We start from the raw sequence: 230686 nt of genomic DNA, 5'->3' as shown, positions 1-230686 counted from the left end.
ACTTGGCGAAGTCGCGGCCGAAGGATTCATCGAACAGACGCGCCTTCTTGTCCTTGGCGATCGTGACGTCGCGCGGATATTCCTCAAGACCGGAAGGCGCTTCGAGCGCAAGACTTTGCACCGCGTCGGGCCAGGTCAAGGCGTAGCCCATCACAAACTGGCCGCCGAGAGAGTGGCCAAGGTAGTGCGCCTTCTTGACGCCCAGCTGGTTGACGACGAGATCATAGATCACCTCGCGCATATCCTGCATGGTGCGCGCCGGGCTCTTGTCGAGATTACCGGGCCCGGACATGCCATAATGAGGCAAGTCGGGAACGATCACGCGCACGCCGCTGCGCAAGGCATATTGCATAACATTGCCGTAATGCCCGCCAAATGCACCCTTGCCATGAATGATGACAAGAACCTTCGGATCCCTGTCTGTACCGGCATATTCGTCCATGTAGCCGATCTGCCAGGACGTCCCACGCTTGTCCTTCGCGGTCGCATATTTGACCGGATAGGGATAGGTCACGTAGTCCTTCCAGAACGATCTGGTCTTGTCGATGTTCTCGGCAACGCGGGGAATACGATAATTCTTGTCGACAAACTGCTGCGCCCGATCGAGGCTCGCCACATCGTCCATGAACGCGACGAATTTCGGATCGTTCTTGCGATTGTTGATGATCGGAAACACACCGTAATGAGCAACCGGACTCTCCTCGGAGATGAGGTCTGCGCCGGGAACGCGATCGACGGCGCGCTGGGCAAGCTTGAAATTCAGCCAGAGGTCGTTGGTGATATGCATCACCAACGTGCGAGCCTGAATACGCCCGAGGTTCTCATTGATATTGTAGGTTTCGCCAACGCGGTTGCGCCAGACCAGATCGACCGCATCATACATCTTGGAGCGGTTATTCACATTGAGACCGGCTTTCTCATTCGGCGGGTCCCAGTAGAAAACCTCGGGCTGGACCGACGCGAAACTCTGGTTCGTCCTGTAGCCGAAATCATAGCCGGTCAGACCTAGCACCGACCAACCGAAGGCCATGCCCGGCAGCGGGTGCTTCTCCTTCGGTAGCTTGTAGTAGTCGCCCTTGGTCGATTGCCAGACGGGGTCGGATTGGATCGCGGCCGTCATGAGCTGGAACGTCCAGTTGCCAACCGGGTCCCCCGCATCGGACTGCGTGGTGCCGCCGATCGGCATGATCGCGCCGATATACTCCGGATGCAACACGCCCCAAACATAGGTCTGCGTGCCACCCATCGAGACGCCGGCGACCAGCGCCACGCGTGCGACCTTCAGATGGTCGCGCAACATCCGATAGTTGGCCTGCACCATATCAAAGTAGCTGTATTGCGGAAATTTGATGCCAAGACCGTCCGAAGGCTTGCTGGCGCCCCAGGTCCCCAATGGATCGACCATGACAACATAGTAGCGGTCGGTATCGATGGGTCGTCCGGGACCAATGATCGGTACGCCACCTGATAGCGCGGCGCCCTTGACCCATTGCTCGTACATGTCGGTGGAGTCGCCGGAATAGTAGGAATTGATGACCACCGCGTTGGTGATCTCACCGGCGGCGTTGCGGCGCGGATTTCCGACTGCGACATAGGCCGTGCGTAGCTTACCGCCACCAAGGGACTCCAGCGTGACCCCGCCCTCGCCGCCGTCTTCCCACTTGGCGGGATCGTTGAGGTCATACTTACCGCCCAGCCGGAAGTTCGATATCTCGTAGTATTTCTTCAATCCATCATGCTGGACTTGCGATGAGCGGCGCGTGAAGGGCTGCGCGGCGGCTATCGCTGTGCCAACCAGCAGAATGATCAGGCTGACAGCACAACGTTTCACGGCATCTGCCCCGGTCATGACAGCGTCCTCCCAATGGTGTTTTGTAAAAGTGTTGGGCGGGACTGTCCGGAAAGGCTTGATCTAGCTCAACGGAATCGAATTTCGGGAGTTGAGTATCGCAGCGATCAAATCGCCAACCGGTCAGCGCAATGCCGTTCCTGAAGTATGGTTCGTATCGGATACGTTATGAACTCGACGGCCCGGAGGACGCACCTGTCTATGTTCTGGTCAACGGACTGACCCAATATGCCGAATTGTGGACCGCCTATCGCGACGCACTAATCGCAAGGCGCTTCCGCGTTGCGACATTCGATCTGCTTGGTCAAGGTGCGTCCGATAAACCCGCGCTCTTTATCCGTCAGGATGATCACGTCGCGGCACTCCACCTTCTGATCGAAGAACTAGGTGAAGGCCCGATTTTTCTTGGAGGTATCAGCTTCGGCGGTCTCATCGCACTACGCTATGCCATCGAACACAGCCAGCGGCTCGCCGGCCTCGTGCCAATGAGCTGCTTTGCAGAGCTCCCGCCTCAACTCTATCTGCTTGGCAATGCCCTGCGTACCGGATTGATCCTGGGCGGCACCAGCTATCTTCAGGACCTCTTGCTGCCCATGAATGTCAGCGATCAATGGCTGCAGCCGGTTGTCAAAACGCTCGACAAGGTCAAGCGTCAGGGCTGGCTGATCAATGACGTTTACGCGCTGCAGAATCTGATGGAGTCCTTCCTCGATTTCCAGCCGCTGACGTCGCAATTGCCCCAGATCCGCGTGCCGACGATGATCCTGAATGGAGAATTCGATTTTCTGACGCCACGCCCGCTTCACGAAACCCTGCGCATGCAAATTCCCGATAGCTCGCTCGTCATCATTCCGCGCGCCTATCACGCCTTCACGCTCGAGAAGCCAGCACTCACCGCCGACCTGCTCGCACGCTTTGCGGAGGATGTGCTGGCAGGTCGCTGGCAAGGCAAAAAGGCTGTCTATGTTGCACCAGAGGAAGCCGGTGGCGAGATCATGCCGTTTCCCGACGGCTACGACCACCTGCGTGCCATTCCGGTACAGGGAATGATACGATGAGCGGGTTCTTCGGGCCACTCGATACCAATGGCTGCGTGCCCGCGCATCAGCAGACGCGCGTGGCTGCATTCCTGGTCTCGGCCCATGGCGCGCTGGCGCGGCAGTTCGCGTTTGCCTTACCGCTCAAGCTGGATTCCGCATGGCAAACTGAACTGAATGCGCAGTTTTATCGTGAAACCGAGATGGTCTCCCTGTTACTGCGTGCCACATCATGGACTCCCGATTTTGCCCTGAGCTATCTGGTGGGATCCTGGGAAGCAACATGGCTGCCAAAGCCGATCGAGGGCATTCCCGATCAATCCCTGGCGCTGGCGGGCGATCTCGCCGCCCGCGCACATGCCATACATGCTGGCATCCGGCCGGCAGCCCTCTTGCCGGTCGATGCCAACGCGCATGATCCGTTCGTCACGGCCCTGCGCCGTATTGAGTTTGAAAGCGGCCGTCTGTTGCAGGCACAGATTCTTGTTTTGAAGGGCTCTAATCTTGCGCCCTTCCGCGACACCGTGAGCGTCGCCCTCGAACAACGACATACCCAGGTTCGCGAGCTCTGGGCGGATGCCCTCGAGGGCGTCGGCATTTCCATTCGCGAAGGAAATGATCGGAAGTCTTGACGCAGATCAAAGGAGCGTGGGGGTCATGGACCAACACTTCTGCATCGTCGCTCCCTCTTGATCGCCTGTCGACCGGAGCTCCCTCATGAAGGCCGTTTCCCTGGAAGAAGCCATTGCGGTGATCCCGGCCGGCGCAAGCATCATGGTCGGCGGGTTCATGGGTGTCGGCACGCCGGAGCGCCTTCTCGACGAGCTAGTACGGCAGAAGAAGTCCAACCTCTCCCTCATCAGCAACGACGCAGCCACGCCCGGAAAAGGCGTCGGGAAGCTGTTCGACGGCGCCCAGATAACGCACATGATAGGGACTCACATTGGGCTCAATCCGAAAGCTCAACAACAAATGCTCGGCAAGCAGATCACCGTCGATCTGATCCCGCAGGGCACATTTGTCGAGCGCATTCGCGCTGGCGGCTGTGGGCTTGGCGGCGTACTCACGCCAACCGGCGTCGGGACGCTTGTCGAAGAAGGCAAGCAGAGGATCGATGTCGGTGGGAAGACATATCTGCTGGAAACCGCCCTGCGCGCGGATTTTGCACTCGTGCAGGCATTTCTCGCCGACTATGCCGGCAACCTGTCTTACGCCCTCACGGCACGCAACTTCAATCCGGTCATGGCGATGGCTGCAGATACCGTGATCGTCACCGCCGAACATATCGTTCCGGTTGGCGTCATTGCGCCCGACCACGTCATGACCCCCGGCCCCTTGGTCGATTACCTCGTTGCGAACGGGTGACCCATGGATGCACAAACCATCATCGCCCGCCGCGTGGCGCAGGAGCTTCGACCCGGCAATCTCGTCAATCTCGGCATCGGCATTCCGACACTGGTCGCAAATTATGTGCCGAAGGGACTGCACGTCTACTTTCAGTCCGAGAACGGCCTGATCGGCACGGGCCCCATCCCAGAGCAAGGCATGGCCCATCCGCTTCTGACCGACGCTGGTGGCAAGCCAATCAGCGCCCTGCCCGGCGCCGCCACCTTCGATAGCGCGATGTCGTTCGGCTTGATCCGGGGTGGTCATGTCGATCTCACTGTGCTCGGCGGTTTGCAGGTCGATGCTGGCGGGCACCTCGCCAACTGGATGATCCCCGGCAAGATGGTGCCTGGTATGGGCGGCGCCATGGATCTCGTCAGCGGCGCCAAGCGCGTCATCGTCGCCATGCAGCATGCGGCCAAAGGAAAGTCCAAGATCGTCGCCAGATGCACCCTGCCGCTGACTTCGGCGCGGCCGATCGATCTCGTGGTCACCGATATGGCTGTCATCGCGTTTCCGGGCGGCAATGCAACTTTGCTGGAGACGGCGCCCGGCATCAGCATCGCCGAGGTGCTGGCGGTGACCGAGGCGGAGATCGCAGTCCCCGACAATGTCCCAGAAATGAAGCTGTAACCCTGCACAGGAACGAATAGCGATGCGAATTTTCAACGGATTCGACGAGCTGAAAGCCGCCGTCGGTACGGAGATCGGCGTCAGCGACTGGATCGAGGTGACACAGGATCGCATCAACAAGTTTGCAGAAGCAACCTGCGACGAGCAATGGATTCATGTCGACCAGGAGCGCGCGGAGGCAGAGATGCCGGGCGGCAAGACCATCGCTCATGGCCTGCTGTCATTGAGCTTGACGCCGATGTTCATCCGCTCGGTGATGGGTTTGAAGGGATTGAAAAACACGCTGAACTATGGCGCGGATCGCGTTCGCTATCTCTCCCCTGTGCCGGCCGGTTCGAGATTGCGTGGACGCGTCAGCATTGCAGAGGCCGAGGAAGTGCCGCCCAACGGTCTGCGCACCCACTATCGGGTGACGATCGAGATCGAGGGTGGCAAACGCCCGGCCTGCGTCGCGGAAGTAATTGGCCTGCACTTCAGCTGACGCAAGGCTCCGCGCGTCAATCGATAATGTGGTAGCCGCCGTCGATATACATCACGCTGCCGGTGATCAGCTTGGCGCCGTCGAGCGCAAGGAATGCCGTCGCCCGCCCTACGTCGTCGATGCTGACAAGACTGCGCGCCGGCGCCTGCGACTGGGCCTTGTCCATCAATTCATCGAACTCGGGAATGCCTGATGCCGCGCGCGTCGCCAGCGGCCCGGGCGAGATGGCATGCACGCGAATGCCCTTCGGGCCAAGCTCGGCTGCGATGTAGCGCACCGCGGCCTCAAGGGCCGCCTTCGCAACGCCCATGAGGTTGTAATTCTTCACCACCATCTGACTGCCGTAATAAGTCATGGTGAACATCGTTCCGCCATTCTTCATCAAAGGCTCAGCCAGATGCGCCATGCGCATGAACGACCAGCAGGATACGTCCATGGTCTTCTGGAAACCCTCGCGGTCCACGTCGACGACACGGCCGTGCAATGCGCCTTTGGGGGAAAAGGCAATGGAATGCAGCAGAAAATCGAGATGGCCCCATTCCTTCTCAATTCGCTCAAACACCTTTTCGGTTTCGCCCTCAACCATCACATCGAGCGGCATGAAGATCGGAGCCTCCAGTGCCACAGCAAGGGGCTCGACATGCTTCCTGGCCTTCTCGTTCAGATAAGTGACGGCGACCTCGGCACCAAGCGCCCGAAATGCCTTGGCGCAGCCCCACGCGATGGACTGATCGTTGGCAATACCGACGACGAGACCCTTCTTGCCTTTCAACGCGACGCTGGTCTCGGGAAATACCGGAATCGTCATGATACTCTCTCGCGTTTCTGATTTTGCATTTTCGGGTTCATCAGCAGCGTCAGCGTGTGCTGCGCAATCATCAACTCTTCGTCGGTGGGAATGACGAAGACCGGAACGCGGCTGTCTGCCCCTGAAATCTTGCTGGCATTTGCCGCATTCGCGGTCGGATCAACCGTGCCCCCAAGCCAGGCCAGCTTTTCAGCAATGCGGGCCCGGATCGTGGCCGAATTCTCGCCGATCCCGGCGGTGAACACGAAGGCATCGAGCCCCTGCAGTGCAGCCGCCAGCATGCCGATATGGAGGCCGACCCGGTAGACGAAATAGTCGACCGCAAATGTTGCGCGCGGATCGCCGCTGGTCTGGAGCTCTCGCATGTCATTGCTGACCCCGGACAGTCCTTTCAGACCGCAATCCCGATAGAGGAAATCCTGCACTTTAGAGACGGACATCCCTTTTTCCGCGATCAGATAGAGCACGACGCCCGGATCGAGTTGGCCGGCACGCGTTCCCATCGGGAGACCATCGAGGGCTGTAAAGCCCATCGTGCTCTCCACACTCTTTCCGTTCTTGATCGCGCACATCGAGGCACCGCTACCAAGATGGGCGACGATCACGCGCCCGCCAGCGACCTCTGGCGCGACTTGCGGCAGGCGCTTGGCAATATACTCGTAGGACAGGCCGTGGAAGCCGTAGCGCCTGATGCCTTCGGCATGGAGCTGATGCGGGATCGCATAGTAGTCCGCCAGCGCATCATGATCGCGATGGAAGGCGGTGTCGAAACAGGCGACCTGCGGCAGGTTTGGGAAGTTGTTTAGAATCGTCCTGATCGGTGCCAGATTATGCGGCTGGTGCAGGGGAGCCAGCGAGACATATCGTTCCAGCCGCCCCACAACGCCATGATCGATCAAGACCGGATTTGCATAATCCGGTCCGCCATGAACGACGCGATGGCCCACGGCGATGGGGTTGATATTCAGTTCATCGCGCAGCCAGGCACCCGCGACAGACATCGCCGCTGGCACATCTGCAACAGCCTCGATCGGATAGGCACGATCGGCCATCGGATCACCATTCTGGCCATTCGCGCGCAGCCGCGGACGGCTGCCGATCCCGTCGATCTGGCCCTTGATCCGCCTTTGTAAGTTCCCCTCTCCCTCAACCGAGAAAATCTGAAACTTGACGCTTGAGGAGCCGGCATTGACGACGAGAATAGTGTCCATGACTATCACCCGGAAACTTTTGGTGCATGTTGACGCCTCGCATGCGCGTACAGCGACGCCATGGCACAGGACGCCATCCGGGCGCGTGCCGTGTCCGCTCGCGATGTCAATACGACGGGCACCCTGGCTCCCAACACGATACCGGCGCCATCGGCCTTGGCGAAATAGGCCAGATTCTTGGCGAGCATGTTGCCGGCCTCAAGATCGGGAACGACCAGGATCTGCGCGCGTCCTGCTACCTCGGACTTGATGCCCTTGATCCGTGCCGCCTCGACATCGATGGCATTGTCGAATGCCAATGGGCCGTCGAGCACCCCCCCGGTGATCTGGCCGCGATCGGCCATCTTGCAAAGCGCTGCCGCCTCGATCGTCGAGGGAATCATGGAGGTGACAGTTTCCACCGCCGAGAGGATCGCCACGCGTGGAGACTGGCCGAACCCCGCTTGATTGTAGAGATCGATGGCATTCTGGATGATGTCCCGCTTGGCTGCGAGATCCGGAAAGATGTTGATCGCGGCATCTGTGACAAAAATGGTCTCGGCATAGGCCGGAACGTCCATCACGAACACATGGCTGATGCGCCGATTGGTGCGCAAGCCGCCGACCTTTGCCGTCACGGCTCGCATGAGTTCGTCGGTATGCAGGCTGCCTTTCATCAGCATCTCGCCTTTGGCTGCATGAATCAGCTCGACACCCTTGGCGGCAGAGTCGTCGCTATGCGCAGCGTCGACGATTTCGAAGCCTGCGATGCCGAGGCCGCTCTTCTCTGCGGTGTCCTTGATCTTCTGAGCGGGACCGACGAGGATTGGCCGGATGATGCCTGCCTGCGCACTATCGACGGCCCCACGCAGCGAAGTCTCGTCGCAAGGATGCACGACAACAGTCGGGACCGGCGGCACAGCCTTCGCCGCCGCGATCAATCGATCATACTTGCTGGGAGATCGTGCTTGGCTTGCGTCAGCTGACATCATGTTGCTCCCACTTCGCGTTGACTGAACCTGCCCTAAGACGCTCTCGCCTCTGGATCGAAAGGGGTAACGTTTGACGCCGCCACCCCACCCGCTTCCACACCGAACAACCCGGCGATCCGCTTGAGCCTGACTGCGCGCTCGCCGGTGATTTCGCCGCTCGCGGACAACACCTCACGCATCGCCGCAAAAGCCGATTGCTTCTGATTGCCGTCCGCTGGCAACAACTTTGGAATGGCCGCCAAGGCGCCTTCCGGATCGAGCAACAGCATGAAGAACTGCTCGCGCACCAGGGTCTTGAATTCGGACAGCGTTATTTGTGCTTCGGCCTGATCGCGCCGAACCTGGCGCAGCGCCTCTATGCTTCGCTCATCGACCATTCCCCGCGCAGAGCCTATGTAGAGCAACGAACGCAAGGTCGCTTCGCGCAGACCACCTTCTGCAATCCTGGACTTGAGTTCAGCGATCCTCTTGTCAAGCATGGCTCGGTGTTCAGCCGACATCTCCCGGCGGCGCGAAGGCTCGGATTCCGGATCAATGCCGACGGCTGCCTGCAATGCAGGCGAACCATAAATGTTGAGGAACATTGCCTCGCTGAGCGCTTCCTGAGAGTCGCGCCAGCTATCCAGGGCATGAACGATCTGTTTTCCCATCTGCTCCTGAAACGCCAGGAAGGGATTGTCCTTCGAAACCGGCTTGCGGTTCCCCTCAATACTTTCTGCCGCAGACTTCACCCAGCTCATCCAGGGATTTTTGCTGCTGAAAGCTTCATACTGAAGCCGCAGCGGATGCAGATTGCGCATCACTTCCGCCATTTGCGGCGTCACTGCATTCTTGAGCCAGGGGTGAACATACTTCTGGTAGGCAGCGAGATTCATCTCCGACACACGCTTGGCAGCAGCGAAGCGCCGCTCGTCCTCCGGCGAATTGCCGCCCATGGCCCTGATGTCATCAAGCGTCCGCGCCTCGCAGCGCATCACCCATTGACCGACGACGAGGTCGGCACTCGCGGTCGCCTCGCCCTTGGCCTCGAAGGTTGCTTCATAGAGACCCGGCGGCAATACATCGATGAGATCGATGTTGCTGGAGAACTCCGTGTGTTCCTTCTTGGCGACACCGCCGGACACGAAAATGCCGAGATGGCCGATGCTTTTGTGAACCGTATAGACAATCGTCTGCCCATAGGCCCTGATCTCATCCACATCGGCGTAGCAGTCGAGGATCCAGTTCAGCGCCTGCTGCGGCGGTGTAACGTTGTCGCCCTCCGAGCAGAACACCAGGATCGGCGACCTGATATTGCGCAAATCGACCTTCCGTCCGTCCGACATCTCAACCTTGCCGGCGGCGAGGTTGTTGCCGATGAAAAGCTCGTCGACGATAAACTGGATTTCTTCGGCATTCAGATTGACGTGACCGCCCCACCAGCGCTCGAATTCGAGATAGCGATCCGCCTCGGTATCGATATTGGAATAGACGTTGTACTGCTTTGTCCACAGCGTGTTGGAGGGATTCTGGTTCTCGAAGTTCTGCACCAGCCAGGCGCCGTCGAATTTTCCGGCACCGAGATCACTGGTCATCGCGGTCAACCAGCTGCCTCCCATCAGGCCGCCCGAATAGCGCATCGGGTACTTGCCGTGCACTCCTTCCCAATAAGCGAGCGGAGCGCCTGCGATGATCAGCGGTCCGAACAGCTCGGGCCGCAGCGATGCCAGGATCATGACGGCCCAACCGGCCTGGCAATTTCCAATGACACAGGGCTTGCCATCGGCTCTGGGATGCAGGCTGATGACCTTCTCGATGAACTGCGCCTCGGCACGCGCAATGCGCTCGATGGTCTGTCCCGGCATCGGCTCCGGCAGGAAGCCAATGAAATAGCAGGGATGACCGGCTTTCATCGCTACGCCTATTTCACTGTCGGCCTTGAAACCGCCAATGCCCGGACCGTGACCCGCACGGGGATCGACCACGATGAATGGCCGCCGCTCGAGATCGATCTCAACGCCCTCGGGCGGAATGATACGGACCAGCGCGTAATTCACGGGGTCGTTCAGCGTGCGACCATCGATGATCAATTCGGCTGAATACTGAAGTACATGCGGTGCGGTCTGCGCGACATGTTCACGGTACTGATCGCCGCGCTGGCGCATGACATCCAGGAACAGCATGCTCCGCTGTCCGGCATCGACCATGTATTCCACTGCCGAGGCAACGAGCCCGGACATCGGACCGCCCGGCAAGTTTGACGCTTCCTTGGACATGTTCCGACCTCATCGTCGCGCAAACTTATTCAGGGGTCTTTGCGCGAAGGCATCGTTGATCTAGGTCAAGGGTCCGCAGTTAGCCCCGGCGCCGGTTTGGATTGATCCTCATGCATCCATGCCGCCATCAACTCCCAGGCGACCGAAAGAACAATCGGCCCGATAAAGAGGCCGACAATTCCATGTGCAAGAGTTCCTCCGATGACGCCGATGAAGATGACAAGTGTCGGCGTCGTAAGTCCGCGCCCCATCACGAGCGGTTTCAATATGTTGTCGAGTACACCGACCAGGCCGAGGTACACTGTCAACAGCAGTGCCGTGGTGAAATCCTTGTCCATCCAGATCCAGATGATCACGGGAAGAAGGACGATTGCTCCGCCGATCTGAATGATGGCCAGCAGCATGACCGCAAAGGCCAGCAGGCCTGCGCTGGGAATGCCGGCCATTTTGAATCCTATGCCGGCCAGCAGGGCCTGCAAGACCGCGACGCCGATCACGCCCTGAGAGACGGCGCGGATTGTCGCGCCCGCCAAATCCAGCAAATGTTCGCTCTGCTCGGGAACGACGAGGGATAGAAGGCGCCTTCCGCCCGCGGCCAGTTGGGGACCGTAGGGGAAGAGAAAACCGGTTATAAGCACGGACAGCAGAAATTTGAGCGTACCGACGCCGGCGCTCCCCGCAAGCGTGAGCATCGTCCCCGCCAGGGGTTTCAAATACGGGGCGACCTCGCGCAGCACCGCCTTGATATTGCTGAATGCCCGGCTCCAGATTTCAAACAGCTGAGGCCCGACGAAACGCCATTCCTTGATGCGTTCGGGCGGTGACGGAATGACCAGATTGCCGGCACTCAGGTCATCGGCGAGTTGTCTTACACCGTCCACCGCGCTCAAACCCAGCCATGTCGCCGGCCCGATCACAATTCCAAGATTGACGATTGTGAGGATCGTCGCAGCCGTTTTGGGACGGCCACCAAGCAGTTTGGCCAGCCACTCGAAAGCCGGATAGAAGGCCACCGCAAGGACACCGCTCCAAGCCAGAATTGGCACGAAAGAGCGGATCACGATGAATGTCCAAATCACCAGCAAGGCCAGCAATCCCAACCGGACCACAAGCTGGATGACATCGTCCCCGGATAAAACGCGGCGAAGTGTTCTCACGGACACGCCTTGATCTGTTCAGATACGCAAGCGTTGCTGCTGCGGTCATCCGCTAGTCTTGATCCAGATCAAGCCTCCGTCCGGCAGTCGCCCTTTGCTCGACGCCGGGCCGAACAGGTTTCCCGACCAAGCCAGCGGAGCTCCCATGTCCGATGCTGCCACCTACGCCGCGCAGGAGCAGTTACGCGATGGCCGCCTGCTGAGTATCCTAGCGCTTCGGCCGGAAGACGAGCCCGACATGCTCGCCGCGCTGGCGCAGGCCAGCGTACAGTCGCTGCAGCGCCGCTTTTTCGTCATGAAGCGCCATTTCTCCGACAAGGAGCGCTCTTTCTTCATGGACATTGATTTCGAAAATCATGTCGCGCTGGTTGCGCGCGCTGAGGAAGCTGGCCGGAATGTCCTGGTGGGTGGTTGCCGATATATCGTTTCCGAGCCAGGCCGGGCCGAGATGGCGTTCATGGTGGTCGATGGATGGCAGGGGCGTGGCGTGGGCTCGATCCTCATGCGGCACCTCATCAAACTCGGGAGTGATGCCGGGCTGAAAGAACTGACCGCGGAAGTTCTGCCCGAGAACACCGCGATGCGAAAGATATTCACGAAATTCGGCTTTAAGGCGGCCCCGCGAAAGGATCCCCAGATCGTCAGCCTGGTGCTCAAACTCACTTAGGATCTGAGATCGACAGGTCTTGGCGCATCCAGATAGCGCGTTCTTCCAGCTTGGTGGTCTTGTTGAGCTAGATCAATACCGGTTCCGTGATCGGATCGGAGTTTCCGTCGTCGCGTTCAATATGGAGACGGCGCCGCTATGAAACCCCTGCTCAAGCAAATCCAGCATACACCACTGCTTTGGATGTTGATCTTCGTGCCTGTCGTGCTGGTCGCGGAAGCAATGGCGCCGCATTCCCATACGCTGCTGTTCTTGCTTTCGGTTCTCGCCATCGTGCCGCTGGCCGCCCTGCTCAGCCACGCGACCGAAGCGGTCGCCGCCAAGACCGGTGATGCCGTCGGCGGATTGCTCAATGCGACGCTGGGAAACTTGACGGAGCTGATCATTGCGATCGCCGCGTTACATGCCGGCCAGTACATGCTGGTGAAGGCGTCGATCGCCGGTGCGATTGCGACCAACGCCCTCTTCATGCTCGGTGCCTGTCTTCTTCTCGGCGGCCTGCGCTACCACGTCCAAGAATATAATCGCTCCGGCGCGCGGCTCTATTCCGGTCTCCTGCTCATGGCGACCGTCGCCCTGCTCGCCCCATCGGCCGTCGCCGACCTGAAGCTTGTGCAGGGTGAGACCGTCATGCAGAAGCTCAGCATCGGCCTCGCCATCCTGCTCATCATTGCTTACGCACTCGGCCTGCTGTTCTCGCTGAAGACCCACAAGGAATTGTTCGCTAGCGCCGCGCACGACGAAGACGAGGAACATTGGCCGATTGCCCTTGCGGTGGGAACACTGCTTGTTGTCACTGTACTGGTCGCACTTGTGAGTGAAATTTTTGTCGAGTCGGTGCAGAAGGCCGCAGCAACCTTTGGAATGAGCCCTGCCTTCGTTGGCTTCATCATCGTCTCGATGGTCGGGGCCGCCGCCGAGTTTGCCGTTGCCTTTTCTGCGGCACGCAAGGACCGCCTCGACATGAGCGTCAGCATCGCGCTTGGCAGCGCCTCCCAGATTGCACTGTTCTTAGCCCCCGCCCTGGTGCTACTCAGCTATGTGGTCGGACCGTCTCCGATGAGCCTGCAATTCTGGCCCGGCGCCGTCACCATGGTCATGATTGCGACCGTGACGGCCAGCTTCATTACGAGCAGCGGTCGCTCGGCCTGGTTCGTTGGCGCCCTGCTCATCTTCATTTACGCAGTCTTTGCGTTGACGCTGTATGTAGTTCCGCCGACAGGCCAGGGGGTGGAATGAAGCCCGTGCCCGGTGAGGCGCGCACCGCGGGCGCTCAGCTCTATTCGACGTCGAACGCTTCGGGAGGTCGGCTTTTAGAGCGTTGATTCAGATCAACTCTCAGGGGGGTCTCGCCAGTAGCTTCCGTTGAGGCCTTCGACACTCACGGCTTTCGCGATGCTGTGGCTGAAGGATACCGCTGAGGACCCGGCGATCATGACAACAACTGGGCAAGACTGGGTGCCGAGATGATCACAATTCCTCAACTGACGGCGCAGGCCCTTGGCTCATTTCTTGCCCGAGAAACCGAAGACCGCTTCCGCTCCTCACATTCCGATTTGATAAAATTGCTGCGTTTTGCCGCCAAGCTGGCATTGGAGTGCATCGGGAATAGTGATGCACTCTATCATAATATCGAACATACCATGCTGGTTACGCTGGTCGGGAACGATATTCTGGCGGGCCGCGCGCTGCAACGGACCACTACCGCAACCGACTATGCGAACTTCATTATGGCCTGCCTGACCCATGACATTGGATATGTGCGGGGCATTATCCAAGGCGATGAAGACGACGCTTATGTTGCGGACCTTACCGGGCGCAAAGTTGAATTGCCGGTTGGAGCCTCCGATGCCGCGCTCGCACCCTATCATGTCGACCGCTCAAAGCTCTTTGTGATTGAGCGGCTCCATGCCGTAGAGGAAGTCGACGCCGCCCGGATTGCCCGGGCCATCGAATACACGCGCTTTCCCTACGTCGATGCGATAAACGGAGAAGGTGATGACCTCAACGAGGAAGAAGGATTGCTGTTGCGTGCTGCGGATCTGATTGGCCAGCTCGGCGATCCCAATTACATAAGGAAATCAAATGCCCTGTTTCATGAGTTCGAGGAGATCGGACTGAACAAAGCGCTCGGTTATGCAACGCCAGCCGACATCGTCTACAAATTTCCCCAGTTCTACTGGACCAGTGTTGCACCGCAGATCCAGCTTGCGATCCGGTATCTTAATGTTACCTCCAGTGGCCGGCAGTGGATTGCCAGCCTGCACAGCAATGTTTTTAGGGCTGAGCGGGAGGTGAACCTATCGGGACCGCAGAGATAAACGCTCACGTCCTCCCTCGATAATGGACCGCTACCACCGCGGCTTGCATCGGAGTTCGACAGAGCTGTCCGCTGCGGAACTGGTCTTATCGTTATTGGATCCGCGGCAGGGAGCGATGGCAGGGGTGCCCTATGTCGTACAAAGCCCGCATCCTGTCGTCGAATATCTTGCATGATGGAGACAATCCGCTCTCTATCGAGGCCACCACAATCGACAGGTCTTTTGCATCGTAGCCCAGCTTTTCGACCAGGATGGCGTCGTAGCCCAATCCCCGGGCTTTGCCGACTACGTCGGCCGCGCCGACGGCAAACGAATTGCTCAACACTCTAAAGCCATCCTGCCGATCTGACAGGCCATAGCTCCACTTTGTTGGGCTATCAGCTCGATCGAACAAGAAGCCGTAGCGCATCGGGTAAAAGTCATAGTCCGGCCGGAATGCAGCCTCTGGCCAGTTGGTGACGGGCAACTGCAGTACGGCCTCCGATTTGGCACGGTCCTTCGCAACCAGCATCTCCTTCACGCTGGCAATAAGAGCCTTCGTGTTTGGATCAGCCATCCATGCCTGCCTGGACGAGAGCGTAAAACGGACGTGCCAGCTGCCCGCAAACAGCCCTAGTGCCAGTAGCACTGCGACGCCGCGCGTTACCAAAATGCGTGCTTGCCAAAACCACTCAATAAGGCTGAGCGTCGCGAAAATCGCCATGAGCATGAGCAGCGGCATGATGCGCGACTGCCCGCGAAGCGACGGAGATATCAACTCGCTGAAGAGGTAGCCAACGCCGCCGCGACTGGCGAATATCAGCCCGAAGCACATCAGCGCCGACGCGCAAACGATCCCCTTCCATCGGCGGTCACTAGGTGTACGGCCCGCAAAGGCCAGCACGACGATCGGGCTGGCCAGTATCGAAAGCGACAAGATGATACCCGGCCATTCGTGATGCCCCTCGCCCACCAGCGTCACGGGTCTTGTGATGTCGTACTTGCCTATATGTTCTCGCCCCCACGACCACCAGTCGAGCGTGTAGAGCGCATCGGAAACCGACAGCCCATGCCAGAATTGCTCAACAGGACCTCGCTTCGGAGCGCCCGAAAGCGCGAGCGAAAGATGCGGACCCAGCGCGATGGCCAGCATCGCGCCAACGATGGTCGCGCACATCGCAAGAAAGAATATTAGCGCTCGAAACTCGCCAGTGCGAACCGTCAACCCCGTCAAGGCAACGCCGATCATGATCAGCGAGAACACTGCGTAGTAGAACCCACCGGTACAGGCTACGATGATCCCCGCAATGAAGAACGGCTTGCGGATGAATGCGAAGAACTCCGCCTCCCGATCCATCAAGGCGATATGGACAGCCAGCGCCGCGCCAAATGCCGCAGACATGTAGATCGCCAGCATGTCATGGCTCGTCGCTCGCACCTGGAAGTAAGGCGAGACAGCGAAGGCGATGCCACCGAGAGCAGCAAGCGGCGGCATGATTTTCAGGAAGCGAAGGCAAATGTAACCTGACGCGCCGATACCGGCGATGCCGATGATGTAGAAGACCTTCGTCGCAGTGAAAACATCAGAACTAAAACTAGCTATAGCGAGTGTCAGCAACCGGAGTAGCGGCTCGAACGTCGGAAAGTAAGCGTTGACCTGCCCGAACGGGAAACCTGTAACGCCGCTCGACCAAAAGCCCTGATGCATGATCAGTTGCTTCATATCTGCGAGAAAAAAGGCATGGTCACCAGCCAACCAGATGATCGGCTCAGACCAAATTTTTAGCCCGCCCTGCAAAATCACGGACGCGCACGCTGCAACCATGCCCCAGAATACGCCCAGCAGCTTCTTGCTTTTCATATTCTGAGGTCGCCGGTTACCGAGAATATCCGAGCAGCCTAGGGTTGTACCGGCCTGGAATCAACCAGAGCGGGTAGTGCGTGACTACCTCAACATTCTTCTATTTGCTTGAGCGCCTGACCACGTTGCAGGCATAGCTGTCGGAATGGGCGCAATCACGGCGAAGCCCAAAAATCTAATTTGATCAGCTTGCTCTTCTAGTTTGCTGTCGCGGCGGTCGCATGTTGTACGGGGCTTATGGTACGACACCACCTCCCTTGTTCTCGCGCGTGGTCAGGACCGTCGTTCGAACGTCGAAAACAAACTTTTCTTTCGCAAAATCAGTACTGCTTGACAGACCCCCTTTCCGCCCACCGCAGTATTACCCTCTGTCGGACGACATGATCGACCAATCCGAGCCAACGACGCGCGCTGAAACACCCAGCGCTCTCAAGCCGCCACGCTGCGCGATGTGCCGGGCGCGGATGGTGTTGCTGCGGAGCGAGCCGGATGCCGGCGGCGGCGACAGATGCACCTTCGCCTGCCCGAAATGCGAATTCGTGAAAAACAAGGTCGTCGGCGGCCCGCCCGATCTCAGCCGCCACAGGCAGCCCCAAAAAACACGACGACCCCAGACGCGTTAGATCGCTTGAGGGATCACCGCGGCGGCTGTGGCGTCGCCGGGAGCGGAGCGCCACCGACCGAGATGGCACCCGCGGGACGATCTGCCGGGCGCTTGCGCGGCACCGTGGGTGCCGGGCGCGCGGCCACTGGCGCGGTCGGAGCTGCGGCCAGGGGCGCTGGCGCCGCAGCGACTGGAGCCGGCGGGGCGAGAGCGCCCCTGCCCTGCAGCGTATCGATCTTGGCGGCCAGTCCAACGACCTGGGTTGTCAGGCCCTGGATCTGATCGGACAGGTGCTTCAACTCCGTCTGCTGCGCCGTCAGCAGTTCGGTAGCAGCCTGGATCGAGCTTCCGGTCTGCTGCTGGAACGCCGCGAAATCAGTCGCGCTGACGCTGCCCTCCGCCGCGCTCGCCAACACCGGGGCGCTATCTCTGGGGCCAGTGCTTCCTGTCACAGCCTGTGCCAGGTCAGTCAGCGCGTCGTGGTAGTTCAGCCAGAGATATCCACCGCCGCCAGCGAGGATCAGCAATACGACGACAATTCCGAACGGGCCAAACGACCTGCGCTTGCGCAGCGGCACAGGCGGCGGCCCGACATTGATCTCGTTATTGAACGTATCGGCCACGGGAGACCCTCACTTGCGACATCCGATCCTGCGGCTCGGGGAGCGAGACAACCGGCGCGATTCCTTGAAGCCTATGTAAGCAAAAAATCCACTGAGGTGAACTGCTGCGACCCGGTCATCCCCCATGTCCCCTCATCATGCCCGCGCTGATACGCCTTCAGCGGCCGTTAACCCTGCGCCAGGCTGGCGTCGCCTCGCCGGCGCCGCATTGTCATCGCCGTTGCGCCGCGATCGCTCCGCGCCACCACGTAAAATGTTGCAACGACGCATCACTACAGCTCCGAATGAAAAGCCGGCTGCGAATCTCTTTGACTGTGCGGCCTCGCGTGCCGTCTGTAGTTCGCGGGGGAAAAAGGACCACCACGATGATTGAGACCGTCACTGCACTCTTCGGCTTTCTCAGCGCCGGCATTCTGGCCGCTCACGCCTATGACGGTTATCGCGCCCGCTTCTAAGCGCGCCACGATTTCGGAACACCGCCGCTCAGCCATCTCGCAACTCGGCGAGCTGGTGCGCCTGCAGCCACTGCGCTGCTCTGATCGAGAGACCCGGCTTCGACGAAGGCCGTCTCCGACGAAACAAGACTGAAACACGATTCTCCGGAACCCGTTTGAACGCACCCGACGAGGGTCGCGACTGATGGGCAGGGACACAGCAAAGCGCTCGCGCGCCCACCCAACGGAGAAGATCTATGTTTCGCAAAGTAACTCTCGGACTGATCGCTGCGGCCTCGCTCGGTGCGGCCGCCCTCGCCCCCAGCGCTGCGTCGGCCCACGGCTGGCATATCGGCGGCTGGCACGGTGGATGGGGTGGCTACGGTCACCACGCCTTCTATGGCGGCCCCACCTTCTATGTCGGCGGCCTGACCGATAGCTGCCTGCAGCGCCGCGTCGTGGAAACCCGCCGTGGGCCGCGCGTACGGACGGTCAACGTTTGCGCCTACTGATCGCACCACATTACGGAGAGCCCGGCCGCCCCTCGGCCGGGCTTTTTGCTGCCATACTCAGGTATTGTTCTGCTTCTGTTGCCCACCGGTGACAGCCAAACCTCGTCTTTCCAGCTAAAGCTTGCATCGAATTCGCTCAATATCTTCAGAGCGATGGAAGGTCCTGGATGCGAACCCTTTGGCTGGCCGCGATCGTCGCAGCGTCGGGCGCGGTGAACGCCGCTGCCGCCGACCTGCAGTCGCGCGTCTGGACCAAGACGCCCGCGACGACCGAGGCCGGTTACAGCTGGGGCGGCTGGTATGTCGGCGGCAACGCTGGTGGTTCCTGGGGCCAGAGCAATGTCTCCAACGCCTTCGTCAATGGCACCGCGCCGATCGCCAACCAGCAGGCGATTGTGGCAGCCTCTCCGCGGCTCAATCCCGATGGCTTCACCGGCGGCGGCCAGGTCGGCTACAATCATCAGGTGGACCGCTGGCTGTTCGGCGTCGAGGCCGATGCGAATTATTTCGGTCTGAAGCAGTCGCGCGGTTTCACCGCGCCCTTCCCGGCCGGCGGTTCGTTTACCACCACAAATTCCGTCACGAGTGATTGGCTGGTCACGCTGCGCCCGCGCGTTGGCTACACGGTCGATCGTACACTTTTCTACGCAACCGGCGGCCTCGCGCTTACCGAGTTGAATTTTGCTTCCTCGCTCACCGACACGACTGGCCAGAACGAAACCGCGTCACTGTCAAAGACCGTGGCAGGATGGACGGTCGGTGCAGGCATAGAACACGCCTTCACCAAGAACTGGTCCGCGAAGGTCGAATATCTCCATACCGACTTCGGCAAGCAGTCGGTCACGGCGCCGGCTTTCAACGGCGCAGGTACTCCGGCCGGCATCATCGCGCATGATATAGACTTGAAGACCAACACTGTGCGCGGTGGACTTAACTACCATTTCGGCGGCCCGTCGGTCGCGCGTTACTGATCGCTGCAAAGACCTCCAAATAAAAAGCCCTCGCTAGCGAGGGCTTTTTATTTGGAGGCGCGCCGGTCAGCCGGTCATCGCCAAAACGCGGCTTTCGACCGGATACGGCTCCACGGTGATCGTCCAGCGCAGCGGCCAGCAGGTGAGATCCGGACGAACCGCGTGAACATAGCCGTTGACGAAAACGCTGTCGGCATCGTCGCTAAATCGCTCGTCGATCAACTCGCCATGAAGATGCGCCATCCGGCAGCGGCGCATCTGCGCGTATTTCGTCGTTTCGTATTTGGCCAAATCGGGCCTCCCCAACGTCGCAATGTCCCCATCGGGAACTCTCGGCGACTCGCGGTTAAAAAAGCCTCAAGCAGATCCACGACGGTATTGGGCTGGCGCTCTCTGCATTTAATGCGAGGAAGCCCCCGACTTTCGTCGATCGGATTCACGGCTGCTTCAAGAATGCAGAACAGTGTGGCGTCAATATTATTGGAGCGTCCCATGTTCATGATCGCGAGCATTCTGACGGTCGCTGCCGGTGTATTTTACGCAGCGAGTATCAACAACAGCAGATGGGCGATGCAGGTGTGCCACTACGGCGATATATTCTGCATGAACCCGTCATGGCTTGTCATCGCCGCCGTCCTGTCCATCATCTGGGCATTCTTCTTGCGCGTCGACCGATTGTAGTCGTGCGATCAGCAGACGACCTTGTCCGCAGCGAGTTCAGCGGGCTTGAGGTGTTGCGGGCGCGGCGCCAAGCGCAGCGATTTCGACGTGGCACAATGTGGACAGCCAAAGGTGCGAATTTCACCGCCCTCGTCGTCCGACTCGATCTTGATCAAATAGACCTGGGTCCTGCAGCACGAACATTTCAGATGTTCGGTGCGAATGTTATCGTTCAGATGAACTCTGCGGGTGCCTGGCATCTGCAGTCTCCGAAAACCGAGAACACCTCGCCCGGAATGTCGCGTTTTCACGCGCACCGAGCATCGGAATAGACAACCTGTAATTGCTTGAAAGACGCCCCACGCCCTTAACGAATCGCCGCCGTATCGGGCTACCTTGTTCCATCTGTATTATCCAGATTTCCCCAAGCCAAATATACGTCTTTTCGCGCAATTTGGAACTAATCCAAGTCTTTGATTGCAGGCCGCCGGTATACAACTGTAAATTTCGATGACTCGCCCCTTTTACGACTCGGACGTGTCGCGATGCACAAGCGATATCAGCCATTAAATATTCCTATCGAGATCGTCCGGACCGTGGTGGCAATCTCGGAGACCGGTAGCCTGACCAAGGCAGCCGAACGCCTGGGCCTGAGCCAGCCTGCCGTCAGTTCACAGATCAAGCGCATTCAGACCATGGTGGGAGGCATTCTTTTCACCAGATCGGTGAATGGGACGACGACTACCCAGCTCGGCAAGCTGGTACTGCAACAGGCCAGACGGATCCTGGAAGCCAACGATCAGATGTTGCGGATTGGCGGCGTAGCGCATCTTCCGCAGCCGATCCGGTTTGGATTGAGCACCCTGTTCGTGCAGGATTTCTTCAGTCATCAGACCGCCCAAAGCCTGGCCGATCTGGTCATTCACACTGACAACTCGGTGGGCATCACCAAGGGCCTGATCGACGGCTATATCGATATCGCCTACGTTCTCGAAAATCCGGAAATGAGCAGCGAGATATCGCACCTGATCGTCAACGAGGCCGATGAGGAGTTCGTGTGGGTGCGTGCAAAGGACTTCGTCCTTAGTTCGGGTGCGCCCATTCCGATTCTGACCTGGCCGGGCGACAATCTGATGACCCGGACCCTGACGCGTCATGGTCTGTCCTACAAGATCGTATTCAACAGTCCCGACTATCACGCCAAGTTGGCAGCTGTGGAAAGCGGCATCGGCATCACCGCGATCCCGAAGCGGATGATTCCGCCTACACTTGTCTGGGCGCAGGAATATTACCTGCCGCACCTGCCGCCCGTCAAAGCGTTGCTGTGCGCACGCTCGAATCTGGAGACAATGCAGAGCACGGAATTGCTCAACGAGATCTCGTCACGCTTTTTCAAATCGCCGGCCATGGTGAACCTGTAGTTCGCCATGATCGTGAGCCGGCCGCGATCCCCATCAGCAGTCAGCGCGGCACGAGATAGTGCTCGTCCCATTCGCTACGCGGCACCTCGGTGCCGAGCTGATAGGCAAAGGATTTGACATCGAGCCCGTCAGAGGTGGTCTCGCAGACATAGGACAGCCTGTACCACTTGCCGCCGCTGCGGATGGCGCCGCCCGGCGCCTTGATCTCGTTGCCTCGAATGACCGGATCGGCGAACGCGTAGGCAACGAACTCGTCCGGCTTGTATCCCTTGTGCTCGCGGCCCACGGCGCCCATGGCGCGCGCATCGCAACGCTGCTCCAGACGGGTTTCCGGCGACAGTTTGAGCATCTGATCGGTCCGGGATGACGCTGCATATACGGAAGATTGCGCAGCAACGCCAATAAAGGCGACAACTGCGAATACTAGTTTTCTCATTGCCTTAAGCCAATTACCTTATTTAACTTGCGAGGATTATATGGCGCGAACCTATCATGTTCGCACGTGCAAAAAACCCCGCCTGTGTTACCGGCGGGGTTTCAAATTCGGGATCGTCAGCCGATCCGTTTGAATGTCAGCAGTTGATGAAATTCCGAGGGCGAGAACCGGCGGCCGCCAAGACCTGAGATACTCACCCGCCAACCCGCATCGTTCAGCGTCCGGGCTTGCGCGACGGCCACATCCGGAATGATCCGATGCGTCACCATGCTCTGGTCATTGCGCGTCGCGTGGATGGTGAAGATATCGCCCCGCCGCGAAGCTGCAGGGATGTCGGCTGCTTCAAGATCATTGTCAGAGAACACGGTTGCCAACGCCAGTCTCCATCATCGCCTGTCAAAGCTGAACTGATTGTGCAACGCACGTAGTTAACGGAAGGTTACCCGCGCAATGCCATCAGGATTTGAAAACCCCCGTGATCTTGTTCCATAGCGATGACCTGTCATCGCTGCTGTCGTGCTTCGATCGGTCAGGCTGAGTCGCACTGACGGGATCTGAAGCCGGAAAAGTATCTTTCAGGCCGGTCTTGAGTTCCTCAGACGTCTTGCGATCGGCGCGCGCTGCTTCCTTCACGCCAACGGCATATTTGTCGTGGGGTGCGGGATCGAATTTCTCGGCCATGACCGTCTCCTTCATCTGGTGAAGGAAAAACGTCTCCGTAGCCGAGAGGTTCCTCTCCGCGGCGATTAGTCGAGACCGCGCTCGCGGCTGAGGCCGACCATCTCCTGAATGAACAGTGCCTTCTGCTTGTCATCCAGCGTGGCGAATAGCGGCTCCGCGGCATCGGCAACGGCGCGCTGATCGACGGCCCGGTCGTTGAGGAACTGGGCCTCGTTGCGCATCTGCTCGATGATGTCATCCGGCGGATCGCGCTTGGCGCGGGCAATACGCAGTTTCAGACGCTCCGCGCCGTTATTGCCGAGCGTATGCATGGCATCGCTAAAGCCGGACCAGTTCTTTTCCTGCTCCGGCGTCAGGTTGAGCGACGTCTTGATGCGGGTAATGTTGGCATCGCTATTCGCGACGATCTGCTCGGCGGTCAGTTCCGGCTCCGATGCGGGTTGAGCGCCCTTCTTGCCCTTCTTGGCGGCCTTGGTTTGTTTGGCGCTCGACTGCCCGCCCACGGGACCGCGAACATTGTTCGAGGGCACGCCCAGTACGCCGCCAACAACGCCCACCACGCCGCCGATCGCCCCACCGAGCACACCGCCAATCGGGCCAGCCGCTCGATTGCCGTCTCTCGCACCCTGCTGCACGCCCTGCACCAGTCCCTGCGCGTGAACCGCCGCGGAATTTCCGAGCAGCAGAATGGCGGCAACGCACAGCGTATGGCGCAGCGGTTGATGAGCGCGCTTGCGCGAATTCATTCTGGTCATCACCGTCTCCCTCAACGCAATTTCGCGGCGCAGCAAATCACTTGCGATCAGCAGCGAGCATAGTGGCTTCAACACGGCCAAGTCCACACGCCAAGTCCACACATCGCGTCTCCGCCAATGGTAGACCTCATCACGCCAAGCCTGTTAGATAACGCCCGCGCAGCCATTGGCCGGTGCGCAACAACGTAGAATGCTTCAAGGGGTGGAAATGGCGACCAACAAGAAGAAACTTCTGATCACCGAGTCGATGTCGACCCAGGGAATGGACCTCTTCAACGCACGCGACGACATCGAAGTGGTCAAGTTCAGCAATCTGATTTCCGCTGCCGACTACATCAAGCTGATCGAGCAACACGCGCCGGTACATGGCACCGCCCTTGGCGCCACGCGGTTCGGCGAGCCGGAACTCGAGGCCTGCAAGGACATGAAAGTCGTGGCGCGCATCGGCGTCGGCTACGACGCGGTCGACGTACCGGCGCTATCGAAGCGCAAGGTGCCGTTGATGATCGCTGGCACCGCCAACTCGCCCTCTGTCGCCGAACAGGCGCTGTTCATGATGCTGACCCTCGCCAAGCGCGCAGTCGAACTGCACGCCATGGTCAAGGAAGGCAAATGGGCGTCGCGCTTCGGAGCGCTGCCATTCGACCTGTTCGGCAAGACCGTATTGGTGGTCGGCTTCGGCCGTATCGGCACCCGCACCGCCAAGCGCTGCCAGGCGATGGAAATGAATGTGCTGGTCTATGACCCCTATGTCTCGGCCGATACGATCAAGGCGGCCGGCTGCGAGCCTGTCAGCGATCTCGACGCGGCCCTGCCCCGTGCCGACTTTGTCAGCCTGCATTGCCCGAAGACTCCTGAGACGACCGGCCTGTTCAACGCTGCGCGGATCGCGCGCATGAAGCCGTCGGCCTATCTCATCAACACCGCGCGTGGCGGCATCATCGTCGAGGCCGCGCTGCATGACGCGCTGGTTTCGGGCAAGCTCGCTGGTGCCGGCCTCGACGTGTTCGAGGCGGAACCACCGCCGCTCGGTCACGCGCTGTTCGAACTGCCGAACGTGATCATCGCGCCGCACGTCGCCGGCGTGACCCGCGAAGCGCTCGACCGCATGGGCGCGCAGACCGCGCGCAACATGCTGAGCGTGCTTGATGGCGAGCCGATCAAGCAGAATGCCGTCAACGCGGACGTGTTCGGCTGAACCGCAAGTGCTGGCGCGGATGATTGATCCGCGCTAGCACTGCCGCAGTCCTCACCAGAGTACCCCACGATGGCATTCAAGGAATACGGCGATCACGATGCGCTCAGCCTTGCCGGGTTAGTGCGCAGCAAGCAGGTCAGCCCGCGCGAACTGCTCGACGAGGCCGTGGCGCGCACCGAGCGCCTCAATCCCCGGATCAATGCTGTCGTGGTGCGGCATGAGGACTATGCGCAGCGCCAGATCGACAAGGGGTTGCCGGACGGGCCTTTCACCGGCGTGCCATTCCTGCTGAAAGATCTCGAACTCCTCGACGGCACGCGCACGACCTTCGGGGCTAGCCTCTACAAGGACTTCGTCGCCGATCACAACACGACGCTTGCGCAACGCTTCCTCAAGGCCGGCCTCACAATGTTCGGCAAGAGCGCGAGTCCCGAATTCGGATTGATGCCGACGACCGAGTGCCGGCTGCACGGACCGACGCGCAATCCCTGGAATACCGATCATGCATCAGGCGGCTCGTCCGGCGGCGCAGCCGCTGCCGTGGCTGCGCGGATCCTTCCGGTCGCCCATGCCAGCGACGGTGGCGGCTCGATCCGTATTCCAGCCTCGGCCTGCGGCGTGTTCGGTCTGAAGCCGACCCGCGCTCGCAATCCGACGGGTCCTGACAAGGCCGAAGGCTGGGGCGGCTTTTCCTGCGGCCACGTCGTCAGCATCAGCGTACGCGACAGCGCCGCGATGCTCGATGCTGTTCACGGACCCGAACTGACCAGCCCCTATATGGCGCCGGCGCCGGAACGTCCCTTCCTCGATGAAGTGAGCCGCGATCCCGGCAGGCTGCGCATCTTCTTCACCGACAAGTCGCCCTATGGCGATGCGATCGATCCCGAAGTCGCCGCTGCCGTCCGCGATGTCGCCAGACTGCTCGAGGCACATGGTCATCATGTCGAAGAACGCGCGCCGGTGTTGCCGCTGGACCCTGCGCAAGTGATTGCGGCGATCGTGTCGGCCAATACGGCGGCTACCGTGCAGTTCGCGGAGACGAAGTTCGGCCGCCCGATGACCTCGGATGATTTCGAGAAACTCACACTCGGCAGCGCACACAATGCCCGCAAGGCAAGCGCAGTCGACTACGTGACAGCATTGCAGAGCGCATTCCAGATCTCCCGCAGCGTCACCGAATTCTTTACCGGCTGCGATATCTTCCTGTCGCCGACGCTGTGCACACCGCCGATCCGGATCGGCGAGATCGACACGATGTCGGACGATCTCGGCCATGTCGCGCCTTTGCTGCGCCGCTACATGCCAGGCACCAGCATGGCCAACATGACTGGCCAGCCATCCATGTCGGTACCCCTGGCCTGGAGCAGCAAAGGCCTGCCGATCGGTATGATGTTCACGGCGCATTTCGGCGATGAGGCCATGCTGTTTCGTCTCGCCGGGCAACTCGAGCAGATCCGGCCCTGGAAAGACAGGCGTCCGCCGATCTCTGCCTAAAAACAGCCACAGCGATTACCAAAATGAAACCACAGCCGATTAAATTATCGGTCCTATGTGGACGTTGCGTAATTGTGGGGAGGCGCATTTCAATGACCCAGAACGATCCGACCGATCACGCCCTCGCGGCCATTGCGAGCATTCTCGACCGCAAGGAAGCGGAATCGCAAGTGGCCGAACACGGCGACACCGAGCCCGCTTCGATTACCGTCGTCACTGAAACCGTGGTCACCGAGACTGTATCTGTCATGGTCGCCGCCGAGCCCGAAGCGCCGCTCGTCGAACACGATTCGCCCTCCACCGTTCCAGAGGCCCTCGAGGTCGATGGTTATTCTCGTCTCGGTCCGGGACCGCTCGATGCCATCCGCTTTCGCTGGACCGCGCGCCGCGACGACGACGGCCGGTATTTCGTCGATGAAACCATCGGCAGTTCGCGGCCGATTTCGTCGGGCCCGATGCCGCGCGACGAGGTCATCGATTTCATCGATGGACGCGAGCGCGCCGCCCGCGATCGTTTCGAGACGCTGAAGAGCCAGATGACCGTGGGCAGCAGCGCCTCGCGTTACAGCGACTACTGACAAAAGCCAGACTTCATGACGCCGCCGCCATCCAGCGGCGGCGTTTTGGCCCGTCAGGCTGCCTCAAACAGCAAATGTCCGGCGCATGATTGAACCACCTCTTCATTCGGCGCCACACACCAAGGCAATTGCAATTCCCCCTGAGTGACGCGGATCACGGTGTTCGGGCGCATCCGCGGCTCGGTTCAGGGCAGGATTTCAACCGCTTTGGAGGACACATGAAGCCGCTCTTCGCCCTCGCCGCCATCCTGCTGACCAGCACCGCCGCCCAGGCCGGCGACAGCTACTCGTTCGACATCGGTGGCCGCACCATTACCATCGAAGCGCCAAGCGACTGCAATTCGACGGACTGCATCTCGGTGTCCATTCCCGGCGTCTATGAATATGGCACCAAGCGCAACAAGCGCGAGCGGGACCGCGAGACGCGCGAGCAGGCCCCTAACGCTCCGAGATCCGAACCAAAGGCCAAGCCGGCCGAGACGCAGAAGCCCGTTGTCACTCCGAGAGAGGCCGAAGCTCCCGCAGCAGCTCCGACCACACCGACCTCACCCTCCGTCGCGGTAGCCCCGCAGCCTGCCCCGGCACCTGCGCCTGCCGAGAAATCTGCTCCCTCCACAGTCATCGCCAACGCACCGCCCACAGATCCCGTCAACAAGCAGGATGCGCCCGCACCGGTGACGCCTGCCGCCGCAGCAACGCCGCTCGGCATCTGGATGACCGAGAAGAAGGAAGGCAAGGTTCGCATCGAACAATGCGGCGCCAATCTGTGCGGCTATTCGATGAATCCCAAGACCGAGGCCAATGGGGAGAAGGTGCTCATCAACATGAAGCCCGGCAACAACAAATGGGCGGGAAAGATCTTCGATCCGAACAGCGGCAGCACCTATGACTCGACCATCGGTCTGAAGGACAGTGACACGCTGCGTGTTCAGGGTTGTGCCTTCGGTGGCATGTTCTGCGGCGGCCAGACCTGGACGCGGGTGAACTGATCCCGGCAGACGCGCTCATCGATTGAACGAATATACATCCCCTGTAAGCTGATCGTAACGCGGTGCGCTCCTGAACGGCGCGCTCCGCCATACAAACGGGGGAGACGTCATGATCCGGATCACCGCCGCCTGGCTGGCAGCCTGCATGCTGCTTGCGGCGCCCTTGCAGGCACAAACGCCGGCCCCTGCGCCCTCACCGTCCCGCCTCGACGATATCATTGCCCGGGGAACGCTGCGTGTTGGATTAACCGGCGACTACATGCCGTTCAGCGCGTTCGATCCTGTCACGACATCGTTCAAGGGCTTCGACGTCGAGATGGCGGAAGCACTCGGAAAAGCGCTCGGCGTCAAGGTCGACTATGTGAAAACCAGCTGGCCAAAACTGTCAGCGGACTTTGCGGCAGACCAGTTCGATATGGTGATGGGCGGCGTGTCGATCACCCTCGACCGGCAGAAGAAGGGCGTGTTCTCGATCCCCATCATGCGCGAGGGCAAGACGCCGATCGCGCGCTGTGCTGACACCGGGAAATTCGGCACTCTCGCCGAGATCGATCGTCCCGGCGTCAAGGTGATCGTGAATCCGGGCGGCACCAATGAGCGCTTTGCACGGGCGCATATCAAGTCAGCCGAGATCACCGTCTTCAACGACAATACCCGCATCTTCGACGAGATCGCACAGGGCCGCGCCGACCTGATGATGACCGATGCGTCGGAAACGCGTTATCAGCAGAAGCTGCATCACGGTGTGCTCTGCGCCGTGCATCCCGACACGCCGTTCGATTTCGCCGAGAAGGCCTATTGGCTCCAGCGCGATGTCGCGCTGAAGGCCTTCGTCGACCAGTGGCTGCACATCATGCAGGAAGACGGCAGTTTCCGCGCGACCGTCAACCGCTGGTTCGAGTGACAGGAGGCCATCGGCGCGCCGGACGCAAAGCCGGCGCACGCGATGTGACGACATCTATCCATTGCGGAACGCGTAGCCGTATCCATTCAGCGCCGGCGCTCCGCCGAGATGTGCATAGAGCACCTTGGATCCTTCAGGGAAGTAACCCTTCTGCACGAGGTCGATCATCCCCTGCATCGATTTCCCTTCATAGACAGGGTCGGTGATCATGCCCTCCAGACGCGCGCACAGGCGGATGGCGTCCTTGGTCTCTTCCGATGGCACGCCATAAACGGGATAGGCGTAGTCCTCGATCAGTACGACGTCGTCCGCGACAATGTCCTTGCCGAGCTTGACGAGCTTGGCCGTGTCCTGCGCGATCTGCAGCACCTGCGCCTTGGTCTGGACCGGCGTGAAAGAGGCATCGATACCGATCACCCTGCGTTGGCGGTCGTCCTTGGCGAAGCCCACCAGCATACCGGCATGGGTCGAGCCGGTCACGGTGCAGACGACGATGTAGTCGAATGCAAAGCCGAGTTCCTTCTCCTGCGCCCGGACTTCTTCGGCAAAGCCGACATAGCCGAGACCGCCGAATTTATGCACGGAGGCACCAGCCGGAATAGCGTAGGGCTTGCCGCCCTTGGCCTTCACATCCTCGATCGCCTCTTCCCAGCTATGGCGGATGCCGATGTCAAAGCCTTCGTCGACGAGCTGGACATCCGCGCCCATGATCCGGCTGAGCATGATATTGCCGACACGGTCGTAGACGGCATCCTCATGCGGCACCCAGCTCTCCTGCACCAGCCGGCACTTCATACCGATCTTGGCAGCAACGGCCGCGACCATACGCGTGTGATTTGATTGCACGCCGCCAATCGACACCAGCGTATCGGCATTGGAGGCGATCGCATCGGGGATGATGTATTCGAGCTTGCGCAGCTTGTTGCCACCATAGGCCAGCCCGGAATTGCAGTCCTCGCGCTTGGCGTAGAGTTCGACCTTGCCGCCGAGATGGGCCGAGAGCTTCTCCAGCTTCTCGATATAGGTCGGACCGAAAGTGAGCGGATAGCGTTCGAAGCCTTCGAGCATGTGACACCTGTCCCAGTGAAAGATGATCCGATGCTATCATTCTAAGCATGGAAGGTGCTTTCAAAGGTCGCCTTTGAATTGCTCCTTTCAATGGCTATCATGCGTCGATACTGTTCTTCTGACGCATATTTTGACAAAATATAGGAAGATTCTTTCATGGGCGAAATGCTGGATAAGATCAGCCTGCGGATGCTGCATCTGCTGCAGAAGGACGGACGTCTGAGCAACGCCGATCTGGCGGCGAAGATAAATGTCAGTCCCGCCACGTGTCATCGCCGCACGCAGCAGCTGTTTGACGAAGGCTATATCCGTGGTACCCGGGCCGTCATTGCACCCGAGAAGGTCAACCGCGGCGCGCTGGTCATGGTAGGTGTCGTGCTCGATCGCTCGACACCGGAAAGCTTTTCAGTGTTTGAAAAAGCGGTAGCCAAACTGAAATTCGTTCTCGATTGCCACCTGGTCGCCGGCGACTTCGATTACTTCCTGAAAATCCGCGTCGGCGACATGGCCGATTTCAACCGTATCCACGGCACGCAGCTCATTGCGCTGCCCGGCGTCCGCCAGACCCGCACCTTTTTCGTCATGAAAGAAGTCGTCGACAACGCACCGCTGGATTTCTGACGTCCGCAGGCGGCCTCGCATCTCGACGAGGCGCGGCCGACCTAGCCTACAGGTGCCGCATACTGTGCGTCGGTCACCTTCTCCATCCAGTCTGCGGTCTTGCCGTCGAGCGCTTCCTGCATGGCGATATGGGTCATGCCGGTGGTCGGCGCCGCCCCGTGCCAGTGCTTCTCGCCCGGCGGGATCCAGACGGTGTCGCCCGGCTTGATCTCGACGACCGGCTCGCCTTCGGTCTGAAAGCGCCCGACGCCTGCGATCACATAGAGCGTCTGCCCGAACGGATGGGTGTGCCAGGCGGTGCGTGCGCCCGGCTCGAAACTGACGCGGAAGGTCACCAGCCGCGCCGGCGCTTCCGCGACAATCACCGGATCCTGCCAGACCGTGCCCGTGAAGTATTCCTCCGGCGCCCTGTTGGTCGGGCGCGAACCTGCCGGGAAAAGCTTCATGGCACGGTCTCGCTGTTGTTGTGTGCGTTACTTCTTCGACGCGGCGTAACGCGCCTTGGTCTCGGCGTTCATCGGATACAGGCCGGGCAGCGAGGCGCCGTTGTTCACCTCGTTGACGATCCAGGCTTCCATGCGCTCCTGCTCCTCGCCCTCAGCGAGAACATGCTCGAGGAAGGCCTTCGGAATAACAACCGCGCCATCCTGGTCGGCGACGATGACGTCGTCCGGGAAGATGGCAACGCCGCCGCAGCCGATCGGTTCGCCCCATCCGACGAAGGTCAGGCCGGTGACCGAGGCGGGCGCAGCATAGCCGTCACACCACACCGGAAGATTGGTGCCGAGCACGCCTTCGAGATCACGCACAACGCCGTCGGTGACCAGCGCAGCCACATTGCGCTTCTGCATGCGGGCGCAGAGGATGTCGCCGAAAATGCCGGCGTCGGTGATGCCCATGGCATCGACCACCGCGATGCAGCCTTCCGGCATCGCCTCGATGGCGGTACGGGTCGAAATCGGCGACGACCACGATTCCGGCGTGGCCAGATCTTCACGCGCCGGCACGAAGCGCAGCGTGAAAGCCGGGCCGACAAGACGCGGCATGCCCGGACGCAACGGCTTGGCGCCACGCAGCCAGACATTGCGCAGTCCTTTCTTCAGCAGCACCGTGGTGATGGTCGCGGTGGAGATCTTGGACAGGGTGGCAATGGCTTCGGGTGTCAGGGACATAGACGGGGCTCTTGGGTCAGAGGATGCAGGACGTTGAATTAATCGCGGCGCATCTTGCGGTGGAATGCCAGCGCGTCAAGGGCTGCTGCTTCAAAGTGCCATGCAATGTGGTGAAACCTTTGCGATCAGCACGGCTTATCGCCAACATGTGCATTAATTTATTGAAGATGCACGGCTATTTTCAGATTGCGAATTCCACTCGCTGGTAAAACGCGCTATGCATGACTGTCCAATACTGACGTTGTGAGGCCATGGTCGCAGCTCTCTCCCCGCCCCGCATCCTCCCCAGTGGCGATGCTGCCATCACCGTCGAATTCAGCCGCACCATCGACGAGGAAGCCAACCGCCGGGTGCTGGCGCTCGACAAACTCGTCGCGTCCGCCGGCCTTGCTGCCGTCACCGAAACCGTGCCGACCTATCGCTCCCTGCTGGTGCATTACGATCCGCTGCAGATCGGCTTCGATGCCTTGGGTGAGAAGCTGACCGAACTGGCGCTGCAGCCGCTCCCCGAAGCCAAGGCGGCCCGGCGCTGGCGCATTCCCGTCGCCTATGGCGGCGAGAACGGCATCGATCTCGAAGACGTCGCCAAGGCGCTGAACATCACGCCGGACGAAGTGGTCGCGCGCCATGTGGGCGGCGACTACAAGGTGGCGATGATCGGCTTCACGCCGGGCTGGTCCTATCTCAGCGGATTGCCCAGTTCGATGCAGATGTCACGCCGGCAGAATCCCCGGCTGCTGACGCCGCCCGGCACGATCTCCATCGGCGGTATCCAGACCGGCGTGCAATGCCTCGCCGGCCCGAGCGGCTGGCATCTCCTGGGGCGCACCGCCGTGCGCACCTATCAGCTCGGCCGCGATCCGACATTTCTTCTGGAGCCCGGCGACGCCATCACCTTCGCCGCCGTCGACGAGAAGACATTTGCCGAGCAGGACCGCGCGGCCGAGGCTGGCGAATTTGTCGCGGAGCTGATCGCATCATGAGCAAGCTCATCGTCACGTCCGTGAGCCCGGGCACGTCGGTGCAGGATGTCGGCCGGTTCGGCGCACAGCGCTATGGCCTGGTACCATCGGGCGCCGTCGATCGACTGGCGATGGCCGCCGCCAATGCCCTGCTCGGCAACACGCTGTTCGCAGCGACCATTGAACTCGGTCCGTTGAATTCCGTCTTCACTGCCAAAGGCGGCGCCGTCCGGATCTCGCTCACCGGTGCAACACGCCCAGCCGATATCGCGGGCACGCCCTTCAACGTCAATACATCCGTCATGCTGGCCGACGGCGAGAGCCTCAATCTCGGCGTCGCCCGCGCCGGTACCTTCGGCTATCTCGCCATCGAAGGCGGCGTGCGCGGCGAGCCAATGTTCGGCAGCCTGGCCGTGAATGCCCGCGCCGGTCTCGGCAGTCCCTATCCCCGCCCGCTGCAGGCCGGTGACGAATTGCTGGTGGCGACGGCGAGCAGCGCCAACGAGAAGCGCATCGACCTGCCCGCGCCGGTCGAGGGTCCAATCCGCGTGGTGCTTGGACCTCAGGATGACGAATTCGGTGACGCCAAGGAACTGTTTCTGAACAGCGACTGGAAGATCTCGGCGACCAGCGACCGCATGGGCTATCGCCTTGAGGGACCGGTCATCAAGCATCTCCACGGCCACAACATCGTCTCCGACGGCACGGTCAATGGCAGCATCCAGGTGCCCGGCAATGGCCAGCCCATCGTGCTGATGCCCGACCGAGGCACGTCGGGCGGCTATCCGAAAATCGCGACCGTGATCTCGACGGATCTCGGCCGGTTCGGCCAGACCCAGCCGGGCCGCGCTTTCCGCTTCAAGGCGATCACGATGACCGAGGCGCAGGCGGAATACCGCGCCTTCGCCGAACTGCTGCAGAGCCTTCCCGGCCGCGTCCATGATTCCAACATCCTGATGCTGGACATCAAGGCGCTGCTGTCGGCCAATGTCGCCGGCGTCGCCGTCAGTGCAACCGATGCCGAGACGTGGCAGGCGCGATTGCCAGCAAACGCGCACGACTGATTTCGAACCCTCCTTACGAAAGAGCACGACCATGGCGACCATCGATCTGAACTGCGACCTCGGCGAAAGCTTCGGCATGTGGGAGATGGGCAATGACGCCGCGATGATCGAACTCGTGAGCTCCGTCAACATCGCCTGCGGCTATCACGCCGGCGATGCCGACGTGATGCGCAAGACGGTGCAGCTTGCCAAGGCGCGCAACGTCAAGATTGGCGCGCATCCCGGCTATCGCGACCTGCACGGCTTCGGCCGCCGCCCCATCGTCGGCCTCACCGCGCTCGAGATCGAAAACCTGATCGCGTACCAGATCGGCGCCTTGCAGGGCATCGCGGCCATGGAGGGCTACAAGGTCACGCATGTGAAGGCGCATGGCGCGATCTCCAATGTCGCCTGCGAGGACGACATGACCGCCCGCGCCATCGCCGCCGGCATCAAGGCCGTCGACCGCAATCTGACTTTCGTGGTGCTGGCGAATTCCAAACTGGTGACCGCAGGCGAAGCCGCCGGACTCCCGTTGGCGCATGAAGTGTTCGCCGACCGAGCCTATGAGGACAACGGCAATCTCGTCTCGCGCAAGAAGCCCGGCGCAGTGCTACACGATCCCGTCATGGTCGCCGACCGCGTGGTAAAGATGGCACAGACCGGCGAAGTCATCTCGATCACCGGCAAGGTGATCAAGATGAAGATGGACACGGTGTGTATTCACGGCGACACGCCGGGTGCGGTCGAGCTCGGGCGCCACGTGCGAGATGGACTGAAGGCTGCAGGGATTGATGTGACGCCATTCAAGACGGTGCTGTAAGCGCAATTGCCTCCACGTGTCGTCCCCGCCTTCGCGGGGACGACGTGGTGATGGGGGCGCGATCGACCTATCGCCTCTCACCGATCGTTCAACATCCCCTCATGCGGCAGCCCCTCGATCGGGCACTCCTCCACACCAACAGTCGTGCGCGTGATTGCCTCGACATTCTCCCGCGCTTTGTCGGGATTGTTCACCCAGGTCGAATAGAAATCGAACGGACACGCCGCCACACCCTTGTTGCTTTCGCCGGAATTGATCGTGCCGGTGTAGCCGCGATGCAGCAGCTTGAAGAGATGGTTCTCCGACTGGCCGTTGCGACGGGCGTCGCGGATCAATGATTTCGACAGCGCGGCATATTGAATGCCGTAATCTTCCTCGCCGCATTCGCCGAGCGTGCGGCCATCGAAGCCGATGATCGCCGAATGGCCGAAATACGAATAGACGCCGTCGAAACCTGACGCATTCGCCACGGCCACATAGGTGTTGTTGGCCCATGCCATCGCCTTCGCCATCAGCACCTGCTGATCCTTGGCGGGATACATGTAACCCTGACAGCGCACGATCAGTTCGGCGCCCTTCATGGCGCAGTCGCGCCAGATCTCCGGATAGTTGCCGTCGTCGCAGATGATCAGCGAGACCTTGAGGCCCTTGGGACCTTCGGAGACATAGGTGCAATTGCCGGGATACCAGCCCTCGATCGGTACCCATGGCATGATCTTGCGATATTTCTGAACGATCTCGCCCTTGTCGTTCATCAGGATCAGCGTGTTGTAGGGCGCCTTGTGTGGATGCTGCTCGTGGCGCTCTCCGGTCAGCGAGAACACGCCCCAGACCTTGGCCTTGCGGCAGGCCTCGGCAAAGATCTCGGTCTCGTCGCCGGGGACCAGAGATGCAGTCTCATACATCTCCTTCTCGTCATACATGATGCCTTGCGTGGAATATTCCGGGAAGATCACCAGATCCATGCCGGGCAGACCGATCTTCATCCCGACGATCATATCGGCGATCTTCTGCGCATTGGCCAACACCTCGGCCTTCGTGTGAAGCCGCGGCATCTTGTAATTCACGACCGCGACGCCAACCGCGTCCTTGCTGGATGAAATATCGCCGTGATGCATCGCGCAAATCTCCCGTTGTCGGTCCGATGGTGGGCCGACGATGGGAGGGCGGGAATACGTGGATTTACGGATGCGAGAAGCACCGGCTCCTCCGCCTGTCGTCCCCGCGAAGGCGGGGACCCATACACGCTGAAGACAAAACAGAAGCGTGATCGTGACGGCTTGGCGTTTCAATTACGCGATCGGAGGTTATGGGTCCCCGCCTTCGCGGGGACGACACCTGAATGCGTAGTCGGCGCTTGAGCTTACAGTCCCGCGCCCTTCCCGATTGCAGCGTTGAACGACCGATCCACAATCGCATTGGCGTCGAGCTTCTGCTTGATCAGGCCGCTGCGCAGATAGAGATCGATCGTCTTCTGCTCGTCGGCGACCACGCCGTCATCGACCGGTGCAATCCTGATCTGGGCACGGTTCAACCAGTTCAGCGGCACCGACGGCGCCACGTTCATCAGCTTGCCCCAGGTCTGCGCATAGGCATCCGCGTTCTTCAGCGCCCAGGCGCGGGCCGCGGTGAAGCGGCGGAGGTAGTCCTCGAGTTCGGCATGCTTGTCGCGGATCGCATTCGGCGTCGCCACCACAAAGCTCAGCCCCGATGTCAGACCCTCCGCATTCAACACGACGCGCGACTGGAACAGCACCTCTTCCTGACTCACATAGGGCTCCCAGGTCGACCACGCATCGACGGAGCCACGGGTATAGGCAACCTTGGCGTCGGACGGCGCGAGAAACACGATCTGCACGTCGCTGGTGGTCCAGCCCTTCTTCTCCAGTGCAGCGAGAATAAGCTGGTGCCCGATCGAGCCACGGCCGGTGGCGATCTTCTTGCCCTTCAGATCGTCGAAGCTCTTGATCGCCGAGTCCTTCGGCACCAGCACGGCGAGGCCGTCGCCGGTCTGCCGGATCGCGCCGATTGCCTTGACCGGCACATTGGCCGCCGCGGCAAAGGTGAAGGGCGCATCGCCGACCAGCCCGCTATCGAGTACACCGGCGCCGAGCGCCTCCAGCAGCGGGGCCGCTGCGGCAAACTCCTTCCATTCTATTTTGTATGACACGTCCTTCAGCACGCCGGCCGCTTCCATCACGGCGCGCGCGTTACCCTTCTGGTCGCCGACGATCAATGTCGTCTCGGCGCGAGCGGAAGTTGCGAAGACCGCGAGGATCAGGCCGGCGGCGAGTGCGAGCCGTTTCATGCTGCGACAACTCCTTTGGCGGCGTCACGCGCCGCAATCAACTCACGGGTGCGCGGGATCAGTTCGCGGCCATAATCGATGGCGTCGATCAGGGGATCGAAGCCGCGGATCAGGAAGTGACTGACGCCGAGATCATAGTAATCGGCGAACACTTCGGCGACCTGCTCGGGCGTACCGACCAGCGCCGTCGTATTGCTGTTGGCGCCGGTGAGCGCCGCCATCTCGGTCCACAGCCGCTTGTCGATGCGGGTGCCCTGCTCGGCCAGCGCCAGCAGACGCTTTGCGCCGGCCGTGGCATGGCCATCGGCCGGCTTGCGATAGCCGGTCTTGTCCTGCAGCGCGGTGGCGCGGGCGAGAATGTCATCGGCCTTGGCCCAGGCTTTCTCCTCAGTATCGGCGATGATCGGGCGCACCGACAGGCTGAAACGCGGCGCCGTCCGCCCATATTTGGCAGCGGCAGCGCGGACACGGCCGGTGACGTCACGCACCTGCGCGTAAGACTCACCCCACAGCGCAAAGGTATCGGCATGCTTGCCCGACACGTCGATCGCCGCATCGGATGCGCCGCCAACGAAGACATGGATCGGTACGGTGGGCTTCACCTGCGAGAAGCCGCCTTCGACCTGATAATACTTGCCGGCATAGTCGAACGGCTTTTCGCTCGTCCATTCCTGCTTGATGATGTCGAGCCATTCGCTGGTGCGCGCGTAGCGCTCGTCCTTGTCGTCGAGCGTATTGCCATCCTGCCGCAGCTCCTTGGCATTGCCACCGGTGATGACATGCAGCGAGACGCGGCCATGGTGGAAATTCTCGATGGTGGCAAGCTGGCGCGCCAGCACCGTCGGTGCAGTGAAACCCGGACGCTGGGCGATCATCACTTTCAGCTTTTCGGTGACGCCGAGCGCGTGCTGGGCGACTTGCAGGCCGTCCGGCGTGGTCGAATGGAAGGCGAGCAGTGCGCGGTCGAAGCCGGCAAGCTCATGCGCCTTGGCGACGGTTTCGATATAGCCGGGATCAAGCACCGGGCCGGAGCGCACCCGGGTCTCGGATGCGTCGTTATTGGTGATAAAGCCGATGAATTCGACGGACATGGGTCTCTCCACTTCCTGCTGTTGTTCAGATGCCGAGCGCGATACGGCCGGCGGAAATCCTGGTGCTGTCGTCCTGCGGCGTGTGCACGCGGCCACACAGCACGTCGCGGTAATGCCGCTCCAGCGGATTGGCGCGGGTCAGTCCGTGATTGCTGGTCAGGGATAGCGCGTCTTCGACGACGGCAACTGCATTGTTCGTGACGGTGAGCTTGAGAATATTCGCTTCGACCGGTGTCAGCACCACGTCGTCATCAATGTCGCGTGCGAAGGTGTCGAGCAGCCGCGCATTCACCGCGAGCTTCGCCTCGATGCCGCCAACAATCTCCTGTGCGCGCGGCAGCGTCGCCAGCGGCGCGCCGAGGCTCGATGGCGTGCGGGTCTTGAGAAAGTCGATCAGCCAGTCGCGCGCCGCCCGCGCAACGCCGTCATAGACCGCGCCGACCAGCACCGCCTGGATGGTCGACTGGGACACATCCGGCGCACCCCATTCGGCGGGACGACGCACATCCACTTCGTTTTCGAGTGGGATGAGCACGTCCTCGAAGACGACGTCATGGCTGCCGCTGGCGCGCAGACCGAGATGATCCCATGTCTCGACGATCTCCGTGCCCGGCAAACCCGACGGCACCAGGAACACACCAACGCGCGCGTCCGGCTCGTCGGTTTTTGCCCACACGGTGTACCATTTGAGGATCGGCGAACCAGTCGAATAGATCTTGCGGCCGGAGATGCGCCAGCCTTCGGCGGTGCGACGCGCAGTCGTCACCGGCAGACCGCCCCGCGACGGCGATCCCTGATCGGGCTCGACGCGCAGCGCATTGATCAACGCCGGAGCATTCACCGCGTCGCGCGACACCAGCTGCGCCAGATGCGCGGGCCAGTTGCCGCTCCGCGGGATGACCAGATGGTGGATATAGTGCATTGCCAATACGAGTGCGGTCGCCGCATCGGCCTTGCCGACCGCGTTAATGACACGTGCAGTCTCGCGCACGCCGGCGCCCGCGCCGCCCAGCGCCTTCGGCACGGGTAGCGCCAGCAGGCCCGCGTCAGACAGTTCCTTAAAATTCTCGAACGGAAAGCTCGCCGCACGATCATGCGATGGCGCACGTTCCGCAAAGCCCGGAACAAGCAAACTCACTTTGTCGATAATGCTGGGAACCGCGTCCATATCGCACTGCTTTCGGCTTCTCTGATCCTAGAGAATGCCGTTCGGCAGGCGTTACAAGCGGTATCCGGAAATAACGACAGCGGGACTGATGGGCGTCAGGCCCGCAGGTGAAAATTCTCCCCAACCATCACAGGCGAGAATTTTATTCGCGCGTTTTTGAAGCCTGATTCAGGAATCTGCCGCCACGCCGCGGCTACCTGCGATATGGCTCGTGAGCTTCTGCGTGACCTCGCGTCGCAAGGCGTTGAATTCAGGCGATGCCACGTCGCGCGGGCGCGGCAGATCGACCTCGATCTCGCAGTCGATCCGGCCCGGCCCTGCCGACATCACAATGACGCGATCCGCCAGCATCACCGCCTCCTCGACGGAATGCGTCACGAAGATCACCGTGAGGCCGGTGGTGCGCCAGATCTCGACGAGTTCCTCCTGCAGCTTGCTGCGGGTCAACGCATCGAGGGCGCCGAACGGCTCGTCCATCAGCAGCACGTCGGTGTCATTGCTCAGCACGCGCGCGATGGCGACACGCTGCTTCATGCCGCCGGAGAGTTGATGAGGATAGCGATCGGCAAAGGCCGTCAGCCCGACCATGGTCATGAACTTGTCGGTGAGTTCGTTCACGACCTTGGTCGCGAGACGACGATGCTTGGGGCCGAAGCCGATATTGTCGCGCACCGTCAGCCACGGAAACAGCGCGTAATCCTGAAACACCATGCCGCGATCCGGGCCGGGTTTGTCGACCGGAAAGCCATACATGGTGACCGAGCCCTCGGTCACCTTCTCGAAGCCGGCAATGATCCGCAGCAGCGTGGACTTGCCGCAGCCGGAGGCGCCGAGCAGGCAGACGAACTCGCCCTTGCGGATGGTGAGATTGACGCCGCGCAGCGCCTCGACCGGGCCATTCGAGGCCCGGTAGAACTTCTGCACACCGCTGACTTCGAGAATGTCAGGCGCATTTTTCCCGGTGGATTGATCAAGCATGATGCTGCGGACTCCAGCGCAGGAAGTAGTTGCTGAGCATCAGCAGGATGCGATCCGACACGAAGCCGGTGATGCCGATGATGATCATGCCGGTGATCACGAGATCGGTGCGCGACAATGTGCGGCCATCCATGATGACGGCGCCGAGACCTTCGGGCACGCCGGTCATCTCGCCGACGACGATCAGTATCCAGGCAAAACCCGCACCGAGACGCAGTCCGTTGAAGATGCTCGGCAGCGCCGCCGGCAGCACGACCGAGCGGAATTGCTGCGCGCCGCTGCAGCCAAGCATCTCGGCTGCCTCGAACAGCCTGATATCGACAGATCGTACGCCGAACACCGTATTGAGCAGGATCGGGAAGAACGCGCCGAGAAACACCAGGAAGATCGCCGCGCGCGGGCCGAGGCCAAAGAAGATCATCGACAGCGGCAGCCATGCCGTCACCGGGATCGGTCGCAACAGCGACAGCGTGGGATCGAGCAGCTTGCGCAGCAACGGCATGCGCCCGATCATCAGGCCGAGCGGAATGCCGATCGCCGCCGCGCAGAGAAAGCCGCCATAGACACGCTGCACGCTTTTCCAGAAATGGATCGGCAGACTGGCGCTATAGGCATCGTCATAGATACCGCCGAAGGCGAAGTCCCACATCATGATGGCGACGCCGGCCGGCGACGGCACCAGCCGCGTGCCGGTCCAGCGCACCATGACGTCCCAGATCACCATCAGGCAAACCGGCACGATCAGCGCGAGCGCGACCGTGCGCACACGCTGCATGCCCAGCCCGCCCTTCCCGGCCGCAGGCAACGGCGGCGTCTCCGCTGCCGGAGCAAGCTCACTCCTGCTGGACGCCTCGCCCATCGTCGTTTGCAAACTCACGACACGCTCACGTGGCGGCCAGTGCCTTCACGAAGCTCGCATCGATGAAGGTCTTGTAGTCCGGCTGCTGGCGGATCTGCTTCTTGGCCAGCATCTGGCTGCCGTAATATTCCGCCTGCTTCATGAACTGGTCGTCGATGTTCCAGGTCAGCTCCACATTGGGCGCCGCCTTCTCGATCGACGGCTTCTGCTGGCCGAGCTTCTGCATCGCGATCGCGATAAAGGCTTCACGGTCCTTCATGGCATATTCGGCGGCCTGACGATGGGTCTTGAGCAGCGCCTTGATCAGCTCGGGATCTTTCTCGATCAGCTCGCGGCGGGTGGCCAGCACCATGTTCAGCGAACCTGTCGGCGTGGTGTAGGGATATTCGACGATTTGCCCGACGCCATTGGCGAGGCTGATGCCCGGGCCGGGCTCGGCGCCCACATAGGCGTCGATATCGCCGCGGGCGAGCGCCGGCGCCATGTCGCTGAAGGACAGGCGCACGGACTCGACATCCTTCACCGTCATCCCTTCAGCCGCGAGGCGATCGAGGATCACGACTTCCTGGGTCGAGCCCGGCAGGATGGCGACTTTCTTGCCCTTCAGGTCCTTGATGGTGTTGATCCCGGAATCCTTCTTGGCGACGACGGCCATGCCGCGATTGCAGGCAGACGCGATCACCACGATCGGCTCGCCATTGGCGCCGCCCAGCGTCGCCGCGGCAAAACCGAAAATGCCGAAATCGACCGTGCCGGTCACGACGGCATTCTTGCCGTCCGTCGGGGTCTCGAACGGGATGACCTCGAACTTGATGCCGGCGGGCGCGAATTTATCGTAGAAATACGGCGTGACGCCGTGAATGAGCTTCAGCGTCCCGATCTTGACCACGCGGTCGGCAGCGAATGCCTTGATGCTGGTCGTGGACAGCGCCGCGGCAATGGCCGTCAGGCGGATGAAATCGCGTCGGTTGGTGCTGTACATGTCATTCCCTCGGGCTGAACCGTGTGTCAGCCCAAAAGGAATGCAATATCCATGCCTCGTATACAGCTATCGGTGGAGCATGCCCCCACCCGCAACGGATCATAGCCGGGACGGGCTCACCACGTCGCATCCAGCCCGAGCAGCCCCAGTATCTGTCGCCGCAACTCGGCCAGATGGGGATCGCCGCGATGGCGCGGATAGGGCCGGTCGACCGTGATGTCCGCCGTCACACGCGCCGGCCGGTCGCTGAACACGATGACGCGATTGGCGAGGAACAGCGCCTCCTCCACGTCATGGGTCACCAGCAATGCCGTGAAGCCGTTGCGCTGCCACAGCGAGACCAGCTCGGCCTGCATCGTGATGCGTGTCAGCGAGTCGAGCTTGCCGAGCGGCTCGTCCAGCACGAGGATACGCGGATCGTTCACCAGCGCCCGCGCCAGCGCGACGCGCTGCGCCATACCGCCCGAGAGCTGATGCGGATAGGCTTTGCGGAAGGAGCCGAGGCCGACGAGATCGATCGCGGCATCGACACGGTGACGCTGCGTCTTCAGGACGCCCTGCGCTTCCAGCCCGAGCGCGACATTGTCCCAGACAGTCCGCCACGGAAACAGCGTCGGGTCCTGAAACACCACGACGCGGGACGGATACGGCCCGGTGATGGCGACGCCGTCCTCATCCAGCGTGCCGGCGCGCGGCGGCTCGAGACCGGCCACGAGGCGCAGCAGCGTGGACTTGCCGCAGCCGGAGGGCCCGAGCAGCGCCACGAACTCGCCCGGCGCAACGCTGATGCTGACATCGTCGAGTACCGGCAAGACGCTGCCATCGATATCGAAGGCGTGGCTGACGCCCTTGATGTCGAGCGACGCGCCGGTCGTTGCGGATTGAAACGGTTTTGCCAGCGCTACCATTTGACGACGCCCTTCTGCCAGACCAGCAGGCGGTCGCGGACCTTGAACAGCAACGTGATCGCGCCGGAGCAGAGCAGCGACATCACGATCAGCGCCGCATACATGTTGTTGTAGGACGCCCAGCCCTGCGCCCATTGCAGATAGAAGCCAAGCCCGGCCTTGACGCCGATCATCTCGGCCACGACCAGCACCGCAAAGGACGCGCCGAGCCCCATGAACAGGCCGACGAACACGTGCGGCAAGGCTGCGGGGATTGCGACCTTGGTCACCAGAAACGACGGCCTGGCGCCAAGCGTTCGCGCGACGTCGTAATAGGCACTGCTGACGCTGGCCACACCCGACCAGGTCAGAACCGTCACCGGAAAACCGGTGGCCAGCGCGATCAGGAACGTGCTGGCGCTCCAGGCCGACGGGAACGTGAAGAACGCAATCGGGAGCCACGCCGTCGCCGGCAACGGTCCGATGAAGCGCAGGATCGGATGCACCCAATAGCCCGCGAGCCGCGACCAGCCGATGGAGACGCCGGTGAGGAAGCCCACGACCGCGCCGATGAAATAGCCGCCGAGCTGCAGCTTCACCGAGGCGAAGGCGCTGTCGAGCAGTTTCGGCAGATCGTCGGTATAGACCTCAACGATCGACTGCGGCGGCGGAAAGAACGGCAACGGCAACCAGCCGAATTTTGCCGTGGAAAGCTCCCACAGCGTCAGGAACACTCCCAAGGCAAGCAGCCATGGCGCGCGCCGCTGCACGCCATCGCCGAATTTGCCGAGCGCTGCCTGCGCCGTGGTTGCAATCGCGATGCCGCCAGCAATCGCGAATGCCGTATAGGCCACTGCCTCGGTGCGTGGCCAGTCGCCGATATCCGGCCATCGCAGGCACGACAGGCCGAAGGCCAGCCAGGCAAGCCCTGCCCCGATCCCTGTGATGCTGAAACGAAGCCTGCTGACGAATTGAAGTCCGCTATCGCCAGCAATCAGCGCGGTCTCGCGGTCACCGCCAAGCGATGCGATCTCAGACGCGGAATACGTCGGCATAGATGCGCTCCGCGAATTTGGTGGTGTCGGTTGACGGCTTGAACACCGAGACCGTCTTGAGATCGTCGGCGTAGGATTTCAGCTCGCGCTTCAGCGCATCGCCCACGGGGTGATGATGATGGGTGTGGTACTTCACCATGCCCAGCAGATCCTCGACGGTGGCATTCTTTGGTGCGTAAGGCTGGAACGACTTCGCAGCCTTCTCGGGATTCTGCGATACGAACATCGCTGCATCGAGCAGCGCCTGCGTCAGGCCGCGCGCGACCAGTGGATCGTCACGCAACAGGCTGCCACGCACGCCGACGATGCAGCAGCTGATATCCTTGTAGGGGCCGTCGAGATTGGAGCCGACTTCCTTCAGCTCGCCATCCTTGAGCCAGAGATAGGCCAGCGGATCGGATGCCAGTCCGATCTGTGCCTCGCCCTTCTCCACGGCGAGCCGCACGAGGTTGCCGGGATATTGCCGCCACTCGACGTCCTTGTCCGGATTGAGGCCGGCCTTGGCGAGCTGGATCGAGAAGAAGTTCTTGTCAGGCCCGGCCATATCGCCGACCGCGATGGTCTTGCCCTTGAAATCCGCAACGCTCTTAACCTCCGATTTCACCGGCGCCAGCGCGCGCAGGCAGCCGCCATGGGTGCCGGCGACGATCTTGACGTCGAAGCCCTGCTCCAGCGGCTTCAGCCAGCGCAGCGCCATGCCCAGGCCCGCATCGGATTTTCCGGTGGCAATGGCTTCGAGAAGCTGGTCAGTCGAGCCGCTATAGTTCACCAGCTCGACGTCAAGGTTCTGCTTCTGGAAGAAGCCATGATCGATCGCAACCGGCAACGGCGCGAGGCAGACCGCGCCGGCATTCCAGGAGAGCTTCAATTTTCGCGGGGCGCCGGTGAGTGCTGGCGCCTCCGATGCGGTCCTGCAGATCGGAAACTCCGAGAAATCGATGGGTGACGCCTGCCGGAACGGAAAGGCCTGCGCGCCCCATACGCCGAGTGGCGCCGCCAATGCGGCCGCAGCGCCGCCGCGCAGCAGCGACCGGCGATCCATCAGCGGCTTGCGGTTGTGATCATCATTCGACATCTTGTCTCCTTGCGATCGGCACAGCGCTGCCCATGGCCGCAACGCATGGTGTTGCGGCTCGCGCTGATGCGATGGTCAATGTGTTGAGTGGAAGCTCAGCCGTGAGAGTCCGACGACTCCCGCCCCTGTGATTTCAATGGTGCGAGGATGCGCAGCGCGATGCGCAGGGTCAATGAAATGGAATTTTGAATGTCGCGGAAGTTGGAGAGATTATCTTCGCTGACGAGCGCTCGCAGAGATAACTACAATTCGCGCCGAAGATCTGTTCTATATGAGAGCTTGCTGACAGCGGCTTCGTTCTCGATGTCGCCCGCCCCCACGCCGTCATGCCCGGGCTTGTCCCGGGCATCCACGCCTTCTGTTTGTGTGGCCAAAACGTGGATGGCCGGGACAAGCCCGGCCATGACCGAGTTCAATTATCAGACTACGCGTGCCACCCTGCCGCTTTCGCGTGGACAGCCGCCTAGTACACGTCGAGCTGAAATCGTCCCTTTTTCTTCAGCTCGCTGACGAACATCACGGCCTCATCGATCGATCGCGCGCCATGCTGGGCGGCGATGTCGACCAGAGCCCGCTCCACATCCTTGGCCATGCGCTTGGCATCGCCGCAGACATAGACATGGGCGCCTTCGGCGAGCCAGGTCCAGACGTCGCGGCCGACCTCGCGCATGCGATCCTGCACATAGAACTTCTCACCGGCATCACGCGACCAGGCGAGCGACAGCCGCGTGAGGAAGCCTTCGCTCTTCATGCCGTTGAGTTCGTCGGCATAGAAGAAATCCGACCCGCTGCGCTGATGGCCGAAGAACAGCCAGTTCTTGCCCGGCGCCTTGGTCGCCTTGCGGTCGTGCAGGAACGCCCTGAACGGCGCGATGCCCGTACCCGGCCCCACCATGATGATCGGCGTCTCCGGATTTTCCGGCAGCGCAAAACCATGCGCCTTCTGGACATAGACCTTGAGCTCGTCGCCGGGCTGGATGCGATCGGCCAGAAAGCTCGAGGCCAGACCATGGCGCTTGCGTTTGCCGACCATGTAACGAACGACGTCGACCGTCAGCGAAAGTTTGCCGGGCGTCGCATTGTGCGATGACGAGATCGAGTAAAGCCGCGGCTGCAGCGGCTCCAGTGCCTCGATGAAAGCTTCCGGATGCGGACGCACGCGCGAGAATTTCTGCAACGCCGCCATCACGTCGAGCGTCGCGGCATCGCCATCGGGGTCCTCGCCCTGCGCCAATGCGCGTGCCTTGGCGCGCTGCGTCCCGCCGGTGAGATAGGACATCAGCTCGAACAGCGAGTCCGGTGCCGGGGCCAGCGAGACGTCGTATTGCAGCACCTCGCGCAGCGTCTTGCCGCGCACGTCCGTCGTATGCGACGCGCCGAGCAGCGCGATGATCTGGTCGACATGGCCGAGATCGTTTGACGCAAAGATGCCGAAACTGTCGCCGACGACGTAATCGAGTCCGCAGCCCGACAGATCGAAATCGATATGCCAGGTCTCCTTCTCGGAGCCTTTGCCATTGAGCAGGCGGCGGCCGAGAAACACGGCGGGTGCGGGATTGTCGCGTGAGCGGCCGAGCGTCGACGGATCGGGCGCGGCAACCTCGACCAGCTCAGCTGCGGCAGGCGCCGCTGCCGCCGCAGCACCGGCCGGTGCCTTGTCGAGCTCCTCATAGAGCGACTTCAGCATCCGTGCGGTTTCCTTGCCGCCGGGGACGCACAGATTCAGCCGCGCTTCGGCCCTGGAGGCAATCGCGTCGGAATAGTCGTTGCAGTTATAGCCGCACTGGCCGCAATCCTGCTGCGCCATCGCTGCCATCATCTTGCGGCGGACCGGCTTGCCTTCGGCAAGCTTCATGCGATCGGCGATCGGCATGGTCTGGTCGTGCCACGGCGCGCCATCGTCCTCCTCCATGATCGCGGCGCCCTGCTCTGCAGACAGCGGCGTTGCCGGCGCATCGGACAGCAGGCCGGCGAAGAAACCGTTCAGCCAGGAGCGTTGCGCTTCCGAGAACGGCGCAGACGCAGGAATGATCTCGAGTTTGGGCGGTGGCGTCATCTGGTTCATGCGGACACCTGTTCATCAGCGAGCTTGCGCAACGCAGCCGCGTCGTGACGGCGCGAGAAAGTGAGGAAGGTCTCGTCGGGCGACGCGCGGTGGGCGAGATAGGCTTTCAGCAGCCGCTCGACGACGACAGGCACGTCCTCGGACTTCACGTTCTGATAGAGTTCCTGCCCGACATCGGCCTGCGGGCCAAAGCCGCCGCCGGTGAAGATGTGGAAGCCGTCCACGGTGTCGTCGCTGTCATCCAGCGCCACGCGCGCGCCGATCATGCCGATGTCGCTGATGTAATGCTGCGCGCAGGAATGATGGCAGCCGGTGAGATGGATATTGACCGGCGTATCGACCTCGACGCGAGTATCGCACCATTCGGCAATGTTCGTTGCCGTGCGTTTGGTATCCGCATTGCCGAACTTGCAACCGGCGCGGCCGGTGCAGGCGATCAGGCCGGCGCGGATCTCGGTCGTCTTGATCGCAAGGCCGAGCGCTTCGATGGCCGCAGTCGCCAGCGCGACATCGGCGTCTTTCACGCCGGGGATGAGCAGGTTCTGCCACACCGTGAGGCGGATATCGCCGTCGCCCAGATCAGAAGCGATCTTCGAAAGCCCCCGCATCTGATCGGTCGTCACCTTGCCGAGCGGCAACACGATGCCAATCCAGTTCAGGCCGTCCTGCTTCTGTCTGTGCACGCCGATATGCGCCGTGCGGTCGAAGCCCGGGCGCGGCAGCAACGCTTCCGCCGGAACGCGGGTAAACGGCGCGCCGAGCTTCTCCTCGACCAGGGTGAGGAACTTGTCCATGCCCATGCCGTCGATCACGTATTTCAGCCGCGCCTTGAGGCGGTTGGTGCGATCGCCGAGATCGATGAAGACCCGCACGATGGCGTCGGAGACCCGGGTGGCGTCCTCCGGCTTCACGATGATGCCGGTATCGGCGGCGAAATCCTTGTGGCCGGTGATGCCGCCGATGCCGAGCTTGAACCAGACGCCGGGCGCGACGCCGAAGCCATCCTTCACCTCGACTGCCTGGAAGGCGATGTCGTTGGTGTCCTCCAGCACGGCGATCTTGCCGGCGCCGTCGAAGGCGACGTTGAACTTGCGCGGCAGGCCGTAAAGCGAGCGGTCATTGAGGATGTGATAGTGCCACTCGCGCGCATAGGGCCGGGTGTCCAGCAGTTCCTGCGGGTCGATGCCGGCGGTCGGCGTGCCGGTGACGTTGCGGATGTTGTCGGCCCCGGAGCCGCGTGAGCACAGACCGAGATCCTGGATACCCTCGATCAGCTTCACGGCATTTTTCGGCGGAATCTCACGCACCTGAAGATTGGCGCGCGTGGTCACATGCGAGAACGGGCCGCACAACTCGTCACTGAGATCGGCAAGACCCGCAAGCTGCCAGTGCTTCATGATGCCGTTCGGGATCCGAAGCCGGCACATATAGGAGTCCTGCGTGGGCCCGACATAGAAGATGCCGTAATAGCGCCAGCGGAAATTATCGGCCGGCGACGGCCGTGCATCGATTGCGGCCTGATCGCGCAGCCGCGGATAGGCGTCGAACGGGTGCTCCTCGCGCTTCCACTTCTCCTGCTCGGCCAGTTTCTTGCCCGAAGCGATGGTGCGATCCTGCGCCTTGATATGCGGCGCATCCGGTCCGGTCGACTCCGCATTGGCCTTGGCTGACGCGCCGCCGCCGAGACCCTTGCCGACGCGGCTGATCTGCAGCCCCGTCGAAAAGCCTTCGAGGTAACGCTTCTGTTCGTCGGTAAAGTCGATGGAGAGCGTTTCGATTTTCATGCGGGACGAAGCTCCTGCGGCCACAACGTGGCTTCAACGGGGATAAGGATTGCGGACCACGCAGGCTCAGGTCGGCGTTTGGCGCCGGCTTGAATTCTGGGAATGATCCGATCAGCCTCGTTGCTGCGGAAATCCATCTGGACTGGCCGGCGAGCATCAGCGAGCGCCGGTTGACTAGAGACATTCAAGTCTCGTGCCAGACCGTCATCAGGGAAAAAACATCAGGAAATCAGGGGATTGAGATCGAGATCGGGCGGAACCCGCTCGGTCGGTGCCAGCGTTTGTGCACCGCACGCTCAATAATTAGACGGCGGGTACGTCAACAACAGTTATCGTCGCGAGGAGCCCGCGCGACGAAGCAATCCAATCCGGACTCGTGGCCTTTCGGATTGCCGCCGCAGTAAGAGGAAAGCTGGCGAGCCAGCTTTCCTTGACCTCATGATGAGGTGCAAAAGTGAGCGCAGGCCTGAGCCGTTACACCGCCTCGAACGCCGCAAGTTCGGCGTTCCCATCCAATACCTTCGTCTGCCGCAACATGTCCTCGATGCCATCTATCGCGCGACCCACATCGACCTTCGACGTGTCGATCCTCAGTTCGACTGTCTCAGGCGCCTGATAGTCATTGGCGATACCGGTGAAGCCCGGAAGGTCGCCGGCGCGGGCCTTGGCGTAATGCCCCTTGGGATCGCGCTGCTCGCAGATCTCCGCCGGAGTCGCGACATAGATCTCGCGAAATGCAGTATCGACCGCGCTGCGGGCCTCGGCGCGGTCGCCGCGCGAGGGCGAGACAGCCGCGACGATGGCGATATGGCCATTGCGGGCGAGATGGCCGGCCATCTCTGCTAGCCGCCGGACATTCTCGCTGCGATCGGCGGCGGAGAAGCCGAGGTCGCGATTGAGTCCGGCGCGCAGTGTGTCGCCGTCGAGCAGGATCGGCGAACCGCCTTTGGCGAACAGACGGTGCTCCAGCGCCCGCGCCAGCGTCGACTTGCCCGATCCCGGCAATCCCGTGAACCACACCACCGCGCCCTGATGGCGATAGCGCGCCGAACGTTCCTCAGGCTGCAGTGCTGACTGCACCGGCACGATGTCCGACGATACCGCGCGTTGGTCAGCATCGACGGATAGCACAAGACCGCCACCGGCGATCCGGCCGCCGACCTCGATCACGAGACGTCCGGTGCGCGGATTGTCGACATAGCGATCAGCGGCGACCGGCTGCGACAGCGCGATCTCGATTTCACCGACATGATTGCGGGCGATCTGCTGGGTCTGGACACTGGCGAGTTCACCGGGATCAATCGCCTTTTCGATCGCAACCACCCGGCCGCGCACTTCGCGCACGCCGAGCCGCAGCAGGATCGACGATCCCGCTGTCAGCGGCTGGTCATGCAGCCAGAAGATCCGCGCCCGCAGCCGCCGCGTATCCGACGGCACCGCGCCCGCATGCGCGATCACGTCGCCGCGCTCGACAAACAGTTCGCGGTCGAGCGTGATACCGATCGATCGCCCTGCCCCGTGCTCGCCCGCGAGCGGTGTCGCGGACCAGCGCTCCACGCTCTTGATCTTCGCGACCTTGCCGGCAGGCATGATCACGACGTCGTCACCGACAGCCAGATGACCGGCCTCAATGCGCCCGGCGACAATGCGCCGATCGTCAAACTTGTAGATCGCCTGCACCGGCAGCCGCAGCGGCAGATCGTCGAGCGCCGTCGCCGGCGTCATCTCATCCAGGGCTGCGACGACCGTCGGCCCGCTATACCAGCCGATGCGATCGGTCCGCGCAGCAACGCCATCGCCGTCCCGTGCCGAGATCGGGATCACCGCGACAGGCGCGACGCCGAGCTCGATCAGATGTGCCGAGATCTCATCGCTGATGGCCTGGAAGCGCGCGGCGCTGAAATCAACGCGGTCCATTTTGTTGACCACAACGGCGACCTGCTTCACGCCCAGCAGATGCAGCAGATAAGCGTGGCGCCGGGTCTGGTCGCGAACGCCTTCCAGCGCATCGACGATCAGCACGGCAGCGTCGGCCTGCGACGCGCCGGTGATCATGTTGCGGAGAAATTCGGCGTGACCGGGCGCATCGATCAGGACGACATCGCGCGACGGCGTGCGAAAGCGGATCTGGGTGGTATCGATGGTGATGCCCTGATCGCGCTCGGTCTGCAGCGCATCGAGCAGGAACGACCATTCGAACGGCATGCCGCGCCGCGCACTAACGGCCTTCAGCATCTCCAGCTTGCCATCCGGCAAACCACCGGTCTCATGCAGCAGCCGGCCGACAAGCGTCGACTTGCCGTGATCCACATGGCCGACGATGACGATGCGCAGTTGCGGGCGCGTGGTGCCGACAGGCGTCGCGAGCGAGCTCAGATTGACGATCTTGGTCATCGCATCACCTCTACAGATAGCCGGCGACGCGCAGTCGCTCGAAAGCATCTTCGGTCTCATGATCGAGCGCACGGCCGGCGCGTTCGGGAATCTTGGTGCCGTCGAGCTCGACCATGATTTCGGCAATCGTGCTGGCGGTGGACGCGACCGGATTGGTGATGTCGGCATCGCCCAGCGAGCGGTAGCGCTTGCCGTCCTTGGCCAGATACAGCGGGATGATCGGGATGTTCTCGCGCGCCGTGTAGGCCCAGATGTCGGCTTCGGTCCAATGCAGGATCGGATGAATGCGCAGATGCGCACCGGGCGGCGGCGAGGCGTTGAACTGATCCCAGAATTCCGGCGGCTGGTCGCGCACATCCCATCCGCCCTCGACGCCGCGCGGCGAGAACACGCGCTCCTTGGCGCGGGTCGCCTCTTCGTCGCGCCGAATACCGGCGATCAATCCGTCGAAGCCGTGCTTCGCCAGCGCAAGCTTGAGACCTTCGGTCTTGCGCGCCGCCGAACGCGCCGCCGGCGGCAGTGTCGGATCGACGCTATCGATCGGCGGGCAATATTCGATGGTGAGGTCGAGTCCCCACTCTTTCGAATAGTGATCGCGGAATGCGTACATCTCCGGAAACTTCTTGCCGGTATCGACATGCAGCGCGGGGAACGGCACGTGGCCGAAGAACGCCTTGCGCGCCAGCCAGATCATCACGTTGGAATCCTTGCCGAGCGACCACAGCAGGGCCAGTTTCTTCAGCCGTGCGAAGCCCTCGCGCAGGATGTAAATGCTCTGTGCTTCCAGTTGATCGAGGTGGTCCATCGATACGACATCCGATCGGACGCGTTCGAGATTGGTCGACGTCATACGCCTTCTCCGAGTCTTCCGAACCTAGGTCCTCAAAACCGCCGTGAGATTCGCCGTTGCTCACGAAGCGGATACGCTCGGGAGAAAGTGCATCTCTGGAACTCGATTTATGGGGTCAAAAAATCCACGCTGCGCTTCTCAAATAGAAAGAATATTTTTCTATTAAATGGCGACAAACAACTGATATATAGAATTCTATTCCAGTCAAGCTGGATGTTGCTGAGGAGTTTGTGATGTTGTCGCCCGGAGCCGTCGCAAGTGCTGTCCAATACGATCAGGCACTGCAATCCGCCTCCCCCGCCGAGGTCATTGCTGCCGCGCTTGATGTCGTGGGCCGCGACGAACTCGCGCTGGTCTCGTCGTTTGGTACGGAGTCCGCGGCGTTGCTGAAGATCATGGCCGATGTCGATCCCGCTATCCCCGTGCTGTTTCTCGACACCGGCTGGTTGTTCAGGGAGACACTCGACTATCGCGACCAGCTGATCCTGACGCTGGGCCTGCGCGATGTACGGACGATCCGTCCCGCAGCAGAAGTGCTTGCCGCTGACGACGCCGACGGAGACCTGTGGTCGTCAGATCCCGACACCTGCTGCCGGATCAGGAAGGTCGAACCGCTGGCCCAGGCACTGGCGCCGTTCAGCGCATGGATCAACGGCCGCAAGCGATTTCAGGGCGCGTCGCGCGCGGCCATTCCTGTCGTCGAAACCGATGGCGGGAAGCTGAAATTCAATCCATTCGCCAATGTCACGCCGGACGAGATCGGGCTGATCTACGCATCGGCGAAGCTGCCGCCGCATCCGCTTGTGGCCTCAGGATTTGCGTCGGTCGGCTGCATGCCCTGCACCACCCGCACCGCGCCCGGCGAAGACCCGCGCGCCGGCCGCTGGCGCGGCCGCGCCAAGACCGAATGCGGCATCCACAAATCGGCGAACTGACGCCGCCGCTACGACTTCATATGCGCGATTTCGAACGCCGCGAGATGGGCAGCGATGTTGGCGGGATCGAACGGCGGTCCGGCAAACGCGCCAACCGCGTCAGGCACATCAGTCGGAGCACTGCCGGCGATACCGAGCGCGGCATCGTAGAGATCGGGGCGGAACACGTCCTGTGCGATCTTCAGTGCCTCCGGGCTGATTGCGGCCTGCCCCCAGCGCACCATCTGGGCATAGAGCCAGGCGGCCTGAACGGGATCGGGACGCCCGGCTCCTTCGCGGCCGACCAGCAGATAGCGCCCGCTCTCGCGCATCGTGCCATCGGGCGAAATCTTCAGCCGGCCATCCAGCGTCCGCAGCAGGACTTCCGGCGAGACGCCGATATGTTGGGGCTTGGCGAGGATCGCCGCAATCTCGTCGCGGTTCTCCGGCGCTTCGATGAAGGCCGCGGCCTTCACATGCGCCCGCGTCAGCGCCGCCACGGTATCCGGATTCTTCTCCGCCCAGTTCTGCCTCATCGCCAGCACCTTCTCGGCAGCGCGCAGCAGGATGTCGGAGACGAAATGCAGAATGTGGCCGACGCCGAGATCGACCGCGACAGAATTCCAGGGAGCGCCGACACAGAACGCATCGACGTGACCGTTGGCAAGGCTTTCGACCATGTAAGGCGGCGGCAGCACCACGAGGCGGACATCCTCATCGGGATCGACGCCGCCGGCCGCCATCCAGAAACGGAGCTGGTAATTGTGCGTCGAGAACGGGAACGTCATGCCGAAGGTCAGCGGATCGGCGCCAGCGCGAGCACGCGCGACGACGACGCGCCGCAGCGCCTGTGCGGTGGCCATTGGATCGGTCGGGTCACCGTCGAGTTCCGACATCAGCGCCGCGTGTAGCGCCGGCGACACCGTGATGGCATTGCCATTGATGCCGAGATTGAACGACGCCACGATCGGCACCTTCACGTGGCCGAGCCCGAGGCTGGACGCGATGGCAACGGGCGCCAGCAGATGCGCAGCATCGAACAACCCGATATTCAGCTTGTCGCGGACATTCGACCACGACACTTCGCGGACCAGTTCGACGTTCAGCCCCTCGGCCTTCGTGAATCCCTTGTCGACCGCGACCATCAAGGCAGCGGCATCGACCAGCGGGATGAACCCGACACGAAACGGTTGATCGATCATTTCAGCAACTCCGCTGCGGTGATGATCGACTGCGCGATCTCGCCGATTTTCTTCTTTTCACGCATCGCCGTGGATCGCAGCAATACGTAAGCCTCTTCTTCATTGAGGCCCTTGAGCTTCATCACGATGCCCTTGGCGCGGTCGATGATCTTGCGCTCCTCCAACGCCGACTTGGTGCGCTCAAGCTCGTCCTGCAGTTTGGAGAAGGCATTGAAACGGGAGATGCAGAGATCGAGGATCGGCTTGATCCTCTCCTTCTTCAGCCCGTCGACAATGTATGAGGATACCCCGGCGTCGACCGAAGCCCGCGCCGACTCGGCGTCGCTCTGGTCGACGAACATGGCGACCGGCCGGCGCACCGCGCGCGAGACCTGGAACATTTGCTCCAGCACGTCGCGGCTGGGGTTTTCGAGATCGATGACGATCACGTCCGGATCGAGCGCATAGATCCGGGCCAGCAGATTCTGCATCTCCCGGATATGCTGGACATCGGTATAGCCAGCCTCCCGCAACCCTTCCTCAAGGATCGCAGCCCTGATCGGGCTTTCGTCGACAATGACAATTTTCGGCGACTGGTCGGCAGGCATCGGGCACTCACATGGATGCGGACTATCCATAGCACGCCCGCGCGCGGCTTAAAGCCTTGTATTTATGAGCAAATGGGACTACCTGCTGCCTCTCAATCAGGCAGATCGAACATGCAACAGGCCGCTGGGCTGACGCGAACGCTTAAGACAGCAGAATTGGATCATTGAGCTGAAAACTAGCAGGAGCGTGGATGGGACGGCCTAATGCGTTCGACGGGATGATGCATGAATTCTGCGCAAAACTAGGTTGGTGCGGCCACATCGAGAATGGAAAGCCGCTGCACGTCTCCGACTTCATTCCAGAAACCGGACACGTTACGGCGGAAGATTTCGTCCAATGGCTTATCATTGCGGAAGGTCTCACTCCCGAGCAACTAAGTGCTTCTGAAGTCAGTCTACTCAAGGCGGTGTTTGTCAGACATTTGGGAACGAGCGCTGTCGATGCGCACAGGCTTCGTTCCAACACCGCGACGTAGGTCGTCCAAACCGAGTTCGCGTCCCGCCGTACTTTAATCGGCGTATATAGGCTCTTTCCTAGAGGATCGCACCCACGCATCTCTCTCCTGCGTGTCACCGGGACGCCCGCGAGACAGCGCGTGTAGATTTGAACAGCCCACACCCAAAGAAAATGCCGCCCGAAGGCCGCTGTCATCCGGACTATCACCCGTCAATTCGTGCGAGCACGCGTCAAGACGAGATATCGGCTTTCGGGATGCAGAACGCACGTGCGCAATCCGCGCCTTACAGATCGCGCCCAAACGGGATATGGCGCGGTGTCGCTGTTCAGTTCGCCAAAGACATAATAACTTGTGGTGAGGTCCAACCGCGCCAATCGCGGCCAAGGCATTGCATGCGGCAGGCAAGCCCAACAGGGTTTGCGGGCTCGGGAGCGTCCGCCCAATGAAGCATTGGATCCATTGGCTGCCGGGGGTTCGCACTCTCCGCCAATATGAGGCGGCATGGCTTCCGCGCGACATCGTCGCCGGGTTCGTCCTCGCGACAATGCTGGTTCCGGTCGGAATTGCCTATGCGGTGGCGTCGGGCTTGCCGGGCATCCACGGTCTGTACGCAACGATCGTACCGCTCCTGATCTATGCCGTGTTCGGCCCAAGTCGCATCCTCGTCCTGGGACCGGATTCGGCTTTGGCAGCCGTCATCCTCGGCGTTGTCGCCCCGCTGTCCGGGGGCGATCCCCTTCGCGTCGTAACGCTGGCCGGCATGATGGCAATCGTTTCGGGCACAGTATGCATTCTGGCGGGCATCGCGCGCCTGGGTTTTGTAACTGAGCTCCTCTCCAAGCCAATACGCTACGGCTACATGAACGGAATTGCGCTGACCGTCTTGATCAGCCAGCTGCCAAAGCTTTTCGGCTTCTCTATCGAGAGCGACGGACCCCTGCGAAACTTGTGGGCTATCGCCAGCGCAATCCTCGAAGGAAGAACAAACCTGGTGGCATTGGCGATCGGGCTCGGCACGCTAACGGTCATCCTGCTTCTCAAGAACCACAAATGGCTGCCGGGCATTCTGGTTGCGGTGGTCGCGGCGACCGCTGTGGTCGGTGCACTCAATCTTGCCCGCTATGGCGTGCAGGTTCTCGGTCCTCTTCCGCAGGGATTGCCCGGTTTTGCCGTTCCGCTGATCGGCTATAGCGACATACTGCCGGTGTTGATCGGTGGCACCGCAATTGCGCTGGTGTCGTTTGCCGACACCAGCGTGCTGTCGCGCTCCTATGCGGCACGATTGGGTACGCCGGTCGATCCCAACCAGGAGATGGTGGGGCTTGGCGCAGCCAACCTGGCGACCGGTTTCTTTCAGGGTTTCCCGATCAGCAGCAGCAGTTCGCGCACGCCTGTTGCAGAAGCTGCCGGCGCCCGCACCCAACTCACCAGCGTCGTTGGCGCGTTGGTGATCGCCTTGCTGCTGCTCGCGGCGCCAAACCTGCTCGAGCACCTGCCCACCGCCGCCCTGGCCGCTGTCGTCATCGCCTCCGCGATCGGGCTGATCGAGGTGACCGACCTCAAACGCATCTACCGGATTCAGCAGTGGGAGTTTTGGCTGTCGATCGTCTGCTTTATTGGCGTGGCGGTGCTTGGGGTCATTCCAGGAATAGGTTTGGCCATTGCCATCGCCATCATCGAGTTTCTATGGGACGGCTGGCGCCCGCACTCCGCGGTACTGGGCCGCGCCCACGGCGTCAAAGGCTACCACGACATCACAAGATATCCGGATGCCCGCCTGATTCCCGGGCTGGTCCTGTTTCGATGGGATGCACCTCTGTTCTTCGCCAACGCCGAATTCTTCAAGGAGCGCGCTCTGGATGCCGTGGCGAAATCGCCGACGCCCGTACGCTGGCTGGTGGTTGCGGCGGAGCCGGTCACCAGCGTGGACGTCACCGCCGCCGATTTCATCGGCGAATTGGACCAGACGTTGCAGGCAAAGGGTATCGAGCTTTGTTTTGCCGAGCTCAAGGATCCCGTGAAGGACAAGCTGAAGCGATTTGGCCTGTTCACTCTGCTTGGCGAGAAATATTTCTTTCCAACCATTGGCGCAGCCGTTTCCAGCTTCCTGGCAACCCATAATGTCGCGTGGGAGGACTGGGAGGACCACAACAAAGGGCCAACGGATGACATTCCGGGTTAAATCACGCCCTGATCATCCGCTTTTGGCCCATCGCCCAATATCCCCCCGTCTCGCTTTACCATCGCGGGAACACGGGTAACGGTTGAATTTTTCCGTCAGATCAATTACTTGGATAGCAAATCCCGACAATTCAGATGAAGGTTTCAGGCCAGTACATGGAACGAGCGCCGCGTATATCATTCACATCGCTCGGATGCCCCAAGGCTTTGGTGGATTCCGAGCGGATCATTACGCGCCTGCGGGCCGAAGGCTACGAACTCGCCCGCAAGCACGACGGCGCCGACGTCGTCATCGTCAACACCTGCGGCTTCCTCGACAGCGCCAAGGCGGAGTCGCTGGGCGCCATCGGCGAAGCCATGGCGCAGAACGGCAAGGTCATCGTCACCGGCTGCATGGGCGCCGAGCCCGAGCAGATCGAGGCGGCCTATCCCAATGTGCTGTCGATCACCGGGCCGCAGCAATATGAGAGCGTGCTCGACGCCGTGCATCGCGCGCTGCCGCCGGTGCATAATCCGCATATCGATCTCGTGCCGCCGCAGGGCATCAAGCTGACGCCGCGGCACTACGCCTATCTGAAGATTTCCGAAGGCTGCAACAACCGCTGCACCTTCTGCATCATTCCGAAGCTGCGCGGCGATCTCGTCTCGCGCCCGGCCAAGGAAGTGCTGTTAGAGGCCGAGAAACTGGTAAAGGCCGGCGTCAAGGAGTTGCTGGTCGTGTCACAGGACACCTCGGCCTACGGCGTCGATATCAAATACGCCAGCAGCCCGTGGAAGGACCGCGAGGTCCGCGCCAAGTTCTACGATCTCGCCAAGGAATTGGGCGAACTCGGCGCCTGGGTGCGGCTGCAATATGTTTACCCGTATCCGCATGTCGACGAAGTCATCGGGTTGATGAATGCCGGCAGCAATGTGCTGCCCTATCTCGACATCCCGTTTCAGCACGCGGCGCCGGACGTATTGAAGGCGATGAAGCGCCCGGCCGCGCAGGACAAGACGCTCGCCCGCATCAAGATGTGGCGCGAGCAATGTCCCGATCTGACATTGCGCTCGACCTTCATCGTCGGCTTCCCCGGCGAGACCGAGAGCGATTTCCAGTATCTGCTCGACTGGCTGGAAGAAGCGCAGATCGACCGTGTCGGCGCGTTCAAATACGAGTCCGTGGCGGGCGCGACCTCCAACGCCATCGCGGGTGCGGTGCCTGAAGAAATCAAGCAGCAGCGCTGGAATGCGCTGATGGAGCGTCAGCAGAAAATCTCGGCGCGCCGCCTGAAGCGCAAAGTCGGCACGCGGCAGCAGATCATCATCGACGAAGTCGGCCCGACCGTGTCCAAGGGGCGTTCGAAGGCGGACGCTCCGCAGATCGACGGTACGGTCTACGTGTCAGCACGTCGTCAGCTGAAGGTCGGCGAGATCGTAACGGCGAAGATCGAACGCTCGGATGCGTATGATCTGCACGGGACGGTGGCGGGGTTTTAGTTAGAACGCCGGCGTCTGCTGAATCCCTCCCCCTTGTGGGGTCTGGCGGACGAATTCGTCCGCCATGGGTCGGCCGACAGGCCGGGGTGGGGGTGCCCCACGTGACGTAGAGTCTGTGGCACCACCCCACCCGTCACGATGCTCGCTGAACGCTCGCATCGCGCCACCCTCCCCGCTGCGCGCAGCTTTGCTGCGCTTGAGGGAGGGAGAAGAAAGATCACACCTTCAAGATCACCGCGCCTGTGGTCTTGCGTGCTTCCAGGTCCACATGCGCCTTGGCCGCATCCTTCAGCGCATAAGCGTGATTGATCGGCACATGCAGCTTGCCATCGATCACGGCCGAGAACAGCGTGTCGGCGCCTTCCAGCAATTCAGAGCGCTTGGCGACGTAGTCGTTCAGCTTGGGACGCGTCGCAAACAGCGAGCCGTGATTGTTGAGTTCGGCGATTGCGAATGGCGGCACAGGGCCGGAGGCATTGCCGAACGACACCCACATGCCACGCGGCTTCAGGCATGACAGCGAGCCCGGATAGGTCGTCTTGCCGACGCCGTCATAGACCACGTCGCAGAGTTCGTTACGGCTGATCTGCTTCACGCGATCGACGAAGTTTTCTTCGTTGTAATAGATGACGTGATCGCAGCCATTGGCCAGCGCCAGCTCGCCCTTCTCCTTCGAACCGACGGTGCCGATCACATGCGCGCCCATGGCCTTGGCCCACTGGCAGGCGAGCAGACCGATGCCGCCCGCTGCGGCATGGATCAACACGCGGTGATGCGGTTCGACCTTGAAAGTCTTGTGCAGCAGATACCAGACCGTGAGGCCCTTCAGCATCAGCACGGCACCCTGCTCGTGGGTGATGCGATCGGGCAGTTTCACCAGCCGGTCGGCGGCAAACACGCGCTCTGCCGCATAGCTGCCGAGGGCCGAATAATAGGCGACGCGATCACCGGGATGAAAGCCGGTGACGCCCGGACCGACCTCGACCACTTCGCCCGAGGCTTCGTTGCCGGCGATGAACGGCAGCTGCGGCGCCTTGTAGAGACCGCTGCGGAAGTAGGTGTCGATGAAATTGACGCCGATGGCATGCTGGCGGATGCGCACCTCGCCGGCGGCCGGTGCCGGGACCTGCACGTCTTCATAAGTGAGCACTTCGGGCCCACCAAGCTCATGGACGCGGACGGCTTTGGTCATCGTTCAATCTCCCTGAATGACTTTGGCCTGAAGCGATAACCAACACTCGCGTGATGTCAACCTGTGCCCGTCTGGGCCCGCTTTCGGCGGTTGCGCTTCGCCATCACATTGAACAGCTCGACCGCCGCCGAAAACAGGATGGCGAAATAGATGTAGCCGCGCGGAATATGGAATTTGAATCCATCCGCCATCAGCGAGACGCCGATCAGCACCAGGAAGGCCAGCGCCAGCATCTTGGTGGTCGGATAATGCGCCACGAAGCGCGCCACCGGTCCGGACGATACATACATCACCGCACAGGCGATGATCACGGCGGCCACCATGATCTCGATGTCCTGCGCCATGCCGATGGCGGTGATGATGGAGTCGAGCGAGAAAACGAGATCAACGATGACAACCTGCAGGATGACCAGGGCAAAGGCGTTCGGCGCCGGCTTCTCGTCGCCGCCTCCCTCGCGCGCCTCGACCTCGGCATGAATCTCGTGCGTTGCCTTGGCGATGAGGAACAGACCGCCGCCGATCAGGATGAGATCGCGCCAGGAGAATGCGAAGCTCTTCACCGCGATCACCGGTTCGGTCAGCCCGATCAGCCAGACAAGAACGCTGAGCAGCAGGATGCGGAACACCAGCGCCAGCGCGAGACCGATCTGGCGTGCGCGCGTTGCCAGCGGCTCCGGCAGCCGCGACACCAGCACCGACAGGAAAATCACATTGTCGATACCGAGTACGATTTCGAGCGCAGTCAGCGTCAGGAGCGCGGCCCAGGCTTCGGGGCTGGAAAACAGTTCGATCATGATCTGGAGGGCCCCATGAGGCGGATGACGGCGTCACCGCAGACAATGTAAAAAGCGATCGCGCAGAGCGCGACCGTAACAGGCAAGGCAACAGCGAAGTTCTGTATCAGCGTGATGACGGCCAGCACCGCCCAGATCGCCATCAGCGACAGGTTCAACCGGCGCAGACGCGTCACGCGAACCGGATGCAGCACATGCACCGGCACAAAGGTCAGGATGATCAGCGCCAGCATCGCAAGGCTCGCGATGACGGGTGATGGTTGCAGCAGGAACAGATAGAACGCCGCCCCGTTCCATAGCGCCGGAAAGCCGCGAAAGTGGTTGTCGTCGGTCTTCATGCGCTTGTCGGCAAAGTATAATGCGCTGGTGACGACGATACCGGCGCCGAGCAGCACCGCAGTCCACGGCACCAACAGACCCGACGCCGCAATCGCATAGGCCGGCACGAAAACGTAAGTGAGGAAGTCGACCACGAAATCGAGCGCATCGCCCGACCAATCCGGCAGCACCCGGCCGACGTCGAAGTATCTGGCGATCGGACCATCGAGCCCGTCGATGATCAGCGCCAGACCGAGCCATCCGAACATCACAGCCCATTCGCCGCGCACGGCGCTCATCATGGCGATGAGTGCCACACCGGCACCGAGCGCCGTGAAGATGTGAACCGAGAACGCCGCCGCGCGCGCGGATCGTGACGACGACGGGAGTTGGTCCGGACTCGAAGCGGTCATATGCCAGGAATTGCTAGCAGGAATCCGCCCGATTTGCACAGGCGCCGATGCGGCCTTCGGCCGCCCGATGACGCGGGAACGATTCCGCGACGCGTAACGGCTTGAAAATGCCGGGCCAAAGGCCGATGGTCCGGCCATGATCGAGACCTCTGCTTCCACCTTCCCCTATGATGCCGCCGTGGTCGGCGGCGGCCCTGCCGGCCTTGCTGCGGCCCTTGCGCTGGCCGAGACCGGCGCCCGTACCGCCCTCGTCGCCCGCCGCGTCCCCTACGGTGACAACCGCACCACCGCGCTGCTGGGCGGCTCCGTCGCATTTCTGGAAAACCTCGACGTCTGGCGCCGCTGCGCCGACAAGGCGGCCGCGCTGACGACCATGCGGCTGGTGGACGACACCAATCGGCTTATCCGCGCGCCCGAAGTCAAATTCGTCTGCAGCGAGATCGGCCTCGAGACCTTCGGCTACAATATCGAGAACCGCGAATTGATGATCGCGCTCGAAGCGCGCGCCGCGGAATTGACCAATCTCATTCGCATCGATGACGAGGCCGATACGGTCACGCCGGACGAAATGCAGGTTCAGGTGTGCACGCGGCAAGGCCAGGTCCTGGCGGCGCGGCTGATCGTTGGCGCCGATGGCCGCCAGTCCTTGTGCCGCGAAGCCGCGGGCATTTCAGTCAAGCGACGCGCACTTGAGCAGACGGCCGTCACCTTCAACATCGCGCATAGCCGGCCGCACAAGAACATGTCGACGGAGTTTCACACCCCCGCCGGTCCCTGCGTGTTCGTGCCCCTGCCCGGCAATCGCTCCAGCATCGTCTGGGTCAACAAGCCCCGTGATGCCGAGCGCCTGATGGCATTGAGCGATGAGGCACTGTCGGACGCCGCCGAGAAACAATCGCATTCCATCCTCGGCCGGGTTCAGGTCGAGCCGGGTCGACACACGTTCCCGCTGGCGATCGAGCAGCCCGCACAGCTGGCGAAGAACCGCATCGTGCTGGTCGGCGAAGCCGCCCATGTGGTGCCCCCGATTGGCGCGCAGGGTCTCAATCTTGGCCTGCGCGACGCCGGCGATATCGCCGATATCGTCCGCGATGCCGGCATGAATGGCGCAGATATCGGCGCAGCGCCGGTGCTGACGCGCTTCGAGAAGATCAGGCGCAGCGACATCTCCTCGCGTACCTTCGCCATCGACATGGCCAACCGTTCGCTGCTCAGCGATCTCCTGCCGATGCAGCTGATCCGCGCAGCCGGCATGCATGCCATGGGGTCCATAGGGCCGCTGCGCCGTCTTGCGATGCGCGAGGGCCTGTCGCCATCGTGGCGCAAGAGTGCTTCCTAGAGATCTCGCGCGTCCTACGGAAACGCGATCTGGCCGGTCTTCAGGAAATACATCACCGAGGTCAGCGTCAGCACGGACACGAAGGTGCCGAGCAGCACCGCGACGGAAGCCGGTTCGACCCAGCTATCGTATTGCCGCGCGATCACGAACACATTCAGCGCCGGCGGCAATGACGCGAGCAGCACGGCAGTCGCGGCCCAGAGCGGCGGGAATGGTCCGAGCAACAGCATCAGGCCGAACACGATCAAGGGATGCAACAGCAGCTTGATGAAGATCAGGCCCGGGATTTCCCATGGCACCCGCCCCAGCGGCCGCAGCGCGACCGTGACGCCGAGTGCGAACAATGCGACGGGTGCCGCCGAATTCTGCAGGAACAGCAGCATGCCGTCGACCGCGACCGGCATCTGGATGTGAAACGCCGCGACGAAGGCGCCGAGATAGGCTGCGACGATCAGCGGATGCAGCACGATATGCTTGATGACGATGAAGATCGTCGGCAGCAGCGGCCGCTTGTCGGCCGAGGTCAGCGCCATCATCAGCGGTGCGATCGAGAACAGGAAGATGCTGTCGAAACAGAACACCAGCGCGGTCGGCACTGCCGCCTTGGGGCCGAGCACAGCCAGCGCCAGCCCCGGGCCCATATAGCCGATATTGCCGTAGCCGCCGGCGAGCCCAGCCATCCCGGCCTCGCGCATGGTCAGCCGGCCGAGGAATTTACCGGTGCCGACCGACAGGAAGAATGCCGTTGCGGTCGCCAGCGTGGTGCCGATCACGAAGGGCAGATTGTTCAGTTCCTCGAACGGCGTCTTGGCCATGATGCGGAAGAACAAGGCCGGCAGCGACACGTAGAGAAGGAAGAAATTCATCCAGGCGAGGCCCGTTTCGGGCAGGTTCTTGACCTTGCCGCAGGCGAAACCGATGAAAATCAGCCCGAAATACGGCAGTGCAAGATTGAGGACGTCCATCATGTCAGGCGTGTTTTTCTTGGTTCTTGGCCCGTGGGGCGGGATATCGGGGAGCGGCGTCCGGCTGTCTTAAATCCGTCGTTTGCCTCTAGCATCGGCCACAATCCTGGTCTATTCGACCAGAATGATCAAAGCGCGGACCGCCAAATTCCAGATTGGACAGATCGTCCGCCACCGGATCTTTTCGTTCCGGGGGGTGGTGTTCGACATCGATCCGGAATTCAACAACACCGAAGAATGGTGGCTGTCGATCCCCGAAGACGTCCGTCCGAACAAGGACCAGCCATTTTACCACCTGCTGGCCGAGAATTCTGAGTCGGAATACGTCGCTTACGTCTCCGAGCAGAACCTGCTCCCCGATGAATCCGGCGAGCCGATCCGGCACTCCCAGGTCGCCGAGATCTTCATCAAGGACAAGTCCGGCAGCTACCGCCCGCGCAATTCGTCGCTGAATTGACCGAGCATCTGCTCGGTCATTCCGGGGCGCTCGCTCTTGCGAGCGAACCCGGAATCCCGGCGTGTTCATCGATTTCGGACTATCATGTCGGGATTCCGGGTTCGCATGCGCGAAGGCGCGCCTGCGCCCCGGAATGACGAAGTCCAACTCAACAAAAAAGGCGCTCATTTCTGAGCGCCTCTTCGTTTGTCTCTTGAATCAGCTTACTTCGCGGCCGGATTGGCCGGAGCCGCCGGTGCTGCACCAGCTGCCGGCTGCTGGGCTTCGAGCTTGGCACGGGCTTCCGCAGCGCGCTTCTGCAGTTCTTCCTGCAGCTTCTTCTGGGTTTCCTCGAACACCTTCGGATCGGTCGGCGGGCCGTCATAGGCCTTGGCGAATTCGGCCAGCGGCAGCGGCAGCGTGAGCGGTGCGCCGTTGGAGTTGATCGCCTGCACGATCAGGTTCTGGCCCTTCTTCAGATTGGCCAGGAGCTCCGGGGTGACTTCGTAATCGGACATGCAGCCGTTGGCGAAGCAGATCACATAGGGGCTCTGCGCCGGGGCATTGCTGTCCACGATCACGCGGGTGCCGTGCACGAGCTGCATGCCGAGCGGCAGCGTCACGCGCAGGATCTTCTTCGGTTCGCCTTCCGGCTCGATGATGACGGCAGCGATGACGGGCTGGCCCGACTCGATGCGGCCGTCCTTGCCGGTGAAGCAGACCTGCTTGGCATTGGCGTCCTGGCCCTTGAGGCAGAACTTGGTCCAGGGCGCATAGATCAGCTGAACCTGCTGATCGGCCGGCGGCGCGCCTGCGGCTGGCGCCTGGGCAGCGGGAGCGGCCGGAGCAGCAGCCTTCGGAGCGGCCTTCGGGGCAGCCTTGGGAGCCGGGGCCGCAGCCTTTGGCGCCGCAGCCGGGGCACCGGGCGCAGGAGCCTGCGCATGCGCAACCGGAGCGATCATCGTGGCGGTCAAGGCCGTCGCCGCCAGAAGCGCGAAGCCCCGCCCGCGCGGCAGAACCGACGCAGCCAAGAGACGGAAATTCATTGCGGAAAACCCTTTCTGAACGGAAGCGCTCATATCCCTGAGGCGGCGCTGACAGTCACCCGTTGGCGGGTGTCTCGGTGCCAATTACGGCCGTTACGTGACAGGCCGCGCCGCCCTCGTCAATTGTCCGCTTTCAATACAGCGGCGGACGAAAAGATCAATGGCACCAGCCCTATTTGATGCATGGCACAGGTTCCGGGCGGGGAGCCATGGTAAAGTTCCTCTGTGAAATCAACCGAATCAAATCGCGCAGATGCACAGGGTCTTTCGACCTGGTCCAAGGTGATCGCGGCGTTGGCCTGCTGGACAGTGCTGGCCGGCCCGGTGGCCGATTCCGCACAGGCTGATCCCCGCCACGCGATCGCCATGCACGGCGCCCCCGCGCTGTCAGCCGATTTCAGGCAGATGCCCTATGCCAATCCCGACGCGCCGAAAGGCGGCCGCATGATCCAGGGCGTTCTCGGCACCTTCGACAGCCTCAATCCCTTCATCGTCCGGGGCATCGCGGTTCCGCAGATGCGCGGCTATGTCATCGAGAGCCTGATGGCCCGCGGCCAGGACGAGGCCTTCACGCTCTATGGCCTGCTCGCCGAGAGCGTCGAGACCGATGACGCGAGAAGCTTCGTCACGTTCCGGATCAACCCCAAGGCCAAATTCTCCGACGGCAAACCCGTGCTGGCCGCCGACGTGCTGTTCTCCTGGCAGTTGCTGCGCGACAAGGGCCGGCCCAATCACCGGCAGTATTATTCGAAAGTGGCCAGGGCCGAGGCGCTGGACGAGCGCACGGTGCGCTTCGACTTCGGCGGCCAGGCAGATCGCGAATTGCCGTTGATCCTCGGCCTGATGCCGGTGCTGCCGAAACATGCCGTCAATCCCGATACGTTCGAGGAAACCTCGATGGCGCCGCCGCTGGGCTCCGGGCCCTATACGGTGACGGCTGTGAAACCCGGCGCAGCGGTGACCCTCACCCGCAATCCCGCCTATTGGGGCCGCGATCTGCCGATCAATCGCGGGCTGTGGAATTTCGACGAGATCCGCCTCGACTACTATCGCGAGGCCAACACCCATTTCGAAGCCTTCAAGCGCGGCCTCTACGACTTCCGCGTCGAGAACGAACCGCTGCGCTGGCATGACGGCTACACATTCCCCGCCGCCACATCAGGCGAAGTGATCCGCGACAGCATCAAGACCGGCCTGCCGAAGCCGTCGGAATTTCTGGTGTTCAACACGCGGCGACCGATGTTCGCGGATATTCGCGTACGACAGGCGCTGACGCTGCTGTTCGATTTCGAATGGATCAACCGCACCTATTTCTTCGGCCTCTATGCCCGTTCGGCCGGCTTCTTCGCGGGCTCGGATCTCTCGGCCTATATGCGCGCCGCCGATGATCGCGAACGGGCACTGCTGCAGCCCTACGCTTCGAATATCGCGGCCAACATTCTCGATGGTAGCTACCGCCTGCCGGTCAGCGACGGCTCGGGCCGTGACCGTCCCGCGCTGCGCACTGCGCTGGCACTGCTGAAGGATGCCGGCTACGTGCTCGATAACAACGTGCTGCGGCGGCAGTCGGACAAAACGCCCCTCGCCTTCGAGATCCTCGTCACCACCCGCGATCAGGAACGCATCGCGCTGGCCTATGCGCGCGATCTCAAGCGCGCCGGTGTCATAGCCAATATCCGTTCGATCGATGCCGTGCAGTTCGACCAGCGCCGCATCAATTTCGAATTCGACATGATCCAGAACCGCTGGGACCAGTCGCTATCGCCCGGCAACGAGCAGTCGTTCTACTGGGGCTCGGAAGCCGCCGACAATCCCGGCACCCGCAACTATATGGGCGCGAAGAATCCCGCTGTCGACGCCATGATCTCGGCCATGCTGGAGGCCCGCGACCACGGTCCGTTCGTCGATGCCGTGCGCGCCATGGACCGCGCATTGATCGCGGGTTTCTACGCTATCCCGCTTTACTATGTGGGCGAGCAATGGATTGCCCGATGGAATCGGATAGAACGACCTTCGACCATCGCGCTGTCGGGCTATTTGCCGGAGACGTGGTGGGCCAGAACGCTGCCAGCTTCGCCGCCGAACCGGAAGTGACACCGTGACCGCATCCACCTCGCCTACGCCGAATGCCTCGCCCACCCTCGACGGCCTGTTTCGTCGTATCCTCAGCCGGCAGCCGCAGGCACTGGCGCTGGTCGATCCCGCCGACAAGCTGCGCGTCACCGCAACGGAGCCGCAGCGGCTGACCTTTGCAGATGCGGACCGGGCGATCTCGGCGCTGACGGCGCATTTCATGGAGGCCGGTCTCCCTGCCAATTCGGTCGTCGCCGTCCAGTTGCCGAACACCGTGGAATTCGTCCTGACCGTGCTGGCCGCGCATCGCGCCGGCCTGATCGTCGCCGTGCTGCCTCAGCTCTGGCGCCAGGCCGATCTGACCATGGCACTGAATCGTTGCAGCGCGCGGGCGCTGGTGACGCAGAGCAAGATCGACGGCGTCAGCCATGCCGACCTCATCATGAATGCTGCGGCTGAAGCCTTCTCGATCCGCTATGTCGGCGGTTTCGGCAGCGATCTGCCGGAAGGCATGACCCCGCTCGATGCCGTGCTGTCCGGCGAGTTCGTGGAGCCCACGCCGGTCACGCAAGATGCCCGCCGTGCAGCCATCGTCTCCTTCGATGTTACCTCCGATGGTTTCCGCGCGGTGCCGCGCACCCATCTCAACCTGATCTCCGGCGGCCTTGCCGTGTTCCTGGAGAGCGGGATGCCGCAGGGCGCCACGATCATGTCCGCGCTGGTGCCGTCGTCTTTCGCCAGCGTCGCCTCGTCGCTGGTGACCTGGCTGCTCTCCGGTGGCGTACTTGCCCTGCATCATCCGTTCGACAATGCGGTGCTGGAGCGCGGCATCGCGGCGAATGCCTGCGACGTACTGGTGGCGCCGGCGCCGCTGGCGCAGCGTCTCGCCGAAGGCGGGTTGTTCGATCGCTCGCCGGTGCTGCGTTACGTGCTCGGCCTCTGGCGCGCCCCTGAACAGGTTACGGCTTCGCCGGCGTGGCCCCGTTCGCAGGCCTCGTTCACCGACGTCTATCTGTTCGGCGAAGCCGGTCTGTTCGGCGCCATCCGCGGCGACGACGGCTTGCCCGTCGCCATCATGCCGGGCCCTCATGGCGCGCCACGCGCCCAACAAGGCTCTGCCATTGCCGGCGACATCATCCTGACGCCCCGGGGCACGCTGGGCCTGCGCGGCCCCATGGTGCCGGTGCTGGCCTATACGGCCCAGGCCGACGCCAGCAATGCCCTGATCCCGGCCAAGCCGCTCGATTATGTCGATACCGGCTATATGGCCCGGCTCGACCGTGTGACCGGCGCGATCAACATCACCGCGCCGCCCTCGGGCATCATGGCCGTCGGCGGCTATCGCTTCCTGGCGCAGGACCTCAATGAATGGGCCAAGCGGCTCGGCGAGAACGCCATGCTGACGGCACTCCCGGATCGGCTCAGCGGCTACCGCCTCGCCGGCCGCGCCAGCAACAACGCCCGCGCCCGCGATGCTCTCACAGAACTCGGCCTCAACCCGCTGATGGTCGAAGCGTTTCGTGACCGGGCGATGGCCGACTGAGCGAGCGAGCGCGATCGTGAAAATGCGAGCAATCTCATTGACCGCACATTAAGGACGTCGGGCTAGCCTGCCGCGATCAGTTTCGCGTCAGGGGTAGCAGCCAAGCATGTCCGATCAGGCCACCATCGTCGCCGTCTCCAACCAGCAGCCGGCCGCGTTTGCGACAGCCCTGGCGGAGAGCAACATCTTCCCGGTGGTCGATGCGACATGGGCCGAGGCACTGGATGCGGTGGCACGTGTACAACCGGCCGCCGTCGTGGTGTCAGCTTCGGCCGACGACATGCCGACCTTCCAGGCGCTGGCGAAGCGGCTTGGCGCCAAGCAGCCTTACGTGCCGCTGATCGCCATCGATCCTGTTACTGACCTGCCCGGTCATGCGATCCCGCTCACGCAGACCGACGGCAATTTCGATCGACTCAGCGCACGCCTGCGCAACGCGCTGCGCGTCCGCACGCTGCATGCCACGGTGATGCGACGCCTGACCGCCGACAACCTGCATCGCATGTCACTGCAGTCGGACCCGCTGGACGATGCGACGGTGATGCTGATCGGCCGCGGCGGTGGTTATGCCGCATTGTCGGTGGCGCTCGGCGAACGCGTCGGCGTGGTCGGCGCGCTCAGCATCGAGGCTGCCGCCAAGCATCTCAATGGGCGCGACCTCGACGGCATCGTCATCGGCGAAGGCTTCAGCACGCGTGTCGTTGACGCGTTTCTCACCGTCCTTACCGAGGACGCACGCTTCCGCAATCTGCCCGTTGTCGTCACCGTGCCCGGCCTGACGCCAAGCTACGATCTTGCCAATCTCGAAATCGTCGTCGGAGACGCCGACACCGTCGCGGCGACAGCGCTGCCGCTGCTGCGCCAGCACGCCTTTGAAGCACGCCTCGGCCGCACCTTGAAATCGATCGAATCCGACGGGCTGCTCGATCCCGCCACCGGCCTGCTGACGATTGCAGCCTTCGAACGCGACATCGCGACAGCCGTCTATCACACACAGACCCGCGGCGGCGGATTGTCGATGGCACGGTTCTCATTCGACAATATCCCGCTACGCGCGCAGCGCGACGCTGCGCGGATCATCAGCCGGCTGATGCGGCGGATGGATTTCGGCACGCTGCAGAACGACGGCTCCATCGTGGTCGCCTTCGCCGAAACCGACCAGCGCAACGCCCATATGATCGCCAGGCGCCTCTCCAGCGTGATGAAGCACACCATGCACGGGCCGAAGCGCGATGCCCGCAACGATCCCCACGTCACCGTGATCACCATGGAGCCAACGGATACCTCGAAGTCACTGCTGGCGCGCCTGCATGGCGGGGACGCACAACGCGCAGCGTCATAAGTTCCTGAAATAAAGTCAGGAACGAAGTATCGAACGTCGCATTGTAGGTGCATCTGCAATGGAGACAACGATAATGAAAAAGCTTGCACTCATCACCGCTTCCCTCGCCCTTCTCGCCACGCCGGCTTTGGCACAGTCGACAATCACGACTGGCGCTGCACCCGCCGAGGCAAAGTTCTCGACCGTCTCCCAGGAAGAGATGTTCTCGTCCAAGCTCAAGGGCCTGAACATCACCAACCAGAAGGATGAGACGATCGGCGAGATCAGCGATCTGGCCATCAAGAACAATCAGGTCGACGCCCTGATCCTGTCAGTCGGCGGCTTCCTCGGCATGGGCGAACACTATGTCGCGGTCTCGCCTGCATCGGTGAAGGTGAGCCTGAACAAGGACAACAAGTGGGTGGCGTCGATGAACACCACCAAGGAAGCGCTGAAGGCTGCTCCGGAATTCAAGTATCCGAAGTAAGCGTCGCGTCATTCAATGAACGGCCGTCGGCAACGATGCCGGCGGCTGTTCTGTTTGCTGCACGCTCTGTCCTCATCCTGAGGAGCCGCACTTGGGCGGCGTCTCGAAGGATGCGTATTCGGCGCTGACTTCGCAGCCATCCTTCGAGACGCAGCGCCATCGGCGCTGCTCCTCAGGATGAGGACGGAGCGAAAGCGCCTACGCTGCCTTCTTGCTTTCCGCGAGACCCGCCAACGCGCGCAGGATTTCCGTCGCGCCTTCGAGGCGATCTTCCGGCGTGTCCCAGTCCTGCAGGAACACCACCTTCATGTCCGGGCGGACCTTGGCGGCCTGGCCGTATTGCTTGATGAAGAACACCAGCTTATCCGGCTGCGCGAAGGAGTTGTCGCGGAACGAGATGACGGCGCCCTTCGGACCGGCATCGACCTTCTCGACATTGGCGCGGCGGCAATAGGCCTTGATGGCGGCGATCTTGAACAGATAGCGCACCTCGTCGGGCAGCACGCCGAAACGGTCGCGCAGCTCTGCCGCGAAAGCTGCAATCTCGTCATCGGTCTCGAGATCGGCAAGCCGCCGATACAACGACAGCCGCACCGAGAGATCGGCAACAAAGTCGTCGGGGATCATCACCGGCATGCCGAGCGTGATCGTCGGCGACCACCTGTCGGCGATCGGCTCGGAGATGCCGGACTTGAGCGCCAGGATCGCTTCTTCCAGCATCGATTGATACAGCTCGAAGCCGACTTCCTTGATGTGGCCGGACTGTTCTTCGCCCAGCAGATTGCCGGCGCCGCGGATATCCAGATCGTGCGAGGCGAGCTGGAAGCCCGCGCCGAGGTTCTCGAGCGACTGCAGCACCTTCAGCCGGCGCTCCGCCTGACCCGTGATCTTGTGGGTCGACGGCAGCGTGAACAGCGCATAGGCGCGCAGTTTGGAGCGACCGACACGGCCACGGAGCTGATAGAGCTGCGCAAGACCGAACATGTCGGCACGGTGAATGATGAGCGTATTGGCGTTCGGAATGTCGAGGCCCGACTCCACGATCGTGGTCGACAGCAGGATATCGTATTTGCCGTCATAGAACGCCGACATGATGTCCTCGATGACGGTGGGCGCCATCTGGCCATGGGCAACGGCGACCTTCATCTCAGGCACGTGTTTGTCGAGGAAGTCCTTCACCTCGGCAAGATCGTCGATGCGCGGCACGACATAGAACGCCTGCCCACCACGATAGCGCTCGCGCAGCAGCGCTTCGCGGATCATCAGCGGATCATGCGGCGCCACGAAGGTGCGCACCGCCAAACGATCGACCGGCGCCGAGGCGATGATCGACAGGTCGCGCACGCCGGTCAGCGCCAACTGAAGCGTACGCGGGATCGGCGTTGCCGACAGCGTCAGCACATGAACATTGGCCCGGAGCTGCTTCAGCCGTTCCTTATGCGTCACGCCGAAGTGCTGCTCCTCGTCGACCACGACAAGGCCAAGATCCTTGAACTTGATGGACTTGCCGAGCAGCGCATGGGTGCCGACGACGATGTCGACCGAGCCGTCCGCGAGGCCTTTCTTGGTGGCGGTCAGTTCCTTCGGGGTCACGAGACGCGAGGCCTGCGCAACATTCACCGGGAAGCCGCGGAAACGCTCGGCGAAATTCTTGGCGTGCTGGCGCGCGAGCAGCGTGGTCGGCACGACCACCGCGACCTGCTTGCCTTCCATCGCGACGGCGAAGGTGGCGCGCATGGCCACTTCCGTCTTGCCGAAACCAACGTCGCCGCAGACGAGGCGGTCCATCGGCTTGCCATGTTCGAGATCGTGCAGCGCCGCGTTGATCGCGGTTTGCTGGTCCTCGGTCTCCTCATAGGGAAAGCGCGCGCAGAATTCGTCATACTGCTCCCGCGGCACGACGATCCGCTCGGTCTCGCGCAGATGCCGCTCGGCTGCGATCTTGATGAGTTCGCCGGCAATTTCCTGAATGCGGTTCTTGAGCTTGGCCTTGCGCGCCTGCCAGCCGGAGCCGCCGAGCTTGTCGAGCTCCACATTGGTCTGGTCGGAGCCGTAGCGCGACAGCAGCTCGATATTCTCGACCGGCAGAAACAGTTTGGTCTCGTTGGCATAGCGCAATTCGAGACAGTCATGTGGCGCGCCGCCAACCTGCAGCGTCTGCAGGCCGACGAAACGGCCGATGCCATGTTCGACATGGACGACGACGTCGCCGGCCGAGAGCGAGGTGACTTCCGAGATGAAGTTGTCGAGCTTGCGGCTCGCCTTACGCGGCCGCACCAGTCGGTCGCCGAGAATGTCCTGTTCGCTGATGACGGCGATCTGATCGGTTTCGAAACCGCTCTCCATGCCGACCACAGCCAGCATGGTCTCGTTGCGCGGCGTCGCCTGCACCACGCGCCAGGAATTCACCATCTGCTGGTTAAGCAGCTTGTGATCCTTCAGCATGCTGGCCATGCGGTCGCGCGAGCCTTCGCTCCACAGCGCGACGACGACCTTCTTGCGCTCCGCCTGCAGCGCCTGGATATGTGCGACAACGCGCTCGAACACGTTGACATTGGCGTCGGCACGTTCCGGCGCGAAGTTGCGGCCCTGCCGCGCTCCGGCATCGACGGCGCCTGCCGTGCCTTCCGGCAATGCGAAGGGCGACAGCCGCGCCAGCGCGATGTCTTCCAGCCGCTTGTGCCATTCGCTATCGGTCAGATAGAGCCGGTCCGGCGGCAGCGGCTTGTAGATCGCGCCGCCGCCCGGCGTGCCCATGACCTCGCGGCGGGCTTCGTAGTAGTCGCCGATCTGCTTGAAGCGTTCGGCGGCGGCATCCTCGCTCTGCGGCTCGATAGCAACCGGCGTGCCCGGCAGATAATCGAACAGCGTGTCCATGCGGTCCTGGAACAGCGGCAGCCAGTGCTCCATGCCGGGATGACGGCGGCCTTCGCTGACCGCTTCATAGAGCTGGTCGTCGCGCTCGGGGGCGCCGAACTGCGCGACATAGCCCATGCGGAAGCGGCGGATGGTTTCGGTGATGAGCTGGAATTCCGACACCGGCACCAGATCGAGCGCGCGCATGTCGAGCAGCGTGCGCTGGGTCTCGGCATCGAAGGTCCGGATCGATTCCAGACTGTCGCCGAAGAAGTCGAACCGCACCGGTTGATCGAGACCGGCCGGAAACAGATCGAGGATGCCGCCGCGCACGGCATATTCGCCGGGCTCCCGCACCGTACCCGAGCGGGTGTAGCCGTTGTGTTCGAGCCAGGCGACAATGGAGTCCATCGGCACCACATGGCCTGGCGCAACCGACAGCGCCTGCGCCGCCACCATCTCGCGGGCCGGCACGCGCTGCACGACGGCGTTGACCGTGGTCAGCACAATCATCGGCTTGTCGCTGCCGGTGAGGCGCGACAGCCGCGCCAGCGTGGTCATGCGATGCGCGAGAATGCCGCCATGGGGCGAGACGCGGTCGTAAGGCTGGCAGTCCCAGGCCGGGAATTGCAGCACCGGCAGATCCGGCGCGAAGAATTCCAGCGCGCGCGCGAGCTGCTGCATCCGCGGCCCGTCACGGCAGATCACGGTGAGGCTCACCGCCGGCGGCTTCGGCTTGGCCGCAACCGCGCGCGCCAGATCGGCGACGATCAGGCCCTCGGCGCCCTCGGCGACATTGGCAAAGGTCAGCGCACGGCCGGGCGCGAGCTGTGCGGCCGGCGAGGCAACGGGGGATTTCATAGAGGCTTGTCCAGATTCCGGAACTGCTTGATGCGCTCGAACAGCGGTGTGCGGTACTGCTCGTCCAATTGGGTATCGCCGACAAAGGCCGGATAAAGCTCGGGATCTTCGAGACCGATCAGGTCTTCGAGCTGCTTGAGTTCGAGGTCCGCCAGAATGCCGATCTCGGCATCCGCGAAGCGGCCCAGAATGAGATCCATCTCGCGCGTGCCGCGGTGCCAGCACCGGAACAGCAGCCGCTTGCGGCGGTCATCCAGGCCATTGCTCGATCGTGTCGTTCCCGTCATCTGTCCATCCCGCCCAAAGCCCGCAAACGCCAAAAGCCCGGACGTGCCGGGCAGGCTCATATAGCCCCCGCTTCCGCCCCTGTCAGCACCTCTTAACGCATTGCTTTCGCCTTGAAATGCATCCAACTCTCGCAAATACCGTGATCACCCTGCTGAACCCGAAGTCCTGAGTCGTTTTGATGCGCCCTGAAGTGCTCAATCCCCTGTTCGTCCCGGTCACCAGCATGTCCGGCATCGGGCCGAAGCAGGACAAGCTGCTGCGCTTCCTGCTGGACCGCGCCGAGACGCCGCGCATCGTCGATCTGCTGCTGCATCTGCCGGTCAGCGTGATCGACCGCCGCGACAGGCCGAAGATCAACGAGGCCGAGATCGGCGCCATGGTGACCCTCGAAGTCATCGTCGATCGCCATCGCGAGCCGCCGCCCGGCCGCGCACGTGCGCCGCATCTGGTCTATGCCCACGACGACACCGGCACGGTGATCCTGACCTATTTCCGGACATATCCGGGCCAGATCGAAAAGCTGCTGCCGGTTGGCGAGAAGCGTTATGTGTCCGGCACGACGCAGCTGTTCGACGGCATGCTGCAGATCACCCATCCCGACCGCGTGGTCGACGAGGAAGGCTTCGCCAAGCTCACGGGCATCGACGCGGTCTATCCGCTGACCCAGGGCCTCGCGATCACCTCGCTGCGCAAGGCCATCGCGCAGGCGCTGACGCGGCTGCCGGCGCTGCCGGAGTGGATCAGCCCGGAAGTCATCCGGCGCTGCAAATTCCCATCGCTGGCCGAGGCACTGCAGCGCGTCCATGTCCCGGTGGAGATCACCGATGTTCTGCCCGACCGCCCGTTCTGGTCGCGCCTCGCATTCGATGAACTGCTCGCCGGCCAACTCGCGCTGGCGCTGGTGCGCGCGCAACTCCGTCGTCCTGCCGGCGATCGCAATGCCGGCGATGGTCACATCCGCCACAGGATCATCGACGCCCTGCCCTATGCGCTGACACCATCGCAGCAGCAGGCCTCAGCGGCGATCGCCGATGATCTCACCAAGCCGCTGCGCATGCTACGGCTGCTGCAGGGCGATGTCGGCTCGGGCAAGACCGTCGTGGCGCTGCTGGCCGCCGCAGCCGTTGCGGAAGTCGGCAAGCAGGCCGCATTGATGGCCCCCACCGAAATCCTCGCACGCCAGCATATCAAGACCATCGCGCCGCTGGCCGAGCGCGCGGGCCTGCGCGTCGCCATCCTCACCGGCCGTGAGAAAGGCAGGGAGCGCAAGGATATCCTCGCGCGGCTGGCCGCCGGCGAGATCGACTTCATCGTCGGCACCCATGCGCTGATCCAGGACGATGTGGAATTCAAGGCACTCGCATTGGCCGTCGTCGACGAGCAGCATCGCTTCGGCGTCCGCGAACGTCTCTCGCTGACCAACAAGGGTAGCGCAGTCGATGTGCTGGTGCTCTCAGCCACGCCGATCCCGCGCACGCTGGTGCTGACTTACTTTGGCGACATGGACATTTCCGAGCTGCGCGAAAAGCCTGCGGGCCGCCAGCCGATCGAGACCCGCACCATGTCGGCGAGCCGGCTGCAGGAAGTCATCGACGGCATCGGCCGCGCGGTCGACAACGGCAAGCTGATCTACTGGATCGTGCCGCTGGTGGAAGAGTCCGAAATGGACGGCCCGAAACTCACCAATGCGGAAGAGCGCTTCGAGAGCCTGCAGCAGCGGTTCGGCGACAAGGTTGGAATCGTGCATGGCCGGATGAAAGGCGCCGAAAAGGATGCGGCGATGGCGCGCTTCGCTGCCGGCGAGACGCAGATCCTCGTCGCCACCACGGTGGTCGAGGTCGGCGTCGACGTGCCCGCCGCCACCATCATGGTGATCGAGAATGCCGAGCGTTTCGGCCTTGCGCAGTTGCACCAGCTGCGCGGCCGCATCGGACGTGGTTCGGAAGCATCAACATGCCTCTTGCTCTATCGCGAGCCGCTCGGCGAGATCGCCACCAAACGCCTCAAGGTCATCAAGGACTCCACTGACGGATTCCGGATCGCGGAGGAAGATCTCAAGCTGCGCGGCGAAGGCGACGTATTGGGAACGCGCCAGAGCGGCATGCCCGGCTTTCGCATCGCGCGGTCTGAGGTTCATGCGCAGCTCATCACGCAGGCCCGCGACGAGGCGCTGCGGATCCTGCAGGACAATCCGAAACTCACGGGCGAGCGCGGCGAGGCGCTGCGCTGCCTGCTGTATCTCTATGAACGCGATGAGGCGATCCCGCTGATCGGTGCGGGATAGCCGCTCCGGGATCAGCGACGTCGTTCCGTAACGTTGACGCAATGTTCCCCACCTAGGTTTCACCCTTGGCTTGAGGCGAAAGGTAGTTGTGTGCGCGTACTTCTCGTCGAGGATGAACCGGAAATGGCTGCGGCGCTCGCGGCCGCGCTCAAGGGCCACGATATGGTGGTCGACCGCGTGGCGACGATCGGCATGGCCGAAGAGGCCCTGCTCACCAGCAGCTATGGAGCCATCCTGCTCGATCGCCAGTTGCCCGATGGCGACGGGCTCTCGCTGATCCCCAGATTAAGAGCGAGTGGCGTGCAGGCGCCCGTCATCGTGTTAACGGCACGGGGCGACCTCGCCGATCGTGTGACGGGGCTGGACACCGGCGCGGACGACTATCTCGGCAAGCCATTTGCGATCGAGGAATTGTTGGCGCGGCTGCGCGCCGTGCTGCGCCGGCCAAGCGACATGCCTGCCGAAATCCTGCAACTCGGTCGCCTCGCCTACAGCGCCGAACATCGCCAGGCGAGCGTTGCCGGTGAGATCATGACTTTACCGCGTCGCGAATTGCTGGTGCTCGAAACGCTGCTGCGGCGCTCTGGCCGGACTGTCGCGCGATCAGCGCTCGAAGAAGCGGTCTACGGTTTCGACGACGAAATCCAGTCCAACGCCCTCGATACCCATGTCTCGCGCCTCCGCCGCAAACTGGCCGACGCCAGCGCGGGTGTGGAAATTCACGCCATTCGTGGCATCGGCTACCTGATCAAGCGCACACCATGACCCATGCGGATTGCAAATCCCTGCGGTGGCACCTGGTCAGTCGCCTTGTCGTCCTGCAGGCGCTGATGCTGACCGCGCTGGTGCTGACAGTCATCGTCGTCCTGTGGGCGACTGGATGCCTCGTCTCGCTGGAGCCCGAAGACGAAACCATCAGTGTTATCGAGAATGCTCTTACGCGCGATGCTGCGGGCGCCATTGCTATCCGCGAGACACCTGCATTGGTGCAGCAGCGCAGCATCATGCCCGAATTGTGGTTTGTCGTCAGGGACAAAGACGGCCACCGCGTCTCGCGAGGCAATGTGCCACCCGAATTCGCACGCATTGGCGATGCGCTGGACCAGGTCGGACAGGCCCGCCTCGGCTGGAACCTCGGCGATCCGCCCCGCCCAACAGCAAGGATGCGCTGGATCGATACCACAGGAGGACGCGTCCAGATCCTGACCGGCTCAGGGGGCATCGTGCCATGGCAGCGGCTCGTCCTCGCCATCACGACGATATTCCTGAGTGTAGTAGTGCCTACCTGCGCCATCATGGCTGTGACGACTCTGATTGCAACACCCATGGTCGTTCGACGCTCGCTAGTCGGCCTGGACCTCACGGCAGCGGAAGCCGAGCGCATCGACACGGACAAGCGCGGCGCGCGCCTCACTTTCGATCAGGTGCCCAAGGAAATCGTACCGCTGGTCATGGCTATCAACGACGCACTGCGCCGCCTCGACGACGGCTTCGATCGCCGCCAGCGTTTCCTGGTCGATGCCGCCCATGAATTGCGGACGCCGATTGCCATCCTGCAAACCCGGATCGAGTCGACCGAACCCGGACCGCATACTGCACGCTTACTTGAGGACGTCCGCCGTCTCTCCACACTCGCCGAACAGCTGCTGGACACCGAACGGTTGAAGCAGTCCGCCGCACCGCAGTCGGATATCGACCTCGTCGAGATCGCGCAGCATGTGACGTCGGATCTCGCGCCGCTCGCCATCGCAGCAGGATACGAGATCGCATTCGAGAGCAGTGTGAAACAGGCCCCCATGTCAGGGGATCAGGGAGCACTGGAGCGCGCCCTCGCGAACCTGATCCACAATGCGATCGAATATGGCGGACGTCGCGGAAAGATAGTCGTCAGCGTCACCGCGTCTTCGGTTTCGGTGACCGATGAAGGCCCCGGCATCCCGCTGAGCGATCGGGAACGCGTCTTCGAGCCGTTCTACCGGGTCAATAGCGGCTCCCGCGGCGCCGGCCTCGGACTCAATCTGGTTCGTGAAATCGTCCGTCTCCATGACGGCATGATCGATATTCAGGACGGACCGAATGGTGACACGCATGTCACCATGTTCTTCGGCGCGCGGCAGTCCCGACGCTAGCAGCGATACGCGTTGAATATGACCGGCGCTTTATTGCAGCGTCGAAGACATCACGTCATGTTCTCTCAATCTCCACTACACATACACGACACTGCCGACGACCGTCGGTGTCGATGCATTTGCAATGGATAGTTCACATGACCGCAAACGGCCTCCTGCTCTTCTTCCGATCGCTCGCATCGGCCCCCCGGACTGTCGGGGCAATTGCACCGTCCGGGTCTGCCCTCGCCAATATGATCACCCGCGAGATCAACGGCGCGACCGGCAAGGTGCTCGAACTCGGCCCCGGCACCGGCGTCTTTACGCAGGCACTGCTGAAGCAGGGCGTGAAGGAAGGCGATTTGACGCTCATCGAATATGGCTCGGACTTCATGCGCCTGCTGCAGCGACGATTTCCACACGCGCGCGTGCTGTGGATGGATGCTTCATGGATCGCGCCGCAGAACGTGTTCGAACGTGCTACGTTCGGCGCCGTTGTCAGCGGACTTCCGTTGCTGAACATGGCACAAAACAAGGTCGATGCGATCCTGGCCGGTGTTTTCAACAGCCTCCGGCCCGACGGTGTGATGTATCAGTTCACCTACGGGGTCCGCTGTCCGATCAGCCATCTGCAACTCCAGCAATTCGGCCTCGAAGCGTCCTGTGTCGGTCGCGTGCTGATGAACGTTCCGCCGGCTTCTGTCTATCGCATCACGCGGCGCCCGTCCGCCGTCCAGGTGGCGGAATGAGCGCGATAGCGACAGAACTCGCCGATCTTCTGATCAACTGCGTCCACATTGGTCCTGTCGGGATCATCGGACTTGGCATCGCCGAGAAACTGTTTCCGTTCGTGCCGTCTTACGTCGCGTTCGTGGTCATCGGCATCGTTGTCGCTGCGAAGCAGAGCGACCTTACATCGGCCATCCTCGCACTCGCGATCGGTTCAACGGCCGGTTCGCTGTGCTGGTATGGCGTCGGCCTGATCCTGGGAGAGCGGCGCAGCGTGACATTCGTGAAACGCTTCGGTCCCTATATCGGACTGACCCCTGCCCGCTATCAGCGGGCGGCAGATGCGTTTCAACGCAACCTCGTCCTGATCCTCGCACTCGGCCAGACGCTGCCCGTGATCCGGGTCTATATGGCTATACCCGCAGGGGTGCTCGGCGTGCCCCTCGCGCGATTTCTGCTGGGAACGTTTATCGGCAGCCTCGTATGGGCCGGACCACTGCTCACCCTCGGCTTCTGGATCGGAGACCACAATTCGGACCCCGCCTTTGCGGGGGTGATCGTCGTGGCTGCATTGATCGGGCTGGAAGCGCTGATCGTATGGGGCTGGCGCTGTTTCAAGCGGCGTAGATCACGACCCCGTCCGGCTGCCGGCTAGAATTTGACATGACCCAAACGGCCGTCCGAAGTGGGCCGGATCTTGGCTCGTCATTCCGGGGCTGGACGGACCGCGAAGCGGGCCGGACTGAGCCCGGAATCCCGGAATGTTTTGCGCTGAACATGCTGAGATTCCGGGTTCGCGTCCGGCAAGTGCCGGCCGCGCCCCGGAATGACAGCTTGGGGCGGCAGGGTCGCGCCTAAACATTTTTTCCTATCCTCCGTTGACAGCATCCCCACCTTGATTATATTCCCCTCCGTCCTGCCCCACCGAGAGGGGCGATCGCGATCGTCACGTTCGCGGGGTGGGATGCGGTGGACGCCGGAGATGCGGCGTTACGCGGTTCATGGGTGACGTCTGTCTTCGGGCAGGACGGATCTGCGCCAGCACTGCCACTGGCCAGAGACGGCCGATCTTGAGATGGACAGACTCCCTGGACAGTGTAACGGACGACCAAATCAAAACGCGTCCGGCCTAAGTGCTTGAGGCACCCTGTCCCTTCGCCTTCGGACTGTAATCTTGGTGATCGGGTCGTTCGCCATGGCAACGCGCAAGCAACCGAAAAAACACCGTATGCGGAACGTCGTGGCACTTGCCCCGCGTGTCCGAAAGTCCTGATGCACTAACCTTGCGGAAGACCGCATGGCATCAGGCCCAAGGGTGCAACGGGCACCCGGCGTTCCGCACGCCCTCTTTCAGGAGGGCGGGAATGCGACAGACGACGGCGCCCCGCGCCGCAAATAATGGGGGTGATGACGCATGTCTGAAGCGCAGTGGCTGTTTGACAGTTGAATCTGACGAACGTGACGCTCCGTCGCCACCCCGCACTCCGCCGTCATGCCCGGCGAATGCCGGGTATCCACGCCTTGGCGGCAAAGGAAGACGTGGATGGCCGGAACAAGTCCGGCCATGACGACAGACGGAGTTGAGCGTGAGTAGGATGAGTGAGTGCAGGCGCATCATGCCGGAGCGAAACCCATCGATCACGCGCCGCACGAAGACGGGCTCGCGCAGACGCTCACCTCATCCACAAAGCCGTGGCGCCTCAATCCACCTTCGCCGGCTCTTTCGGCGCGGGCGCATTCGCGACGCCCGCGGCCGTTGCCATCTGCGCCAATGCTGCGATCTTCTTCTGCGGATCGGAGCCCGGCTGCACCACGCCCGCAGACATGATCAGGGTCGCAGCAGCTTCGGCGGACATGTCGATATCGATGATCTTGCTCTTCGGCACATAGAAGAAGAAGCCGGTGGTCGGGTTCGGCGCGCAAGGCAGGAACACCGAGATGTGCTCCTCCTGTCCCGGCAGGCTATTGGCAACCTCGACACTCGGCGGCTGCGAGATCAGCACGATCGACCACATGCCCGGCGACGGAAACTCGACGAGACCCACCTTGCGGAAGCTCGATCCCGACCCCGAGAACAGCGTCTCGAACACCTGCTTCAAGCCGCGATAGATCGCACGCACCACCGGCATGCGATCAAGCAGTTTCTCGCCGAGATCGACCAGCGAACGACCGATCAGGTTGGCGGTAAGGAAACCCAACAGCGTCAGCGCCACGAAGGCGACAATCAGGCCGGAACCCGGAATGCCATAAGGCAGATATTGTTCGGGCCGATAGGCCTCCGGGACCAGCGGCCGCACGATGGCATCGACCCAGGTAACGAACCACCAGGTCAGGTAAAAGGTAATCGCGACCGGACCGGCAACGATCAGGCCGGTGAGGAAATAGTTGCGGATCCGGGCCATGAAGCCGCGCGGCGCCTCGGGCGGCGGGTCGCCAGCGGGCGGGGTCAGCGGCAAATCGGGGCGTTCCATCAGCGTTTCAAATCCATCTGGCGCGGCGCGCGAAACCGCGCCGCCAGTCCTTATGGGTATCCTAGCAGGATTTCGCCAGTGCGGGGGAAGCCACTTATGCGGCGTCAGGCGGCCAAACCGGCCGCCTGCGACAATCTTGCCGCCTCGCCGGCCTATTCTACCGTGACCGACTTGGCCAGATTGCGCGGCTGGTCGACGTCAGTGCCCATCACGACGGCGGTGTGATAGGCGAGCAACTGCACGGGCACGGCATAAACCAGCGGCGTGAAGGCTGCGTCCATGTCCGGCATCACAAGGGTCACCATGGAGTCCACGGTGGCCTCCTCCGCGCCCCTGGCATCGGTCATCAGAATGATGTTCCCGCCGCGCGCCGCGACCTCCTGCATGTTCGACACGGTCTTGTCGAACACCCGATCATGGGGCGCGATCACGACGACCGGCATGGTCTCGTCAATCAGCGCGATCGGACCATGCTTGAGTTCGCCGGCCGCATAGCCCTCGGCGTGGATGTAGGAGATTTCCTTCAGCTTCAGCGCGCCCTCCAGCGCCAGCGGATAGCTGGTGCCGCGGCCGAGATAGAGCACGTCCTTGGACTTGGCGATGTCGCGCGCCAGCTTCTCGATTGCAGCTTCGTGCGTCAGCGCATCGGCCATCAGGCGGGGGACTTTGACGAGACCATGGACCAGCTTTGCTTCGTCGGCGTCGGACAGTTCCCCGCGGGCCTTGCCGGCTGCGAGCGCAAGCGTCGCCAGCGCCATCAACTGGCAGGTGAAAGCCTTGGTCGAGGCGACGCCGATTTCCGGACCGGCCAGCGTCGGCATCACGGTCTCGCTCTCGCGGGCAATTGTCGAGGTCGTGACGTTGACGACAGCGAGCGTGTGCATGCCCTGCTCTTTGGCATAACGCAGCGCTGCCAGCGTATCGGCCGTCTCGCCAGACTGCGAGATGAAAATCGCCAGATCACCCTTGCGCACCGGTGCTTCGCGATAACGGAACTCAGAAGCCACATCGACTTCGACCGGCAGGCGCGCAAAGCGCTCGAACCAGTACTTCGCCACAAAGCCCGCATAGCTCGCGGTACCGCAAGCGGTGATCGAAATACGCTGGACGTCCTTGAAGTCGAACGGCAGCGTCATGGGCAGCGCCACGCGCTCGGTCGCCATATCGACATAACGCGTAAGCGTGTGACCGACGACTTCCGGCTGCTCGTGAATTTCCTTGGCCATGAAGTGGCGATAATTCGCCTTGTCGACCATGAAGGACGATGCGCCGGATTTCATCACGTCGCGCTTCACGACGGCGCCCTGCTCATCGTGAATTTCGGCGCCCTTGCGGGTCAGCACCACCCAGTCGCCGTCTTCGAGATAGCTGATATTGTCCGTGAACGGCGCCAGCGCAATTGCGTCGGAGCCGAGATACATCTCGCCGTCACCATAGCCGACCGCGAGCGGCGAGCCCTTGCGGGCGCCGATCATCAGGTTGTCGTGGTCCTTGAACACGAAGGCCAATGCGAACGCGCCCTTCAGACGCGGCAGCGCCTGCCTCACGGCATCGGCCGGCGATGCGCCCTTCTGCAGATAGGAGCTGACGAGATGCGCGACGACTTCGGTATCTGTCTCGCTGACGAATTTGGCGCCGCCCTTTTCGAGCTCGAGGCGCAATTCGCGGAAATTCTCGATGATGCCGTTATGCACGACCGCGACGCCTTCGGCGGCATGCGGATGCGCATTGGCTTCGGTCGGTTTGCCATGCGTCGCCCAGCGCGTGTGACCGATGCCGATATGACCTGCCAGCGGCGACTTGCCGAGCTTGGCTTCGAGATTCTTCAGCTTGCCTTCGGCGCGGCGGCGATCGATATGCGCGCCCTCCAGCGTGGCAACGCCGGCAGAATCGTAGCCGCGATATTCGAGGCGTTTGAGCGAGTCCACGATCTGGTCAGCAACCGGACCGCGTCCCAAAATTCCGACGATTCCGCACATGCGGTGTATCTCTCCAAGTGGTATCAAATTGCCCAGAAAATCTGGAACTCTCTTAGCGAGAATCGCAAATCGACTGTTACTCAATAATTATTGCCGATTGAGACAAGTTACCGCGGTTACGCAGTCATTTTGCCCGACGCGTTTAACAAACCATCAACGTGTTTGCGGAAGCATCTACGCCTGACCGGAGTAGACATCCATGTGGGAGGAGCGAGACCCGAGAGCCCCCCGATCAATCGCCGGATCACGGCTGCGACATGTCGAGATGTCGCAGAGTAAACTGGCGCATTGGCCGCCGCCGCAGCGCGATATTGCGGTGAAACCGCATGTCGCCGAGCCCCATACGCCGCAGGAAGAAATCGTCGCCAAGCGCCCGATCCGCCGTGGCTGGCATCTGAAGACCCCGGTGACCTGACGTTACCGGGAACACCGCGCGCTCACTTCGGCTTCTTGTTCGCCGCGTTCTTGTCGCGGAAGCGCTTGCCCCAGCCTTCCTTCGTCGACACTTCGTTGCGCTCTACCGCAAGCGCGTCGTCCGGCACGTCGCGGGTAATCACCGAGCCCGAACCGATGTAGGCGCCGGCACCGATCTTCACCGGTGCGACCAGCGACGAATTCGAACCGACAAAGGCGCCGGCGCCGATGATCGTCTTGCTCTTGTTGAAGCCGTCGTAATTGCAGGTGATGGTGCCCGCGCCGATATTGGCGCCGGTGCCAATATGCGTGTCGCCGACATAGGTCAGGTGGTTGACCTTCACGCCCGCTTCCAGGATGGCCGCCTTGGCCTCGACGAAGTTGCCGATGCGCGCGCCCTCGCCGACCGACGTTCCCGGCCGAATGCGCGCGTAAGGACCGATCGAGGTCTTCTTGCCGATGGCCGCCTGCACGATATGCGAGAAGGCGTGAATGACGGCACCGTCGGCAATGCTGACGCCGGGCCCGATCACCACATACTGTTCGATGGTGACGTCATTGCCGAACGTCGTATCGGCCGCGAGATGCACGGTCTCCGGCGCGACAATGGTCACGCCCGCATCGAGCGCAGCCTTGCGCAGCCGCGCCTGCATGATCGCTTCGGCTTCCGCGAGCTGCGCCTTGGTGTTGATGCCGCGGACTTCATCCTCGCTCGTCTCGATCACGCTCGCCCGCAAGCCCATGCTGCGCACGATCTCGACGGCATCGGTGAGATAGTATTCGCCCTTGCTGTTGGACGTGCCGATCTGCTCGATGATGGTGAGCGCGGTTTTGCCGGAGAATGCCATCACGCCGGCATTGCAGAGATCTACCTGGCGTTCGGCCGGTGTGGCATCCGCATGTTCACGGATCGCGACCAGTTGGTCGCCTTCAACCAGCAGCCGGCCATAACCGGTCGGATCGGCCGCGCGAAAACCGAGCACGGTCAGCGCAGCGCCTGCCGCCAAGGGCGCACGCAAACGCTCGAACGTCTCGGCTGAAATCAGCGGCGTGTCGCCGAAGGCGATCAGCAGATCGTCCGCACCTTTTGCAATGGCGTCCTTTGCCGCCAGCACGGCATGGGCGGTGCCAAGACGTTCGTGCTGAACGAATGTTGCGGCATCGGGCCGCACACGCTTCGCTTCATCCGCCACATCCTGGCGGTCGGGACCGACAACGACGGCCAGCGCAGAGCCTGCGCCATGAGGCGCCGCCGCGAGCACATGGCCCAGCAGCGACTGGCTGGCGACCTGATGCAGCACTTTCGGCGTCGAGGACCGCATCCGCGTTCCCTCGCCGGCCGCGAGCACGATGGTGAGGCTGGTTCTGCCCGTCATCCGAATCCCCGTTATGGCGGCGCCCGTGCGCCGCGGCCGTCATAGAGCGTTTTAGCAAAATGTGGAAACCCGGTTTAGCGCGCCATATGGCCCGACAACCTCAGGTTCCCAACCGGTTTCCTGATAATGTTGAACTGTGATTCGCAGGGGCGATGGGGCGACGCAGACGTCGAATGGCGGATAAGCACGACAAGTGGGCCGATACGCTCTCAGCCGAGCATAGCGGCTGGCTGACCGGATTTCTGGCTGAGGAAGACAAAATCGACCGCCGCATGATGTGGCGGCTGGGCTCCTGGGGCGTTGCCGCCGTGGGCGCGGTGGTGGTTGCCATTCTGGCCAGCCAGTCGCAGGTCCAGTTGCGCCGCGATCAGGTCGCCACATCCGAGACCTTTGCGCGGCAGGCCCAGCAGATCCAGCTCGTCGCCAAGGAAACCCAGGTCGAGGCCCGCCGCCTGACGCTGGCCATTGAGACGCTCAACAGCGATCGCGACCGGCTCTACGCGCGCGTCACCTCGGTCGAACAGGGGCTGGATTCAGTCACCGGATCGATCAAGCGCCAGACCAATCCAACACCGACAGCCGCCACAACGACGCCGGCACCAGCGCCGCAGCCACCTGCCACCGCATCCGTCGTTGCCCCGTCCGCAGTCACCGCCGAGCCAAAGCCCGCGGCAGAGCTTCCGAGCATTCCATCGACGCCGGTCATCGGTCCCGTGGCCGCCGTCACGCCGCCTGCCGAGACGACGCCCGCCAAACCGGCGCAAACGGTGGTTTCCAACAGCCCGCCGGCCCCGACCCCGCTCGTTACCTGGAAATCGATGACGGCGCCGCCCGATGCCACCGCCGCCAAATTGAGCGAGTCGGTGCCTGCCGTTGAACCTTCGGCGGCCCCAGAGATCACTGCATCGGTCCAACCTGCTGCTGTGACCGAACCGGCACCTGCAGCTATCGAGGCCGTGGCGACGCCGGTTGCCCGCACCGAATTCGGCGTCGATATCGGCGGCGCCAATTCAGTGGATGGCCTGCGCGCAATCTGGCGCGGCATGTCCAAATCCCGTGTGCTGAACGGACTTCGTCCGATCATGATGGTCAAGGAGCGCCCCACCGGACTTGGCATGCAACTGCGCCTCGTCGCCGGCCCACTCAGCGATGCTGCAGCCGCCGCGAAGATCTGCGCCGCCCTGACCGAGAGCAGCCGCCCCTGCGAGACGTCGATCTTCGATGGTCAGCGCCTTGCCATGAAGGCCGAGACGGCGCCCGCAGAAGCTGCGCCTGCACCAGCCAGGCCGGCGCAACGCAGGCGCGCCGCGCCCAAGCCACAGGAACGTACCGAACAAGCGCCGCCGCCCAAGCCCGTGGAAGAAGTTGCGCCGCCGAAGCCGCAATCGTCGCTGACCTCGTTCCTGGGTCTGCGTTAAGGACCAAAAGATCAGATTTTCAATCTCTTGGCGCGCGCGGCTAAAGTGCTATCTAGGTCCGACCTCTCACCGCGACCGCATGCCGGGTTGTTCCGCGCCGCATTTTGAACCATGGTTTCCGCATGAAAAAAGATCCGTTCAAACTCACCGCCCGTCAGGTGCAATGGCTTCTCATCGTCGGCTTTCTGTCCGTCGGCTACGCCATCTATCTGCGCTATCTCGCCATCGAATTGTCGACGACGGCGCTCGCCTGCGATGCCGGCCTCCAGAGCGCCCTGTGCAAGAGCCGGCTGGTGATGACCTATCTGTTCAAGAACTCGGTGTTCGGGATCGCCGCGATCGTCATCGCGGTGCTGAACCTGCTGCGGCCATCGATCGTGTTGATCACCGGCGCGCTGATCGCAGCCGGTTTCGGGATCGTGCTCTATAACGTTGCCCTGTCAGGCATCGCCGTCGGCCTGCTTATTCTGGGCTTTGCGCGGCCCGCGCCCGCCACAGCGTGAAGCCGAACAGCAAATAGATCGCACAGGTCCACAGCGACTGCCAGTTATCCGGCCCTTCATTGAAGCCGATATACAGGGCCGACAGCACGAGCAGTCCGGCGAACGCCGACTCGGCGATCGGCCGTACACCTTCCTGCGGACGGTTGACGACCATCAGTCCTGCAAACGGCACGACCGCCATGGTCAGCGCCGCGAACGGAAAGTCGCGGTAACGCGGATCGAACACGAAGCCGAGCGCGGTCTCGGCGCCGATCAGCACGGCCACAGCCAGCGTAATCCCAAGCAGAACTGTCGATACCGATCGGGTCAGGAACCGGCTGGGTCCAACCAGTTCGAGGAAGGTCGGCAGCGAGCGGCCGGACATCGTCGCATAGGCGCACAGCAGCGGCGACGCGACACCGGCGGCCATTAGCGCGCTCCACTGGATCCAGCGGCCGACGCCATAGCTTTCATAGATCAGCTTGTCTGCGGCAACGCCCAGCAGGACGCCGGCCACCGTGGCCGATACGGCAACGGTCAGCCAGGCCGACAGACGCGGCGACCATGGCCGCCGGCGAAGCGTCAACATGCCCGTCACGAAAACCAGGAAGCTCAGCCCCATGCCGAGCCCCATCTGCAGCTTCCACGACGGATAATTGGTAATCGGAACGCCCGGTGGATACTTCAATTCACGCGGCTGATCGTAGATCAGGCCCCAATAGCCGCCGACTGTACCTTCAAGATCGCGCTTCCAAGGCTGGTCATAGGCTTCGATCAGATTGACACGGAAATCCTCGCGCTTCGCCAGATCGAGGATTTCGGACACGACCCGTGCCTGATTGGTGCGCGATGGCAACGCGCCATCGCGCATCCGCCCGGCGCTCGGCCAACCTGTTTCGCCGATCAGGATTTCCTTGGATGGAAACGCCACGGCGACACGCTTGCGGATCGAATCCACATGGGCGGCGGCGCTCTTCGCGCGAATCGGGAAGTCCTCCCAATAGGGCAGGATGTGGATCGTGACGAAATCGACCGCGTCATAGATCTCGCGATTCTTCAGCCAGAATTCCCAGACATCGGCATAGGTCACGGGGATCTTGCCGACCTGCGCCTTCACCGAGCGGATATTGCCGACGAGATCGGCAGCCGTCATCTCGCCGCGCAACAGCACTTCGTTGCCGACGACCACACTGCTGATCACGTTCGGAAAGCGCTTGGTGAGGTCCACGACGCCGGCGATCTGCGCCAGATTCTTGAGCCGGTTGCTCCCGAGCCAGACGCCCTGAATGACCTTCAGTCCGACCTTGCCGGCCAGTTCCGGCACCTGGTCGAGGCCGTTATCGATGGAATAGGTCCGCACGCATTTGGTGATCTGCGCCAGTTGCGCCATGTCCTGGGCAATCTGGCTGGCGGGAATGATGGCGGTCGAGTTCAGCGGCGTCTGCTCGCCGCGGAACGGCGCGTAGGAGACGCATTCCAGTTTGGCGGCGGGATCGATCGGCGCGCGCACCAGCGTGACCGGCGTGGCCAGCCACCACCAAACCGCTGCGATCGTACCAAGGGAAAGGATGAGAAGCGCCAGCGGCGTGCGGGTGGAAATTGGTTCCGTCCTCCAAAGTCGTCCGTCGATTAGCCGGTCATCGCCAATCTGCCAAGTGCGTCATGCCGGCAATCACGGACTTGTCGACCCGACACGCCCACGAAAATCAGACAAACTTCCGGCGTTGCTGGACAAAATCAAAAATGTCCGTCATGGGATTCAGCCGTGGTCGCCGCCGTATTGGGGGCCCATTTGAACGGCATCTGGCGAGGGCGTCAGAACTGCCTGGCAGCCAACTTATCGGGGACTTTATGCGTCGACTGGTGTTCGGGTTCCAATCTGCGGTTCTGCGTTGTCTCGCCGTTCCAGGCCTTGCCCTTCTGCTGGGTGTTGGCTGCGCCCTGGCCCAGAGCGGCCCGGTTCGCGCACAGGATCAGAAGCCTGCGGCAAATGCGCCCGTGACGCCTGCCGACGTTGCCCGTGAAAGCCAGAAGAAATCCGACGAATTCGTCGAGGCGACCCAGGCGATCAATGGTCCCGCCGGCAATCCTGAATGCGTCTGGCTTGGCCGCCGCGTCGTGGTGCTGATGTGGCGCGACGATCTCGACACCGCGTTCCGCCACCTCGACCTCTACGACCGATTCGGCTGCCCCGGCGGTCATGTGCAGGCGACATTCCGCTGCCTGGTCAAATTCGGCCCGCTGATCGATCCGAAAATTGCGGACAGTCTCAACAGCCGCGTCCATGGCTGCTGGATCAATCCGAACGCGCAGCCGCAGCCTGCCGCGCTGAGCCAGCCGGCGACGCCTGCGCCTGCCGGTGGCGGCGCCGCAGCGCCGGCGGCTACTCCGCAGCCGGACGCCAAACCGCCCGCTGAAGCGCCGAAGTAACGCGGCGCGCACCGTTCAGACAGCATTCAGCTGGCGGCGTATAATCGCGTCTGAACAAGCTGCCGCCCTCAAAAGGCCACGGCAGCGTATGAGTTGTTAATTCGTGTGGCGGATATAGTCTCCGTTACCGCTGTACTGGTCGGACCTCGGGGACGGGTCCGCTTCCCGGCCACGCTCGCCCCGTTATGGTTCAGTTGCGATGCGCGCTGTCGTCGCCGTTTTATTGTTCGTGACCGCCGTTCATGCCGCCCTGTGGGGCGTATTGCGCGAAAAGCACGAAGCTCCCGATTTCAAGGGCATGATTCCCAGCCTCTCCTATGCGCCATTCGAGGGCACGGCGCATCCCGACGTGGACAACATCCCGACCGTCGAGAAGATTCGCGCCGACCTCAAGAAGCTGTCGACCATTACCCGCGCCATCCGCCTCTATTCATCAACCGGCGGTGTGGAAATGGTGCCCGCCATCGCCAACGAGTTCGGCCTCAAGGTCACCGTCGGCGCCTGGATCGACAAGAACGCCGATCGCAACGAGCGCGAAATTGCCTCCGCCGTTGAGCTGGCGAAGAAGAACCCGAATGTCATCGGCATCGTCGTCGGCAACGAAACGCTGTATCGCGATGAACTCAAGCTCGAGGACCTCGTCGAATATATCCGCCGGGTAAAGCGCCAGGTGACCGTTCCCGTCACGACCGGTGAAATCTGGAACATCTGGCGCGACAATCCGCAGCTCGCCTCGTCGGTGGACTTCATCGCAGCTCACATCCTGCCCTATTGGGAAAACTTCACCGACACGCAAGCGGTCGACCAGGCTGTCCACCTCTACGGCGTGCTGCGCGAGACCTTTCCCGGCAAACGTATCGTGATCGCCGAATTCGGCTGGCCGAGCGAAGGCTACAATCTGCGCAACGCCATACCCGGCCCGTTCAAGCAGGCCATCGTGCTGCGCAACTTCGTCACCCGTGCTGAGTCGATCGGCATGGACTACAACATCGTCGAAGCCATCGATCAGCCCTGGAAGTTCTTCGAAGGCGGCGTCGGTCCCTATTGGGGCGTGCTCAATGCCGACCGCGAGCCGAAATTCCCCTGGACCGGTCCGATCGTGAATCCCGACCACTGGAAGAACGCCAGCATTGCGCTTCTGGTTGGCATTCTGCTGTCGCTGCCGATCCTGCAGATCGTTGGCGCGACGGCCCTGCAGGCGCTCGTACTCTCGACCGCAGCCAATGCCGTTGGCGCCTGGGCGGCAACCATCTTCGCCTATCAGCAGACCCACTATTTCGTCTGGGGATCGGCCTTCGCCCTCACGCTCGGCTGCATCCTGCTGATTCCGCTGCTCCTGATCGCCCTGGCGCGCGTCGAGGAGATTGCGGCCATCGCCTTCGGCCGGAAGCCATTGCGGCTGCTGACAGCCGAACGCAGCGAAAAGCTGCGTGCCGCTGCAGACGCCGAGCAGAAATTCCCGAAGGTGTCGATCCACATTCCGGCCTATCGCGAACAGCCGGATATGCTGAAGCTGACCTTGGACGCGGTCGCCCGGCTCGACTATCCGAATTTCGAATGCGTCGTGATCATCAACAACACGCCGGATCCGGCCTATTGGCAGCCGATCCAGGATCATTGCCGCATGCTCGGCGAGCGCTTCATCTTCATCAATGCGGAGAAGGTTGAGGGCTTCAAGGCCGGCGCCCTGCGCATCGCCATGGATCGCACGGCAGCGGATGCCGAAGTGATCGGTATCATCGACGCCGACTATGTGGTCGAGCCGAACTGGCTGAAGGATCTCGTCCCGGCCTTCAACGATCCGCGCGTCGGCCTCGTGCAGGCGCCTCAGGACCACCGCGACGGCGACCGTTCACTGATGCACTACATCATGAACGGCGAATATGCCGGGTTCTTCGATATCGGTATGGTCCAGCGCAACGAGGCCAATGCGATCATCGTCCATGGCACCATGTGTCTCATTCGTCGCTCCGCGATGGACATGGCGGGCGGCTGGGCCGGCGACACCATTTGCGAGGACTCCGATCTCGGCCTCGCCATCATGCAGCATGGCTGGCTGACGCATTACACGAAGGAACGTTACGGCTACGGCGTGCTGCCGGACACCTATGAGGCGTTCAAGAAACAGCGCCATCGCTGGGCCTATGGCGGCTTCCAGATCATCAAGAAGCACTGGCGCCGATTCATGCCGGGCGCGAGTCGCATGACCCAGGACCAGAAGCGCGAATTCGGCATGGGTTGGCTGAACTGGCTCGGCGCCGAAAGCCTTGGTGTTGTGGTGGCGATCCTCAACATCATCTGGGTGCCGATCATCGCCTTCGCCGATATCGCCATCCCAGACAAGATCCTGACGTTGCCGATCATTGCCTCCTTCGTGATCTCGCTGGCGCACTTCATTGTCCTGTACCGGCTGCGCGTGAAGATCGGCCTGTGGCAGATGCTGGGCGCGATGATCGCCGCCATGTCCGTGCAGTGGACCGTGTCGCGCGCCGTCGCCGATGGCCTGATCAAGGATCACCTGCCCTTCACCGTGACCTCCAAGGGCGGCAAGTCGACCATGTCGATCGAATTCCAGGCCTTCTGGGAAGCCGTGATCGGTGTGCTTCTGCTGATCAGTTGCGGCGTGCTGGTGTTCTCCAACAACACCAAGCAGGTCACCGAGATCTACATTTTCGCGGGTGTGCTGGTGCTGCAGAGCCTGCCGTTCCTGTCGGCGGTGATGATTGCCATTCTGGAGAATTCGCGCGCTAACGACTTCCAGTGGTGGCGCAACACGACGGTACGCACGGCCGAGCTGATCGGCCTCCGGCCGGTGGCGATGCCGCCGATCGACGTGTCCCGCCCCGAGGCCCAGCGCGAAGCAAGCTGAACCACGCCAATGGGGCGCGGTTCATGTCCATAACATCGAGCCCTGCCCTTGACCCCGGCGGACCCGCCTTTTACACAGCCGGTCACGCGATACGCTGCATTGCGGGCGCCATCGCGGCCGTGGCTGACCGGCCTCACCGCGCCCCGCAAGGGTCGGTTTCCTCCGTTTAGCTTCGTCAATACGGCACTTTAGGGCGGGTAGCTCAGTGGTAGAGCATTCGACTTTTAATCGACTGGTCGAGGGTTCGATCCCCTCCCCGCCCACCATCACCGCAATGAGCCGCGCCGGAACTTCCGGTTTTCACAACATCCTCAGCCTCTGAACACCGGACAATCGAACATGCGGATTACCCTCGTCGGCTCCAAACATTTCGGCGTCACGACACTCAACATGCTTCGGACCCACGATGTGAAAATCGCGTCCGTGGTGGTTGCAGATGCCGAGGACCGTCTCGCCGCAGCCGCCAAGGCCGCCGACATCCCGGTGACCGTGCAGGCCAATCCGAAGCTCGTTGTAGCCTCCGAGATTCCCGAGGGCACCGACCTGATCATCACCGCCCACAGCCACGCCCGCATCGGCAAGGATGCGCTCGCCGCCGCCAGCCTTGGCGGCATTGGCTACCATCCGTCACTCTTGCCCCGTCACCGTGGCATCGCTGCCGTGGAATGGACCATCAAGGAAGGCGATCCGATCGCCGGCGGCACCATCTATCACCTTGCCGATGTCATGGACGGTGGCGCCATCGCCGCGCAGGAATGGTGCTTCGTGAAGAAGGGCGAAACCGCCCGCGAACTGTGGGAGCGCGCTCTGGCGCCGCTTGGACTCAAGCTGCTCGGCGAGGTCGTGGATTTCGCGATTGTCCACAAGCGTTTGCCCGCAACCTACCAGGACGAGCAATTTGCCACCAACGCGCCGAAACTGACCTAAAAGCGTCCGAAACTGGTTAAAAAGGCCCCGGGAACCTCCCGAATCAACCAAATTTGTCGATAAAGGGAACCGATTACCCCGTTATGGGTTGCGTCCCTCGGGTTGTTTCGGGCCAATGCGGCAACGCAGCAAATTTTGGACACATTAGCTCTCAATAAGGTGCCCATCACAACATCGAGGATTTGATTCAATGCGTTTTGACCGCATCCGTTCCGCCTTGTCTGTTTCGCTGATTGTCGGCGGCGCGCTGGTTTCTGCAGCTCCGGCTTTCGCAGCTGCTGACAACGCCTATGACGGGCTCTGGAATGTGACCATCGTTACCAAGACCGGCAGCTGCGAGCCGACCGCTCGCTATCCGTTGACCGTCACCGAAGGCCGCATCACTGCGCCGGGCGCCGACGTCAACGGCAAGGTTGGCCGCGAAGGCACCGTGCGTGTGTCGATCGGACCTGCTTTCGCCAACGGCCAGCTGTCCGGCAACACCGGATCGGGCAAGTGGAACGGCGCCTCGGGCGGCGTCCCCTGCAGCGGCCGGTGGGAAGCTTCGCGTCAGTAATCCCCAACCAGGAATGCTCCCATGATGCCTACCTTGATGATCTCTCCGCGTTCGTTCGTTCGGACCGTGGTGCTTGGCGCAGTGCTCGGCCTGACGTCTGTGTCGGCATATGCTCAGTCAGCGCCATTCACCGGCATGGCCGGTGTATGGTCGGGCAACGGGACGATCTCGCTCGAGGACGGCTCCAAGGAGCGCATTCGCTGCAAGGCGACCTATGCCGTGAGCGGCGACGGCACGGGGCTGAACCAGTCCCTGCTCTGCGCCAGCGACAGCTACAAGTTCGAACTGAAGAGCGATGTGAAGGCCAGGGGCGGCGAGCTGTCAGGCAGCTGGGCTGAAACGACCCGTGGCGTGACAGGTTCGCTCGAGGGCCGGGCAAGCGCCGGCAGGTTCAATGTTGACGTTTCCTCGCCGGCCTTCAGCGCGAAGCTGATCCTGACGACGACCGGCAACAAGCAGCAGGTCTCGATCACTTCCGACGGCCAGTTCAGGGGCGCCAGCATTTCGCTCAACCGCAGCTGATCGTTCCGCAGGCCTGGAACTCGAACCCCGGTTGTTTCAAACAGCCGGGGTTTTGTTTTGCCTCCATGCCCTCTGCCAAAGAGCGTCCGGTACCGTCCGCCGCAACGCAGCCCCACCGGATTCGTCCGTTGCAAAGCCCGGCGATGTCGCCGATAGAGCCTGTCCGTAAGGCTGACACCGCTGCGTGAATCATCGCAGCGCAAGAAACTGGTTCTCAGGGATTATGGATCGCCCCCCGTCGAAGGCCCGCGCCGCGCTGTGGATGTCCGGCTGGCTGCTTCTGATGCTGTTCGTCGCCATCGGCGGTCGCGAGACGCTGCGCGATCTCAATGTCTTTCAGGTGATGGAGATCCGATCCGTTTTCGGCTTCGTCATGCTGTTGCCGATCCTGTATTTCAACGGCGGCTTTCGCGCCATGAAGACCGCGCGGCCGTTGGCGCATATATCGCGTAACCTCGTGCATTACGGCGCGCAGCTCGGCTGGTTCTACGCACTGACGCTCATTCCCCTGAGCCAGCTCGTCTCCATCGAGTTCACCATGCCGATCTGGATTGCGATCATGGCGGCGTTCTTTCTCGGTGAGCGCATGACGCTCTGGAAGATTGTTGCCATCGTGCTCGGCCTGATCGGTGTCGTCGTCATCGTTCGCCCGACCACGGGCGTCGTCAATCCTGGCCAGCTAATTGCGCTGGCCGCCGCGTTCGGCTTCGGCATCTCGATCACACTAATCAAATCATTGACGCGGACCGACAGTGCGCTGAAAATCATCTTCTGGATGATCGTGGTGCAGTCGGTGGCCGGCGCCTTCCCCGCGCTCTATTCCTGGCAATGGCCGTCGGCCTATGTCTGGGGCTGGCTCGTCGTGGTCGCCTTCTGTGGCACGTTTTCCCACTTCTGCATGGCGCGCGCGATGCTCTACGCCGATGCGACGGTGGTCGTGCCGATGGATTTCCTGCGCGTACCACTCAGTGCCACCATCGGATGGTTACTATATTCTGAACGGCTCGACATATTCACGCTGCTCGGCGCGGCGCTCATCCTCGCAGGGAACACACTGAACCTGCTCAGCACCGATCGTCCGCCAATTCGCGCGACTGCCTGACGCATCGAGGTCAATTTCTCGATTTTATTCTCCGAGTGCGTGTCTCGACATTTTGGCGCACGCCCGCAATTGGTACTTTTCCCAATGTGTCTAGGGTCGAATGACCGGATTCGTGGGGGAGATCGTATCGTGCGCCATTTCGCTCTTGCTTTGTCTGCACTGTCCATCCTGTTCAGCACAGATGCAGCGCTTGCCGACAAGCGCGTCGCTTTCGTGGTCGGCAATGGCAACTACAAGAATGTCGACCCGCTGCCGAACCCGCCGATCGACGCGAAGGCGATGGCCAGCGCGCTGCGCAATGTCGGTTTCGACGTCATCGAAGGATCGAACCTGACGCGCGACGGCATGACGGAAAAGCTGCTCGACTTTGGCCGCAAGGCGCAGGGCGCAGATGTCGCGGTGTTCTTCTATGCCGGCCACGGTATCTCGGTGAACAACATCAACTACCTTCTGCCGACCGATGCCAATCTGAAATCCGAGATGGACGTCAAGCTCGGTGCGGCGATCAATGTCGAGACCACCCTCGACCAGACCATGGGCGACGCCAAGGTGAAGCTGGTGTTCCTCGATGCCTGCCGCGACAATCCGTTTGCCGCCAAGATTCGCTCCAGCGGATCTGCCACGCGCAGCGTCGCGGTATCGTCCGGCCTCGCGGAGATGAAGTCCGGCGAAGGCACGCTGATCGCATTTGCCACCAGCCCCGGCCAGACCGCACTCGACGGCAAGAGCGGCAGCAATAGCCCGTTCACCCGCGCGCTGCTCAACAACATCACCACGCCCGGCGCGGAAATCCAGCAGGCCATGACCAGAGTGCGCGCGCAGGTGCAGGAAGAAACCAACAAGGGCCAGCTGCCCTGGGGCCACACCAACCTGATCGGTGCGGTCTATCTCAATCCGGACGTGCAGGCGCAGGTCGCCGTTGCAGCCGCTACGCCCACCGCCGCCGCACCTGCGGCGGCCACTGCCGGTTCCGACGTCGAACTCGAGTTCTGGCGCTCGATCAAGGACTCCAACCGGCCGGAGGAACTCAACGCCTACGTCTCGATGTATCCGAACGGTCAGTTCAAGCCGCTCGCCCTCGCCCGTATCGCCGCGCTGCAGGAAGCCGCCACCGCGCCGCGTACCGCTGCGCCGGGCGTGGACAAGGCCGTATTTACCGAGGAAGCCAACCAGCTCACCGAGGACAAGATCGGCCTCGACAAGGTCAAGCGCCGCGACGTGCAACGCCGTCTCAACGGCCTCGGCTTCGACAACAAGCCCACCGGCAGTTTCGACGCGCCAACCCGCGTGGTGATCCAGCGCTGGCAGGCGGCACGCGGTTACCCGACATCGGGCTATCTCAACAAGGTGCAGCACGCCGCGCTCCTCACCGAGGCCGTGACCCTGACCGAGGAGCCGGCGCCCGCACCGAAGCAAGCGCAGCCGGTGCGCCGTCAGGTGCAACAGCAAGCTTATGAGGAAGCTCCGCCCGTGCGGCGTAGCGCCCCCGCCCAGCAAGCGGCGCCTGCTGTCGATCCAGCCCTGCCCGGCCGCTTCATCGGCGGCGTCGTCGGCGGCTTCCTCAATCGTTGAGGGCCTGCCTCACTGCCCGTCCGGACGCGATGCAGCGCTCAGCGCTGCGTCGCCGGGCCGGGACAGGCCTCCGGCCGCCCGGGTTACTTCCCTGCCGCCTTGCGCAGCGCGTCGTTCATGCGGTCCTGCCAGCCCGGCCCGTCCTGCTGGAAATACTCCAGAACGTCCTGATCGATCCGCAGCGACACCAGCTCGCGCACGCCGGGAACGGCGGCCTTGGCGACCGGCGCTTCGACCGGCTTCGTGGTCGTCTTCTTGAATGCCGCCTCGGCCTCGGTGCGGGCATCCTGGAGCGTGCGCGGGCGTCGCGGGGGCTGTGCCATCGGGGTCAGATTCCTTCCAACGTTTCCCTTGAGAGATAGCGCCAGCTGAGCGCCTGCACAATCGCTTCCACTGTGTTGCCGAAGATGCGTCAGCACCAAGGGCGCGGTGTGGCAGCTACTCGCCTCTGCTGCACGACCGGCAATGTCAGCAAATTTTACAAATGTCATTCATCGTAACAGGCGCATTCTTTGTGACGCACGTGGCATCGCACAAAGGTGACCGCGCTGCGGTACAAACATGCGCGACTTAAAAAACTTCAAAGCAACGCATTTGTGTTGCGACACGGTCAAACAAATCGGATTAGTATCGTGTCATGTCCGATGAGACGACGAAGGAGGTCACGATGTCAGCATCAGCTGAAGTCCGTACGACCAAAACGTCCCATCCCGCGCCGCGTGGCAGCGATCTTCCGACCTGCCCGGTTTGTGCGGACTCGATGATTGCTGCCGAGGCCTCGGCCTTTCTCACCGATGATGTCGTCAGCTATCTCTGGACCTGCGATACCTGCGGCTATGGTTTCGTGACCAAGCACGCCTTTCGCCGGATCGCCTGCTACTAATATTCGGCAGCAGCGGTCTGATGGCGATCCATTCGCAATCGCCGAGTTCATAGAGGCTGAGTTCGCAGAGGCTGAGTTCGTAGCGCATGCTTCGCGGCTCCGGTTCCGGAGGTTGAATTACGTCCTGAGCGGCGCCATCAACCGGCCCCCCAGTAGCCATCCCTCAATGCTCTGATCACTTCTGCTTTTGGCGGCATGGCGGACTTGGCCTTGTCGTAAGCTTCAACACCGATCTAGATTTTCACTCGATCAGCGACACAATGGAGCTTAGGCATGAACCGAATTGTGATTGCGCTCTCATCGACTCTCTTGCTCTGTCCAATACTGGTCGAGCCGTCAGTAGCCCAGCAAGCCGCGTCAACAGTCACGGAGCAGGAAGCGAGTTCTATTGCCGCCGACAGCTATGTCTACTTTTACCCTCTGATATCGATGGACGTGACACGAAAGCAACTCACCAACCTGGAGCCCGGCACGTCCATCGGTGGCCCTATGAACGCTTTTGTGAATGTCCCCGCCTTTCCGCCCGCAGACATGAAAGCAGTTGTCCGGCCGAACTTCGACACCCTCTACTCGTCCGCCTGGCTTGATCTCACCGCAGAGCCGCTCGTGCTTTCGGTACCTGATGTCGGCGGGCGCTATTACCTGATGCCGATGCTGGATATGTGGACCGACGTTTTCGCATCGCCCGGCTGGCGCACGACCGGCACGCAGGCCGGCAACTATCTCATCACACCGCCCGGTTGGAGTGGCACGGTCCCGTCCGGCATGACTCGGATCGGCGCAACGACGCCCTATGTCTGGATCATTGGTCGCACCAAGACCGATGGGCCAACGGACTACGAGGCGGTTCGGCGAATTCAGGCGAACTACAAACTCACACCCCTGTCCGGGTGGACGCAGCCTCCCAAACCCGTCCAGCAAACCATTGATAGGAGTGTGGACGTGAAGACTCCGCCCAAGATGCAGGTCGACACCATGAGCGGCGAAAAATACTTTGCCTATGCGGCCGAACTGCTGAAGTTGCACCCCACGCACGCGACCGATCAGCCGATCATCGCGCAGATGAAGAGGATCGGCATCGAGCCCGGGAAGACCTTCGACTTCAATGGCCTCACGCCTGCGGTGAAAAAAGCGATCGAAAACGCGCCGGAGACAGCGCAGAAACTGATGGCCTGGAAAGTGCCAACGCTAGCCCGGGTTGCGAACAATTGGTCGATGAATACCGACACGATGGGTGTCTACGGAAATTATTACCTGAAACGCGCAATCGTCACCCAAGTCGGTCTCGGAGCAAATCTGCCGGAAGACGCGATCTATCCGCTCAATCTCGGTGACGAGACCGGCAAGCCTCTCGACGGATCGAGCAAATACACAATCACTTTCGAAAAGGGCGCAACGCCGCCGGTACAAGCGTTCTGGTCCATCACGTTGTACGATCCAGACGGATTTCAGGTCGCAAATCCGCTCAACCGCTTTGCGGTGAGCAGCTGGATGCCGTTCAAGGTCGATGCAGATGGTTCCTTGACGCTCTATTTTCAGAACGAGAGCCCGGGCAAGGACAAGGAGCAGAACTGGTTGCCTGCTCCGAAGGGGCCATTCAACCTCACTATGCGTCTCTACGCCCCAAAATCGGAGGCATTGACCGGCCGCTGGAATCCGCCGGTTGTTTCGCGGGTGCAATCAGCGACTGGGCTTGGGGCGCAGTAAAGTCGCCGTGGTCATCTGGCAACCTGAGTCTGCAATTTGCCCATCGCGTCCTTTAGCTGCGCTGCAGAATCCGGGTGCGATCGGAGCATAGCGGAACCCGGCATGGGGGCTGCCGGGCAGATTTATGGGCTCACGGCATAGCGCGACGAGACGTCACGCCGATGTCACATCAGCGCGGCGGAATGTCGCCGCGTGCCCAGCCTTCACGCGTGCGCGCCCGAAACTCCTCGAACGTGCCGACCTCGATGGAGGCGCGGATACCCTGCATCAGGCTCTGGTAATAGGCGATGTTGATTTCAGAGAGCAGCATCGCGCCGAGGGTTTCGCCGGAGCGCACGAGGTGATGCAGATAGGCGCGCGAGTATTCACGCGTCGCCGGCCAGGTGCTCTCTTCATCCAGCGGACGCGGATCGTCCTGATGCCGGGCATTGCGCACATTGATCTGACCGTGGCGGGTGAAGGCCATGCCGTGGCGGCCGTTTCGCGTCGGCATCACGCAGTCGAACATGTCGACGCCGCGCGCCACCGCTTCCAGCATGTCGTCGGGGGTGCCGACACCCATCAGATACCGCGGTCGGTCCGACGGCAGGATCGGAACCACTTCCTCGATCATCGCCAGCATCACGTCCTGCGGCTCGCCGACGGCAAGACCGCCAATCGCATAACCGTGAAAGCCGATATCGATGAGGCCACGCGCGCTGGCACGGCGCAGCGCCGCGACGTCGCCCCCCTGCGCAATGCCGAACAGCATGTAGCCGTCCGGCGCCGTCTCGAAGGCGCGCTTGCAGCGCTCGGCCCAGCGCAACGACAGCTGCATCGCGCGGTCAATGTCAGTGTGTCCGGCGGGCAACCGCACGCATTCGTCGAGCTGCATTGCGATATCGGAATTCAGCAGCCGCTGGATCTCGATGGCGCGCTCGGGCGTCAATTCGAACTTCGCGCCGTCGATATGTGAGCGGAAGGTAACGCCCTGCTCCGTCACCTTGCGCAACTGCGCCAGCGACATCACCTGGAAGCCGCCAGAGTCGGTCAGCATCGGACCATTCCAGGTCGAGAATGTCTGCAACCCACCAAGTGACGCCACACGCTCGGCGCCCGGCCGCAGCATCAGATGATAGGTATTGCCGAGCACGATGTCGGCACCGGCATCGCGCACCTCGCGCCAGTGCAGCCCCTTCATCGCGCCGAGCGTGCCCACCGGCATGAAGGCCGGCGTGCGGACGACACCATGCGGCGTTGTCAGCTGGCCCCTGCGTGCCGTGCCGTCAGTGCGCAGCAGTTCAAAATGGTTGGCAACGGTCATGAGGTGCGTGTGTCCCGAAACAGCAGGCTGGCATCGCCATAGGAGTAGAACCGGTAACCGGTCGCGATGGCATGCGCGTAAGCGGCTTTCATGGTGTCGAGGCCGGCAAAGGCCGAGACCAGCATGAACAGCGTCGAACGCGGCAGATGGAAATTGGTGAGCATGATATCGACGGCGCGGAAGCGATAGCCCGGCGTAATGAAGATCGCGGTCTCGTCAGCGAACGGATGAATGACGCCGTCCTCCGACGTCGCGCTCTCGAGCAGGCGCATCGAGGTCGTGCCGACAGCGACGACGCGTCCGCCGGCTGCATGTGCCGCGTTCAACGCATCCGCCGTTGCACGCGAGATCGTGCCCCACTCCGCATGCATCTTGTGTTCGGTGGTATCGTCGACCTTCACCGGCAGAAAAGTCCCGGCGCCGACATGCAGCGTGACGCGATGCAGACCGACACCGCGCGCCTTCAGGACGGATTCCAGCGCCGGCGTGAAATGCAATCCCGCCGTCGGCGCTGCGACGGCGCCGTCATTGGCGGCAAACATGGTTTGATAGTCGGCGGCGTCGCGCTCGTCCGGTGCGCGCTTGCTCGCAATGTAAGGCGGCAGCGGCGGTGCGCCGAGTTCGGCAATGGCCTGATCGAGCGCCGGGCCGTGAAACGAGAATGACAGCGTGATCTCGCCGGCCTCGCCCTTGTGTTCGACAACAGCATCGAGGTGTCCCAGCAGACACACGCGACCGTCATGCCCGAAGCGCACCGTATCGCCTTCGATCAGGCGCTTGGCCGGCTTCACCAACGCCTGCCAGCGCGAGCCATCGAGCCGCTTGATGAGCGTCGCTTCGATCTTCACCTCGACATCGCGGCCGATGCGGCGGCCGGTCAGTTGGGCGGAGATCACCCTGGTGTCGTTGACCACGAGCTGATCGCCGGGCTTTAGCCACTCCGCGAGATCGGCGACGACATGGTCCTGCACGTCCAGACCTGGCTGAACCACAAGCAGCCGCGCGGCATCACGCGGGCTGGCAGGCCGCAGCGCGATGTTCTCGGCAGGAAGTTCGAAATCGAAGAGGTCGGTACGCATGGTCCTAAATGGCATTGCCGGGCATAGCCCGGCAACCCATCCAATTCGCGCGATCGATGCCCGGAGCAGGCCCGGGCATGACCCGTCTATTACTCGGCGTCGGCAGCCATATGCGCCTTGACGATCTTGTCCGGGTTCTGCACCGGCTCGCCGCGCTTGATCTTGTCGACGTTCTCCATGCCTTCGGTAACCTTGCCCCAGACCGTGTACTGCTTGTTGAGGAAGGACGCGTCGTCGAAGCAGATGAAGAACTGGCTGTCGCCCGAATCCGGATTTGCCGCACGGGCCATCGAGGTGGTGCCACGCACATGCGGCTCGGCATTGAATTCGGCCTTCAGCTTCTTGCCCGAGCCGCCGGTGCCGGTGCCCTGCGGGCAGCCGGTCTGCGCCATGAAGCCATCGATGACGCGGTGGAAGACGATACCGTCGTAGAAGCCTTCGCGCACGAGCTCCTTGATACGGGCGACATGGCCCGGTGCCAGATCCGGGCGCATCTCGATGGTGACGGGACCCTGGGTGGTTTCAAGGATCAAAGTATTCTCGGTAACAGCCATGCTCGTCTCTCTACTGGTTTGGGTTTGTTTCGGCGGTCGTCAAACCGCACTCGGAAGGGGCGTCCAGCGACCGCGTCGCCCAGGCCCCCGGTAAATGGCATCGGCGTGCAATGTTGCAATGTCTCCATCACAGCCGTTCGGTAAGCGATGCTGTCGGCCTCGGAGGCGTCCGGCGTCTCGAAGGTAATTCGCGGCCTTCCGAGAAGTTCACCGGATCGTTTGAAGCTGAACAGCACCGTGATCTCCATGCCCGGATGGCCTCGTGGCAAGGCAGGCGGTTGCCAGCACGCTTTCAGCCTTCCGAACATGCCCTCCAGCGCGCTCACGGCTTCAGACTGCGCCGACGCCGGATGCGCCTGAAGGACACCAGACAGCAATGATGCCGCGAGCAGAGCAATCACCCTGCATCGCGGCATCATGATGCTCACTTGATGTCGGAAGCGACCTGAACCTTGACCATCTTGTCAGGGTCGGTCACGGCACCGCTGGCCGAGCCGGGAGGTGCCTTCTTGAGCTTGTCCACCACGTCCATGCCGGCGACGACATCGCCCACCACGGTGTATTTGCCGTTCAGTGACGAGCCGTCAGCGAACATGATGAAGAACTGCGAATTGGCCGAATCCGGATCGCCCGCGCGCGCCATACCGACGACGCCGCGCTTGTAGGGTACCTGCGAGAACTCGGCCTTCAGGTTCGGATACTTAGATCCGCCGGTGCCGTTGAAGTTTTTGCCGTCGCCGGTCTGGGCCATGAAGCCGTCCATCACACGGTGGAACGGCACGTTGTTGTAGTAGCCTTCCCGAGCCAGCAGCTTGATGCGCTCGGCGTGCTGCGGAGCAATGTCCGGGCGCAGCTTGATGACGATGCGGCCCTTGGTCGTGTCGATCACGATGGAATTGGCCTTGTCGAGGCCGGCCGGAAGCGGCGCAGCGGCCGGAGCTTGTGCCTGCGCGACAGCAGGAACCGCAAACATCAGCGCGGCAGCAAGTGCGACTATACGGATCATGGAAACTCCGGATCAGAGAAAGCCGGTTAACCGGCGAATTTGGATTTGAGGCTCCTGGCGACCGCGTCCGGGACGAAAGCCGAAACGTCGCCGCCCATGGCGGCGATTTGCCGGACCAGTGTGGCGGTGATCGGGCGGACGCTCACCGAGGCCGGAAGAAATACCGTCTGCACATCCGGCGCCATGGTCTCGTTCATGCCGACGATCTGCATCTCGTAATCGAGATCGGTGCCGTCGCGCAGCCCGCGGATCATGATGGTCGCACCAATCTGTTGCGCCAGTGTGGTGGTGAGATTGTCATAGGTCGTGCAATCGAATTCGCAGCCGGCAGCCGAGGCCAGCGGTTCGAATACCTGCTTCACCATCTCGAGCCGCTCCTCTGTCGAGAACAGCGGCTTCTTGCCGGGATGGACGCCGATCGCGACGACAAGCTTGTCGCACAGGCCAACGGCATGGCGGACCACGTCGAGATGGCCATTGGTGACGGGATCGAATGAACCGGGATAGAGCGCGATACGAGGCATTCCCCCTCCTACCCTGCCCCCGTTCGAGCCGCAAGCCGACTTGGTTCCACCGGCCCGGGCCAAATGGCCGGTGATTATTTTTGCTCCGGACTCGAACCCGGGCGCAGGTCAGTGCGTCTACTGGCTACGCAGCGACGATACTGAAAACACTGGGTTTTCCAGCCTCATGTGTTGTCACGCGCGTTCGGATGAAACACAAACCGGGCCGGATGAAACCACTTCGCCCGGACACGACAACTTCCTGAAACCGGGCCTGATTAATCAGGCAGGCACAGGAAGCGACAAACAAACCGGGTCAAAACGGCCCGAATGACAGGGGACCGTCATGATCAAGACTCTCTCAGCAGTTGCCGTCGCAGCTTTCATTGCAGCCGCCCTCACCGTTCTCCCGGGCTTTGCCCCGAAGGTCGAGGCGTCGGTGCCGGTGGCCCTTGCCAAAGCCGACCGCCTGGACATTCGCGCGGTAGGTCGCAACTGCTCCGAACAGGCCTGGCCGAACTTCGAGGCATCCTGCCTGCGTAACGCAGCCACCAAGACGATCACCGTCCGCGAAGCTCGCCTGGTGACTACCGAACGTCGCTAAGCAGAAAGGGATACCGCGCCCCGGCCGGAGTCGGGGAGCGTCCTGATATTCAATCCAGGCAATCGCACTACACTACCAGAACGTGCGCGAAGCATAGTTCGGTGAAAGTCTCGCGACAGCTGCTTCAACTAATTTCATAGCAATTCGCGACGCAACGTCGCAGACTGTCGGTCAAGCGCGATCGTCAAGCGTGAGTCCCGTGAGGGCTGCCAGTGACCGCCATTCCAGCCACATCGCCAGGCCACTCTGGCGGACTTCCTCTCACGGCAACGATCGGCGCGCTCGGCGTCGTCTATGGCGACATCGGCACCAGCCCCCTTTATGCACTGAAGGAAGCGGTGAGAGCAGCGGCCCATGGCGGGCCTCTCACGCCCGAAGCAACGCTCGGCGTGGTGTCGCTGATCCTCTGGGCGTTGATCCTGATTATCTCCCTGAAATACGCGCTTCTGATTCTGCGCGCCGACAATCGCGGCGAAGGCGGCATCGTCGCGCTGCTGGCACTGCTCCACGCGCGCAACGCAGAGCCGGGTACGTGGCGCATACATCTGCTGGTCGTCGGCCTCGTCGGCGCCGCCCTGCTCTATGGTGACGGCGCCATCACGCCGGCGATCTCGGTTCTGTCAGCCATTGAAGGCCTCAAGGTCGATGCACCATCGCTGGCGCCGTTGGTAGTCCCGCTCACCGTCGTCATTCTGATCGGACTGTTTCTGATGCAGAGCAAGGGCACCGGTTTCATCGGCGGCATCTTCGGGCCGGTAATGCTTGGCTGGTTTGTCGTGCTCGCGCTGCTCGGCATCCATGGCATCGTGCAATCGCCCGCCGTGCTCGCTGCCGTCAGTCCGCTCTATGCCTTCGAATTCCTGATCCATCAGGACTTCCACATCAGCTTTGCCATTCTCGGCGCGGCCTTCCTTGCCGTGACCGGCGGTGAAGCGATGTATGCCGACATGGGCCATTTCGGACGGATTCCAATCCGGCTTGCCTGGTTTGCGATCGCCCTGCCGGCGCTGGTGCTGAACTATTTCGGCCAGGCGGGACTGCTGATCGCCGACCCCACCGCCGTCGACAACCCGTTCTATCAACTGGCGCCGGACTGGCTGCACTACCCGCTGGTGGCCTTCGCCACTGTCGCGACGGTGATCGCCTCGCAAGCTATCATCTCCGGTGTGTTCTCGCTGACGCAGCAATCGATCCAGCTCGGCTTCCTGCCGCGGATGCAGATCCGGCACACTACCAGCCACGCCATGGGCCAGATCTATGTGCCGCTGGTGAACTGGCTGCTGGCGGCAGCGACGCTGGCCGCCGTGCTCAGCTTCGGCACATCGGACGCGCTGGCAGGCGCCTATGGCATCGCCGTATCGCTGCTGATGGCGATCACCACGCTGCTTGCGGCACTGGTCGCGCTGCAATGGGGCTATCCGCCGCTTCTCGTCGTGACGGTGAACGGCTTTTTCTTCATCATCGATTGCATCTTCTTCGCCGCCAATTCCACGAAGCTGTTCGAAGGCGGCTGGTTCCCGCTAGTCTTGGCGGCTGCCGTGGCGTTCCTGATGCTGACATGGCGCAGCGGCGTCAAACTCGTCGAAAGCGCCCGGGCCAAGCTGCGTCAGCCCGAAGAAGATCTGATCGAGACAGCCGTCAGCCGATGCCATGCGCGGCTCAATGGCACCGCGGCATTCCTTGCATCCACGCCGAATGGTGTGCCGCTGGCGCTCACGCAATTCGTCAAGCACAACCACGTTCTGCATCAGCGCGTCATTCTGGTGACCGTGCAGATCTCCGAAGTGCCCCGCGTTCCCGATGCCGATCGCGCCGAAATCATCGAAGTGATCGAAGGGATCACGCGCGTCATCCTGCATTACGGCTTCATGCAATATCCGACGATTTCCGACGGACTGAGTCTGGCGTGCGAACAGGGCAAGTTGCCCGGCATCGACCTCGCCGACATTACCTATTACATCGGCCGCGAGACCATCATCCCCAGCGACAAGGTCGCCGGCATGGCGGTGTGGCGCGAAACCGTATTCGCGTTCCTGCAGCGTAACGCCGAACGCTCCGCAGCTTTCTTCGACGTGCCGACCAGACAGGTCGTCGAGTTCGGCACCGAAATCGAGATTTAGGCCGCGCACGACTTAAGCCTCGGCCGGCCCCTGTGCACCATCCGTTTGGTTCGTGCGTTAGTGACCGACACCCGCAGGGCGCGGGGCTTTTTCAAAACATGCGATCAGCATTTCGGTAAGAACCCGCACTTTCCGTGCGGGATGCTGACTTGGCGGGCGGACCACATAAACTCCTGCCTGTGGCGGCGGATAACGTGTCATGACCGGAACCAGCGCGCCGGAGGCGACATCGTCATCGGTGATGCCATCGGGGAGCCAGGCGATGCCGAGTCCTGCCAATGCGGCGGCGCGGAGCGCCGTGCCGTTGTCGGCTTTGAAGCGCCCTTGCGGATGCACCCTGATTGTCTTGTCGCCATCCATGAATTGCCAGGCTTCGGTGCCCTGCATGAGAGCCTGATGCGCAACGAGTTCGTCCGGCGTCTCGGGGGAACCATGCGCTTCGATGTAGTCCGGGCTCGCGACCAGTTTTGCATAAATAGGCCCGACATACCGCGCGATCAGGTTGGAGTCCGGAAGATAACCAACTCGGATCGCGCAATCGAAACCTTCGGCAATGAGATCAACGAAGCGATCACCGTAGACAGTATGGACGTGGAGCTGCGGGTGCCGTCGCGCCATGTCCGCAAGCACGGGAGCCAGGTGCGTTGGACCGAAAGTAAGCGGCACGGCAATTCGCAGTCGCCCGCAAAGCTCACCGTCAGGCTGGATCAATTCCCGGGCTGCGTCGATCTCGCCGCAGGCGCGCGCCGCGTGATCGCGAAACGTGACGCCGACTTCCGTGAGCGCAGCTCCACGCGTGGTTCTTGCCAGAAGCTGGGCGCCGAGTTCCGCTTCGAGCCTGGCGAGTTGCCGACTGACGATGGACTTGGAGACGCCGAGCCGGCGCGCGGCGGATGACACGCCCCCGGCGTCGGCGACTTCCACGAACGTCCTGAGATCTTCGATATCCAATTCGGCGTTCCCCGTTCTGCGACACAGCTTGGCACGAGCGGTCACTATCGCATTACCGACCAGAACGGCAATACGCCCTCAGACAACGTCGCCGTTGGCGCATGTCTCCCGATCCGTCTCACTTACAACGGCAGCAGAGGATATATTCATGACCTTTCGTAATGGCCTTGCGTCGCTTCTTCGCCCCGAAGACTCGGTTCTCGTTCTGATCGACCACCAGCCGTTCCAGATGGCCGCTCTGAACAGCCACAACCAACAGTCGGTGATCAACAACACGGTGGGTCTGGCCAAGGCCGCCAAGGTGTTCGGCGTTCCCACGATCCTGACGAGCGTGCTCATTGAACGTGGCGGCGTCCTGTTTCCACAGATCACCGATGTCTTCCCCGGACAGGAGGTGATCGACCGGACCTGGGTCAACACCTGGCAAGATCCGAAGGTGGTGAACGCGGTGAAGGCAACGGGTCGCAAGCAACTCATCATCGCTGGCCTGTGGACCGAAGTCTGCGTGGCAATGCCCACGATCCAGGCGCTCGGCGAGGGCTGGGACGTTACTGTCGTCACCGACGCGTCCGGCGGCATGTCGCTGGAAGCCCATGAGGTCGCGATCCAGCGCATGATCCGGGCTGGCGCCAACATGATGACCTGGTTCGCGGTGATCGGCGAATGGCAGCGCGACTGGGCCCGGCTGGAGACGGTGCCAGGAGTGACGGACATCATGATCCAGCACGGCGGCGGCACCGGCATCGCCTATGTGTGGGAACAGCAGCTGCTCAACACGCCGGTGCCGAAAAGCTAACTGAGACAAGGGACGGCGCAACTGTACGAGCATCGACCGCTCATCGCGGTTTCGCCGTCCACCCTCAGCGCAAAACAACGGCCAAATGCAGCGGGAACGAACTGTCCCGTCCAAGATCTGACTGCCCTCGTCGATGAAAACGCCTGATGATCAAGTTGAGCTTCGTTCTTGCGGCGACGATCGCCGCGACGACTACATTCGTACAGGCACAGGTCGGCACCGACGTCGAACGCGCGCCAACGCTGACGAACGAACGATATCGCGAGGATTGGTCCTATCTCGCGGATCCATCCAAGCGAACCGGCCATTGGACGGAGCCCTTCAAATACATCCCGTTGCAGGAGCAAGCATTGATTTATCTCGCGACGGGCATGGAAGTCCGGTCGCGCTACGAAGGCTATACCAACGTCAATTGGGGATCCGCGCCGAATGACAGTTATATCTGGCACCGTTTCATGCCCTATGCCGACCTTCACGCGGGAAAGGTGCGGTTTTTCACCCAACCCATCTTTTCGGCGATCACCGGCACCAACCGTCCCGAGCGTCCGGTCGATACGACCGGCGCCGATATGCTTCAGGCATTCGGCGAGATCGAAATGGATGTCGGAGACCGCAGCACACTGCGGATGTCGGCGGGACGCAAGCTGATGTCGCTGGGCGCTGGCCGCTTCATCGACACCCGCTACGGTCCCAATGTCCCGCAGGCCTTTGACGGTCTCGACGCGATCGTCAGCGGACTTGATCGCCAGATGACGCTGTTTTACGCCCGTCCCGTCGACAATTTTCCGGGCGATTTTGATGATCGCGTGTCGCGCCAAAAATCCGTCTGGGGCGCCTATGCAACGCAATGGCTGCGGGAGAACAAGTCGATCGGTGTCGATATCTACTATCTCGGTTTGCTGGATCACGATGCGGTTTTCGATCAAGGCCGCGGCAGGGAACTCGCGCATACATTCGGAACGCGAATCTTCGGCGACACCGGCGCCTGGTTCTGGAATGTCGAAGGCGCCCTACAACGTGGGACTTTCGGAACGCAACGCGTGGAAGCATGGGGTATTGGTGGTGAATTCGGCTATCGCTTCCTCCAGATGCCACTTCAACCCGAACTCCGGTTCATGTCCGATGTTATTTCGGGAGACGGCAACCCGGACGATTCAAAGCTCGGGACGTTCAATCCTCTATTTCCGAGGGGCAAATACTTCGGTGCTCTGTCTCCGGTCGGCCCGCACAACCTCATTCAGGTCCGGCCGTCGATCACCGTCTATCCGCGCAAAGATGTCGCAGTCTCGCTCACCGGAGCGGCCTATTGGCGACAGAGCACGGCCGACGGGATTTACGGGGTCCCCGGAAATCTCGTGAGAAGCGGCAAAGGCAGCGATGCACGCTACATCGGACATCAGGTCGAGCTGTCCGTAGCATGGCAGGCTACGGCCGAGCTCAATCTGTCTGCATCGTTGAGTGCCTTCGAAGCCGGGCAATTCATATCGGAGACCGGGCCTGCGCAGACCATCACCTTGATCAGCGTGATGGCGAACTTCCGCTTCTAGCAATGACACATATCTGATCGACGACTTGAACAAGGAGTTCTCATGGAAATCGGCATCGACAGTTTTGCAGCCATCCTTCCCGATCCGGCGACGGGCAAGCTGCCTTCAGCGACCGATCGCATGGCGGACCTCCTTGATGAGGTCGAGGTCGCCGACCGGGTTGGGCTCGATGTCTTCGGCATCGGTGAGCACCACCGCGCCGAGTTCCTCGATTCCGCGCCCGCGATCATCCTGGCCGCAGCAGCAGCGCGCACCAGCCAGATTCGTTTGACCAGCGCCGTGACGGTGCTGAGCGCCGCTGATCCCGTGCGCGTGTTCCAGGAATTCGCGACTCTCGATCTCATCTCGAAGGGCCGTGCGGAACTCGTCGTTGGTCGTGGCTCGTTTGGCGAAGCCTATCCGCTGTTCGGCATGGACCCACGGGACTATGACGAACTCTTTGCCGAGAAGCTCGCGCTGTTCTTGAAGCTTGGCGAGACCAAACATCCGATCTGGAAAGGTCGCTTTCGTTCGGCGCTCGAGGGCCAGGGTGTCTATCCACGTCCGCATCAAGCCCGGCTGCCGGTCTGGATCGGCGTCGGCGGCACGCCGGACTCCTTCGCGCGCGCCGGTACGCTGGGCCTGCCCCTGATGGTCGCGATCATCGGCGGCACATTCGAACGTTTTCGTCCGCTCGTCGATCTCTATCGCGACGCCGGCAGCCGCGCCGGGCACAGCCCCGACAAGCTCAAAGTGGGTGTGCATGCGATGGGTTTTGTCGGCGAGACCGATACGGCAGCCAGGGACGCCTTCTTCCCCGGCTGGGCGCATCTGACGGCGAGAATCGGCCGCGAACGTGGCTGGTCACCACCGTCGCGCCAGCAATTTGACGCCATGGCCGGCCCGGAAGGCGCGTTCCTCGTCGGCGATCCCGCAACGGTCGCAGCGAAGATGCGCCATGCCGATGAGGCCCTCGGCGGTGTCTCGCGCATCACCTTCCAGATGAGCACTGCATCGCTCGCAACTGCCGCCATGAAGCGTTCGATCGAGCTTCTCGGCACTGACGTCGCGCCGATCATACGCACCGCTCACGCGCAAGCGTGACCAGACGGGCGCGACAGTCCCTCACCTTGCTCGCGACACTGGCATATGCAACCGAAGTGCCAGGCGCGCCGGGCTGAGACATCCGGCAGATCAACGAAAGAGGGTTCATGGCGGACGCTGCCGGTTTTAGTTTGGGACACACGATCGTCCTGCTGGGTGCGGCCACCGTCGCGGTGCCACTGTTCAAGCGCCTGGGGCTCGGCTCCGTCCTCGGCTATCTCACCGCCGGCCTCGCCGTGGGGCCGTTCGGCCTCGGCCTGTTCAACGATCCCGAGACGCTGCTGCATACGGCCGAGCTCGGCGTCGTCATGTTCCTGTTCATCATCGGGCTGGAGATGCGCCCGTCGAAACTGTGGAAGCTGCGGCGGCAGATCTTTGGCCTCGGCGCAGCACAGGTCATCACCTGCGGCTTTCTGCTCACACTGGTCGGCATGGCCGCCGGCCTCGCCTTCCCCATCGCCATGATCGGCGCCATGGGCTTTGTGCTGTCCTCCACCGCCGTCATCATGCAGCTGCTTGAAGAGCAGGACGAGACCACCTCGCCCGAGGGCCAGCGCGCCATCGCCATCCTGCTGCTGGAGGATCTGGCCATCGTGCCGCTGCTGGCGCTGGTGGCCATCTGGGGCGCAGCCGATGCCCCGACCGCCGCGAATGCCCAGCCGATGTGGCAGAGCGCCGCCATTGCGCTGGCCGGCCTCGCCGCGCTGCTGGCGGCGGGCCGCTGGCTGCTCGATCCGTTCTTCCGCATCATCGCGCGTGCCGGCGCGCGCGAAGTGCTGACGGCCGCCGCGCTGCTCGTCGTGCTCGGCTCCGCCGTATTCATGCAGAGCGTCGGCCTGTCGATGGCGATGGGCGCCTTCCTCGCCGGCGTGCTGCTCTCGGAATCGAACTTCCGGCATCAACTCGAGGCCGACATCGAACCGTTCCGCGGCATCCTGCTCGGCCTGTTCTTCCTCAGCGTCGGCATGTCGCTCAATCTGCGCATCGTCGCCAGTGAATGGATCATGGTGCTGGGCGGCGTCGTGGCCTTCATGATCGTCAAGGCGATCGGCATCTATGTGATCGCGCGCCTCGCAAAGTCTGATCACGCCGCCGCCACCCACCGCGCCGCGCTGTTCGCGCAAGGCGGCGAATTCGCCTTCGTCCTCTATGCGGCAGCGGGGACCGCGGGCATCTTCGACACCCGCGTCTCGGCTGTCATGAGCGCGATTGTCATCCTGTCGATGGCACTGACGCCCATCGTGCTGCTGATCCACGCGCAGATGCGGCAGCGCACGCCGGTCTCCATGGACGGCATCGACAAAGCCGACGGCCTGCGCGGAAAAGTGCTGTTCATCGGCTTCGGCCGCTTCGCGCAGGTGGCGAGCCAGGCCCTGCTGGCGCGCAACATCGAATTGTCGCTGATCGAAACCGATGTGGACATGATCCGCGCCGCCGGCAATTTCGGCTTCAAGATCCATTATGGCGACGGCACCCGCCTCGACGTGCTGCACGCCTCCGGCGCTGGGACCGCTGAAGCGATCCTGATCTGTGTCGACAAGCCGGAGGCAGCAGACCACATCGTCGAACTCTGTCGCTCGGAATTCCCGCTGGCCAAACTCTATGTCCGCTCCTACGACCGCGGCCATTCGCTGCGCCTCATTCATGCCGGCGTCGATTTCCAGATCCGCGAAACCTTCGAATCCGCACTGCTGTTCAGCGAAGCCGTCCTGACCGGCCTCGGCCTCGACGAAGACGAGGCCCGCGAAGCCATCGCCGATGTCCGCGATCGCGACGCGCAGCGCGTGGAGCTGGAAGTCATCGGCGGCCTTGAAGCCGGCCGCAAGCTGCTCCGCGGCAACGCGGAGACGCCGGAGCCAAGCCCGTTCTTCAAGACGAGGGCGGCGAATACGGAGAGCACAGACACGAGCGCGTTAGGAGCGGCGGCGAAGCCGTAGGAAGCCGTAGCCCGGATGGAGCGAAGCGCAATCCGGGGACCGGCGAGCTAACTGAAACGCTGAATCCCGGATTACGCTTCGCTCCATCCGGGCTACGGAAGATCGCACAGGCTTGAGCCCGATCCAGCATGCCGGAGGCCGCCATGACCGATACCGCCCGCAACAAGGCCAATGTCGTCGCCTTCTATGAGTTGATGTTCAACGACTGCCGCCCCCGCGAGGCGATCGCGCTTTATGCGGGCGACAGCTACATCCAGCATAATCCGCATGTCTCCGACGGCATCGACGGCTTCATCGCCTATTTCGAGCGCATGGCGCGCGACTGGCCCGGCAAGCACGTCACGATCCGGCGGATAATCGCCGAGGGCGAGTTCGTGGTGCTGCATGGACTGCAGCACTGGCCCGGCGACCAGGACTACGCCGCCATCGATATCTTCCGGCTGACACCGGACGGCAAGATCGTCGAACACTGGGACGTGCTGCAGCCCATGCCTGCGGAAGCGCAGAACCAGAACGGGATGTTTTGATCCGGCATGAGTAGCGGGGCAACTCGCCGTAGGATGGGTTGAGCGCAGCGAAGACCCATCGGCCGAACAATGCGGCAAGCTCGGCCGATGGATTATCGCTCCGGCGCTCTCCGCCTGCGTTCAACCCATCCTACGGCTCGCTGGCATTAGGTGCGCATACATGACAGAAATCGACAATGACCAGGGAGTGGCTGAAATTCATCGGCGCTGTCGCCAATCACACCGTCACGGCAGCCCTCTGCATCGCGGTCATATGGATCGGGTTCTCCCAATTCTATCACCTCTGTACGACGGGAGAACTGCTGATCTGGACCGGAGACCGGGGCAACCGCGCATTGGTGCCGATCACATATGCAAGTGCGCCGTTCGGATTCCTTGTCAATCTCGTCATCAACCTACTAATCGCCGCCTTCAGCCTTCTTGTTTGTGTCGGTGTGGCCCTCGGCATTCGCAGATGGTGGCTTGACAAGCCCGGCCCTCCCGCCAGATAGGCTGGTCCGAACAAGGCCGGTCGCAGCAGGCGCGTGATAGGATGCTGTCGGTTCGCAATTCATTTTGAGCCGGCGACGAAGGACCGTATTGGCATGGAGATTATCCTCTTCGTCTGGTGCGCATTCTTCGTCATCGCAGCGATCCCCGGCGGAGCCGTGGGCTACCTGATCGCGCGACTACCTGTCGGTCTGGGATGGCTGACTTTCCTGTCCGCCTATGTCGCCGCACTCGCCGGCTACGTCATATCGAGCATCGTCGTGCCGACAGACGTCATCACGACGACCATTCATGCTCATAACATTGCGCTATTCTCGCCGCCGATCTTTGCAGCGATTTTCATGGGCGCGCTCGCGAAGCGCTACCCTCGACCGACGAAGCGCGCACGATAGCCGGAGGATAGGTTGAGCGCAGCGAAAACCCATGCGGTCCGTCAATGCGGCAGGCTCCGCCGATGGGTTATCGCTACGGCGTTGCGCGCCTGCGTTCACTCCCTCATACATACGGCAAGATTGTTCGGATACTCAAGACGATTGCGACGACTACGGCCAGCCAGAACGCCCCACCTACAATCCTCATAGCTCGCTCTGAAGGATCGCAACGACCAAAACGCTTCAAAATAACTCGTCCAGCCGCCTTTGGGACAACCTCAATGATCACGTGCCCCAATATTGATACGATTACTTCCATGGAGCGCGCCTCATCCGGTCGTATCGTGCTAACGGATAGTATAGTTACTAATTATACTGGGCAATTGACCATCTTACGGCGCGCTGCCCCCCCCCCCCGCTTCGCCGAAGGAAAGGAAGCTCTTGAATGCCAAAAGCTAAAGCCAAGGGGGCGTACACAAAGGCCGACATGAAAGTCGTTTCGGACAATCCGGAATGGACGGAAAAAGAACTTGCCAAGGCCAAGCCGTTTGCGAACGTTTTCCCGGACCTTGCAAAGATAATCGGCCGCCGCGGCTTCAGCGGGCTTCTCACCATGCAAAACGACGTCGATGGATTATTGCCCCGCAGAGGCACTGCACCTGCGCTCACTCACCGCACTCTGCTCACAAAAAAGCCCGCGGCATCGCCGAGGGCTTTTCTATCTTCCTGTCGCAAGAATTCCGGCATCAGGTCATCTCATGGTTCGAGACGCGCGCAAGGGCGCGCTCCTCACCATGAAGCGCGGAGTTAGCCCTCCGCCCCCTGCGCACCGTTGCCGTTCTCGGCCTCATCGCCCTCACCGGCTTCGCCGATATGCTCGACCGACACGACATGCTCGTCGTCAGCCGTGTTGAACACGATGACGCCCTGGGTCGAGCGGCCGGCAACGCGGATACCTTCCACCGGGCAGCGGATCAGCTGGCCCTTGTCGGTGACGAGCATGATCTGGTCGCTGTCCTCAACCGGGAACGAAGCGATCAGCTTGCCATTGCGGTTGTTGACCGACATGGCAACGATGCCCTTACCGCCGCGGCCGGTGGTGCGGTACTCGTAAGACGAGGTGCGCTTGCCATAGCCGTTGATGGAGATAGTCAACACCACCTGCTCGGCCGCCGACAGCTCGATATAGCGCTCCTGCGAGAGCTGGATCGCGGTCGATGTCTCTTCCGCCTCGGCCTCGAGAGCCGGCTCGTCGACGACAGCCTCGCCCGCCACCGCACGGCGCATCTTCAAGTAGGCCGTGCGTTCGTCGGAGGTCGTCTCCACGTGGCGCAGGATCGACAGCGAAATCACCTTGTCGCCCTCGGCCAGCGCGATACCGCGGACGCCCATCGAGTTGCGGCCCTGGAACACGCGCACATCGGTGACCGGGAAGCGGATGCACTGGCCGCCGCCGGCGGTCAGCAGCACGTCGTCATGTTCGGTCGCGATCTGCACGTCGACAATGGCCTCGCCATCATCGAGCTTCATGGCGATGATGCCCGAACGCCTGACATCGACGAAGTCCGATAGCTTGTTGCGCCGGACATTGCCGCCTGTGGTGGCGAACATCACGTCGAGGGTTTCCCACGTCGCTTCATCCTCGGGCAGCGGCATGATGGTGGTGATGCGCTCGCCCTGCTCCAGCGGCAGGATATTGATCATCGCCTTGCCGCGGCCATTGGGCGGCGCGATCGGCAGGCGCCAGACCTTTTCCTTGTAGACCTGACCGCGTGACGAGAAGAACAGCACCGGCGTATGGGTCGAGGCCACGAACAGGCGCGAGACGAAATCCTCGTCGCGCGTCGCCATGCCCGAGCGACCCTTGCCGCCGCGGCGCTGCGCGCGATAGGTCGAAAGCGGCACGCGCTTGACGTAGCCATGATGCGACACCGTCACCACCATGTCTTCGCGCTGGATCAGGTCTTCGTCCTCGACCTCGCCTTCCTGCTCCATGATGACGGTCTTGCGCGGCGTGGCGAATTCCAGCTTCACCGCAGCGAGTTCGTCCTTGATGATGCCCTGCACGCGCGCACGCGACCGCAGGATCTCCAGATAATCGGCGATCTCGATGGCGAGCTTGTCGAGCTCGTCGGAAATTTCCTCGCGGCCCAGGGCCGTGAGGCGTGCGAGACGCAGGTCGAGAATGGCCTTGGCCTGCTCGAACGACAGACGCGCCGTGCCGTCTTCTTCAAGACGATGTCTGGGATCGTCGATCAGCGTGATCATCGCCGCGACGTCCTGCGCTGGCCAGCGGCGCTCCATCAGGATGTCGCGCGCGGTGGTCGGATCCGGCGAGGTGCGGATCACGCGAATGATCTCGTCGATATTCGCCACAGCGATGGCGAGGCCCACCAAAATATGCGCGCGATCGCGCGCCTTGTTGAGCAGGAATTTCGTGCGGCGGGTGACGACCTGTTCGCGGAACGCGACGAAGATCGTCAGCAGGTCTTTCAGATTGAACAGCTGCGGCCGACCGGCATCGAGCGCCACCATGTTGGCGCCGAAATTGGTCTGCAGCGGCGTGTATTTGTAGAGCTGGTTCAGAACGATCTCGGGCACGACATCGCGCTTGAGTTCGACGACAACGCGGTAACCTTCGCGGTCGGACTCGTCGCGCAGATCGGAGATGCCTTCGATCTTCTTGTCGCGCACCAGTTCGGCGATGCGCTCGACCATAGTGGCCTTGTTCACCTGGTATGGAATTTCCGAGACGATGATCGCTTCGCGGTCCTTGCGTGTCGGCTCGATGGCGACCTTGCCGCGCATCACGATGGAGCCGCGGCCGGTGTGATAGGCCGAACGAATGCCGGCACGACCGAGAATGATACCACCGGTCGGGAAATCGGGACCGGGAATGATCTTGTTGAGATCGTCGATGGAGAGCGAGGGATCATCGATCAGCGCCACGCAGGCATCGATGACTTCGCCAAGGTTGTGCGGCGGGATGTTGGTGGCCATACCGACGGCGATGCCGCCGCCGCCATTAACCAGGAGGTTCGGGAACTTCGCCGGCAGGACCTTCGGCTCTTTCTCGGAGCTGTCGTAGTTGTCCTGATAATCGACGGTGTCCTTGTCGATATCGTCGAGCAGGCCTTGCGCGATCTTGGTCAGACGCGATTCCGTGTATCGCATCGCGGCGGCCTGATCGCCATCGACCGAACCGAAATTGCCCTGACCGTCGATCAGCGGCACGCGCATCGAGAAGTCCTGCGCCATGCGGACCATGGCGTCATAGACCGACTGGTCGCCATGCGGATGATATTTACCGATGACGTCGCCGACGGTGCGCGCCGACTTGCGGTACGGCTTGTTGTATTCGAAGCCGTTCTCATACATCGCGTAGAGAATGCGGCGATGCACCGGCTTCAAGCCGTCGCGTGCATCCGGAAGCGCACGCGCCACGATCACGCTCATGGCGTAATCGAGATACGAACGCTTCATCTCATCGAGGATGGATACGGGACGAATATCCGAGGGGGCTGATGGCTCCCCAGGCTTCTGGTCTTCAGTGTCGGACAAGGATGATTTCCGGTCAGGTTTTGCTGGGAATCATATAGCGCATCGCGCGCCTCCAAGCCACCCCGCTGACAACGCGTGAAGCTCTATTTTCCTGCTGATTTTTCAAATGCTTACGGGAGCTGCAGAGGGCTTGTGAAGTGGTCCCGAATAAGCCAGCCCCAAGCAGCCGAATCTTGCGAAAATCATGCGGCCGTCTTGCGGTATTCTAGCGGCCGAACACCACGGTGTGCATGACCCGGCCGGGCACGAGGGTGAACACGCCGGCGATCACCAGGGCGCCGGCGAAGATCGAAATCATGGTGATGGCATGCGCCCTGACGCGGTGCCGGCGCGCCGCGATCACGCCGAATATGAGCATGACCGGCGCCACGATCGACAGCAGATGGATCGGGCTCCAGTCCCGCCACAGCCGGTAGCTATGGCCATGGATCCCAAACGAACTGATCGCGACAATGGCGAGCAGGATCACCCAGATCCAGCCGAGCGTCCTGTGTGGCAGCGTGCCCTTGGGCGCGATCAATTGAACGACACCGAGCACGAATGCGGCCATGGCCGCAAAAGCATGCAGCGGGATCGGAGCAACGGCATCAAGCAACGGCTGCAGCGACATGGTGGCCCTCGCATTCAGCAGGCAGTATCAGCTCACCATCGCAGAAATCTTTCCATTGTAAAGATAATATGGTCCACCACGTTGCCGCAGCTAACCGCCCTCCCCGAAAAGCAAAACGCGCTGCAAGCAATCAGCTCACAGCGCGCGATGCAAAAGTTCAGGACGTCCTGACAGCAGATCAGAAGGGTTATATGTGGTTATGGACGTGATGCGTGAGGCGGTCGAGGAGCGCGCCGGTGACCGAGGCTGGATTCCGGGATATCTCCAGGTCGCGCCTGGCGGACGGCTGCACCTTGTTTCGTGCGCGCCTCACGGGCTGATCGTGGCTGAATGGTTGGTTTCGGACGCAAGGCTCTCCGAGACAGGGGACCGCGCTAGTCGAGGCGACCCAAAGTATCCATGCCTCGCTCCGGGCGGACCGGGGCTCGACCACGCAATGATTCAAATCGTGAGCGAGCGTCAGATGCTGCCACCAGGCCCCCGTGCGAAATGTTGAGATCCATCAAGTTCATAGTTGCCAGCTAATCCAGTGGTTTGGCTTTTATCGCCTCGGTCACCCAGGGCGGTCTCATTGATATGCTCTCCCAGGACTCGCGTAATGACCTTATCGAAATTGAGGGGGTCGGCACCGTTGACTTGTATCAAGGACCATCCGTCCCGGCGCAAGCACTCGCCGATCTCCCTTGAGATATTGGCCTGCTTCAAGCCCCTGTCCACGCCGAGTTCGAACAGGAGGACTTCGATGAGCGGCTGGTGCGCATGCCGATCCGTAAGACGGCGGCGCAACGTTTCCTGCGGCGCATCGAGCTGGACAAGCAGGTCCGGTCGCGGCAGGAACGCTAGGCAGTCACGAACCACGTCAATGCTTGGAGTTCGCGCCAGCAAAACCAGCGCACACAATGCCTGGATCAGGCCTTCTTCAAAAATGAAGTAACCTTCCGATTCCTGCGCTTTACGCCAAGATTCGCACAGTAGAGCGATGTCGACCTTCATGCGCCATGACCATGTGCGGCTTCGTAGCGGGATTGATGCTAGAAGCCGCGCCGCGACACCGTCCTTCGGCAGGGTCGATAGCAAGACAGGACCGGAGGTGGCAATCTTTCTGCCAATACGCCCAATGCCATGGCGCGTCTCCGGGCCGTCATCCTGGGCCGACGCATCTTCAATCAGGCGATAACCGTTCACTGTCTTCAGGTTGATGCCTTCTTGCGCCAGCCCCCGGCAGAGGCCGCGAAGAAGTGTGGTCTTGCCTGCACCAGGCGGCCCAAATAACTCGATGATCATGGTGGAATGCCCAGCGCCTCGGAACAAGCTGTCATTTACCTGCAGGTCAGAGCTTAGCCGGATTACAAACCACACCAACGTTCATTTGAATGACTGTTCGGATCCGCGGACTTGTTCGGCAGGAACGGCTTGATTGCCGCCCATTCATAATCGGTTAGTTCGTAGCGCATGATTTGAGGCTCCGGTTTGGGCGCTTGAATCACGTCCAAACCGATGCCTTCAACCGGCAAACCCGAACATCCCGCACTTCCGAGATTAACCGCTAACCGGACAAGCCGTCGACTTGCCAAAATCGACGCGATTGACCCACAACAGACATCTCAGGTGCGGGACAAGCGCCGAATGCGTTCGGCCCTGACAGAACAGGTTCCAGTTTTACCCGGGCTAAGACCGATCCGATATGGCCTTGACCGCCCCCCATCCCGAACGGCCAGGCCTCGTTGGCCTTCCCGAGCGATCATCGCTCCGTTCCGGCATCGTGCGAATGCATGAAGACGTCGTCCCGACATCGAGGTTAGCGTCGGCGGACTCGAGGGACATATCCTTATGCTCAACGGAGACACGTTCAGCTATCGCGCGAGCCACCAGTCGGTTGATGTCGTTGCCGACTACGTCAGCACCTTCGAGGTGGGCCATTGCGCGGCATTGTGGCGGGACGTCGAACAGCCCTTGCTCGAAAGCATTCTGCGCCGGCTCGGAGGGCCACAGCGAACAAGCCTCGACTTCGCCTGCGGAACCGGACGCATTGCGAAGGTCGCCGCTCGGTTGTTCGGCTCGGTTGTCGGGGTCGATGTGTCAGAAGCGATGCTTTCGGCAGCTTCGGTGCCAGACAACGTGACGCTGCTATGCGTCGACGTCACCAAGGTTCCTCTCGAACAGACATTTGACGTTGCCACCGCATTTCGGTTCTTCTTGAATGCAGAAGATACGCTTAGGCGCGACGCATTGCGGGCGATCTATCGGCATCTTCGCAACGACGGCGTATTGGTGTGCAATATCCAGCTCAATGCAACGTCACCCATCGGGTCGTTCAGTCGTGTCCTGAACTGGGCATATCCGAGCAGACCTCGACACACCCTGACTTTGTATCAATTTTCAAGCCTGCTGTCGGATGAGGGATTTGAGGTCGTGGAGAGCACGTATTACGGCTATCTCCCGCGACCGGGCCGGTTGTTTCCACATCTCTGCGAGGCGCTGATCGAGCCATTCGAAAAGGCGTGCCGGAGGCTCAAGGTGCCGGGATTATTGGCGGAGAGTTTTATTGTCGCGGCGCGAAAGCGGGAACGCCTGTTTCCTCAGGTGCAGGACCCTCGGCGAATCGTGCAGGCACCAACAACCTCTTGAGGTTCGGGAGCATGATCATCGAGTTCTTTGGCCCGGCAGCCGCAGGAAAGACCACCTTCGCCCACGCGCTGTGCAAGCGGCTCAACGAGCGCGGCCATCATGCGAATGTTGTGCTCAGCTATTCGGAGCCACCACCTCTCGCGTCACCGACGCCTCATGCCCTCCCACGGCAGGTGAGCGTGCAAGATGAAGCGAGTTCACGAGATCGACGGTTTCCTCCTGCGTCAGTAGATCGCCGGTCTCCAGCCGCTCGATCAGGCTGCCCCCGCGCAATGCGGCCCACTCTTCGGTCGCCGCGATCGAGCGAAGCACCTTCAACCAACATCGTGTTGATCGATCCGGCTTTGCTCCTGAGGAATACGGCGCTGTAGCGAGTAGCCCAAGGGTCCGGCAGCCCGCTCTCCCTGTCCAAGAGAAGCCCAAACCTCTCGCCGCCCTCCATTACAACGGGCTTTACGCGAAATCGGCTGGCAATGCGTTGATTTATCAAACGAAAGCCCCCGCTTGTTTACACAAGCGGGCCCCACAGAATCTGATTCGAGTCTCGTCGGCAATCCGGAAGCTGAAAAACACTAAGTCATTGAAGAAGCGACGAAAGCGTTTTTTAGTTTACACACAGCTCCAACCAACAGTCAGAACGGGATGTCGTCATCCATGTCGCTGCCGCGGCCACCACCGCCACCTGCCGGTGCGGCCACGCGGCGCTGCGGCGGAGCGCTCGACTGGCCACCGCCGAAGCTGTCACCCATGTCGTCGCCGCCATAGCCGCCGCCACCCGCGCCGCCGCCCTTGCCGTCGAGCATGGTCAGTGTCGAATTGAAGCCCTGCAGCACGATCTCGGTGGAGTATTTCTCGACACCCTGCGGATCGGTCCATTTGCGGGTCTGCAGCGCGCCTTCGATATAAACCTTGGCGCCCTTCTTCAGATACTGCTCGGCGACCTTGGCAAGACCTTCGCTGAAGATCACCACGCGATGCCACTCGGTCTTTTCCTTGCGCTCGCCGGTGCCCTTGTCGCGCCACGTATCCGACGTCGCAACGGTCAGGTTGACGACCGGGTTGCCGTTCTGCATCCGGCGAACCTCGGGATCCTTGCCGAGATTGCCGACCAAAATCACCTTGTTGACGCTACCCGCCATGCCACTCTCCTACTCTCGAATCTGAATTTGCTGATTGGGCGCCGGTACAGGCCCCGGCCCGCGCGCAAAGCCGCTGATGATGGGACCCTATACGGTCCGCGCTCCGCGCAGGCCCCCGCAACCGGGTTATCCACGGTATCGTATTTGATCGTCGCTCTATATAGCATGTTCCATTTTTGTTCTCAAGAACACCCCTTGGCGAATTGTTGAGCGACGACAGCGTGCCGAGTCGTCACTGCCGTGCCTGAGTGAAGGCAATAGTGGAACCCGAAGGGAACCCGCGCCCCGCCAAAATTCATATACCTTTCATTAACTTAGAAACGACCAAACATCCAAGACGAGTGTGCTATTTGGGTGACGGACTTTTTGGCAGACTTGCGTATATTTCGATCACTGAATTGCATTTGGCGCTTGCGCCGGGACACGAGGCTTCGCCAACGCGAAGCAATTTTGGGGAGAATTCACATGAAGAAGTTTCTGTTGGGCACCGTTGCCCTGATCGCTCTGGGCGCTTCGGTTCCTGCAATGGCTGCTGACCTGGCCGCTCGTCCCTACACCAAGGCTCCGGCCTACGTTCCCGCCCCGATCTACAACTGGACCGGTTTCTACATCGGCGGTCACGTCGGCGGCGCGTTCAACGGTTCGAACGGCTTCGGCGGCACCTCCGACAATTCGGATGGCCGTTTCCTCGGCGGTGTGCAGATCGGCTATGACTACCAGTTCGCTCCGAACTGGGTGTTCGGCATCGAAGGTCAGTACAGCTGGGTTGGTTCGAACAACACCAACGTCGCTTTCGTTCCGGCTGGCGTCACTTACAACCTGAACCAGAAGGGCCTCGCCTCGGTCACCGGTCGCATCGGTTACACTTGGGGGCCGGCACTGCTCTACGTGAAGGGCGGCTACGCCTACTCCGACTTCAACGAATCGCTGGTTACGACCGTTGGCGCAGTTCCGGTTGCCTTCGCAGCTGGCACCAAGCATGACGGTTACACCGTCGGCGCCGGCCTCGAATACCTGTTCACCCAGAACTGGTCGGGCAAGGTCGAGTACCAGTACTATGACTTCGGCAAGACCACCTTCGCTGCTCCGTCGCCGGCTGGCATCATCGGCCTGTCGTCCCGCAACGACGAGCACACCGTCAAGGCTGGCCTGAACTACCGCTTCAACTGGGGTGGCCCGGTCGTCGCGAAGTACTGAGCTTCACGCCTGATTTCAGGCTTGTGACTACGGAAAGGCCGGCGGAAACGCCGGCCTTTTTCGTTTTGCAGAAAGACAAGCCCCTGGAAAACGACCGCCCCCTCATCCGATACGGCTCGAACAACAGGCCCGGTAGATAAACACCCACTCAACCCATGCGTTAGTTTCTTATGTGTTGCAAGTGAGACACATCTATTTCCCCTGAATCACGCTACGGTTGCAGTATCCAAAGGGGAGTCTTGCAATGAAGAAGCTTCTGCTCGCATCCGTCGCCCTCGCCGGTCTCGCCGCTGCAACGTCAGCTTCCGCCGCCGATCTGGCCGCACGCCCCTACAAGGCGCCACCTCCGCCAGTGCCGGTTGGTTACAACTGGTCCGGCTTCTATGCCGGTGTGATGGGTGGCTATGGCTGGTCTGATCGCATACGCGTTGACGGCTTCACAACGCAGTCCGGCGATATCAATGGCGGCTTCGGCGGCGGCACCATCGGTTACAACTGGCAGACACCCGGCAGCATATGGGTTTGGGGTCTGGAAGTTGACGCCGCCGGTTCGGATATCAAGTATCGCGAAACCGGTCTCGTCGCCCTTATCCCCTACACCTTCGAAGACAAAATCCGCTCCTTCGGCAGTGTGACTGGCCGCGTCGGCGTCACCGCAGGTGCTGCGCTGTTCTATGCCAAGGGTGGCTATGCCTGGGCTGACAACCGCATCTCGCTGAATGTCGGCGGACTGGGCTTCTCCGAGAGCAAGGTGCACTCCGGCTGGACCGTCGGTGCTGGCGTTGAATACATGTTCGCGCCAAGCTGGTCGCTCAAGGGCGAATACATGTATGCCGACTACGGCAACGAAAACTATCTGCGCGCCTTCGCTCCAGCGACCGGCGTCAATCTCGGCATGACGACCCACACCGTCAAGGGCGGCATCAACTATCACTTCAACTGGGGCGGCCCGGTCGTCGCGAGGTACTGAGCTTCGCGCCAGATTTCAGGCTCGTGACAATGGAAAGGCCGGCGAAAATGCCGGCCTTTCTGTTTGGCTGGACGCCCGGATCCTCGGTGGCAAACCTGTTGATTTCCCACGGTTAAATACTACCCCTGACTGCAGTACGTGGCTTTTCGCGCAACCAGCGCGTTAGTTTTCCCCTGTTGCAAGCGAGCTACAGCCACCTCGCCTGAGCCGCGTTAAAGTTGAGACATTCAAAGGGGGAGTCTTGCAATGAAGAAGCTTCTGCTCGCATCCGTCGCCCTTGCCGTTCTCGGCGCAGCCTCGTCAGCTTCCGCAGCCGATCTGGCAGCACGGCCCTATACGAAGGCTCCTCCGATCATTGCGGCGGTCTATGACTGGACCGGCTTCTATATCGGCGGCAACGGTGGCTGGGGAACGAGCCGCAAGTGCTGGGACAGCAATATCGGCACGCTCGCCGCTCCGGTGTTCTCGCCAGAAGGCTGTCACGACGCCAGTGGCGGCACGGCAGGCGGACAGATCGGCTATCGCTGGCAGAGCGCCGCATGGGTGTTCGGCCTCGAAGCGCAGGGCAACTGGGCAGATTTCCACGGTTCGACGACGAGCACACTGATTGGCACCGGCACCAGAATCGGCGACCGGTCGAAGATCGAGGCCTTCGGCCTGTTCACCGGCCAGATTGGCTATGCCTGGAACAACACGCTGCTTTATGTGAAGGGCGGCGCCGCTGTCACCAGCGACAAGTATGAGCATTACTTCACCGGGACCGGCGCAGTGATCAATTCCAGCAAGGAGACGCGCTGGGGCGGCACGGTTGGCGTCGGCTTGGAATATGGTTTCACACCGAACTGGACCTTCGCCGTCGAATACGACCACCTGTTCATGGGCAACCGCACGCTCGACTTCACCAACGCTGCCGGTGTTGTCACCGACAATACCCGCATCAGCCAGGACGTCGACGTGGTCACCGCGCGCATCAACTACAAGTGGGGCGGCCCCGTTATCGCGAAGTACTGAGGCTTGTCGATCCTCTCTGTCGACTCCAGAACAACTCAGCCCGGCCTCGTGCCGGGCTTCTTGTTGTCCGGCAGGAATATATGGCGATACCGACAAGGTCGGCCCCACCCGGCCTTTGTCATTTGCAGCCTTGCCTCGCAACCCCTCCGCCAACAAACCGTTGATCGTTGCTGCGGAGCACTGGAAATCCGTTCTCGTTCTTCCTATGTTCCGATGACAATCAATCGGCGTTGATCCCGGCCCGGCCGGCGGTGCGCGCCCGGATGAGCGCGGCTCGCGCTGGGGAATTGCCTGTTATGGACGAGATCATCAAGGCCAAGCGGCAGCAGGCCGCCGCGAACATGCGCAGCATCACCATTCGCGGCGCCCGCGAGCACAATCTCAAGAATGTCGATCTGACCATCCCGCGCGACAAGCTGGTGGTGTTCACCGGCCTGTCCGGCTCCGGCAAATCGTCACTCGCCTTCGATACGATCTATGCCGAAGGCCAGCGCCGCTATGTGGAGTCGCTGTCGGCTTACGCCCGGCAATTCCTCGAGATGATGCAGAAGCCGGACGTTGACCAGATCGATGGCCTGTCGCCGGCCATCTCCATCGAGCAGAAGACCACGTCGAAGAACCCGCGTTCGACCGTCGGCACCGTCACCGAGATCTACGATTACATGCGCCTGCTCTGGGCACGCGTCGGCATTCCCTATTCGCCGGCGACGGGTCTTCCGATCGAGAGCCAGACCGTCTCGATGATGGTCGACCGCGTGCTGGCGCTGCCGGAAGGCACGCGGCTGTATCTGCTGGCGCCGGTGGTGCGCGGCCGCAAGGGCGAGTATCGCAAGGAGCTGGCCGAATATCTCAAGAAGGGTTTTCAGCGCGTCAAGATCGACGGCACCTTCCATGAACTCGCCGAAGCGCCCGTACTCGACAAGAAGTTTCCGCATGACATCGACGTGGTCGTCGATCGCATCGTTGTCAGGCCGGATATCGGCCAGCGCCTCGCGGAAAGTTTCGAGACCGCACTGAAGCTCGCCGAAGGCCTCGCGGTCATCGAATATGCCGATGCGCCAGCCGCTCCCGCGGAAGAGGCCAGCACGAAGAAATCCGACAAGAAGGTCGCGAAGATTCACGACAAGACGGGTGCAGAGCGCATTCTGTTTTCCGAGAAGTTCGCCTGCCCGGTCTCCGGTTTCACCATTCCGGAAATCGAGCCCAGACTCTTTTCGTTCAACAACCCCTATGGTGCCTGTCCGAAATGCGGCGGCCTCGGCGTCGAGCAGACTATCGATGCCGACCTCGTCATTCCCGATAAGGAGCTGACGCTGCGCAAGGGCGCCATCGCGCCATGGGCGAAGTCGTCGTCGCCTTATTACGTGCAGACGCTGACGGCGCTCGGCAAGTTCTACAAGTTCACGCTCGACACCAAGTGGAAGGACCTGCCGAAGAAGACGCAGAACGCCATCCTGCACGGCTCCGGCGATGACGAGATCAAGTTCTCCTATGAGGACGGCGTGCGTTCCTATGACACCAAGAAGCCGTTCGAGGGTGTCGTCACCAATATCGACCGCCGCTTCCGCGAGACCGAAAGCGAATGGGCGCGCGAAGAGCTCGGCAAGTATTTCTCCGACGTGCCATGCGATGCCTGCGAGGGTTATCGGCTGAAGCCCGAAGCGCTGTCAGTCAAGATCGGCGGCAAGCATATCGGCAACATCTCGGAAATGTCGGTGCGCAAGGCTGGCGACTGGTTCGAGACCGTGCCGGATCTGCTCAACAAGCAGCAGAACGAGATCGCCGTCCGCATCCTCAAGGAGATCCGCGAGCGGCTGTCGTTCCTGCTCGATGTCGGCCTCAACTATCTCACGCTGGCGCGCTCCTCGGGCACACTGTCCGGCGGCGAGAGCCAGCGCATTCGGCTGGCGTCGCAGATCGGCTCGGGCCTGACGGGCGTGCTCTATGTGCTCGATGAGCCCTCCATCGGCCTGCATCAGCGCGACAATGCCAGATTGCTCGATACGCTGCGGCGGCTGCGCGACCTCGGCAATACCGTGATCGTGGTCGAACATGACGAGGACGCAGTGATTGCCGCCGATTACGTGGTCGATGTCGGCCCCGGCGCCGGCACCCATGGCGGCAATATCGTCGCCCAGGGCACGCCCCAGGAGGTGATGGCCAATCCGAAATCTCTGACCGGAAAATACCTCACGGGCGAGATGTCGGTGCCGGTGCGGGAGCGTCGTCCGCCGAACCATCGCCACACCATCAAGGTCATCAATGCGCGCGGCAATAATCTGAAGAACGTCTCGGCGGAAGTGCCGCTCGGCCTGTTCACCGCCATCACCGGCGTCTCGGGCGGCGGCAAGTCGACGCTGCTGATCGATACGCTTTACAAGGCCATCGCGCGCAAACTCAACGGCGCCAGCGAAGGCGCCGCGCCGCATGACCGCATCGAGGGTCTGGAGCATATCGACAAGATCATCGACATCGACCAGTCGCCGATCGGCCGCACCCCGCGTTCCAATCCCGCGACCTATACCGGCGCCTTCACGCCGATCCGCGAATGGTTCGCCGGCCTGCCGGAATCCAAGGCGCGCGGCTATGAACCCGGACGGTTCTCGTTCAACGTCAAGGGCGGTCGCTGCGAGGCCTGCCAGGGCGACGGCGTCATCAAGATCGAGATGCACTTCCTGCCCGACGTCTATGTCACCTGCGACACCTGCAAGGGCAAGCGCTACAACCGCGAGACGCTGGAAGTCCTGTTCAAGGGCAAGTCGATCGCCGATGTACTCGACATGACCGTGGAAGAAGCCGCCGACTTCTTCAAGGCGGTGCCGCGCGTGCGCGAGACGTTCAAGACGCTGCATCGCGTCGGGCTCGACTACATCCATGTCGGCCAGCAGGCGACGACGCTATCCGGCGGCGAGGCGCAGCGCGTGAAACTCGCCAAGGAATTGAGCAAGCGCGCTACGGGCCGCACGCTCTACATCTTGGACGAGCCGACCACCGGCCTGCACTTCCACGACGTCGCAAAACTGCTCGAAGTGCTGCATGAGCTGGTCGAACAGGGCAATACGGTGGTGGTGATCGAGCACAATCTCGAAGTCATCAAGACTGCCGACTGGGTCATCGATCTCGGCCCCGAAGGCGGCGACGGCGGCGGTGAAATCGTCGCCTGGGGTCCGCCGGAAGATATCGTCAAGGCACCGCGTAGCTATACGGGCAAATTCCTGAAGCCGGTGCTTGAGAAGGCGGGCAAGCCGAAGAAGCGGAAGGCAACGAGTGAGGCGGCGGAGTGAGGGTCGAAATTCACTGTTCTTGGCCGTTAGGAATCTTAGCGATACTACTTAAAACTGCTGGTAAGCTATCAAAGGAATCGATCCAAATAACATTTAGACCGAGAGCGTTTGCATCCTGCTCTTCAAGAAGTCTCGACACGCGATCTAACGCAGAGTCCCTTGGATGATCAGGACTCCGCTTTACTATAAAGTGCGACATAGTCTTGTCAGGATTCTTACGCCAAGCAACATCAAGCAATCGACGCATGTTTGGGTCGGTAAGGCTAATCCCAATAAATAAGCAAGTATTCTGAGTAAGCTTCGTCAGCTGGATAAGATTTGACCAGCTAAACGCTTCTATAAACTGGCTGTGATAAGCGTCCTCGCTAAAAACCAATTCGGTCTGCGGAATCAATCCCGTACGTGGCAAGTATCCGTGGACGTGATATATTGGAAGCTCGTTTCCATCATGCCTAATTGACTCGGAAAAAATTGGCTTGTTAGCCACGACATTTTTTTCAAGAGCTTCTTCAATAAGGCAATCGAAATTGAACGTGATGATTGAATCGAGAGGATTGGCATCACGCTGTGGTCGCGACAGCTCGACAATACTGTCTATAAGGGTCGAGCTCTCAGTGACTTCGGCATACAGAGCGTCGCGTGTCTCGCTCGCAAAATCGTCTCCCAAATTATTCTTAAGATACTTTCCTAGTATCAACGAGGACGACCTGCCGTAATTTTTCTGAAACTCAATAGCTGTACTTTTCCCGAGATCTAGCGAATAATTTTTTGATAGCCTCTCCATAAGCCTGTCGAGTAGGCGGACCAAAAGATTCCCCCACGCTGGAATACCGGCCCCCACTGAAACTCCCGCGCCACAGACCAACGTGAGTCGCCCTCGACGCAGGGCCTCGCGAAGCGTTCGAATTTGTGCTTCGCCACTATCGACGGAGACAGTAATAGCATTTGTTCCACCCGCAAGCGGAGCAACTTTCGTGACATCGAGCTCTGCCGTTAAACGCTCTAAACCACTCTCAAAATCTTGCGAAAGATCAATATACTGCAAATGAGCCAGATAACTCGGAACTGGAATTTCGTCGATTTTGATTGGGACAATTCGACGCTGCCGTTCCGATACTTCCTGTTGCAAAGCGATTGTCGCAAATTCCTGTTGTACCCATTCTGATCGAAATGAATTTTTACTCAGAACGATTAGAACTACCGCGGCCTCTGTAAGCTCCTCTGAAATTTTTCTCTGAAAGTTGTCACCGGGTCTCAGCTGAAAATGGTCGGCAAATACATCGAAACCGCCGGACCGGAGGCGAACAGAAATTCTATCGACGATTTTCTTGTCTCGCTCACTATGACTGATAAATATTCGCGTTACAGATTGCTTTGGCTTGATTGGTTTTCGTCGCTGAGAAGCAACCTTTGTTTTTTTAGCCATATCCGAACCACCAAATACAATTATCAAATATCACATTCTATAACTCTACTATAAGTGGAATGTCCAGCATACTCGGTTGCGGCACTATTCTTACGTGTACTTAGCCCGGATGAGCGCAGCGACGTTGGGGACTCATCGAAGAAATCTCCCGCAGGTCGCCCCACTCATGCGGGCTACGGCTCCAGTCTTTCTCTCACCTCAGCCCCGTCCCGTGACACCTCTGGCACTTCACCACCTTCTCGCCCTTCTTCAGCAGACCCTTGCCTTCGCAATTCTTGCACTTCTGCTTCTTCTTGGTGTTGGGGCCTTTCTGGTTCGGTCTATCGTCTGCCATCAAGGCCTCCTGCGGGTGATATGAAACGATCATGACGGGCTTAGCACGCTTGCGTGCGGCTCGTGCATCGTTTCGCCGCGCGGATGCGGGTTGAAATGCCGGTCTGATGGGATCATCCTTGCGACGGGTCGCATATCGGCCACGACTCAGACGAGAACCAGCCCGTGACCGACATTGCCAAACACCCAGCCAGGACCCCGGCCACCTCCCCGCCCGCCAGCCATGCCCTATAAGCTCGCCATCTTCGATATGGACGGCACGCTGTCCGACAGCTTTTCGTGGTTCCTCAGCGTCGTCAATTCCGTCGCCGACAAGCACAAGTTTCAGCGCGTCGAACGCGACCGCATCGATGAGCTGCGGAGCGTCGGTGCCGGCGAACTGATCCGGCTACTCGGTGTCGCCAAATGGCGGATCCCGCTGATCGCGCGCGACATGCGCAAGCGCAAGGCGCAGCAGATCGATCGCATCAATCTGTTTCCCGGCGTCGATCGCATGTTCTGTGAATTGAAGGCGCGCGGCATAACGATCGCCATCGTCAGTTCGGATAGCGAGGATAACGTCCGTGCCGTGCTCGGTGATCTCGACCAGCACGTCGCCTATTTCGCCTGTGGCGCCGGCCTGTTCGGCAAGACGGCGAAATTCCAGCGTATCCTTGAGCTCACCGGCATCTCTGTCGATGACACGATCAGCATCGGCGACGAGATCCGCGATATCGACGCTGCGCGCGAGGCCGGAATCGATTTTGGCGCGGTGACGTGGGGCTATACCAGCGGGGCGGCCCTGGAAGCGCGCACGCCGAATTATGTGTTTTCCCGGATCGACGAAGTGATCGCGGCGCTGGCTGTGCCAAGACGCTAACGGCCGGCGACAGACAAACGAGACCCGCCGGCCTCATGACAAGACCGACGGGCCTGATCGCCTGTTGTCACTGTCCGTGCCGGGCCATTTCCCCATCACTCAAATCCCAGTCCTGCCACAACTGTAGTGCTGCCAGCAGCACCACGAGACCGCCGAGGCAGGTGTGGATGAATCTGAGCATGCCGTCGCCGGAATAACCAAGGAAAAGTGGCGAGACGATCAGCCACAGACCAAGAATGATCGCGGCCACCTCCTCCCAGCGTTGCAGCGCGACATACTCAAGCTGCGCAAGGCCAAATACCAGGACGCCGACCGCCACCGTGTTAATGATTATGGCGCTGGGGGTCCCCCCGGCATATTGATGACCGTTCTGCGTAGGAAACCAGGGCGACAGCGCAATCAGGACGCCAAGCGCCATGCCAAACCAGTCTTCCCACGTGCGATGCGTACCGAGAAACCGAGAGTCTGACATCGTGACCTCCTCCAAAAGAGGCATACGTCAGCGGCCGTTGGCATGACACTCCAACTGTCAAACGACCGATCCGGCCGCTTCGGGGCGTATGTCTACAATTGACGTAGGAACCCGCTTTGCCTTTGCAAGGCCACGCCAAAGCCATTTTTCATGGCGCGCAGAACGACAGAAGGCCCTGCGCGGCGACACGGATTTCCCCTGTCAGATGAAGTATGCGGCGGCTGCATTGCCCCCGTTTGGAAATGACTGCTACCTTCTCCCGGACACCTGTGAATGGAATGAGAATGAGCAACGCGGTTTATAACAATACTTCGCTTCACCGTTTCGAACTCGCGGTCGACGGCCATATCGCTTTTTCCGAATATACCCGGACGTCTGATACCATCACTTTCGTCCACACAGTCGTGCCGCAGGAATTGGCCGGCAGAGGTATCGGCTCACAGCTTGCCCGCGGTGCGCTCGATGCCGTCCGTGCACAGGGATTGAAGGTCGTGGCACAGTGCCCCTTCATCGCGGCATATATTGCGAAACATGCGGACTATCAGGATTTGCTGAAAGACGCGGCATGACCGGCGTTCGCGACAACAAGGCACTCAATCGCTTCGAGCTGGATGTCGGCGAATCCGTCGCCTTTGCGAATTATCGCCGTGCCGGCGATCGCGTCATCATCACGCATACCGAAACGCCGCCTGCCCTGCGCGGCCGCGGCATCGCCTCGGAGCTGGTGAAGGGCGCGCTGGCGTTGATCCGTGCGGATGGGCTGAAGGTTGTCGCAGGTTGTTCTTTCGTGGTGGATTATCTGCGCCAGCATCCGGACTATGCGGATCTGGTGAATTAGACAGTTATCCCGCCAACGTCACTCCGGGACGCACGAAGGCGGCGAAGCTACTGACGTGCGGACCTGACCCACGCTCGTCATTCCGGGGCGCGGCCGGCACTTGCCGGGTGCGAACCCGGAATCCCGAAGTGTTTTGCGCTGAACACGTCAAGATTCCGGGTTCGCCTGCGCGAAGGCGCGCAGCCGCCCCGGAATGACGAATGTGGGGCGGTGCAGTCGCCTAAATATTTTTTCCTATCTCTCGTTGACAACATCCCCATCAGGTTTATATTCCCTTCCGTCCTGCCCCCACCGAGAGGGGCGATCGCGATCGTCACGTTCGCGGGGTGGGATGCGGTGGACGCCGGAGATGCGGCGTCACGCGGTTCATGGGTGACGTCTGTCTTCGGGCAGGACGGATCTGCGCCAGCACTGCCACTGGCAAGGAGACGGCCGGCCTTCGGATGGAAAGACTCCTGGACAGTGTGACGGACGACCAAATCAAGACGCGTCCGGCCTACTCGCTTGAGGCACCCTGTCCCATTCGCCTTGGGACTGTAATTTTGGTGATCGGATCGTTCGCCATGGCAACGCGCAAGCAACCGAAAAAACACCGCAGGCGGAACGCTGGGCACTTCCTTGCCCTGCGCCTCCGAAAGTCCTGATGCACTCTAAACTGCGGACGACCGCATTCGCATCAGGCCCAAGGGTGCAACGGGCACCTGGCGTTCCGCACGCCCTCTCAACAGAGGGTGGGAATGCAAGAGACGACGGCGCCCCCGCGCCGCAAACAATGGGGGCGATGACGCATGTCTGAAGAGCAGTGGCTGTTTGACATTCACATCGGACGACAGCGCCTGCGCGGAAACAATCGCTCTCAAACGATCTTGATCGACATGTCCGGCAAGCCCTGCAGCTTGCACAGCAGTACGTCACCCTTGACGACCGGGCCGACATTTTCCGGCGTACCGGAATAGATGATGTCGCCGGCCTTCAGCTCGAAGGCGTCCGAGAGTTTCGATATCTGCTCGGCGACGCTCCAGATCATCTTGTCGAGATCGGAGGTCTGTTTCACGGTGCCATTCACCGCGAGCGAGATCGGACCCTTGGTCATGTGGCCGGTCTTGGAAACCGGATGGATCGGGCCGATGACTGCGGCGTGGTCAAAACTCTTGCCGATCTCCCATGGTTTCTTCTCGTCGCCCATGGCGCGCTGCAAGTCGCGGCGCGTCATGTCGAGTCCGACAGCATAGCCATAGACATGGTCGAGCGCCTTATCGACGGGGATATTGGTGCCGCCGGATTTCAGCGCGGCGACGAGTTCGACCTCGTAATGATAGTTCTTGGTCAGCGACGGATACGGGTGATCGGCGACCTCACCGATCTTGACGTTCTGGATCGCGTCGGTCGGCTTCTGGAAGAAGAACGGCGGCTCGCGCGTCGGATCCGATCCCATCTCGCGGGAATGCGCTGCGTAGTTGCGGCCGATGCAATAGATGCGGCGCACCGGAAACACGTCGGTCTCGCCGACGATGGGGATCGTCACCGCCGCGACCGGGAATATGGCCTTGGGACCGGCCTGTTGTGCCTGCGCCGCCTCGCCCGCCAATGCGCTGCCAGCCAGGGCAACGGCACCGGTGGTCAGAATCGTTCTGCGGTTGATGGGGTCCATGGTGTTTCTCCTCGTATGTTTTGTCTTGTTTTTTGGTCTTGTATTTATGTGTGCTGGTATACCACAGCAAAAAGGCCCGCGCGAGCGCGGGCCTTCAACTCCGTCCCAAACGGAAAGTTTAGTGCTTGATGTCGGCCGGCAGCTTGCCGCCATTAGCGGCGAGCTTGGTCATCATCTGCTTGTGCAGCCAGATGTTCATGCTGGCCGAATCGCCGGTGTCACCGGTGTAACCGAGCTCCTTGGCAAGATCCTTGCGGGCCGTCAGACTGGAGTCGATGTCGAGCGCCTTCATCAGATCGACAATCGAGGTCTTCCATTCCAGCTTCTCGCCTTTGGCTGCCACGGCCTTGTCGAGGATCGCAGCAACGTCAACACTGTCCATCGGCGCGGCGCCTGCTGGAGCCGAACCACCGGCGGCCGGCGCGGCATCAGGGGATGCTGCACTGGCGCTGGTGCCAAAAATCGCGCCCATGATCTTTCCGAAAATGCTCATATGTCGCTCCCAATAGCTTTCGTGACAGATTGAAGAATTCGTGCCGTCTTTGGTTCCGGCAGCACCAGCCGGTTCGTACTTGTATCCGCCCACCACTCGCTTGCCAATGCGACGCGATAGACTGCGGGAAGAGTTGCTCCAAGCCGACTGCCCAAACCAACCGTCCAAGCCGGTTGGAAAAGTCATCGACAGACCGTTTGACGTCGGTAGCAAGGTCCGACTGAATTGAGGCGAAAGCCCGGCCGCTGCATTGCAGCGCTGTGAATGTAGGACGACATTTTCACCGAAGCATGAGCCACGACGCCACCGGATGAGCGCGGAATCACTTCCAACGTGCTGACCACGCCGCGCCGGACTGGAAGTCTCATCCCTGCGCAACAGCCGATTTCCCGGTCGTACTGCTTCAATGGAGTAGTGACGAATAACGCAGATACACTGACGTGATTTTACTCGGTCGCCGGCCTCTCGCAGAATTGTCCGAGAAATCGGCGGGCTGTTTTGATATCACTGCTGCAGCCTTGTTTTGGCCGTGGTTCGCCGGAAGGCTCGTCGCGCAATATCGTCGCGACATCATGTCATGACCGTAATGAGAGCCTTGAGACCATGCACGCCCTGCTTCGCACACTCCTGCTCGGTACATATCTGATCTCGCCACTGGCTCCAGCCCTTGCTGCGCCGACCTGCGGCACCGGCAGTTTCGATAGCTGGCTCGCCACCTTCAAGACGGAAGCTGTCGGCAAGGGCATTTCGCAGAAGACCGTCGATGCAGCGCTGTCCGGCGTCACCCTCGATAACAGCGTGCTGTCGCGCGACCGCGGTCAGCAGGTCTTCAAGCAAAGTTTCGAGGAATTTTCCGGGCGCATGGTGCCGCCACGGCTGCGTCGCGGCAGCGACATGCTGAAGCGTTACGGCTCGGTGCTCGGACGCATCGAACAGCAATATGGTGTGCCCGGTCCGGTGCTGGTGGCGATCTGGGGACTGGAGACCGACTATGGCGTGAACATCGGCAAATTCCCGACCATCCGGGCGATTGCGTCACTCGCCTATGATTGCCGACGCGCCGAGATGTTTCGCGGTGAATTGCTCGACGCCCTGCGCATTGTCGATCGCGGCGACCTCGCGCCAGCCGAGATGCATGGCGCCTGGGCCGGCGAAATCGGCCAGACGCAATTCATGCCATCGTCCTACCTGAAATTCGCTGTCGACTTCGACGGCAATGGCCATCGCGACCTGCTACGCAGCGCGCCCGACGTGCTGGCCTCGACGGCAAACTACCTCGCCAGCCATGGCTGGAAGCGCGATCAGGATTTTGCGCCGGGGACTGCGAATTTCGCGGTCATTCAGCAGTGGAACAAGAGCGAGGTCTATTCGAAGACCATCGCCTATTTCGCCAGTCAGCTCGCCAAAGAACCATAAGCTCTTATGGGATAATGGAAGGGCCGTCCGCTCCTCAGCAAGCGGCCCCTCCCGTGATCTTACTTCGTCATGCCGACATGCATAGCCTTGGTCAGATGGACCGCACACACGCGCATCTTGTTGTCGAGCAACGCGGTCTGCGCATCTGTCATCTCCTTGAACGCAACCCACTTCGCATCGCCGTCCGGCAACGCTTCGACAGCGGTTTCAGCTTTCAGCAGGTTGCTGCCGCTACAGCCTTCCATACGGGCGGCCGAAGCCGGCACCGCAGCGAACACAACAGCAGCCATGGCGGCCGCTCCCAGTAATCTTGTGATCATCTTGTTTGTCCTTCGCAACAGAACCGACGCCATTGCCGGATTCTGTGGAAGGAATTGATACGTCCGGCTGCGATCCAGGAAATAACAGCCGCAGTGAATTGAATGTGAGGCGGTTGTTATCGCCACCAAGAACGCTCAGCTTTTTGACACTTCAGAAATCGAGAGCAACAAACTTACGCAAATGTAATTCGCGCGAGTTCACTGACGCCGCGCCATCGGCCTTTTGATGTGCCTCCGAAGGCTAACAGCAATCGCGTTTCGGCAGGACCTCGAGTTGCATATGTATTTGCCTTCACGCATGCGGTTTAGAGAAAAGTCGCCTCGTAAGCCTCGCGTAAGGATGATTTAAAATTCACTCCTAATGCTCATATGCGAATCACGCATAGCGGAGCCAGACAGGAACTTGCGAGGAGCCGCCCACAAAGCTGGCCGATTGGGGCTAGAAAGGGCTTATTGAGCCTGTTCCGCTTCTGGCATCCGTTTGAGCTTTAGACCGCCTTCAAACGCATGATTTAACTGACTAATTAATGCCTTCAGTCGGCCCTGAAGGTGCCCAAATACGCACCCTGCCTGTAAAATCGCCTCTCATCGCCAAGAGGTTAATCATTCCTTGCGCGAGCTATGCGATGTCCGAGTAGCTGCATCGCAACATCTCCACTGCTGCACTGCGATATCGTCATCTATATTCACTTCAACAGCGAGGCACCTCACAAGAGATGAATCGTCTGCCGAAGGAGAAACCAAAATGCTGCTTTCATTCATCCGCATGATCCAAGCGTTCCGCGACTATCAGCGCAACGTTGCCGAACTCTCCCAGCTCAGCGATCGCGAGCTTTCCGACATCGGTCTCGACCGTTCGGACATTCCGCGTGTTGCTTCTGGCGCCTACAACGGCTGATCCGTCAGGACGGTCTGTCTGTCCTGCCTGACGTTTCACGGATTGCGCCCGCCTCGCGCGGGCGCAATCGTGGTTCCCTGAAGATACCATCTTCAGACCCACATGCATTCAAACCAAAGCATCTTCAAAGCTTTGGCTAAACGACCGAATTTCCGCGAAGCGAATTCCACTTCGCGCCGAAACGCGCTACATGCGGGGCCATGACAACAGCCCCAAACCCAGACGACTGCGTCCATGTGATCGGCGCGGGCCTCGCCGGCTCGGAAGCCGCCTGGCAGGTCGCCAATGCCGGCATTCCCGTGATCCTGCACGAGATGCGGCCGCACCGGATGACCGACGCCCATCGCACCGATGGCCTCGCCGAACTGGTCTGCTCCAATTCCTTCCGTTCTGACGATGCGCTCAACAACGCTGTCGGCCTGCTCCACGCCGAGATGCGCAAGCTGGGCTCGCTGATCATGCGCTGCGCCGATGCCAACCAGGTGCCCGCCGGTGGCGCGCTGGCCGTGGATCGCGACGGCTTTTCCGATGCCGTGACGAAGGCGCTGAACGATCACCCTCTCATCACCATCGACCGCGCCGAAGTCGCAGGCCTGCCGCCTGCCGACTGGCGCAACGTCATCGTTGCGACGGGGCCATTGACCTCCGCAGCGCTCGCGGACGGCATCCGTGGGCTGACCGACGAGAACGCGCTGGCCTTCTTCGATGCCATCGCGCCGATCGTGCATAAAGACTCGATCGACATGGAGATCGCCTGGTTCCAGTCACGTTACGACAAGGTTGGACCGGGCGGCAACGGCGCCGACTACATCAACTGCCCGATGACCCACGAACAGTATGACGCCTTCATTGACGCGCTGCTGGCGGGCGAGAAGACCGACTTCAAGGAGTGGGAAACCAACACGCCCTATTTCGATGGCTGCCTGCCCATTGAAGTGATGGCCGAGCGCGGCCGCGAGACGCTGCGCCATGGACCCATGAAGCCGGTCGGTCTCACCAATCCCAGGGATCCTCTCGTCAAGCCCTACGCCATCGTGCAGCTGCGCCAGGACAACAAGCTCGGCACGCTCTACAACATCGTCGGCTTCCAGACGAAACTGAAATACGGCCCGCAGCAGCAGGTATTGCGGATGATCCCGGGTCTGCAGAATGCCGAATTCGCCCGCCTCGGCGGCCTGCATCGCAATACGTTCCTCAACTCGCCAAAGCTGCTCGACGAGCAACTTCGCCTCAAGGCGCAGCCGCGCCTGCGCTTCGCTGGCCAGATGACCGGCTGCGAAGGCTATGTGGAGTCGGCCAGCGTTGGCCTGATCGCCGGGCTCTATGCGGCAGCAGATGCCAAGAGGCAGTCGCTGCCGCCGCCGCCCGTAACGACGGCGCTAGGCTCGTTGCTCGGCCATATCACCGGAGGCCATATAGAGACCGTCGACGCCGGCCCGCGCTCGTTCCAGCCGATGAACATTAATTTCGGACTGTTCCCGCCACTGGCTCAAGCGCCGACCAAAAAACCCGATGGTTCGCGGCTGCGCGGCAATGAGAAGACCGTTGCCAAGAAGCAGGCAATGAGCGTGCGGGCGCTGGCTGATATGGACGGCTGGATTGCCGCCAGCCTGCCCGTTGCGACTGCGGCATGACGCCGGCACTTTGATTTTCAGGATTGTGCGATGAGTTTGCCGCCACAGGACGCCGCTGCGCTGTCCAAGACCTGGACCGAAGGCGTGTTGCTGAAACGCGACGTGTTCTCGACTGTCGAACGCGGTCGCTACCGCACGTCATCGGGAGAAGTCGATGCAGTGCTGCGGCGACTCGATCAGGTGCCGTGGTGGTCGTATCCGCTGGCGCTGCATCTGTTCACCCGGGAGCGCCGCGCACTGATGCTGGCGCGCGATCTGCGGGTCGGACCTGAATTGCTCTGGGCCGGCGACCGTGCACTGGTGCGCGGCTTCATCGATGGCGTCGCACTGCATCTCGCCAAACCGCACGGCGACGCGCGCTATTTCAAGTCGGCGAAGCTGGCCCTGCGCAAGCTGCATCGCATGGGCGTGTGCCATAACGATCTCGCCAAGGAACAGAACTGGCTGCGCGGCAGCGACGGGCTGGCTTACGTCACCGACTTCCAGCTCGCAGTCTGCTTCAAGTCCCACAGCCAGTTGTTTCGCATCGCGGCCTATGAAGACCTGCGTCATCTCCTGAAGCACAAGCGCACTTACGCGCCGGAGCTGCTCACGCCGAAGGAAAAGCAGATCCTGTCGAAGAAGTCGCTGCCGGCGCGGATCTGGCTGATGACCGGCAAGAAAGTCTATCGCGCCATCACCCGCGGCATCTTCAATTTCACCGACCGCGAAGGCGGCGGCAAACGCCTCGTCAATGATGCGCCGCCACTCCTCGAAATCATCAAGCAGAACCCGGCGGTGCGCGACGCATCTATCGTCGCCTTCGCCGACCGGCGCACTGGCGTCGGGCTCTATGCATTCGTCGAGGCCGATGACGTTGCGCTGGAAACGAAGCTGCAGGGTGCACTGGCTGCAGCAAAGGCTGCAAAGCCACCTGAGCACCTGCAGGTCGTCACAGCCCTGCCCCGCGACGCCTCAGGCCGCATTCGCACCGAGGTACTGCAGCTCGTCGCCATGAACCAGGTCGATCTGCTGGAGCCGCTGATGACCAGCGACGCGGACCGCGCATTCTTGAAAGGCATTCTGGAGTCCCGGAAGAACCTGCGCGATCGTTTCAACTTCGAGACGACAGACCAGAAATTGACGTCACACTGATCGCGACGCGCGCCACAGCGTCCACAACGTCCGTAGCCGCGATCTCACATAAAGCTCGAACGGATCGTGATCCGGCCGCGCCATCTGCTCTAGATCATGTTTCACCAGCGCCATCGGCAGGAACGCCCCGCGCGCAGCCGGGGACACATCCGCAAGCATCCCTTCCGCAGTCGCGAGCTGTTCCTGCGCGCCCGATATCAGCCGATCCAGCGTTGCGCGGATGCCTGGCGTCATCTTGCCGGCAAATACCTGATCAGCGCTACTGCCGTTTTGCAGCAGCATGTCCTGTGGAACGAACAATTGCCGCCGCATCGTGTCATAGGGCAGACGGGCCACGATCCGCGCGACGCCCTGGGCCAGCCCGGCATGTTCGGCGACATGCGTGCTGGCCTCAGACCCGTCGCCAAGGATCTTTGCCGACGAGAACAACAATGTTCCGAGCGTATCGCGAAAATGGCTCTCGAGCAGTGCGAGATCCGGCATCGGATCGTTGTAGAGATCGAAGATATGCACATCGATCAGCTTGGACAGCCTGTCGACGGGAAGATCATGCGTGCGGATCGCCAGCAGCAATTCGGCCGCAACGGGGTTCTGTTCGACGTCGCCATGACCGACGCCCGCCAGCATGTCGGTCCACCATTGCAGCCGGATCTCGCCGGGCAATGGCTGCTTCACAAGCTCGCGGACGCGCGAGATTTCCGTATTGAACGCATAGAGCGCCAGCAGCGCGCGACGCTTGTCGGCGGGTACGAACAAGGTCGCCGCGTAGCGGTCGAAGTCGTGGCTGCGCACCAGATCCGCACAAAACGCGGCGGAGGCCTGATCGGCGCTCACAGGACGGCACTCATGGCCAGATACTCATGGCACTGCGATCAATGCGGCGGCAACGCGGCGGCGTTCGCCCATCATGACGTTATAGGTGCGGATCGCCGGACCGGTCTGCATCGCATCGATGACCACATGCAGATTGCGCAGGGCGTTGCGCAGATCGTTCGGCACGATCCAGACCTCGTTGCCGGTGCCGATGATCAGCGTATCGATGCCTGCAGCGCCTTCGAACACGCGCCGCAGCGAATGCCGATCGATCTCGCTGGCCTTGGTGACCGGCCAGGCCCAGACCGCATCGGGCAGGCACAGCAGCGAGCCCTGATGCGACATGGTGTCGAAGTGGAAGCCGCCCTTGCCGTAGGCTTCGATGGCGGCCGAGCGCGGAAGGTGAGGCGCTTCGGGATCGACCGGCATCTCAGGGCTTCGGCTTCGCCGCCGGCTTGTCGGCGTCTTCGCGGTGTTCTCCGACACCGAGATAGATCAGGATCGGGGCCGCAATGAAGATCGATGTGTAGGTACCGACCAGAACGACGCCGAAGATCATCACGGCAGTGAACGAGTGGATCGCATGGCCGCCGAACAGAAGCAGCGCGAGCAGCGCCAGCGTCACGGTGACGTGGGTGATGATCGAGCGCGACAGCGTCGAATTGATCGACTCGTTCAGGAGTTCCGGCATCGGCATCTTCTTGTAGCGGCGCAGGATTTCACGAATACGGTCGTAGATGACGACGGTGTCGTTCAGCGAATAGCCGAGAATGGTCAGCAGCGCGGCGATACTGGTAAGATCGAAGTCGACCTGCGTGATCGACATGAAGCCGATGGTCAGCACGATATCGTGGACGTTGGCGATCATGGCGCCCAGGGCGAACTGCCATTCGAAGCGGAACCAGAGATAGATCAGGATGCCGATGATCGCGACGATCAGGCCGAGCATGCCGTAAGCCAGCAATTCGCCGGACACACGCGGCCCCACCACTTCGACGCGGCGATACTCGACGCTGTCGCCGAGCGCGGTACGGACTTTCTGCACCGCCGCCTGCTGGGCGGCATCGCCGCCGGGCTGTTCGGCCAGACGGATCAGCACATCGGCCGGGCCGCCGAACTGCTGCAGCTGCACATCGCCGAGTTGCAGGGCCGCCAGCGTCGCGCGCATCGCGCTGATGTCGGCATTCCCTGACTTGGCCTGCACTTCAAGTAACGTACCGCCCTTGAAGTCGATTCCGAAGTTCAGCCCGTGCGTGAAGAACAGGGTGATCGCGAAGATCGACAGCACCGCCGAGATCGGAAACGAGATGCGGCGAAAGCGCGTGAAATCGAACTTCGTATCGTCGGGAACGATGCGGAGCGACGGCAACAGGTCGAAGATTGCCACGATCGACAGAACGACGATCAGCGCGCCCAGACCTGCCAGAACCATTTGTGTCGTTGTCAAAGTCTGCTCCGTAAACTCAGATCGGCACGCTGGTCGGCCGCTTCCACCTGACCCAGCCGGCGACGATAAGGCGGGTCACAGTGAAGGCCGTGAAGACCGTTGTGACGAGGCCGATGCCGAAGGTCACGGCGAAGCCGCGAACCGGTCCGGTGCCGATGTAAAACAGCACCGCAGCGGCGATGAATGTCGTGATGTTGGAATCCAGAATCGTCGCCAGCGCACGCTTGAAGCCGGCGTCGATCGCCGAGATCGCGGTGCGCCCGGCGCGCAGTTCCTCGCGGATGCGCTCATAGATCAGCACGTTGGAGTCCACGGCGATGCCAACCGTCAGCACGATGCCGGCAATGCCGGGCAGCGTCAGCGTGGCGTTGAGCAACGACAGGATGCCGAAGATCATCAGCACGTTGATGGTCACCGCGATGTTGGCGAACAGGCCGAACAGGCGGTAGGTCAGCAGCATGAAGACGATGACGAGGATAGACCCGACATAGGCGGCGAGTTCGCCTTTCGCGATCGAGTCCTGGCCGAGGCCCGGACCGACCGTGCGTTCTTCAATGATCGAGAGCGGAGCCGGCAGCGCGCCGGCGCGGAGCAGGATCGCCAGATCGTTGGCGCCCTGCACGGTGAAGCTGCCGGAGATCTGGCCGGACCCGCCGGTGATCGGCTCACGAATGACCGGAGCCGACACCACTTCGTTGTCGAGCACGATGGCGAAGGGCAGATTGACGTTCTTCACCGTGGCGTCGGCGAACTTGCGCGCCCCGGACGTGTTGAAGCGGAATGAGACGATCGGCTCGTTGGTGCGCTGGTCGAAGCCCGGCTGCGCGTCAGTCAGATCGGCGCCGGAGACCAACACTTCCTTCTTCACGAGATAAGGCGTCTTCGGCGACTGCGAGCTCATCAGGATTTCAGAGTCGGGCGGCACCCTGCCCTGCGCCTGCTCGGCCGGGATCGATGTATCGACCATGCGGAAGTCGAGCTTCGCGGTCTTGCCGAGCAATTCCTTCAGACGAGTCGGATCCTGCAGGCCCGGCACCTGCACCAGAATGCGATCGAGACCCTGACGCTGGATCAGCGGTTCGACAGTACCGAGTTCGTTGACGCGGCGCTCGACGATCTGGATCGACTGTTCGACCGACTGGCGGATACGATCATTGATCGCTGCCTGCGGCACCGAGAGACGGATCAGGCCGTTGCCGGCATCGGAGACTTCGAGGCTGCGCTGACCGCTCTGCCCCATCAGGCCGCCGAGCGGCTGCGACAGTTCGCGCAGCTTGCTGAGCGCCGTCTGGTACTCGGTATCCTTGGTGATGCGGACTTCGACATTGTCGCCACGAACGCCGAGACCGGTATAGACGATCTTGGCGTCACGCAGCGTGCGACGGACGTCGTCACGCACCTGGTCGAGCTTGTCCTTCTTGACCGAATTGGCATCGACTTCGAGCAGGATGTGCGAGCCCCCCTGCAGGTCGAGACCCAGCACCAGATGGCGCTGCGCCCATTTCGGCCAGGTCTTCACGGTGGCTTCGGGGAAGAAATTCGGAACCGCGAACAGGCAGACCACGAGCGCTGTCAGAATGACCGCCAGCGCCTTCCACCGCGTGAAATACAACATCGAGATGACCCGTCAGATTCTCAGATAATGGCGACGCGCAAACGCATCAGCTCGCGGCCGCGTCGTCCTTGGCCTCAGCCTTGTCCTTTGCGGGCTCACCCTTGGTGCGCACGCCCGAGATCATCGTGCGGAGCTGACGCACGCGAACGCCTTCGGCGAGTTCGAACTCAACCTGCTCGTCGTCGACCACCTTGGTGACCTTGCCGACCAGACCGCCCGAGGTGACGATGGTGTCGCCACGGCGGATGTTCTTCACCATCTCGGCGTGGTCCTTCACCTTCTTCTGCTGCGGACGCAGGATCAGGAAATACATGATCACGAAGATCAGGGCGAAAGGCAGCAGCGACATCAGCATGCTGTTGGTGTCGCCGCCGGCTGCTGCAGCCTGAGCAAACGCAGGGGTAATGAACATCGGGAAGTCCTCGTGAACGCTGGGAAATAACCGGCGACGCGTCGGCGTTCGGCCGGTTGGGCAAATTCGCGCGGACTATAGCGGCCGGCGTCCCAATTGCAACGGCGGTAACCCCTCTGATTTGTCTGCGATTTGTCCTGCTTGCGGATGTGTTCCGGGCTCGATATGGGTGCGGCTTGAGGAAAGTCAAAAATGTCAAAAAAGCCCAATAAAACAAGCCGTCGCCCTGTCAAAAAAGCTCCGGCGATCCGCACGACGAAGACCGCGGCAAAACGTCCGCGACCAGCCGCCGCTCCCCCGACGGAGGAGCGGATCGCCCTCGCCCTCGAAGCCATTGCCGCAGGCATGGCTGCCACGGCGCCGAAGCGCTCCAATGCCGATTCTCTGGCCAGCGCCGAAGCCTTCATATGGCATCCCGACGGGCGCCTGGCCCCCGTGCCCAAGGTTTCAAGGGTCGATATTGGCTTGCTGCAGGGCATCAATCAGCAGGTCGACACCCTGATCGAGAATACCCGGCGTTTCGCCAACGGCCTGCCGGCCAACAACGCGCTGCTCTGGGGCGCGCGCGGAATGGGCAAGTCATCGCTGGTCAAGGCGGCCCATGCCTCGGTCAATGCCAGTAAATCCGTTGCCGGCCGCCTCAAGCTGGTCGAGATCCATCGCGAAGACATCGAAAGCCTGCCGGCGTTGATGGAGCAGATCCGTGTCTCGGATTTCTATTTCATTGTGTTCTGCGACGACCTCTCCTTCGACGGCAATGATGCGTCCTACAAGTCGCTCAAGGCTGTGCTTGAAGGCGGCATCGAAGGCCGGCCGGACAACGTGATCCTGTATGCGACCTCGAACCGCCGCCATCTGCTGGCGCGCGAGATGATCGAGAACGAACGCTCGACGGCGATCAATCCCGGCGAAGCCGTCGAGGAGAAGGTGTCGCTGTCGGATCGTTTCGGCCTGTGGCTCGGCTTCCACAAATGCAGCCAGGACGAATATCTCGACATGGTCCGCGGCTATTGCAGCCATTACCGCATCAAGATCGACGCCGCCGAGCTAGAGCGAGACGCACTGGAATGGTCCACCACCCGCGGTTCGCGGTCAGGCCGTGTCGCCTGGCAGTTCGTGCAGGAGCTTGCCGGACGTCTAGGCGTGAAGCTGGCGGTGAATTAACGCGCGGCAAAGTAACCGCCCCGTCATGACAACGGGGCGGTGCCTGGCTTTCCCTAGACCAGATTTCGCAATTCGCGTGCTGCAGCGACCATGTTGACGAGTGCGGGCCGCACCTCCTCCCATTTCCGGGTCTTCAACCCGCAATCGGGATTGATCCAGAGCTGGGAGTCCGTCAGCCGCTGCCGTGCAAGCTTGAGCAGATCGACCATGTCGCGCGTTTCAGGCACCCGCGGCGAGTGGATGTCATAGACCCCGGGACCTATCTCGTTTGGATATTTGTAAGTCCTGAACGCATCGAGCAGCTCCATCTTCGAACGTGACGTTTCGATGGAGATCACATCCGCGTCCATGGCGCCGATCGCATCGATGATGTCGTTGAACTCCGAATAGCACATGTGCGTATGGATCTGCGTGTCATCCCGCACGCCCGACGAACAGATGTGGAAGCTTTCCACGGCCCAATCGAGATAGGACTTCCATTCCGACTTGCGCAGCGGAAGCCCTTCACGGAGCGCCGCTTCGTCGATCTGGATCATGCCGGCGCCGGCCTTCTCCAGATCCGCCACCTCATCGCGGATCGCGAGCGCGATCTGGCGACAGGCGACCTCGCGGGGAATGTCGTCACGCACGAACGACCAGTTCAGGATGGTGACAGGTCCTGTCAGCATCGCCTTCATCGGCCGTTCGGTGAGCGACTGCGAATATTGCCACCATTCGACGGTCATCGGATGCGGCCGGGACACGTCGCCGAACAGCACGGGAGGCCGGACGTAGCGGGAGCCATAGGACTGCACCCAGCCATGCTTGGTGAAGGCGAAGCCGGAAAGTTGCTCGCCGAAATACTGCACCATGTCGTTGCGCTCGAACTCGCCATGCACCAGCACGTCGAGCCCGATATTCTCCTGCCAGCGCACCGCCCTCGCCGTCTGGTTCTGCAGGAACGTCTTGTAGGCGGCATCGCTGAGTGCGCCCCTGACATGGGCTCCGCGTGCGTTTCTCACTTCCGTGGTCTGCGGAAACGAACCGATGGTCGTTGTCGGGAATGCCGGCAGCTTGAAGCGTCGATGCTGTTCGCCTGCTCGTAAGGCAAAGTCACTGCCGCGCCGACGCATGGTCGCATCGACAGAGGCGACGCGCTTCGCGACAGCAAGGTCGTGGATCTTCGACGATGCCAGTCGCGCAGCCGCCGCGACATCAGACGCGGCAAGCGTTGCAGCGACATCTGCGCGACTGCCGGCCAGCGCAGCACCAAGCGCGGCCAGTTCTTCCATCTTCTGGATCGAAAAAGCCAGCCAGCTTTTGACGTCCGGATCGAGCTCGGTCTCAAGGCCGAGATCGATCGGCACATGTAACAGCGAACAGGATGGCGCGAGTTCCACGCGATGTCGCCCGAGCAGATCAACCATGGGCTCCAGTCCATCGAGCAGACTGGACAGATCGGACCGCCAGATATTGCGTCCATCGATCACGCCAAGCGAGAGGACCATGTCCTTCGGCGCATTTGCCGCGACTTCATCGAACTGATCCGGCGCGCGGACCAGATCGAGATGAAGCCCGGCGACGGGAAGCGACAGCGCCAGATCGAGATTATCGCCGAGTTCGCCGAAGTAAGTGTTCAGCATGATCTTGAGTTGCGGGACCTCTTCCGCAAAAGCGGCATAAGTCCGCTGCAGCGCCTTCTGCGCAAGGGCGTCGAGATCGAGCACCAGACATGGCTCGTCCAGTTGAACCCATTCGGCGCCCTTGTCGGCCAGTTCGCCGAGTACCTCGACATAAACAGGCAGCAATCGATCGAGCAGTGTCAGCGGATCGAATGACGCATCCGCACTCTTGGCCAATTTCAGATAAGTCACGGGACTGACCAACACAGGCCGCGTCTGATAGCCGAGTGACCTCGCCTCCTCATATTCCCTGAGCGGTTTGCGCGACGCGAGACTGAAGGTCTGATCCGGCGTCAATTCCGGCACCATGAAGTGGTAGTTGGTATCAAACCATTTGGTCATCTCCTGCGCTGGCACGCCGTGGGACGCATCATGCGCGTGGGGCCTATGCTTACAGGCCTCGTCATGCGCGGCACCTTGCGATCCACGCGCCATGGCAAAATAGGTCGCGAAGGAAACGTCGCCGCCGGTCCAGCCATAGATATTCGGAATCGCGCCCACCATGACACTGGTATCGAGCACCTGATCGTAGAAGGAGAAGTCGTTCGACGGCATGACCGTGATCCCGAGCGACTTTTGACGTGCCCAGTTGGCGGCACGCAGCCCGACGCCGACATCGATCAGCGCATTCTCGTCGATTGCACCGGACCAGTAGCTTTCCAGCGCCATCTTGAGTTCGCGCCGCGGACCGATCCGTGGCGTACCCAATGTAGCAACAGGAAGTGAGGTAGTTGATTTTGAAGAAGTAGACTTTGACACAGTAGACATGGCTTAACCCCAATGATTGGGGGCAAAAGGCCAAAGTGACACGTCTGGATTCCACGACGGCAGCCGCGGAATCGCAACCGCACCACCGGGACACCCCGCCCGAGGACGTTTATGTTGTCGAGGCAGGTCTCCTGGCTCGCGGGTCAATGCTGCTGTCCGGTCTTCCCAAAACCTTTGCAGGTCTCAGTGACTTTAATGGACAGCGGCTCACCGCTTACAGTTGCGGGGGCAGCTCCGGCCTTGGCTTAACGCCTCACCGGCTTCCCTCTTAGCTTCGGGCAAACCTTCCCGAAGAACCACGACGGCTTCACATATGGGCAACATCGCGCAGCAGTCAACAGAGCACGCGCGGGCTAACTCTGCCCACGCGTAGCGGCGCATTGAAGATTCCAGAGCTGGAGTGGGCCGCAGCCCCGAGATCAAACGCATCAAGCCCGGCACGAGGCCGGGCTTGTGTGAATACGAACTACACTTCGTCGATTGCGCTTACGCGCCGTTGAGGAACTGCAGCGGATCGACCGGCGACGACCCCTTGCGTATCTCGAAGTGAAGCTGCGGCGACGTGACTTCACCGGACTGCCCGGACTTGCCGATCACCTGACCGCGCTTGATGGTCTCGCCACGCTTCACCATCAGCTCACTCGCATGGGCATATGCGGTGACGTAGCCGTTGGAGTGACGAACCAGAACCAGATTGCCGTAGCCCTTCAGCTCATTGCCTGAATAGGCAACGACGCCATCTTCGGCAGCCTTGATCGGCGTGCCTTCCGGCACGGCGACGTTGATGCCGTCATTGGACTTGCCATTGGTCTTGGCGCCATAACCTGTGACCACGCGGCCGCGCACCGGCCAACGGAACGTCGGCAAAGCGCCGGTTGCGTCAGCGGCTTTAGTCGGCGATTCCGGCGCGGTTTCTTCAGGCGTCGTCGTGGCGCTTGCCAGACGGGCCTTCTGTGCGGGCTCGGCAGACGCAACACGGGCCACGGCAGCGGACGTGACTGCGCCAGCCGGAGCGGCCGTCACGGCTGCGACGGGCGCAGCCAGCGGCGCGGCTGCGGGAGCCGCAGAAGCCGTACGTGCACCGGGCACAGTGATTTTGCTGCCAAGCTTCAGCTGGGCATTCGGCGCCAAACCATTGGCGCGCGCGAGTTCGGCGACCGGCACGTTGTTCCGGCGCGAGATGCTCATCAGCGTATCGCCGCGATTGACGAAATGCGTGGTCGACGCGCCGACGGCAGGCTTGCTCGGAGCAGCAGCAACGGCCGGAGTTGCCGCGGCGCCCTGGCGCGGAATGATCAGCGACTGGCCAGGCGACAGCGCGCGTGGACCCTTGTAGCCATTGGCCTGCAGGATCGCGGCCGACGAAACATTGTAGCGCTTCGCCAGGCCATCAAGCGTATCGCTGGTGCCAACGATGATCGACGTGCCGCCATCACGGGCAAGGCCGTTGGTTGCTGCAACCGAGCGCGGTGCCGTGGAGCCGGTGGTTTCGATCGGCGCACGTGCGGGCGGCGGCGTATACATACCGTTGCCGCCCCCGCTGACGGGAGCAGCCGACGCAACCGGACGAGCCGTCGGATAAGATTGCGGCGCGGAGATCGGCGGCGGCAAAGCCTGGGATTGATACTGCGGCTGCGGATTATAGGCCGGGCGCTGATACTGCGGCAGCTCCCGGCGCTCGACCGGCGCGCGTGGTGCTTGCTGCGGCACAGAGCCGGTGGTGTCGCCCTGCCAGCCAAAGCCACGGGATTGCCCCGATTCAAAACTTGGATTCTGAGAGAGGCGTGTCTGCATGTCGGCGCTGCAGCCGGCAAAACCGATAGACATCAGCGCCAGCACCGCGACCTGCGGAGCGCGGCGCGAGTAAAGCAACTCGACAACGCTGGACATTGGTTACTCACTCATACGCAACAAACAACTGAATTGAGTAAACACCGTCTCCGTTACCAAGCCTTTAACCTTGCGACCAACACGTGACAGTCGTTCACGAACTTTTTTCAGAGTTCGCGCGCGATGCCCGGAAGTGCTGGCACAAAACGCACGTCCACGAGCTCCTTTCGCTCCAATCCATCCCCGGTTTTACGGATCCGGACCAGGGTCTGGACCCCGTTGTGAGGACCAACCGGCGCAACCAGAATACCGCCCTCCTCAAGCCGGTCGGTCAACGCCACGGGCACCTCCTCCACGGCGGCGGTCACGATGATCCGGTCAAACGATCCGAGATTGGCAGCCGGATTGAGCCCATCGCCGAGCATGACCTCGATATTGTGGAGGCCGAGCGCCTCCAACCGGGTCCGGGCGGCATCGGCCAGCGTGCGATAACGCTCGATGCTGAGCACGTCGCGAACGAGCTTTGACAGGATCGCGGCCTGGTAGCCCGATCCCGTGCCGACCTCGAGCACACGGTGACCGGCATTCAATTGCAGCTGTTCGGTCATATAGGCCACCACAAAGGGCTGGCTGATGGTCTGCCCGCAGGCAATGGCCAAGGCCGTATCCCGCCACGCATGGGCCCGATCGTTCGGCTCGACGAAGCGATCCCGCGGAATATCCTCCATTGCGCGCAGCACCAGCCGATCACTGATCCCACGGCGCCGCAGACCAAGCTGAAACGTCATCTGTTCAGGTGGCTGACCGACGGTAATCATGGAAAGGCCTCACGCAGCACAGGTTAGAAATACTCTCGATCTAGCAAAGATAGATTGATGTATTTCTGCGATCGGAACCGGAACAGCCCAACGACGATTTTTATTGTTCCGCGCGCGGAACCGGCAGGCGCTGACATCAGGTCTTGCCCTATCTGGCACCGACTGCGCGACATGCGTCTTTGGGTCACGAAAATGGCAATGCGTCGAGATTGCGTTCAACGCGAGAATTTGCGATTTTGTTCAGAGGATTGGGGCAAGGAAACCGGCCATGACTGCAACGAACCCGCCGGGCGGCTCCGTCTTCCTTGTCGAAGACGAGGTCATGATCCGCATGATGGTTGCCGACATGCTTGAGGAACTCGGCTACAGCGTGGCCGCCGAAGCCGGTGAAATCAACGAAGCGATCAAGCTGGCTGGTTCCGCCAAATTCGACATTGCGATCCTCGACGTCAACGTCAATGGCAAGGTGATTTCACCGGTCGCCGAAGTGATCGCATCGCGCAACCGCCCGTTCATCTTCGCGACTGGCTACGGCGCGCAAGGCCTGCCGGAAGAATTTCGTGATCGCCCGACGCTGCAGAAACCCTTCCAAATGGAAACACTGGCACAGGTACTGTCCACGACGCTCAAAGGCGTCGCGGTTTGATCAGTCACACCCGGCATCTCGGAACGTTTAGCCGAGCGCTTTGCTGAGCGTCTCGCTGAACGCTTCATCCGTGCGATCGAGACGCAGTGGCGTCACCGAGACATAGCGCGCCGCAAGGGCTGCGAGGTCAGTCCCTTCCGGAGGCGCTTCCGCCGCAACGATACGCTCGAACCCGATCCAGAAATATGGATTGTTGCGGCCGTCGCGGCGTTCGTCGATACGCAGGAACCCCTGATTGCGCTTGCCCTGCCGGGTGACGACAACACCTTTCACTTCGTCGGCCGCGCAGGCCGGGAAGTTGATGTTGATGACCGTGTTTTTCGGCACGCCCGTCTTGATGACCTTGCGAAGCACGTCCGGCCCGTATTTCAACGCGGTTTCCCATTGCGGGTTGTGACGCGTTTCCATGGAGAATTCCTGACTCAGCGCCACCGACGGAAAACCGAGAATGGTGCCCTCGAGCGCGCCGGCGATGGTACCGGAATAGACCACGTCCTCGGCGACGTTGCGGCCCTTGTTCACGCCGGACAATACAAGATCGGGCTGCTTGTCTTTCAGGATATGACGCGCGCCCATGATGACGCAGTCGGTCGGCGTGCCGCGCACGGCATAGTGGCGTTCGCCGACTGCGCGCAGCCGCAATGGATCGTTCAGCGACAATGAATGCGACACACCGGACTGATCGAGCTCAGGCGCCACCACCCAGACGTCATCGGACAATTCCTTGGCGATCTGCTCGATGATCTTCAGGCCGGGGGCGTGAATGCCGTCGTCATTGGTGCAGAGAATACGCATTCGTGAGGTGCCTTTTCGATCGGGAGGGCCGCTGGCCAGCACCGGTTTTTGCCAGCATGTGCCCGCTTTTGCCACCCCCATTTTGGGCGCTGCTTGTGCGCTGCCAGAGCTGTCCCGAAGACGATTTTTCCCGCGGGCCGGAACATTTCGGCGTCGCCGCGATTTTCAACTCAGGTAGGTGAGTGCCAGTTGCGTCTGAAGCATGCGCGCTCGACCGGGATGGCTTTGGTCGTAGCGCCCCACAGGGGCGACGGAGATGGCGAAACAGCTCGAACGGGTGTTGATCATCGCATTACCAGCGATCGTGGTTGTTGCTCTGACGGGGCGGCTGCTGCTTCCCCGGCTGGCCGAGACCAAGCCGGATCTCACCCTCAATCCGGCGGTCGTGGCAATGACTGACGATCCGAGTGAGGAGGATTATGCGAAACCCACTCCCTCGCAACTCACCAGCGTCCCCGACGCCGCAGAGCTCAACCGTCTCAGCCTGTCCCGCCAATCGTTTCGCCGCGGCGGCCTCGGCTCCAGGGCGCTCATGACCTTCACCGTTCGCAACGCCAATGACTATCCGGTCAAGGACCTCGAAATCGCCTGCGCCTTCCGCAGCCGGGATGGACGCTATGTGACGGAACGCCGCCGCGTCATCGCAGAGACCGTCAGCACGAAAAGCCGCAAGGCCTTTCCGATGACGCATATGGGCTTTGTCAACATAAAAGCCGAAAAAGCCAAATGTGCACTCGTGACCGCCAGCCGCGCCTGAGCAACTGATACGTGACGTCGTCTAGCCGGCCTGAACGACCTTGAGGCCACCCATATAAGGCTGCAGTACATCCGGCACGGCAATCGAGCCGTCTTCCTGCTGATAGTTTTCCATCACAGCGATCAGCGCACGGCCGACGGCGGTGCCCGAGCCGTTCAGCGTGTGCACAAAGCGCGGCTTGCCGTCCGGCCCGCGCGAGCGCGCATCCATGCGGCGTGCCTGAAAATCACCGCAGACCGAGCAGGACGAAATCTCGCGGTAAGCACCGCCCTCGCCCTGCCCCGGCATCCAGACCTCGATGTCGTAGGTCTTCTGCGCGGCAAAGCCCATGTCGCCGGTGCACAGCGTCATCACGCGATAATGCAGGCCAAGCCGGCGCAGCACTTCCTCGGCGCAGGACAGCATGCGCTCGTGCTCGTTCTTGCTCTCCTCGGGCGTGGTCACCGAGACCAGTTCGACCTTGGTGAACTGATGCTGACGGATCATGCCGCGCGTGTCGCGGCCGGCAGCGCCTGCTTCGGCGCGGAAGCACGGCGTGAGCGCCGTCATGCGCAGCGGCAGTTCTTTTTCGTCGAGGATGGATTCACGCACGAGGTTGGTGAGCGGGACTTCGGCGGTCGGGATGAGGCCCAATCTTTCGGGGGAAAGTAATTTCCGAACCTGACCTGTAAGTCTCTCCCTCTGTACTTTCATAGCCGCAATCTCTCGAAGCAGATCGTTAGGGTTCTTCCCTACAGCTCCACCATCAAGTTCATCCTGCAGAGTTGAGATACGCTCTCTTCTCTCGTGAATCTGACCAAGAAGCGCGCTAAATCTATCGGCGCTTTCGTCATCGATCTCAGACAGACCTGAAACGAAAAACTGGTCATCCTCAAACTTCGGAAGTTGCGCCGTGCCGAACATCGCGTTATCGCGCACCAGCAGCGGCGGATTCACTTCTGTATAACCATGCTCGTTCGTATGCAGATCGAGCATGAACTGTCCGATGGCGCGCTCGAGACGCGCCAGCCCCTTCTTCAGCACAACGAAGCGCGCGCCCGACAGTTTGGCGGCGGCTTCGAAGTCCATGAACCCCATGGCTTCGCCGATGTCGTAATGCGCCTTCGGCGTAAAAGCGTAGTTTCTGACGGCACCGAAGTGATGGCGCTCGACATTGCCATGCTCGTCAACACCTTCCGGCACCTCGTCGAGCGGCAGGTTCGGGATTTCGGCAAGCGCGACCTTGAGCTTATCCTCAGCGTCCTTCACCGCAGCTTCCATCGCCGGCATCGTCGTCTTGAGTTCGGTGACCTCAGCCATCAAGGCGTTGGCGCGCGCCTCGTCCTTGTTCTTCTTGGCCTCGCCGATTTCCTTCGACGCCGCATTGCGCCGGGCTTGCGCCTGCTCGGACGCCAGGATCGAAGTCCGGCGCGTCTCGTCGATCGCCAGCAGCGATGCCGACAACGGCGACAGCCCTCGCCGCTTCAGCGCAGCGTCAAAGGCCTCGGGATTGTCGCGGATCGATTTGATGTCGTGCATGGGAAGGTCCTGGCGCTGGAATGTTGACCTACACCATAGATGGTGTAGCCCAACGCGCCCTGACTAGCCCGAAACCCGCCGATTTGGAACATCAAATGGGCTGGCATAGGCTATTTGAAGACGTCCCTACTCCGCCGGCGTCACATCCGTGCCGGTCGCGGCAGCAGCCTTGGCTGCCGCTTTCGCGGCGTTCTTCTCGACGATGCCCACGGCGATGATGGAGCCTTCATAGAGGATCATCAGCGGGATCGCGAGGGAGGCCTGGCTGATCACGTCAGGCGGTGTCAACACGGCCGCGATAATGAAGGCGCCGACGATGAAGTACCGGCGCTTATCGCGCAGTTGTTTTGATGTGAGGATGCCAATGCGGCCGAGCAGTGTCAGGATCACCGGCAGCTGGAAGGCGATGCCGAAGGCGAAGATCAGCGACATCATGAGCGACAGGTATTCGCCGACCTTGGGCAGCAAGGCGATCTGTGCTGTCTCGGCACCGCCAGCCTGCTGCATGCCCAGCGAGAACCGGATCAGCATCGGCAGTACGAGGAAATAGACCAGCAGCGAGCCAAGCGCGAAGAAAATCGGTGTCGCTATCAGATATGGCAGGAACGCGCCGCGCTCGTGCTTGTAGAGGCCAGGCGCCACGAACATGTAGATCTGCGCAGCAATCACCGGAAACGAAATGAAGCCGGCGCCGAACATCGCGAGCTTGAGCTGGGTCAGGAAGTATTCCAGCAGCGCCGTGTAGATGAATTTCGAGTTCTCGGGACCAGCGACCCAGACGAACGGCCAGACCAGCACATTGTAGATCTGCTTGGCGAAGAAGAAGCAGAAGATGAAGGCCACGGCGAAAGCCAGCAGCGCCTTGATCAGCCGCGACCGCAGCTCGATCAGGTGATCCATTAAGGGAGCCTTGGAGGCTTCGATATCTTCGGCACTCATGACGCTTTGGCGTCCTTTAGACCATCAGGATTGGCCGCGTCGGGGGCCGCTGCACCATCATTGGCGGCAGCGTGGGTTTCGACCGGCGACGGCTGCACTTCCCGGGTAATGGCCAGCGGCTCATTCACCGCAGCAGTTTCCTGCGCATGCGTCTCGGCCTCAACGAAGGTCTCGAGCGTCGGCAGCTCAGGCGTGGTGGGCACCGCCGGCGGCGTATCGAGATTGTCGGCCTTATCGATCGCCATGGCGTCCGCCATGGCGTCGCTAACGTCCTTGGTCAGCGAAGTCATGATATTATTGGTGGTGAAGCCGGAGGCCACGTCCTTCACATCGTCGAAGGCTTTCTTGACGTCGGCCATTTCGGCTTCGCGCATCGCCTCGTTGAACTGGCCCTGGAATTCGGCAGCCATCTTGCGGGCCTTGCCCATCCACTGCCCAACCATGCGCAGCACGCCGGGCAGTTCTTTCGGGCCGATGGCAATCAGCGCGACGACCGCGATGACGACCAGTTCACTCCACCCGATGTCGAACATGAAAAAATCCGCTCACGCGGGGCTGGATGCGCCCGCGTCTCCTTCAATGGCCGCCGCGATCCCTCAGGACAATCCCTTCGGAACCTCAAACAGCCTTGCTGCCGACGTCCGTACGGTTGGCGGTCGGCGCCGGCGGGGTCTGGTCGATGGTGCGGACCGGCTCGGTCGGCTTGTCTGCCGGCTTGTCGTCGTCCGCCATGCCCTTCTTGAAGGCCTTGATGCCCTGCGCCACGTCGCCCATCAGGTCGGAAATCTTGCCGCGCCCGAACAGCAGCAGGACCACTCCGATCACGACGATCCAGTGCCAAATGCTGAGTGAACCCATCCTGCTAACCCTCCAAACACGCGGCCAGTCGCCCAGCCTGATCTGACCGAAACGTAGGCTGCGGGGGTGTCAAAAACAAGGACTTAACCCTCGTGGAATCACGGATGTCGCGGCGCAATGCCGCGAGCGTTAATGCCGCGATCACCCCTTGTGGTCGTCGTCCCGCTCGGTTGCGTCCGGCTCGGCATCATCCGGCTCGTCTTCGTCCTGATCGTCCTCGTCAAGCTCGTCGTCCGAATCGTCTTCATCATCGTCGAGTTCGGCGGTTTCGGGCTCTGCGGCCTCGGCTGCTTCGGTCTCAGCCTCGATCACATCAAGATCACCGGCTTCGAGTTCCGCGACGTCGGCCACTTCGCTATCCGGCTCCACAACATCGGCCGTTTCGGTGAATTCGGCCCTCGCCTCGGCAAAAGCCTCCACATCACCAGCAAATTCGACGGTGCCAGTCTCCGACTCCTTGAGCTGCAGTTCCGGGAATTCCGGATCGGGCGCCGACAACGCCAGCTCCAGATCGCCGCCTTCCAGGGGATCCTCGTCCTCGCGGAGCGTCGGATCGTCGGACGGGTTGGGCACGCTGAAACCGGACGGCAGTCGCGAATCCAGGAGGCCCGTGCCCTTGAGTTCCTCGAGACCCGGCAGATCGCCGAGTGCCTCGAGGCTGAACTGCGACAGGAAGCTCTCGGTGGTACCGAAGGTCAGCGGGCGGCCCGGCGTCTTGCGACGGCCGCGTGGCTTGATCCAGCCGGTTTCCAGCAGCACGTCGAGCGTGCCCTTGGAGGTGATGACCCCGCGAATGTCTTCGATTTCGGCGCGGGTCACCGGCTGGTGATAGGCAACGATGGCGAGCACTTCGATGGCGGCGCGCGACAGCTTACGGGTTTCGGTGGTCTCGCGGGTCATCAGCCAGGACAGGTCACCGGCGGTGCGGAACGTCCATTTGTTGGCAACGCGAACCAGATTCACGCCGCGCATGGCATAGTCCGCTTGCAACTGGGCCAGCGCCGCCTTGATATCGACGCCATCCGGCATGCGCTTGGCCAGCGCTGACTGGTCCAGCGGCTCGGTGGACGCGAACAGCAGCGCCTCTAGCAGACGCAATTCTTCCGGACGCGCTTCGGGCTGTGTCTCGGACACAGTTTCCTGCTGCACGATTTCCTGCTGCACGATCTGATCCTCGACATCGTCGATGCGTTTCTCGGCGAGGCTTGCCATGTCTGGATCTCCTTCTTCCACTTACTCGGCCGGAACTTCCGGCTCCACCTGCACAGGCGGCTGGGCGATGTGCTTGCGGAAATACAAAGGCGCGAATGCTTCTTTCTGGCTGAGGTCGAGCGTGCCCTCACGGACCAGTTCAAGCGCAGCAGCAAAACTCGAGGCCATCACCGTCGCGCGCTGCGCGGGGTCGGCGACATAGGCCAGCAGATATTCGTCGAGACGGCTCCAGTCCTCTGCCATGCCGACCAGCCGTTCCAGCGAGGCGCGCGCTTCGCTCAGCGACCAAACGGTGCGCTTGGCGAGATGGACGCGCGTCAGCACGCGAGCCTGGCGCTGGGTCGCATAGGCTGACAGCAGATCGTAAAGCGTGGCCGTGAAGCGCGGATGCTTCACCTCGGCAATCGACTCGGGAACGCCGCGCGGAAAGATGTCGCGGTTGAGCTGCGGCCGGGTCATCAGCCTGTTCGAGGCTTCGCGGATGGCTTCGAGGCGGCGCAGCCGGTTGGCCAGCGCGGTCGCCATATCCTCGGCGCTCGGGCCTTCGCCCGGCACCGTCGTATCCGGCAGCAGCAAGCGCGACTTCAGGAACGCCAACCAGGCCGCCATCACCAGATAGTCGGCAGCCAGTTCCAGACGGATTTTTCGCGCAGCTTCGATGAACAGCAGATACTGGTCGGCCAGTGCGAGGATCGAAATCTTGTGCAGGTCGACCTTCTGTTGCCGCGCAAGCGCAAGCAGCAGGTCGAGCGGACCTTCGTAGCCTTCGACGTCGACGACCAGCGCTGGCTCGTCGTCAGATACGACCTCAGCCGGCAGTCCGGTCTCAAACGATAAAATCTCAGCGCTCATGCACTTGCTCCTGCTCGAGCGATCAAGGCGTCCAGTTCCGCGCGTCCGGCGGCGCGGTCGAACGGCTGCGGCTGACGGCGGGCGGCAACCGCCGCCTTGGCGCGCTCGAGCGCCTTGCCGGCAAGAACCGGCGTCTCGCTCACGACGTCGCGCATCTCGTCCAGCTTGCCGTTGCAATGCAGGACCATGTCGCATCCGGCGCTGACGATCGCCCGCGTACGTTCCGCGATCGATCCCGCCAGAGCATTCATGGACACGTCATCACTCATCAACAAACCCTGGAACCCGATACTGCCGCGAATCACCTGTTCGATGATTGTCGCAGAAGTCGTGGCCGGTTGGATGGCGTCCAAAGCGCTAAACACAACATGTGCAGTCATCGCCATCGGCAGATCTGCCAGCGGACGAAACGCTTCGAAATCAGACGCTTCGAGCTCACTCTTCGAGTTATCTACGATTGGCAATTTGAAATGAGTGTCGGCCGTGGCCCGACCATGGCCGGGAATGTGCTTGAGGACCGGTAGAATGCCACCCTGCGACAGACCTTCAGTCACGGCGCGGGCAATGATCGCGACCTTGCCGGGCTCGGTGCCATAGGCGCGATTGCCGATCACCGCATCAGCACCTTCCACGGGGACGTCTGCCAGCGGCAGGCAATCCACGGTGATGCCGAGGTCCACAAGATCACTCGCAATGAGCCGTGAGCTGAGCCAGGCAGCCCTGAGACCCGCTTCTGGATCAGCGTCGTATAGCGTGCCGAACATAGCACCGGGCGGATAGACCGGCCAGTGCGGCGGCCCCAGACGCTGAACCCGGCCACCTTCCTGATCGATCAGGACCGGCGCATCCAGATCACCCGTCGTCCCACGCAATTCCTCCACAAGCCGAGCGACTTGTGTGGGATTGTCAATATTTCGCTTGAAGAGAATGAAGCCCCACGGCCGTTCCGCGCGCAGAAATGCACGCTCCTCAGCGGTCAGCTCCAGCCCAGATACACCGGTGATGAATGCGCGTGTGCTCATGGGGCCGATTAGCCCCCATCAACGCCCAGGGTCAAGGAAACGGCCGTTAATTCCTTTGGACGACGCACTGTCCGCCGGCAGATTTCAGGTTCCCGCAGACCTGCGAGGCTTCGTCCTGCGAGCCGAACGGTCCGACCATGGCCCGATAATAGGTCCCCTTGTCGCCAAGATCGGCCTTCTTGATCAGCGGAGTCCGCGATCCCAGCACCGAGGGGAACTTGGTCTGCAGGGCGCGGAACGACGCCTGCGCATCGCCCTCCGACCGCTGGGACGATACCTGGACCACATAGCCGCCACCCGACGCTGCCGGGGCCGCCTGTTGGGTCGGGTTGGTCGAGGCCATACGTGAGGGCGCCGGAGGAGCGGCTGCAACCGGAGGCGCGGCCTGCGGCGACAGTGACATCGGGGCGTTGACCGATGCGTTGGCGTTGGCAGCGCGCGGCGCCGCAGCGGGCGCGGCTGCAGGAACCGCCGCCGGAGCTGCGATGCGGGCTGGAGCCTGACGCGCGGCCGGTGTGGCCGCTGCGTCGGACTGGTCACCCTTGACGGCAAAAGTGCGGATCTTGCGCGGCTCATCACCGCCCTGCATCGCGCCATTGCCTACCATCGGCTTGTTGGACGGCGACACGCTAGCGGTCGATGGCGGATTGGCGTTCTGGTTCAGCGGCGGGAATACCACCCGCGGACCAGCCTTGGTGGCATCCTGCACGTTGACGGGCTGCTCTTCGCGCGACACCAGCCGCTCGGGGGCTGCGCCGCCGAGACGGTCCTGAATCGGCTTTCCGTCGGCCGCGGCGGTCGCCGACGGCGGGACGATCTTGTTCGGACCGGGCTCGGCCTTGATCACCGGCGGCTCGCCGGTGCGCGCCGATCCCATGAATGTACGATAGGCGAAGGCAGCACCGGTACCGACCACTGCCAGTGCGAGCACGATGGCGACGGTCGCCATACCACCACGGCGTTTCGGCGCCTCTTCCTGCTCGGCATAACCGTCCTGATAGGCGTAGGGATCGTCCTGGTACTGATCGTCGTGCGGATGCTGGGCTTGTGCACCATCGGAATGGCCATACAGCGCATCGTCGTAACGATTGGGATCGGGCTGCTCGTGGGCCTGATCGTACTGATCGTGATAATCCTGCGCCTGATGATAATCGGCCTCCGGTTCCAGGTGCTGTGGCTCCTGATGCTGGGCGCCGTAGCGGTGCACGGGGTGAAGATTCTCGAATTCCTGCTGCTGCGGCTCATGCGCAGCGGCGCGCTGCATCCACGGCGGTCTGCCGGGCTGAACGGGCTCTGGCTCGCAGTCCGGCTCGTCCTGATAGGCGGGCTCGGCCTGCCGCGGCGCGGGGGCCAAGCGACTGTTGTTCGCGAACGGATCGGTCTGACCGATCAGCCGCGCCAGCTCCGCGAGTGGATCGCCATCGCCCTTCGTGCGCGACTGAGCGTCGCGGCCGTAGTCATCATCCGCAGGGAAAGGTCGGTTCTGGTATCGATTAGCCATTGTGATGTCGCATCCCCTTCGGGAAAGCCGCCAACCCGCTTTTCAAACGAAACAGCTGCTATCAAGAACCACCCACAGATCCCCATGTGAGCGGCCGTCCCCCGTCTACCGCATCTCGTCCGGCGCGGTGACGCCGAGAACGGCGAGGCCCGAAGCCAGGACTGAGACGACGCTCTGGACAAGTGCCAATCGCGCTTTGGTAAGTTCTGCATCATTAGTGATAATGAAGCGTAAATGAGGCATATCACGCCCCCGCGTCCAGAGCGCGTGGAATTCGCTGGCCAGATCATACAGATAGAAGGCGATCCGGTGCGGCTCATGTGCCGTCGCCGCGGATTCAATCATTCGTGGGTACAATGCTAGCTGCCGCATCAGGCTCAGCTCGACGGCGTCGTCGAGCCGATCCATCACGGCGTCTCCCAGATAGGCAACGCGCTCCTGGTTTTCCAGAGGCAGATCGGCCATCTCCGGCATTTGTTCGCGCGCATTACGGAAGATCGAATGGCCACGGGCGTGCCCGTACTGGACATAGAAAACCGGATTGTCCTTGGACTGCTCGATCACCTTGGCGAGGTCAAAATCCAGCACCGCGTCGTTCTTGCGGAACAGCATCATGAAGCGCACGGCGTCGGAGCCGACCTCGTCGACCACTTCACGCAGGGTGACGAAATCGCCGGAGCGTTTCGACATCTTCACCGGCTCGCCATTGCGCAGCAGCTTCACAAGCTGCACGATCTTGACGTCGAGCTCGGCCTTCCCTGCCGTCACCGCCTTGATCGCCGCCTGCACGCGCTTGATGTAGCCGCCGTGATCGGCGCCCCAGACGTCGACCATGTTGAGGAACCCGCGGTCGAACTTGGTCTTGTGATAGGCGATGTCGGACGCAAAATACGTGTAGCCACCATCTGACTTCAGCAGCGGGCGATCGACATCGTCGCCATAGGCGGTGGCGCGGAACAGAGTCTGCTCGCGGTCTTCGTAATCGTCGATCGGCTTGCCCTTCGGCGGCGGCAACCGGCCCTCATAGACATCGCCCTTGGCGCGCAGAAAATCGATGGTCGCGCCAACCATGTCGGAGGTGCCTGCGATCAGCGAGCGCTCGGAGAAGAACACTTCGTGGGAGATGTTCAGCGCGGCGAGATCGCCCTTGATCATCTCCATCATCATGGAAATAGCCTTGGCGCGCGTGATCGGCAGCCACTTGTCCTCGGGCATCTGGTTCAACGCAGCGCCGTGCTCGGCCGCGAGCGCCTGTCCCACCGGCACCAAATAGTCGCCGGGATACAGGCCTTCCGGAATGTCGCCGATCGCTTCGCCAAGCGCCTCCCGGTAGCGCAGATGTGCCGAACGCGCGAGCACGTCGACCTGTGCGCCGGCATCGTTGATGTAGTATTCGCGGGTCACGTCATAACCGGCGCAATCGAGCAGGCTCGCCAGTGCATCGCCGAACACGGCGCCGCGGCAATGGCCGACATGCATCGGCCCCGTCGGATTCGCGGAAACGTATTCGACATTGACCTTCTCGCCGGCGCCGACGGCGCTGCGGCCATACGAGGCACCGTCGCGCAACACCGCGCTCAGTGCATCGGCCCAGGCGGACGACTTCAGCGTGAGATTGATGAAGCCGGGTCCGGCAACATCCACCGAGGTCACCAGATCGTCTGCGCGCAGCTTCGCAGCGATTGCATCAGCCAGATCGCGCGGCTTTGCCTTGGCCTCTTTCGCCAGCACCATCGCGGCGTTGCTCGCCATGTCGCCATGGGACGCGTCCTTGGTCGGCTCGACCACAACGCGCGACAGATCGATGCCGGCAGGCAGCACGCCTTCACTGACAAGGGCGTTGCAGATCGCGTGAACGCGCGCGAGCACGTTGGCAAACAGATGCGGGGACGGAGCAGTGGTGGCCATGGCGGTACGGGAACCAGAACTTGCGCCGGATTATTCCGGCTGGATTTGTATCAGGAGGATGGATAGCGGTTTGGTTTGCGTTCCGCTGCATTTTGTTTGGATTCAAGCAAATGCAAGGCAGCGGAAATTACAAATATTTAAGCCCTGAAAGGCACTTAGAGGTGTCGCCTAACGCAATTCGGGGGTCGAGTCAAAGAGCCGGATATGCTCGGTGATGGCAAAACGGTCGGTCATCCCGGCAATGAAATTGCCGATCCGGCGCGCCTGGTCGCCCTCCGATTCCGGCTCGGCACCTTCCGGGGGCAGCCATTCTGCCGGAAGATCCTCGGGCGCGCGCTGATAGCGTGCAAACAGGTCGGTGACCAGACATTCGGCCTCGACCATCACCCGCATGACACGCTCATGGCGATACATGTGCTGCCAGAGGAAGGCCTTGATCCCAGCCTCGGCTTCTGCCGCGTCGGCACGAAACGCGACGAGCTTGCGCCCACAGCGGCGAATGTCCTCCGCGGATTTCGGCACCAACACGCCTAGTCGTTGCTCCGTCTCACCGACGACCGCACCGATCAGATAGGAAATCAGTTCGCGCACCAGTTCAGCACCGCGCCGGCTCTCGTCAAGACCGGGATAGCGCGTGTCGATCTCGGCGATCATGCCTTGCGTGAGCAGCATCGCCTTGAGGTCATCGACGGTGAACAGCCCTGCGCGCAATCCGTCATCGATGTCATGAGCGTCGTAAGCGATATCATCGGCAATCGCCGCGACCTGTGCTTCCATTGAGGCGAAACTCGACAGCTCCAGATCAAAGGTGCGGTCATACTCGGTGATCCCGAACGGCACGCCATGAGTGGCATAACGTCCGATGGGCATGCCTGATGCGTCGGTCAGCGGCCCGTTGTGTTTGACAATACCTTCGAGGGTTTCCCAGGTCAGGTTGAGGCCATCGAACTCGGGATAGCGATGCTCCAGCGACGTCACGAGGCGCAAAGTCTGGGCATTGTGATCGAAGCCGCCATGGGCCTCGAGACAGGCGTCCAGCGCCCGCTCGCCGGCGTGGCCGAACGGCGGATGGCCGATGTCATGGGCCAGCGCCAGGGTCTCGGTCAGGTCTTCGTCGAGCCCCAGCTGCCGGGCCACGGCACGGGCGATCTGGGCCACTTCCAACGTGTGGGTGAGACGGGTGCGGTAATGATCGCCCTCATGGAACACGAAAACCTGGGTCTTGTGCTTGAGCCGGCGAAACGCAGTCGAGTGAATGACCCGGTCGCAATCCCGGCGAAATGCGCTGCGGGTCCGGCTCGGAGCCTCCGAAAACAGCCGTCCACGGCTGCGATCTGGGTCGCAGGCATAGGGTGCGCGGGGAGCAGCCATTCCGACCGACACGGCGTGTTTATCCTTGATCCAATTGATTCCTGAGCCTGCCGCACTTAACTATGAGGAGCGGTAGATTCAAATGGTTCGAATCTCTCCGGCGGAGCCAAATATGACTGACGCAGCAATATCCGAGGCCCCTCTCACTGTCAGCGCGCGTGCTGCGCGCCGGATCGGCGAGATCCTCAAGACCGAAGGCGACGGCGCCATGCTCCGTGTGTCGGTCGAAGGCGGCGGCTGCTCCGGCTTCCAGTACAAGTTCGATGTCGAGCGCGCCAAGGCAGACGACGACATCCTGATCGAACGCGACAGTGTCGTTGTGCTGGTGGACCCTTCTTCAGCGCCGTTCCTGGCCGGTTCCGAACTCGATTTCGTGGATGACCTGATCGGTGCCTCGTTCCGCGTGGTCAATCCGAACGCGACGGCGTCCTGCGGCTGCGGGACCAGCTTCTCGATCTGACCTCTCTTCGGCTCATCTAGATCGGTCTGATTTCTCGGCGAACAACGCCCGCGCATTGTCGTGTGCGATCTGTTTGGCGACCGCCGGCGGCAGTTGCACCAGCCAGGCGCGATAGCCATCCATGATATCGCCATAGCTTGCCCAGCGTTCCGGCACCCAGGTGTCAGAGCCCAGCAGGAAGCGATCGGGGTAGCGCTCAAACAGCACGCGCCATTGCGGCGTCAGTTTGCCTGATCCGTCCACGATGCCGCTGCGGTAAGACAATTCACCCCAGAGTTTCGGGTATTTTATCAGCATCGCTGCGACACGATCCGGCGCGAGGCTGAAGCCGGTATGCGCCCAAATGATCTGCGCGCGCGGATTGTGCCGCATCAGAATCTCGACCGCTTCGTCGTCGGCATGGGCGTGCAGATAGAGATTGTTGGCGACGGCAAAATCGACGGTCTTCTTGACCATCTCAGTATCGGCCGCCTTGCCGGTCAGGTGAAATTCGCCGACGCCGCGATAATAGCCGCGCTTGAACTCCTCCTGCACGAGATCGAAGATCACGGGATCGTTGAACCAGCTGCCGATATCGGCGCGCACGCGATACGGCCGGATGAACGGCACGACCTGCAGATCACCCGCCTTGCCCTTCGCCTTGTCGTCCATCAGCACATGGGTGCCGGTGTTCGGGCGGCTCGTGGCGAGAACGCCGGTGACGCGGTTCTTCCTGAAAACCTCCAACACTTCGTCGGGTTGGTAATACGGCTTCGGCTCCCAGTTGTAGTGCATATGGGCGTCGAAGATTTCGATCCGGTCGTCGGAATGCGCCGGCGCAGCAACAAGTGCGGCCAGCAAGGCGGCCGCAGTGAGTGTTCTCACCAGCATTAAGACACCCTATTCCGCCGCAACGACGCGCGGACGATCGTCGTGGTCTTCTTCGTCGAGCTGCGGCTGCAGCTTGCGCTTCAGCTTGCGGTCGATGCGGTCGAGATAGATGTAGATGACCGGCGTGATGAACAGCGTCAGCAATTGCGAGACACACAGACCGCCGACCACCGCGACGCCAAGTGGCTGACGCAATTCGGCGCCGGCACCGGCACCGAGCGCGATCGGCAGCGTGCCGAAGATGGCCGCGAAGGTGGTCATCATGATCGGGCGGAAACGCAGTAGCGCGGCCTCGCGGATCGCATGTTCGGCCGACAGGCCGACGCGGCGACGCTCGAGCGCGAAGTCGACCATCATGATGGCGTTCTTCTTGACGATGCCGACCAGCATGACGATGCCGATCATGGCGATCACAGACATTTCCATCTTGAACAGCATCAAGGTCAGGATCGCGCCGATACCCGCCGATGGCAGGCCGGAAATGATCGTGATCGGATGGATGAAGCTCTCATAGAGAATGCCGAGGATCACGAAGGCCGCGAACACAGCGGCGAGGATCAGCACGCCCTGCCCGCGCAACGAATCCTGGAACACCTGCGCCGTGCCGGAGAAGCCGGTGGCGATGGTCACCGGCAGTTTGGAGTCCGCCTCGATTTGCGTGATCTGGTCGACCGCATAGCCCAGCGAATAGCCGGGCACGAGGTTGAACGAGATCGTCACGGCCGGCTGCTGGCCCTGATGGTTGATCTGCAGCGGCCCAACCGTCGGCACCAGACGTGCGACCGCACTCAGCGGAATGGTCTGATTGTTCGACGTCTTCATATAGAGCTTGGAGAGATCGCTCGGATCAATCCGGAACTGCGGCTGTGCTTCCAGAATGATCTGATAGTCGTTGGTCGGCATATAGATGGTACCGACCTGGCGCGAACCGAACGCATTATAGAGCTGGTTACGAACCTGATCGACGGTGACGCCGTAAACCGCCGCCTTTTCGCGGTCGATATCGACCGTCATCTGCGGGTTCTTGATATAGAGGTCGGTGGTCACATCGAGCAGGCCCGGCACCTTGGCGATGCGGTCCCGCATTTCCGGCGACACGCGATACAGCGTGTCGGTGTCGCTGCCCTGAAGCACATACTGGTACTGACTCTTCGACGGACGGCCGCCGATATTCAGGTTCTGGATGCTCTGGAAGAAAGCCTGCAGGCCCGGAACGGCCAGCGACTTCTGGCGCAGCCGCGCCATCACCACCTGTGCGGGATCACGATCCTTGCGCGGCTTCAGCGCGACGAACAGACGACCGTAATTCGCCGTCGCATTCGGACCGCCGGAGCCCACCGTGCTGTTGATATATTCGACGGCAGGATCGGATTTCAGCAGATCGGCGAGCGCCTGCTGCCGCGCACTCATCGCTTCGAATGACGTATCGGTTGCGGCTTCGGTCGTACCGGTCAGGAAGCCGGTGTCCTCCTGCGGGAAGAAGCCTTTCGGTACGATGTTGTAAAGATAAACAGTGCCGCCGAGGGTCGCGAGCGTCACCACCAGCATGATGCCCTTGTGTGCCAGCACGCGATCGAGCGCCCACTCGTAACCGCGCAGCCAAGCCGCAAATATGCGCTCGAAACCGCGCAGGATGAAATTTTCCTTATGCTCGGGATTGTGCGCCTTGAGCACGCGCGCGCAGAGCATGGGCGTCAGCGTCAGCGACACGAAGCCGGAGACGACAATCGCCACCGCGATCGTCACAGCGAATTCACGGAACACGCGGCCAACAATTCCGCCCATCAGCAGCACGGGAATGAACACCGCGATCAGCGAGAAGGTGATCGAAACGATGGTGAAGCCGATTTCGCGTGCGCCCTTCAGCGCCGCGTCGAACGGCTTCATGCCGAGTTCGATGTGCCGGACGATATTCTCCAGCATGACGATGGCGTCGTCGACGACGAAGCCGACGGACAGGGTCAACGCCAGCAGCGTCATGTTGTTGATGGAGTAGTCCAGCATATACATCGCAGCGCATGTGCCGAAGATCGAAATCGGCACCGCCAGTGCGGGAATCAAGGTCGCGGAGGCCGAGCGCAGGAATAGGAAAATCACGAAGATCACCAGCACGACTGCAATCAGCAACGTTTCCTCGACGTCGGCGACGGCTTCGCGGACCGAGATCGAGCGGTCCATCATCATATTGACTTCGACCGATGGCGGTAATTGCGCACGCAGCGACGGCAGCTTGGCGCGGACGCCGTCGACCACGGCGACCGTGTTGGCGTCGGGCTGCTTCTGGATCGCCAGCACGATGGCGCGCTGGCCATTCAACCAGGTCGCGACCTTGTCGTTTTCGACGGCGTCATAGATCTTGGCGACTTCGTTCAGCTTGACCGGCGAGCCGTTGCGCCAGGCGACAACGACCTGGCCATAGTCGGCGGCCCTGGACATCTGTCCGGAGGCCTGCAGCGAGATGTCTTGCTTCGGTCCGTTCAGCGTACCGACCGGCGTCGAGGAGTTGGCGCGCGACACCGCCGTGCGGATGTCCTCGAGCGACAGTCCGCGAGCTGCCGCAGCTTCGGGATCGGCCTGCACGCGAATGGCGAATTTCTGCGTGCCATAGATCAGCACCTGCGCCACGCCGGGAATCTGCGAGAGCGCCTGTCCGATGGTGATATCGCCGAATTCATTGACGGCCGAGAGCGGCAACGTCGATGAACTCAGCGCAATGAACAGCACCGGGAAGTCGCCGGGATTCACCTTGCGGAAACTCGGCGGAATCGTCATTTCGATCGGCAACCGGCGCTGCGCGATCGTCAGCGCGGTCTGCACATCCAGCGCCGCCGCATCGATATTGCGGTTGAGATCGAACTGAATGATGATCTGGGTCGTTCCCTGCGACGAACTCGACGACATCGAGGAGATGCCGGCGATGGTCGAGAGTTGACGCTCAATGATGCCGGCGACCGAGGCCGCCATCGTGTCGGCGCTGGCGCCCGGCAGAGTTGCCGTCACCGCGATAGTCGGAAAGTCCACTTTCGGCAGCGCCGACACCGGCAGTAGCCTGAAGCCGAAAATGCCAAACGCGATGATCGTCGCCGTGATGAGCGTGGTCATCACAGGGCGACGGATGCAGAGCTCCGAGAGGGTCATGTTTTATGCCCCGGCCTTGCGGGCCCGGGCTTCGACCCGTGTGCCTTGTGTCAGCAGGAGCTGGCCATCGACGACGACGTCCTCATCCCCTTTTAAACCCGACGAGATCACCGAGATTCCCTGGAAGGTGCGATCAACCTCGACAGGCTGAACACGGGCGACGCCGTCCTTCACCGTGAACACGAAGTTCCCGGTCTGGCTGCGCTGCACGGCCACGGTCGGCACAACAACGCCGTCCTCGGTACGCACGATCAGCTTGGTCTGCACCAGGATGCCCGGCCACAAGGTCTCGTTCGGATTGCTCATGATGCCGCGCACGGTGACCATGCCGGTGGTGGAATCCACGGTGTTTTCCACCATCGCCACCTTGCCGGTTTCAGACCGGCCGCTGTTCGGGATGGTCGCAATGACCGAGGTCGATCCCGCCGCCATCGCTTCGCGCAGATCGCCAAGCACACGTTGTGGAATGGCGAAGGAGACGTAGACCGGCGCCATCTGGTTGATGGTCGCCAGCGGCGCGGTGTCCGCAGGGCGAACGAAATTACCGACCTTCACATTGGCTGCACTGATCCGGCCGGAGAACGGCGCGCGGATGATGGTATAGCTCTTCTGGACCTTGAGATTATCGAGCGCCGACTGATCGGCCCGGATGGTTCCGGCCAGGATGTCAGATTGGGTCTTGGCATTGTCGACACTGACCTGGGTGGTCGCGCCCTTCCCGATCAGGTCGGTAAAGCGCCGCACGTCACGTTCCGCGCCGGCCAGTTGGGCCTGATCGCGGGCCAATGTGCCTTCAGCCTGCTCGATCTGGGCATCGATCTGCCGCGAATCGAGGGTGAACAGGAGGTCGCCTTCCTTGACCTTGGCGCCGTCTTCGAAATGAACCGATGTGATGGTGGTTTCGACCCGTGATTTCAGCGCCACGCTGGAAATGGGAGTTACCGTGCCGATTGCATCGACATCGACTGGAACAGGCCTACGCTCGGCCTTGGCCAGTTCGACAGACACGACCCTCGCGCGTTGCGGGGCCTGGGCGCTGACATTGTTCCCGATCCAGGAGGATCGCGTCGCATAGGCGCCAACCGCCACGGCGCCGACGAGAACGAGTAGAGCGATCGATGTGCGTTTCTTCATATGGTCCATGTCACCTGGTACAGAAGATCGGGTCGCCCCCGTTTCCCGCCCATGGCAGCTTTTAAAGACAGCGTCTGTGCGCTTTAGGCTTAAAGCTTATCATGTTGGCGGGGATGATGGTATGCCACGTTGACGTATTTTTGCCATTGTTGTTACCGGAATCCCAGCAGATGAGAATTGCCACCTGGAATGTGAATTCTGTCCGCCAGCGGCTGGACCATCTGCTGACGTGGCTGCGCGATTGCTCGCCGGACATCGTCTGCCTGCAAGAGATCAAATGCCTCGATGAGGCGTTTCCGCGCGAGCCCATTGAGGCACTTGGCTACAATGTCGTCACGCACGGCCAGAAGACGTTCAACGGCGTTGCCCTACTCTCGAAATATCCCCTAGAGGAAGCCACGCCTCGGCTGGCGGGCGACGACGACGATCTTCATGCCCGCTTCATCGAAGGCGTGGTGTCGCTGAAATCCGGCGTGGTTCGGGTTGCCTGCCTGTATCTGCCGAACGGCAATCCGGTCGACACCGAGAAGTACCCCTACAAGCTGAAATGGATGTCCCGGCTGCAGGAATTCACCAAGCTGCGGCTGAAGACCGAGGAGCCATTGATTCTCGCCGGTGACTTCAACGTCATCCCTGCGGCGGCAGACGTCCATAACCCGGCGGCGTGGATCAACGACGCGCTGTTCAAACCGGAAACCCGCGCCAGCTTCCAGTCCCTGCTCGGATTGGGCATGACCGATGCCCTGCGCGCTGTCACCGACGAGCCCGGTCAGTACACGTTCTGGGACTATCAGGCCGGCGCCTGGCAGAAGAACTGGGGCATCCGCATTGACCACCTGCTGCTATCGCCGCAGGCCAGCGACAAGCTCATCGACGTCGGCATCGACAAGTATGTGCGCGCCTGGGAGAAGCCGTCGGACCACGTGCCGGTCTGGGTCGATCTGGATCTCGAGGCGGCGTAGCGCGGCAACTGCCAACTCCTGATACCCGTCCCGTCAATGAGTCTGCCGTGGAACGAACCACGCGCAGCTCTTTCGATCGCGGAAACGCGATGCGGTCCCGCGTGCAGAAAGGCCGCACCACACTCCACCGGACACAAGTCCTGCTAATTCTGCGCTAATTTTGCCACACCCCGCCCGGCACCTCATCAGATTGGATTTATTCCAGCTCGCTGCCGATTGTCTTGCGTGCGGCCGTCAATCACGAAGCTGCAAAACGACTTGTGACGTTTTGCACAATTGACGGGGCAGCGTAGTGATCAACGAAAAGAAAATCTGGAGACATGCAATCTGGCTGGGGGCAGCAAGCTGTCTCGTTCTGTCATCGGACTTCACCACGGCAGTTCACGCCCAATCCACATTGCCCGCCGTCACTGTCGATGCACCACAACAGCAGACCGCACGTCGCAGTCAGAACGCGCGCCGAAGTGCCAGCGCGCGAAGCGCGCGGCGGGCAGCCACGCGGTCAGCAAATCAGCAAGCACAGCCAACTCCTGCTCCTGCAGCGCGCGCACCGGAAACGGCCTGGGGCCATGTCGATGGCTACATTGCGACGCGCAGCGGCACGGGCACCAAGACCGATACGCCTCTGATTGAAACACCGCAGTCCATCTCGGTCGTGACGCAGGATCAAATCCAGGCGCAGGCGGTCCAGAGCGTCGCGCAAGCTGTGCGCTATGTACCGGGAACGCGGTCGGAAGTTGCAGGCGCAGATGCGCGCACCGACGGCATCTATATTCGTGGTTTCCTTGCGGATCAGTATCTCGACTCCATGCGGCTCGTGAATTTCGGCATTTTCGGCTATCCGATCGTCGAGCCCTACAATCTCGAACGTATCGAAGTGCTGCGCGGACCTGCGTCGATCCTGTACGGCCAGGCCACACCCGGCGGCATCGTCAATTCGGTCAGCAAGCGCCCGACCCAAGAACCCTATCACGAGATGTTCGTGTCCACCGGCAGTTATGGCCGCGCCCAGGCAGGCGTCGATCTCAGCGGCCCGCTCGACAAGAACAAAGAGTTTCTCTATCGCCTGACCGCCTCTGGCTATGACGTGGGCAGCCAGGTCGACTATCAGGGCTATCAGCGGGTCTCCATCGCGCCCTCGCTGACATGGCGGCCGGACAACCAGACCACGCTGACGATTCAGGGCACCTATCAGCGCGATCCGAGGGCCGGCTTCTACAATCAGCTCCTGCCGCGCGGCATCGGCACGATCACGCCGTATAACGGGCAATATATCCCGACGAGCTTCTTCTCGGGCCAGCCGGGCTTCGATCACACGTCGCGCGAATACGCCTCGATTGGTTATCAGTTCGAGCACAAGTTCGATCACGGCCTGACGGTCCGACAGAACCTGCGCTACATGGACAACTCGACCGACTTCGCGACGGTGTCGCCCAACGTCGGGACTAATCCAACCAATCTGTCGCGCGGCGCCTACACCACTCAGGAGACGATCCGTTCGTTCGCCCTCGATAATCAGGCGGAAGGCAAATTTCGCTTCGGGCCGTTCGAACATACGGTGCTGTTCGGCTTCGACTACCGCAATGCGACCGACACTGCTCGTAACGGAACGGGCACCGCGACCAACATCAATGCGCTAAATCCGATCTATGGACCCACACCGACCGTTCCGCTGACATCCATCAATGCGCAGCGGGTCGATCAATACGGCTTCTATGCACAGGACCAGATCAAGCTCGATAACTGGATCGCCCTGCTCGGCATCCGCCGCGATCAGGCCGACTCGCACACCGATTCCAACAATCTGGTGAGCAACACCCGCGCCATTGCGGACAAATCCGACACTGCCGTCAGTAAGCGCGGCGCGCTGATGTACAAGTTCGATAACGGGATCGCACCGTACATCCAATACACAGAGTCGTTCCAACCGGTCGCCAACACTGACTATTTCGGCAATCCTTTCGTGCCGACGCGCGGACAGCAATATGAAACCGGCATCAAGTATCAACCGAACGCAAAGTCGCTCTATACGCTCGCTTTGTTCGATCTGACGCAGCAGAACGTCCTGACGCCTGATCCGGATCCGACGCATATCCGCAGCGGCTCACGAACCAATGTGCAAACTGGCGAAGTCCGATCGCGTGGCGTCGAGCTTGAGGCCAAGACCGAGGTCAACAGCGAGCTGACCGTGCTTGCATCCTACACTTATCTCGACAATGTCGTGACGAAGTCCAACAACCCGACTCAGTTTGGCAGGCATCCGATCGGCATGCCGATGAATTCTGCAACGGCCTGGGCCGACTACACCTTCCACAGCGGCCCGCTCAATGGCTTCGGCCTGTCAGGAGGCGTGCGCTACATCGGCGAAACCCCGGGAACAACGGCCAACGACTTCTATGTCCCGTCGGTGACGTTGTTTGACGCTGCGCTTCACTACGATCTGGCCGCCCTTGGCAAGCAGTTCAACGGCTTCAATCTGCAGGTGAATGCCACCAATCTATTCGACAAGACCTATGTCACCTTGTGTCAAGACAACGGCTGCTATTACGGCCTGCGCCGCGAAGTGATCGCGACGCTGCGCTATCGTTGGTAGGCTGAGCTGCGCAATCGATATCCAGGGCGGCCGCGGCACTGATATCTGCTGCGGTCGCTGCAATTCACGGACTCCGTCATGACGCGATCGATGCTGCGAAAATGGTTCTGGATCCACAAGTGGACGAGTCTGGTCTGCACGGCCTTCCTGCTGCTGATCTGTGTCACCGGACTTCCGCTGGTGTTCCGCGACGAGATCAACGATCTGCTGGACGACTCGCTGCCTTATGCATCCGTTCCCGAGAACACGCCGAACGTCAGCCTCGACCGCCTCGCTGAGATCAGCCGGAAAATGTATCCGGACGAGATCATCCTGTTCATGTTCTCTGACGACGACGAACCCAAGATCGTCGTCACCATGGCGCCATCCTGGAAAGCCTTTACGGAAAACCGCAAGTCCGCGCACTGGATCAAGTTCGACGCCCATACCGCGCAGATCCTCAAGCAGACCAAGCCATTTGACGAGGACGGCGTCCGCTTCATGGACGTGATCCTCAAGCTGCATCGCGATCTCTTTGCTGGCCTTCCCGGCGAACTGTTCATGGGATTTATGGCGCTGCTGTTCGTGATCGCCATCGTATCCGGCGTCGTCATCTACGGCCCGTTCATGCGCAAGCTCGATTTCGGTACCGTCCGTGCCGATCGCTCGCCGCGGCTGAAATGGCTGGATCTGCACAACATGCTGGGTGTGGTGACACTCGCATGGGCCCTTGTGGTCGGTACGACTGGTGTCATCAACGAACTGTCGAAGCCACTGTTCGGGCTTTGGCAGATGACTGACGTGAAGGCGATGCTCGCGCCCATGCAGGGCAAGCCAACGCCCTCAATCGCCGAGCTGAGTTCACCGCAGGGGGCCCTCGACAAGACCCGGGCTGCCCTGCCCGACATGATTGCGACCAGCGTGGTCTTTCCCGGCGCGACATTCGGCTCGCCGTTTCACTACCTGATCTGGACCAAGGGCCGCGAGCCGCTTACATCGCGGCTGTTCAGTCCCGTGCTGGTGGATGCCCGGACTGGCGAGCTGACCAATATCGTGACAATGCCGTGGTACCTGCGCGCGCTGGAAGTCTCGCGTCCTCTGCACTTCGGCGATTATGGCGGCATGCCACTGAAGATCATCTGGGCGCTGCTCGATCTCGTCACCATCGTGGTGCTCGGCAGCGGCCTGTATCTGTGGTGGACGCGCCGCGCGTCGGTTGTTCCCGCAGCGGAAAACGAACTGGTCACCAGCAATACCGCTTCCGCGCCGCTGTCGGGACAGGCAGCCGAATGATCACCACCAGATCACGTCGCGGATTTGTGCATCTCTGGCGGTGGCCGACCGCGATCGCAATTCTCACCGTGTTCGGCCTGATCTCGGCTCTGATCGGTCATGGCGGCGTCTGGTGGGGGCTATCCTGGGCCGCGCTTACGATACCGATCATTGTGATCATGATCTGCATCCAGAGGCGCCGGCGCCCCTGACGGCCACGCCGTCCCGCACTGCCCGCTCACTACCGCAAGCGAAGCAAACGACGGAGCGGGACGCCTAGAGAACTTCAGTCCCGCTTGCCCTGCACCCAGTGCTCGAGCATCTGGAGCGCCATGGCCCGGTCGTCTTCGGAGGCCTTCGCGATAGCCTTGTTGTAGCTGTCGCGGATCCAGGTGTCGTCCGGGCCGGCATTGTCGCGGGCCAGCGTCAGCCACATCAGGCCGCGCGCCATCTGCCGCGGAAGCGATTCACCGTTGAACAGCATCTGGCCGAGCAGCGCCTGTGCCTGGTGCTGGCCCTTCTGCGCCGCAAGGCCAAGCCAGCGGGCGCCATACTTGGTATCGCGCGGGGTGCCGATTCCCTTCAGATACAGGCGGGCCAGATCGTACTGGGCGTCTGCATTGCCGAAATAGGACGCAGCGTAGGAGAACATCTCACGTGCGCGTTCAGTGTCGGCCTTGATCTTCGAATTCGGAATACCGTCGAGGTAATAGCGGCCAAGGGCCACGAAGGCATTGGCGACGATGGTCGCCTGCGGCGCGGACGGCGAGTCCTCCGCATGAGCGTTGGCGATACGGCTGAAATATTCGAAGGCGCGCAGGTCGTCCTGCGCCACGCCATTACCGTCGGCATACATCCGGCCGAGTTTCCACTGGGCGATCGGATGACCGCCTTCGGCGGCGTATTGAAGCGCGGTCAGCGAAGTGTCTGGCTTGGCGGACTTTTTCAAGACCGGGGCAGCACCGGGAATGGTCGTTACAACCGGCAACGCAGCGTCACTGCTGCCAACCGGAGCACCATCAAAGGCAAAGCCCGGCGCGGCCACTGACGCGGCACCCAAAGCAAACGCTACAAAAACGGTACGCTCAAATATCCGCATTACAGTATTTCTCGTGGGCCCAGCCGGGCTTGGACACGGTGCCACCAATGGCCGATCCAGCCTGCCGGGCATATTTCCACAGCGTCCCTGACGTATGGTTAGTCGCGCGACGCGCGCCCTTGGTCGGGTGCGCGGCCAATTCTTTGTCAGTCAATTTTACGTTAAAGGTGCCCGCGTCGGCGCCGCCCCGAACGGGCGCGCCGTTATCCGAATCGAGGATGTCGAAAGCCAGATTCCCCTTCGATCCGACTGTGTGCCTGCCAATGGCGATCGGCTTGTCGGCAGAACGAACGACGTCCTGATGGGAATTCCGCGTCACGGGCTTCATTTTCTCCGCGATCATCTGTCCCGTCGCAGTGAGGCACGCTCCCCGCGACCGGCTGTGATCGAGCGATGTCGACTTCAGCAACGGTATGTCGGCAACTTCCAATATGTCTTTGGCGACATAACGGCTTACCCGCTTTGAATCGGTGCGATATGGTGTCTTTTTGAAGATTTCGACGGCACGAGATGCTGCCGCGCACAGCGCTTGGCCAGCGACGAACCGTTCACCCTGCGGCATAGCCGGACTCATCACGGACGGGAGCGCGCCACGCACCACCTGCTCCCGGCCCTCCGTCATATGACGGCTAGGCAAACGCGACTTGATGTTCGTCTTGGCGTCCATCGCGAACCTGGTTTCTCAGGCCGCTTCGGCGATCCGGGACAATCCCACTGACATCCCGCCGATCAACAAAGCGCTCCAGCCTTCTGGCCGGTGAGAAATGATTTCACGAAGGCGTGTGGCCAAATAGCGGCGGTTGCAATACCCACAGCACGACAGGGTTAAATCTTGAGGGACTGTGGCAGGCCGGCAACATTCGTTGCCCGGCAGCAACCATCTGAAGCAGGACCTGCTTGAAAAACGAAGCCGAAAGCCGGCCGCGCGGGCCGGCCTTTGCTTGCAGCGGATTGCTCTAGCGTCCGGCCGGCGCGGACGTCGCACCACCATAGATCAGGCCCGGATAGACACCATAAATTGGCACCGCCTCGCGTCCCCAACCCGGATAGTAGTCATAAGCCTCGCGTGGATCGATTCGAGTGCTCGTGCCCGGTTGCTGGACGTGACGGCGCGCGTGCTTGCGTTCAGAAGCGCTCGCCGCATCCGCGACCATCGTCGCAACAACGGTCGCGACGAGGACCGTGGCGATGAATGCTTTCATGGAAGGCTCCCAATCATTTCGCCGACGCTTAATCGGCGTTCTGTTGGACCGACGACGCCTTTCAGCGTCCGGCCCCAACAGCAGATAAAGTTGGGAAGCAGAGCTTTCAGCCCGCCTGCTATCACGAAGCGGCGAGCTGAGTTGTTGGTCAGAACTGGGTTCGACTAAGTGTTCAGCACCCGGCCATAAGCATCCAGCACCGCTTCCTTCATCGTTTCCGAGATGGTCGGATGCGGGAAGATGGTGTGGAAGAGCTCTTCCTCGGTCGTCTCCAGGTTCATGGCGACCACGAAGCCCTGGATCATCTCGACGACTTCAGCGCCGACCATATGGGCGCCGAGCAGCTGGCCGGTCTTCTTGTCGAAGATCACCTTCACCATGCCTTGGTCCTCGCCCTGGGCGATGGCCTTGCCATTGGCGACGAAGGGGAAGCGGCCGACGCGGATATCCTTGCCGGCTTCCTTGGCCTTGGCTTCGGTGAGGCCGACCGAGGCCACCTGCGGATGGCAATAGGTACAGCCGGGAATCAGCGACTTGTCCATTGCATGCGGGTTCATCCCCTTAATGGCCTCGACGCAGATCACGCCCTCATGCTCGGCCTTGTGGGCGAGCATCGGCGGGCCGGCAACGTCGCCGATCGCATAGATACTGGGCACGTTGGTCTTGCCGTATTTGTCGATCACGATACAGCCACGCTCGGTCTTCACGCCGAGCTTCTCTAGGCCGAAGCCTTCGATATTGCCGACCACGCCGACCGCCGAGATGACACGGTCGACGGTGAGCTGCTGGGTAGCCCCCTTGCCATCTTCGATGGTCACGGTGACCGAATCCGATTTCTTGTCGAGCTTGGTCACCTTCGCGCCGGACATGATCTTGATGCCCTGCTTCTCGAACTGTTTGCGAGCGAAACCGGCGATCTCGGCGTCTTCCACCGGCAGAATCTGCGGCAGCACCTCGACCACAGTCACGTCGGCGCCCATGGTCTTGTAGAACGACGCGAATTCGATGCCGATGGCGCCGGAGCCGACCACCAGCAGCGACTTCGGCATCTTGTCCGGGTTCATCGCCTCGAAATAGGTCCAGACCAGCTTCTTGTCGGGCTCAAGACCTGGCAGCACGCGGGGGCGTGCTCCGGTGGCGACGATGATGTGCTTGGCGGTGTAGCTGCCTGCCCCGAGCGCGCCCTTCGGCGCTGCGGCTTCCGTCTTCTTGACAGTGAACTTGCCCGGCGCATCCAGGGTCGCGTCACCCCAGATGATCGAGATCTTGTTCTTGTTCATCAGATATTCGACACCGCCGCTGAGGCGCTTCACGACACCACGCGAGCGCGCGATCACCGCCTTGATGTCGAACGAGACGTTGTCTGCCGACAGGCCGTAATCCTTGGCGTGCTGGAAATAGTGATAGATCTCCGCAGAGCGCAGCAGGGCCTTGGTCGGGATACAGCCCCAGTTGTTGCAGATACCGCCGAGATAGGCCTTCTCGACGATCGCCGTCTTGAAGCCGAGCTGCGCGGCGCGGATCGCCGTCACATAGCCGCCGGGACCGGAGCCGATGACGACGACGTCGAAGGAATTGTCAGCCATTTTCTACTCTGCTCTTTCTTCCCTCTCCCCTTGTGGGAGAGGGTGGATGCGACTTCGCTTGTAGATATCTACTCACGCGCCTTATCCAAAGGAATGCCAAAAGCCGGCGCCATCTCAACGTCGAGATATCTATCGACCTCAATCTTGGCACCGTCGTGAAACTCGATCTCAGCAGTACAAAGACAAGCACCATACATCTGCGCTGTCATAGCGAACTGCTCATTTCCATTTTTAATCACGTACTTTGAGCCAAATTTTCCTTCGCCCCATTTATCGCCGAGATAGTACGTCACACTTTTTACGTCATTCAGTTTTCCGAAATTTCTATGTGGTCTCAAAAAAACTGAAACACCGAATACTCTGTACCCGTCCACGAATTCGGCAGGCTCGACCGGCTTAATTGTGTGGACGACCATCAGACTGCGCCGCGACGAGTAAATATCTAGACGTTTATCAACATCTGCCTTTCGAGCTGGGGCCAATTCGATTGACGCACTATCGCCTCTCAAGACCTCACCGCTTTGCGTGACGGTCGCCCCTTTCAGCTTAAGCGAGCCGAACTCAATATCCGTGGCCTGCTCAATCCGACGAATGGCAACGGTCACGACTTCTCGCAACCTATCCTTCAAAGCATAAATTAAGACGGCAAGAAGGACCGGCCAAGCGAACGAGGATACGGCCGACAAAAGATCGGCGACTTGAGACAGAAATGGCTTTTCGGTCATAACATCCCAAATCGCTTTTGCGTTACACCACCATCATCACCGGATTTTCGATCAGTTTCTTGAAGGCCGTGATCAGTTCCGCGCCGAGCGCGCCATCTATGGCACGATGGTCACAGGACAGGGTCACGCTCATCATGGTCGCAGCGACGATCTGGCCGTTGCGGACCACTGCCCGCTCCTCACCCGTGCCGACCGCAAGGATCGAGGACTGCGGCGGATTGATCACCGCAGTGAAATCCTTGATGCCGTACATGCCGAGGTTCGAGACGGAGGACGAGCCGCCCTGATATTCGTTCGGCTTGAGCTTCTTGGCCTTAGCGCGGGCGGCGAGATCCTTCATCTCGTTTGAGATCTGCGAAATCGTCTTGATCTCGGCCTGACGGATGATCGGCGTGATCAGGCCAAACGGCAGCGCCACTGCGACGCCGATGTCCGAATGCTTGTGACGGAGCATCGCTGCTTCCGTCCACGACACGTTCGCTTCCGGAATCTTCTGCAGCGCGATGGCCATCGCCTTGATGACGAAATCATTGACCGAGAGCTTGTAGAGCGGCTTGCCATCCGCGTTCTTGCCGGCCGCAGCATTGATCTCCTCGCGCGCGGCGCTGAGCTTGCCGAGATCGCAATCGACGGTGAGATAGAAGGTCGGCATCGAATTGGTGGCTGCGGTGAGGCGCTGCGCAATCGTGCGGCGCATCGAGTCATGCGGCACGCTTTCGTAACCGCCTTCCTCGTACAGCCCGAGAATCTGCTGATCGGACATTGCAGGCGCACCGATCGCCCCTGTTGCACCGGCGGAAGCACCCGCAGCAGCTGCAGGCTTTAGGCCCTGACCGGACTTCGCCTTCTCGACATCCGCGGCGACCACGCGTCCATGCGGACCCGACCCGGTGATGCGGCCGAGTTCGATGCCGGCGTCCTTGGCGAGACGCCGCGCCAGCGGTGACGAGAACACGCGCGCGCCATTGCTCTGCGAGGCGGCAGGCTGCGGAGCTGGCGCAGCGGCCGGTGCCTTCGCTACGGGAGAAGCAGCCGGCGCAGGTGCAACGGCAGCAGGCTTCGGTGCGGGCGCTTCGGCAGCGGGCGCGGGCTTCGGCTTGTCGGCCCCTGCCCCCGAACCTGCGGCCTTCACATCCTCGCCGTCGGCGGCGAGCACCGCGATGATGGCGTTCACCGCAACATCCTGCGTACCTTCCGCCACCAGGATCTTGGCGATGGTGCCTTCGTCGACAGCTTCGACTTCCATCGTCGCCTTGTCGGTCTCGATCTCGGCGATCACGTCGCCAGACTTTACCTTGTCGCCCTCTTTCTTGAGCCACTTGGCAAGGTTGCCCTTTTCCATCGTGGGCGACAGCGCAGGCATCAGAATGTTGATTGGCATTGTCAGTGACCTTGTTGCGACCGCGGCGTGGTGTTGCCCATGTCAGTCGGACGCGCGATTTCAGCTTCGAACATTTCGACGATGCGGTTCAGCGCCTCGTCCTCGGAATAGTTGGCCTCACGCGCATAGGCGCGTGCGGCATGGCGCGCGATGTCGACCAGCAGGAGCCCCCACATGTCGGGCTCCTCGAAGGCACGCATGAAGGCGATGGACAGCCCACCATCCAGCACGAATGCGCGCAGGACTTCAGTGGCGTCCTCGCGGTTCATGACATCTGGCGGCAGTGGCTGTTCCTTCGGACCTGCCATGGTTCACCGATAGCAAACGGCTTTGGCCGCAGCCACGACGTCAGCCACCGACGGCAGCGCAAGCTTTTCAAGATTGGCGGCGTAAGGCATAGGCACATCCTTGCCCGACACGCGCGCCACCGGCGCATCGAGATAGTCGAACGCGTGCTCCATGATGCGTGCGGCAATTTCGGCACCCACACCCGACTGTTGCCAGCCTTCTTCCACCGTCACGGCGCGCGAGGTCTTCTTTACGGACTCGATGATGGTGTCGGTGTCGAGCGGACGCAGCGTGCGAAGGTCAATGACCTCCGCCTCGATGCCTTCCTTGGCGAGTTCTTCGGCGGCTTTCAGGGCATAGGTCATGCCGTTCGACCACGAGATCAACGTCACGTCCTTGCCAACCCGTGCAACCTTGGCCTTGCCGATCGGCACGATGTAGTCGTCGAGCTTCGGCACCTCACCGGAATGCCCGTAGAGCATTTCGTTTTCGAGGAAGATCACCGGGTTCGGATCGCGGATCGCAGCCTTGAGCAAGCCCTTGTAGTCGGCGGCGCTATAGGGTGCGACGACCTTGAGGCCGGGGATCTGCGAATACCAGGCCGAGTAGTCCTGGCTGTGCTGGGCGCCAACGCGCGCCGCAGCGCCGTTGGGACCACGGAACACGATCTGACAGGTCATCTGGCCGCCGGACATGTACAGCGTCTTGGCGGCGGAGTTGATGATCTGGTCGATCGCCTGCATGGCGAAGTTGAAGGTCATGAATTCGACGATCGGCTTCAGGCCGGACATCGCCGCGCCGACGCCGACACCGGCGAAACCGTGCTCGGTGATCGGCGTGTCGATGACGCGGCGTGCGCCGAATTCCTGCAGCAGGTTCTGGGTGACTTTGTACGCGCCCTGATATTCGGCGACTTCCTCGCCCATGATGAAGACGTCTTCATCCCGGCGCATTTCTTCGGCCATCGCGTCGCGCAGCGCTTCGCGGATGGTCATGGTCACCATTTCGGTGCCTTCAGGGATTTCGGGATCGGGCTGGATCGCAGCCGTCGGAGCTGCTGGTGCAGTTGCCTCTTCCTTCGGAGCCGGAGCGGATTTGGCTTCCGCAGCAGGCGGCGCGGATTCTGCGGCCTTCTCCTGCTTCGCGGGGGCCGGTGCGCTCGCTGCAGCGGATGCATCTTCGCCGTCGGCGAGAATGGTCGCGATCGGCGTGTTAACCGCGACGTCGTTGGTCCCTTCCGGGATCAGGATCTTGCCGAGCGTTCCTTCATCGGTCGCCTCGACTTCCATCGTCGCCTTGTCGGTTTCGATTTCGGCGATCACATCGCCGGACTTGATCGTATCGCCTTCCTTCTTGAGCCATTTGGAGAGGTTGCCCTTCTCCATGGTCGGGGACAGCGCGGGCATCAGAACTTGAATGGCCATTATAACTCCAGATCGGTCTTTAAGCCGCGCGCTTAGCGGTACACATCGGTGTAAAGTTCGGATGCATCGGGCTCAGGATCCTGCTGCGCGAAATCCGCCGATGCGTTGACGATGTCACGCACCTCGGCATCGATCGCCTTGAGGTCCTGCTCGGTCACGCCAGCGGCCAGCAGACGGTTGCGCACCTGCTCGATCGGGTCCTGATCGTGGCGAACCTTGTCGACTTCCTCACGGGTGCGGTACTTGGCCGGATCGGACATCGAGTGGCCGCGATAGCGATAGGTCTGCATTTCCAGAATGAACGGACCTTTGCCGGCGCGGCACCAGGCGACCGCACGGTCGCCGGCGGCCTTCACGGCGCGGACGTCCATGCCATCCACCTGCTCACCCGGAATGTTGAAGGAGACGCCGCGCTTGGAGAAATCGGTCTGAGCCGAGGAGCGCGTCACCGAGGTACCCATGGCGTAGCGATTGTTCTCGATGATGTAGATCACCGGGAGCTTCCACAGCTCCGCCATGTTGAAGCTCTCATAGACCTGGCCCTGGTTCGACGCGCCATCGCCGAAGTAAGCGAGGCTGACGAGATCATTGCCGCGGTAACGGTTGGCGAAAGCGAGACCCGTTCCGAGCGAGACCTGCGCGCCGACGATGCCATGGCCGCCGTAGAAGTTCTTCTCGCGGCTGAACATGTGCATGGAGCCACCCTTGCCCTTGGAGTAGCCGCCCTTGCGCCCTGTGAGCTCGGCCATGACGCCGTTGGCGTCCATGCCACAGGCCAGCATGTGACCATGGTCGCGATAGCCGGTGATGACCTGATCACCGTCCTTCAATGCCATCTGCATGCCAACGACAATGGCTTCCTGGCCGATATAGAGATGGCAGAAACCGCCGATCGCGCCCATGCCGTAGAGCTGGCCAGCCTTCTCCTCGAAACGGCGGATCAGCAGCATGTCGCGAAGCGCGTGCATCTCCTGATCGCGGGTGAAATCTGGCGGCGATGACGGGGTTGCGCCATTGCTCGTTGCCTGCCCTGCGGGAGCGACGCTTTTCTTCGGTGCGGCCATGAAAATTCCGGATGCGAGAGTGAATGGCCCTTCCTACTCCAAGTGCTTGCGCCATGAAAGGGATTGCGTCGCGCGGAATGCCACACTGTTGTTTCGCACTGCAGCGAAGGCGTGAAACTTTCGAAATCGAATTGGAACGGTTTTGTAATTTGAGGAATAGAAGCGCGCGTCGTGGTCATATCATCGTCACGACGCGCAGGCGCCAGCGATCCATAGCTTTGATGCAAAGCTGTGTTGCTTCACGCGAGGACGACTCGCCGTGCTGAAGCAAGCTGAAGAATGACTCTCAGTTTGGCTTGATGACCTTCACGAGGTCGCGCGGATGCGCGTAGTCGAGCTGGTAGCGCGCGCGCTCGTCGAGCATGTCGGGATCGAGTCCGGCAGATCGCAGCAGCGCCACGCGCTGCTCGGCCCTGGCGCGCTCCTTCTTCAACTGCACCAGTTCGGAGGTCAACGCGACGATCTCCTGATCGAGCTCCTGCCGCGCATTGAGGCCGTATTTGCCGGTATAGGCATTGACCCCGAAATAGCTGATCATCATCGCCGCCAGTGCATAGAGCACGAGCCCGGTGAGGATCGATTTGAGGCGAGTATGCTTGACCATGCCCGAAAATGCGACGGCCCGGTTAAGGCGAACCTAACAACCGGGCCGCAACCTGAATTTGCGCGGCTTATTTCTTCAGCTTGTCGACCCAAACGGCGAAGGCGTCGATATAGGCCTGTAGCACCGGCCGGATCGATTCCTTGGCGATCTCGCCCTGTTCGTTGAACGCGTCGCCGACGGCATTCAGATAGATTTCAGGCTGTTGCATGATGGGACCGACAATCCCCGGCAGGGTCTGGCGCAAGGTGAGGGCTGCACCCAGGCCACCGATCGGACCGGGCGAGCTAACCACGATGCCGGTGGGCTTGCCGAGGAACGAGCTCTTGCCATAGGGCCGCGAACCGACGTCGATGGCGTTCTTCAGGACACCCGAAACCGAGCGGTTATATTCTGGAGAGACGAAAATGACAGCGTCGGACGACTGGATGGTCTCACGGAACTTGACCCAGTCAGCCGGCGGGGCAGCTTCCAGATCCTGATTGAAGAATGACAGGTCGTTCAGCGTCACGATATTGAGCTGCAGCGACGCCGGCGCCAGTTTGGCTAATGCATGCGCGATCTTGAGCGAGAACGACTGTTTGCGGAGGCTGCCGACAATGACGGCAACGCTGTAGGTGGCCATGAGATATCCCCTGAATAACTGCTTCCAAAAAGCGCGGAGCGCATCTGAAACCTGTCACCTATCCCGGCAAAAGATGCAAGTGCATGAACTGCATTTGATTGCCGCAATCGACCCAAACCGGCACTCCGCCTCGCCCGCCCAAACACATCTTCGTTATGCTGATATCGCTCAAATGGATGACGCGCGAAACACCGCTGCGATCGAACCTGCGGAGAGTGTTGCGCGACAAACCACGTAAGATAAACCGCGCACGCCAGTCCCGACTGATATGAGACGTCTGGCCAGGCTGCTCAAATGCGACCGTTGCAATTTGCGGGGCTTCCGATGCGCAACCTTGGTCTTGTGGCTTCCGTAGTCTTCGGCTTGAGCTTGCTCAGTCAGTCGGCCTTCGCGGATAAACGCGTCGCACTGGTGATCGGCAACTCGGCCTACCAGAATGTGGTCAAGCTCGCCAACCCGGCCAACGACGCCGCGGCGATGACCGAGACCTTGAAGACCGCGAATTTCGACATCGTCGAAGCCCGACGGGATCTGAAGGCGACCGAGATGCGCCGGACCTTGCGCGATTTCGCGGACAAGGCGCGCGATGCGGACGTCACGCTGGTCTATTTCGCCGGCCATGGCATCGAGGTCGATGGCACCAATTACCTCATTCCGACCGACGCGCTGCTGGAACGCGACACCGACGTCTATGACGAGGCGTTCTCGCTGGAGCGCATCCTCGTGACCATCGAGCCAGCCAGAAAGCTGCGGCTGGTGATCCTCGATGCCTGCCGCGACAACCCCTTCGTCAAGAATATGAAGCGCACAACCACATCGCGCGCGATCTCCCGCGGCCTCGCCAAGGTGGAACCGGCCAGCCCCAACACACTGATCGCCTATTCGGCCAAGGCCGGCTCGACCGCACTGGATGGCGACAGCAAGAACAGCCCCTTCACGGCCGCGCTGATCCGCCATATCGCGACGCCCGGCCTCGACCTGCGCAAGGCCTTCGGCTTTGTCCGCGATGACGTCATGAAGACCACCAGCAACCGCCAGGAACCCTATGTCTACGGTTCGCTCGGCGGCGACGACGTGCCGCTGGTCCCGGTGGCTGCCGTCGCGACCTCGCCCACCGTCAGCGCCCAGGCGGAAACCCGCCGCGATTACGAACTGGTCCTGCAACTGGCCACCCGAGACGGCTGGACCGCGTTCTTGACGCAGCACCCCGACGGCTTCTACGCGTCGCTGGCAAAATCCCAGCTGGCGAAGCTCGCCGCAGAGGACGCCCATTCCGCCGCCGCAGAGAAAGCCCGCCTCGCCACTGAAGAGAAAGCCCGTCTGGCCACTGAGGGTGCCAGAAAGGCCGAACAGACCAAGGCAGCGGCCGATGCCAAGGCCGCCGAGGATGCCCGGATCGCCGCCGAGAAAGTCAAAACTGCCGAACAGGAACGCGCCGCCGCCGGCGAGCGCGCCCGCGCGGCAGCCGAAGCCAGGGTCGATGCCGGCAAGCCGGACACGCCTGCCACCGGACCGCAGTTGGCGACACTCCCTGCCCCCACGGCCGATGTGTCACGAACACCCGCGCCAGCCGATCTGCCCCGTCAGGTCCAGATCGAGCTTCAGCGGGTGGGCTGCCTGCAGGGATCGGTCGACAACACATGGACTACGGCTTCCCGCAAGTCGCTCGAACGCTTCAATCGCTACGCGTCGACCAAATTCGATGCCAAGGCGGTCAGCACCGATGCGCTCGACGCGATCAAAGGCAGGTCGTCCCGCGTCTGCCCGCTGGTCTGCGCGCATGGCTCCGAGGCAGACGGCGACCGCTGCGTGAAAATCACATGCCGCGCTGGCACCTTCCTGAACGACGACAATGAATGCGAAAAGAGGCGCAGCCGCAACGAGGCCAAACGAAACGTGCCGCGCCGCGAGCACGATGAGCTTGATCGCCCGCAAATTCAGGCCCGCGCCCCGCGCGCGCAGCCGTCCGGCCAGATCGTCTGCGACAATGCCGGCTGCCGTCCGGTGCGTCCCGGCTGCCGGCTGGTGTCGCGCGACATGCGGATCGGGCTGACGAATGTGGAGGCGTGCAATTAAGCTACTCGTAGGATGGGTAGAACGTAGCGAAACCCATCGATGTCATGCCGGATTATTGATGGGTTTCGCTCCGGTGCCATCGCGCCTTCACCCTACCCGTCTTACAAACGCCCCACGGCTTGTGAGCTCTAGCTAGCTGCTGGGCGACTCTGCGAGACGCTTGATGATCGCAACGATCGCCTCCGACGTCTCGTCCGGCTTAAGCGTCGGATGCAGATGGGTGCCGTCCAGCCGGATACAGGGCCAGCCGCGACGATGCGCTTCCTCGGCAGCATGATCATAGATCGCCGAGGTCTGGATGAAGCCCGCCGGGATGTGATCCCACGGTGCCAGCTCGATAGTGTCATCAAACCAACTGATGGTCATGCGTGGCAGGCCAGCCTCGAATTCAGCGAATGCTTTCAGATCGTTTGCAAGACGATCGACTCCGACCAGCGACTTGCGATGCGCATCGGCATCGAACCAGCGCGACCAGACCGGCAGCATTCCGTCGTCATCGGCAAGGCTTCTGACGAGATCGCGGAGCGACGGCCGAACCGGCACGGCAGGCCCATGTCGCGGCGGAACATCGCCATCCACGATGATGACGCCGCTCGCGCCGAGACGAATAGCCAGTTCCACGGCCAATGTGCCGGCGGAGCTGTGACCAACAACAACGGGTGCCCGGAGCGGCGGGAGTTGCCTGAGCACATGCGTGCTCCATTCGCGCCATGAGGGCGGCGGCTGATCGTCCGATAAAACCTCGGGGACATGCACGCGCCATCCGCGCGCGCTGAGCTCCCCGGCCGTCGGCTGCCAGCTCGACGCCCTGACCAGCGGGCCTGCCAATAAAACGATATCCGAAGGCATGGCCTATCCTGTCGACGTCGCGTTCAAATCCAGCCCACATAAGCGCAGCGATATGCGGGCAGTATTACTCCAGCCGTTCAACATTGCGCAGCGTCGGGAACAGCCGCATCCACAGCAGCGCAATGGCGACGGTGCCGAGGCCGCCGATCAAGGCAGCAGGCACAGTACCGAACAATGCGGCGGTGACGCCGCTTTCGAACTGGCCGAGTTGGTTCGATGTGTTGATGAACAGGTAGTTCACCGCGCCGACCCGGCCGCGCATATCGTCGGGGGTCGCGAGCTGCACCAGCGAGAAACGGATCACCACGCTGACCGTATCGGCCGCGCCGAGTACCGCGAGCGCAGCGATCGACAACCACAGCCATTGCGACACCGCGAACACTGCTGTGGCAAGGCCGAAGATGATGACGGCCTGGAACATCCGCATGCCCACCCGGCGATTGATCGACCAGCGCGTCAGCACGATGGTCGTCAGCAGCGCACCGACGGCCGGCGCCCCGCGCATGAGGCCGAGACCCCACGGACCGGTCTGCAGGATATCGCGCGCATAGATCGGGAGCAGCGCGGTGGCGCCGCCGAGCAGCACCGCGAACAGATCGAGCGAAATGGTGCCGAGGATCGCCGGATTGCTGCGCACGAAGCCGACTCCGGCGAACAAGGTCCGCAGCGACGGAGGATCCTTCACTGCCACTTCGCGCTCCAGTCGGATGGCGCTGTTGAGCAGACCGCCGATCAGCCAGAATGCCGCCATCAGCACATAGGGCGTCGACGGCGACAGCGCATAGGCGATGCCGCCAAGCGCCGGACCGCAAATCATCGCCACCTGAAACACGCCCGTCGAGAGCGCCGTCGCCTTCTGCAGATGACCTTCCGGCACGACGCCGGGCAACAGCGCCGAACCGGCCGGCGCCTCGAAGGCCGTGGCAGCGCCAATCACCACCAGCGCCACGAAAATCTGTGGCACGGTGATCCAGCCGGCATAAGTGCCCCAGGCCAGAAGGATCGCCATCAGCCCCTGCAGCATCTGGCAGATCTGCACCACGCGGCGGCGATCATAGCGGTCGGCGATATGGCCCGCGACGAAGACCAGCGCCAGCATCGGTACGAATTGCGCGAGACCGACCATGCCAAGCTGAAACGCGCTGCCGGTCAGATCATAGATCTGCCAACCGACCGCGACAGCAGCGATCTGCGACGCGAAGCGCGAGAAGCTGCGCGATACCATGTAGTACAGATACGGCGGATGGCGCAGCAAGAGCCGCGCGCCGTGCGTAACGACGCCGGCAGACTGATCGGCGAGTGTCATCCCGGCATGTTCGGATTGATCAGATACTTCTCGCCGGTGGCGCGCTTCGCATAGGCCCGGAGATTGTCGAGCTGCAACACGCCTTCGAGCGAAATCACCTTGGTGTAGTGGCTGGCGAAGGTGGTCTTGAGTTCGGCGACCACGCGGGCGCGGAGCCTGGCGGCATCGGCGGCGCCGATCTTCTGCAGGAATGGAAACAGCAGCCAGCCGCCCATGCCCCAGGCCATGCCGGCCGGGACGAATTCGATCGGACGCAGATCCAGTCGGCCATAGACATAGACCTGCTTGTGCGTCGTCGAGCCGTAGCGGCTATAGACCTTCATTGCCTTGACGGCAGCGACTTCCATCGCCTGCAGGATCTGGCCCTGAAGCTTGCCGCCACCGGTGGCGTCGAAGGCCAGCGTGGCATTGGTGGCAATCAATGCGGCCGTCAGGTCTTCCATGAAGGTCGGCGACGTCGAATTGCAGACATATTTCGCGCCAATGCCGCGCAGCAGTTTTTCCTGCTCCTCGCTGCGAACGATGTTGACGAGATCGATGCCGTCCTTCTGGCAGATCTTGTTGAGCATCTGACCGAGATTGGACGCAGCAGCCGTATGCACCAGCGCCGTGTGCCCTTCCCGCTTCATGGTCTCGACCATGCCGAGCGAGGTCAGCGGATTGACGAAGCAGGATGCGCCCTCGGTGGCGGTCGTGCCCTCGGGCAGTGGCAGGCATTCCTTGACCTTGATGACGCGATACTGCGCATACATCGCGCCGCCGATCATGGCGACGGTCTTGCCCAGCAGCGCCTGCGCGGCCTCGGACGATCCGGCCTTCACCACGGTGCCGGCGCCCTCGTTGCCGACCGCCATCGACTCGTCGAGACGGCCGCCCATCGCTTTCATATTGGCCTGCGGCACGGTCGCGGTGACCACCGAGGATGCGCCAGAGCCGGAGGCTTTTGCGCTGGCCGGATCGGCCGCACCAAGCAGGAGACCAAGATCGGACGGATTGATCGGCGCAGCCTCGATGCGCACCACGACCTCGTCGGGACCCGGCGCCGGGATCGCCACCTGCTGCAGCGAGATTTCCAGCTCTCCGCTGTTTTTGATGAGCGAACGCAGTTCAAGTCCGGATGTGATATCAGTCATGGTCGTTCCCCTCTCCTCGATCTGTTCGGCGGTCTGGTGCCGCGTCAGTAGATGCCCGGAATGATGCGCTTGGTCTCGCGCATATAGGCCCGGTAGTCGTCGCCAAATGCCTCGATCAGCATGCGCTCTTCATAGTCGATACGGGTGAAGAACAGGATCGCGATCGCGACCAGTCCGCCCAGCGCGGCCACGGCATTCGGCAGCAGGAACGCCTGCGCCAATGCCCACAACCAGAACGAGGCATACATCGGATGGCGGATGCTGCGATAGACGCCAGCACGCACGATCTGGTGAGCCTCGCGGATTTCCAGGCTGGCCGACCACTGCCGGCCGAGATCCTTGTGCGACCGGCGAAACAGCCAGAGCGACAGCACATAGAGCGCGCCGCCGACCACGACCGCCGCATAATTCAGCTGATAGTTCAACGCGGCAGGCCAGCCGGTCACCAGCCAGATCAGCGGTACCACGAACAGGCCGATAGTGGCGATTGCCAGCAGGATGCGTTCACGGCTCCAGCCGACCGCGCGCAATGTCGCCGTGCGGCGAGCCTTGCGCGCATAAGGGTAGCGAATGATGAACCAGGCGATCAGGCCGATCGCCCAGACATATGTTCCAAGAAGTGACGCGGTCATTGTCGTCCGATCAGGCCATCATGCGGCATTCACGGATGCCCCGGCTTGCGATTGAGAGGATGAGGTCTTGGACAGCGGCATATCCAGCAGCGCGCCATCCGCACCAAAGCGCTTGAGGCCACCTTCGCCCGCAGTGATCTCTTCAAACGGCAGAGGACCGCAGATCACCATGCAATAGTCATAGGGCGCGCGGCACTGATTGCCCATCACCATCTGATAGTGGATGCGCATGAAGCTGAAGCGATAGCGCTTGAACTGCTCCCTGCCCATCATGGCATGCATCTGGACGCGGCGGATGTTCGGCCTGCCCTCGTCGCGATCGCGGCTGCGGCGTTTCAAGGTCACCGGGTCGAAGCGGTAGAAACTGATGACGTCGTCGCGGGCATGATATTCGGTCCAGCGGATCGCCGGCGTGTCGGCGACGAGGTGCGTTGCCTCGCGCACGCTCTTGCCCGCGGGATGCAACGAGAATTTCGGGATGGTCGCGCTCACCGTCATCACGCAGATGGTCGGGCCATGTTGGGTCAGATCCGGGTCGAGCGCGAGCGCGCGCGCCACCGCCTCCATTACCAGCGCCGCACCGAGGCAGTGGCCGACGATCACGATCTCGTCGACATCGGCCTTCTGTGCGCGGGCCACGATCACCTTGGCAAATTCATCGACGCGCGCCTTCATCTTCGGCCGCTGGCCATGGACATATTGCCGCGAGAAGATCCAGTCGTCGAACACGTGATTGATCGGCTTGCGCCAGCCGTAATGGTGCAACAGCGCCGTAAAGACGGCCGCAGCGACAATAGCACCGGCGATCCATGCGGCCGCACCATTCATGCCGAACAGCCAGGTCAGCCCATACCCCGCCGCCGCGCCACACGCGGCGAAGCCCGCGATCCACAGATAGGAGAACAGGAAGAAGCCGGCATATTTCCAGCTCGCGTAGAAGAAGCGGAACAGGGTTCCCGTCACAAGCCAGTCACCCAGCGTAACAAAGGCGGCGCCCAGTCGCGACAGCATGCCCCGGGTGTGATCCTGCAGGATCAGGTCATCCCAGCGCAGCATCTCGTAGATGGTTTCGGTCTTCCAGTTCGGCCCGGATGTCTCGGCCCGCCAGGATGCGCTCACGTCCGTAGCGTCAAGCACGCCGGACGCATGCGCAGACACGCTCCACGTCTTTTCGAACGTCGATAGCGAACGCCGAAAGCGCTCGAGCTGCGTTTCCGGCAGAATCGGGTCGTAGCCGCCAATGTGGAAGACATGTCGCCGCGCGATCATCGTCCGTCGCTCCCGAGTGCATCACGCACCGTTCTGATCCGGTGCATAGCAAATTCGCCTGCGCCGACAAACCTGCCTATGCCCAAAACAGAAGCGTCCGGCAGGATTTTGTCGCCCACAGGTCACACCACGGCCCTTTCGCAACTGCCCCCATCACAATTCCGGGAATCGGGGCAGGACCATGATTGACGGCAGGGGTTTATGTCTGAACATGTCGCGGGTTTTTCCGAAGAAAGAAAGCACTATGTCGATCATTACCATGGGCTTGAAGCGGCTGTCGTGGACCTCTCCGGCAGCCGTTTTGCTGATTCTGTCGTCCCTCTTTGTTGGCTCGCTCGCCAGTTCCGGCAATGCCGATGCCGCACCCGGCCGCCGCCCCGGCCATGTCTATCTCTATCGTGGCCTCATGAACGTGTTCTCGCTCGGCATGGACCAGCTTGCCTACAAGCTTGAGGCGGCCGGCGTCGCCTCCTCGGTCAGCAATCACACGCTGTGGAGCGGCCAGGCGGACGACATGATCGCCAAATACAAGGCCGGGAACCGCGAACCGATCATCCTGATGGGCCATTCGGCCGGCGCCGACGCGACCATTTCGGTCGCCCGCAAGCTCGCGCAGTACGATGTTCCGGTGGCACTGATCGTGAACTTCGATCCGGTGGCGCCCGATGCTGTCCCCAATAATGTGAAGCAGATCGTGAACTATTACGTACCCGCTGGCTGGGGACGCGCGGTGTCTGCGGATCCCCGCTTCAAGGGCAAGCTCGCCAATGTCAACGAGAGCAGCACCACCAACCACTTCTCGATCGACAAGGACGACAGCCTGCAGCGCCAGGCGATCGCCCGGGTGCTCGCCGTCACCGGCGGCGGCATCCGCCGCAAGCCGGCGGCGCCAAAGCCTGCACAGGTCTCGGCTGCTCCGCAGTAACAAGCGGTACATTTCAAAACGCATTCAGCCGAGGTGATGATCACCTCGGCTGAATTGTTTTAGCCATCCGGCATACTCAGACGATCAACACGTCATGATGTGCCGGAGGCGTCGCCGGCGCGAGCGCAGCATCGTGAGCGCCGAGAGCATCGTCGGGGGCCGGTGCCGCCGCGACGGGATGGCTGGACGCCGTCAGGATCTGAGCAAGAGCAACTTCCGCAGCGCTCTCGCTCTGCGTGCCATTTTGCACTTCCGCGTGCCCAGTCGTCTGACTGAAAGCAAAGTTCTCACTGCCAGCGCTGCTTGCAAGCGCTTGTCCAAGCGTATCGACGGCAATGCTCGCGTTCGCGAATTTCAGAAACTCCGTATTGGTGAGATAGTCAGTGCCGTCGCGGCCAGCGACGGTGTCAGTGACGATCGTCTGAGCGCCACTGCGGTTGATGCTGTAGTCAGCTAGATTGCCGGAGAATACCGCGGTGTCGGTGCCGTTGCCGCCATTGATGATGTCATTGCCGATCCCGCCAGCAATGTAATCATCGCCGTCGCCGCCGCGGACGACATCGTTGTCACTCGATGCGCCGAAGAACCAGTCCTGATGCTTGGCCGTGTCGAACTGGATGCTGCGGACATAGAGATCGAAGGAGCCGGGTGAGCTGGCATTGGTGCCGTCGGCCGGCGCCAGATCGACGCCATTGACGGCAATGTCCTTGAAATGCAGCGCCCGCCCGGGCTCGGAATTTGCGAAATTGATCGCGACACTGGAGATGCTGGCAGGATTGTCGAAAGTGACCGTATAGGTCTGATAGCCCGACGGATCGCTTGCAGGCGTGAATTCAAGCAGGCCAGACACCGGCTGGCCGTTGACCAGAACCTGCGCCTGCGCGCCGATCCCGTTCACGACGGAGCCATAGCCCGTCAGCGTGATGGTGGTACTCGTGAGCTTGCCCGCAACGCCGGGGCCGGCGACAATCGTGTCATTACCGGCGCCGCCATAGATCTCGTCATGTCCGAGCCCGCCGAAGATGACGTCGTTGCCGCCTCCAAGATCAATCGTATCGCCAATCGACGAGCCCGTGACAGTGATGCCCGGTGTTGCTCCTGTCCCATGGAAATACTGCGCCACCACATCCTGCGCCGGCTTGTCCATGACCGAATAGCCGGTTTCCGAGTAGAAGTTGTTGAGGTCCCACTGCCAGAACTCGACGCCCTTCAGCCAGCTGCCGCCATGCGCGCTCCAGACCTGGAAGAAGGCATTATAGGCATCGGCCTGCTCGGCCAGATCCGCAGGTGCTTTCGATGATCCGCCGCCCGGATTGATCGCGGTGCCATCGATACTGCGATAGCCAACCTCGGTCATCAGCACAGGCTTGCCGTACTCTAACGCCAGCGAGTGAAAGAAATCGATGGGCGACTGATAACCAAATGCTTTGGCGTAATACGGATTGTACGGCACCTCGTTCCAGGCGTGCACGAGATCGTCCACCGTCGGCGTCGTGCTGGCCGTCAAGGGTGGATAGGCGTTGATCCCGATCGTATCGAGCTGATCCCAAAAGCTGACCTTGGATGCCTCATCGGTCGCCGCCGCGTAAGTGACTTCGCCATGATAGACGCCGCGCACAGCTCCAATGATATCGGTCCAGTAGCTGCGATAGGCTTCGCCCGACAGGCTGCTCATCTCATTGCCGATGGCGAAACTGGCGACGTCGCCCTGCTCGGCTATTTCAGCCAGATGCACGATCTCGGCCTTGTAGGACGCGAAGAATGCATCGACATCAGAAGGCGCCAGACTGTGCGAAATCGTACCGTCGAGACCTGTGATGCCCGGCTTGAAAACGACATCCAGCCCCGCGGCATGCGCCTTCTGAAAACCAGCGAGCAGGCTCGCATCGCTTTCGGTCTTGGCCGGCACGGCGAGCACGTCATTGCCGGTTCGACTGTCGGTCCATATCCGCGTGGTCAGGGCGATCGAATTCGATCCCAGTGATGCCATTTCCTGAAACGCCTGATCGGCCGACGTACTGGAAAACTGTCCATTCCACTCAGACAGTGCACCGAAACCTTGGACCTTGAAGATGTTGGGCATTCGCGCTCTCCATCGGCATTGCCTGGAGAAGGCTGAACCCGCAACGTGATACCTTCGCGACCGCAATGGGGTATGATGATGACGTCTACAAATTGAACTTCGTTGTCACCTTGCACAATCAGGATCATTCAATGAAAAACGCCGCCCGCTATTTCAGCGAACGGCGTTGATCACGTAGTTGTTGCCCGGCCCGGAAGGCCGCGGCTGCGCTTTACGCGAGAGCTTTCAGTGCGGCCTTGCCGGCATATTTCGCCTGGGTGCCGAGTTGCTGCTCGATGCGCAGCAGCTGGTTGTACTTGGCGGTGCGGTCGGCGCGTGCCAGCGAGCCGGTCTTGATCTGTCCGCAATTGGTGGCGACGGCGAGATCGGCAATCGTGGAGTCTTCAGTCTCGCCCGAGCGATGCGACATCACCGCAGTGTAGCCGGCCTTGTAGGCCATCTCGACGGCGCTCAGCGTTTCGGTCAGCGAACCGATCTGGTTGACCTTGATCAGGATCGAATTGGCGCGGCCGTTCTTGATGCCATCGGCCAGACGCGTAACGTTGGTGACGAACAGATCATCGCCGACCAGCTGGCACTTCGAACCGATCAGATCGGTAAGCTGCTTCCAGCCGTCCATGTCGTCTTCCGACATGCCGTCCTCGATCGAGACGATCGGATAGTTCGCAACGAGCTGGGCGAGATACTTGGCCTGCTCGGAGATGTTGCGGGTCTTGTTCTCGCCGCCATAGACGTAAGCGCCGTCCTTGAAAAATTCGGTGGCAGCGCAATCCATCGCCAGCATCACGTCCTTGCCGGCGCTGTAGCCAGCCTTGTTGATGGCAGCCATCACGAAATCCAGCGCCGCTTCGGCCGAACCGATATTGGGTGCAAAGCCGCCTTCGTCGCCGACATTGGTATTGTGACCGGCTTTCTTCAACTCGCTCTTCAGCGTGTGGAAGATCTCGGCGCCGCAGCGCAGGCCTTCGGCGAAGGAGGACGCGCCGACCGGCATGATCATGAATTCCTGGAAGTCGATCGGGTTGTCGGCATGCATGCCGCCATTGATGATGTTCATCATCGGCACCGGCAGCGTGCGGGCCGAGGTACCGCCGACATAGCGATACAGCGGCATATCGAAGGATTCGGCTGCGGCCTTGGCGGCGGCCAACGACACGCCGAGGATCGCATTGGCGCCGAGGCGCGACTTGTTCGGGGTGCCGTCGAGCTCGATCATGATATCGTCGAGCTGGACCTGGTTCTCCACGTCCATGCCGCCGATGGCGTCGAAAATCTCGCCATTGATGGCGTCGACCGCCTTCTGCACGCCCTTGCCAAGATAACGGCCCTTGTCGCCGTCGCGCAGCTCGACCGCCTCATGGGCGCCGGTGGAGGCGCCCGACGGAACCGCGGCGCGGCCCATCGACCCATCTTCGAGGACGACGTCGACCTCTACCGTGGGATTACCGCGGCTATCGAGAATTTCGCGGCCGATGATGTCGACGATGGCGGTCATGGATGCCCTCTTTGTGCTGGGGGTGGGTCGTTGGCGCCGCTTCTACAGCAAGCCTCCCGGCGGGAAAACCCCGTGCAGCGTGACGACGGGCCGGAGATTGGCTAAGAACCGCCGCAACGGAGATATTTATGTCAAAAACACCCCGCAAATCCCCAAAATTGCCTGATGACCTGCAGCTCGGCCGCGCCGTGGAATGGCCGACCTCCCCGGAGCAAGCCAAACTCGACCGTGTACCGAACCCGCAGAAAGACACCAATTATGTGGTGCGCTTCACGGCGCCGGAATTCACCTCGCTGTGCCCGATCACCGGCCAGCCGGATTTCGCCCATCTGATGATCGACTATGTGCCGGGCCAATGGCTGGTCGAGTCGAAATCGCTGAAGCTGTATCTCGCATCGTTCCGCAATCACGGCGCCTTCCATGAGGATTGCACCGTCGAGATCGGCAAGCGCGTAGCCTCCGCCATCAAGCCGAAATGGCTACGCATCGGCGGCTACTGGTATCCGCGCGGCGGCATCCCGATCGATGTGTTCTGGCAGACCGGAACACTGCCCAAAGGCGTCTGGGTCCCCGAGCAGGGCGTCGCGCCATATCGCGGGCGAGGGTGAAACCTCAGCCCGAAAGGGAAACAACGGAAGAACCAACCGTGCGCCAACGCAAATCCGCACGCCTACTCGTCATCGACAAGGACGGGCGTGTTTTGCTCTTCCGTTTTATTCACAAATCAGGTGCCCTCGCCGGCCAGGATTATTGGGCAACACCGGGCGGAGGTTTAGAGGAAGGTGAGACCTTCCATGACGCTGCCATTCGCGAACTCCGGGAAGAAACGGGCTTGATCCGCGATACAGTCGGTGAGCCTGTGGCGGACCGAGAGTTCAGTCTACAAATGCCCGATGGCGAGTGTGTCAGCGCGTTCGAGAAATATTACCTCGTAACATCGAAGGATGCCACGCTGTCCCGTCTCGGATGGACCCTGGATGAGTCGGAAGTGATCGCCGATCACCATTGGTGGTCGCGAGATGAATTGATGCACACCACCGAGATCGTCTGGCCTGAAGAAATACTGCAGATGCTGGCGACCGCCGCATCACGCTAGCCCCGCGTCAAGTGCTCCCCGCATCTGCAGGCTTGCGTTGCTTCAGCAGCTTCGCCGATGCAAAGCCGAGCACAAAGACGATCGCTGCGCTCGTCAACAGCGTCGGCATCTTGCCGGCATGGGCGAGACCGAAGCCGTAGGCGATCGGACCGACGGACTGGCCCATGAAGAAGCAGAAGGCGTGCAGCGACATGGCGCTGGCGCGGGCTTCCTGGGACAGCTCCGTCGAGAATATCTGCAGCGAGCCGTGCAGCATATAGAAGCCCCAGCCCATCAGCAGCAGGCTCAATGCCTGGACCTGCCAGTTGGGGCTGAAGGCAGTCGCGGCGAGCTGGATCGCAATCACGATGCCGCCATAGATCATCATGCCGTTGATGCCGAGCCGCGCCAGCATGCGCGACACGGTCGCTGTGTAGAACAGGCCGCCGACGGCGAAGCAGGCGAGCACGAGACCGGCGATCGACAGGCTGGTGACGCCGCGGTCGAACAGGAATGACGAGATATAGGGAAACAGGCCGAGGATGCAGCAGCCCTCGACAAACACCGCGCTATAGACGATCAGCGTGTTCGGATTGCGGAAGATGACCTTGTAGCCCCGCGCCAGCTTGCGCAGATCGGCCTTCGCAGCCGGCTTGACGAGCGCAGCGCCCTTGAAACCGAGCGCCACCGCAACCGAAGCAGCGATGGCAAGGCTGCCGAGGATCACCAGCACGCCGCGCCAGCCGAAAAAATCGCCGATCACGCCCGAGGCGGTCGAACCGAGCAGATTGCCGGTCATCGCGCCCGCCATTACGCGGCTGAGTGCGACCTGACGCAGCTTCGGTCCGACCAGATCGCTGGTCAGGCTGAGCGTTACCGGAAACACCCCGCCTGCCCCGATGCCGGCAAGCACGCGCGTCGCCAGCAGCAGCGGATAGGACGTGGTGAGCGCGCCGAGAATACTGGCAAGACCGAGCAGCACCAGGCAGACGATCATCAGCCGCGCTTTGCCGAACATGTCGGCGGCGGCGCCGAGCACCGGCTGCACGATCGCAAAGGTGAAAGCGAGCGCGGACGACAGGCCCGCGGCGACGGCGACTGTCACGAACAAATCGTCCGCCACATGCGGCAGCACCGGATCGAGCGCACGCTGCGATAGCGCGGCAGCGAAGGACGCCAGTGCGATGACATTGAGAACCGGCGGCAGCATCAGCGCGCCGCCGCGAGCCGATGCGGCATCATCACGCCTTAGCTGTCTGCTTGGCGAGCGCGTCGAACGCCATCAGGTTCTTCACCAATGCCTCGAAGTCACGGAGCGGAACCATGTTCGGCCCGTCGGACGGCGCGTTATCCGGATCAGGATGGGTCTCGATGAACACACCGGCGACGCCGACAGCCACGGCCGCGCGCGCCAGCACCGGCACGAATTCGCGTTCCCCGCCCGATGACGTGCCTTTGCCGCCCGGTTGCTGCACCGAATGGGTGGCGTCGAAAATCACCGGCGCGCCGGTAGTGCGCGCAAGAATCGGCAGCGCCCGCATGTCGGAGACCAGCGTATTGTAGCCGAACGACGCGCCGCGCTCGGTGACCAGCACCTTGTCATTGCCGCTGCCGGTCAGCTTGCTGACCACATTGGCCATGTCCCAGGGCGCCAGGAATTGCCCCTTCTTCACATTGACGACCTTCCCCGTTGCCGCGGCAGCCAGCAGCAGATCGGTCTGCCGGCACAGGAAGGCCGGGATCTGGAGCACGTCCACCGCCTCGGCAGCTCGGGCGCATTGCTCGTTCTCGTGCACGTCGGTGAGCACAGGCAAGCCAAGCGTCTCGCGGATCTCGGCAAAGATCGGGAGAGCATCGTCGAGGCCGATGCCACGCGCGGCGGAGGCGCTGGTCCGGTTGGCCTTGTCGAACGAGGTCTTGAAGACGAGACCAATTTTGAGCCGCGTCGCGATCTCCTTCAGCGCATGGGCCACTTCGAGCGCATGGGCCCGGCTTTCGAGCTGGCAAGGCCCGGCGATCACCGAGATCGGCAGAGCATTGCCAAAACGGACGGTACCGAGTGCGACGACGGGCGCGGCTGTGGACGATGCGGTCAAATTGATCTCCTTATTCCGGTGACCATGACCGCAGGACCGTGCGGGATGCAAGCCGGATCAGGCCCGTCCCGCCACTCGGAATATCAGGGTTGCAGCGGGCGATACCGCCAACCTGACCGATGCGGCTATCCCGCACCGGTCTGATCGGCCTGGGCCCGGGACGCGCTTACTTAAGCGCCGAAAATGCCGTCGGGGCCAGCAGCTGGCTGACGATATTGCCGACGATCTGGCCATCCTCCTCGGACTTGGCGCGTGCCGCGATCCATTCGGGATCGGACATGAAGGCGGTCCACACCTTCTCGCGCTCGGCGAGCGATTCCCATCTGAGGATGTAGGTCAGTTCCTGATTGGATTCGCCGATCACGGTGGTGAAGAAACCGGACTGCCGGATCCCGTGCTTCTCCCACAGTTTCAATGTGACAGATTCAAATCGCTTGATCAGCGCCGGTAAACGTCCCGGCAAGCAGCGATAGACGCGCAATTCATAGATCATCGACTTTGGTTCCTTCCTTTTTGTCAGCCTCGAATGGCTTTCGCGCATGGCTTATTGCGGCATCGTCCCTTGCCTGCGCAACGTCAGGCTTACATCATGCCGCCTGTGACGCAACCGACTTGGATCCACGATGCAAAAGCCTCTTCTGTCGCTAGTCGCCCTGATAACACTGATCGTGTCTGCCACCGCTCAACAGCCTGGCAAGATCACGTCGGGCGCAACCGGCGTGACGGTCGATAGCAAGCCGGCAGCCCGCGTCGGCGACACCACCACGGACGGCAAGATCATCGAGGGCGCAAAGGGCGTCTATATCAACGGCAAGCCTGCAGCCGTCGTTGGCGGCAGCACCGAATGCGGCGGCAAGACCATCTCGGGCAGCACCGGCGTGTTCATCAACGGCAAGCCGATGGCCCGTGCCGGAGACAGCACGTCGGGCTGCAAGTAGGATTGATCGGACATGCCTTCTTCGTCATAAGCGCGACGGGCGGCCGGCATTCGGGCCACGGATCACTGCGCGAGTGCTTAGTTGAGCGTCGGCTTTACGACAACGAGAACCGCGATCATCACGATCGATGCAATGATCGTCGGCATGGTCCAGCGCACTTCAACCACATCGCCGGCCGCCGCCCTGCGGAGCTGCCCCGACTGCAGACCGTGAATCCCGGACAACACGACAACGATGAGCAGCTTCGCATTCAGCCATCCGCTGCCGAACCAAGAGCCGCTCAGCGCGACACCGATACCAAACGCCCACACCGCGAGCATCGCAGGCACTGTGACAAGACGGTCATAACGCCGCGCTGCGGCAGCAAACCGTTCCGCTTGACCTGGCATCCTCGCCAGGATCGCGAGGGCAATGGAGATCGCTAGCACGCCGCCGGCGAACAACAGCGCTGCAGCGACGTGAAGCGCCTTCAGCCAGGTATACCCGTCGAAGATCATCGGCCCGGTGCCTCGCCGCTACCAGCCCGGATCTCCCGCTCGACCAGTTTGATGCTGAGGATGCTTGCGAACGGCACGAAGGCGGAAAGCAGCAGAAGAGTAGCTTCGCGACGTAGCCAAAGCCCCACGCCGACAGTCTCCAGTAAAAGCCAGCAGTAGGCGAGAAAAGCGATCCCATGCACCGGACCCATCAGCCGCACGCCCAGCGGCCACTCCCAGACATATTTCAGCGGCACTGCGATACAAACGAGCAGTATCAGGGTCGTTCCTTCAAGCACCGAGGCCAGCTTGAGCCTGCGCAGCATCGTCACATGCATGTCGATCAATTTCGATCCCTGGTCGCTCACCAACGGAGCCGCGCCTTCACTGCCAATTGTGACGCGAAAACTAGTGCCGTCATGCGGACGGCACCAGTGGCGCTTTTGCCTATAAGCGATCGATTTCTGCCAACATGTGCTAATGTGGAAGCCGAGCAATCGGAACGGACAGACAATGGTTCACAAGGTCGGCATCGTGGTGCCCCAACGCGTTATTCCCTACGACGTCGCGATCGCCTGCGAGGTGTTCGGACGTCTGCACGATCCGGACGGGCGAGCGCGGTACGAGGTGCGCGTCTGCGGAGAGGCCCCGGAAATCCGCGCGCCTGCCTTCAGCCTGAAATCTCCGTTCAGGCTGAACGCGCTGAAGTGGGCGGATACCGTAATCGTGCCGGGAATCGACGATCCCTTCGCGCCGATCTCGCAACAGCTCCTGCTCGCGCTGCGGCTTGCGAGCAAGCGCGGCGCAAGGATCGCCTCGGTCTGCTCCGGCTCGATCATTCTGGCGGCAGCCGGCCTGCTGTCCGGTCGTCGCGCAACCACACACTGGCTTTGCGCGGAGCAGTTCGCGCAGCAATACCCGGATATTTCAGTCGATCCGAACGTCCTTTATGTCGATGAGGGAGAGATCATCACATCAGCCGGCGCTTCGGCCGGCATGGACATGTGTCTGCATCTCGTCAGGCGCGATTTCGGCCAGGCCGTCGCGGCGCATGCAGCCCGTCTGGCAGTCGCACCGCTCGATCGCGACGGCGGCCAATCGCAATTCATCCAGCACGCGCCTCCGAATTCGACGGGCTCGCTGGCGCCGCATCTCGAATGGATGGCGAGCCGACTGAACCGGCCATTGACCGTCGCCAAGATGGCCGCGCGTGCACGGATGAGCGAGAGGACCTTTGCCCGCCGTTTTCGCGAGCAGCTCGGCATCACGCCGATGCAGTGGCTTCTGAAAGCGCGGCTTCGCAGAGCTCAGGAACTGCTGGAAAATAGCACAGCCTATGTCGACCAGATCGCGACTGCCTGCGGCTTTCAATCGACCGTCACGTTCCGATCCAGCTTTCGTCGCATGACCGGTGTCAGCCCCGCGAGCTATCGGCGCCGCTTCAAGGCTGCGTGACACGCGCTTGCAGGACGAATGCTTACCTGAAGCCGATCAGGAACGCATCGAGGCAGTCCTGTATCGCATCGATCCCGTAACCACCTTCCTGCACGACGAGCGTCGGCAGATCGAGTGATTTCATCTTGCTCCCCACGCTCCCGAAGTCCTTGGCGTCAAGCTTCAGGATGCCGATCGGATCGTCGCGATGGGCATCGAAGCCGAGCGCCACCACAAGGGCATCGGCGCGAAAGGCGCGAATGCGCGCAATTGCGGTGTCGAGCGCTGCGTTCATCTCGGCGCCACCAGCACCGGGTTGAAGCGGCAGGTTGAGATCGAAGCCCTCGCCGGCACCATGTCCGGTCTCGCTTGCATAGCCCGTATAGAACGGCACGAAATTCGTGGGGTCGCCGTGGACCGAGATCGTCAGCACGTCTGGACGATTATAGAAAATCTGCTGCGTGCCATCTCCGTGGTGAACATCGACGTCGATGATCGCCACCTTGCCGAAGCGGCTGCGCAATCGCTGCGCAGCAATCGCACTGTTGTTCAGGTAACAGAAACCGGTGCCGCGATCGGCGCGGGCGTGATGGCCGGACGGCCGGCACAGCGCGTAGGCGGCGCGGTCCCCGCCGAGGATGGCGTCGGCGCCAGTAACCGCTGTTTCCGACGAGCGCAGAATGGAACGCCAGCTATCGGGGCCCATCGGCACCGAAAGATCGCCGAGATACCATCCCACTTGCGCGATAAATCCGGTTGCCGGGCAATCCCGCCGTGCAGCCTCTTCCGGGCGCCCGCTCCAATAGGGGAAATATTGCGGCCACACTTCCGGTCCATGGTCGGGCAGTTGCGCCCAGTTCTCCCACGCGGTTTCCAAAAAACGCACGTAAGCCGGGGTATGCACCGTCAGCGCGGGCGCGGTACCGTATTCGGCCGGCTTTTCAGGCGTGATCCCGTGCCGCGCCAAAGCGCCGATCAGTCGCTCCGTGCGAACAGGCGAATCCTTGATGGGGACAAAACGGCCGTAGCGCATGAATTGCTGCGGCGAATGGATCGCCTGGTCAGGGTGATAGAAAGCGCGCATGGATCGTCCCTCTGTCCGTTCGGCCGGTCAGCCGACCGACGCCTCAGGGATCATTCGCATGATTGGTTTCTGCCGATCAATCGGCAGTCTGCGCAGCCCTCATGAGCACAGCGACATGGGCGACTCATTCGTGGGTGGATTAGCGAAACGTGATCCGCCGTCCTTCCGCCCACACATGCCGCCAGCGGATTGCGGCTTTGCCTAATCCGCCCGACAGTCTCACACCAACCGGCTCTGCGCCGCCGCCGCCTTGATGAAGGAAGCGAACAACGGATGCGGTTCGAACGGGCGTGACTTCAGTTCGGGGTGATACTGCACGCCGATGAACCACGGATGGTTCTCATATTCGACGATCTCGGGCAGCACGCCGTCCGGCGACAGGCCGGAGAATTTCAGCCCGTGCTTTTCGAGACGGTCCTTGTAGGCCGTGTTGACCTCGTAGCGATGGCGATGGCGCTCGGAGATCTCAAGGGCGCCGCCATAGACGTCCGAGACCTTGCTGCCCTTGGTCAGGGTCGCCGGATAGGCGCCGAGCCGCATGGTGCCACCGAGATCGCCGGCCTTGGAGCGCTGCTCCAGCTCGTTGCCGCGCAGCCATTCGGTCATCAGGCCGACTACGGGCTCCTTGGTCTCGCCGAACTCTGTGGAGTTGGCGTCCTTGATGCCGCCAAGATTACGCGCGGCTTCGATGACCGCCATCTGCATGCCGAAGCAAATGCCGAAATACGGCACGTTGCGCTCCCTGGCGAATTGCGCCGCGCGGATCTTGCCTTCAGCGCCGCGCTGGCCAAAGCCGCCGGGCACGAGGATGCCGTTGACGTGTTCGAGGAAAGGCGCCGGATCCTCGTTCTCGAACACCTCGCTCTCGATCCAGTCGAGATTGACCTTCACCTTGTTGGCGATGCCACCATGGGACAGCGCTTCGGTAAGCGACTTATAGGCATCCTTCATGCCGGTATATTTGCCGACAATCGCGATGGTCACCGCGCCTTCCGGATGGCGGATACGCTCGTTGATGGTGTTCCAGGTCTTCAGCTCGGGCAGCGCCTTCGGCGTCATGCCAAATGCGGCCAGCACTTCGTCGTCGAGGCCGGCGACATGATAGGCTTCGGGCACCGCATAGATGTTGTCGACGTCGCGGGCTTCAATCACGGCGCTTTCGCGCACGTTACAGAACAGCCCCAATTTACGACGTTCTTCCTTGGGAATGTCACGGTCGCAGCGGCACAGCAGGATGTCCGGCTGAATGCCGATCGAGCGCAGCTCCTTGACGGAATGCTGGGTCGGCTTGGTCTTCAACTCGCCGGCGCTCGGAATATACGGCAGCAGGGTCAGGTGCACGAAGACGGTGTCGCCGCGCGGCAGGTCGTTGCGCAGCTGGCGGATCGCCTCGAAGAACGGTAGACCTTCGATGTCGCCGACAGTGCCGCCGATCTCCACCAGCACGAAGTCGTAGCCGTCATTGTCCGACAGGACAAAGTCCTTGATGGCGTTGGTGACGTGCGGGATCACCTGAATGGTGGCGCCGAGATAGTCGCCGCGGCGCTCCTTGGTGAGGATGTCCTGATAAATGCGCCCGGTGGTGATGTTGTCCTGCTTGGTGGCAGGCCGTCCGGTGAAACGCTCGTAATGGCCGAGATCGAGATCAGTCTCGGCGCCGTCATCGGTCACGAACACTTCGCCGTGCTGATACGGCGACATCGTTCCCGGATCGAGGTTGAGATAGGGGTCGAGCTTGCGAAGCCGGACCTTGTAGCCACGCGCCTGCAACAGCGCGCCTAACGCCGCTGATGCCAGACCTTTACCGAGCGAGGAAACCACGCCGCCGGTGATGAAAATGTACCGCGCCATGGGACTTAACCTTTAAAGCTCCGATGCCGATTCGCCAAAACGAATCGCAGCCGTCAGCCGAGTTTCGGTGAGGCTGTGGGTGACTAGAAAAACGAAATGATTGCAGCCCCTTGATGGGATCTGCTGATGCAGGACGGTAGTCCCCGTCCTGCATGGCCCCTCTGCTTTATTGCGAGCGTGGCGGTGCCGGCGCTGCAGGAGCCTGCTGTTCGTCGGATTTCTTCAGCGTATCCAGCAGACCGCCCGAAGTCGGCGGAGCGAGCGGCGAACCCGGCTGCGAGACCGGCGCGGTCGAGCCCGGCAGGATCGACGTCGGCTTGCGCTCATAGGTCGCCAGCCAGGACAGGAACAGGCTGGTCAGGAAGAAGCCCACCGCAAGGACGCCGGTGGTGCGGGTCAGCAGGTTCGCCGTACCGCGGCTGGACATGAAACCGCCACCGCCGCCGCCACCGACGCCCAGGCCGCCGCCTTCGGACTTCTGCAGCAGCACCGCCCCGATCAGGGCCGCGACGATCATGAGGTGGATAACGATAATGACGCTTTGCATCGTGTCCTTCCATCGCAAGCACGCAGCGCCGATCGCCGGCTGCAGTCTGAGAGCTTGCGGGGTTTGAATCCAGCGGTGTCTACACGATCAACCGGGGGATTGTCACCCCCGCGCCGACCGGTCCGGACTGCAAATTGCAGCATTCCGTGGGAGTTAGGGGCAGGCCGCCGCGATCGCAAGGAAATCGGCCGCCTTCAGGCTGGCGCCACCCACCAGCGCACCGTTCACGTGAGGAACCGCCATCAACTCCCTGGCGTTGGATGGCTTGACCGAACCGCCATACAGGATGCGGATCGAGGCCCCCTCATTCTTAAAGCGTTCAGTCAAACGATCGCGGATAAACTTATGAATTTGCTCGACATCCTGGGCTGTCGGGGTCAATCCGGTGCCGATCGCCCACACCGGTTCATAGGCCACGATCAGGTTGCCCGAAGTGGCATCGTCCGGCAGCGAGCCCTGGAGCTGGGTGCCGCAGACATCGAGGGTCTTGCCGGCATCACGTTCGGCCTGGGTCTCACCGATACAGACGATGGCAGTGAGCCCGGCGCGCCAGACGGCCAGCGCCTTTTCGCGAACCACGGCATCGGTCTCGCCATGATCGGCGCGGCGCTCGGAATGTCCAACGATAACAGCAGTCGCTCCGGCATCGGCCAGCATCTCGGGCGCGATATCGCCGGTATGCGCTCCTGAGACTTTCTGGTGACAATCCTGCGCCCCGACCGTGACGACATGGCTCCCTTCCTGACCAAAGCTCGATGCCTTCGACGCGAAATTCGCCAGCAGCGTGACCGGCGGACAGACCAAAAGATCTGCCTTGTCCAGTACATCCGGCGCACCGCGCAGGATCGCCTCGAACTCGGTCATCGACGCCTTGAGGCCGTTCATTTTCCAGTTGCCCGCGATCAGCGGCCGAACGGCATCAGTCATGAGGATATCCTGTCATTTGAAAGAGGTTGTTTGAGCTAACAGAGGCGCTCCATCAGCTCAAGCCGACTTGGAGTTCAGGCAGACTTGGAGTTCAGGCAGGTTTCGTGACCCGCAACCCGCGCTCCTGCTTGATCTGCTCAGCCGTGAGGTCCGGGGCCGAGGGATCGAACTTGCTCCAGCCCGTTGAGGCCAGATCACTGCGGCGCTTGGCAATATCGACCGAAGATGGATGCAGCAGCGCCTCCAGCCTGTCCTTGTCCGCCTTCTCGACCCTGGCGCTGACGAGGCTGCCACCGCGGCGGATGCTCTCGGCATAGACCTCGGCATCGTTCACGGCGACGCCGGCTTCGGCCAGCATCCCGATTACGCCGCCGGCAGCACCTGCCGCCACCGCGCCGGTCGCTGCAGCGGCTAGCCATCCCGCCGCGACCACCGGCCCGAGGCCGGGAATCGCCAGCAGTCCGAGACCAGCCAATAGTCCGCCGACCCCGCCAAAGCCGGCACCGATCGCGGCACCCTTGCTGGCGCCTGCGGCATAGTCGGGCGCATACCATTTGTCGGCGTTGTTCGCGATGATGCTGATGTCGTCCTGGGCCACACCAGCCTCATGCAGACTGACCACGGCCTTCTGTGCGTCCGCGTAGTCGTCGAACAGCCGGGAGATCGTCACCTTGCTCATCGCGCTATCCCCGCCGTCATTCCGGATTCGCCGAGACGTTGCCCTTGTAATCGACACTGACATGGACCTTCTTGGACCCGCTCATCGCGGTGCCGCGCCAGATGCCCTGGCTGTCGTTCACAAGCGGCGAGATTTCAGCATAGCCTTGTGACTCCAAAGACTTGCGAGCCTGTCCTTCGGTAAAACTATTGGCGCCGGGAAATGGCGGCGTCTCTGCTTTCGAATTCGTAGTCTCGGTCACAGTGGGATTTTGCGTCGCCGGATTCTGCTGCGCACCTGCCGGCGTCAACGCCATCCAGACGCCGCAGGCGGCTACTCCCGATCGCCAACCGATCCGCATGATCACTCCCGGCAGGCCTGAACGCCTCGCTCAACAAAGCGGCAGCGGGCCGGAAAGTTCCCTATGCCGCTAATGCCTCGCGATAGCGCCGGAAACCGCTTCAATCCGCCCCGTCCCAGCCGGTTGCGACCCGGCTTTTGCCACTTTATGATGCGCCTTCTATTTGGCGACGCCCTCCGGCCCCCGGCTGCTGGTGCGAGCCGATTCCCCTCCTGACAGATAAGAAGACCCTATGCTTCGAGGAATGCGCAAAGCGTCATCCAACTGGATTGGCAAGACGATTATGGCCGTCGTGATGGGCGTGCTGATTGTCAGCTTCGGCATCTGGGGCATTGCCGACGCGTTCAAGGGCTATGGGCAGTCCAAGCTCGCCACCATCGGCTCGACCGAGATCACGACCGAGCAGTTCCGCCAGCTCTATAACGACAAGCTGCAGCAGATCGGCCGCCAGTTCGGCCGCCCGCTGACCTCGGATCAGGCCCGCGCTTTCGGCCTCGACCGCCAGGTCCTGCAACAGGTTGTCGCCGAAGCGGCCCTGGATGAAGACGCGCGTCGCAAGGGTCTCGGTGTCGGTGACGCCGAGGTGATGCGGCAGATCATTGCGGATCCGAACTTCCAGAGCCCGACCGGCGGCTTCGACGCACCGCGCTTCCAGCAATTGATCCGCTCGCTTGGCTTCACCGAACAGCGCTATATCGCCGAACAGCGCAAGGTCTCGCTGCGCCGCCAGATCGCCGGCACCGTCACGTCAGGCGTCGAACCGCCGAAGACGATGATCGAGGCGCTGAGCCGCTACCAGAACGAGACCCGCACCATCGACTACGTGAAGCTGGATGCTGCGCAGGCCGGGACCATTGAGGCGCCCTCGCCCGAAGCCCTCGCCGCCTATTTCGACGAGCGCAAGACCCAGTTCCGCGCCCCCGAATATCGCAAGATCGCCTTCCTCGCCTTGACGCCCGATGAGATGGCCAAGTGGTCGACGGTGTCCGACGACGACGCCAGGAAGGTATTCGAGGAACGCAAGGACAAGCTCTCCACGCCGGAGCAGCGCCAGATCTCGCAGATCGTCTTCCCGAACCTAGCGGACGCTGAAGCGGGCCGCGCCAGGCTGAACGATACGTTCAAGTTCGAGGACCTCGCCAAGGAACGCGGTCTGTCCGCTTCCGACATCGATCTCGGCATGGTTGCCAAAGCGGGCATTATCGATCCCTCCGTCGCCAATGCTGCCTTCTCGCTGGCACCGGACGGCATCAGCCAGCCGATCACCGGACGGTTCGGCGTGACGCTGGTCAAGGTCGGCAAGGTTCAGGCCGGCACGACGCCGAGCTATGACAGCGTTGCCGCCAACCTGAAGCGCGATATTGCCATCGAGCGCGCCCGTGCCGTCGTGTCCGACATGCATAACAAGATCGAGGACGAACGCGGTGGCGGCGCCAATGTGGTCGATACCGCCAAGAAGCTCGGCCTCACCGCCGTTACCATCGAGGCCGTCGATCGCTCCGGCCGTGCGCCGGACGGCCAGCCCGTCGCAGGCCTGCCCACAGGCGTCGATGTCGTGACCCAGGCCTTCAACAGCGATGTCGGCGTCGACAACGACGCATTGCAGGCCGGCGGAGGTTACATCTGGTACGACGTGCTCGGCGTTACACCGGCGCGCGACCGCACGCTCGACGAAGTGAAGCCGCAGGTCGAAGCACGCTGGCGCGAAGAGCAGATCACCACGCGCCTGCGGGACAAGGCCGTCGACATGGCGAAGAAACTCGAAGCCGGCGCCAAGCTCGCCGACCAAGCCGCCGCAGCCGGCCTCAAGGTCGTGACCTCCGCGCCGTTCAAGCGCGACACGAGCGATCCGGCTCTCTCCGCCGGAGTCATCCGGTCTGTCTTCCGCGGCGTCAAGGATTCGGCCGGACAGGCCCAAAATACGACATCGGGCGCCACACCGTCGGAATGGATCGTCTACCGGATCACCGACGTCACCGCACCTGCGGTCGACATGGCTTCCGAAGACGCCAAGAAGCTGAAGGAGACGTTGCAGCGCGGGCTGACCGATGAGCAGGTCGCGCAGTATGTCACCAGGCTCGAGACGCAGATCGGCACCAAGATCAACGCAGAAGCCCTTGCGATCGCCACCGGCGCCGCGAACAGCAACACCAATTAGGAAACCCACATCGTCATTGCGGACGCAGCGAAACCATCCAGAAGCAACAAGCAAAGGCTGGATGGCTTCGTCGCAGATGTCGCCTGCAATGACATGTGCATCACTCTGAAAGCATCCGATGGACAATCTCAGGGCAATCATTGCCAAGGTCGCGACAGGCGCCTCCCTCTCGCGTGAGGAAGCCTCGGCGGCCTTCGACAGCATGATGTCGGGCGAAGCCACGCCGTCGCAGATGGGCGGCCTGCTGATGGCACTGCGCGTGCGCGGCGAGACCGTGGACGAGATCACCGGCGCGGTTGAGGTGATGCGCGCCAAGATGCTGCGGGTCGACGCGCCGCCCGGCGCCGTCGATGTGGTCGGCACCGGCGGCGACGGCTCCGGCTCCGTAAACGTCTCGACCTGCGCCTCCTTTATCGTCGCCGGCTGTGGCGTACCGGTTGCCAAGCACGGCAATCGTGCGCTGTCGTCACGCTCTGGCGCGGCAGACGTGCTGGCGGCCCTCGGCGTCAGGATCGATCTCACGCCCGACGATGTCAGCCGCTGCCTGAAGGAGACCGGCATCGGCTTCATGTTCGCGCCGGCGCATCATCCGGCCATGAAGAATGTCGGCCCGACCCGCGTCGAGCTCGCCACCCGCACCATCTTCAACCTGCTCGGACCGCTGTCCAATCCTGCCGGCGTCACGCGGCAGATGGTCGGCGTGTTCTCGCGGCAATGGGTGCTGCCGCTGGCCCAGGTGCTGAAGAATCTCGGCTCCGAATCCGCCTGGGTCGTGCACGGCTCCGATGGCCTCGATGAGATCACCCTCACCGGCCCGACCTTCGTGGCAGCGCTGGAAAACGGCAACATCCGCAGCTTCGAGATTTCACCCGAGGACGCGGGTCTGCCGCGCACCGGTCCGGATTCCCTGAAGGGCGGCGACGCGCAGGAAAATGCGGCCTCGCTGCAGGCCGTCCTCGACGGCAAGCCGAGCGCCTTCCGCGATGTCGCGCTGCTCAATGCCGCCGCGGCCCTGGTCGTGGCTGGCAAGGTCAAGGACGTGAAGGAAGGCGTGGCACTCGGCCAGAAGTCGCTCGACAGCGGTGCTGCGCTGGAGAAGCTGAAGCGACTGGTCACCGTCTCCAACGCCAAGGTGTGAGACGACGATGTCCGACATCCTGACCAAGATCGAAGCCTACAAGCGCGAGGAAATCGCGGCCGCCAAGCGCGCGCATCCGCTCGCTTCCGTCGAAGCGCTGGCCAGGACTGCGCCGGCGCCGCGCGGCTTCATGACCGCGATCCACAAGAAGCTCGACAAGAACGAGTTCGCGCTGATCGCCGAAATCAAGAAGGCCTCGCCGTCCAAGGGGCTCATTCGCGAGGACTTCGACCCGCCGACGCTGGCCAAGGCCTATGAGGCCGGTGGCGCCGCCTGCCTCTCGGTCCTGACCGATACGCCGTCATTCCAGGGGCATCTCGACTTCATGGTCGCCGCCCGCGCCGCCGTCAAACTGCCGGTGCTGCGCAAGGACTTCATGTTCGACACCTATCAGGTCGTCGAGGCGCGTGCCCATGGCGCCGACTGCATCCTGATCATCATGGCTGCGCTCGACGATGCACAGGCACGCGACATCGAAGACGCCGCCATCGACCACGGCATGGACGTGCTGATCGAAATCCACGACCAGCCGGAGCTGGAGCGGGCACTGAACCTGCGCTCGCCGATGATCGGCATCAACAACCGCAACCTGCGCACCTTCGAAACCACACTGACCGCCAGCGAAACGCTCGCGCCGATGATCCCCCGGGATCGTCTGAAGGTTGGCGAGAGCGGAATCTTCACGCCGGCCGATCTCGCACGCCTCGAGCGCGTCGGCATTTCCACCTTCCTGGTCGGCGAAAGCCTGATGCGGCAGGCGGACGTGACAGCGGCAACGCAAACGCTGCTCAAGCGCGCGAACGGAACGCATTGATCATGGCCGGCAAGGCGAAAAAATCGAAGCAGGCCCCGACCCTCACCCACATCGATTCCTCGGGCGAAGCCCGCATGGTCGATGTATCTGAGAAACCGGCGACCGAACGCATCGCGGTGGCCGAAGGTCTGGTGATCATGAGCAAGGCGACGCTCGACATGATCGTCTCCGGCAACGCCAAGAAGGGTGACGTGCTTGGCACGGCACGTATCGCCGGCATCATGGCGGCAAAGCGCACATCGAATCTGATCCCGCTCTGCCATCCGCTGGCGCTGTCGAAGGTCACGCTGGACATCACGCCCGACAAGAAGCTGCCGGGCTGCCGCGTCCGTGCGTCGGTGAAGGTTACGGGCCCCACGGGTGTCGAGATGGAAGCGCTGACGGCCGTCTCCGTCGCATGCCTGACGATCTATGACATGATCAAGGCCGTCGAGCGCGGTGTCCGCATCGAGGGTATACACCTCGTCGAGAAAAAGGGCGGCAAGTCCGGGCACTATCTGGTGACGGACAACGCCGCGAATTGAATACCCCGCGGTCGCCCGGCATCAGCCGTAGACATACACGCGCCGCCATCGCCAGCCGTGATAAGTCCGCACCCGGATAACGTCATAGCAGTCGTCGTAATACGGATAGCCCGCATAGGCGTAGGACGAACCGAAGCCGATCGCAAACGGGGCAAAATTCCGGAAGTGGCGATTGTGGTGACCGAAGTGGTGGAAGCCTCGATTGGGCATCACAGCGAAGCGTGCTCCGCCTGGCATGGCGGCGAAACGAGTTGCGCCAAATCCGCCGCCGCGAATGCCGCCCATGGCTATACCGCCGCCATGGAAGCTACCTCCGTGGAAACCACCACCACCGTGGAAACCACCCCCGTGGCCACCACCACCGCCGTGTCCGCCGCCGCCGCGCGCGGAAGCATCCATCGGCACGGATGTCATGCCGATGGCCGCAATTGTGGCAAGTCCGATCAACATTTTCCTGAGCATGGCACACTCCTGTCGCAGGTGTGGGCCCCTATCCTCAGAACCCCGGTTGCCGCAAATAATTCCTGGTGATCGCCAGCGACATCGAACAAGTGACCGTCACTTGATCATCGCCCCCCCCTCGGCCATCGGTCGCAATGCTTCGACGAGGTCGCGAACTGTTCGAGATCGCGCATTCACTCATCGAGCTGCTGCCGCTGCGCAGCCATCTTGGCAGCGAGTACGACGCTCACTCCTCCTGAAGGTGCCAGAGCGCGCCTACCGAGTGGGCACGAACAAAAACCGGGACCGCGCGCGACATGGGGGGTGTTTGGCGGCGGTCCCGGGCCACATCAAACGACCAACCGGAGGATGAGACATCCAGGCTGGCGATCATGGCGGGATCAGCACTACCGAGCAGGACGAGGCCAAGTGTTAATACGCACTACTTAGTTACGCGCGCGCATTGTAAGTTTTGCAGTAACCTGAATAGGGGCGGATTTCAGCGATCGCTGTCATCACGATGCTCGCGCGCGAGATGTTGCCGGCTGCGCTGCGGCTTCATCTCGCTGACAATCCACGGCCCGATCTGCGCATTAAGATGACGCTCATATCGTTTGACCAGCAACCACGCAGCGGGCAGCAGCACCACCATCACCAATCCGACCACAATCGACATTCCAAATCCTTTTAATCAAAGGCTTTCGATGTGATTAGGTACGTGGAACAGCCTTTTAGGTTTGAAATAGCCCCCATGAATTTCTGCGGAGCAGTAGATTACCTACCGTTCCGCCAATCCCCGCAACTGGCCCATATCGATACCGGGAACGACAGATGTTGCCGGTATCGATGTGCAATAGGCTATTTGATCATCGGGCAACCGCCTTCAGCCATCAGCCGGAACGCCCTTTCGGCAGGGATGGTCGAGAGCAGCTTGTAATAATCATACGGTCCCTTCGAGTCCGCGGGCTTCTTGATCTCGAACAGGTAGATCGGATGGATGACGCGGCCATCGGCGCGGATCGTGACGTCACCGAACAGTCTGTCCTTGCCCTTGAAGGTCTTCATCTGCGGCACGACGACACTGGCATCGTCGCTGCCCTTGGCCGCCACCGCATTGAGATAGGCCAGCGTGGACGCGTAGACGCCCGCCTGGTTGGCGCTCGGCATCTTGCCGTTCATGCCCGGCCGCGCCGCGAAACGCCTAGCGAAGGCGCGGGTGTCGTCATCCATGTCCCAGTAGAAGGATTCCGTCAGCAACAGGCCCTGCGCGGTCTTCAGGCCCATGCCGTGAACGTCGTTGATGAAGATCAGAAACGCGACCAGCTTCTGCGGGCCGTCCTGCATGCCGAACTCACCAGCTTGCTTCACCGCATTGATGGCGTCGGCACCGGCATTGGCGAGGCCGATCACCTTGGCCTTGGAGCTCTGCGCCTGCAGCAAGAGCGAAGCGAAATCTGAGGTGCCGAGCGGATGCTTCGACGATCCTAGCACCTTGCCGCCGTTCTTCGTGATGTAATTCGTGGCTTCGGCCTCGATGCCCTGCCCCAGCGCATAGTTCACCGTGAGAAAGTACCAGTCGTCACCGCCCCGCTGCATCATCGCCGCGGCTGTGGTGTTGCCGGTCGCCCATGCGTCATTGACCCACTGGATGGTGTTCGGCGAGCAGTCCTTGCCCGTCAGGTCCGAGGTCGCCGTGGACGACGCCAGGAACGTCATTTTGGTGTTGCGGGCAATATTGTTGATGGCTAGTCCGACCGACGAATTCGGCACATCGACGATGGCGTCGACCTTCTCGACATCGAGCCATTTGCGCGCGATGGCGGAGCCAACATCCGCCTTGTTCTGATGGTCGGCATAAACGATCTCGACCTTGATGTTCTTGCCGCCGCCGTTGAAATCCTCGGCGGCCATCCGCGCGGCTTCCACCGAGCCCATGCCGTTAGTGTCCTGGAACACGCCGGAAATGTCGTTGAGCACACCGACCCGCACCACATCGTCGGACACCTGCGCCTGGACCGCCGTCGCCATCACGCAGGATGCCGCAGCAGCCAATACTGTCTTCAAACCCTTCATTGTCGTCTCTCCCCTCTCACTTTGATTGCGCGGCTCCGGACGTTACCGGTCGCGGTCTTGCTTGCGACCTACACCTGTCGCTCCGGCAGCCGGAGCACCAGGCCATCGAGCGCCTCGGTGATCTTGATCTGGCACGACAGCCGGCTGTTCGGCAGCCGCTCGCTGGCGACGCCTTCCAGCAACTCATCCTCGTCGCTGCTGACTTCCCCAGTCTTGCCCAGCCAGTTGTCGTCGACATAGACGTGGCAGGTAGCGCAGACCGCGCCTCCACCGCATTCGCCCGTAATGCCGTCGACACCATGCAGCAGCGCCGTATACATGGCGCTGTCGCCATCATTGGCGCTGACCGTCTCGGCACGGTTGTCGTGATGAATGAACGTAATGCTCGGCATGGAATCCTCAGGCAGGCGTGAAGGTGACCGGCAGGCTCTCCAGCCCGCGCAGCGTGTTGTTGAAACGGCGCTTGACCTCGCCGGTGATCTCAATCGATGCGACCTTGCGCGCCAGCGCAGACAGCATGACCTCCCCCTCAAGCCGAGCCACGAGCTGTCCGACGCACATATGAATGCCGGAACCGAAGCCGACATGGCCGGACGTCTTGCGCGTGATGTCGTAGCGCTCGGGATCGACCCAGCGGCGCGGATCGCGATTAGCGGCAGCCAGGAACATCAGCACCTTCTCGCCCTCGCCGACATGGCAGCCGCTGATCTCGACGTCGCGTGTCGTGGTGCGGAAGAAGGTCTGCACCGGACTCTCAAAGCGCACGGCTTCCTCGAAAGCATTACGCGCCAACGACAGGTCGCTGCGCAGCCGCGCGAATTCTTCCGAGTAGCGCGCCAGGCAATAAACGGCAGCGCCGATACCGTTCACCGTCGTGTCCAGCCCTGCCGACAGCAACGAGCGCACCAGCAGTGGCGCTTCGTCGGCGGTGATGTCGCCGGTGTCGACCCGCGCATGGATGCAGGCGCCGAAACCGCCGGGCGCGAGATTCTCCCGCTGACATTGCGCGGCGACATAGGCCTGATGCGGCGCCGAGCGTTCGATGGCGTCCTGGCGCAGCTGGTTCGGCGGACCGAAGGCATTAAAGACAAGACCGGCGTAAGGCAGCAGGTTCTCGCGGCCCTCCTTCTGCAGGCCCATCGCATCGGGGAACACCGAGAGTGGATAGGCTTCGGCAAGATCCGCGACCGCGTCGAAACTGCGCCGCTCCAGCAGTTCATCGACTTTAGCGTCAGCCGCTGCGGCGAAGCCGTCACGCAGTTGCTTCATCACCGCAGGCGACAGCACTTTACTGAGCACGGCGCGGGTGCGCGTATGCGCCGGCGGGTCGGCTTCGAGAATGAGGCTCTGGGGGCGCCACGGTTTCTCCCTGGCAAAGTCGCTGAGGCCCACACCGCGGCTCGAGCAGAACGTCGCGGGATCGCTCAGGACCGCATGCACTTCGGCGTAGCGCGCGACGGCGTAGACGTTCCATTTGTCGAGATAGACCACGGGCCCCGCCTCGCGCAGCACCTCGTGGGTGGGATGAGGGTCGGCGAAGAAGTCCATGGCAAATGGATCGACATCGAGATGGGCAATGGGTCGAGACGATGCGTCGTCCGGTACGCCTCCGCCAAAGGACAGCACCGGCGGGGCGTGGGACGCCCCCGTCGTGACCGCTGCAACCATGTGAACCTCCCGTATTTTCTTGTTGGCAATTGCGACTGCGTATCTCTATTCCTCAGATCTACGTGGGCTCGCCGATTTCGGCGGCACCATGCAGGCAGGATCGTGTTGCATGAGCAAGAATGGATCGGGGAAAACGGTTCGAAAGCCCGCCAAGACGAAAGCGACAAAGGTCAATGTCAGGACTGTCGCCACAAGAGCTCCTGCCGCCAAGGGCGGGCCGTTGCTCGACCTTGAACGCTATGTGCCGGCCTTTATTACCTTCATCGCGAACAAGCTCTCGCGCAACGCGACCGTGCTCTATCAGAAGCGCTTTGGCGTGAACGTTACCGAGTGGCGCATCATGTCGCTGCTGGCGATCGAACCCGGCATTCCCGCCGCGCGCATCTGCCACGTCATCGGCTTCGACAAGGGACCGGTCAGCCGCACGCTTGCCATGCTGGAAGAGCGCGGTCTCGTCGCCATCAATGCTGATCCCGACGACGCGCGCACCCATTCGATTACGCTGACCGCGAAAGGGCGCACGACGCACGACGCCGTCATCGTAACCGCGCTGGAACGCGAGCGAAAGCTGCTGTCCTGTCTGGATGAAAGTGAACGCGAAGTGCTGGTCGACTTGCTGCGGCGCATTCACGGCAATCTTGGCGCGGTGACCGGCTAGGCCACCAGGCGTTACACGCGCGTCATCAATCGCTGTCCCGCACAAGCGGTCCATCATCGTTTCTCTCCCTGTGGGACGCGGCAGTTGACTGCTCTCGTATGCGCCTCTCCGGAAAGGCTCTCACGAATTAGTTGCCTAGGCAACATAAATATCGGGACGGTTTGTCACGAGGGGACAAGGATTTTCTGCCACCATCCGCTAACCTGCGCCGCAGCACATTCGATACCGGAGCCAGAGGATAAAGATTACGATGCCGCTCATGCCAAATAGCGCCGACGCCCTGCTGTTCGATATCGGCCGCGTCGTGCTGGATATCGACTTCAACCGCGTGCTGGAAGTCTGGTCGGATCACGCGCGCTGCAAGCCGGATCATATCGTCACCCGCTTCACCCGCGGTGACGTGTATATGCAACACGAACGCGGACAACTCTCAGACGACGCATTCTTTGCGCATCTGCGCGACACGCTGACGATCGATCTGACGCCAGCGCAATTTCTCGAAGGTTGGAACGCGCTGTTTGTCGGCGAGATGCCCGGCATCGCAGACCTTCTTGCGCGCGCGTCAGCGCGTTGGCCTCTCTACGCGTTCTCCAACACCAATCCTGCGCACGTCGCTCATTTTTCGCAGCGGCATGCCGATCTGCTCAACCACTTTCGAAGCGTATTTCTGTCCTCTTCGATCGGCTTGCGAAAACCGGATGCGGAGGCATATCGGCATGTGATCTCGGAGATTGGCATGCCTGCCGACCGCATCGTATTCTTCGACGATCTTGCCGAAAACATCGAGGCGGCTCGCGCCTGCGGATTGCAGACCGTGCACGTGACCTCGCCGACATCCGTCGCCGAGGCCCTCAAGGCACTGGGGCTTTAAGCCCGCGAGATGCGCTGGAAGGCGATGCTGGTCAGCACACCGAGCAGCGCCCAGAACAGCAGGCTGGTCAGGACCGCCGCGACGACGAAGCTATGCGATAGGCTTTCCGGGACATCCGTATGACCAGCCGGCGCCTGCGGGGCTCCAATCAGATGCGGCAGGATGATTAGGCCAAGGCCGAGAATGGCGGCCCATGAGGCCTTGCGGAAGGCCAGCAGGCCGAGCCCGGCCGCAGTGGCGCAGGCGGTGCCGATCCACCAGGTCTGGCGCAGTGTGAGGTCAGCGACAGGCATCCCCGGCAATTCCGGTGGCAGGCCGAGGCCGGGCGCCGCCGTGAAGACGACGAAACCGCCGAGACCCCAGAACAGCCCTTCCCGCCAGCTCACGGCCCGGCCACGCAGCGCGAAGATGCCGGCCAGCAGCAAAGCGAAGCCGATGGCAGTCAGGATATTGGCGCCGGTAGTGAAGGCATTACGCTGCAAGCCCTCGGCAGGCTCCCACTCGGCCTCGTGGCTATGGGCGGGGCTGGCTGCGGCACCATGGTCGTGCGTATGCGCGGGCTGTACGGCGGCCGTCGGCGCCCCGGCCTTTCGCTCATAGACTTCGCTTTTCTGGATCAGCGGAATGGTGCCGACCATCTGGGCGCCGGTGATGGCAGCACCAGTGATCGCGCCAGCCACTACTGCCGAGAAAACGATCGACCTGAAAACGGACATGTCTCAGTGGCAGGGGAATGCGTTGGCGTGGCGCGTATCGTGGGCCGCATTGTGAACGGCGCTGATATGCGAGAAACCGACCACGCCGACGATAAACAGACCGAGCGCCATCGCCAGAACGGCCTGCACGACGACATTGACGTCGGTGGTAACGGCGGAAATCTGGGCGGTCTGGGTCTGTTGCATCGGAATCCTCGCGAATTAGACCCCGATTTTAACCGAGTTGCATCCGCGGCGCGACCGCTAATTTTGCATCGCGCGGGCAAGATCGCGGCTGGTCAGGTGGAAATTGGCATCCACCGCCACCCCTGCCCGCACCAGTTTGGCGCTGGCCGCCGCCTGAAACACTACCCGGTGATCGTGGAAATAGGCTGCACATTCCTCCGGCGACGGATAGCGCCGGAGCAGCGTCCGGAACGCGTGACGGTGCACCATGCACAGCCCGCGATGGCCGGATGGCTGGAAGGCCAGCGCATCGACATCGGCGCGCCAAAGCGGCGCATTATCGCCAGCGGAAACGTGGTCGGTCATGATCGCCGATGTCTATCGCGTTTCCCGGCGCCGCCAAAGTGCCGGTGGTTTTGCGTCGGCTCCCGCTCTCCGCTATGACGGGCGCCCACACTGCCGGAGACCCTGCCGATGGCCCTGATGCCGGTTACCGATGCCATGGCCGCGATTCTCGCGGGCGCCGATGCGCTGCCCGAGGAGATGGTGCCGCTGGAAGACGCGTTCCACCGCGTGCTGGCCCGCGACATCGCTTCGCTGCGCACACAGCCACCGGAGCCCATGTCGGCCATGGACGGTTATGCGGTACGCGCCGCCGATGCGACGCTGGGTGCGAAGCTGCGTGTGATCGGCGAAATTGCTGCGGGCAAACCATTCGATCGCCCCCTGCAAGCCGGCGAGGCCCTGCGGATCTTCACCGGCGGCGTGCTGCCGGCCGGCGCCGACGCCGTGGTGATCCAGGAAGACACAACACGCGACGGCGACGTCGTCGGGATCAACGAAGCCGCAATCTCCGGCAAGCATATCCGCCCGGCCGGTGTCGACTTCAACGAAGGTGACGTATTGCTGCGCGCCGGCACGCGCCTCACCGACCGTGATCTCGCTCTTGCCGCCGGCATGAACCATGCGGCATTGCCGGTGCGGCGCCGGCCCCTCGTCGCGATGCTTGCCACCGGCGACGAACTGGTGATGCCCGGTGCGATCCCCGGCCCAGGCCAGATCGTGCTCTCCAACGGCTTCGCGCTGCGTGCGCTGGCGCGCGCCGAAGGCGCCGAAGTGATTGATCTCGGTATCGCCGTCGACACGCTGGAAGCGACCACATCCGCCATTCAACGCGCGATCGATCTGAAGGCCGATGTGCTGATCACCACCGGCGGTGCGTCAGTCGGCGACCATGACCTCGTGCAGCAATCGCTGATCGATGCCGGCGTCGAGATGGCGTTCTGGCGGATCGCGATGCGGCCCGGCAAACCGATGATGCATGGACGCCGTCAGGAAATGCGCGTGGTCGGCCTGCCGGGGAATCCCGTGTCGTCCTATGTCTGCGGTTTCCTGTTCATGGTGCCGCTGCTGCGTGCGCTGTCCGGTCGAAACGACATCGCCCATGCAATCGAACCCGCAGTGCTCGGCCGCGATCTCGGGGCCAACGATCAGCGCGAGGATTATCTGCGCACGCGCCTCGAGACCCGCGCCGACGGCACTGTGGTGGCGACGCCGGTCATCAAGCAGGACTCGTCGCTGCTGGGGAATCTCGCTGTCGCCGGTGGACTTCTGATCCGCAAGCCATTCGCACCCGCGGCTGTGGCGGGCGATTCCTGCGCGATCATCCGGCTGCCGGTCTAGCGGCCAACAAGCTTTGACGGATGCCGCGGCTGGCGGAACTCCCGCCTCGCGGCATGCTCCCCAGACCTTTTTCCTGATTGAGATACCTTAACGCAATTTCAGTCACTGAATTGTCACGTAACGCAGCGAGAGATCGCAGCGAAACAAGATCGGTGGACAAATGGACTATTTCAAACGCTTCAATTTCCTCTTCGCGATGCCGACTTTCGAAGCCGACGATCTCGAGGGCATTCGCCTCAATCAGATCGTCGAGGAGATCGAGCGTTCCGGCTTCGAGGTCGTCAAGGCGCGCAAGCTCGAAGACGCCACCATCGCGGTCCAGACCGACGCGGCGATCGGCTGCATGGTGGTCGACTGGGGCAAGAAGGGCCTGGAAGGCAAGACCGCGGCGCTGATCAACCTGATGCGCAAACGCGGCCTGGACTTCCCCATCATCCTGCTGATCCGTCGCAAGCGGTTTGAGGACGTCCCGGTCGAGGTGCTCGATTTCATCGACGGCTATGTCTTCCTGTCCGAGGAAACCCCGCCGTTCATCGCCAAGAACCTGATCAGCCGGTTGAAGCAATATGCCGAGACGCTAAAGACGCCTTTCTTCGGCGCGCTGGTCGACTATGCCGAAGAAGGCAACCAGCTCTGGACCTGCCCCGGGCACAATGGCGGTGTGTTCTACAGCCGCAGCCCGATCGGCCGCGTGTTCATGGAACATCTCGGCGAAGCCGTGTTCCGCGACGACCTCGACAATTCGGTGCTCGATCTCGGCGATCTCCTGACCCACGAAGGCCCTGCTTTGCAGGCGCAGAAGGAAGCCGCGCAGATTTTTGGCGCGGAGAAAACCTATTTCGTGCTCAACGGCACCTCGACCTCCAACAAGGTCGCCCTGTCGGCGCTGGTCACCGATGGCGATCTGGTGCTGTTCGACCGCAACAACCACAAGGCCGCCTTGCATGGTGCGCTGATGATCTCGGGCGGCGTGCCGATCTATGTGCCGACGGCGCGCAATCCCTGGGGCCTGATCGGCCCGATGAACTGGGAGGCCACTGACGAGAAGGCTCTCCGCGAGAGCATCCGCACCAATCCGCTGGTCACGGATCCCGAAGCCTGGAAGCGTCCGCGCCCGTTCCGCGTCGCCGTCATCGAACAGTGCACCTATGACGGCACCATCTACAGCGCCGAGATGATCATCAAGCGCATCGGTCATCTCTGCGATTACATCCTGTTCGACGAAGCCTGGGCTGGCTTCATGAAATTCCATCCGCTCTATGCCGGCCGGTTCGCCATGGGGCTCAAGGAGCTCGGCCCGGATTCGCCGGGCATCATCGCGACACAGTCGACCCACAAGCAGCTGGCGAGCTTCTCGCAGGCGTCGCAGATCCACATGAAGGATCGGCATATCCGCGGGCAGAAGCGCCGTGTCGAGCATCGGCGCTTCAACGAGAGCTTCATGCAACACGCCTCGACCTCTCCGTTCTATCCGCTGTTTGCATCATTGGATGTCGGCGCGCAGATGATGAAGGGACGCTCGGGCGAAGTGTTGTGGGACGACACGATCCGCCTCGGCATCGAACTGCGCAAGAAGATGCGCGCGGTCCGCCGCGAATTCGAAGAGAAGGAAACCCGCACCGAGCGCCGTTGGTTCTTCGAACCCTTCGTGCCCGAGCGCGTCGCAATTCCCGATGCATCGAGCGAAGGCGCCGTTCACAACGTGCCGTGGGAAAGCGTTGGCACGGATCAGCTCGCCACCAATCCCTCCTATTGGCAGCTCGCCCCTGAGGCTGCCTGGCACGGCTTCCCGGGCATGGTCGCCGGCTTCGCCATGACCGATCCGAACAAGCTGACGGTCCTGACCCCCGGCTTCGATCGCACCACCGGTGCCTATGCCGACCACGGCATCCCAGCCCCTGTGGTCGCGCAATTCCTGCGCGAAAACCGCATCGTGCCGGAGAAGAACGATCTCAACTCGCTGCTCTTCCTGCTGACGCCGGGCGTGGAAGCCAGCAAGGCCGGCACGCTCATATCGGGCCTTGTCGCCTTCAAGAAATTTCATGACGACAACGCGCTGCTGGAAGACGTCATCCCGGAATTCGCCAGGCGCCGGCCTGTGCGTTATGCGGGCGTACGCCTGCGGGATCTGTGCGGCGACATGCACCGGTTCTTCCGCGAGGCCAATGTGAGCGACCTCCAGACCAGGCAGTTCTCCGCCGACCATCTGCCGGAGATCGCCATGTCACCCCACGATGCCGCGCGCTGTCTGGTGCGCAACGACGTCGATTACGTTTCGATCGATGAGCTTTTCGGGCGCGTCGCGACGACGCCGTTCGTGGTCTATCCGCCCGGCATCGCCACGATCGTGCCGGGCGAGCGCCTCACCGAACGGGCCAAGCCCATGATCGATTATCTGAAGATGTTCGAGACCTGCTTCAACACATTCCCGGGCTTCGACGTCGAAATCCAGGGCATCTACCGCAAGGTCGACGCCAATGGCCGGATCCGGCTTTACACTTACGTGGTCTCCGAATAGGGAGCTCGTAAGGAGCCTGATTTGCAAACGGAACTCGAACAGCCGGTCGTCATACGACCCTCGCGCGACACCGACGTCGATGCCATGCTGGCGATCTATCGCCGGCACATCCGGCAAGGCGTCGAGGAAGGCGTCAGCGACGCCGACACGCCGCAGCCCGACGATCTCAGAGACCGGCGCAAGAACCTGCGCAGCAAACGGTTCCCGCATCTCGTCGCCACGCAGGGCGGCGAGGTGGTCGGCTACGCCTATGTGGTGCTGTTCCGCAAGCGACCGGCCTATCGCTACACGGTCAAGCACTCGATCTATATCCACCACGGACATGTCGGCCGGGGCATCGGCCGCCTGTTGATGCGCGAATTGATCGACGTCTGCGCGGCCGCCGGCTTCCGGCAGATCATCGGCTATATCGATGCCGACAACACAGCCTCGCTCGGCCTTCACGACAGCTTCGGCTTTGCTCGCGTGGGCCTGCTGCCCGGCGTCGCCTATCGCTCCGGCCGCTGGGCCGATACGATCATGGTGCAGCGCTCGCTGGCAGCGGGGTCGACCACGCCGCCACCGCCGGTACCGTTTTCGGAGCGGATTCTCTAGACCACAGTCTCTCCGCCGTCATTGCGAGGAGCGTAGCGACGACACGTGCCCGTCGCTCACTTCCTGATCGGTACGCCCTTCGTCGTGAAGCGCTGCATCTTGCCGCCGGATCTCACCGGGCGCCGCGTGCCGCCGCCCTTGCCGGTGCCGACAGGTTGATGCGCCGGAACAAGCTGTTCGGGATGTGAGCCGATCAGATCGGCACGCCCCATCTGCTTCAATGCCTCGCGCAATATCGGCCAGTTATCGGGATCGTGGTAGCGCAGAAACGCCTTGTGCAGCCGGCGCTGCCGCAGGCCCTTGATGGCCTCGACCTTTTCGCTCGCGCCGCGCCTGATGCCGCGCAGCGGATTGACGCCGGTGTGATACATCGCCGTCGCGGTCGCCATCGGTGACGGCAGGAAGGTCTGTACCTGATCGGCGCGGTAGCGGTTCTTCTTCAGCCACAGCGCGAGGTTCATCATGTCCTCGTCGGTCGTGCCCGGATGTGCGGCGATGAAATACGGGATCAGATAGTATTTCTTGCCGGCCTTCTGCGCGGCCGCCTCGAACATCTTCTTGAAGCGGTTGAATGTGCCGATGCCGGGCTTCATCATCTTGTCGAGCGGGCCGCGCTCGGTATGCTCGGGCGCGATCTTCAAATAGCCGCCGACATGATGCGTGACGAGCTCCTCGATATATTTCGGGCTCTGCACCGCGAGATCGTAGCGCACGCCCGACGCCACCATCACCTTCTTGATGCCCTTGGTCTCGCGCACCTTGCGGTACAGGCGGATCAGGTCGTCATGCGAGGTATTGAGATTCGGGCAGATGTCCGGAAACACGCAGGACGGCAACCGGCACGCCTTCTCGATATTCGGATCCTTGCAGGCCATCCGATACATGTTTGCGGTCGGGCCGCCGATGTCCGAAATGACGCCGGTGAAGCCCGGCGTCTTGTCGCGGATACGCTCGATCTCCTGCAGGATCGATTTTTCCGAGCGGTTCTGGATGATGCGGCCTTCATGCTCGGTGATCGAGCAGAAAGTGCAGCCGCCGAAACAGCCGCGCATGATCGTCACCGAGAACTTGATCATGTCCCAGGCAGGAATCTTCTGATCGCCATAGGATGGATGCGGCGCGCGGGCATAAGGCAGATCGTAGACCGCATCCATCTCCTCGGATGTGAGCGGGATCGGCGGCGGGTTGAGCCATAGATCGCGGTCGCCGTGACGCTGGACCAGCGCACGCGCATTACCCGGATTGGCTTCCCGGTGCAGCACGCGGGAGGCGCGCGCATAGGCTTCCTTGTCCTGCTCGACCTGTTCGCAGGACGGCAAACGCACCACCGTGTCGCCGTTTCGGCGCGTGGCGCCTTCATCGGCAGAATCGAGATCGTCCGCGGGCAGCTCGGTGTAATTCTCGGGCACACGACGAAACAGCGCGACGCCGCGGATATCATCGAGATCGCGCGGCGCTTCGCCATCGGCTAGCCGGTGCGCGACCTCGACGACGGCACGCTCGGCATTGCCATAGAGCAGCAGATCGGCCTTCGCGTCAGCAAGGATCGAGCGGCGGACTTTCTCTGACCAGTAATCATAATGCGCGATGCGGCGCAGCGACGCCTCGATACCGCCGAGCACGATCGGCACATCCTTGAACGCCTCGCGGCAGCGCTGCGCATAAACCACGGTGCAACGATCCGGCCGCTTGCCGCCCTCGCCGCCCGGCGTATAGGCGTCGTCGCTACGGATCCTGCGATCCGCCGTGTAGCGGTTCACCATCGAATCCATGTTGCCGCCGGTGACGCCGAAGAACACGCGCGGCTTGCCGAGCGTCTTGAACGGTTCCGCCGAATGCCAGTCCGGCTGCGAGATGATGCCGACGCGAAACCCCTGCGCTTCAAGCAGCCGGCCAATGATCGCCATGCCGAACGAGGGATGATCGACATAGGCATCGCCGGTGACCAGCACGATGTCGCAGGCGTCCCAGCCGAGCGCCGTCATCTCGGCGCGGCTCATGGGTAGGAATGGCGCCGCCTTGCGCGACTGCGCCATGGACGGAACCCGGGACATCAATGGCTTTTCGGCGACAGCGACAGCAGCGTTGTTCATGGCGTCACGCATAAGACTCCGGGCTTTCGAATTCAACGCCTGACACTGCTCATAGAGCAATGAACGCTCTCGCGGCGTTGCCGATGCCGGGTCGTCGATGACTTCGTCATGCCGCGGTCTCTCGCGTCAAACACCAAAGCTTTAGGGCGAAATTAGTCATTGCAGAACACATATGGAACAGATAGTGTTCGTTCATGATTTGTTTCGAGATTCTGCGGCTTAGTGTTTATGAGTGCCCGAACTCGTGAACTGCCCTCCGCCGCGCGCCTGCAAAAGGCGTCGGTCAAGAGGTCCCGAAACACACGCGGCGGCCGACACCGTCAACTGAGGATGGCTTCAGATGCTCACCCGCAAACAATACGAACTTCTGCGTTTCATCGACCAGCGCCTGAAGGAAGCCGGCGTACCGCCCTCCTTCGACGAGATGAAGGATGCACTCGACTTGCGCTCCAAGTCCGGCATTCATCGTCTGATCACGGCGCTTGAAGAGCGCGGTTTCATTCGCCGGCTGCCCAATCGCGCCCGTGCCATTGAAGTCATCAAGCTGCCCGAGCTCGGCGCCCCGGTCACCGGTGGCACCGGCCGCCGCGGCTTCACGCCCAGCGTCATCGAAGGCACGCTCGGCAAGGTGCGTCCGGCTGCCAGCATCGGCAGCAGCGACGATGATAACGGTCGCACCGTCGCCATCCCCGTGATGGGCCGGATCGCGGCAGGTACGCCGATCGAGGCGCTGCAGACCCGTAGCCACACCATCAGCATGCCCGCGGACATGCTCGGCTCCGGCGAACATTACGCGCTCGAAGTGCGCGGCGATTCCATGCAGGACGCCGGCATTCTCGACGGCGATACCGTGCTGATCCAGCGCAACGAAAGCGCCGACACCGGCGACATCGTGGTGGCCCTGATCGACGACGAGGAAGCCACGCTGAAGCGCTTCCGCCGCCGCGGTGCATCCATCGCGCTGGAGCCCGCCAACGACGCTTACGAAGTACGCATCCTGCCCCCCAACCGGGTGCGCATTCAGGGCAAGCTGATCGGCCTGTATCGCCGCTACTGAGATTTGCGCATCGGCGGACTACTGATCTTCGGGTTGAAGATCGGTTTCCGCCGGCGTCGCATCCACCGGCCGGTTTTGCGGCAGGCGACCGGTCTGTAGCGTGTCGGCCTGAGGCTCATCGGGAATGGCGCGCGACCACGGACGGTCCAGGCCAGGCGGTCGCACGGCATCGATCGCAAAGCCGTTCGCGGTTCGCTGCAGGCTCACCGCACCGTTTCGTTGCAGGCGATCCTGATCAATCACCAGCGCACGACAATCCTTTGGCGGTTGTCTCGTCGTGACGATCAGCACCGCCTTCTCGCAATCATCCGTGAACGCGTCAGGCTGTAAAGCCAGCGCCACCAGCGCGCCATCGGCAAGCGGCGTGATGCATCCGTCGCTGTCGCAGGACACGCTATGGCTGAGAGAGACATCGGTCGGCAGGCGTGCATCGGCATCGCCGGCAAGCCACTCCTTCACGAGAAACGTATCCTTGGCGCTGCGCATTACATGCAGGTGCCCGTCCCTGCCCCGTACCGCAACGCTGTGACCATCCCCCGAGATCAGCACATCCGGTTGTTTCACCAGGAGTGCCCAGACGATCGAGAGCGCGAGCACGCCAACGCCTGCAAGGCGCAAGGGTGTACGCAGCAGTCCGAGCACAATGATGCCGACACTGGCTGTGATCAGCGGTCCGGTACCGAAGGCCGGCATCCGGCCGATAGCGCCGGGCAAGGCTGCCACCCATTGGGTAACCACGATCATCCACTGGATGCCGACATCCATCAGCCGCCAGAACACGCCGTCAAAACCGAACGGCATCGCTACGAGACCGAGAATGCCCGCCGGCATGACAAGCGCCGAAACCACCGGCATCGCGAGGAGATTGGCAACGACGCCATAAGGCGTGACGCGATGGAAATGAAACGCGGCATAGGGCGTGGTGGCAAGGCCCGCGACCAGCGAGGCCAGCACGAGCATCGCAATCTCGCGTCCGCCCCACAGCGCCATGCGCGCAGTCGCGGAATGATCGGGCGAGGCAAACAGCGCGGGCATGCCGATCTGCACCAATGCAACGAGCCCCAGCGTCGCCGCGAATGACATTTGGAAACTCGGATGCACCAGCGCCTCCGGGGCCACGATCAGGACAACCATCGCCGCCACCGCCAGCGTGCGGAACGTCATCGCCCGGCGATCGACCATGACGGCAATCAGCACGACGGCCGTCATGAAAAAGGAACGCTGCGTGGCCACTTCCCCACCGGACAGCAGCAGATAGAACAGCGCTGCCAACAGTGCCGCCGCCGCCGCAACCTTCTTGATCGGGAATGTCACCGTCAGGACCGGGATCAGCGCCAGTAACGCGCGGATCGCGAAGAACACGACGCCGGCGACAACGGCCATGTGATAACCGGAGATCGACAGCACATGACCAAGGCCGGAGATGAACATCGCATCATTGACGTCAGCCGAAATCGCATCGCGGCGTCCGGTGAGCAGCGCCGTGGCAATGGCGCGGCTATCGCCAGACAGAACGGTGCGGATCCGCGCATCGATCGCGTCGCGCAGCCCCTGCATGGTCGCCGAGTAACGTAACGCCAGGCTTGGCTGTGTCGGTGGATCGACCGCCTTGATGCCACCCATCACGAAACCGGACGCGCCGATCCCCTGAAAATACAGATCGCGGCCAAAGTCGTAACTCCCCGGCCGGAGCGGCGACAGTGGCGGCTGCAGCCTTGCCTTCAATTCGACGAAGCTGCCGACGGCAGGCGCCGTGCCTTTCTTCACCGACAGCCGCACACGGGTGAGTTTCGGTGCGGCGCGCGGGCTGTCCATCGTAGCAATGCGCAGCACGAAGCGATCCGTGCGCTCCCGTTCCTCGTGAGTTTCGACGAAGCCCGTCAGCGCGACGGAATAGAGCGGCTTGGCCAGAACCTCATGAGCCACGCGCGCGGTTTTAATGGCAGCCATCGCAAAGCCGGCCGCGATGGCCGCAACGAGCAAGATCAAGGGAAACCATCGCTGCCGCCGCAGCAGAAACGCAGCCAGGCAAAGAAGTCCAGCCGTGGCGGCGGCAATCCAGGCCACCGGCTCATGCTCAGCAGCAAAATACAGCGCGATGCCGGTGCCGAAAGCGATCGGCACCCAAGGCAGCAAGCGACCGGGACCAGCTTCGGCCCGCGCCCAGGTCCAGGGCGTCTCGAAGCCCGACGTTGACGACGTCGCTGACGGGACAACGACGCCTGCCGTGGCCGGCGGCGGCCATGTGGTCGCCGTACCCGCCCGGCCCCGCCGCTGTTGCTGCTCCCCGCCCCGCGCCATCGAAAGCCCGCACGCCACACTTGCCCTTCCGAATGCTATCGGAAGGGCAAGCGGCGACTAGCGGAACGGATGCAGAATACGAAAACTAATCCCTGGGGTTGCTCAGGCGAGCTTGGCGTAGCTGTCGCGCAAACCGACGGTGCGGTTGAAGACGAGCTTGCCCGGTGCTGAATCCTTGTCGCGGCAGAAGTAGCCTTGGCGCTCGAACTGCACGACATCGCTTGTATTGTCGCTCGCCAGTGCCGGCTCCAGCATGGCGCCGGTTAGCGTCTCCAGCGAGTCCGGATTGAGCTGCGATGCGA

General features: G+C 61.7%; 218 protein-coding genes, 1 tRNA gene and 1 riboswitch (2 of these 220 cut by a window edge). Of the genes, 95 read left to right on the top strand and 124 right to left on the bottom strand.

The features are described from left to right. Positions 1-1849: the 5' portion of an alpha/beta hydrolase gene (locus AB8A27_RS10215; protein ID WP_441241801.1), read on the bottom strand. The gene continues 659 nt to the left of window position 1, outside the view; only the first 1849 of its 2508 coding nucleotides appear in the window; it begins with the start codon at positions 1847-1849; its stop codon lies off the left edge, out of view. Positions 1850-1980: 131 nt separating this feature from the next. Here AB8A27_RS10215 and AB8A27_RS10210 point away from each other — a divergent pair, with 131 nt between their 5' ends. The 5 genes from AB8A27_RS10210 (at position 1981) to AB8A27_RS10190 (ending at position 5386) form a co-directional block, all read left to right on the top strand. Continuing rightward, positions 1981-2907, top strand: a complete 927-nt coding sequence (locus tag AB8A27_RS10210; protein ID WP_441241800.1) for an alpha/beta fold hydrolase — start codon at positions 1981-1983, stop codon at positions 2905-2907. Then, positions 2904-3518, top strand: coding sequence for a hypothetical protein (locus AB8A27_RS10205; RefSeq protein ID WP_441241799.1), 615 nt, complete (start codon positions 2904-2906; stop codon positions 3516-3518). Before AB8A27_RS10210 ends, AB8A27_RS10205 begins: the two co-directional genes overlap by 4 nt. A gap of 85 nt (positions 3519-3603) precedes the next feature. After that, positions 3604-4251, top strand: coding sequence for a CoA transferase subunit A (locus AB8A27_RS10200; protein ID WP_441241798.1), 648 nt, complete (start codon positions 3604-3606; stop codon positions 4249-4251). Positions 4252-4254: 3 nt separating this feature from the next. Next, positions 4255-4905, top strand: a complete 651-nt coding sequence (locus tag AB8A27_RS10195) for a 3-oxoacid CoA-transferase subunit B (protein ID WP_441241797.1) — start codon at positions 4255-4257, stop codon at positions 4903-4905. Between the two features lie 22 nt (positions 4906-4927). Then, complete coding sequence (locus tag AB8A27_RS10190) at positions 4928-5386, top strand: MaoC family dehydratase (protein WP_092142907.1); 459 nt, start codon at positions 4928-4930, stop codon at positions 5384-5386. A 16-nt stretch (positions 5387-5402) separates the two neighbouring features. On the opposite strand, the gene fabI is transcribed toward AB8A27_RS10190, so the two are convergent. From fabI to AB8A27_RS10165, 5 genes are all read right to left on the bottom strand, one after another. After that, positions 5403-6194, bottom strand: coding sequence for an enoyl-ACP reductase FabI (fabI, locus tag AB8A27_RS10185; RefSeq protein ID WP_441241796.1), 792 nt, complete (start codon positions 6192-6194; stop codon positions 5403-5405). Further along, positions 6191-7405 carry an acetate/propionate family kinase gene (locus tag AB8A27_RS10180; protein ID WP_441241795.1) on the bottom strand — a complete coding sequence of 405 codons (1215 nt, stop codon included), beginning with the start codon at positions 7403-7405 and terminating at the stop codon, positions 6191-6193. The genes fabI and AB8A27_RS10180 overlap by 4 nt, the downstream gene beginning before the upstream one ends. Positions 7406-7410: 5 nt before the next feature. Further along, a complete protein-coding gene (locus tag AB8A27_RS10175; protein WP_441244873.1) occupies positions 7411-8373 on the bottom strand; it encodes a phosphate acetyltransferase in 963 nt (320 codons plus the stop codon). 35 nt (positions 8374-8408) lie between these two features. Then, on the bottom strand, positions 8409-10631 hold the full coding sequence (locus AB8A27_RS10170) for a DUF3141 domain-containing protein (protein ID WP_441241794.1): 2223 nt from the start codon (positions 10629-10631) through the stop codon (positions 8409-8411). Between the two features lie 65 nt (positions 10632-10696). Next, positions 10697-11794 (bottom strand): AI-2E family transporter, encoded by a 1098-nt coding sequence (locus AB8A27_RS10165; protein WP_441241793.1) that lies wholly within the window; start codon positions 11792-11794, stop codon positions 10697-10699. A 139-nt stretch (positions 11795-11933) separates the two neighbouring features. On the opposite strand from AB8A27_RS10165, the gene AB8A27_RS10160 reads away from it, so the two are divergent. From AB8A27_RS10160 to AB8A27_RS10150, 3 genes are all read left to right on the top strand, one after another. Further along, a complete protein-coding gene (locus AB8A27_RS10160; RefSeq protein ID WP_441241792.1) occupies positions 11934-12455 on the top strand; it encodes an N-acetyltransferase family protein in 522 nt (173 codons plus the stop codon). Between the two features lie 138 nt (positions 12456-12593). Continuing rightward, on the top strand, positions 12594-13694 hold the full coding sequence (cax, locus tag AB8A27_RS10155; RefSeq protein ID WP_441241791.1) for a calcium/proton exchanger: 1101 nt from the start codon (positions 12594-12596) through the stop codon (positions 13692-13694). Positions 13695-13921: 227 nt separating this feature from the next. Further along, on the top strand, positions 13922-14776 hold the full coding sequence (locus AB8A27_RS10150) for a metal-dependent phosphohydrolase (protein WP_441241790.1): 855 nt from the start codon (positions 13922-13924) through the stop codon (positions 14774-14776). 91 nt (positions 14777-14867) lie between these two features. Here AB8A27_RS10150 and AB8A27_RS10145 read toward each other — a convergent pair whose 3' ends face one another. Next, entirely contained in the window at positions 14868-16616 is a 1749-nt protein-coding gene (locus AB8A27_RS10145) for a hypothetical protein (RefSeq protein WP_441241789.1), read from the bottom strand. Positions 16617-17252: 636 nt separating this feature from the next. Next, on the bottom strand, positions 17253-17843 hold the full coding sequence (locus AB8A27_RS10140; RefSeq protein ID WP_441241788.1) for a hypothetical protein: 591 nt from the start codon (positions 17841-17843) through the stop codon (positions 17253-17255). Positions 17844-18534: 691 nt separating this feature from the next. Between AB8A27_RS10140 and AB8A27_RS10135 the strand changes: the two genes are divergently transcribed. Beyond that, entirely contained in the window at positions 18535-18789 is a 255-nt protein-coding gene (locus AB8A27_RS10135) for a hypothetical protein (protein WP_441241787.1), read from the top strand. 167 nt (positions 18790-18956) lie between these two features. Continuing rightward, a complete protein-coding gene (locus AB8A27_RS10130; protein WP_441241786.1) occupies positions 18957-19760 on the top strand; it encodes an outer membrane protein in 804 nt (267 codons plus the stop codon). Positions 19761-19826: 66 nt separating this feature from the next. Here AB8A27_RS10130 and AB8A27_RS10125 read toward each other — a convergent pair whose 3' ends face one another. Continuing rightward, positions 19827-20051 (bottom strand): hypothetical protein, encoded by a 225-nt coding sequence (locus AB8A27_RS10125; protein WP_068731744.1) that lies wholly within the window; start codon positions 20049-20051, stop codon positions 19827-19829. 201 nt (positions 20052-20252) lie between these two features. Here AB8A27_RS10125 and AB8A27_RS10120 point away from each other — a divergent pair, with 201 nt between their 5' ends. Both AB8A27_RS10120 and AB8A27_RS10115 read left to right on the top strand, forming a co-directional pair. Then, on the top strand, positions 20253-20441 hold the full coding sequence (locus AB8A27_RS10120; protein ID WP_092142869.1) for a hypothetical protein: 189 nt from the start codon (positions 20253-20255) through the stop codon (positions 20439-20441). Between the two features lie 452 nt (positions 20442-20893). Continuing rightward, positions 20894-21841: a LysR family transcriptional regulator gene (locus tag AB8A27_RS10115; protein WP_441241785.1), complete on the top strand. Its 948-nt coding sequence runs from the start codon at positions 20894-20896 to the stop codon at positions 21839-21841. Between the two features lie 40 nt (positions 21842-21881). Here the strand turns inward: AB8A27_RS10115 and AB8A27_RS10110 are convergent, their stop codons facing one another. From AB8A27_RS10110 to AB8A27_RS10095, 4 genes are all read right to left on the bottom strand, one after another. Then, positions 21882-22190 (bottom strand): DUF930 domain-containing protein, encoded by a 309-nt coding sequence (locus tag AB8A27_RS10110; protein WP_115028751.1) that lies wholly within the window; start codon positions 22188-22190, stop codon positions 21882-21884. Positions 22191-22393: 203 nt separating this feature from the next. Then, complete coding sequence (locus AB8A27_RS10105) at positions 22394-22651, bottom strand: hypothetical protein (protein WP_441241784.1); 258 nt, start codon at positions 22649-22651, stop codon at positions 22394-22396. A gap of 82 nt (positions 22652-22733) precedes the next feature. Next, positions 22734-22958 carry a hypothetical protein gene (locus AB8A27_RS10100; RefSeq protein WP_441241783.1) on the bottom strand — a complete coding sequence of 75 codons (225 nt, stop codon included), beginning with the start codon at positions 22956-22958 and terminating at the stop codon, positions 22734-22736. A gap of 65 nt (positions 22959-23023) precedes the next feature. Further along, on the bottom strand, positions 23024-23704 hold the full coding sequence (locus tag AB8A27_RS10095; RefSeq protein ID WP_441244872.1) for a Spy/CpxP family protein refolding chaperone: 681 nt from the start codon (positions 23702-23704) through the stop codon (positions 23024-23026). A gap of 217 nt (positions 23705-23921) precedes the next feature. On the opposite strand from AB8A27_RS10095, the gene AB8A27_RS10090 reads away from it, so the two are divergent. The 5 genes from AB8A27_RS10090 (at position 23922) to AB8A27_RS10070 (ending at position 28876) form a co-directional block, all read left to right on the top strand. Next, complete coding sequence (locus AB8A27_RS10090) at positions 23922-24911, top strand: hydroxyacid dehydrogenase (protein ID WP_092142857.1); 990 nt, start codon at positions 23922-23924, stop codon at positions 24909-24911. Positions 24912-24980: 69 nt separating this feature from the next. Beyond that, positions 24981-26405, top strand: coding sequence for an amidase (locus tag AB8A27_RS10085; RefSeq protein WP_441241782.1), 1425 nt, complete (start codon positions 24981-24983; stop codon positions 26403-26405). A 92-nt stretch (positions 26406-26497) separates the two neighbouring features. Beyond that, on the top strand, positions 26498-26983 hold the full coding sequence (locus AB8A27_RS10080) for a hypothetical protein (RefSeq protein WP_441241781.1): 486 nt from the start codon (positions 26498-26500) through the stop codon (positions 26981-26983). Between the two features lie 218 nt (positions 26984-27201). Continuing rightward, the gene (locus AB8A27_RS10075; RefSeq protein WP_441241780.1) at positions 27202-27972 is read left to right on the top strand and encodes a DUF2147 domain-containing protein; all 771 of its coding nucleotides are present in this window, start codon (positions 27202-27204) and stop codon (positions 27970-27972) included. A 109-nt stretch (positions 27973-28081) separates the two neighbouring features. Further along, positions 28082-28876 carry a transporter substrate-binding domain-containing protein gene (locus AB8A27_RS10070; protein ID WP_441241779.1) on the top strand — a complete coding sequence of 265 codons (795 nt, stop codon included), beginning with the start codon at positions 28082-28084 and terminating at the stop codon, positions 28874-28876. A 54-nt stretch (positions 28877-28930) separates the two neighbouring features. Here the strand turns inward: AB8A27_RS10070 and AB8A27_RS10065 are convergent, their stop codons facing one another. Next, a complete protein-coding gene (locus tag AB8A27_RS10065; protein WP_441241778.1) occupies positions 28931-29944 on the bottom strand; it encodes a 1-aminocyclopropane-1-carboxylate deaminase in 1014 nt (337 codons plus the stop codon). 156 nt (positions 29945-30100) lie between these two features. On the opposite strand from AB8A27_RS10065, the gene AB8A27_RS10060 reads away from it, so the two are divergent. Next, on the top strand, positions 30101-30565 hold the full coding sequence (locus AB8A27_RS10060) for an Lrp/AsnC family transcriptional regulator (protein ID WP_441241777.1): 465 nt from the start codon (positions 30101-30103) through the stop codon (positions 30563-30565). 41 nt (positions 30566-30606) lie between these two features. Here the strand turns inward: AB8A27_RS10060 and AB8A27_RS10055 are convergent, their stop codons facing one another. Both AB8A27_RS10055 and AB8A27_RS10050 read right to left on the bottom strand, forming a co-directional pair. After that, the gene (locus AB8A27_RS10055; protein WP_441241776.1) at positions 30607-31011 is read right to left on the bottom strand and encodes a (R)-mandelonitrile lyase; all 405 of its coding nucleotides are present in this window, start codon (positions 31009-31011) and stop codon (positions 30607-30609) included. Between the two features lie 27 nt (positions 31012-31038). Beyond that, positions 31039-31737 carry a ribonuclease activity regulator RraA gene (locus AB8A27_RS10050; protein WP_441241775.1) on the bottom strand — a complete coding sequence of 233 codons (699 nt, stop codon included), beginning with the start codon at positions 31735-31737 and terminating at the stop codon, positions 31039-31041. Between the two features lie 251 nt (positions 31738-31988). Between AB8A27_RS10050 and pxpB the strand changes: the two genes are divergently transcribed. Genes pxpB through AB8A27_RS10035 form a run of 3 tightly spaced genes read left to right on the top strand, consistent with a single transcriptional unit; the run spans position 31989 to position 34565 of the window. Next, positions 31989-32720, top strand: a complete 732-nt coding sequence (gene pxpB / locus AB8A27_RS10045; RefSeq protein ID WP_441241774.1) for a 5-oxoprolinase subunit PxpB — start codon at positions 31989-31991, stop codon at positions 32718-32720. Further along, positions 32717-33763 carry a biotin-dependent carboxyltransferase family protein gene (locus AB8A27_RS10040; protein ID WP_441241773.1) on the top strand — a complete coding sequence of 349 codons (1047 nt, stop codon included), beginning with the start codon at positions 32717-32719 and terminating at the stop codon, positions 33761-33763. The genes pxpB and AB8A27_RS10040 overlap by 4 nt, the downstream gene beginning before the upstream one ends. Positions 33764-33794: 31 nt before the next feature. Next, positions 33795-34565, top strand: a complete 771-nt coding sequence (locus AB8A27_RS10035; RefSeq protein WP_441241772.1) for a LamB/YcsF family protein — start codon at positions 33795-33797, stop codon at positions 34563-34565. A gap of 77 nt (positions 34566-34642) precedes the next feature. Here the strand turns inward: AB8A27_RS10035 and AB8A27_RS10030 are convergent, their stop codons facing one another. From AB8A27_RS10030 to cysD, 14 genes are all read right to left on the bottom strand, one after another. Continuing rightward, positions 34643-35683 (bottom strand): aliphatic amidase, encoded by a 1041-nt coding sequence (locus tag AB8A27_RS10030; protein ID WP_115028745.1) that lies wholly within the window; start codon positions 35681-35683, stop codon positions 34643-34645. A gap of 245 nt (positions 35684-35928) precedes the next feature. Continuing rightward, on the bottom strand, positions 35929-36873 hold the full coding sequence (locus AB8A27_RS10025) for an ABC transporter substrate-binding protein (RefSeq protein WP_441241771.1): 945 nt from the start codon (positions 36871-36873) through the stop codon (positions 35929-35931). Next, positions 36870-37964 (bottom strand): LLM class flavin-dependent oxidoreductase, encoded by a 1095-nt coding sequence (locus AB8A27_RS10020; RefSeq protein ID WP_441241770.1) that lies wholly within the window; start codon positions 37962-37964, stop codon positions 36870-36872. Before AB8A27_RS10020 ends, AB8A27_RS10025 begins: the two co-directional genes overlap by 4 nt. Before the next feature lie 25 nt (positions 37965-37989). Next, positions 37990-39132 (bottom strand): acyl-CoA dehydrogenase family protein, encoded by a 1143-nt coding sequence (locus tag AB8A27_RS10015; protein ID WP_441241769.1) that lies wholly within the window; start codon positions 39130-39132, stop codon positions 37990-37992. Between the two features lie 168 nt (positions 39133-39300). Next, positions 39301-40110 carry an ABC transporter ATP-binding protein gene (locus AB8A27_RS10010; protein ID WP_441241768.1) on the bottom strand — a complete coding sequence of 270 codons (810 nt, stop codon included), beginning with the start codon at positions 40108-40110 and terminating at the stop codon, positions 39301-39303. Then, positions 40103-40885, bottom strand: a complete 783-nt coding sequence (locus AB8A27_RS10005; protein WP_441244871.1) for an ABC transporter permease — start codon at positions 40883-40885, stop codon at positions 40103-40105. The genes AB8A27_RS10010 and AB8A27_RS10005 overlap by 8 nt, the downstream gene beginning before the upstream one ends. 109 nt (positions 40886-40994) lie before the next feature. After that, positions 40995-41951, bottom strand: coding sequence for an ABC transporter substrate-binding protein (locus AB8A27_RS10000; protein ID WP_441241767.1), 957 nt, complete (start codon positions 41949-41951; stop codon positions 40995-40997). A gap of 116 nt (positions 41952-42067) precedes the next feature. Further along, positions 42068-42859 (bottom strand): ABC transporter ATP-binding protein, encoded by a 792-nt coding sequence (locus AB8A27_RS09995; RefSeq protein WP_441241766.1) that lies wholly within the window; start codon positions 42857-42859, stop codon positions 42068-42070. After that, the gene (locus tag AB8A27_RS09990) at positions 42853-43893 is read right to left on the bottom strand and encodes an ABC transporter permease (RefSeq protein ID WP_441241765.1); all 1041 of its coding nucleotides are present in this window, start codon (positions 43891-43893) and stop codon (positions 42853-42855) included. The genes AB8A27_RS09995 and AB8A27_RS09990 overlap by 7 nt, the downstream gene beginning before the upstream one ends. Next, a complete protein-coding gene (locus tag AB8A27_RS09985) occupies positions 43871-44968 on the bottom strand; it encodes an ABC transporter substrate-binding protein (protein WP_441241764.1) in 1098 nt (365 codons plus the stop codon). The genes AB8A27_RS09990 and AB8A27_RS09985 overlap by 23 nt, the downstream gene beginning before the upstream one ends. A gap of 463 nt (positions 44969-45431) precedes the next feature. Continuing rightward, complete coding sequence (locus AB8A27_RS09980) at positions 45432-47033, bottom strand: sulfite reductase subunit alpha (protein ID WP_441241763.1); 1602 nt, start codon at positions 47031-47033, stop codon at positions 45432-45434. Then, positions 47030-48817: a NirA family protein gene (locus AB8A27_RS09975; protein WP_441241762.1), complete on the bottom strand. Its 1788-nt coding sequence runs from the start codon at positions 48815-48817 to the stop codon at positions 47030-47032. Before AB8A27_RS09975 ends, AB8A27_RS09980 begins: the two co-directional genes overlap by 4 nt. Positions 48818-49291: 474 nt before the next feature. After that, positions 49292-51211 (bottom strand): adenylyl-sulfate kinase, encoded by a 1920-nt coding sequence (cysC, locus tag AB8A27_RS09970; protein ID WP_441241761.1) that lies wholly within the window; start codon positions 51209-51211, stop codon positions 49292-49294. 10 nt (positions 51212-51221) lie between these two features. After that, positions 51222-52061 carry a sulfate adenylyltransferase subunit CysD gene (cysD, locus tag AB8A27_RS09965; RefSeq protein ID WP_441241760.1) on the bottom strand — a complete coding sequence of 280 codons (840 nt, stop codon included), beginning with the start codon at positions 52059-52061 and terminating at the stop codon, positions 51222-51224. Positions 52062-52294: 233 nt separating this feature from the next. Here cysD and AB8A27_RS09960 point away from each other — a divergent pair, with 233 nt between their 5' ends. Further along, positions 52295-52996, top strand: coding sequence for a phosphoadenylyl-sulfate reductase (locus AB8A27_RS09960; protein ID WP_441241759.1), 702 nt, complete (start codon positions 52295-52297; stop codon positions 52994-52996). Positions 52997-53004: 8 nt separating this feature from the next. Here the strand turns inward: AB8A27_RS09960 and AB8A27_RS09955 are convergent, their stop codons facing one another. Next, positions 53005-54177, bottom strand: coding sequence for a CmpA/NrtA family ABC transporter substrate-binding protein (locus AB8A27_RS09955; protein ID WP_441241758.1), 1173 nt, complete (start codon positions 54175-54177; stop codon positions 53005-53007). Next, positions 54174-54764 carry an ANTAR domain-containing response regulator gene (locus tag AB8A27_RS09950; RefSeq protein WP_441241757.1) on the bottom strand — a complete coding sequence of 197 codons (591 nt, stop codon included), beginning with the start codon at positions 54762-54764 and terminating at the stop codon, positions 54174-54176. Before AB8A27_RS09950 ends, AB8A27_RS09955 begins: the two co-directional genes overlap by 4 nt. Positions 54765-54955: 191 nt before the next feature. Here AB8A27_RS09950 and AB8A27_RS09945 point away from each other — a divergent pair, with 191 nt between their 5' ends. The 3 genes from AB8A27_RS09945 (at position 54956) to rimO (ending at position 58882) form a co-directional block, all read left to right on the top strand. Further along, positions 54956-55240, top strand: a complete 285-nt coding sequence (locus tag AB8A27_RS09945) for a hypothetical protein (RefSeq protein WP_441241756.1) — start codon at positions 54956-54958, stop codon at positions 55238-55240. A gap of 424 nt (positions 55241-55664) precedes the next feature. Next, positions 55665-57404, top strand: coding sequence for a SulP family inorganic anion transporter (locus AB8A27_RS09940; RefSeq protein WP_441241755.1), 1740 nt, complete (start codon positions 55665-55667; stop codon positions 57402-57404). A 155-nt stretch (positions 57405-57559) separates the two neighbouring features. Continuing rightward, entirely contained in the window at positions 57560-58882 is a 1323-nt protein-coding gene (gene rimO, locus AB8A27_RS09935) for a 30S ribosomal protein S12 methylthiotransferase RimO (RefSeq protein ID WP_441244870.1), read from the top strand. Positions 58883-59099: 217 nt separating this feature from the next. Here the strand turns inward: rimO and AB8A27_RS09930 are convergent, their stop codons facing one another. Genes AB8A27_RS09930 through pcsA form a run of 3 tightly spaced genes read right to left on the bottom strand, consistent with a single transcriptional unit; the run spans position 59100 to position 61599 of the window. Next, a complete protein-coding gene (locus AB8A27_RS09930; protein ID WP_441241754.1) occupies positions 59100-60074 on the bottom strand; it encodes a quinone oxidoreductase family protein in 975 nt (324 codons plus the stop codon). A gap of 56 nt (positions 60075-60130) precedes the next feature. After that, positions 60131-60868: a TerC family protein gene (locus AB8A27_RS09925; protein ID WP_441241753.1), complete on the bottom strand. Its 738-nt coding sequence runs from the start codon at positions 60866-60868 to the stop codon at positions 60131-60133. After that, positions 60865-61599 (bottom strand): phosphatidylcholine synthase, encoded by a 735-nt coding sequence (gene pcsA / locus AB8A27_RS09920; RefSeq protein ID WP_441241752.1) that lies wholly within the window; start codon positions 61597-61599, stop codon positions 60865-60867. The genes AB8A27_RS09925 and pcsA overlap by 4 nt, the downstream gene beginning before the upstream one ends. A 136-nt stretch (positions 61600-61735) precedes the next feature. Here pcsA and AB8A27_RS09915 point away from each other — a divergent pair, with 136 nt between their 5' ends. Next, the gene (locus tag AB8A27_RS09915; protein WP_441241751.1) at positions 61736-62938 is read left to right on the top strand and encodes a UbiH/UbiF family hydroxylase; all 1203 of its coding nucleotides are present in this window, start codon (positions 61736-61738) and stop codon (positions 62936-62938) included. Positions 62939-62952: 14 nt separating this feature from the next. Here AB8A27_RS09915 and AB8A27_RS09910 read toward each other — a convergent pair whose 3' ends face one another. Continuing rightward, positions 62953-63906 (bottom strand): AEC family transporter, encoded by a 954-nt coding sequence (locus AB8A27_RS09910; protein WP_115028726.1) that lies wholly within the window; start codon positions 63904-63906, stop codon positions 62953-62955. A 121-nt stretch (positions 63907-64027) separates the two neighbouring features. On the opposite strand from AB8A27_RS09910, the gene hspQ reads away from it, so the two are divergent. After that, positions 64028-64360: a heat shock protein HspQ gene (hspQ, locus tag AB8A27_RS09905; protein ID WP_441241750.1), complete on the top strand. Its 333-nt coding sequence runs from the start codon at positions 64028-64030 to the stop codon at positions 64358-64360. A gap of 203 nt (positions 64361-64563) precedes the next feature. Here the strand turns inward: hspQ and AB8A27_RS09900 are convergent, their stop codons facing one another. Continuing rightward, a complete protein-coding gene (locus AB8A27_RS09900) occupies positions 64564-65385 on the bottom strand; it encodes an invasion associated locus B family protein (RefSeq protein WP_441241749.1) in 822 nt (273 codons plus the stop codon). A gap of 309 nt (positions 65386-65694) precedes the next feature. Between AB8A27_RS09900 and AB8A27_RS09895 the strand changes: the two genes are divergently transcribed. The 4 genes from AB8A27_RS09895 (at position 65695) to AB8A27_RS09880 (ending at position 70809) form a co-directional block, all read left to right on the top strand. Continuing rightward, positions 65695-67479, top strand: coding sequence for an extracellular solute-binding protein (locus AB8A27_RS09895; RefSeq protein WP_441244869.1), 1785 nt, complete (start codon positions 65695-65697; stop codon positions 67477-67479). A gap of 4 nt (positions 67480-67483) precedes the next feature. Then, the gene (locus AB8A27_RS09890) at positions 67484-69001 is read left to right on the top strand and encodes an AMP-binding protein (RefSeq protein ID WP_441241748.1); all 1518 of its coding nucleotides are present in this window, start codon (positions 67484-67486) and stop codon (positions 68999-69001) included. 106 nt (positions 69002-69107) lie between these two features. Further along, entirely contained in the window at positions 69108-70343 is a 1236-nt protein-coding gene (locus AB8A27_RS09885; protein ID WP_441241747.1) for a GGDEF domain-containing protein, read from the top strand. A 73-nt stretch (positions 70344-70416) separates the two neighbouring features. Next, positions 70417-70809 (top strand): PRC-barrel domain-containing protein, encoded by a 393-nt coding sequence (locus AB8A27_RS09880; RefSeq protein WP_441241746.1) that lies wholly within the window; start codon positions 70417-70419, stop codon positions 70807-70809. 198 nt (positions 70810-71007) lie between these two features. Here the strand turns inward: AB8A27_RS09880 and mfd are convergent, their stop codons facing one another. Beyond that, positions 71008-74526 carry a transcription-repair coupling factor gene (gene mfd, locus AB8A27_RS09875; protein WP_441241745.1) on the bottom strand — a complete coding sequence of 1173 codons (3519 nt, stop codon included), beginning with the start codon at positions 74524-74526 and terminating at the stop codon, positions 71008-71010. After that, positions 74523-74813 carry an FAD assembly factor SdhE gene (locus tag AB8A27_RS09870; protein WP_371422466.1) on the bottom strand — a complete coding sequence of 97 codons (291 nt, stop codon included), beginning with the start codon at positions 74811-74813 and terminating at the stop codon, positions 74523-74525. Before AB8A27_RS09870 ends, mfd begins: the two co-directional genes overlap by 4 nt. A gap of 179 nt (positions 74814-74992) precedes the next feature. On the opposite strand from AB8A27_RS09870, the gene recG reads away from it, so the two are divergent. The 5 genes from recG (at position 74993) to AB8A27_RS09845 (ending at position 80590) form a co-directional block, all read left to right on the top strand. Further along, a complete protein-coding gene (gene recG / locus AB8A27_RS09865; RefSeq protein WP_441241744.1) occupies positions 74993-77098 on the top strand; it encodes an ATP-dependent DNA helicase RecG in 2106 nt (701 codons plus the stop codon). Between the two features lie 90 nt (positions 77099-77188). Continuing rightward, on the top strand, positions 77189-77863 hold the full coding sequence (locus AB8A27_RS09860; protein WP_441241743.1) for a response regulator: 675 nt from the start codon (positions 77189-77191) through the stop codon (positions 77861-77863). Further along, a complete protein-coding gene (locus AB8A27_RS09855; protein WP_441241742.1) occupies positions 77860-79227 on the top strand; it encodes a sensor histidine kinase in 1368 nt (455 codons plus the stop codon). Before AB8A27_RS09860 ends, AB8A27_RS09855 begins: the two co-directional genes overlap by 4 nt. Before the next feature lie 137 nt (positions 79228-79364). Further along, on the top strand, positions 79365-79955 hold the full coding sequence (locus AB8A27_RS09850) for a class I SAM-dependent methyltransferase (RefSeq protein WP_441241741.1): 591 nt from the start codon (positions 79365-79367) through the stop codon (positions 79953-79955). Next, a complete protein-coding gene (locus AB8A27_RS09845) occupies positions 79952-80590 on the top strand; it encodes a DedA family protein (protein WP_441241740.1) in 639 nt (212 codons plus the stop codon). Before AB8A27_RS09850 ends, AB8A27_RS09845 begins: the two co-directional genes overlap by 4 nt. A 1045-nt stretch (positions 80591-81635) precedes the next feature. Here the strand turns inward: AB8A27_RS09845 and AB8A27_RS09840 are convergent. Both AB8A27_RS09840 and glmS read right to left on the bottom strand, forming a co-directional pair. Further along, positions 81636-82409, bottom strand: coding sequence for a DUF502 domain-containing protein (locus tag AB8A27_RS09840; protein ID WP_441244868.1), 774 nt, complete (start codon positions 82407-82409; stop codon positions 81636-81638). 149 nt (positions 82410-82558) lie between these two features. After that, positions 82559-84385, bottom strand: a complete 1827-nt coding sequence (gene glmS / locus AB8A27_RS09835) for a glutamine--fructose-6-phosphate transaminase (isomerizing) (protein ID WP_441241739.1) — start codon at positions 84383-84385, stop codon at positions 82559-82561. A 265-nt stretch (positions 84386-84650) separates the two neighbouring features. Between glmS and AB8A27_RS09830 the strand changes: the two genes are divergently transcribed. Further along, positions 84651-84800, top strand: a complete 150-nt coding sequence (locus AB8A27_RS09830) for a hypothetical protein (protein ID WP_158550328.1) — start codon at positions 84651-84653, stop codon at positions 84798-84800. Between the two features lie 22 nt (positions 84801-84822). On the opposite strand, the gene glmU is transcribed toward AB8A27_RS09830, so the two are convergent. Beyond that, positions 84823-86175 carry a bifunctional UDP-N-acetylglucosamine diphosphorylase/glucosamine-1-phosphate N-acetyltransferase GlmU gene (gene glmU / locus AB8A27_RS09825; protein ID WP_441241738.1) on the bottom strand — a complete coding sequence of 451 codons (1353 nt, stop codon included), beginning with the start codon at positions 86173-86175 and terminating at the stop codon, positions 84823-84825. 173 nt (positions 86176-86348) lie between these two features. On the opposite strand from glmU, the gene AB8A27_RS09820 reads away from it, so the two are divergent. Together AB8A27_RS09820 and AB8A27_RS09815 are read left to right on the top strand one after the other, a co-directional pair. Further along, positions 86349-87593, top strand: coding sequence for a hypothetical protein (locus AB8A27_RS09820; protein WP_441241737.1), 1245 nt, complete (start codon positions 86349-86351; stop codon positions 87591-87593). Between the two features lie 122 nt (positions 87594-87715). Then, complete coding sequence (locus AB8A27_RS09815; RefSeq protein ID WP_115028714.1) at positions 87716-88096, top strand: hypothetical protein; 381 nt, start codon at positions 87716-87718, stop codon at positions 88094-88096. On the opposite strand, the gene AB8A27_RS09810 is transcribed toward AB8A27_RS09815, so the two are convergent. After that, on the bottom strand, positions 88056-89705 hold the full coding sequence (locus AB8A27_RS09810; protein ID WP_441244867.1) for a glycoside hydrolase family 17 protein: 1650 nt from the start codon (positions 89703-89705) through the stop codon (positions 88056-88058). The genes AB8A27_RS09815 and AB8A27_RS09810 overlap by 41 nt on opposite strands. A 221-nt stretch (positions 89706-89926) precedes the next feature. On the opposite strand from AB8A27_RS09810, the gene AB8A27_RS09805 reads away from it, so the two are divergent. From AB8A27_RS09805 to AB8A27_RS09770, 8 genes are all read left to right on the top strand, one after another. Further along, positions 89927-90505 (top strand): beta-1-3, beta-1-6-glucan biosynthesis protein, encoded by a 579-nt coding sequence (locus AB8A27_RS09805; RefSeq protein WP_092142692.1) that lies wholly within the window; start codon positions 89927-89929, stop codon positions 90503-90505. A gap of 199 nt (positions 90506-90704) precedes the next feature. Next, a complete protein-coding gene (locus AB8A27_RS09800; protein ID WP_441241736.1) occupies positions 90705-93374 on the top strand; it encodes a glycosyltransferase in 2670 nt (889 codons plus the stop codon). A 191-nt stretch (positions 93375-93565) separates the two neighbouring features. Continuing rightward, positions 93566-93640: transfer RNA gene (locus tag AB8A27_RS09795), tRNA-Lys, on the top strand. Between the two features lie 73 nt (positions 93641-93713). After that, positions 93714-94301, top strand: coding sequence for a formyltransferase family protein (locus AB8A27_RS09790; RefSeq protein WP_441241735.1), 588 nt, complete (start codon positions 93714-93716; stop codon positions 94299-94301). Positions 94302-94491: 190 nt separating this feature from the next. Then, complete coding sequence (locus tag AB8A27_RS09785; RefSeq protein ID WP_115028710.1) at positions 94492-94857, top strand: hypothetical protein; 366 nt, start codon at positions 94492-94494, stop codon at positions 94855-94857. 21 nt (positions 94858-94878) lie between these two features. Further along, the gene (locus AB8A27_RS09780; protein WP_441241734.1) at positions 94879-95379 is read left to right on the top strand and encodes a hypothetical protein; all 501 of its coding nucleotides are present in this window, start codon (positions 94879-94881) and stop codon (positions 95377-95379) included. A 223-nt stretch (positions 95380-95602) separates the two neighbouring features. Continuing rightward, a complete protein-coding gene (locus AB8A27_RS09775) occupies positions 95603-96481 on the top strand; it encodes a DMT family transporter (RefSeq protein WP_441241733.1) in 879 nt (292 codons plus the stop codon). A 129-nt stretch (positions 96482-96610) separates the two neighbouring features. Then, complete coding sequence (locus AB8A27_RS09770; protein WP_441241732.1) at positions 96611-98053, top strand: caspase family protein; 1443 nt, start codon at positions 96611-96613, stop codon at positions 98051-98053. An 83-nt stretch (positions 98054-98136) separates the two neighbouring features. On the opposite strand, the gene AB8A27_RS09765 is transcribed toward AB8A27_RS09770, so the two are convergent. Beyond that, positions 98137-98376: a BrnA antitoxin family protein gene (locus AB8A27_RS09765; RefSeq protein WP_068730761.1), complete on the bottom strand. Its 240-nt coding sequence runs from the start codon at positions 98374-98376 to the stop codon at positions 98137-98139. A 344-nt stretch (positions 98377-98720) separates the two neighbouring features. On the opposite strand from AB8A27_RS09765, the gene AB8A27_RS09760 reads away from it, so the two are divergent. Together AB8A27_RS09760 and AB8A27_RS09755 are read left to right on the top strand one after the other, a co-directional pair. After that, entirely contained in the window at positions 98721-98936 is a 216-nt protein-coding gene (locus tag AB8A27_RS09760) for a hypothetical protein (protein WP_441241731.1), read from the top strand. 273 nt (positions 98937-99209) lie between these two features. Next, on the top strand, positions 99210-100643 hold the full coding sequence (locus AB8A27_RS09755; protein ID WP_441241730.1) for a DUF1254 domain-containing protein: 1434 nt from the start codon (positions 99210-99212) through the stop codon (positions 100641-100643). A 169-nt stretch (positions 100644-100812) separates the two neighbouring features. Here AB8A27_RS09755 and tgt read toward each other — a convergent pair whose 3' ends face one another. The 6 genes from tgt to coaD all read right to left on the bottom strand — a co-directional run bounded on the left by tgt (position 100813) and on the right by coaD (position 105109). After that, the gene (gene tgt, locus AB8A27_RS09750; RefSeq protein ID WP_441241729.1) at positions 100813-101946 is read right to left on the bottom strand and encodes a tRNA guanosine(34) transglycosylase Tgt; all 1134 of its coding nucleotides are present in this window, start codon (positions 101944-101946) and stop codon (positions 100813-100815) included. Next, complete coding sequence (gene queA / locus AB8A27_RS09745; RefSeq protein WP_441241728.1) at positions 101943-103025, bottom strand: tRNA preQ1(34) S-adenosylmethionine ribosyltransferase-isomerase QueA; 1083 nt, start codon at positions 103023-103025, stop codon at positions 101943-101945. Before queA ends, tgt begins: the two co-directional genes overlap by 4 nt. An 89-nt stretch (positions 103026-103114) precedes the next feature. Beyond that, positions 103115-103579, bottom strand: a complete 465-nt coding sequence (locus AB8A27_RS09740) for a peptidylprolyl isomerase (RefSeq protein ID WP_092142667.1) — start codon at positions 103577-103579, stop codon at positions 103115-103117. Next, the gene (locus tag AB8A27_RS09735) at positions 103555-103998 is read right to left on the bottom strand and encodes a hypothetical protein (protein WP_441244866.1); all 444 of its coding nucleotides are present in this window, start codon (positions 103996-103998) and stop codon (positions 103555-103557) included. The genes AB8A27_RS09740 and AB8A27_RS09735 overlap by 25 nt, the downstream gene beginning before the upstream one ends. A gap of 5 nt (positions 103999-104003) precedes the next feature. Continuing rightward, positions 104004-104585: a peptidylprolyl isomerase gene (locus AB8A27_RS09730; RefSeq protein ID WP_441241727.1), complete on the bottom strand. Its 582-nt coding sequence runs from the start codon at positions 104583-104585 to the stop codon at positions 104004-104006. 26 nt (positions 104586-104611) lie between these two features. Then, the gene (gene coaD / locus AB8A27_RS09725) at positions 104612-105109 is read right to left on the bottom strand and encodes a pantetheine-phosphate adenylyltransferase (RefSeq protein WP_441241726.1); all 498 of its coding nucleotides are present in this window, start codon (positions 105107-105109) and stop codon (positions 104612-104614) included. 325 nt (positions 105110-105434) lie between these two features. On the opposite strand from coaD, the gene AB8A27_RS09720 reads away from it, so the two are divergent. Both AB8A27_RS09720 and AB8A27_RS09715 read left to right on the top strand, forming a co-directional pair. Continuing rightward, a complete protein-coding gene (locus tag AB8A27_RS09720; RefSeq protein WP_441241725.1) occupies positions 105435-105692 on the top strand; it encodes a hypothetical protein in 258 nt (85 codons plus the stop codon). Positions 105693-105904: 212 nt separating this feature from the next. Beyond that, entirely contained in the window at positions 105905-107812 is a 1908-nt protein-coding gene (locus AB8A27_RS09715; RefSeq protein ID WP_441241724.1) for a potassium transporter Kup, read from the top strand. A gap of 57 nt (positions 107813-107869) precedes the next feature. Here AB8A27_RS09715 and AB8A27_RS09710 read toward each other — a convergent pair whose 3' ends face one another. After that, positions 107870-108763, bottom strand: coding sequence for a LysR family transcriptional regulator (locus AB8A27_RS09710; RefSeq protein ID WP_441241723.1), 894 nt, complete (start codon positions 108761-108763; stop codon positions 107870-107872). A gap of 148 nt (positions 108764-108911) precedes the next feature. Here AB8A27_RS09710 and AB8A27_RS09705 point away from each other — a divergent pair, with 148 nt between their 5' ends. The 8 genes from AB8A27_RS09705 to AB8A27_RS09670 all read left to right on the top strand — a co-directional run bounded on the left by AB8A27_RS09705 (position 108912) and on the right by AB8A27_RS09670 (position 116324). After that, positions 108912-109559 carry a hydrolase gene (locus AB8A27_RS09705; RefSeq protein ID WP_441241722.1) on the top strand — a complete coding sequence of 216 codons (648 nt, stop codon included), beginning with the start codon at positions 108912-108914 and terminating at the stop codon, positions 109557-109559. Positions 109560-109705: 146 nt separating this feature from the next. Continuing rightward, a complete protein-coding gene (locus AB8A27_RS09700) occupies positions 109706-111106 on the top strand; it encodes an alginate export family protein (RefSeq protein WP_441241721.1) in 1401 nt (466 codons plus the stop codon). A 42-nt stretch (positions 111107-111148) separates the two neighbouring features. Further along, the gene (locus tag AB8A27_RS09695; protein WP_441241720.1) at positions 111149-112189 is read left to right on the top strand and encodes an LLM class flavin-dependent oxidoreductase; all 1041 of its coding nucleotides are present in this window, start codon (positions 111149-111151) and stop codon (positions 112187-112189) included. A gap of 107 nt (positions 112190-112296) precedes the next feature. After that, positions 112297-114126, top strand: a complete 1830-nt coding sequence (locus AB8A27_RS09690) for a monovalent cation:proton antiporter-2 (CPA2) family protein (RefSeq protein WP_441241719.1) — start codon at positions 112297-112299, stop codon at positions 114124-114126. Between the two features lie 143 nt (positions 114127-114269). After that, complete coding sequence (locus tag AB8A27_RS09685; protein WP_441241718.1) at positions 114270-114653, top strand: nuclear transport factor 2 family protein; 384 nt, start codon at positions 114270-114272, stop codon at positions 114651-114653. Positions 114654-114829: 176 nt separating this feature from the next. Continuing rightward, positions 114830-115144: a hypothetical protein gene (locus tag AB8A27_RS09680; RefSeq protein WP_441241717.1), complete on the top strand. Its 315-nt coding sequence runs from the start codon at positions 114830-114832 to the stop codon at positions 115142-115144. Between the two features lie 93 nt (positions 115145-115237). After that, positions 115238-115534 (top strand): hypothetical protein, encoded by a 297-nt coding sequence (locus tag AB8A27_RS09675; protein WP_441241716.1) that lies wholly within the window; start codon positions 115238-115240, stop codon positions 115532-115534. Between the two features lie 424 nt (positions 115535-115958). After that, positions 115959-116324: a hypothetical protein gene (locus AB8A27_RS09670; protein ID WP_441241715.1), complete on the top strand. Its 366-nt coding sequence runs from the start codon at positions 115959-115961 to the stop codon at positions 116322-116324. Here AB8A27_RS09670 and gyrA read toward each other — a convergent pair. From gyrA to AB8A27_RS09655, 3 genes are all read right to left on the bottom strand, one after another. Then, positions 116321-119074, bottom strand: coding sequence for a DNA gyrase subunit A (gene gyrA, locus AB8A27_RS09665; protein WP_441241714.1), 2754 nt, complete (start codon positions 119072-119074; stop codon positions 116321-116323). The genes AB8A27_RS09670 and gyrA overlap by 4 nt on opposite strands. Positions 119075-119279: 205 nt before the next feature. Next, positions 119280-119684: a DUF2306 domain-containing protein gene (locus AB8A27_RS09660; protein WP_441241713.1), complete on the bottom strand. Its 405-nt coding sequence runs from the start codon at positions 119682-119684 to the stop codon at positions 119280-119282. Between the two features lie 459 nt (positions 119685-120143). Beyond that, positions 120144-120968: an AAA family ATPase gene (locus AB8A27_RS09655; protein ID WP_441241712.1), complete on the bottom strand. Its 825-nt coding sequence runs from the start codon at positions 120966-120968 to the stop codon at positions 120144-120146. Positions 120969-121514: 546 nt separating this feature from the next. On the opposite strand from AB8A27_RS09655, the gene AB8A27_RS09650 reads away from it, so the two are divergent. Continuing rightward, a complete protein-coding gene (locus tag AB8A27_RS09650) occupies positions 121515-122312 on the top strand; it encodes a class I SAM-dependent methyltransferase (protein WP_089264455.1) in 798 nt (265 codons plus the stop codon). A gap of 114 nt (positions 122313-122426) precedes the next feature. On the opposite strand, the gene AB8A27_RS09645 is transcribed toward AB8A27_RS09650, so the two are convergent. Beyond that, on the bottom strand, positions 122427-122630 hold the full coding sequence (locus tag AB8A27_RS09645) for a hypothetical protein (RefSeq protein WP_441241711.1): 204 nt from the start codon (positions 122628-122630) through the stop codon (positions 122427-122429). Between the two features lie 314 nt (positions 122631-122944). Then, the gene (locus tag AB8A27_RS09640) at positions 122945-123451 is read right to left on the bottom strand and encodes a single-stranded DNA-binding protein (RefSeq protein ID WP_441241710.1); all 507 of its coding nucleotides are present in this window, start codon (positions 123449-123451) and stop codon (positions 122945-122947) included. 465 nt (positions 123452-123916) lie between these two features. On the opposite strand from AB8A27_RS09640, the gene AB8A27_RS09635 reads away from it, so the two are divergent. The 4 genes from AB8A27_RS09635 (at position 123917) to uvrA (ending at position 129913) form a co-directional block, all read left to right on the top strand. Further along, on the top strand, positions 123917-124648 hold the full coding sequence (locus AB8A27_RS09635; protein ID WP_441241709.1) for an outer membrane protein: 732 nt from the start codon (positions 123917-123919) through the stop codon (positions 124646-124648). Positions 124649-124892: 244 nt separating this feature from the next. Further along, the gene (locus AB8A27_RS09630; protein WP_441241708.1) at positions 124893-125618 is read left to right on the top strand and encodes an outer membrane protein; all 726 of its coding nucleotides are present in this window, start codon (positions 124893-124895) and stop codon (positions 125616-125618) included. Between the two features lie 246 nt (positions 125619-125864). After that, a complete protein-coding gene (locus AB8A27_RS09625; RefSeq protein WP_441241707.1) occupies positions 125865-126629 on the top strand; it encodes an outer membrane protein in 765 nt (254 codons plus the stop codon). A gap of 296 nt (positions 126630-126925) precedes the next feature. Further along, positions 126926-129913, top strand: coding sequence for an excinuclease ABC subunit UvrA (gene uvrA / locus AB8A27_RS09620; protein ID WP_441241706.1), 2988 nt, complete (start codon positions 126926-126928; stop codon positions 129911-129913). Positions 129914-129923: 10 nt separating this feature from the next. Here the strand turns inward: uvrA and AB8A27_RS09615 are convergent, their stop codons facing one another. Beyond that, positions 129924-131339: a TIR domain-containing protein gene (locus AB8A27_RS09615; protein ID WP_441241705.1), complete on the bottom strand. Its 1416-nt coding sequence runs from the start codon at positions 131337-131339 to the stop codon at positions 129924-129926. 193 nt (positions 131340-131532) lie between these two features. Next, on the bottom strand, positions 131533-131673 hold the full coding sequence (locus AB8A27_RS09610; protein ID WP_165826921.1) for a hypothetical protein: 141 nt from the start codon (positions 131671-131673) through the stop codon (positions 131533-131535). A 222-nt stretch (positions 131674-131895) separates the two neighbouring features. Between AB8A27_RS09610 and AB8A27_RS09605 the strand changes: the two genes are divergently transcribed. After that, positions 131896-132531, top strand: a complete 636-nt coding sequence (locus AB8A27_RS09605) for an HAD-IA family hydrolase (RefSeq protein WP_441241704.1) — start codon at positions 131896-131898, stop codon at positions 132529-132531. Positions 132532-132598: 67 nt separating this feature from the next. Here AB8A27_RS09605 and AB8A27_RS09600 read toward each other — a convergent pair whose 3' ends face one another. Further along, entirely contained in the window at positions 132599-133003 is a 405-nt protein-coding gene (locus AB8A27_RS09600; protein ID WP_439093250.1) for an SPW repeat domain-containing protein, read from the bottom strand. 284 nt (positions 133004-133287) lie between these two features. Between AB8A27_RS09600 and AB8A27_RS09595 the strand changes: the two genes are divergently transcribed. Together AB8A27_RS09595 and AB8A27_RS09590 are read left to right on the top strand one after the other, a co-directional pair. Next, positions 133288-133572, top strand: a complete 285-nt coding sequence (locus AB8A27_RS09595) for a GNAT family N-acetyltransferase (RefSeq protein WP_441241703.1) — start codon at positions 133288-133290, stop codon at positions 133570-133572. Beyond that, on the top strand, positions 133569-133841 hold the full coding sequence (locus AB8A27_RS09590; protein WP_092142605.1) for a GNAT family N-acetyltransferase: 273 nt from the start codon (positions 133569-133571) through the stop codon (positions 133839-133841). Before AB8A27_RS09595 ends, AB8A27_RS09590 begins: the two co-directional genes overlap by 4 nt. A gap of 856 nt (positions 133842-134697) precedes the next feature. Here AB8A27_RS09590 and AB8A27_RS09585 read toward each other — a convergent pair. Together AB8A27_RS09585 and AB8A27_RS09580 are read right to left on the bottom strand one after the other, a co-directional pair. Next, the gene (locus AB8A27_RS09585) at positions 134698-135492 is read right to left on the bottom strand and encodes a fumarylacetoacetate hydrolase family protein (RefSeq protein ID WP_441241702.1); all 795 of its coding nucleotides are present in this window, start codon (positions 135490-135492) and stop codon (positions 134698-134700) included. Between the two features lie 118 nt (positions 135493-135610). Continuing rightward, positions 135611-135985 carry a DUF3597 domain-containing protein gene (locus AB8A27_RS09580; protein ID WP_441241701.1) on the bottom strand — a complete coding sequence of 125 codons (375 nt, stop codon included), beginning with the start codon at positions 135983-135985 and terminating at the stop codon, positions 135611-135613. A gap of 603 nt (positions 135986-136588) precedes the next feature. Between AB8A27_RS09580 and AB8A27_RS09575 the strand changes: the two genes are divergently transcribed. Further along, complete coding sequence (locus tag AB8A27_RS09575; protein ID WP_441241700.1) at positions 136589-137401, top strand: lytic murein transglycosylase; 813 nt, start codon at positions 136589-136591, stop codon at positions 137399-137401. A 59-nt stretch (positions 137402-137460) separates the two neighbouring features. On the opposite strand, the gene AB8A27_RS09570 is transcribed toward AB8A27_RS09575, so the two are convergent. Continuing rightward, on the bottom strand, positions 137461-137691 hold the full coding sequence (locus AB8A27_RS09570) for a hypothetical protein (RefSeq protein ID WP_441241699.1): 231 nt from the start codon (positions 137689-137691) through the stop codon (positions 137461-137463). Positions 137692-138466: 775 nt separating this feature from the next. Between AB8A27_RS09570 and AB8A27_RS09565 the strand changes: the two genes are divergently transcribed. The 3 genes from AB8A27_RS09565 to AB8A27_RS09555 all read left to right on the top strand — a co-directional run bounded on the left by AB8A27_RS09565 (position 138467) and on the right by AB8A27_RS09555 (position 141387). After that, complete coding sequence (locus AB8A27_RS09565; RefSeq protein WP_081421766.1) at positions 138467-138619, top strand: DUF1127 domain-containing protein; 153 nt, start codon at positions 138467-138469, stop codon at positions 138617-138619. 200 nt (positions 138620-138819) lie between these two features. Continuing rightward, positions 138820-140253, top strand: coding sequence for a methylenetetrahydrofolate--tRNA-(uracil(54)-C(5))-methyltransferase (FADH(2)-oxidizing) TrmFO (gene trmFO, locus AB8A27_RS09560; RefSeq protein WP_441241698.1), 1434 nt, complete (start codon positions 138820-138822; stop codon positions 140251-140253). A 30-nt stretch (positions 140254-140283) separates the two neighbouring features. Then, positions 140284-141387, top strand: coding sequence for a serine/threonine protein kinase (locus tag AB8A27_RS09555; RefSeq protein WP_441241697.1), 1104 nt, complete (start codon positions 140284-140286; stop codon positions 141385-141387). Here AB8A27_RS09555 and AB8A27_RS09550 read toward each other — a convergent pair. Genes AB8A27_RS09550 through yajC form a run of 5 tightly spaced genes read right to left on the bottom strand, consistent with a single transcriptional unit; the run spans position 141379 to position 145674 of the window. Beyond that, positions 141379-142221 (bottom strand): phytoene/squalene synthase family protein, encoded by an 843-nt coding sequence (locus tag AB8A27_RS09550; RefSeq protein ID WP_441241696.1) that lies wholly within the window; start codon positions 142219-142221, stop codon positions 141379-141381. The two genes, AB8A27_RS09555 and AB8A27_RS09550, sit on opposite strands and share 9 nt — an antisense overlap. A 24-nt stretch (positions 142222-142245) precedes the next feature. After that, positions 142246-142629, bottom strand: coding sequence for an Mth938-like domain-containing protein (locus AB8A27_RS09545; RefSeq protein WP_441241695.1), 384 nt, complete (start codon positions 142627-142629; stop codon positions 142246-142248). A gap of 1 nt (position 142630) precedes the next feature. Further along, complete coding sequence (gene secF / locus AB8A27_RS09540; protein WP_441244865.1) at positions 142631-143632, bottom strand: protein translocase subunit SecF; 1002 nt, start codon at positions 143630-143632, stop codon at positions 142631-142633. A gap of 31 nt (positions 143633-143663) precedes the next feature. After that, a complete protein-coding gene (gene secD / locus AB8A27_RS09535) occupies positions 143664-145262 on the bottom strand; it encodes a protein translocase subunit SecD (protein ID WP_115028687.1) in 1599 nt (532 codons plus the stop codon). A 46-nt stretch (positions 145263-145308) separates the two neighbouring features. After that, entirely contained in the window at positions 145309-145674 is a 366-nt protein-coding gene (gene yajC / locus AB8A27_RS09530) for a preprotein translocase subunit YajC (protein ID WP_092142573.1), read from the bottom strand. Positions 145675-145866: 192 nt separating this feature from the next. On the opposite strand from yajC, the gene AB8A27_RS09525 reads away from it, so the two are divergent. Beyond that, entirely contained in the window at positions 145867-146838 is a 972-nt protein-coding gene (locus AB8A27_RS09525) for an ATP-binding protein (protein WP_441241694.1), read from the top strand. Positions 146839-146891: 53 nt separating this feature from the next. On the opposite strand, the gene metE is transcribed toward AB8A27_RS09525, so the two are convergent. The 3 genes from metE to AB8A27_RS09510 form a co-directional block, all read right to left on the bottom strand. Beyond that, positions 146892-149267, bottom strand: a complete 2376-nt coding sequence (metE, locus tag AB8A27_RS09520) for a 5-methyltetrahydropteroyltriglutamate--homocysteine S-methyltransferase (RefSeq protein WP_441241693.1) — start codon at positions 149265-149267, stop codon at positions 146892-146894. A 104-nt stretch (positions 149268-149371) separates the two neighbouring features. Beyond that, positions 149372-149583, bottom strand: a riboswitch (cobalamin riboswitch). Between the two features lie 170 nt (positions 149584-149753). After that, the gene (locus AB8A27_RS09515; RefSeq protein WP_441241692.1) at positions 149754-151157 is read right to left on the bottom strand and encodes a peptidoglycan DD-metalloendopeptidase family protein; all 1404 of its coding nucleotides are present in this window, start codon (positions 151155-151157) and stop codon (positions 149754-149756) included. 107 nt (positions 151158-151264) lie between these two features. Further along, complete coding sequence (locus AB8A27_RS09510; protein WP_441241691.1) at positions 151265-151915, bottom strand: protein-L-isoaspartate(D-aspartate) O-methyltransferase; 651 nt, start codon at positions 151913-151915, stop codon at positions 151265-151267. A 268-nt stretch (positions 151916-152183) separates the two neighbouring features. On the opposite strand from AB8A27_RS09510, the gene AB8A27_RS09505 reads away from it, so the two are divergent. Beyond that, complete coding sequence (locus AB8A27_RS09505; RefSeq protein WP_441241690.1) at positions 152184-152561, top strand: response regulator; 378 nt, start codon at positions 152184-152186, stop codon at positions 152559-152561. A 27-nt stretch (positions 152562-152588) separates the two neighbouring features. Here the strand turns inward: AB8A27_RS09505 and surE are convergent, their stop codons facing one another. Beyond that, entirely contained in the window at positions 152589-153356 is a 768-nt protein-coding gene (gene surE, locus AB8A27_RS09500) for a 5'/3'-nucleotidase SurE (RefSeq protein ID WP_092142561.1), read from the bottom strand. 256 nt (positions 153357-153612) lie between these two features. On the opposite strand from surE, the gene AB8A27_RS09495 reads away from it, so the two are divergent. Continuing rightward, positions 153613-154113: a hypothetical protein gene (locus AB8A27_RS09495; RefSeq protein ID WP_441241689.1), complete on the top strand. Its 501-nt coding sequence runs from the start codon at positions 153613-153615 to the stop codon at positions 154111-154113. A 21-nt stretch (positions 154114-154134) separates the two neighbouring features. Here the strand turns inward: AB8A27_RS09495 and serS are convergent, their stop codons facing one another. From serS to AB8A27_RS09445, 10 genes are all read right to left on the bottom strand, one after another. After that, positions 154135-155631, bottom strand: a complete 1497-nt coding sequence (gene serS, locus AB8A27_RS09490) for a serine--tRNA ligase (RefSeq protein ID WP_441241688.1) — start codon at positions 155629-155631, stop codon at positions 154135-154137. A 126-nt stretch (positions 155632-155757) separates the two neighbouring features. Beyond that, a complete protein-coding gene (gene tatC / locus AB8A27_RS09485) occupies positions 155758-156570 on the bottom strand; it encodes a twin-arginine translocase subunit TatC (RefSeq protein ID WP_092142551.1) in 813 nt (270 codons plus the stop codon). Then, on the bottom strand, positions 156567-157103 hold the full coding sequence (tatB, locus tag AB8A27_RS09480; protein ID WP_441241687.1) for a Sec-independent protein translocase protein TatB: 537 nt from the start codon (positions 157101-157103) through the stop codon (positions 156567-156569). Before tatB ends, tatC begins: the two co-directional genes overlap by 4 nt. A gap of 85 nt (positions 157104-157188) precedes the next feature. Next, a complete protein-coding gene (locus AB8A27_RS09475; protein WP_092142544.1) occupies positions 157189-157428 on the bottom strand; it encodes a twin-arginine translocase TatA/TatE family subunit in 240 nt (79 codons plus the stop codon). A gap of 141 nt (positions 157429-157569) precedes the next feature. Further along, the gene (gene scpB / locus AB8A27_RS09470; RefSeq protein ID WP_441241686.1) at positions 157570-158640 is read right to left on the bottom strand and encodes an SMC-Scp complex subunit ScpB; all 1071 of its coding nucleotides are present in this window, start codon (positions 158638-158640) and stop codon (positions 157570-157572) included. 21 nt (positions 158641-158661) lie between these two features. Then, positions 158662-159492 carry a segregation and condensation protein A gene (locus tag AB8A27_RS09465; protein ID WP_441241685.1) on the bottom strand — a complete coding sequence of 277 codons (831 nt, stop codon included), beginning with the start codon at positions 159490-159492 and terminating at the stop codon, positions 158662-158664. Next, positions 159489-160514, bottom strand: coding sequence for a beta-N-acetylhexosaminidase (gene nagZ / locus AB8A27_RS09460; RefSeq protein WP_441241684.1), 1026 nt, complete (start codon positions 160512-160514; stop codon positions 159489-159491). The genes AB8A27_RS09465 and nagZ overlap by 4 nt, the downstream gene beginning before the upstream one ends. Before the next feature lie 46 nt (positions 160515-160560). Continuing rightward, a complete protein-coding gene (locus AB8A27_RS09455; protein WP_441241683.1) occupies positions 160561-162015 on the bottom strand; it encodes an SPOR domain-containing protein in 1455 nt (484 codons plus the stop codon). A 105-nt stretch (positions 162016-162120) separates the two neighbouring features. Continuing rightward, positions 162121-163923, bottom strand: coding sequence for an arginine--tRNA ligase (argS, locus tag AB8A27_RS09450; RefSeq protein WP_441241682.1), 1803 nt, complete (start codon positions 163921-163923; stop codon positions 162121-162123). A 168-nt stretch (positions 163924-164091) separates the two neighbouring features. Beyond that, on the bottom strand, positions 164092-165306 hold the full coding sequence (locus AB8A27_RS09445) for a deoxyguanosinetriphosphate triphosphohydrolase (RefSeq protein WP_441241681.1): 1215 nt from the start codon (positions 165304-165306) through the stop codon (positions 164092-164094). Positions 165307-165406: 100 nt separating this feature from the next. Between AB8A27_RS09445 and erpA the strand changes: the two genes are divergently transcribed. Then, positions 165407-165754, top strand: coding sequence for an iron-sulfur cluster insertion protein ErpA (erpA, locus tag AB8A27_RS09440; protein WP_441241680.1), 348 nt, complete (start codon positions 165407-165409; stop codon positions 165752-165754). 12 nt (positions 165755-165766) lie between these two features. On the opposite strand, the gene AB8A27_RS09435 is transcribed toward erpA, so the two are convergent. From AB8A27_RS09435 to AB8A27_RS09425, 3 genes are read right to left on the bottom strand one after another with little or no spacing between them, the layout of a single operon-like run. Further along, positions 165767-166624 carry an amidohydrolase family protein gene (locus tag AB8A27_RS09435; RefSeq protein ID WP_441241679.1) on the bottom strand — a complete coding sequence of 286 codons (858 nt, stop codon included), beginning with the start codon at positions 166622-166624 and terminating at the stop codon, positions 165767-165769. A gap of 9 nt (positions 166625-166633) precedes the next feature. After that, a complete protein-coding gene (locus AB8A27_RS09430) occupies positions 166634-169762 on the bottom strand; it encodes an efflux RND transporter permease subunit (RefSeq protein WP_441241678.1) in 3129 nt (1042 codons plus the stop codon). Positions 169763-169765: 3 nt separating this feature from the next. Continuing rightward, positions 169766-170896, bottom strand: a complete 1131-nt coding sequence (locus AB8A27_RS09425) for an efflux RND transporter periplasmic adaptor subunit (RefSeq protein ID WP_441241677.1) — start codon at positions 170894-170896, stop codon at positions 169766-169768. Positions 170897-171066: 170 nt separating this feature from the next. On the opposite strand from AB8A27_RS09425, the gene xth reads away from it, so the two are divergent. The 4 genes from xth to AB8A27_RS09405 all read left to right on the top strand — a co-directional run bounded on the left by xth (position 171067) and on the right by AB8A27_RS09405 (position 175914). Further along, the gene (xth, locus tag AB8A27_RS09420; RefSeq protein WP_441241676.1) at positions 171067-171858 is read left to right on the top strand and encodes an exodeoxyribonuclease III; all 792 of its coding nucleotides are present in this window, start codon (positions 171067-171069) and stop codon (positions 171856-171858) included. A gap of 292 nt (positions 171859-172150) precedes the next feature. Continuing rightward, positions 172151-174451 (top strand): TonB-dependent siderophore receptor, encoded by a 2301-nt coding sequence (locus AB8A27_RS09415; RefSeq protein WP_441241675.1) that lies wholly within the window; start codon positions 172151-172153, stop codon positions 174449-174451. A gap of 78 nt (positions 174452-174529) precedes the next feature. Further along, positions 174530-175723, top strand: coding sequence for a PepSY-associated TM helix domain-containing protein (locus AB8A27_RS09410; protein WP_441241674.1), 1194 nt, complete (start codon positions 174530-174532; stop codon positions 175721-175723). Next, on the top strand, positions 175720-175914 hold the full coding sequence (locus tag AB8A27_RS09405) for a hypothetical protein (protein ID WP_441241673.1): 195 nt from the start codon (positions 175720-175722) through the stop codon (positions 175912-175914). Before AB8A27_RS09410 ends, AB8A27_RS09405 begins: the two co-directional genes overlap by 4 nt. Positions 175915-175988: 74 nt before the next feature. Here AB8A27_RS09405 and AB8A27_RS09400 read toward each other — a convergent pair whose 3' ends face one another. The 11 genes from AB8A27_RS09400 to AB8A27_RS09350 form a co-directional block, all read right to left on the bottom strand. After that, on the bottom strand, positions 175989-176801 hold the full coding sequence (locus tag AB8A27_RS09400) for a tetratricopeptide repeat protein (RefSeq protein ID WP_441241672.1): 813 nt from the start codon (positions 176799-176801) through the stop codon (positions 175989-175991). Beyond that, positions 176788-177468, bottom strand: a complete 681-nt coding sequence (locus AB8A27_RS09395) for a hypothetical protein (protein WP_441241671.1) — start codon at positions 177466-177468, stop codon at positions 176788-176790. Before AB8A27_RS09395 ends, AB8A27_RS09400 begins: the two co-directional genes overlap by 14 nt. A 289-nt stretch (positions 177469-177757) precedes the next feature. Beyond that, positions 177758-178003: a hypothetical protein gene (locus AB8A27_RS09390; protein WP_441241670.1), complete on the bottom strand. Its 246-nt coding sequence runs from the start codon at positions 178001-178003 to the stop codon at positions 177758-177760. Positions 178004-178167: 164 nt separating this feature from the next. Then, positions 178168-179589: a dihydrolipoyl dehydrogenase gene (gene lpdA / locus AB8A27_RS09385; RefSeq protein WP_441241669.1), complete on the bottom strand. Its 1422-nt coding sequence runs from the start codon at positions 179587-179589 to the stop codon at positions 178168-178170. A 68-nt stretch (positions 179590-179657) separates the two neighbouring features. Beyond that, complete coding sequence (locus tag AB8A27_RS09380; protein ID WP_441241668.1) at positions 179658-180314, bottom strand: pYEATS domain-containing protein; 657 nt, start codon at positions 180312-180314, stop codon at positions 179658-179660. A gap of 22 nt (positions 180315-180336) precedes the next feature. Continuing rightward, positions 180337-181695: a pyruvate dehydrogenase complex dihydrolipoamide acetyltransferase gene (locus tag AB8A27_RS09375; RefSeq protein WP_441241667.1), complete on the bottom strand. Its 1359-nt coding sequence runs from the start codon at positions 181693-181695 to the stop codon at positions 180337-180339. A gap of 2 nt (positions 181696-181697) precedes the next feature. Then, positions 181698-182003, bottom strand: coding sequence for a DUF5076 domain-containing protein (locus AB8A27_RS09370; RefSeq protein WP_371422671.1), 306 nt, complete (start codon positions 182001-182003; stop codon positions 181698-181700). A 3-nt stretch (positions 182004-182006) separates the two neighbouring features. After that, positions 182007-183407: a pyruvate dehydrogenase complex E1 component subunit beta gene (locus AB8A27_RS09365; RefSeq protein ID WP_441241666.1), complete on the bottom strand. Its 1401-nt coding sequence runs from the start codon at positions 183405-183407 to the stop codon at positions 182007-182009. A gap of 32 nt (positions 183408-183439) precedes the next feature. Next, positions 183440-184471 carry a pyruvate dehydrogenase (acetyl-transferring) E1 component subunit alpha gene (pdhA, locus tag AB8A27_RS09360; protein WP_092142480.1) on the bottom strand — a complete coding sequence of 344 codons (1032 nt, stop codon included), beginning with the start codon at positions 184469-184471 and terminating at the stop codon, positions 183440-183442. 286 nt (positions 184472-184757) lie between these two features. After that, entirely contained in the window at positions 184758-185075 is a 318-nt protein-coding gene (locus tag AB8A27_RS09355; RefSeq protein WP_441241665.1) for an FtsB family cell division protein, read from the bottom strand. A gap of 67 nt (positions 185076-185142) precedes the next feature. Further along, positions 185143-185697 carry an NADPH-dependent FMN reductase gene (locus AB8A27_RS09350; protein ID WP_441241664.1) on the bottom strand — a complete coding sequence of 185 codons (555 nt, stop codon included), beginning with the start codon at positions 185695-185697 and terminating at the stop codon, positions 185143-185145. Between the two features lie 324 nt (positions 185698-186021). On the opposite strand from AB8A27_RS09350, the gene AB8A27_RS09345 reads away from it, so the two are divergent. After that, positions 186022-187773: a caspase family protein gene (locus AB8A27_RS09345; RefSeq protein ID WP_441241663.1), complete on the top strand. Its 1752-nt coding sequence runs from the start codon at positions 186022-186024 to the stop codon at positions 187771-187773. Between the two features lie 132 nt (positions 187774-187905). On the opposite strand, the gene AB8A27_RS09340 is transcribed toward AB8A27_RS09345, so the two are convergent. From AB8A27_RS09340 to AB8A27_RS09320, 5 genes are all read right to left on the bottom strand, one after another. Beyond that, positions 187906-188622: an alpha/beta hydrolase gene (locus tag AB8A27_RS09340; protein WP_441241662.1), complete on the bottom strand. Its 717-nt coding sequence runs from the start codon at positions 188620-188622 to the stop codon at positions 187906-187908. A 64-nt stretch (positions 188623-188686) separates the two neighbouring features. Then, a complete protein-coding gene (locus AB8A27_RS09335) occupies positions 188687-189928 on the bottom strand; it encodes an MFS transporter (protein ID WP_441241661.1) in 1242 nt (413 codons plus the stop codon). Beyond that, positions 189925-191061 carry a zinc-binding dehydrogenase gene (locus AB8A27_RS09330; RefSeq protein WP_441241660.1) on the bottom strand — a complete coding sequence of 379 codons (1137 nt, stop codon included), beginning with the start codon at positions 191059-191061 and terminating at the stop codon, positions 189925-189927. The genes AB8A27_RS09335 and AB8A27_RS09330 overlap by 4 nt, the downstream gene beginning before the upstream one ends. 44 nt (positions 191062-191105) lie before the next feature. Further along, positions 191106-191693, bottom strand: a complete 588-nt coding sequence (locus AB8A27_RS09325) for a protein-S-isoprenylcysteine O-methyltransferase (RefSeq protein WP_441241659.1) — start codon at positions 191691-191693, stop codon at positions 191106-191108. 18 nt (positions 191694-191711) lie between these two features. Next, positions 191712-192962 (bottom strand): hypothetical protein, encoded by a 1251-nt coding sequence (locus tag AB8A27_RS09320; RefSeq protein ID WP_441241658.1) that lies wholly within the window; start codon positions 192960-192962, stop codon positions 191712-191714. Positions 192963-193206: 244 nt separating this feature from the next. On the opposite strand from AB8A27_RS09320, the gene AB8A27_RS09315 reads away from it, so the two are divergent. Next, positions 193207-193887 carry a hypothetical protein gene (locus tag AB8A27_RS09315; RefSeq protein WP_441241657.1) on the top strand — a complete coding sequence of 227 codons (681 nt, stop codon included), beginning with the start codon at positions 193207-193209 and terminating at the stop codon, positions 193885-193887. A 76-nt stretch (positions 193888-193963) separates the two neighbouring features. On the opposite strand, the gene AB8A27_RS09310 is transcribed toward AB8A27_RS09315, so the two are convergent. Together AB8A27_RS09310 and eno are read right to left on the bottom strand one after the other, a co-directional pair. Further along, positions 193964-195970 carry a glycoside hydrolase family 113 gene (locus AB8A27_RS09310; protein WP_441241656.1) on the bottom strand — a complete coding sequence of 669 codons (2007 nt, stop codon included), beginning with the start codon at positions 195968-195970 and terminating at the stop codon, positions 193964-193966. 211 nt (positions 195971-196181) lie between these two features. Further along, entirely contained in the window at positions 196182-197465 is a 1284-nt protein-coding gene (gene eno, locus AB8A27_RS09305) for a phosphopyruvate hydratase (RefSeq protein WP_441241655.1), read from the bottom strand. Between the two features lie 128 nt (positions 197466-197593). Here eno and queF point away from each other — a divergent pair, with 128 nt between their 5' ends. Next, positions 197594-198073 carry a preQ(1) synthase gene (queF, locus tag AB8A27_RS09300; protein ID WP_089264508.1) on the top strand — a complete coding sequence of 160 codons (480 nt, stop codon included), beginning with the start codon at positions 197594-197596 and terminating at the stop codon, positions 198071-198073. Positions 198074-198111: 38 nt separating this feature from the next. Beyond that, positions 198112-198561, top strand: coding sequence for an NUDIX hydrolase (locus tag AB8A27_RS09295; protein ID WP_441241654.1), 450 nt, complete (start codon positions 198112-198114; stop codon positions 198559-198561). 7 nt (positions 198562-198568) lie between these two features. Here AB8A27_RS09295 and AB8A27_RS09290 read toward each other — a convergent pair whose 3' ends face one another. From AB8A27_RS09290 to AB8A27_RS09280, 3 genes are all read right to left on the bottom strand, one after another. After that, complete coding sequence (locus AB8A27_RS09290) at positions 198569-199750, bottom strand: MFS transporter (RefSeq protein ID WP_441241653.1); 1182 nt, start codon at positions 199748-199750, stop codon at positions 198569-198571. Positions 199751-199781: 31 nt separating this feature from the next. Further along, positions 199782-200636 (bottom strand): 3-deoxy-8-phosphooctulonate synthase, encoded by an 855-nt coding sequence (gene kdsA, locus AB8A27_RS09285; RefSeq protein ID WP_441241652.1) that lies wholly within the window; start codon positions 200634-200636, stop codon positions 199782-199784. Between the two features lie 166 nt (positions 200637-200802). After that, positions 200803-201129 (bottom strand): NIPSNAP family protein, encoded by a 327-nt coding sequence (locus AB8A27_RS09280; protein WP_441241651.1) that lies wholly within the window; start codon positions 201127-201129, stop codon positions 200803-200805. 130 nt (positions 201130-201259) lie between these two features. Here AB8A27_RS09280 and AB8A27_RS09275 point away from each other — a divergent pair, with 130 nt between their 5' ends. Continuing rightward, positions 201260-201574: a PAAR domain-containing protein gene (locus tag AB8A27_RS09275; RefSeq protein ID WP_441241650.1), complete on the top strand. Its 315-nt coding sequence runs from the start codon at positions 201260-201262 to the stop codon at positions 201572-201574. Between the two features lie 77 nt (positions 201575-201651). Here the strand turns inward: AB8A27_RS09275 and AB8A27_RS09270 are convergent, their stop codons facing one another. Next, on the bottom strand, positions 201652-202071 hold the full coding sequence (locus tag AB8A27_RS09270; RefSeq protein WP_441241649.1) for a CopD family protein: 420 nt from the start codon (positions 202069-202071) through the stop codon (positions 201652-201654). Beyond that, the gene (locus AB8A27_RS09265) at positions 202068-202388 is read right to left on the bottom strand and encodes a DUF3817 domain-containing protein (RefSeq protein WP_441244864.1); all 321 of its coding nucleotides are present in this window, start codon (positions 202386-202388) and stop codon (positions 202068-202070) included. Before AB8A27_RS09265 ends, AB8A27_RS09270 begins: the two co-directional genes overlap by 4 nt. Positions 202389-202563: 175 nt before the next feature. Here AB8A27_RS09265 and AB8A27_RS09260 point away from each other — a divergent pair, with 175 nt between their 5' ends. Then, a complete protein-coding gene (locus AB8A27_RS09260; protein WP_441241648.1) occupies positions 202564-203505 on the top strand; it encodes a GlxA family transcriptional regulator in 942 nt (313 codons plus the stop codon). A gap of 22 nt (positions 203506-203527) precedes the next feature. Here the strand turns inward: AB8A27_RS09260 and AB8A27_RS09255 are convergent, their stop codons facing one another. The 6 genes from AB8A27_RS09255 to AB8A27_RS09230 all read right to left on the bottom strand — a co-directional run bounded on the left by AB8A27_RS09255 (position 203528) and on the right by AB8A27_RS09230 (position 208912). Next, positions 203528-204568 (bottom strand): histone deacetylase family protein, encoded by a 1041-nt coding sequence (locus tag AB8A27_RS09255; protein ID WP_441241647.1) that lies wholly within the window; start codon positions 204566-204568, stop codon positions 203528-203530. 219 nt (positions 204569-204787) lie between these two features. Next, entirely contained in the window at positions 204788-206419 is a 1632-nt protein-coding gene (locus AB8A27_RS09250; protein ID WP_092142420.1) for a CTP synthase, read from the bottom strand. Positions 206420-206585: 166 nt separating this feature from the next. Next, entirely contained in the window at positions 206586-206966 is a 381-nt protein-coding gene (secG, locus tag AB8A27_RS09245) for a preprotein translocase subunit SecG (RefSeq protein WP_092142417.1), read from the bottom strand. Positions 206967-207119: 153 nt separating this feature from the next. Then, on the bottom strand, positions 207120-207893 hold the full coding sequence (gene tpiA / locus AB8A27_RS09240) for a triose-phosphate isomerase (RefSeq protein WP_441241646.1): 774 nt from the start codon (positions 207891-207893) through the stop codon (positions 207120-207122). A gap of 91 nt (positions 207894-207984) precedes the next feature. Continuing rightward, on the bottom strand, positions 207985-208572 hold the full coding sequence (locus AB8A27_RS09235) for a general stress protein (protein WP_441241645.1): 588 nt from the start codon (positions 208570-208572) through the stop codon (positions 207985-207987). 16 nt (positions 208573-208588) lie between these two features. Continuing rightward, positions 208589-208912 carry a PepSY domain-containing protein gene (locus tag AB8A27_RS09230; RefSeq protein WP_441241644.1) on the bottom strand — a complete coding sequence of 108 codons (324 nt, stop codon included), beginning with the start codon at positions 208910-208912 and terminating at the stop codon, positions 208589-208591. 232 nt (positions 208913-209144) lie between these two features. Here AB8A27_RS09230 and AB8A27_RS09225 point away from each other — a divergent pair, with 232 nt between their 5' ends. From AB8A27_RS09225 to moaC, 4 genes are all read left to right on the top strand, one after another. Next, a complete protein-coding gene (locus tag AB8A27_RS09225) occupies positions 209145-211070 on the top strand; it encodes a SurA N-terminal domain-containing protein (RefSeq protein ID WP_441241643.1) in 1926 nt (641 codons plus the stop codon). 118 nt (positions 211071-211188) lie between these two features. Next, a complete protein-coding gene (gene trpD / locus AB8A27_RS09220; protein WP_441241642.1) occupies positions 211189-212208 on the top strand; it encodes an anthranilate phosphoribosyltransferase in 1020 nt (339 codons plus the stop codon). A 7-nt stretch (positions 212209-212215) separates the two neighbouring features. After that, a complete protein-coding gene (trpC, locus tag AB8A27_RS09215) occupies positions 212216-213022 on the top strand; it encodes an indole-3-glycerol phosphate synthase TrpC (protein ID WP_441241641.1) in 807 nt (268 codons plus the stop codon). A 2-nt stretch (positions 213023-213024) separates the two neighbouring features. Then, complete coding sequence (moaC, locus tag AB8A27_RS09210) at positions 213025-213546, top strand: cyclic pyranopterin monophosphate synthase MoaC (protein WP_441241640.1); 522 nt, start codon at positions 213025-213027, stop codon at positions 213544-213546. A gap of 21 nt (positions 213547-213567) precedes the next feature. Here moaC and AB8A27_RS09205 read toward each other — a convergent pair whose 3' ends face one another. The 5 genes from AB8A27_RS09205 to AB8A27_RS09185 form a co-directional block, all read right to left on the bottom strand. Next, positions 213568-214008, bottom strand: a complete 441-nt coding sequence (locus tag AB8A27_RS09205; protein ID WP_441241639.1) for a hypothetical protein — start codon at positions 214006-214008, stop codon at positions 213568-213570. Positions 214009-214486: 478 nt separating this feature from the next. Beyond that, complete coding sequence (locus AB8A27_RS09200) at positions 214487-214663, bottom strand: hypothetical protein (protein WP_158550327.1); 177 nt, start codon at positions 214661-214663, stop codon at positions 214487-214489. A 182-nt stretch (positions 214664-214845) separates the two neighbouring features. Further along, positions 214846-216060 carry an ABC transporter substrate-binding protein gene (locus AB8A27_RS09195; RefSeq protein ID WP_441241638.1) on the bottom strand — a complete coding sequence of 405 codons (1215 nt, stop codon included), beginning with the start codon at positions 216058-216060 and terminating at the stop codon, positions 214846-214848. A 68-nt stretch (positions 216061-216128) separates the two neighbouring features. Beyond that, positions 216129-216452: a 2Fe-2S iron-sulfur cluster-binding protein gene (locus AB8A27_RS09190; RefSeq protein ID WP_441241637.1), complete on the bottom strand. Its 324-nt coding sequence runs from the start codon at positions 216450-216452 to the stop codon at positions 216129-216131. 7 nt (positions 216453-216459) lie between these two features. Further along, positions 216460-217608, bottom strand: coding sequence for a cytochrome P450 (locus AB8A27_RS09185; protein WP_441244863.1), 1149 nt, complete (start codon positions 217606-217608; stop codon positions 216460-216462). Between the two features lie 229 nt (positions 217609-217837). On the opposite strand from AB8A27_RS09185, the gene AB8A27_RS09180 reads away from it, so the two are divergent. Both AB8A27_RS09180 and AB8A27_RS09175 read left to right on the top strand, forming a co-directional pair. Continuing rightward, a complete protein-coding gene (locus tag AB8A27_RS09180; protein ID WP_441241636.1) occupies positions 217838-218386 on the top strand; it encodes a MarR family winged helix-turn-helix transcriptional regulator in 549 nt (182 codons plus the stop codon). A gap of 250 nt (positions 218387-218636) precedes the next feature. Next, complete coding sequence (locus AB8A27_RS09175; RefSeq protein WP_441241635.1) at positions 218637-219257, top strand: HAD-IA family hydrolase; 621 nt, start codon at positions 218637-218639, stop codon at positions 219255-219257. Here the strand turns inward: AB8A27_RS09175 and AB8A27_RS09170 are convergent. The 3 genes from AB8A27_RS09170 to AB8A27_RS09160 are packed head-to-tail and all read right to left on the bottom strand — an operon-like array spanning position 219254 to position 220504. Next, a complete protein-coding gene (locus tag AB8A27_RS09170) occupies positions 219254-219973 on the bottom strand; it encodes a CbtA family protein (protein WP_441241634.1) in 720 nt (239 codons plus the stop codon). The genes AB8A27_RS09175 and AB8A27_RS09170 overlap by 4 nt on opposite strands. 3 nt (positions 219974-219976) lie before the next feature. After that, positions 219977-220159 (bottom strand): CbtB domain-containing protein, encoded by a 183-nt coding sequence (locus tag AB8A27_RS09165; protein ID WP_089264725.1) that lies wholly within the window; start codon positions 220157-220159, stop codon positions 219977-219979. A gap of 57 nt (positions 220160-220216) precedes the next feature. Continuing rightward, positions 220217-220504 (bottom strand): hypothetical protein, encoded by a 288-nt coding sequence (locus tag AB8A27_RS09160; RefSeq protein WP_441241633.1) that lies wholly within the window; start codon positions 220502-220504, stop codon positions 220217-220219. Positions 220505-220612: 108 nt separating this feature from the next. Here AB8A27_RS09160 and AB8A27_RS09155 point away from each other — a divergent pair, with 108 nt between their 5' ends. The 3 genes from AB8A27_RS09155 (at position 220613) to AB8A27_RS09145 (ending at position 224933) form a co-directional block, all read left to right on the top strand. Then, entirely contained in the window at positions 220613-221821 is a 1209-nt protein-coding gene (locus tag AB8A27_RS09155; protein WP_441241632.1) for a molybdopterin molybdotransferase MoeA, read from the top strand. A 160-nt stretch (positions 221822-221981) separates the two neighbouring features. Further along, positions 221982-224339 (top strand): Orn/Lys/Arg decarboxylase N-terminal domain-containing protein, encoded by a 2358-nt coding sequence (locus AB8A27_RS09150; RefSeq protein ID WP_441241631.1) that lies wholly within the window; start codon positions 221982-221984, stop codon positions 224337-224339. Positions 224340-224360: 21 nt separating this feature from the next. Then, entirely contained in the window at positions 224361-224933 is a 573-nt protein-coding gene (locus AB8A27_RS09145; protein WP_441241630.1) for an N-acetyltransferase family protein, read from the top strand. A 56-nt stretch (positions 224934-224989) separates the two neighbouring features. On the opposite strand, the gene AB8A27_RS09140 is transcribed toward AB8A27_RS09145, so the two are convergent. Continuing rightward, positions 224990-227026 (bottom strand): YgiQ family radical SAM protein, encoded by a 2037-nt coding sequence (locus AB8A27_RS09140; RefSeq protein ID WP_441241629.1) that lies wholly within the window; start codon positions 227024-227026, stop codon positions 224990-224992. Positions 227027-227366: 340 nt separating this feature from the next. Between AB8A27_RS09140 and lexA the strand changes: the two genes are divergently transcribed. Continuing rightward, on the top strand, positions 227367-228083 hold the full coding sequence (gene lexA, locus AB8A27_RS09135) for a transcriptional repressor LexA (protein ID WP_441241628.1): 717 nt from the start codon (positions 227367-227369) through the stop codon (positions 228081-228083). Between the two features lie 18 nt (positions 228084-228101). On the opposite strand, the gene AB8A27_RS09130 is transcribed toward lexA, so the two are convergent. After that, positions 228102-230384 carry a ComEC/Rec2 family competence protein gene (locus AB8A27_RS09130; protein WP_441241627.1) on the bottom strand — a complete coding sequence of 761 codons (2283 nt, stop codon included), beginning with the start codon at positions 230382-230384 and terminating at the stop codon, positions 228102-228104. A gap of 102 nt (positions 230385-230486) precedes the next feature. Beyond that, a protein-coding gene (locus AB8A27_RS09125) for a glutamine--tRNA ligase/YqeY domain fusion protein (RefSeq protein ID WP_441241626.1) crosses the window boundary here: on the bottom strand, positions 230487-230686 show its end. It continues 1471 nt past the right edge of the window; 200 of the gene's 1671 nt are visible here — the last part of the coding sequence; the start codon falls outside the window, past its right edge — the gene reads right to left on this strand; the stop codon is at positions 230487-230489.

This window comes from Tardiphaga sp. 768_D3_N2_1 (genome assembly GCF_052076105.1).
GTDB lineage: Bacteria > Pseudomonadota > Alphaproteobacteria > Rhizobiales > Xanthobacteraceae > Tardiphaga.
This window is presented reverse-complemented; position numbering and strand designations above follow the sequence as displayed.

Coding starts and splice junctions, on each gene's coding strand:
- AB8A27_RS10210 (WP_441241800.1), top strand. CDS start 1,981: ATGCCGTTCCTGAAGTATGGTTCGTATCGGATACGTTATGAACTCGAC.
- AB8A27_RS10205 (WP_441241799.1), top strand. CDS start 2,904: ATGAGCGGGTTCTTCGGGCCACTCGATACCAATGGCTGCGTGCCCGCG.
- AB8A27_RS10200 (WP_441241798.1), top strand. CDS start 3,604: ATGAAGGCCGTTTCCCTGGAAGAAGCCATTGCGGTGATCCCGGCCGGC.
- AB8A27_RS10195 (WP_441241797.1), top strand. CDS start 4,255: ATGGATGCACAAACCATCATCGCCCGCCGCGTGGCGCAGGAGCTTCGA.
- AB8A27_RS10190 (WP_092142907.1), top strand. CDS start 4,928: ATGCGAATTTTCAACGGATTCGACGAGCTGAAAGCCGCCGTCGGTACG.
- fabI (WP_441241796.1), bottom strand. CDS start 6,194: ATGACGATTCCGGTATTTCCCGAGACCAGCGTCGCGTTGAAAGGCAAG.
- AB8A27_RS10180 (WP_441241795.1), bottom strand. CDS start 7,405: ATGGACACTATTCTCGTCGTCAATGCCGGCTCCTCAAGCGTCAAGTTT.
- AB8A27_RS10175 (WP_441244873.1), bottom strand. CDS start 8,373: ATGTCAGCTGACGCAAGCCAAGCACGATCTCCCAGCAAGTATGATCGA.
- AB8A27_RS10170 (WP_441241794.1), bottom strand. CDS start 10,631: ATGTCCAAGGAAGCGTCAAACTTGCCGGGCGGTCCGATGTCCGGGCTC.
- AB8A27_RS10160 (WP_441241792.1), top strand. CDS start 11,934: ATGTCCGATGCTGCCACCTACGCCGCGCAGGAGCAGTTACGCGATGGC.
- cax (WP_441241791.1), top strand. CDS start 12,594: ATGAAACCCCTGCTCAAGCAAATCCAGCATACACCACTGCTTTGGATG.
- AB8A27_RS10150 (WP_441241790.1), top strand. CDS start 13,922: ATGATCACAATTCCTCAACTGACGGCGCAGGCCCTTGGCTCATTTCTT.
- AB8A27_RS10145 (WP_441241789.1), bottom strand. CDS start 16,616: ATGAAAAGCAAGAAGCTGCTGGGCGTATTCTGGGGCATGGTTGCAGCG.
- AB8A27_RS10135 (WP_441241787.1), top strand. CDS start 18,535: ATGTTTCGCAAAGTAACTCTCGGACTGATCGCTGCGGCCTCGCTCGGT.
- AB8A27_RS10130 (WP_441241786.1), top strand. CDS start 18,957: ATGCGAACCCTTTGGCTGGCCGCGATCGTCGCAGCGTCGGGCGCGGTG.
- AB8A27_RS10120 (WP_092142869.1), top strand. CDS start 20,253: ATGTTCATGATCGCGAGCATTCTGACGGTCGCTGCCGGTGTATTTTAC.
- AB8A27_RS10110 (WP_115028751.1), bottom strand. CDS start 22,190: ATGCTCAAACTGTCGCCGGAAACCCGTCTGGAGCAGCGTTGCGATGCG.
- AB8A27_RS10100 (WP_441241783.1), bottom strand. CDS start 22,958: ATGGCCGAGAAATTCGATCCCGCACCCCACGACAAATATGCCGTTGGC.
- AB8A27_RS10095 (WP_441244872.1), bottom strand. CDS start 23,704: ATGAATTCGCGCAAGCGCGCTCATCAACCGCTGCGCCATACGCTGTGC.
- AB8A27_RS10090 (WP_092142857.1), top strand. CDS start 23,922: ATGGCGACCAACAAGAAGAAACTTCTGATCACCGAGTCGATGTCGACC.
- AB8A27_RS10085 (WP_441241782.1), top strand. CDS start 24,981: ATGGCATTCAAGGAATACGGCGATCACGATGCGCTCAGCCTTGCCGGG.
- AB8A27_RS10080 (WP_441241781.1), top strand. CDS start 26,498: ATGACCCAGAACGATCCGACCGATCACGCCCTCGCGGCCATTGCGAGC.
- AB8A27_RS10075 (WP_441241780.1), top strand. CDS start 27,202: ATGAAGCCGCTCTTCGCCCTCGCCGCCATCCTGCTGACCAGCACCGCC.
- AB8A27_RS10070 (WP_441241779.1), top strand. CDS start 28,082: ATGATCCGGATCACCGCCGCCTGGCTGGCAGCCTGCATGCTGCTTGCG.
- AB8A27_RS10065 (WP_441241778.1), bottom strand. CDS start 29,944: ATGCTCGAAGGCTTCGAACGCTATCCGCTCACTTTCGGTCCGACCTAT.
- AB8A27_RS10060 (WP_441241777.1), top strand. CDS start 30,101: ATGGGCGAAATGCTGGATAAGATCAGCCTGCGGATGCTGCATCTGCTG.
- AB8A27_RS10055 (WP_441241776.1), bottom strand. CDS start 31,011: ATGAAGCTTTTCCCGGCAGGTTCGCGCCCGACCAACAGGGCGCCGGAG.
- AB8A27_RS10050 (WP_441241775.1), bottom strand. CDS start 31,737: ATGTCCCTGACACCCGAAGCCATTGCCACCCTGTCCAAGATCTCCACC.
- pxpB (WP_441241774.1), top strand. CDS start 31,989: ATGGTCGCAGCTCTCTCCCCGCCCCGCATCCTCCCCAGTGGCGATGCT.
- AB8A27_RS10040 (WP_441241773.1), top strand. CDS start 32,717: ATGAGCAAGCTCATCGTCACGTCCGTGAGCCCGGGCACGTCGGTGCAG.
- AB8A27_RS10035 (WP_441241772.1), top strand. CDS start 33,795: ATGGCGACCATCGATCTGAACTGCGACCTCGGCGAAAGCTTCGGCATG.
- AB8A27_RS10030 (WP_115028745.1), bottom strand. CDS start 35,683: ATGCATCACGGCGATATTTCATCCAGCAAGGACGCGGTTGGCGTCGCG.
- AB8A27_RS10025 (WP_441241771.1), bottom strand. CDS start 36,873: ATGAAACGGCTCGCACTCGCCGCCGGCCTGATCCTCGCGGTCTTCGCA.
- AB8A27_RS10020 (WP_441241770.1), bottom strand. CDS start 37,964: ATGTCCGTCGAATTCATCGGCTTTATCACCAATAACGACGCATCCGAG.
- AB8A27_RS10015 (WP_441241769.1), bottom strand. CDS start 39,132: ATGGACGCGGTTCCCAGCATTATCGACAAAGTGAGTTTGCTTGTTCCG.
- AB8A27_RS10010 (WP_441241768.1), bottom strand. CDS start 40,110: ATGCTTGATCAATCCACCGGGAAAAATGCGCCTGACATTCTCGAAGTC.
- AB8A27_RS10005 (WP_441244871.1), bottom strand. CDS start 40,885: ATGCAGCGTGTGCGCACGGTCGCGCTCGCGCTGATCGTGCCGGTTTGC.
- AB8A27_RS10000 (WP_441241767.1), bottom strand. CDS start 41,951: ATGTACAGCACCAACCGACGCGATTTCATCCGCCTGACGGCCATTGCC.
- AB8A27_RS09995 (WP_441241766.1), bottom strand. CDS start 42,859: ATGGTAGCGCTGGCAAAACCGTTTCAATCCGCAACGACCGGCGCGTCG.
- AB8A27_RS09990 (WP_441241765.1), bottom strand. CDS start 43,893: ATGCCGACGTATTCCGCGTCTGAGATCGCATCGCTTGGCGGTGACCGC.
- AB8A27_RS09985 (WP_441241764.1), bottom strand. CDS start 44,968: ATGTCGAATGATGATCACAACCGCAAGCCGCTGATGGATCGCCGGTCG.
- AB8A27_RS09980 (WP_441241763.1), bottom strand. CDS start 47,033: ATGAACCAGATGACGCCACCGCCCAAACTCGAGATCATTCCTGCGTCT.
- AB8A27_RS09975 (WP_441241762.1), bottom strand. CDS start 48,817: ATGAAAATCGAAACGCTCTCCATCGACTTTACCGACGAACAGAAGCGT.
- cysC (WP_441241761.1), bottom strand. CDS start 51,211: ATGACCAAGATCGTCAATCTGAGCTCGCTCGCGACGCCTGTCGGCACC.
- cysD (WP_441241760.1), bottom strand. CDS start 52,061: ATGACGTCGACCAATCTCGAACGCGTCCGATCGGATGTCGTATCGATG.
- AB8A27_RS09960 (WP_441241759.1), top strand. CDS start 52,295: ATGTTGTCGCCCGGAGCCGTCGCAAGTGCTGTCCAATACGATCAGGCA.
- AB8A27_RS09955 (WP_441241758.1), bottom strand. CDS start 54,177: ATGATCGATCAACCGTTTCGTGTCGGGTTCATCCCGCTGGTCGATGCC.
- AB8A27_RS09950 (WP_441241757.1), bottom strand. CDS start 54,764: ATGCCTGCCGACCAGTCGCCGAAAATTGTCATTGTCGACGAAAGCCCG.
- AB8A27_RS09945 (WP_441241756.1), top strand. CDS start 54,956: ATGGGACGGCCTAATGCGTTCGACGGGATGATGCATGAATTCTGCGCA.
- AB8A27_RS09940 (WP_441241755.1), top strand. CDS start 55,665: ATGAAGCATTGGATCCATTGGCTGCCGGGGGTTCGCACTCTCCGCCAA.
- rimO (WP_441244870.1), top strand. CDS start 57,560: ATGGAACGAGCGCCGCGTATATCATTCACATCGCTCGGATGCCCCAAG.
- AB8A27_RS09930 (WP_441241754.1), bottom strand. CDS start 60,074: ATGACCAAAGCCGTCCGCGTCCATGAGCTTGGTGGGCCCGAAGTGCTC.
- AB8A27_RS09925 (WP_441241753.1), bottom strand. CDS start 60,868: ATGATCGAACTGTTTTCCAGCCCCGAAGCCTGGGCCGCGCTCCTGACG.
- pcsA (WP_441241752.1), bottom strand. CDS start 61,599: ATGACCGCTTCGAGTCCGGACCAACTCCCGTCGTCGTCACGATCCGCG.
- AB8A27_RS09915 (WP_441241751.1), top strand. CDS start 61,736: ATGATCGAGACCTCTGCTTCCACCTTCCCCTATGATGCCGCCGTGGTC.
- AB8A27_RS09910 (WP_115028726.1), bottom strand. CDS start 63,906: ATGATGGACGTCCTCAATCTTGCACTGCCGTATTTCGGGCTGATTTTC.
- hspQ (WP_441241750.1), top strand. CDS start 64,028: ATGATCAAAGCGCGGACCGCCAAATTCCAGATTGGACAGATCGTCCGC.
- AB8A27_RS09900 (WP_441241749.1), bottom strand. CDS start 65,385: ATGAATTTCCGTCTCTTGGCTGCGTCGGTTCTGCCGCGCGGGCGGGGC.
- AB8A27_RS09885 (WP_441241747.1), top strand. CDS start 69,108: ATGTCCGATCAGGCCACCATCGTCGCCGTCTCCAACCAGCAGCCGGCC.
- AB8A27_RS09880 (WP_441241746.1), top strand. CDS start 70,417: ATGAAAAAGCTTGCACTCATCACCGCTTCCCTCGCCCTTCTCGCCACG.
- mfd (WP_441241745.1), bottom strand. CDS start 74,526: ATGAAATCCCCCGTTGCCTCGCCGGCCGCACAGCTCGCGCCCGGCCGT.
- AB8A27_RS09870 (WP_371422466.1), bottom strand. CDS start 74,813: ATGACGGGAACGACACGATCGAGCAATGGCCTGGATGACCGCCGCAAG.
- recG (WP_441241744.1), top strand. CDS start 74,993: ATGCGCCCTGAAGTGCTCAATCCCCTGTTCGTCCCGGTCACCAGCATG.
- AB8A27_RS09855 (WP_441241742.1), top strand. CDS start 77,860: ATGACCCATGCGGATTGCAAATCCCTGCGGTGGCACCTGGTCAGTCGC.
- AB8A27_RS09850 (WP_441241741.1), top strand. CDS start 79,365: ATGACCGCAAACGGCCTCCTGCTCTTCTTCCGATCGCTCGCATCGGCC.
- AB8A27_RS09845 (WP_441241740.1), top strand. CDS start 79,952: ATGAGCGCGATAGCGACAGAACTCGCCGATCTTCTGATCAACTGCGTC.
- glmS (WP_441241739.1), bottom strand. CDS start 84,385: ATGTGCGGAATCGTCGGAATTTTGGGACGCGGTCCGGTTGCTGACCAG.
- AB8A27_RS09830 (WP_158550328.1), top strand. CDS start 84,651: ATGTCGCAGAGTAAACTGGCGCATTGGCCGCCGCCGCAGCGCGATATT.
- glmU (WP_441241738.1), bottom strand. CDS start 86,175: ATGACGGGCAGAACCAGCCTCACCATCGTGCTCGCGGCCGGCGAGGGA.
- AB8A27_RS09820 (WP_441241737.1), top strand. CDS start 86,349: ATGGCGGATAAGCACGACAAGTGGGCCGATACGCTCTCAGCCGAGCAT.
- AB8A27_RS09815 (WP_115028714.1), top strand. CDS start 87,716: ATGAAAAAAGATCCGTTCAAACTCACCGCCCGTCAGGTGCAATGGCTT.
- AB8A27_RS09805 (WP_092142692.1), top strand. CDS start 89,927: ATGCGTCGACTGGTGTTCGGGTTCCAATCTGCGGTTCTGCGTTGTCTC.
- AB8A27_RS09800 (WP_441241736.1), top strand. CDS start 90,705: ATGCGCGCTGTCGTCGCCGTTTTATTGTTCGTGACCGCCGTTCATGCC.
- AB8A27_RS09790 (WP_441241735.1), top strand. CDS start 93,714: ATGCGGATTACCCTCGTCGGCTCCAAACATTTCGGCGTCACGACACTC.
- AB8A27_RS09785 (WP_115028710.1), top strand. CDS start 94,492: ATGCGTTTTGACCGCATCCGTTCCGCCTTGTCTGTTTCGCTGATTGTC.
- AB8A27_RS09780 (WP_441241734.1), top strand. CDS start 94,879: ATGATGCCTACCTTGATGATCTCTCCGCGTTCGTTCGTTCGGACCGTG.
- AB8A27_RS09775 (WP_441241733.1), top strand. CDS start 95,603: ATGGATCGCCCCCCGTCGAAGGCCCGCGCCGCGCTGTGGATGTCCGGC.
- AB8A27_RS09765 (WP_068730761.1), bottom strand. CDS start 98,376: ATGGCACAGCCCCCGCGACGCCCGCGCACGCTCCAGGATGCCCGCACC.
- AB8A27_RS09760 (WP_441241731.1), top strand. CDS start 98,721: ATGTCAGCATCAGCTGAAGTCCGTACGACCAAAACGTCCCATCCCGCG.
- AB8A27_RS09755 (WP_441241730.1), top strand. CDS start 99,210: ATGAACCGAATTGTGATTGCGCTCTCATCGACTCTCTTGCTCTGTCCA.
- tgt (WP_441241729.1), bottom strand. CDS start 101,946: ATGACCGTTGCCAACCATTTTGAACTGCTGCGCACTGACGGCACGGCA.
- queA (WP_441241728.1), bottom strand. CDS start 103,025: ATGCGTACCGACCTCTTCGATTTCGAACTTCCTGCCGAGAACATCGCG.
- AB8A27_RS09740 (WP_092142667.1), bottom strand. CDS start 103,579: ATGGCTGTTACCGAGAATACTTTGATCCTTGAAACCACCCAGGGTCCC.
- AB8A27_RS09735 (WP_441244866.1), bottom strand. CDS start 103,998: ATGATGCCGCGATGCAGGGTGATTGCTCTGCTCGCGGCATCATTGCTG.
- AB8A27_RS09730 (WP_441241727.1), bottom strand. CDS start 104,585: ATGATCCGTATAGTCGCACTTGCTGCCGCGCTGATGTTTGCGGTTCCT.
- coaD (WP_441241726.1), bottom strand. CDS start 105,109: ATGCCTCGTATCGCGCTCTATCCCGGTTCATTCGATCCCGTCACCAAT.
- AB8A27_RS09720 (WP_441241725.1), top strand. CDS start 105,435: ATGATCAAGACTCTCTCAGCAGTTGCCGTCGCAGCTTTCATTGCAGCC.
- AB8A27_RS09705 (WP_441241722.1), top strand. CDS start 108,912: ATGACCTTTCGTAATGGCCTTGCGTCGCTTCTTCGCCCCGAAGACTCG.
- AB8A27_RS09700 (WP_441241721.1), top strand. CDS start 109,706: ATGATCAAGTTGAGCTTCGTTCTTGCGGCGACGATCGCCGCGACGACT.
- AB8A27_RS09695 (WP_441241720.1), top strand. CDS start 111,149: ATGGAAATCGGCATCGACAGTTTTGCAGCCATCCTTCCCGATCCGGCG.
- AB8A27_RS09690 (WP_441241719.1), top strand. CDS start 112,297: ATGGCGGACGCTGCCGGTTTTAGTTTGGGACACACGATCGTCCTGCTG.
- AB8A27_RS09685 (WP_441241718.1), top strand. CDS start 114,270: ATGACCGATACCGCCCGCAACAAGGCCAATGTCGTCGCCTTCTATGAG.
- AB8A27_RS09680 (WP_441241717.1), top strand. CDS start 114,830: ATGACCAGGGAGTGGCTGAAATTCATCGGCGCTGTCGCCAATCACACC.
- AB8A27_RS09675 (WP_441241716.1), top strand. CDS start 115,238: ATGGAGATTATCCTCTTCGTCTGGTGCGCATTCTTCGTCATCGCAGCG.
- AB8A27_RS09670 (WP_441241715.1), top strand. CDS start 115,959: ATGCCAAAAGCTAAAGCCAAGGGGGCGTACACAAAGGCCGACATGAAA.
- AB8A27_RS09660 (WP_441241713.1), bottom strand. CDS start 119,684: ATGTCGCTGCAGCCGTTGCTTGATGCCGTTGCTCCGATCCCGCTGCAT.
- AB8A27_RS09655 (WP_441241712.1), bottom strand. CDS start 120,968: ATGATCATCGAGTTATTTGGGCCGCCTGGTGCAGGCAAGACCACACTT.
- AB8A27_RS09650 (WP_089264455.1), top strand. CDS start 121,515: ATGCTCAACGGAGACACGTTCAGCTATCGCGCGAGCCACCAGTCGGTT.
- AB8A27_RS09640 (WP_441241710.1), bottom strand. CDS start 123,451: ATGGCGGGTAGCGTCAACAAGGTGATTTTGGTCGGCAATCTCGGCAAG.
- AB8A27_RS09635 (WP_441241709.1), top strand. CDS start 123,917: ATGAAGAAGTTTCTGTTGGGCACCGTTGCCCTGATCGCTCTGGGCGCT.
- AB8A27_RS09630 (WP_441241708.1), top strand. CDS start 124,893: ATGAAGAAGCTTCTGCTCGCATCCGTCGCCCTCGCCGGTCTCGCCGCT.
- AB8A27_RS09625 (WP_441241707.1), top strand. CDS start 125,865: ATGAAGAAGCTTCTGCTCGCATCCGTCGCCCTTGCCGTTCTCGGCGCA.
- uvrA (WP_441241706.1), top strand. CDS start 126,926: ATGGACGAGATCATCAAGGCCAAGCGGCAGCAGGCCGCCGCGAACATG.
- AB8A27_RS09615 (WP_441241705.1), bottom strand. CDS start 131,339: ATGGCTAAAAAAACAAAGGTTGCTTCTCAGCGACGAAAACCAATCAAG.
- AB8A27_RS09610 (WP_165826921.1), bottom strand. CDS start 131,673: ATGGCAGACGATAGACCGAACCAGAAAGGCCCCAACACCAAGAAGAAG.
- AB8A27_RS09605 (WP_441241704.1), top strand. CDS start 131,896: ATGCCCTATAAGCTCGCCATCTTCGATATGGACGGCACGCTGTCCGAC.
- AB8A27_RS09600 (WP_439093250.1), bottom strand. CDS start 133,003: ATGTCAGACTCTCGGTTTCTCGGTACGCATCGCACGTGGGAAGACTGG.
- AB8A27_RS09595 (WP_441241703.1), top strand. CDS start 133,288: ATGAGCAACGCGGTTTATAACAATACTTCGCTTCACCGTTTCGAACTC.
- AB8A27_RS09590 (WP_092142605.1), top strand. CDS start 133,569: ATGACCGGCGTTCGCGACAACAAGGCACTCAATCGCTTCGAGCTGGAT.
- AB8A27_RS09585 (WP_441241702.1), bottom strand. CDS start 135,492: ATGGACCCCATCAACCGCAGAACGATTCTGACCACCGGTGCCGTTGCC.
- AB8A27_RS09580 (WP_441241701.1), bottom strand. CDS start 135,985: ATGAGCATTTTCGGAAAGATCATGGGCGCGATTTTTGGCACCAGCGCC.
- AB8A27_RS09575 (WP_441241700.1), top strand. CDS start 136,589: ATGCACGCCCTGCTTCGCACACTCCTGCTCGGTACATATCTGATCTCG.
- AB8A27_RS09570 (WP_441241699.1), bottom strand. CDS start 137,691: ATGGCTGCTGTTGTGTTCGCTGCGGTGCCGGCTTCGGCCGCCCGTATG.
- AB8A27_RS09565 (WP_081421766.1), top strand. CDS start 138,467: ATGCTGCTTTCATTCATCCGCATGATCCAAGCGTTCCGCGACTATCAG.
- trmFO (WP_441241698.1), top strand. CDS start 138,820: ATGACAACAGCCCCAAACCCAGACGACTGCGTCCATGTGATCGGCGCG.
- AB8A27_RS09555 (WP_441241697.1), top strand. CDS start 140,284: ATGAGTTTGCCGCCACAGGACGCCGCTGCGCTGTCCAAGACCTGGACC.
- AB8A27_RS09545 (WP_441241695.1), bottom strand. CDS start 142,629: ATGCCGGTCGATCCCGAAGCGCCTCACCTTCCGCGCTCGGCCGCCATC.
- secF (WP_441244865.1), bottom strand. CDS start 143,632: ATGGTTCTGGCAGGTCTGGGCGCGCTGATCGTCGTTCTGTCGATCGTG.
- secD (WP_115028687.1), bottom strand. CDS start 145,262: ATGTTGTATTTCACGCGGTGGAAGGCGCTGGCGGTCATTCTGACAGCG.
- yajC (WP_092142573.1), bottom strand. CDS start 145,674: ATGTTCATTACCCCTGCGTTTGCTCAGGCTGCAGCAGCCGGCGGCGAC.
- AB8A27_RS09525 (WP_441241694.1), top strand. CDS start 145,867: ATGTCAAAAAAGCCCAATAAAACAAGCCGTCGCCCTGTCAAAAAAGCT.
- metE (WP_441241693.1), bottom strand. CDS start 149,267: ATGTCTACTGTGTCAAAGTCTACTTCTTCAAAATCAACTACCTCACTT.
- AB8A27_RS09515 (WP_441241692.1), bottom strand. CDS start 151,157: ATGTCCAGCGTTGTCGAGTTGCTTTACTCGCGCCGCGCTCCGCAGGTC.
- AB8A27_RS09510 (WP_441241691.1), bottom strand. CDS start 151,915: ATGATTACCGTCGGTCAGCCACCTGAACAGATGACGTTTCAGCTTGGT.
- AB8A27_RS09505 (WP_441241690.1), top strand. CDS start 152,184: ATGACTGCAACGAACCCGCCGGGCGGCTCCGTCTTCCTTGTCGAAGAC.
- surE (WP_092142561.1), bottom strand. CDS start 153,356: ATGCGTATTCTCTGCACCAATGACGACGGCATTCACGCCCCCGGCCTG.
- AB8A27_RS09495 (WP_441241689.1), top strand. CDS start 153,613: ATGGCGAAACAGCTCGAACGGGTGTTGATCATCGCATTACCAGCGATC.
- serS (WP_441241688.1), bottom strand. CDS start 155,631: ATGCACGACATCAAATCGATCCGCGACAATCCCGAGGCCTTTGACGCT.
- tatC (WP_092142551.1), bottom strand. CDS start 156,570: ATGAGTGCCGAAGATATCGAAGCCTCCAAGGCTCCCTTAATGGATCAC.
- tatB (WP_441241687.1), bottom strand. CDS start 157,103: ATGTTCGACATCGGGTGGAGTGAACTGGTCGTCATCGCGGTCGTCGCG.
- AB8A27_RS09475 (WP_092142544.1), bottom strand. CDS start 157,428: ATGGGTTCACTCAGCATTTGGCACTGGATCGTCGTGATCGGAGTGGTC.
- scpB (WP_441241686.1), bottom strand. CDS start 158,640: ATGGCAAGCCTCGCCGAGAAACGCATCGACGATGTCGAGGATCAGATC.
- AB8A27_RS09465 (WP_441241685.1), bottom strand. CDS start 159,492: ATGAGCGCTGAGATTTTATCGTTTGAGACCGGACTGCCGGCTGAGGTC.
- nagZ (WP_441241684.1), bottom strand. CDS start 160,514: ATGAGCACACGCGCATTCATCACCGGTGTATCTGGGCTGGAGCTGACC.
- AB8A27_RS09455 (WP_441241683.1), bottom strand. CDS start 162,015: ATGGCTAATCGATACCAGAACCGACCTTTCCCTGCGGATGATGACTAC.
- argS (WP_441241682.1), bottom strand. CDS start 163,923: ATGGCCACCACTGCTCCGTCCCCGCATCTGTTTGCCAACGTGCTCGCG.
- erpA (WP_441241680.1), top strand. CDS start 165,407: ATGACTGACGCAGCAATATCCGAGGCCCCTCTCACTGTCAGCGCGCGT.
- AB8A27_RS09435 (WP_441241679.1), bottom strand. CDS start 166,624: ATGCTGGTGAGAACACTCACTGCGGCCGCCTTGCTGGCCGCACTTGTT.
- AB8A27_RS09430 (WP_441241678.1), bottom strand. CDS start 169,762: ATGACCCTCTCGGAGCTCTGCATCCGTCGCCCTGTGATGACCACGCTC.
- AB8A27_RS09425 (WP_441241677.1), bottom strand. CDS start 170,896: ATGAAGAAACGCACATCGATCGCTCTACTCGTTCTCGTCGGCGCCGTG.
- xth (WP_441241676.1), top strand. CDS start 171,067: ATGAGAATTGCCACCTGGAATGTGAATTCTGTCCGCCAGCGGCTGGAC.
- AB8A27_RS09410 (WP_441241674.1), top strand. CDS start 174,530: ATGACGCGATCGATGCTGCGAAAATGGTTCTGGATCCACAAGTGGACG.
- AB8A27_RS09405 (WP_441241673.1), top strand. CDS start 175,720: ATGATCACCACCAGATCACGTCGCGGATTTGTGCATCTCTGGCGGTGG.
- AB8A27_RS09400 (WP_441241672.1), bottom strand. CDS start 176,801: ATGCGGATATTTGAGCGTACCGTTTTTGTAGCGTTTGCTTTGGGTGCC.
- AB8A27_RS09395 (WP_441241671.1), bottom strand. CDS start 177,468: ATGGACGCCAAGACGAACATCAAGTCGCGTTTGCCTAGCCGTCATATG.
- AB8A27_RS09390 (WP_441241670.1), bottom strand. CDS start 178,003: ATGAAAGCATTCATCGCCACGGTCCTCGTCGCGACCGTTGTTGCGACG.
- lpdA (WP_441241669.1), bottom strand. CDS start 179,589: ATGGCTGACAATTCCTTCGACGTCGTCGTCATCGGCTCCGGTCCCGGC.
- AB8A27_RS09380 (WP_441241668.1), bottom strand. CDS start 180,314: ATGACCGAAAAGCCATTTCTGTCTCAAGTCGCCGATCTTTTGTCGGCC.
- AB8A27_RS09375 (WP_441241667.1), bottom strand. CDS start 181,695: ATGCCAATCAACATTCTGATGCCTGCGCTGTCGCCCACGATGGAAAAG.
- AB8A27_RS09370 (WP_371422671.1), bottom strand. CDS start 182,003: ATGGCAGGTCCGAAGGAACAGCCACTGCCGCCAGATGTCATGAACCGC.
- AB8A27_RS09365 (WP_441241666.1), bottom strand. CDS start 183,407: ATGGCCATTCAAGTTCTGATGCCCGCGCTGTCCCCGACCATGGAGAAG.
- pdhA (WP_092142480.1), bottom strand. CDS start 184,471: ATGGCCGCACCGAAGAAAAGCGTCGCTCCCGCAGGGCAGGCAACGAGC.
- AB8A27_RS09355 (WP_441241665.1), bottom strand. CDS start 185,075: ATGGTCAAGCATACTCGCCTCAAATCGATCCTCACCGGGCTCGTGCTC.
- AB8A27_RS09350 (WP_441241664.1), bottom strand. CDS start 185,697: ATGGCCACCTACAGCGTTGCCGTCATTGTCGGCAGCCTCCGCAAACAG.
- AB8A27_RS09345 (WP_441241663.1), top strand. CDS start 186,022: ATGCGCAACCTTGGTCTTGTGGCTTCCGTAGTCTTCGGCTTGAGCTTG.
- AB8A27_RS09340 (WP_441241662.1), bottom strand. CDS start 188,622: ATGCCTTCGGATATCGTTTTATTGGCAGGCCCGCTGGTCAGGGCGTCG.
- AB8A27_RS09335 (WP_441241661.1), bottom strand. CDS start 189,928: ATGACACTCGCCGATCAGTCTGCCGGCGTCGTTACGCACGGCGCGCGG.
- AB8A27_RS09330 (WP_441241660.1), bottom strand. CDS start 191,061: ATGACTGATATCACATCCGGACTTGAACTGCGTTCGCTCATCAAAAAC.
- AB8A27_RS09325 (WP_441241659.1), bottom strand. CDS start 191,693: ATGACCGCGTCACTTCTTGGAACATATGTCTGGGCGATCGGCCTGATC.
- AB8A27_RS09320 (WP_441241658.1), bottom strand. CDS start 192,962: ATGATCGCGCGGCGACATGTCTTCCACATTGGCGGCTACGACCCGATT.
- AB8A27_RS09315 (WP_441241657.1), top strand. CDS start 193,207: ATGTCGATCATTACCATGGGCTTGAAGCGGCTGTCGTGGACCTCTCCG.
- AB8A27_RS09310 (WP_441241656.1), bottom strand. CDS start 195,970: ATGCCCAACATCTTCAAGGTCCAAGGTTTCGGTGCACTGTCTGAGTGG.
- eno (WP_441241655.1), bottom strand. CDS start 197,465: ATGACCGCCATCGTCGACATCATCGGCCGCGAAATTCTCGATAGCCGC.
- queF (WP_089264508.1), top strand. CDS start 197,594: ATGTCAAAAACACCCCGCAAATCCCCAAAATTGCCTGATGACCTGCAG.
- AB8A27_RS09290 (WP_441241653.1), bottom strand. CDS start 199,750: ATGCTGCCGCCGGTTCTCAATGTCATCGCACTGGCGTCCTTCGCTGCC.
- AB8A27_RS09280 (WP_441241651.1), bottom strand. CDS start 201,129: ATGATCTATGAATTGCGCGTCTATCGCTGCTTGCCGGGACGTTTACCG.
- AB8A27_RS09275 (WP_441241650.1), top strand. CDS start 201,260: ATGCAAAAGCCTCTTCTGTCGCTAGTCGCCCTGATAACACTGATCGTG.
- AB8A27_RS09270 (WP_441241649.1), bottom strand. CDS start 202,071: ATGATCTTCGACGGGTATACCTGGCTGAAGGCGCTTCACGTCGCTGCA.
- AB8A27_RS09265 (WP_441244864.1), bottom strand. CDS start 202,388: ATGCATGTGACGATGCTGCGCAGGCTCAAGCTGGCCTCGGTGCTTGAA.
- AB8A27_RS09260 (WP_441241648.1), top strand. CDS start 202,564: ATGGTTCACAAGGTCGGCATCGTGGTGCCCCAACGCGTTATTCCCTAC.
- AB8A27_RS09255 (WP_441241647.1), bottom strand. CDS start 204,568: ATGCGCGCTTTCTATCACCCTGACCAGGCGATCCATTCGCCGCAGCAA.
- AB8A27_RS09250 (WP_092142420.1), bottom strand. CDS start 206,419: ATGGCGCGGTACATTTTCATCACCGGCGGCGTGGTTTCCTCGCTCGGT.
- secG (WP_092142417.1), bottom strand. CDS start 206,966: ATGCAAAGCGTCATTATCGTTATCCACCTCATGATCGTCGCGGCCCTG.
- tpiA (WP_441241646.1), bottom strand. CDS start 207,893: ATGACTGATGCCGTTCGGCCGCTGATCGCGGGCAACTGGAAAATGAAC.
- AB8A27_RS09235 (WP_441241645.1), bottom strand. CDS start 208,572: ATGAGCAAGGTGACGATCTCCCGGCTGTTCGACGACTACGCGGACGCA.
- AB8A27_RS09230 (WP_441241644.1), bottom strand. CDS start 208,912: ATGCGGATCGGTTGGCGATCGGGAGTAGCCGCCTGCGGCGTCTGGATG.
- AB8A27_RS09225 (WP_441241643.1), top strand. CDS start 209,145: ATGCTTCGAGGAATGCGCAAAGCGTCATCCAACTGGATTGGCAAGACG.
- trpD (WP_441241642.1), top strand. CDS start 211,189: ATGGACAATCTCAGGGCAATCATTGCCAAGGTCGCGACAGGCGCCTCC.
- trpC (WP_441241641.1), top strand. CDS start 212,216: ATGTCCGACATCCTGACCAAGATCGAAGCCTACAAGCGCGAGGAAATC.
- moaC (WP_441241640.1), top strand. CDS start 213,025: ATGGCCGGCAAGGCGAAAAAATCGAAGCAGGCCCCGACCCTCACCCAC.
- AB8A27_RS09205 (WP_441241639.1), bottom strand. CDS start 214,008: ATGCTCAGGAAAATGTTGATCGGACTTGCCACAATTGCGGCCATCGGC.
- AB8A27_RS09200 (WP_158550327.1), bottom strand. CDS start 214,663: ATGTCGATTGTGGTCGGATTGGTGATGGTGGTGCTGCTGCCCGCTGCG.
- AB8A27_RS09195 (WP_441241638.1), bottom strand. CDS start 216,060: ATGAAGGGTTTGAAGACAGTATTGGCTGCTGCGGCATCCTGCGTGATG.
- AB8A27_RS09190 (WP_441241637.1), bottom strand. CDS start 216,452: ATGCCGAGCATTACGTTCATTCATCACGACAACCGTGCCGAGACGGTC.
- AB8A27_RS09185 (WP_441244863.1), bottom strand. CDS start 217,608: ATGGACTTCTTCGCCGACCCTCATCCCACCCACGAGGTGCTGCGCGAG.
- AB8A27_RS09180 (WP_441241636.1), top strand. CDS start 217,838: ATGAGCAAGAATGGATCGGGGAAAACGGTTCGAAAGCCCGCCAAGACG.
- AB8A27_RS09175 (WP_441241635.1), top strand. CDS start 218,637: ATGCCGCTCATGCCAAATAGCGCCGACGCCCTGCTGTTCGATATCGGC.
- AB8A27_RS09170 (WP_441241634.1), bottom strand. CDS start 219,973: ATGTCCGTTTTCAGGTCGATCGTTTTCTCGGCAGTAGTGGCTGGCGCG.
- AB8A27_RS09165 (WP_089264725.1), bottom strand. CDS start 220,159: ATGCAACAGACCCAGACCGCCCAGATTTCCGCCGTTACCACCGACGTC.
- AB8A27_RS09160 (WP_441241633.1), bottom strand. CDS start 220,504: ATGACCGACCACGTTTCCGCTGGCGATAATGCGCCGCTTTGGCGCGCC.
- AB8A27_RS09155 (WP_441241632.1), top strand. CDS start 220,613: ATGGCCCTGATGCCGGTTACCGATGCCATGGCCGCGATTCTCGCGGGC.
- AB8A27_RS09150 (WP_441241631.1), top strand. CDS start 221,982: ATGGACTATTTCAAACGCTTCAATTTCCTCTTCGCGATGCCGACTTTC.
- AB8A27_RS09140 (WP_441241629.1), bottom strand. CDS start 227,026: ATGAACAACGCTGCTGTCGCTGTCGCCGAAAAGCCATTGATGTCCCGG.
- lexA (WP_441241628.1), top strand. CDS start 227,367: ATGCTCACCCGCAAACAATACGAACTTCTGCGTTTCATCGACCAGCGC.
- AB8A27_RS09130 (WP_441241627.1), bottom strand. CDS start 230,384: ATGGCGCGGGGCGGGGAGCAGCAACAGCGGCGGGGCCGGGCGGGTACG.